204 protein-coding genes, 3 pseudogenes and 1 riboswitch (2 of these 208 running past the window's edge) are annotated in these 227,669 nt (G+C 67.5%); of the genes and pseudogenes, 91 read left to right on the top strand and 116 right to left on the bottom strand.

The window, feature by feature from the left end; all coding sequences use genetic code 11:
• Positions 1-1,068, top strand: the 3' portion of a protein-coding gene (locus VAPA_RS01825; protein ID WP_021005061.1) for an ABC transporter substrate-binding protein. 6 nt of this gene lie to the left of the window's left edge; only the last 1,068 of its 1,074 coding nucleotides appear in the window; its start codon lies beyond the left edge, outside the window; its stop codon occupies positions 1,066-1,068.
• A gap of 221 nt (positions 1,069-1,289) precedes the next feature.
• Here VAPA_RS01825 and VAPA_RS01820 read toward each other — a convergent pair whose 3' ends face one another.
• On the bottom strand, positions 1,290-2,918 hold the full coding sequence (locus VAPA_RS01820) for a GMC family oxidoreductase (protein WP_021005060.1): 1,629 nt from the start codon (positions 2,916-2,918) through the stop codon (positions 1,290-1,292).
• Between the two features lie 138 nt (positions 2,919-3,056).
• Here VAPA_RS01820 and VAPA_RS01815 point away from each other — a divergent pair, with 138 nt between their 5' ends.
• The 9 genes from VAPA_RS01815 to VAPA_RS34785 all read left to right on the top strand — a co-directional run bounded on the left by VAPA_RS01815 (position 3,057) and on the right by VAPA_RS34785 (position 9,757).
• Positions 3,057-3,962: a LysR family transcriptional regulator gene (locus tag VAPA_RS01815; RefSeq protein ID WP_021005059.1), complete on the top strand. Its 906-nt coding sequence runs from the start codon at positions 3,057-3,059 to the stop codon at positions 3,960-3,962.
• A 148-nt stretch (positions 3,963-4,110) separates the two neighbouring features.
• Positions 4,111-5,277 (top strand): MlaE family ABC transporter permease, encoded by a 1,167-nt coding sequence (locus VAPA_RS01810; RefSeq protein WP_021005058.1) that lies wholly within the window; start codon positions 4,111-4,113, stop codon positions 5,275-5,277.
• Positions 5,274-6,095, top strand: a complete 822-nt coding sequence (locus VAPA_RS01805; RefSeq protein ID WP_021005057.1) for an ABC transporter ATP-binding protein — start codon at positions 5,274-5,276, stop codon at positions 6,093-6,095. The genes VAPA_RS01810 and VAPA_RS01805 overlap by 4 nt, the downstream gene beginning before the upstream one ends.
• A 14-nt stretch (positions 6,096-6,109) precedes the next feature.
• On the top strand, positions 6,110-7,081 hold the full coding sequence (locus VAPA_RS01800) for an MlaD family protein (RefSeq protein WP_021005056.1): 972 nt from the start codon (positions 6,110-6,112) through the stop codon (positions 7,079-7,081).
• Between the two features lie 10 nt (positions 7,082-7,091).
• Positions 7,092-7,760 carry an ABC-type transport auxiliary lipoprotein family protein gene (locus VAPA_RS01795; protein WP_021005055.1) on the top strand — a complete coding sequence of 223 codons (669 nt, stop codon included), beginning with the start codon at positions 7,092-7,094 and terminating at the stop codon, positions 7,758-7,760.
• A 50-nt stretch (positions 7,761-7,810) separates the two neighbouring features.
• A complete protein-coding gene (locus VAPA_RS01790) occupies positions 7,811-8,032 on the top strand; it encodes a hypothetical protein (RefSeq protein WP_021005054.1) in 222 nt (73 codons plus the stop codon).
• 20 nt (positions 8,033-8,052) lie between these two features.
• The gene (locus VAPA_RS01785) at positions 8,053-8,571 is read left to right on the top strand and encodes a GFA family protein (RefSeq protein WP_021005053.1); all 519 of its coding nucleotides are present in this window, start codon (positions 8,053-8,055) and stop codon (positions 8,569-8,571) included.
• A gap of 71 nt (positions 8,572-8,642) precedes the next feature.
• On the top strand, positions 8,643-9,086 hold the full coding sequence (locus VAPA_RS34790; RefSeq protein ID WP_021005052.1) for a helix-turn-helix domain-containing protein: 444 nt from the start codon (positions 8,643-8,645) through the stop codon (positions 9,084-9,086).
• Positions 9,086-9,757 (top strand): IS630 family transposase, encoded by a 672-nt coding sequence (locus VAPA_RS34785; protein WP_021005051.1) that lies wholly within the window; start codon positions 9,086-9,088, stop codon positions 9,755-9,757. Before VAPA_RS34790 ends, VAPA_RS34785 begins: the two co-directional genes overlap by 1 nt.
• Positions 9,758-9,783: 26 nt before the next feature.
• Here the strand turns inward: VAPA_RS34785 and VAPA_RS01770 are convergent, their stop codons facing one another.
• Together VAPA_RS01770 and VAPA_RS01765 are read right to left on the bottom strand one after the other, a co-directional pair.
• Positions 9,784-10,530: an SIR2 family NAD-dependent protein deacylase gene (locus VAPA_RS01770; RefSeq protein ID WP_021005050.1), complete on the bottom strand. Its 747-nt coding sequence runs from the start codon at positions 10,528-10,530 to the stop codon at positions 9,784-9,786.
• On the bottom strand, positions 10,527-11,390 hold the full coding sequence (locus tag VAPA_RS01765) for an IclR family transcriptional regulator (RefSeq protein ID WP_021005049.1): 864 nt from the start codon (positions 11,388-11,390) through the stop codon (positions 10,527-10,529). Before VAPA_RS01765 ends, VAPA_RS01770 begins: the two co-directional genes overlap by 4 nt.
• A 144-nt stretch (positions 11,391-11,534) precedes the next feature.
• Between VAPA_RS01765 and VAPA_RS01760 the strand changes: the two genes are divergently transcribed.
• Genes VAPA_RS01760 through fahA form a run of 5 tightly spaced genes read left to right on the top strand, consistent with a single transcriptional unit; the run spans position 11,535 to position 17,116 of the window.
• A complete protein-coding gene (locus tag VAPA_RS01760; protein ID WP_021005048.1) occupies positions 11,535-12,494 on the top strand; it encodes an MBL fold metallo-hydrolase in 960 nt (319 codons plus the stop codon).
• Positions 12,495-12,517: 23 nt separating this feature from the next.
• Positions 12,518-14,239: an FAD-dependent oxidoreductase gene (locus VAPA_RS01755; protein WP_021005047.1), complete on the top strand. Its 1,722-nt coding sequence runs from the start codon at positions 12,518-12,520 to the stop codon at positions 14,237-14,239.
• Between the two features lie 8 nt (positions 14,240-14,247).
• Positions 14,248-14,445 (top strand): DUF2783 domain-containing protein, encoded by a 198-nt coding sequence (locus tag VAPA_RS01750; RefSeq protein ID WP_021005046.1) that lies wholly within the window; start codon positions 14,248-14,250, stop codon positions 14,443-14,445.
• A 48-nt stretch (positions 14,446-14,493) separates the two neighbouring features.
• Positions 14,494-15,819, top strand: coding sequence for a homogentisate 1,2-dioxygenase (gene hmgA / locus VAPA_RS01745; protein ID WP_021005045.1), 1,326 nt, complete (start codon positions 14,494-14,496; stop codon positions 15,817-15,819).
• Between the two features lie 28 nt (positions 15,820-15,847).
• Positions 15,848-17,116 carry a fumarylacetoacetase gene (gene fahA, locus VAPA_RS01740; protein ID WP_021005044.1) on the top strand — a complete coding sequence of 423 codons (1,269 nt, stop codon included), beginning with the start codon at positions 15,848-15,850 and terminating at the stop codon, positions 17,114-17,116.
• Positions 17,117-17,126: 10 nt separating this feature from the next.
• On the opposite strand, the gene mrdA is transcribed toward fahA, so the two are convergent.
• The 4 genes from mrdA to VAPA_RS01720 all read right to left on the bottom strand — a co-directional run bounded on the left by mrdA (position 17,127) and on the right by VAPA_RS01720 (position 21,766).
• Positions 17,127-19,094, bottom strand: coding sequence for a penicillin-binding protein 2 (mrdA, locus tag VAPA_RS01735; protein WP_021005043.1), 1,968 nt, complete (start codon positions 19,092-19,094; stop codon positions 17,127-17,129).
• Positions 19,095-19,150: 56 nt separating this feature from the next.
• Entirely contained in the window at positions 19,151-19,672 is a 522-nt protein-coding gene (gene mreD / locus VAPA_RS01730; protein ID WP_021005042.1) for a rod shape-determining protein MreD, read from the bottom strand.
• Positions 19,669-20,637: a rod shape-determining protein MreC gene (gene mreC, locus VAPA_RS01725; protein ID WP_021005041.1), complete on the bottom strand. Its 969-nt coding sequence runs from the start codon at positions 20,635-20,637 to the stop codon at positions 19,669-19,671. Before mreC ends, mreD begins: the two co-directional genes overlap by 4 nt.
• An 85-nt stretch (positions 20,638-20,722) precedes the next feature.
• Positions 20,723-21,766 carry a rod shape-determining protein gene (locus VAPA_RS01720; protein WP_007833435.1) on the bottom strand — a complete coding sequence of 348 codons (1,044 nt, stop codon included), beginning with the start codon at positions 21,764-21,766 and terminating at the stop codon, positions 20,723-20,725.
• A gap of 213 nt (positions 21,767-21,979) precedes the next feature.
• Between VAPA_RS01720 and gatC the strand changes: the two genes are divergently transcribed.
• From gatC to gatB, 3 genes are read left to right on the top strand one after another with little or no spacing between them, the layout of a single operon-like run.
• The gene (gatC, locus tag VAPA_RS01715; protein WP_021005040.1) at positions 21,980-22,279 is read left to right on the top strand and encodes an Asp-tRNA(Asn)/Glu-tRNA(Gln) amidotransferase subunit GatC; all 300 of its coding nucleotides are present in this window, start codon (positions 21,980-21,982) and stop codon (positions 22,277-22,279) included.
• A complete protein-coding gene (gene gatA, locus VAPA_RS01710; RefSeq protein WP_021005039.1) occupies positions 22,276-23,766 on the top strand; it encodes an Asp-tRNA(Asn)/Glu-tRNA(Gln) amidotransferase subunit GatA in 1,491 nt (496 codons plus the stop codon). Before gatC ends, gatA begins: the two co-directional genes overlap by 4 nt.
• A 1-nt stretch (position 23,767) precedes the next feature.
• Positions 23,768-25,258 carry an Asp-tRNA(Asn)/Glu-tRNA(Gln) amidotransferase subunit GatB gene (gene gatB / locus VAPA_RS01705; protein WP_041945977.1) on the top strand — a complete coding sequence of 497 codons (1,491 nt, stop codon included), beginning with the start codon at positions 23,768-23,770 and terminating at the stop codon, positions 25,256-25,258.
• A gap of 3 nt (positions 25,259-25,261) precedes the next feature.
• Here gatB and VAPA_RS01700 read toward each other — a convergent pair whose 3' ends face one another.
• On the bottom strand, positions 25,262-25,948 hold the full coding sequence (locus VAPA_RS01700) for a DUF4124 domain-containing protein (RefSeq protein ID WP_021005037.1): 687 nt from the start codon (positions 25,946-25,948) through the stop codon (positions 25,262-25,264).
• A 10-nt stretch (positions 25,949-25,958) separates the two neighbouring features.
• Positions 25,959-26,642 carry an orotate phosphoribosyltransferase gene (gene pyrE / locus VAPA_RS01695; protein WP_021005036.1) on the bottom strand — a complete coding sequence of 228 codons (684 nt, stop codon included), beginning with the start codon at positions 26,640-26,642 and terminating at the stop codon, positions 25,959-25,961.
• 12 nt (positions 26,643-26,654) lie between these two features.
• Between pyrE and VAPA_RS01690 the strand changes: the two genes are divergently transcribed.
• Positions 26,655-27,458 carry an exodeoxyribonuclease III gene (locus tag VAPA_RS01690; protein ID WP_021005035.1) on the top strand — a complete coding sequence of 268 codons (804 nt, stop codon included), beginning with the start codon at positions 26,655-26,657 and terminating at the stop codon, positions 27,456-27,458.
• A gap of 10 nt (positions 27,459-27,468) precedes the next feature.
• Here VAPA_RS01690 and VAPA_RS01685 read toward each other — a convergent pair whose 3' ends face one another.
• Complete coding sequence (locus VAPA_RS01685) at positions 27,469-28,374, bottom strand: LysR family transcriptional regulator (RefSeq protein WP_021005034.1); 906 nt, start codon at positions 28,372-28,374, stop codon at positions 27,469-27,471.
• Positions 28,375-28,477: 103 nt separating this feature from the next.
• On the opposite strand from VAPA_RS01685, the gene VAPA_RS01680 reads away from it, so the two are divergent.
• Both VAPA_RS01680 and VAPA_RS01675 read left to right on the top strand, forming a co-directional pair.
• The gene (locus VAPA_RS01680; RefSeq protein ID WP_021005033.1) at positions 28,478-29,716 is read left to right on the top strand and encodes a flavin-dependent oxidoreductase; all 1,239 of its coding nucleotides are present in this window, start codon (positions 28,478-28,480) and stop codon (positions 29,714-29,716) included.
• Between the two features lie 39 nt (positions 29,717-29,755).
• Complete coding sequence (locus VAPA_RS01675) at positions 29,756-30,721, top strand: tripartite tricarboxylate transporter substrate binding protein (RefSeq protein ID WP_021005032.1); 966 nt, start codon at positions 29,756-29,758, stop codon at positions 30,719-30,721.
• 8 nt (positions 30,722-30,729) lie between these two features.
• On the opposite strand, the gene VAPA_RS01670 is transcribed toward VAPA_RS01675, so the two are convergent.
• The 18 genes from VAPA_RS01670 to VAPA_RS01585 form a co-directional block, all read right to left on the bottom strand.
• Positions 30,730-31,494, bottom strand: coding sequence for a GntR family transcriptional regulator (locus VAPA_RS01670; RefSeq protein ID WP_021005031.1), 765 nt, complete (start codon positions 31,492-31,494; stop codon positions 30,730-30,732).
• Complete coding sequence (locus VAPA_RS01665) at positions 31,491-32,162, bottom strand: cysteine hydrolase family protein (RefSeq protein WP_021005030.1); 672 nt, start codon at positions 32,160-32,162, stop codon at positions 31,491-31,493. The genes VAPA_RS01670 and VAPA_RS01665 overlap by 4 nt, the downstream gene beginning before the upstream one ends.
• A 109-nt stretch (positions 32,163-32,271) precedes the next feature.
• Positions 32,272-33,867: an ABC transporter ATP-binding protein gene (locus VAPA_RS01660; protein WP_021005029.1), complete on the bottom strand. Its 1,596-nt coding sequence runs from the start codon at positions 33,865-33,867 to the stop codon at positions 32,272-32,274.
• Positions 33,868-33,874: 7 nt separating this feature from the next.
• Entirely contained in the window at positions 33,875-34,576 is a 702-nt protein-coding gene (gene biuH / locus VAPA_RS01655) for a biuret amidohydrolase (protein WP_021005028.1), read from the bottom strand.
• Positions 34,573-35,574 (bottom strand): formamidase, encoded by a 1,002-nt coding sequence (locus VAPA_RS01650; RefSeq protein ID WP_021005027.1) that lies wholly within the window; start codon positions 35,572-35,574, stop codon positions 34,573-34,575. Before VAPA_RS01650 ends, biuH begins: the two co-directional genes overlap by 4 nt.
• Before the next feature lie 5 nt (positions 35,575-35,579).
• Positions 35,580-36,503, bottom strand: a complete 924-nt coding sequence (locus VAPA_RS01645) for an ABC transporter permease (RefSeq protein WP_021005026.1) — start codon at positions 36,501-36,503, stop codon at positions 35,580-35,582.
• Positions 36,500-37,561 (bottom strand): ABC transporter permease, encoded by a 1,062-nt coding sequence (locus tag VAPA_RS01640; RefSeq protein ID WP_021005025.1) that lies wholly within the window; start codon positions 37,559-37,561, stop codon positions 36,500-36,502. The genes VAPA_RS01645 and VAPA_RS01640 overlap by 4 nt, the downstream gene beginning before the upstream one ends.
• 23 nt (positions 37,562-37,584) lie before the next feature.
• On the bottom strand, positions 37,585-38,703 hold the full coding sequence (locus VAPA_RS01635; RefSeq protein ID WP_021005024.1) for a BMP family ABC transporter substrate-binding protein: 1,119 nt from the start codon (positions 38,701-38,703) through the stop codon (positions 37,585-37,587).
• A gap of 48 nt (positions 38,704-38,751) precedes the next feature.
• Positions 38,752-39,132, bottom strand: a complete 381-nt coding sequence (hpxZ, locus tag VAPA_RS01630) for an oxalurate catabolism protein HpxZ (RefSeq protein ID WP_041945976.1) — start codon at positions 39,130-39,132, stop codon at positions 38,752-38,754.
• Positions 39,129-39,962: an ABC transporter ATP-binding protein gene (locus tag VAPA_RS01625; protein WP_021005022.1), complete on the bottom strand. Its 834-nt coding sequence runs from the start codon at positions 39,960-39,962 to the stop codon at positions 39,129-39,131. The genes hpxZ and VAPA_RS01625 overlap by 4 nt, the downstream gene beginning before the upstream one ends.
• Positions 39,959-40,789, bottom strand: coding sequence for an ABC transporter permease (locus VAPA_RS01620; protein WP_021005021.1), 831 nt, complete (start codon positions 40,787-40,789; stop codon positions 39,959-39,961). The genes VAPA_RS01625 and VAPA_RS01620 overlap by 4 nt, the downstream gene beginning before the upstream one ends.
• A gap of 2 nt (positions 40,790-40,791) precedes the next feature.
• Positions 40,792-41,793, bottom strand: coding sequence for an ABC transporter substrate-binding protein (locus VAPA_RS01615; RefSeq protein WP_021005020.1), 1,002 nt, complete (start codon positions 41,791-41,793; stop codon positions 40,792-40,794).
• Between the two features lie 17 nt (positions 41,794-41,810).
• A complete protein-coding gene (gene atzF, locus VAPA_RS01610) occupies positions 41,811-43,526 on the bottom strand; it encodes an allophanate hydrolase (protein WP_021005019.1) in 1,716 nt (571 codons plus the stop codon).
• Positions 43,527-43,896: 370 nt separating this feature from the next.
• Complete coding sequence (locus VAPA_RS01605) at positions 43,897-44,220, bottom strand: type II toxin-antitoxin system RelE/ParE family toxin (RefSeq protein WP_041945975.1); 324 nt, start codon at positions 44,218-44,220, stop codon at positions 43,897-43,899.
• Positions 44,208-44,495 (bottom strand): CopG family ribbon-helix-helix protein, encoded by a 288-nt coding sequence (locus VAPA_RS01600; RefSeq protein WP_021005018.1) that lies wholly within the window; start codon positions 44,493-44,495, stop codon positions 44,208-44,210. The genes VAPA_RS01605 and VAPA_RS01600 overlap by 13 nt, the downstream gene beginning before the upstream one ends.
• 469 nt (positions 44,496-44,964) lie before the next feature.
• Positions 44,965-45,252 carry a tyrosine-type recombinase/integrase gene (locus VAPA_RS01595; protein WP_268977811.1) on the bottom strand — a complete coding sequence of 96 codons (288 nt, stop codon included), beginning with the start codon at positions 45,250-45,252 and terminating at the stop codon, positions 44,965-44,967.
• Between the two features lie 40 nt (positions 45,253-45,292).
• On the bottom strand, positions 45,293-45,649 hold the full coding sequence (locus VAPA_RS01590) for a hypothetical protein (protein WP_041945974.1): 357 nt from the start codon (positions 45,647-45,649) through the stop codon (positions 45,293-45,295).
• 533 nt (positions 45,650-46,182) lie between these two features.
• Entirely contained in the window at positions 46,183-47,046 is an 864-nt protein-coding gene (locus VAPA_RS01585; RefSeq protein ID WP_021005016.1) for a M48 family metallopeptidase, read from the bottom strand.
• Positions 47,047-47,122: 76 nt separating this feature from the next.
• Between VAPA_RS01585 and VAPA_RS01580 the strand changes: the two genes are divergently transcribed.
• The 7 genes and pseudogenes from VAPA_RS01580 to VAPA_RS01550 all read left to right on the top strand — a co-directional run bounded on the left by VAPA_RS01580 (position 47,123) and on the right by VAPA_RS01550 (position 55,615).
• On the top strand, positions 47,123-48,490 hold the full coding sequence (locus tag VAPA_RS01580) for an AmpG family muropeptide MFS transporter (protein WP_230558946.1): 1,368 nt from the start codon (positions 47,123-47,125) through the stop codon (positions 48,488-48,490).
• A gap of 129 nt (positions 48,491-48,619) precedes the next feature.
• On the top strand, positions 48,620-49,822 hold the full coding sequence (locus tag VAPA_RS01575; RefSeq protein ID WP_021005014.1) for a beta-ketoacyl-[acyl-carrier-protein] synthase family protein: 1,203 nt from the start codon (positions 48,620-48,622) through the stop codon (positions 49,820-49,822).
• A complete protein-coding gene (locus VAPA_RS01570; RefSeq protein WP_021005013.1) occupies positions 49,819-50,655 on the top strand; it encodes a beta-ketoacyl synthase chain length factor in 837 nt (278 codons plus the stop codon). Before VAPA_RS01575 ends, VAPA_RS01570 begins: the two co-directional genes overlap by 4 nt.
• Positions 50,656-50,661: 6 nt before the next feature.
• Positions 50,662-52,368: an NAD(P)/FAD-dependent oxidoreductase gene (locus VAPA_RS01565; RefSeq protein WP_021005012.1), complete on the top strand. Its 1,707-nt coding sequence runs from the start codon at positions 50,662-50,664 to the stop codon at positions 52,366-52,368.
• On the top strand, positions 52,365-53,087 hold the full coding sequence (locus VAPA_RS01560; protein WP_021005011.1) for a response regulator transcription factor: 723 nt from the start codon (positions 52,365-52,367) through the stop codon (positions 53,085-53,087). The genes VAPA_RS01565 and VAPA_RS01560 overlap by 4 nt, the downstream gene beginning before the upstream one ends.
• 7 nt (positions 53,088-53,094) lie before the next feature.
• Positions 53,095-54,292: pseudogene (locus tag VAPA_RS01555) on the top strand (ATP-binding protein).
• Between the two features lie 60 nt (positions 54,293-54,352).
• Complete coding sequence (locus tag VAPA_RS01550) at positions 54,353-55,615, top strand: O-antigen ligase family protein (protein ID WP_021005009.1); 1,263 nt, start codon at positions 54,353-54,355, stop codon at positions 55,613-55,615.
• Here VAPA_RS01550 and VAPA_RS01545 read toward each other — a convergent pair.
• From VAPA_RS01545 to VAPA_RS01535, 3 genes are read right to left on the bottom strand one after another with little or no spacing between them, the layout of a single operon-like run.
• Complete coding sequence (locus VAPA_RS01545; protein WP_021005008.1) at positions 55,612-56,028, bottom strand: ABZJ_00895 family protein; 417 nt, start codon at positions 56,026-56,028, stop codon at positions 55,612-55,614. The two genes, VAPA_RS01550 and VAPA_RS01545, sit on opposite strands and share 4 nt — an antisense overlap.
• Positions 56,025-56,234 (bottom strand): zinc-finger domain-containing protein, encoded by a 210-nt coding sequence (locus tag VAPA_RS01540; protein ID WP_012745419.1) that lies wholly within the window; start codon positions 56,232-56,234, stop codon positions 56,025-56,027. The genes VAPA_RS01545 and VAPA_RS01540 overlap by 4 nt, the downstream gene beginning before the upstream one ends.
• A 7-nt stretch (positions 56,235-56,241) precedes the next feature.
• Positions 56,242-57,192 (bottom strand): branched-chain amino acid transaminase, encoded by a 951-nt coding sequence (locus VAPA_RS01535; protein ID WP_021005007.1) that lies wholly within the window; start codon positions 57,190-57,192, stop codon positions 56,242-56,244.
• 133 nt (positions 57,193-57,325) lie between these two features.
• On the opposite strand from VAPA_RS01535, the gene VAPA_RS01530 reads away from it, so the two are divergent.
• Entirely contained in the window at positions 57,326-58,327 is a 1,002-nt protein-coding gene (locus VAPA_RS01530) for a recombination-associated protein RdgC (protein ID WP_021005006.1), read from the top strand.
• A gap of 15 nt (positions 58,328-58,342) precedes the next feature.
• On the opposite strand, the gene VAPA_RS01525 is transcribed toward VAPA_RS01530, so the two are convergent.
• Positions 58,343-59,554 carry a M20 aminoacylase family protein gene (locus VAPA_RS01525; protein WP_021005005.1) on the bottom strand — a complete coding sequence of 404 codons (1,212 nt, stop codon included), beginning with the start codon at positions 59,552-59,554 and terminating at the stop codon, positions 58,343-58,345.
• A gap of 33 nt (positions 59,555-59,587) precedes the next feature.
• Positions 59,588-60,907, bottom strand: a complete 1,320-nt coding sequence (locus tag VAPA_RS01520; protein WP_021005004.1) for an MFS transporter — start codon at positions 60,905-60,907, stop codon at positions 59,588-59,590.
• 191 nt (positions 60,908-61,098) lie between these two features.
• On the opposite strand from VAPA_RS01520, the gene VAPA_RS01515 reads away from it, so the two are divergent.
• The gene (locus VAPA_RS01515; RefSeq protein WP_021005003.1) at positions 61,099-62,043 is read left to right on the top strand and encodes a LysR family transcriptional regulator; all 945 of its coding nucleotides are present in this window, start codon (positions 61,099-61,101) and stop codon (positions 62,041-62,043) included.
• Here the strand turns inward: VAPA_RS01515 and VAPA_RS01510 are convergent, their stop codons facing one another.
• Positions 62,044-62,481, bottom strand: coding sequence for a hypothetical protein (locus tag VAPA_RS01510; RefSeq protein WP_021005002.1), 438 nt, complete (start codon positions 62,479-62,481; stop codon positions 62,044-62,046).
• Between the two features lie 238 nt (positions 62,482-62,719).
• A complete protein-coding gene (gene radA, locus VAPA_RS01505; protein WP_021005001.1) occupies positions 62,720-64,108 on the bottom strand; it encodes a DNA repair protein RadA in 1,389 nt (462 codons plus the stop codon).
• A 251-nt stretch (positions 64,109-64,359) separates the two neighbouring features.
• Between radA and VAPA_RS01500 the strand changes: the two genes are divergently transcribed.
• The 16 genes from VAPA_RS01500 to VAPA_RS01425 all read left to right on the top strand — a co-directional run bounded on the left by VAPA_RS01500 (position 64,360) and on the right by VAPA_RS01425 (position 84,022).
• Positions 64,360-66,744 (top strand): type VI secretion system Vgr family protein, encoded by a 2,385-nt coding sequence (locus VAPA_RS01500; RefSeq protein WP_021005000.1) that lies wholly within the window; start codon positions 64,360-64,362, stop codon positions 66,742-66,744.
• Between the two features lie 7 nt (positions 66,745-66,751).
• Entirely contained in the window at positions 66,752-68,335 is a 1,584-nt protein-coding gene (locus tag VAPA_RS01495) for a hypothetical protein (RefSeq protein WP_021004999.1), read from the top strand.
• A 35-nt stretch (positions 68,336-68,370) separates the two neighbouring features.
• On the top strand, positions 68,371-72,705 hold the full coding sequence (locus tag VAPA_RS01490; RefSeq protein ID WP_021004998.1) for an RHS repeat-associated core domain-containing protein: 4,335 nt from the start codon (positions 68,371-68,373) through the stop codon (positions 72,703-72,705).
• 2 nt (positions 72,706-72,707) lie between these two features.
• The gene (locus VAPA_RS01485) at positions 72,708-73,109 is read left to right on the top strand and encodes an Imm8 family immunity protein (RefSeq protein ID WP_041945972.1); all 402 of its coding nucleotides are present in this window, start codon (positions 72,708-72,710) and stop codon (positions 73,107-73,109) included.
• 108 nt (positions 73,110-73,217) lie between these two features.
• The gene (hpaR, locus tag VAPA_RS01480; RefSeq protein ID WP_012745410.1) at positions 73,218-73,652 is read left to right on the top strand and encodes a homoprotocatechuate degradation operon regulator HpaR; all 435 of its coding nucleotides are present in this window, start codon (positions 73,218-73,220) and stop codon (positions 73,650-73,652) included.
• Positions 73,649-74,284, top strand: a complete 636-nt coding sequence (locus VAPA_RS01475; RefSeq protein ID WP_021004996.1) for a fumarylacetoacetate hydrolase family protein — start codon at positions 73,649-73,651, stop codon at positions 74,282-74,284. Before hpaR ends, VAPA_RS01475 begins: the two co-directional genes overlap by 4 nt.
• Positions 74,281-75,054 (top strand): fumarylacetoacetate hydrolase family protein, encoded by a 774-nt coding sequence (locus tag VAPA_RS01470; RefSeq protein WP_021004995.1) that lies wholly within the window; start codon positions 74,281-74,283, stop codon positions 75,052-75,054. Before VAPA_RS01475 ends, VAPA_RS01470 begins: the two co-directional genes overlap by 4 nt.
• The gene (hpaE, locus tag VAPA_RS01465) at positions 75,051-76,511 is read left to right on the top strand and encodes a 5-carboxymethyl-2-hydroxymuconate semialdehyde dehydrogenase (protein ID WP_021004994.1); all 1,461 of its coding nucleotides are present in this window, start codon (positions 75,051-75,053) and stop codon (positions 76,509-76,511) included. The genes VAPA_RS01470 and hpaE overlap by 4 nt, the downstream gene beginning before the upstream one ends.
• Positions 76,512-76,513: 2 nt before the next feature.
• On the top strand, positions 76,514-77,377 hold the full coding sequence (gene hpaD / locus VAPA_RS01460) for a 3,4-dihydroxyphenylacetate 2,3-dioxygenase (RefSeq protein WP_021004993.1): 864 nt from the start codon (positions 76,514-76,516) through the stop codon (positions 77,375-77,377).
• 35 nt (positions 77,378-77,412) lie between these two features.
• The gene (locus VAPA_RS01455) at positions 77,413-77,817 is read left to right on the top strand and encodes a 5-carboxymethyl-2-hydroxymuconate Delta-isomerase (protein WP_021004992.1); all 405 of its coding nucleotides are present in this window, start codon (positions 77,413-77,415) and stop codon (positions 77,815-77,817) included.
• Between the two features lie 4 nt (positions 77,818-77,821).
• A complete protein-coding gene (hpaH, locus tag VAPA_RS01450; protein ID WP_021004991.1) occupies positions 77,822-78,625 on the top strand; it encodes a 2-oxo-hept-4-ene-1,7-dioate hydratase in 804 nt (267 codons plus the stop codon).
• Between the two features lie 10 nt (positions 78,626-78,635).
• Entirely contained in the window at positions 78,636-79,457 is an 822-nt protein-coding gene (gene hpaI / locus VAPA_RS01445) for a 4-hydroxy-2-oxoheptanedioate aldolase (protein WP_021004990.1), read from the top strand.
• A 19-nt stretch (positions 79,458-79,476) separates the two neighbouring features.
• The gene (gene ilvD, locus VAPA_RS01440) at positions 79,477-81,207 is read left to right on the top strand and encodes a dihydroxy-acid dehydratase (RefSeq protein WP_021004989.1); all 1,731 of its coding nucleotides are present in this window, start codon (positions 79,477-79,479) and stop codon (positions 81,205-81,207) included.
• A gap of 31 nt (positions 81,208-81,238) precedes the next feature.
• Positions 81,239-82,228 carry a Bug family tripartite tricarboxylate transporter substrate binding protein gene (locus VAPA_RS01435; RefSeq protein ID WP_021004988.1) on the top strand — a complete coding sequence of 330 codons (990 nt, stop codon included), beginning with the start codon at positions 81,239-81,241 and terminating at the stop codon, positions 82,226-82,228.
• 20 nt (positions 82,229-82,248) lie between these two features.
• Positions 82,249-83,043 (top strand): class II aldolase/adducin family protein, encoded by a 795-nt coding sequence (locus VAPA_RS01430; protein WP_021004987.1) that lies wholly within the window; start codon positions 82,249-82,251, stop codon positions 83,041-83,043.
• Position 83,044: 1 nt separating this feature from the next.
• On the top strand, positions 83,045-84,022 hold the full coding sequence (locus VAPA_RS01425) for a 2-dehydropantoate 2-reductase (RefSeq protein WP_021004986.1): 978 nt from the start codon (positions 83,045-83,047) through the stop codon (positions 84,020-84,022).
• Between the two features lie 11 nt (positions 84,023-84,033).
• Here the strand turns inward: VAPA_RS01425 and VAPA_RS01420 are convergent, their stop codons facing one another.
• Both VAPA_RS01420 and alr read right to left on the bottom strand, forming a co-directional pair.
• Positions 84,034-84,768 carry a hypothetical protein gene (locus tag VAPA_RS01420; protein ID WP_021004985.1) on the bottom strand — a complete coding sequence of 245 codons (735 nt, stop codon included), beginning with the start codon at positions 84,766-84,768 and terminating at the stop codon, positions 84,034-84,036.
• On the bottom strand, positions 84,765-85,865 hold the full coding sequence (alr, locus tag VAPA_RS01415) for an alanine racemase (protein WP_021004984.1): 1,101 nt from the start codon (positions 85,863-85,865) through the stop codon (positions 84,765-84,767). The genes VAPA_RS01420 and alr overlap by 4 nt, the downstream gene beginning before the upstream one ends.
• A gap of 172 nt (positions 85,866-86,037) precedes the next feature.
• On the opposite strand from alr, the gene lplT reads away from it, so the two are divergent.
• The 3 genes from lplT (at position 86,038) to VAPA_RS01400 (ending at position 88,847) form a co-directional block, all read left to right on the top strand.
• Positions 86,038-87,342 (top strand): lysophospholipid transporter LplT, encoded by a 1,305-nt coding sequence (lplT, locus tag VAPA_RS01410; protein ID WP_021004983.1) that lies wholly within the window; start codon positions 86,038-86,040, stop codon positions 87,340-87,342.
• Positions 87,343-87,454: 112 nt separating this feature from the next.
• Positions 87,455-88,345: a DMT family transporter gene (locus VAPA_RS01405; RefSeq protein WP_021004982.1), complete on the top strand. Its 891-nt coding sequence runs from the start codon at positions 87,455-87,457 to the stop codon at positions 88,343-88,345.
• 13 nt (positions 88,346-88,358) lie between these two features.
• Complete coding sequence (locus VAPA_RS01400; protein ID WP_021004981.1) at positions 88,359-88,847, top strand: glutathione peroxidase; 489 nt, start codon at positions 88,359-88,361, stop codon at positions 88,845-88,847.
• A gap of 11 nt (positions 88,848-88,858) precedes the next feature.
• Here the strand turns inward: VAPA_RS01400 and VAPA_RS01395 are convergent, their stop codons facing one another.
• The 9 genes from VAPA_RS01395 to VAPA_RS01355 form a co-directional block, all read right to left on the bottom strand.
• Positions 88,859-89,287 (bottom strand): hypothetical protein, encoded by a 429-nt coding sequence (locus VAPA_RS01395; RefSeq protein WP_021004980.1) that lies wholly within the window; start codon positions 89,285-89,287, stop codon positions 88,859-88,861.
• 89 nt (positions 89,288-89,376) lie between these two features.
• Positions 89,377-90,609, bottom strand: coding sequence for a glycolate oxidase subunit GlcF (gene glcF, locus VAPA_RS01390; protein ID WP_021004979.1), 1,233 nt, complete (start codon positions 90,607-90,609; stop codon positions 89,377-89,379).
• A 23-nt stretch (positions 90,610-90,632) separates the two neighbouring features.
• Positions 90,633-91,757, bottom strand: coding sequence for a glycolate oxidase subunit GlcE (gene glcE, locus VAPA_RS01385; protein WP_021004978.1), 1,125 nt, complete (start codon positions 91,755-91,757; stop codon positions 90,633-90,635).
• 29 nt (positions 91,758-91,786) lie between these two features.
• A complete protein-coding gene (locus tag VAPA_RS01380) occupies positions 91,787-93,289 on the bottom strand; it encodes an FAD-linked oxidase C-terminal domain-containing protein (protein ID WP_021004977.1) in 1,503 nt (500 codons plus the stop codon).
• Positions 93,290-93,430: 141 nt separating this feature from the next.
• Complete coding sequence (locus VAPA_RS01375; RefSeq protein ID WP_021004976.1) at positions 93,431-94,312, bottom strand: LysR substrate-binding domain-containing protein; 882 nt, start codon at positions 94,310-94,312, stop codon at positions 93,431-93,433.
• A gap of 11 nt (positions 94,313-94,323) precedes the next feature.
• On the bottom strand, positions 94,324-95,259 hold the full coding sequence (locus tag VAPA_RS01370) for an SMP-30/gluconolactonase/LRE family protein (protein ID WP_021004975.1): 936 nt from the start codon (positions 95,257-95,259) through the stop codon (positions 94,324-94,326).
• Positions 95,260-95,520: 261 nt separating this feature from the next.
• On the bottom strand, positions 95,521-97,041 hold the full coding sequence (locus tag VAPA_RS01365; protein ID WP_196232537.1) for an ammonium transporter: 1,521 nt from the start codon (positions 97,039-97,041) through the stop codon (positions 95,521-95,523).
• A gap of 22 nt (positions 97,042-97,063) precedes the next feature.
• Positions 97,064-97,402, bottom strand: a complete 339-nt coding sequence (glnK, locus tag VAPA_RS01360; RefSeq protein ID WP_007833403.1) for a P-II family nitrogen regulator — start codon at positions 97,400-97,402, stop codon at positions 97,064-97,066.
• 63 nt (positions 97,403-97,465) lie between these two features.
• The gene (locus VAPA_RS01355; protein ID WP_021004973.1) at positions 97,466-98,290 is read right to left on the bottom strand and encodes a TorF family putative porin; all 825 of its coding nucleotides are present in this window, start codon (positions 98,288-98,290) and stop codon (positions 97,466-97,468) included.
• Between the two features lie 217 nt (positions 98,291-98,507).
• On the opposite strand from VAPA_RS01355, the pseudogene VAPA_RS01350 reads away from it, so the two are divergent.
• Positions 98,508-99,393: pseudogene (locus VAPA_RS01350) on the top strand (YifB family Mg chelatase-like AAA ATPase); the annotation flags it as partial.
• A 166-nt stretch (positions 99,394-99,559) separates the two neighbouring features.
• Here VAPA_RS01350 and VAPA_RS01345 read toward each other — a convergent pair.
• Positions 99,560-99,859 carry a tetratricopeptide repeat protein gene (locus VAPA_RS01345; RefSeq protein WP_021004971.1) on the bottom strand — a complete coding sequence of 100 codons (300 nt, stop codon included), beginning with the start codon at positions 99,857-99,859 and terminating at the stop codon, positions 99,560-99,562.
• Between the two features lie 278 nt (positions 99,860-100,137).
• On the opposite strand from VAPA_RS01345, the gene VAPA_RS34370 reads away from it, so the two are divergent.
• Positions 100,138-101,271, top strand: coding sequence for a hypothetical protein (locus VAPA_RS34370; protein ID WP_155248041.1), 1,134 nt, complete (start codon positions 100,138-100,140; stop codon positions 101,269-101,271).
• A gap of 634 nt (positions 101,272-101,905) precedes the next feature.
• Here the strand turns inward: VAPA_RS34370 and VAPA_RS01335 are convergent.
• Entirely contained in the window at positions 101,906-104,002 is a 2,097-nt protein-coding gene (locus VAPA_RS01335) for a phospholipase D-like domain-containing protein (RefSeq protein WP_196232536.1), read from the bottom strand.
• A gap of 53 nt (positions 104,003-104,055) precedes the next feature.
• Between VAPA_RS01335 and VAPA_RS01330 the strand changes: the two genes are divergently transcribed.
• Together VAPA_RS01330 and VAPA_RS01325 are read left to right on the top strand one after the other, a co-directional pair.
• A complete protein-coding gene (locus tag VAPA_RS01330) occupies positions 104,056-104,835 on the top strand; it encodes a hypothetical protein (RefSeq protein ID WP_155248040.1) in 780 nt (259 codons plus the stop codon).
• Positions 104,836-104,988: 153 nt separating this feature from the next.
• Complete coding sequence (locus VAPA_RS01325; protein WP_021004967.1) at positions 104,989-106,302, top strand: IS1380 family transposase; 1,314 nt, start codon at positions 104,989-104,991, stop codon at positions 106,300-106,302.
• A gap of 171 nt (positions 106,303-106,473) precedes the next feature.
• Here the strand turns inward: VAPA_RS01325 and VAPA_RS01320 are convergent, their stop codons facing one another.
• Positions 106,474-106,716: a hypothetical protein gene (locus VAPA_RS01320; RefSeq protein WP_021004966.1), complete on the bottom strand. Its 243-nt coding sequence runs from the start codon at positions 106,714-106,716 to the stop codon at positions 106,474-106,476.
• Between the two features lie 177 nt (positions 106,717-106,893).
• On the opposite strand from VAPA_RS01320, the gene VAPA_RS01315 reads away from it, so the two are divergent.
• Entirely contained in the window at positions 106,894-107,784 is an 891-nt protein-coding gene (locus VAPA_RS01315) for a DUF3616 domain-containing protein (protein ID WP_230558945.1), read from the top strand.
• A 133-nt stretch (positions 107,785-107,917) separates the two neighbouring features.
• On the opposite strand, the gene VAPA_RS01310 is transcribed toward VAPA_RS01315, so the two are convergent.
• On the bottom strand, positions 107,918-108,262 hold the full coding sequence (locus VAPA_RS01310; RefSeq protein WP_021004964.1) for a hypothetical protein: 345 nt from the start codon (positions 108,260-108,262) through the stop codon (positions 107,918-107,920).
• A gap of 1,210 nt (positions 108,263-109,472) precedes the next feature.
• On the opposite strand from VAPA_RS01310, the gene VAPA_RS01305 reads away from it, so the two are divergent.
• The 15 genes and pseudogenes from VAPA_RS01305 to VAPA_RS33720 form a co-directional block, all read left to right on the top strand.
• On the top strand, positions 109,473-111,758 hold the full coding sequence (locus tag VAPA_RS01305) for a type VI secretion system Vgr family protein (RefSeq protein WP_021004963.1): 2,286 nt from the start codon (positions 109,473-109,475) through the stop codon (positions 111,756-111,758).
• 2 nt (positions 111,759-111,760) lie between these two features.
• Positions 111,761-112,288, top strand: a complete 528-nt coding sequence (locus tag VAPA_RS01300; protein WP_021004962.1) for a hypothetical protein — start codon at positions 111,761-111,763, stop codon at positions 112,286-112,288.
• A 19-nt stretch (positions 112,289-112,307) separates the two neighbouring features.
• Positions 112,308-113,459, top strand: coding sequence for a DUF2169 family type VI secretion system accessory protein (locus tag VAPA_RS01295; RefSeq protein WP_021004961.1), 1,152 nt, complete (start codon positions 112,308-112,310; stop codon positions 113,457-113,459).
• A gap of 22 nt (positions 113,460-113,481) precedes the next feature.
• Positions 113,482-114,543, top strand: a complete 1,062-nt coding sequence (locus VAPA_RS01290) for a hypothetical protein (RefSeq protein WP_155248039.1) — start codon at positions 113,482-113,484, stop codon at positions 114,541-114,543.
• A gap of 23 nt (positions 114,544-114,566) precedes the next feature.
• Positions 114,567-116,138 carry a PAAR-like domain-containing protein gene (locus VAPA_RS01285; protein ID WP_021004959.1) on the top strand — a complete coding sequence of 524 codons (1,572 nt, stop codon included), beginning with the start codon at positions 114,567-114,569 and terminating at the stop codon, positions 116,136-116,138.
• Complete coding sequence (locus tag VAPA_RS01280) at positions 116,138-117,124, top strand: beta propeller repeat protein (protein ID WP_021004958.1); 987 nt, start codon at positions 116,138-116,140, stop codon at positions 117,122-117,124. Before VAPA_RS01285 ends, VAPA_RS01280 begins: the two co-directional genes overlap by 1 nt.
• 10 nt (positions 117,125-117,134) lie before the next feature.
• Positions 117,135-118,529 (top strand): hypothetical protein, encoded by a 1,395-nt coding sequence (locus tag VAPA_RS01275; RefSeq protein ID WP_021004957.1) that lies wholly within the window; start codon positions 117,135-117,137, stop codon positions 118,527-118,529.
• A complete protein-coding gene (locus VAPA_RS01270) occupies positions 118,526-118,915 on the top strand; it encodes a thioredoxin family protein (RefSeq protein ID WP_021004956.1) in 390 nt (129 codons plus the stop codon). The genes VAPA_RS01275 and VAPA_RS01270 overlap by 4 nt, the downstream gene beginning before the upstream one ends.
• A gap of 84 nt (positions 118,916-118,999) precedes the next feature.
• A complete protein-coding gene (locus VAPA_RS01265) occupies positions 119,000-119,998 on the top strand; it encodes a hypothetical protein (RefSeq protein WP_021004955.1) in 999 nt (332 codons plus the stop codon).
• Positions 119,999-120,086: 88 nt separating this feature from the next.
• The gene (locus tag VAPA_RS01260; RefSeq protein ID WP_021004954.1) at positions 120,087-120,296 is read left to right on the top strand and encodes a hypothetical protein; all 210 of its coding nucleotides are present in this window, start codon (positions 120,087-120,089) and stop codon (positions 120,294-120,296) included.
• A gap of 102 nt (positions 120,297-120,398) precedes the next feature.
• Positions 120,399-120,800 (top strand): IS66-like element accessory protein TnpA, encoded by a 402-nt coding sequence (gene tnpA / locus VAPA_RS01255; RefSeq protein WP_021004330.1) that lies wholly within the window; start codon positions 120,399-120,401, stop codon positions 120,798-120,800.
• The gene (tnpB, locus tag VAPA_RS01250) at positions 120,797-121,144 is read left to right on the top strand and encodes an IS66 family insertion sequence element accessory protein TnpB (RefSeq protein ID WP_021004331.1); all 348 of its coding nucleotides are present in this window, start codon (positions 120,797-120,799) and stop codon (positions 121,142-121,144) included. Before tnpA ends, tnpB begins: the two co-directional genes overlap by 4 nt.
• A gap of 77 nt (positions 121,145-121,221) precedes the next feature.
• Positions 121,222-122,790, top strand: a complete 1,569-nt coding sequence (gene tnpC / locus VAPA_RS01245) for an IS66 family transposase (protein ID WP_021004953.1) — start codon at positions 121,222-121,224, stop codon at positions 122,788-122,790.
• Positions 122,791-122,841: 51 nt separating this feature from the next.
• Positions 122,842-123,360: a hypothetical protein gene (locus VAPA_RS01240; RefSeq protein ID WP_021004952.1), complete on the top strand. Its 519-nt coding sequence runs from the start codon at positions 122,842-122,844 to the stop codon at positions 123,358-123,360.
• A 514-nt stretch (positions 123,361-123,874) separates the two neighbouring features.
• Positions 123,875-124,284 (top strand): annotated as a pseudogene (locus VAPA_RS33720) (magnesium chelatase subunit ChlI family protein); the annotation flags it as partial.
• 28 nt (positions 124,285-124,312) lie between these two features.
• Here VAPA_RS33720 and VAPA_RS01230 read toward each other — a convergent pair.
• Both VAPA_RS01230 and tagF read right to left on the bottom strand, forming a co-directional pair.
• Complete coding sequence (locus VAPA_RS01230) at positions 124,313-126,466, bottom strand: serine/threonine protein kinase (RefSeq protein ID WP_021004951.1); 2,154 nt, start codon at positions 126,464-126,466, stop codon at positions 124,313-124,315.
• Positions 126,467-126,491: 25 nt separating this feature from the next.
• A complete protein-coding gene (gene tagF / locus VAPA_RS01225) occupies positions 126,492-127,217 on the bottom strand; it encodes a type VI secretion system-associated protein TagF (RefSeq protein WP_021004950.1) in 726 nt (241 codons plus the stop codon).
• A 238-nt stretch (positions 127,218-127,455) separates the two neighbouring features.
• Between tagF and VAPA_RS01220 the strand changes: the two genes are divergently transcribed.
• Positions 127,456-128,679, top strand: coding sequence for an IS110 family RNA-guided transposase (locus tag VAPA_RS01220; protein ID WP_021003967.1), 1,224 nt, complete (start codon positions 127,456-127,458; stop codon positions 128,677-128,679).
• Positions 128,680-128,692: 13 nt separating this feature from the next.
• Here VAPA_RS01220 and tssM read toward each other — a convergent pair whose 3' ends face one another.
• From tssM to tssJ, 4 genes are all read right to left on the bottom strand, one after another.
• Positions 128,693-132,328, bottom strand: a complete 3,636-nt coding sequence (gene tssM / locus VAPA_RS01215; RefSeq protein ID WP_021004949.1) for a type VI secretion system membrane subunit TssM — start codon at positions 132,326-132,328, stop codon at positions 128,693-128,695.
• Positions 132,328-133,704 carry a DotU family type VI secretion system protein gene (locus VAPA_RS01210; protein ID WP_021004948.1) on the bottom strand — a complete coding sequence of 459 codons (1,377 nt, stop codon included), beginning with the start codon at positions 133,702-133,704 and terminating at the stop codon, positions 132,328-132,330. The genes tssM and VAPA_RS01210 overlap by 1 nt, the downstream gene beginning before the upstream one ends.
• A gap of 8 nt (positions 133,705-133,712) precedes the next feature.
• Positions 133,713-135,092, bottom strand: coding sequence for a type VI secretion system baseplate subunit TssK (tssK, locus tag VAPA_RS01205; RefSeq protein WP_041945967.1), 1,380 nt, complete (start codon positions 135,090-135,092; stop codon positions 133,713-133,715).
• 159 nt (positions 135,093-135,251) lie between these two features.
• A complete protein-coding gene (gene tssJ / locus VAPA_RS01200; protein WP_021004946.1) occupies positions 135,252-135,767 on the bottom strand; it encodes a type VI secretion system lipoprotein TssJ in 516 nt (171 codons plus the stop codon).
• Between the two features lie 163 nt (positions 135,768-135,930).
• Between tssJ and VAPA_RS01195 the strand changes: the two genes are divergently transcribed.
• From VAPA_RS01195 to VAPA_RS01185, 3 genes are read left to right on the top strand one after another with little or no spacing between them, the layout of a single operon-like run.
• Positions 135,931-136,302, top strand: a complete 372-nt coding sequence (locus VAPA_RS01195) for a TssQ family T6SS-associated lipoprotein (protein WP_230558944.1) — start codon at positions 135,931-135,933, stop codon at positions 136,300-136,302.
• 43 nt (positions 136,303-136,345) lie between these two features.
• Entirely contained in the window at positions 136,346-138,271 is a 1,926-nt protein-coding gene (gene tagH, locus VAPA_RS35390) for a type VI secretion system-associated FHA domain protein TagH (RefSeq protein WP_021004944.1), read from the top strand.
• Positions 138,264-139,082: a PP2C family protein-serine/threonine phosphatase gene (locus VAPA_RS01185; protein WP_021004943.1), complete on the top strand. Its 819-nt coding sequence runs from the start codon at positions 138,264-138,266 to the stop codon at positions 139,080-139,082. Before tagH ends, VAPA_RS01185 begins: the two co-directional genes overlap by 8 nt.
• Before the next feature lie 55 nt (positions 139,083-139,137).
• Here the strand turns inward: VAPA_RS01185 and VAPA_RS01180 are convergent, their stop codons facing one another.
• The 28 genes from VAPA_RS01180 to VAPA_RS01045 all read right to left on the bottom strand — a co-directional run bounded on the left by VAPA_RS01180 (position 139,138) and on the right by VAPA_RS01045 (position 174,330).
• The gene (locus VAPA_RS01180) at positions 139,138-139,518 is read right to left on the bottom strand and encodes a DUF4150 domain-containing protein (protein WP_021004942.1); all 381 of its coding nucleotides are present in this window, start codon (positions 139,516-139,518) and stop codon (positions 139,138-139,140) included.
• Positions 139,519-139,530: 12 nt separating this feature from the next.
• Positions 139,531-140,193, bottom strand: a complete 663-nt coding sequence (locus VAPA_RS01175) for a DUF3540 domain-containing protein (protein WP_021004941.1) — start codon at positions 140,191-140,193, stop codon at positions 139,531-139,533.
• Positions 140,194-140,251: 58 nt separating this feature from the next.
• Positions 140,252-141,286, bottom strand: a complete 1,035-nt coding sequence (locus VAPA_RS01170; protein WP_230558943.1) for a pentapeptide repeat-containing protein — start codon at positions 141,284-141,286, stop codon at positions 140,252-140,254.
• A gap of 11 nt (positions 141,287-141,297) precedes the next feature.
• Positions 141,298-143,850 (bottom strand): DUF2169 family type VI secretion system accessory protein, encoded by a 2,553-nt coding sequence (locus tag VAPA_RS01165; RefSeq protein ID WP_021004939.1) that lies wholly within the window; start codon positions 143,848-143,850, stop codon positions 141,298-141,300.
• Positions 143,851-143,893: 43 nt separating this feature from the next.
• A complete protein-coding gene (locus VAPA_RS01160; RefSeq protein WP_021004938.1) occupies positions 143,894-144,367 on the bottom strand; it encodes a hypothetical protein in 474 nt (157 codons plus the stop codon).
• Positions 144,367-146,688, bottom strand: a complete 2,322-nt coding sequence (locus VAPA_RS01155) for a type VI secretion system Vgr family protein (protein ID WP_413470479.1) — start codon at positions 146,686-146,688, stop codon at positions 144,367-144,369. The genes VAPA_RS01160 and VAPA_RS01155 overlap by 1 nt, the downstream gene beginning before the upstream one ends.
• A gap of 83 nt (positions 146,689-146,771) precedes the next feature.
• A complete protein-coding gene (gene tssH / locus VAPA_RS01150) occupies positions 146,772-149,528 on the bottom strand; it encodes a type VI secretion system ATPase TssH (protein ID WP_021004936.1) in 2,757 nt (918 codons plus the stop codon).
• Positions 149,525-150,676, bottom strand: coding sequence for a type VI secretion system baseplate subunit TssG (gene tssG / locus VAPA_RS01145; RefSeq protein WP_021004935.1), 1,152 nt, complete (start codon positions 150,674-150,676; stop codon positions 149,525-149,527). The genes tssH and tssG overlap by 4 nt, the downstream gene beginning before the upstream one ends.
• Positions 150,673-152,544, bottom strand: a complete 1,872-nt coding sequence (tssF, locus tag VAPA_RS01140; RefSeq protein ID WP_021004934.1) for a type VI secretion system baseplate subunit TssF — start codon at positions 152,542-152,544, stop codon at positions 150,673-150,675. The genes tssG and tssF overlap by 4 nt, the downstream gene beginning before the upstream one ends.
• Positions 152,545-153,072 carry a type VI secretion system baseplate subunit TssE gene (gene tssE, locus VAPA_RS01135; RefSeq protein ID WP_021004933.1) on the bottom strand — a complete coding sequence of 176 codons (528 nt, stop codon included), beginning with the start codon at positions 153,070-153,072 and terminating at the stop codon, positions 152,545-152,547.
• 29 nt (positions 153,073-153,101) lie between these two features.
• A complete protein-coding gene (locus VAPA_RS01130) occupies positions 153,102-153,968 on the bottom strand; it encodes a type VI secretion system accessory protein TagJ (RefSeq protein WP_021004932.1) in 867 nt (288 codons plus the stop codon).
• A gap of 106 nt (positions 153,969-154,074) precedes the next feature.
• A complete protein-coding gene (locus tag VAPA_RS01125) occupies positions 154,075-154,557 on the bottom strand; it encodes an Hcp family type VI secretion system effector (RefSeq protein ID WP_021003707.1) in 483 nt (160 codons plus the stop codon).
• 49 nt (positions 154,558-154,606) lie between these two features.
• Positions 154,607-156,115, bottom strand: coding sequence for a type VI secretion system contractile sheath large subunit (gene tssC, locus VAPA_RS01120; RefSeq protein ID WP_021004931.1), 1,509 nt, complete (start codon positions 156,113-156,115; stop codon positions 154,607-154,609).
• Positions 156,116-156,142: 27 nt separating this feature from the next.
• On the bottom strand, positions 156,143-156,712 hold the full coding sequence (gene tssB, locus VAPA_RS01115; RefSeq protein WP_021004930.1) for a type VI secretion system contractile sheath small subunit: 570 nt from the start codon (positions 156,710-156,712) through the stop codon (positions 156,143-156,145).
• 73 nt (positions 156,713-156,785) lie between these two features.
• Positions 156,786-157,880, bottom strand: coding sequence for a type VI secretion system protein TssA (gene tssA / locus VAPA_RS01110; RefSeq protein WP_041945966.1), 1,095 nt, complete (start codon positions 157,878-157,880; stop codon positions 156,786-156,788).
• A 132-nt stretch (positions 157,881-158,012) separates the two neighbouring features.
• Positions 158,013-159,200 (bottom strand): fumarylacetoacetate hydrolase family protein, encoded by a 1,188-nt coding sequence (locus VAPA_RS01105; RefSeq protein ID WP_021004928.1) that lies wholly within the window; start codon positions 159,198-159,200, stop codon positions 158,013-158,015.
• A gap of 113 nt (positions 159,201-159,313) precedes the next feature.
• Complete coding sequence (locus VAPA_RS01100) at positions 159,314-163,072, bottom strand: molybdopterin cofactor-binding domain-containing protein (RefSeq protein WP_021004927.1); 3,759 nt, start codon at positions 163,070-163,072, stop codon at positions 159,314-159,316.
• Between the two features lie 46 nt (positions 163,073-163,118).
• Positions 163,119-163,619 carry a (2Fe-2S)-binding protein gene (locus tag VAPA_RS01095; protein WP_021004926.1) on the bottom strand — a complete coding sequence of 167 codons (501 nt, stop codon included), beginning with the start codon at positions 163,617-163,619 and terminating at the stop codon, positions 163,119-163,121.
• Positions 163,597-164,757: an ABC transporter substrate-binding protein gene (locus VAPA_RS01090; protein ID WP_021004925.1), complete on the bottom strand. Its 1,161-nt coding sequence runs from the start codon at positions 164,755-164,757 to the stop codon at positions 163,597-163,599. The genes VAPA_RS01095 and VAPA_RS01090 overlap by 23 nt, the downstream gene beginning before the upstream one ends.
• Before the next feature lie 61 nt (positions 164,758-164,818).
• Positions 164,819-165,541 carry a bifunctional nicotinamidase/pyrazinamidase gene (gene pncA, locus VAPA_RS01085; RefSeq protein ID WP_021004924.1) on the bottom strand — a complete coding sequence of 241 codons (723 nt, stop codon included), beginning with the start codon at positions 165,539-165,541 and terminating at the stop codon, positions 164,819-164,821.
• Positions 165,542-165,594: 53 nt separating this feature from the next.
• The gene (locus VAPA_RS01080) at positions 165,595-166,329 is read right to left on the bottom strand and encodes an ABC transporter ATP-binding protein (RefSeq protein ID WP_021004923.1); all 735 of its coding nucleotides are present in this window, start codon (positions 166,327-166,329) and stop codon (positions 165,595-165,597) included.
• A complete protein-coding gene (locus VAPA_RS01075) occupies positions 166,326-167,129 on the bottom strand; it encodes an ABC transporter ATP-binding protein (RefSeq protein ID WP_021004922.1) in 804 nt (267 codons plus the stop codon). Before VAPA_RS01075 ends, VAPA_RS01080 begins: the two co-directional genes overlap by 4 nt.
• A gap of 166 nt (positions 167,130-167,295) precedes the next feature.
• On the bottom strand, positions 167,296-169,221 hold the full coding sequence (locus VAPA_RS01070) for an ABC transporter permease (protein WP_021004921.1): 1,926 nt from the start codon (positions 169,219-169,221) through the stop codon (positions 167,296-167,298).
• 30 nt (positions 169,222-169,251) lie between these two features.
• On the bottom strand, positions 169,252-170,457 hold the full coding sequence (locus VAPA_RS01065; RefSeq protein ID WP_021004920.1) for an ABC transporter substrate-binding protein: 1,206 nt from the start codon (positions 170,455-170,457) through the stop codon (positions 169,252-169,254).
• Positions 170,458-170,525: 68 nt separating this feature from the next.
• A complete protein-coding gene (locus VAPA_RS01060; protein WP_021004919.1) occupies positions 170,526-171,110 on the bottom strand; it encodes an amino acid synthesis family protein in 585 nt (194 codons plus the stop codon).
• 34 nt (positions 171,111-171,144) lie between these two features.
• Entirely contained in the window at positions 171,145-171,786 is a 642-nt protein-coding gene (locus tag VAPA_RS01055) for an amino acid synthesis family protein (protein WP_021004918.1), read from the bottom strand.
• 21 nt (positions 171,787-171,807) lie between these two features.
• A complete protein-coding gene (locus VAPA_RS01050) occupies positions 171,808-172,710 on the bottom strand; it encodes a UPF0280 family protein (RefSeq protein ID WP_021004917.1) in 903 nt (300 codons plus the stop codon).
• Between the two features lie 3 nt (positions 172,711-172,713).
• On the bottom strand, positions 172,714-174,330 hold the full coding sequence (locus tag VAPA_RS01045; protein WP_021004916.1) for a hypothetical protein: 1,617 nt from the start codon (positions 174,328-174,330) through the stop codon (positions 172,714-172,716).
• Positions 174,331-174,654: 324 nt separating this feature from the next.
• On the opposite strand from VAPA_RS01045, the gene VAPA_RS01040 reads away from it, so the two are divergent.
• The 3 genes from VAPA_RS01040 (at position 174,655) to VAPA_RS01030 (ending at position 177,438) form a co-directional block, all read left to right on the top strand.
• Positions 174,655-175,428, top strand: coding sequence for a ferredoxin--NADP reductase (locus VAPA_RS01040; protein WP_021004915.1), 774 nt, complete (start codon positions 174,655-174,657; stop codon positions 175,426-175,428).
• A 100-nt stretch (positions 175,429-175,528) separates the two neighbouring features.
• The gene (locus tag VAPA_RS01035) at positions 175,529-176,293 is read left to right on the top strand and encodes a TetR/AcrR family transcriptional regulator (protein WP_021004914.1); all 765 of its coding nucleotides are present in this window, start codon (positions 175,529-175,531) and stop codon (positions 176,291-176,293) included.
• The gene (locus VAPA_RS01030; RefSeq protein WP_021004913.1) at positions 176,239-177,438 is read left to right on the top strand and encodes an amidohydrolase family protein; all 1,200 of its coding nucleotides are present in this window, start codon (positions 176,239-176,241) and stop codon (positions 177,436-177,438) included. Before VAPA_RS01035 ends, VAPA_RS01030 begins: the two co-directional genes overlap by 55 nt.
• A gap of 40 nt (positions 177,439-177,478) precedes the next feature.
• Here VAPA_RS01030 and VAPA_RS01025 read toward each other — a convergent pair whose 3' ends face one another.
• From VAPA_RS01025 to VAPA_RS01005, 5 genes are all read right to left on the bottom strand, one after another.
• Entirely contained in the window at positions 177,479-177,871 is a 393-nt protein-coding gene (locus VAPA_RS01025) for a GtrA family protein (RefSeq protein WP_021004912.1), read from the bottom strand.
• Entirely contained in the window at positions 177,868-178,842 is a 975-nt protein-coding gene (locus VAPA_RS01020) for a glycosyltransferase family 2 protein (RefSeq protein ID WP_021004911.1), read from the bottom strand. Before VAPA_RS01020 ends, VAPA_RS01025 begins: the two co-directional genes overlap by 4 nt.
• Positions 178,839-180,647, bottom strand: coding sequence for an ArnT family glycosyltransferase (locus VAPA_RS01015; protein ID WP_041945965.1), 1,809 nt, complete (start codon positions 180,645-180,647; stop codon positions 178,839-178,841). The genes VAPA_RS01020 and VAPA_RS01015 overlap by 4 nt, the downstream gene beginning before the upstream one ends.
• A gap of 52 nt (positions 180,648-180,699) precedes the next feature.
• Entirely contained in the window at positions 180,700-183,414 is a 2,715-nt protein-coding gene (gene metH / locus VAPA_RS01010; RefSeq protein ID WP_080666768.1) for a methionine synthase, read from the bottom strand.
• A gap of 59 nt (positions 183,415-183,473) precedes the next feature.
• A riboswitch (S-adenosyl-L-homocysteine riboswitch) is annotated at positions 183,474-183,579 on the bottom strand.
• Positions 183,580-183,627: 48 nt separating this feature from the next.
• Positions 183,628-184,083 carry a PACE efflux transporter gene (locus tag VAPA_RS01005; RefSeq protein ID WP_021004908.1) on the bottom strand — a complete coding sequence of 152 codons (456 nt, stop codon included), beginning with the start codon at positions 184,081-184,083 and terminating at the stop codon, positions 183,628-183,630.
• Positions 184,084-184,186: 103 nt separating this feature from the next.
• Between VAPA_RS01005 and VAPA_RS01000 the strand changes: the two genes are divergently transcribed.
• The gene (locus tag VAPA_RS01000) at positions 184,187-185,113 is read left to right on the top strand and encodes a LysR family transcriptional regulator (RefSeq protein WP_021004907.1); all 927 of its coding nucleotides are present in this window, start codon (positions 184,187-184,189) and stop codon (positions 185,111-185,113) included.
• Here the strand turns inward: VAPA_RS01000 and VAPA_RS00995 are convergent, their stop codons facing one another.
• The 18 genes from VAPA_RS00995 to VAPA_RS00910 all read right to left on the bottom strand — a co-directional run bounded on the left by VAPA_RS00995 (position 185,114) and on the right by VAPA_RS00910 (position 203,148).
• Positions 185,114-185,947: an SH3 domain-containing protein gene (locus VAPA_RS00995; RefSeq protein ID WP_021004906.1), complete on the bottom strand. Its 834-nt coding sequence runs from the start codon at positions 185,945-185,947 to the stop codon at positions 185,114-185,116.
• An 88-nt stretch (positions 185,948-186,035) separates the two neighbouring features.
• A complete protein-coding gene (locus VAPA_RS00990; RefSeq protein WP_021004905.1) occupies positions 186,036-187,079 on the bottom strand; it encodes a homocysteine S-methyltransferase family protein in 1,044 nt (347 codons plus the stop codon).
• Between the two features lie 48 nt (positions 187,080-187,127).
• Entirely contained in the window at positions 187,128-187,943 is an 816-nt protein-coding gene (gene hutG / locus VAPA_RS00985; protein ID WP_021004904.1) for an N-formylglutamate deformylase, read from the bottom strand.
• Entirely contained in the window at positions 187,940-189,328 is a 1,389-nt protein-coding gene (locus VAPA_RS00980) for a formimidoylglutamate deiminase (protein ID WP_021004903.1), read from the bottom strand. Before VAPA_RS00980 ends, hutG begins: the two co-directional genes overlap by 4 nt.
• Positions 189,325-190,575 (bottom strand): imidazolonepropionase, encoded by a 1,251-nt coding sequence (gene hutI, locus VAPA_RS00975; RefSeq protein WP_021004902.1) that lies wholly within the window; start codon positions 190,573-190,575, stop codon positions 189,325-189,327. The genes VAPA_RS00980 and hutI overlap by 4 nt, the downstream gene beginning before the upstream one ends.
• 23 nt (positions 190,576-190,598) lie before the next feature.
• On the bottom strand, positions 190,599-191,168 hold the full coding sequence (locus tag VAPA_RS00970; RefSeq protein ID WP_021004901.1) for a HutD/Ves family protein: 570 nt from the start codon (positions 191,166-191,168) through the stop codon (positions 190,599-190,601).
• Positions 191,165-191,833 (bottom strand): amino acid ABC transporter permease, encoded by a 669-nt coding sequence (locus tag VAPA_RS00965; protein ID WP_021004900.1) that lies wholly within the window; start codon positions 191,831-191,833, stop codon positions 191,165-191,167. The genes VAPA_RS00970 and VAPA_RS00965 overlap by 4 nt, the downstream gene beginning before the upstream one ends.
• Positions 191,834-191,845: 12 nt before the next feature.
• The gene (locus tag VAPA_RS00960) at positions 191,846-192,598 is read right to left on the bottom strand and encodes a transporter substrate-binding domain-containing protein (protein ID WP_021004899.1); all 753 of its coding nucleotides are present in this window, start codon (positions 192,596-192,598) and stop codon (positions 191,846-191,848) included.
• Positions 192,599-192,647: 49 nt separating this feature from the next.
• Positions 192,648-193,382, bottom strand: a complete 735-nt coding sequence (locus VAPA_RS00955; RefSeq protein WP_041946281.1) for an IclR family transcriptional regulator — start codon at positions 193,380-193,382, stop codon at positions 192,648-192,650.
• A gap of 143 nt (positions 193,383-193,525) precedes the next feature.
• Positions 193,526-194,497 (bottom strand): tripartite tricarboxylate transporter substrate binding protein, encoded by a 972-nt coding sequence (locus VAPA_RS00950; protein ID WP_021004897.1) that lies wholly within the window; start codon positions 194,495-194,497, stop codon positions 193,526-193,528.
• Positions 194,497-195,303 (bottom strand): phosphate/phosphite/phosphonate ABC transporter substrate-binding protein, encoded by an 807-nt coding sequence (locus VAPA_RS00945; RefSeq protein ID WP_021004896.1) that lies wholly within the window; start codon positions 195,301-195,303, stop codon positions 194,497-194,499. The genes VAPA_RS00950 and VAPA_RS00945 overlap by 1 nt, the downstream gene beginning before the upstream one ends.
• A 22-nt stretch (positions 195,304-195,325) precedes the next feature.
• On the bottom strand, positions 195,326-196,345 hold the full coding sequence (locus VAPA_RS00940) for an ornithine cyclodeaminase family protein (RefSeq protein ID WP_021004895.1): 1,020 nt from the start codon (positions 196,343-196,345) through the stop codon (positions 195,326-195,328).
• Positions 196,346-196,349: 4 nt separating this feature from the next.
• On the bottom strand, positions 196,350-198,074 hold the full coding sequence (gene hutU, locus VAPA_RS00935) for a urocanate hydratase (protein ID WP_021004894.1): 1,725 nt from the start codon (positions 198,072-198,074) through the stop codon (positions 196,350-196,352).
• A gap of 24 nt (positions 198,075-198,098) precedes the next feature.
• Positions 198,099-199,652, bottom strand: a complete 1,554-nt coding sequence (gene hutH, locus VAPA_RS00930) for a histidine ammonia-lyase (protein WP_021004893.1) — start codon at positions 199,650-199,652, stop codon at positions 198,099-198,101.
• 59 nt (positions 199,653-199,711) lie between these two features.
• On the bottom strand, positions 199,712-200,449 hold the full coding sequence (gene hutC / locus VAPA_RS00925; RefSeq protein ID WP_041945964.1) for a histidine utilization repressor: 738 nt from the start codon (positions 200,447-200,449) through the stop codon (positions 199,712-199,714).
• Positions 200,450-200,538: 89 nt separating this feature from the next.
• Positions 200,539-201,321 (bottom strand): ABC transporter ATP-binding protein, encoded by a 783-nt coding sequence (locus VAPA_RS00920; protein WP_021004891.1) that lies wholly within the window; start codon positions 201,319-201,321, stop codon positions 200,539-200,541.
• Positions 201,321-202,199, bottom strand: coding sequence for an ABC transporter permease (locus VAPA_RS00915; RefSeq protein ID WP_021004890.1), 879 nt, complete (start codon positions 202,197-202,199; stop codon positions 201,321-201,323). The genes VAPA_RS00920 and VAPA_RS00915 overlap by 1 nt, the downstream gene beginning before the upstream one ends.
• Positions 202,180-203,148, bottom strand: a complete 969-nt coding sequence (locus VAPA_RS00910; protein ID WP_021004889.1) for an ABC transporter substrate-binding protein — start codon at positions 203,146-203,148, stop codon at positions 202,180-202,182. The genes VAPA_RS00915 and VAPA_RS00910 overlap by 20 nt, the downstream gene beginning before the upstream one ends.
• Before the next feature lie 292 nt (positions 203,149-203,440).
• Here VAPA_RS00910 and recQ point away from each other — a divergent pair, with 292 nt between their 5' ends.
• A complete protein-coding gene (gene recQ / locus VAPA_RS00905; RefSeq protein ID WP_021004888.1) occupies positions 203,441-205,342 on the top strand; it encodes a DNA helicase RecQ in 1,902 nt (633 codons plus the stop codon).
• A gap of 17 nt (positions 205,343-205,359) precedes the next feature.
• Here the strand turns inward: recQ and VAPA_RS00900 are convergent, their stop codons facing one another.
• From VAPA_RS00900 to VAPA_RS00890, 4 genes are all read right to left on the bottom strand, one after another.
• Positions 205,360-206,550, bottom strand: a complete 1,191-nt coding sequence (locus tag VAPA_RS00900) for a nucleoside hydrolase (RefSeq protein WP_021004887.1) — start codon at positions 206,548-206,550, stop codon at positions 205,360-205,362.
• A gap of 144 nt (positions 206,551-206,694) precedes the next feature.
• A complete protein-coding gene (locus VAPA_RS00895; RefSeq protein WP_021004886.1) occupies positions 206,695-208,065 on the bottom strand; it encodes a S41 family peptidase in 1,371 nt (456 codons plus the stop codon).
• Positions 207,996-208,307 (bottom strand): hypothetical protein, encoded by a 312-nt coding sequence (locus VAPA_RS35015; RefSeq protein ID WP_230558941.1) that lies wholly within the window; start codon positions 208,305-208,307, stop codon positions 207,996-207,998. The genes VAPA_RS00895 and VAPA_RS35015 overlap by 70 nt, the downstream gene beginning before the upstream one ends.
• Positions 208,308-208,383: 76 nt before the next feature.
• Positions 208,384-210,711, bottom strand: coding sequence for an ATP-binding protein (locus VAPA_RS00890; RefSeq protein ID WP_021004885.1), 2,328 nt, complete (start codon positions 210,709-210,711; stop codon positions 208,384-208,386).
• 116 nt (positions 210,712-210,827) lie between these two features.
• Between VAPA_RS00890 and VAPA_RS00885 the strand changes: the two genes are divergently transcribed.
• From VAPA_RS00885 to VAPA_RS00880, 3 genes are all read left to right on the top strand, one after another.
• Positions 210,828-212,051 carry a threonine ammonia-lyase gene (locus VAPA_RS00885; RefSeq protein WP_196232535.1) on the top strand — a complete coding sequence of 408 codons (1,224 nt, stop codon included), beginning with the start codon at positions 210,828-210,830 and terminating at the stop codon, positions 212,049-212,051.
• 90 nt (positions 212,052-212,141) lie between these two features.
• A complete protein-coding gene (locus tag VAPA_RS34780) occupies positions 212,142-212,294 on the top strand; it encodes a hypothetical protein (RefSeq protein WP_012745313.1) in 153 nt (50 codons plus the stop codon).
• A 146-nt stretch (positions 212,295-212,440) separates the two neighbouring features.
• Positions 212,441-214,303 (top strand): phosphoenolpyruvate carboxykinase (GTP), encoded by a 1,863-nt coding sequence (locus tag VAPA_RS00880; protein ID WP_021004883.1) that lies wholly within the window; start codon positions 212,441-212,443, stop codon positions 214,301-214,303.
• Between the two features lie 101 nt (positions 214,304-214,404).
• On the opposite strand, the gene VAPA_RS00875 is transcribed toward VAPA_RS00880, so the two are convergent.
• Positions 214,405-214,953, bottom strand: a complete 549-nt coding sequence (locus VAPA_RS00875) for a hypothetical protein (RefSeq protein WP_021004882.1) — start codon at positions 214,951-214,953, stop codon at positions 214,405-214,407.
• 107 nt (positions 214,954-215,060) lie between these two features.
• Here VAPA_RS00875 and VAPA_RS00870 point away from each other — a divergent pair, with 107 nt between their 5' ends.
• On the top strand, positions 215,061-216,041 hold the full coding sequence (locus VAPA_RS00870) for a LysR family transcriptional regulator (RefSeq protein ID WP_021004881.1): 981 nt from the start codon (positions 215,061-215,063) through the stop codon (positions 216,039-216,041).
• Between the two features lie 9 nt (positions 216,042-216,050).
• Here VAPA_RS00870 and VAPA_RS34775 read toward each other — a convergent pair whose 3' ends face one another.
• A complete protein-coding gene (locus VAPA_RS34775; protein ID WP_021004880.1) occupies positions 216,051-216,224 on the bottom strand; it encodes a hypothetical protein in 174 nt (57 codons plus the stop codon).
• Positions 216,225-216,347: 123 nt separating this feature from the next.
• Here VAPA_RS34775 and VAPA_RS00865 point away from each other — a divergent pair, with 123 nt between their 5' ends.
• Positions 216,348-217,154 carry a metallophosphoesterase gene (locus VAPA_RS00865; RefSeq protein ID WP_021004879.1) on the top strand — a complete coding sequence of 269 codons (807 nt, stop codon included), beginning with the start codon at positions 216,348-216,350 and terminating at the stop codon, positions 217,152-217,154.
• Between the two features lie 33 nt (positions 217,155-217,187).
• Here VAPA_RS00865 and VAPA_RS00860 read toward each other — a convergent pair whose 3' ends face one another.
• Entirely contained in the window at positions 217,188-217,922 is a 735-nt protein-coding gene (locus VAPA_RS00860) for a GntR family transcriptional regulator (RefSeq protein WP_021004878.1), read from the bottom strand.
• A gap of 286 nt (positions 217,923-218,208) precedes the next feature.
• Between VAPA_RS00860 and VAPA_RS00855 the strand changes: the two genes are divergently transcribed.
• The 8 genes from VAPA_RS00855 (at position 218,209) to VAPA_RS00820 (ending at position 226,218) form a co-directional block, all read left to right on the top strand.
• On the top strand, positions 218,209-219,540 hold the full coding sequence (locus VAPA_RS00855; protein WP_021004877.1) for an aromatic ring-hydroxylating dioxygenase subunit alpha: 1,332 nt from the start codon (positions 218,209-218,211) through the stop codon (positions 219,538-219,540).
• Between the two features lie 11 nt (positions 219,541-219,551).
• Positions 219,552-221,000, top strand: coding sequence for a glutamine synthetase family protein (locus VAPA_RS00850; RefSeq protein WP_021004876.1), 1,449 nt, complete (start codon positions 219,552-219,554; stop codon positions 220,998-221,000).
• Between the two features lie 5 nt (positions 221,001-221,005).
• Positions 221,006-221,329 carry a 2Fe-2S iron-sulfur cluster-binding protein gene (locus tag VAPA_RS00845; RefSeq protein WP_021004875.1) on the top strand — a complete coding sequence of 108 codons (324 nt, stop codon included), beginning with the start codon at positions 221,006-221,008 and terminating at the stop codon, positions 221,327-221,329.
• A 48-nt stretch (positions 221,330-221,377) separates the two neighbouring features.
• The gene (locus VAPA_RS00840) at positions 221,378-222,574 is read left to right on the top strand and encodes an ABC transporter substrate-binding protein (protein WP_021004874.1); all 1,197 of its coding nucleotides are present in this window, start codon (positions 221,378-221,380) and stop codon (positions 222,572-222,574) included.
• Between the two features lie 34 nt (positions 222,575-222,608).
• Positions 222,609-223,469, top strand: coding sequence for a branched-chain amino acid ABC transporter permease (locus VAPA_RS00835; protein WP_021004873.1), 861 nt, complete (start codon positions 222,609-222,611; stop codon positions 223,467-223,469).
• Between the two features lie 325 nt (positions 223,470-223,794).
• On the top strand, positions 223,795-224,757 hold the full coding sequence (locus tag VAPA_RS00830; RefSeq protein WP_021004872.1) for a branched-chain amino acid ABC transporter permease: 963 nt from the start codon (positions 223,795-223,797) through the stop codon (positions 224,755-224,757).
• Positions 224,754-225,521, top strand: coding sequence for an ABC transporter ATP-binding protein (locus tag VAPA_RS00825; RefSeq protein WP_021004871.1), 768 nt, complete (start codon positions 224,754-224,756; stop codon positions 225,519-225,521). The genes VAPA_RS00830 and VAPA_RS00825 overlap by 4 nt, the downstream gene beginning before the upstream one ends.
• Entirely contained in the window at positions 225,514-226,218 is a 705-nt protein-coding gene (locus VAPA_RS00820; protein ID WP_041945963.1) for an ABC transporter ATP-binding protein, read from the top strand. The genes VAPA_RS00825 and VAPA_RS00820 overlap by 8 nt, the downstream gene beginning before the upstream one ends.
• Before the next feature lie 16 nt (positions 226,219-226,234).
• Here VAPA_RS00820 and VAPA_RS00815 read toward each other — a convergent pair whose 3' ends face one another.
• A complete protein-coding gene (locus VAPA_RS00815) occupies positions 226,235-227,395 on the bottom strand; it encodes an ABC transporter substrate-binding protein (protein WP_021004869.1) in 1,161 nt (386 codons plus the stop codon).
• A gap of 101 nt (positions 227,396-227,496) precedes the next feature.
• A protein-coding gene (locus tag VAPA_RS00810) for a phospholipase D family protein (protein WP_021004868.1) crosses the window boundary here: on the bottom strand, positions 227,497-227,669 show its 3' portion. 1,411 nt of this gene lie beyond the right edge of the window; only the last 173 of its 1,584 coding nucleotides appear in the window; its start codon lies beyond the right edge, outside the window; its stop codon occupies positions 227,497-227,499.

The following is a 227,669-nucleotide window of genomic DNA, read 5'->3' as shown; positions in this document are numbered from 1 at the left end:
CGTTTCCAGAAGACTTCTTTCTTCTCTCTTCGCCGGACCGTGCTCGGTGCGGCGGCGGTGGCCGCGCTCGCGGCCGGAGGAGTGGCCGGCGCGCAGACCAAGACGCTCTACATCGGCATGAACGGCGGCACCATGGAGAAGGCGTACACGCAGTACGTGTTCCCGGCCTTCGAGAAGCTCTACGGCGCCAAGGTGGTGGTGGTGCCGGGCACCTCGTCCGACATCCTCGCGAAGGCGCAGGCCAACAAGGACCGCCCGCAGATGCACGTGATGTTCCTGGACGACGGCATCATGGTGCGCGCCATTGGCATGGGCCTGTGCCAGAAGCAGCGGCCCAACCCGTCGCTGGCCGACATCTACCCGGCCGCGCGCTTCAAGGACGACATGGCCAGCGGCGTGAGCCTGGGCATGACGGGCCTGGCCTACAACGCGAAGATGTTCAAGGACAAGGGCTGGGCGCCGCCCACCTCCTGGATGGACCTGGCCGATCCCAAGTACAAGGGCAAGGTGGTGTTCCAGTCGATGTCGTCATCGTCCTTCGGGCTGCACGGCTTCCTGATGTTCAACCGCATCCAGGGCGGCAACGACAAGAACGTGGAGCCCGGCTTCAAGGCCTGGCCCACCACCATCGGCCCGAACGTGCTCGAGTACATCCCGAGCTCGGCCAAGCTGTCGGAGATGGTGCAGACCGGCGAGGCCGCGATCTTCCCGCTCACGCCCACTGCCGTGGCGGCGCTCAAGACCAAGGGCATTCCGGTGGAATACGCGCCGCCGAAGGAAGGCGCGGTGGTGCTGATGGTGGGCCAGTGCGTGATTGCGAACAACAGCGAACCCGAGCTGTCGCAGAAGCTCGCCGAGTTCTTGCTGAGCCCGCTGGCTCAGGCCAACGTGCTGCAGTACGGCGCGCAGATTCCCACCAACCCCAAGGCCCCGGCCGTGGGCGATGGCGTGAAGCAGGTGGCCGACATCAATCAGTGGATGAAGACCGCGGTCACCATCGACTGGGACAGCATCAATGCCAGCCGGCCCGCCTGGAACGCGCGCTGGAACAAGACGATTGAGAAGTAGTTGGCCTGGGTCGTTCGGGGCGCGCTCCCGCCGGCGGGAGCGTTGGACAGAGCGGTCGTTGATCAGCCGTGCAACCAGAGCGTGCCCTGGTGCGCAGGGCATCGGGTGCTCCCCGCAGCGAAATCAAGGAGGAGGCCGCAGGCCGGGGGACATTCGCGAAGGGGCGTACCCGGTGGCCTGTGCACGCGCCCTGAACAAGAGCGCCCCCGAAGAACGCGGCCTCAGCGGTTCGCTTCCAGAATCCACCCCGCGGCCTTCTCGGCCATCATCAACGTCGGACTGTTCGTATTGCCGCTCGTGATGGTGGGCATGGCGCCCGCATCGACCACGCGCAGCCCCCGCACGCCGCGCACGCGCAGCTTCGAGTCGAGCACCGCCATCGGGTCGCCGTCGGCACCCATCTTGGTGGTGCCGACCGGATGGAAGATGGTGGTCGCAATGTCGCCGGCCAGGCGCGCCAGGTCTTCGTCGCTCTGGTACTGCACGCCGGGCTTCCATTCCTCCGGCCGGTACTTGGCAAGCGCGGGCTGCGAGGCGATGCGGCGCGTCACGCGCAGCGAATCGGCGGCCACCTTGCGGTCTTCGTCGGTGCTCAGGTAGTTGGGCGCGATGGCGGGCGCGTCCTGGAAGCGCGGGCTCTTGATGCGCACGGTGCCGCGGCTCGTGGGGTTGAGGTTGCACACGCTCGCGGTGAAGGCCGGAAAGCTGTGCAGCGGCTCGCCGAAGGCATCGAGCGACAGCGGCTGCACGTGGTATTCGAGGTTGGGCCACTCGTGCTCGGGCGAGCTGCGCGTGAAGGCACCGAGCTGCGAAGGCGCCATGCTCATCGGTCCGCTGCGCTTCATCAGGTATTCGAGGCCGATCTTCGCCTTGCCATACATCGAAGAGGCCAGCACGTTGAGCGTGGGCGCGCCGTCGATCTTGTAGACCGCGCGGATCTGCAGGTGGTCCTGCAGGTTGGCGCCGACGCCGGGCGCGTCGACCACCACGTCGATGCCGTGCTGGCGCAGCAACTCGGCCGGGCCGATGCCCGAGAGCTGCAGGATCTGCGGCGAGCCGATGCTGCCGCCGCACAGCACCACCTCGCGCGTGGCATGGGCGGTGACCATCTCGTGGCCGTCCCACACCTGCACCCCGGTGCAGCGCTGGCTGCCGTCGGCCTGGGTCTCGAGGATCAGCTTGGTGACATGGGCGTTGACCCACATCTCGAAGTTGGGCCGGCCGTAGCAGACCGGCCGCAGGAAGGCCTTGGCGGTGTTCCAGCGCCAGCCGTTCTTCTGGTTGACCTGGAAGTAGCCGACGCCTTCGTTGCTGCCGCGGTTGAAGTCGGTGCTGTGCGGCACGCCGGCCTGCACCGCGGCCTCGGCAAAGGCGTCGAGGATGTCCCAGCGCAGGCGCTGCTTCTCCACGCGCCATTCGCCGCCGGCGCCGTGCAGCTCGTCGGCGCCGAGGTAGTAGTCCTCGTGCTTCTTGAAGTCGGGCAGCACGTTCTGCCAGCGCCAGGCGTCGTCGCCCGTGAGCTGCGCCCACTGGTCGTAGTCGCGCGACTGGCCGCGCATGTAGATCATGCCGTTGATGCTGGAGCAGCCACCCAGCGTCTTGCCGCGCGGATAGCGCAGCACGCGCCCGTTGAGGCCCGCGTCGGGCTCGGTGCTGTAGAGCCAGTCGGTGCGCGGATTGCCGATGCAGTAGAGGTAGCCCACCGGAATGTGGATCCAGTGGTAGTCGTCCTTGCGGCCGGCCTCGATCAGCAGCGTGCGCTGTTGCGATTTGCGGGTCAGCCGGTTGCACATCAAGGCGCCGGCCGTGCCGCCGCCGATGACGATGTATTCGAATGTGTTGTCGCTCATGGCGCTGGCTTGTCTCCGGGGGTCAACGGTATTTCTTGTGCTCATGGGCCCGGCGAAGGGCTTCGGCGGGCAGTTTCTCCCAAGCCATGGGCAAAAAGCCAATGATTTCGGCGCAGTTGGCATATAAATCGTTCTTATATGACTGTCGCCGCCTTGGACTTCCAGATTCTGCGTGCCTTCGTTCTTGCCGCGCGCGAGGGCAATGTGTCGCGCGCCGCCGAGCGGCTGCATCTCACGCAGCCGGCGGTGAGCCTGCAGCTCAAGCGCCTGTCGGAAGAAACCGGGCTGCAGCTCTTCACGCGCACGCCGCACGGGCTGGCGCTCACGGCCGACGGCGCCGCGCTGCTGCCGCAGGCCGAGCGGGTGCTCTCGGCCGTGGGCGACCTGCAGCAGGCCGCGCGCAACCTGCAGGGCACGGTGCGCGGGGCGCTGCGCATCGGCACCATCCTCGACCCGGAGTTCACCCGGCTCGGCATGTTCCTGCGCGAACTGGTGGAATCGGCCCCGCAGATCGAGACCGAACTGCGCCACGGCATGAGCGGCACGGTGCTGGCCCAGGTGCTGCGCGGCGAGCTCGACGTGGGTTTTCACCTCGATGCGGACGGGAGCGACGCCGCCACGCCGGCACCGCTCGCGGCGCGCACGCTCACCCGCTTCACCTACCGCGTGGTCGCGCCCGCGGGCTGGGGCCCGCAGGTGCTGGGCCGCGACTGGAAGGCGCTGGCCGCGCTGCCTTGGCTGGCCACGCCACCGGAGTCGGCGCACCACCGGCTGCTGGAAAAAGTGTTCGGGCCGCTCGGGCTTTCGCCGCGCCGCGTGGCGCTGGTGGACCAGGAGGCCTCGATGCTCGACCTGCTGAAATCGGGCGTGGGCCTGAGCCTCCTGCGCGACTCGATCGCCATCCGCGAGAGCCAGTCGCACGGCCTCGTGATGGCCGACCGCGTGCAGCTCGACTGCGCGCTGCGCTTCGTCTCGCTGGCGGCACGGCGCAACGAGCCCGTGATCGCGAGCGCATGGAACGCGCTCGCGCGGGCCTGGAACTGACCGCAGATGGGCCGCGAATGATTGGCCGGACGGCGTTCTGCCCTACGCAAACCGGAGCCAGGACGCACCGGGAAAGTCGATTCATCCGGTTACGATGCGCCCTTCCGGACCGCCTCTTTTTTCTTACTTCGCCCTGCACCGCCGCATCATGTCCATAGCAACTTCGCCGGCCGACGCACCAGTTGCCGGCAGCGTGTTGCCGCGCATCGAGCAGCGCGAGCAGGACGGCCGCAGCTGGACCGTGGCCAGCGGCCGCTGGACCACGCTGGCCATGTCGTCGCGAAGCGCGTGGCAGGTGCTTGCCAAGGACCTGGCGGGCGCGCCCCCGGCCGAAGACCGCGCCTGGGACCTGCGCCCCATCGAACAGCTCGACCACATCGGCGCGCAGCTGCTCTGGGACCACTGGCGCCATGACTGGCCGGCCACGCTCGAGATGTTGCCGCAGCACAAGGCAGTGCTCGACCAGGTGGCCCGGTTCACCGTGGGCACGCCCGAGGAGCCGCCGCCCACGCTGGCCGAGCGGCTGCGGCATTTCTCGCACACCGGCCCGCGCGCGCTGCAGGTGGTGCGCGACTTCGTGGGCCTGATCGGCCAGCTCGCACTCGACGTGTGCACGCTGGGACGCGCGCCGCATCGCGCACCCTGGCGAGATTTCTCGGGGCACCTCTACCAGTTCGGCGCCACGGCGCTGCACATCACGGCGCTGGTCGGCCTGCTGATCGGTGTGGTGCTGGCCTACCTGATCTCGCAGCAGCTGCGCCAGTACGGCGCCGAAGCCTTCGTGGTCAACATCCTCGGGCTGTCGCTGATCCGCGAGCTCGGGCCGGTGCTTGCCGCGGTGCTGATCGCGGGGCGCTCGGGTTCGGCCATCACGGCGCAGATCGGCGTGATGCGCGTGACCGAGGAACTCGACGCCATGCGGGTGATGGGCATTCCGCACGGCTTCAGGCTGGTGATGCCGCGCGTGATGGCGCTGGCCATCGCGATGCCGCTGATCAGCCTCTGGACCTCGATGGCAGCGCTCGTGGGCGGCATGCTCGCGGCCGACGCTGCGCTCGACATTTCGCCGGCCTACTTCCTGTCGGCGCTGCCGCGCGCGGTGCCGATTGCCAATCTCTGGCTCGCGCTGGCGAAGTCGGCGGTATTCGGCATTCTGATTGCGCTGATCGGCTGCTACTTCGGCATGAAGGTCAAGCCCAACACCGAGAGCCTGGGGCGCGGCACGACCTCGTCGGTGGTGACCTCGATCACCGCGGTGATCCTGGTCGACGCGCTGTTCGCGGTGCTCTTCAAGGGCGTGGGGTTCCGGGCATGAATGATTTGTCGGCCACTGTCGTCGATATCCGCAAGCTCTGGACGGTGTTCAAGAGCGCCGACGGCGAGGTCGTGGTGCACCGCGACCTCGACCTGCGCATCGAGCGCGGCGAGGTGCTGTCGCTGGTGGGCGGCTCGGGCACCGGCAAGACGGTGCTGCTGCGCCAGATCCTCGGACTCGAGAAGCCGACGAAGGGCACGGTCGAGGTGCTGGGCCGGGCGCCCGGAGAGCTCAGCGCCAAGGGCGCGGCCAACGTGGGCATGCTGTTCCAGCACGGCGCGCTGTTCTCGGCCTTCAGCGTGCTCGAGAACATTGCCTTTCCGCTGCGCGAACTCAAGCTGCTGCCCGACGAGCTGATCCGCAATGCGGCGCTGGTCAAGCTGCAGATGGTGGGCCTGGAACCGCGGCATGCCAACATGAGCCCGGCCGACCTGTCGGGCGGCATGATCAAGCGCGTGGCGCTGGCGCGGGCACTCATCATGGACCCGCCGCTGCTGCTGCTGGACGAACCCACCGCCGGCCTCGACCCCGAGGCCTCCGACAGTTTCTGCGACCTGCTGCGCGGCCTGCACCGCGAACTGGGCCTGACGGTGGTGATGGTCACGCACGACCTGGACACCCTGTTCGACCTGAGCACCCGCATCGCGGTGCTGGCCGACCACAAGGTCATCGTCAGCGGCTCGGCGCGCGAGGTGATCGCGTATCCGCATCCGTTCATCCACGAATATTTTCTGGGCGGGCGCGGCCAGCGCGCCCTGGAGGCCCTGCATGACAAACCCGCCAAAGCCCCGCCGCCATCCGCCGGCGCGGCCCACTGAAAGGTAGCCACACCATGGAAAACAAAGCCCATGCCATCGCCGCCGGTGCCTTCGTGCTCGGCCTCATCGCCGTGCTCGTGGGACTGGTGGTCTGGTTCACGCGCGACAACACCGTGCGCAACATCTACGAACTCTCCACGCGCGACCCGGTCAGCGGCCTGCAGCCGCAGGCCATGGTGCGCTACCGCGGCATCGCGGTCGGCAAGGTGACCTCGATCGACTTCGACCCCAGGACCCGCGGCAACGTGCGCGTGCGCATCACCGTCGACCAGCGCGTGCCGCTCACCACCTCGAGCTTTGCCACGCTGAGCTACCAGGGCGTGACCGGCCTGGCCTTCATCGCGCTGGACGACAAGGGCGAATCGAACGTCGCGCTCGCGCCCAACAACGACGATCCGCCGCGCATTCCGCTCAAGCCCTCGATGCTGGCGCAGCTGCAGGACCGCGGCGAAGCCATCATCAACCAGGTCGACGAGGCGACGAAGCGCGCCAACCAGCTGCTGGGCGACGACAACCAGAAGCGCGCGGCGGATGCGCTGGAGAACATCGCCGCGGCCTCGGCCAGCGCCAACACGCTTCTCAAGCAGCTCGACAGCACGGTGAAGACCGGCCTGAACCCGGCGCTGGCCGCGCTTCCCGGCGCGATGTCCACGGTGAAGACGGCTGCCGGCGACGTCTCGCGCGTGGCCAACAACTTCAACACCACCGTGGGCCGGCTGAACGCGCCCGACGGCCCGATCGAGCGGCTGAGCAACGGCACCAAGGCGCTGGCGCAGTCGGTCGATTCGTTCAACGCCGCCACGCTGCCGCGCGTGAACCGCGTGGCCGACGACACGTCCCGCGCGGTGCGCCGGCTCGGCCGCGCGGCCGACAGCATCAACGACAACCCGCAATCGCTGCTGTTCGGCAACGGCGGCACCGCCGCGGGGCCCGGCGAGCCCGGGTTCTCCGCGCCGCCCGCCACCACGTCCCTGGGACGCCCCTGAAGCGATGACCATGAAAAACGCCATTCATCCCCATCCGCGCCTTGCCGCCTGCATCGCCGCCGGCCTTGCGCTGCTGCTCGCCGGCTGCGGCGCGCTGCCCGACAAGCCCGCGCGCACCACGCTGTACGACTTCGGGCCCGGGCTTGCCGCGCCTGCCACGGCCGCCAATGCGCCCGCGGCCGCATTGCCCACGCTCGCGCTGGCCGAAATCGAGAGCAACACGCGGCTCGACGGCACGCAGATCCTCTACCGGCTCGGCTATGCCGATGCCAACGAGCTGCGTCCCTACGGGCAGTCGCGCTGGAGCCTGGCGCCGGCGCAGCTGCTGCGTCAGCGGCTGCGCGACGCGCTCGCCGAGCGGCGCACCGTGCTCGGCCCGGAAGAAAGCGCGACCATCGCACGCGCCGAGGGCAAGGTGCCGGACACGCTGCGCATCTCGCTCGACGAGTTCAGCCACTACTTCGAATCGGCCAGCAGCAGCGTCGGCCTGGTCCGCCTGCGCGCCACGCTGATCCGCGGCACCACCGGCGGCGACCGCGTGCTGGGCCAGCGCACCTTCACCGTGCGCCGCCCGGCCCCGAGCGCCGATGCGCCCGGCGGCGTCAAGGCGCTGGCCGCGGCCACCGATGCGGCGGTGGCCGACATCGTGCAGTGGGTGGACCAGCAGCCGCGGCAGTAAGCTCGGCTTCGGCCCGACCCGCCTTTTTCATCCACGGAGGAGACCTCACCATGAACGCAACACGCATCATCGGCATCCTGCTCGTCGTCGCAGGCATCGCGGGCCTCGGGCTCGGCGGCTTCAGCTTCACGAAGGAAACGCACCAGGCCAAGCTGGGCCCGCTGGAGTTCTCGGTGAAGGAAAAGCAGCAGGTCAACTTCCCGGCCTGGGCGAGCGTGGCCGCCATCGTGGTGGGCGGGGCGCTGGTGCTGCTGGGTGGCAAGAAGGGCTGAGCGCCCTTCCAGGAAAGCGCATGGCCGCCGCTGCTGACGGCAACGTCTTCGTGCCCCTCGACGGGGGCTGCACTTGCGGCGCCGTGCGCTACCGCATGACGGCTGCGCCGCTGTTCGTGCACTGCTGTCATTGCCGCTGGTGCCAACGCGAAACGGGCTCGTCCTTCGCGCTCAACGCATTGATCGAGCCCGCGCAGATGCAACTGCTGCAAGGCACGGTCGACGTGGTGTTGACGCCCTCGGCCAGCGGGCGCGGCCAGAAGTACGTCCGCTGTCCGCATTGCCGTGTTGCACTCTGGAGCCACTACGCGGGAGCCGGCGACGCGGTGTGCTTCGTGCGCGTGGGCACGCTCGATACACCCGATCGCCTGCCGCCGGACTTGCACATCTTCACGATGTCGAAACAGCCCTGGGTGGTGCTGCCGCCCGGAACGCCGGCGGTGACCGAATACTACGAGCGCGAGGCGTACTGGCCGGCCGCGAGCCTCGCGCGTTGGCCGGCGCTGCGCGGCAAGTCCGGAGCAGCTTCCGAAAGCTAGTACATTGACACGTAAATAACGAAACATGAATACACTCCATCTATCCCCGTTGGGGTTACGAAGGAGTGCTCATGCGCCAGACCGAACTGCATTTGACCGAGAAGGATCGGGCGATCATCGAGGAGATTCGACGCAAGGGAATCCATCATTCGCGCGAAGTGAACCGGGCGCATGCGCTGTGGTGCCTGGATCGCGGGATTCCCGAGGCGCAGATCATGGACGTTCTGGGGATCGGACGCACCGCGCTGTGGCGCACCCGGTCGGCATACCTGCAAGGGGGCGTCGATCTGGCCGTGTTCGACGTTGCACGCTCGGGTCGGCCGCGACAGTACGACACCGATGCCGAGGCGCGCGTGACGGCACTGGCATGCTCGGCTGCGCCCGAGGGTCGCCAGCGCTGGACGATCGTCGAACTCGAACGTGCCGCGCGCCAGGAATTGGGCCTTGGCAACGTCAGTCGGGAAACCGTCCGGCGCATGCTAAAAAAAACGATCTCAAGCCCTGGCGACGGCTGATGTGGTGCATCGGCACGCTCACCGAAGAGTACCGCTGCCGCATGTACAACCTGCTCAAGCTGTACGCCAAACCGATGTGCGGCGACGAGCCCGTGATCTGCATCGACGAGAAGAGTCTGCAACTCGTTGCTCATAGCCGAGAGCCGTTGCCCATGGCGCCGGGCGAGGCGGCCAAGCTGGACTACGAATACGTGCGCAAGGGCACCACCAATCTGTTCGTGGCAGTCGAGCCCAAGGCGGGACAGCGCGTCGTCTCGGTCACCGATCACCGGGGCAAGACAGACTTCGTCGGCTTCGTCCAGGCACTTCTCACCGACACTTATGCGACGGCACGCCGCGTTCACCTCGTGCTGGACAACCTGAACATTCACTTCAGGAAATGCTTCGACGATGTGTTGGGAGTGCGCGCGGCCAACACGCTGTTGCGCCGGGTGTGCTTTCACTACACGCCCAAGCACGCAAGTTGGCTCAACATGGCAGAAATCGAGATCGGCATCCTCACGCGCCAATGCCTGAACCGCCGCCTCCCCACCCAGCAACTCCTGCGACGCGAAGTCGATGCCTGGCAAGCAGATCGAAACGCGCTGCGCCGAACCATCGAGTGGAAGTTCACTCGACAGGATGCAGATCACAAGCTCGGGCGTCATTACGTTTCGAAACTTACGTGTTGACGTACTAGGGCCTCTGTTCACAGGCCCTAGGCCTGCAGCCCCGCCAGCAGCTGCGGCAGAAGAACCTCCGCCGCGCCGCGCAGGACCACCGAGGCCGCCGCATCCAGATGCGGCAACGGCTCCATGTTGAGCGTGATCAGCCGGGCGCCGCGCGACATCGCCAGCTGCGGCAGCTCGGCCGCCGGGTAGACCACCGCCGTGCTGCCGACCACCATGAACAGGTCCGACTCCTGCGCCGCCATCTGCGCGTCGTGCAGCACGCCGTGGTTCAGCATCTCGCCGAACATCACGACGTCGGGCCGGGCGCGCGAGGCGCAGCGCATGCAGCGGTGAAAGGGCCAGGGCCCGCGCCGGTTGCCACAGTGGTCGCAGCGCCAGCGGCGCAGCGAGCCATGCAGTTCGAGCACGTCCAGCCCACCCGCGATCGAGAGCAGGCCATCGACGTTCTGCGTGATGAGGCGCGTGGCGGGGCGCAGCCGCTGCAGCAGCGCGAGCGCCGTATGCCCGGGGTTCGGCTGCGCGGCCTCGACGGTGGAAAGCCGCCGGGCCCAGAAGCGGGTGAAGCCCTTCGGATCGCGCTGCAGGTCTTCGGCGTGGGAGAACTGCAGCGCGTTCTGGCTCATCCAGAGGCCGTCGGCGTCGCGGTAGGTCGGAATGCCCGAAGCCCTGGACAGCCCCGCGCCGGACAGCACGACGATGCGCCGGGCGGCACCCAGCAGGGCAATGGCGGATTCGACGGGCGAGGGGGAAGAAGAAGCAGTGCCCAGGGTCATGGATCCAGATTTCCGGAAGCATTTCTTCCGGAAGACGTTGCGCCCAGCCGCGCGGAGACGGTGCCCGCGCAGGCCTTGAGCGCGCGTGCGATTTCGCCGTCCCAGGCGGTGTCGAAGATGGCGGCCGGGCCGATGGCCGTGACCGACAGCACGATGGCGCCCGTGTGGTCGAACACCGGCGCAGCCATGGCGCTGACGCCCTCGATCACCTCGCCCTCCGAGCGGCTGATGCCGTGCGCCCGCACTTCCTGCAGCTGGCGCTCGAATTCGCCCCACGAAGGCAGCGGCGGCTGCGGCGGCATGCCGGCCGCGGGCGGCACTTCGCCGGCCTTGCGCTGCTTCTGCCGCTGGCGCTCGGCGTCGAGCAGTTGCCGCACCGTCCCGGCCTCCAGGTAGGCGGCGAAGACGCGGCCCGAGGCGGTGTTGGTGAGCGAGAACACCGTGCCGTGCCGCATGTTCACGTGCACCGGCGACGGCGATTCGGCCGTGCGCACGATGGTGGCGCCGCGCGCACCCCAGACCGCGAGCGCCACCGTGTGGCCGATGCGCTGCGCGACCTCGGCAATCAGCGGCGTCGCAATGTGCACCGGGTCGGCCTGCTGCAGGCTGATGAGCCCCAGTTGCAAGGCCAGCGGGCCGAGCAGATAGTGGCCGCTGGCGCGGTCCTGCTCGATCAGGCCCAGCCGCCCGAAGCTCACCATGTAGGGATGGGCCTTGGCGGCCGTCATGTCGGCTTCGCGCGCCAGGTCTTTCAGCGCCATCGGTCGGCCGTGGTGCACCAGCGCACGCAGCAGCTGGCCACCCACTTCGATGCTCTGGATGCCGCGCTGGGCGGCGCGGTCGGGGTCATTGGCTGCCATGGCCCGCCTTGGCGTCTGGTTGTTCGTTCATGAAGAAGGGATTAGACATGAACTGATCTCGGGCTTACACTTCCGAAATTCGTTAACCGCAAATCCATTCGCTTTAGACGAATCAAATCTCGATCCACCCGACGGAGACACACGATGAGCCAAGCCAAGAAGTTCGCCAGCCAGGCGGACATGGAAGAGAAGAAGATCACCTTCAGCCAGATCTCGGAGCACGCCTGGGCCTACACCGCCGAGGGCGACCCCAACACCGGCATCGTGATCGGCGACGACTGCGTGCTGGTGGCCGACACCCAGGCCACGCCCGCCATGGCGGCCGACGTGGTGCGCCGCATCCGCGAAGTGACCGACAAGCCGATCAAGTACGTGGTGCTCACGCATTACCACGCGGTGCGCGTGCTGGGCGCGGCCGGCTACGGTGCCGAGCACATCCTGGCCAGCCAGGACACGCGCGACCTGATCGTGGAGCGTGGCGAACAGGACAAGGCCAGCGAGATCGGCCGCTTCCCGCGCCTGTTCCAGAACGTCGAGACGGTGCCCCCGGGCCTGACCTGGCCCACCCTGACCTTCACCGGCAAGATGACGCTGTGGCTCGGCAAGCTCGAGGTGCAGCTGATCCAGCTGGGCCGCGGCCACACCAAGGGCGACACGGTCGTCTGGTTGCCAGAGGAGCGCACGCTGCTGTCGGGCGACCTGGTCGAGTTCGGCGCCACCCCCTACGCCGGCGACGCCTACTTCCAGGATTGGCCGCAGACGCTGGACAACATCGCCGCGCTCAAGCCCGCCGCGCTGGTGCCTGGCCGCGGCGCCGCGCTCACCACGCCCGCCGAAGTGGCCAAGGGCCTGGCGGGCACGCGCAACTTCATCTCCGACGTGTACGCCAGCGTGCAGGAAGGCGTGAAGGCCGGGCGCGACCTGAACACGGTCTACAAGGACACCTACGCCAAGCTCAAGCCCAAGTACAGCCAGTGGGTGATCTTCGACCACTGCATGCCGTTCGACGTGAGCCGCGCGTACGACGAGGCCTCGGGCCATGCCGACCCGCGCGTGTGGACGGCCGAGCGGGACGTCGAGATGTGGAAGGCGCTGGAAGGTTGAGGTCTTGAGACACGGAGACAAACGTGATCGACTATCAAAGCCTGCGCTTCGACTACGAGCGCCACGCTGACCAGGACGCAGCGACTCCCGCCCATCACCCGGTCGTGATCGTCGGCGCCGGCCCGGTCGGCCTCACGCTCGCCATCGACCTTGCGCTGCGCGAAATTCCGGTGGTGCTGCTCGACAACGACAACACCCTCTCCAGCGGCTCGCGCGCGATCTGCTTTGCCAAGCGCACGCTCGAGGTGTTCGACCGCCTCGGCTGCGGCGACCGCATGGTCGACAAGGGCGTGTCGTGGCACGTGGGCAAGGTGTTCTTCCACGACGAGCAGGTCTACCGCTTCGACCTGCTGCCCGAGCCCGGCCACGAGCGCCCGGCCTTCATCAACCTGCAGCAGTACTACGTCGAGGGCTATCTCGTCGAGCGTGCCGCAACGCTGCCGCTGATCGACCTGCGCTGGAACAACAAGGTCACGGGCATCGAGCAGCGCGATGACGGCGCGGTGCTCACGGTCGAGACGCCCGAGGGCGACTACCGGCTGGCCGCCGATTACGTCGGCGCCTGTGACGGCTCGCGCTCCAACCTGCGGCAACTGATGGGCCTCGAAGCCAAGGGCCGCGTGTTCCGCGACCGCTTCCTGATCGCCGACATCACGATGGATGCTGGTCCGCCGCCGGGCCGCCCCAAGGCGGACGCCCCCCCCTTGGGGGGGCAGCGAGGACACGAAGTGCCGAGCGTGGGGGGCCACATTCTTGCCAACGAGCGGCGCTTCTGGTTCGACCCGCCGTTCCACCCCGGCCAGAGCGTGCTGCTGCACAAGCAGGCCGACGGCATGTGGCGCGTCGACTTCCAGCTTGGCTGGGACGCCGACCCGGTGGAAGAGCGCAAGCCCGAGAACATCACGCCGCGGGTGCGCGCGCTGCTCGACAGCATCGGCTTCGAGGGCGTGCAGTTCCAGATCGGCTGGGCCAGCGTCTACACCTTCGCCTGCCAGCGCATGGAGCGCTTCCGCCATGGCCGCGTGCTGTTCGCGGGCGACTCGGCGCACGGCGTGTCGCCGTTCGGCGCACGCGGCGCCAACTCGGGCGTGCAGGATGCGGACAACCTCGCGTGGAAGCTCGCGGCCGTGCTCAAGGGCGAGGCGCCCGACGCGCTGCTCGACACCTACGCGAGCGAGCGCGAGCACGCGGCCGACGAGAACATCCTCAACTCCACGCGCGCCACCGACTTCATCACGCCCAAGAGCGAGGTGAGCCGGCTGTTCCGCGACGCGGTGCTCGAGCTGACGAAACGCCACGCCTTCGCGCGCACGCTGGTCAACAGCGGGCGGCTCTCGGTGCCGGCGGTGCTGCGCGATTCGCCGCTCAACACGCCCGACGCCGACACCTTCGAAGGCGCGATGGTGCCGGGCGCCGCGGCGGCCGATGCGCCCATCGTGCGCGCCGACGGCCGCATCGGCTGGCTGCTGCGCGAATGCCATGTGGCGCAGTTCACGGCGCTGCTGTTCGGCCGGGGCGAAGCGGCCGAGCGCAGCCTGCAGGCGCTGAAGTCCTGCGACTTTCCGCTGCACGTCGTGCGCGTGGAGGGCGCAACGCCCGAAGGCGAGCTCGCCACGCAGCGCTACGACGCGCAACCCGGCACCGTCTACCTGCTGCGGCCCGACCAGCATGTGTGTGCGCGCTGGCGGCAGCCCACAGCCGCGGACATCCGCACGGCCATCGACCACGCACTGGCAAAGACATGAGCATTACCATGCAGCAGCAACAACTGATCACCGCACCCAACCTCGAGGCCCCCGACGATTTCTACGAGGCGCTGATCGAGGCGCACCAGGGGCTTTCCACCGAAGAGAGCCACGCCTTCAACGCACGGCTCGTGCTCGTGCTGGCCAACCACATCGGCTCGCTGGCCGTGCTGCGCGAGGCCTTTGACGCCGCGCGCGCAAGCTGAACGCACGCATTCCAACTTCATTCATCGCGATTTTCGAAAGAGAACACCATGGCAAACCCCATCGACAATGCCGAGCGGCGCTACCAGAGCGGTTTCGGCAACGAATACGCCTGCGAAGCGATTGCGGGCGCCCTGCCCCAGGGCCGCAACAGCCCGCAGCGCGCCCCCTTCGACCTGTACACCGAGCTGCTCTCGGGCACCGCTTTCACCGCGCCGCGCCACGAGAACCGCCGCACCTGGCTGTATCGCCGGCAGCCGTCGGTGGTCTCGGGCCGCTACCAGCCGTACGCGCAAGCACACTGGACCACCGGCGCCGACCGCGAGATCGCGCTGCCGCCCGAACCGCTGCGCTGGCATCCGCTGCCGCTCGACGGCGCGGCCGAAGTGGACTTCATCGACGGCATGCATACCCTCGCGGCCAACGGCGATGCCGAATCGCAGGTGGGCATCGGCTCGCTCATGTACCTCGCGGGCCGCTCGATGGAGCGCCGCGCCTTCGTCAACGCCGACGGCGAGATGCTCATCGTGCCGCAGCAGGGCCGCCTCGTGATCACGACCGAACTCGGCGTGCTCGACGTGAAGCCGGGCGAAATCGCGCTGCTGCCTCGCGGCATGGTGTTCAAGGTCGCACTGCCGGATTCGGATGCTGGCGCGGGCCCCTCGCGCGGCTACGTCTGCGAGAATTACGGCGCGCAATTCCGCCTGCCCGAACTGGGCCCGATCGGCTCGAACGGCCTGGCCAACGCGCGCGACTTCCAGGCCCCCGTGGCGGCCTTCGAGGAAGACGGCGGCGCCTACGAACTGGTGAAGAAATTCGGCGGCCGCTTCTGGAAGGCGCCGACGAAGCAGTCGCCCTTCAACGTGGTCGCCTGGCACGGCAACCTGGCGCCGGTGAAGTACGACACGGCCAATTTCATGGTGATCGGCTCCATCAGCTTCGACCATCCCGATCCGTCGATCTTCACCGTGCTGACCTCGCCCAGCGACACGCCCGGCACCGCGAACTGCGACTTCGTGATCTTCCCGCCGCGCTGGATGGTGATGGAAAACACCTTCCGTCCGCCATGGTTCCACCGCAACCTCATGAGCGAATTCATGGGCCTGGTGCTCGGCGAATACGACGCCAAGCCGGGCGGCTTCAAGCCCGGCGGCGCGAGCCTGCACAACTGCATGGTGCCGCACGGCCCCGACGAGGAAGCCTTCGACAAGGCCACGCATGCCGACCTCAAGCCGCACAAGCTGGACAACACGCTCGCCTTCATGTTCGAGAGCCGCTACCGCTTCATCCCGACGAACTTCGCGCTGCAGAGCCCCGCGCTCGACACCGACTACGCCGATTGCTGGGCGGGTCTCAACGATCAGTTCAAGGCATGACGGCCGATTCAAATACAGAAAGACACCCATGACCACCGCACTGAACGCCACCCATGACCCGAAGCTGCGCAGCTGGGTCGCCTCCGCCAACGAAGCCGGCTGCGACTTCCCGATCCAGAACCTGCCCTTCGGGCGCTTCCGCGCGGCAGGCAGCAGCGAGGCTTTCCGCATCGGCGTGGCCATCGGCGACCAGGTGCTCGACCTGAAGGCTGCCGGCCTGGTCGACACCGACGACATGAACGCGCTGATGAGCGCGAGCATGAAGGAACGCCAGGCCCTGCGTGCCGCCATCTCCGCCGGCCTCGCCGAAGGCAGCGGCCAGCAGGCCGCATGGTCCAAGGCCCTGCTGCCGCAGGCCAGGGCCGAAATGACCGTGCCCTGCCGCATCGGCGACTACACCGACTTCTACACCGGCATCCATCACGCCACCACCATCGGCAAGCTGTTCCGCCCCGACCAGCCGCTGATGCCCAACTACAAATGGGTGCCGATCGGCTACCACGGCCGCGCCTCGTCGATCGGCGTGAGCGGGCAGGCCTTCAGGCGGCCGCAGGGGCAGACCAAGGCGCCGGATGCGGCCGAGCCCAGCTTCGGTCCCTCGAAGCGGCTCGACTACGAACTGGAGCTGGGCTTCTTCGTCGGCCGCGGCAATGCGCTCGGCGAGCCGATTGCCCTCGGCGAGGCCGAAGACCACCTGTTCGGCGTGGCGCTGCTCAACGACTGGTCGGCGCGCGACATCCAGGCCTGGGAGTACCAGCCGCTGGGCCCCTTCCTTTCGAAGAATTTCGCGAGCACGCTGTCGCCGTGGATCGTGACGATGGAGGCGCTGGCGCCGTTCCGCGCCAGGTTCGAGCGGCCCGAGGGAGATCCGCAGCCGCTCGCGTATCTCGACGCGCCCTCGAACCGCGAAAGCGGCGCGCTCGACATCACGCTCGAAGTGCTGCTGCAGACCGCGAAGATGCGCGCCGAAGGCGTGGCGCCCGCGCGCCTCACGCGCGGCAACACCACCGAGGCCGCCTACTGGACCGCCGCGCAGCTGGTCGCGCACCACACGGTGAACGGCTGCAACCTGCAGCCCGGCGACCTGCTGGGCTCGGGCACGCTCTCGGGCCCCAAGCCCGACGAGGCCGGCTCGCTGATCGAACTCACGCAGGGCGGCAAGCAGCCGATCACGCTGCCCAACGGAGAGAAGCGCACCTTCCTCGAAGACGGCGATACGCTGGTCATCCGCGGCCACTGCGAGCGCGCGGGCGCAGTGCGCATCGGCCTGGGCGAAGTCAGCGGTACGGTGGCCTGAGGCAGGAGGCTCAGGGCGCGGGCGCGGCGGAGGCCGCAGCCGGCCACGCCACTTCGCTGGCAACGCGCGGCTTGCCGATCGGCGCGGTGGCCTTTCCGACCCTGATGGCGGCCATGTCGGCTTCGCTCGGATACTGGTCCATCAGCCAGTAGTCGAACACGCGGCGTGCAATGGGCGCTGCGGCGCCCGCACCCCAGCCGGCGTTCTCGACGACCACCGCCAGCGCGATCTTCGGATCGGTGGCCGGAGCGAAAGCCATGAACAGGGCGTGGTCGCGCTGGTGCTCCTCGAGCGCCTTGGCGTTGTACTTGGTGTTCTGCGCCTGCGTCACGGCCTGGGCGGTGCCGGTCTTGCCCGCCGCCTGGTAGCCCGCGCCGGCGAACACGCCGCGCGCGGTGCCGCTGGTGACCACGCTGGTCAGGCCCTCGCGAACCACCGCGACGTTGGCCGCGGTGTAGCCCAGGTTCTCGGCCGGCGGCTGGGGCAGCGGCACCACCTGCCCGCTCACCGTGTTGCGCGTGGCCAGCACGAGGTGCGGCTTGTGTTTCAGGCCGCCGTCGGCCACGATGGCCGTGGCCTGCGCGAGCTGCAGCATCGTGAAAGCGTTGTAGCCCTGCCCGATGCCGAGCGAAATGGTTTCGCCCGCATACCACTTCTTCTGCTCGGGCCGCTTGTAGGCGTTGCGCTTCCATTCGGTGCTCGGCAGCACGCCGCGCACCTCGCCGCCCAGGTCGATGCCGGTGATCTGCCCGAAGCCCATCGGCTTCATGAAGTCGTGGATCAGGTCCACGCCCATTTCGTTGGCCAGCGAGTAGTAGTAGATGTTGCTCGACAGCTGGATCGAGCGGCGCATGTCGACGCCCCCGATGTTGCCCTCGGGGCTGCCGAAACGGTGGCCGCCGAAGTTGAAGTAGCCGGGGTCGTTCACCACCACGTTCGGGCCGCGCTTGCCGGTCTGCAGCGCCGCCAGCGCCATGAAAGGCTTGTAGGTGGAGCCGGGCGGATAGGTGCCGCGCAGCGCGCGGTTCAAGAGCGGCTTGTCGAGCGATTCGGTCAGCGCCTGCCAGCTCTCGGTGTCGATGCCTTCGACGAACAGGTTGGGGTCGAAGGTGGGCTTGCTCACGAAGGCCAGCACTTCGCCGGTCCTGGGGTCGATGGCCACCAGCGCGCCGCGGCGGTCGCCGAACATGTCTTCCACCAGCTTCTGCAGCTTGATGTCGAGCGACAGCATCACGGTGTTGCCGGGCGTGGCCGGGTGGCTGGCGAGCCGGCGCACCGCGCGGCCGCCGGCCGAGGTTTCCATCTGCTCGACGCCGGTCTGGCCATGCAGCGTCTTCTCGTAGCTCTGCTCGATGCCCAGCTTGCCGATGTAGTCGGTGCCCTTGTAGTTGGCCTGGTCTTCCTCGGCCCAGTCTTCCATCGCGGTCTTCTCGCGCTGGTTGATGCGGCCGATGTAGCCGAGCACGTGCGAGGCCAGCTCGGCGTGCGGGTAATTGCGGAACAGCCGGGCCTTGATCTCCACGCCCGGGAAGCGGTAGCGCTGCGCGGCGAAGCGCGCGACCTCCTCGTCGCTCAGGCGGGTGCGGATGGGAATGGAATCGAAGCTGCGCGAATCCTCCCGCAGGCGCTTGAAGCGGCGGCGGTCGCGCGGCGAAACCTCGAGCACCTGGGTGAGGCTCTCGATGGTCTCCTCGACGTCGCCCACCTTCGAAGGCGTGATCTCCAGCGTGTAGGCCGAATAGTTCGAGGCCAGCACGATGCCGTTGCGGTCGAGGATCAGGCCGCGGTTGGGCACCACGGGCACGATGGCCGTGCGGTTGCTCTCGGCCTGTTCCGCCAGGTCTTCATGCCGCACCACCTGCAGGTAGAACAGGCGGGCGCCGAGCAGGCTGAACGCGAAGAGCACCACGAGGCCGATCACGACCACGCGGCGCTTGAAGCGCGCGAGATCGGCGGCGACGTTGCGGATTTCGGTCATGGCGGCGAAAGTGCGAGCTTAGGCGCGGGCCGTGGCCATGGCAAATGCGGGCGAACTCATAGCGGCCGGTTCTCGTCGGGGTCCGGCGTGCGAAGCTGGGGGGCCAGCAGCAAGGCAGTTGCCAGCGGCCACAGCGCCGCCTCGACGGCCGGCGAGATCAGCACGCTCCAGCCCGGGAACACGCCGCCGCCGATCATCCGCGTGATGACCTCGATGAGCTGCGACAACGCGAACAGCGGCAGCACCTGCAGCGCCTGCGAGGCCACCGGGTACCACAGCAGGCGCCGGTGGATGGTGATCGCGAAGAAGCCCAGCGTGGTGTAGGACAGCGCATGCTGGCCCAGCATGGACGCCTGGTGCACGTCCATGCACAGCCCGAAGACGAAGGCCGCGCCGATGCCCACGCGCATCGGCTGGTGCACGCCCCAGAACACGATGGCCAGCGCGAGCAGGTCGGGCATCCATGCGGCGCGGCCGATCGGGATCATGTTGATGAGCAGCGCCACCACCAGGCTCGCCCACATGAACAGCGGGCTCACGGGCAGCAGGAGCTGCTGTTGTCCGGGACGCTTGATCATCGGGCGCGCTCCGCGGCTTTTTTGTCGGCCTTGTCGGCCTTCCCGGCCGGCTTGGCCTCGGGCTTCTTGCGCACCACGGCGGCGGCCGGCGCGGGCGGCGGCGCCGAGGGAGCCCCGGTGGGCGCGAGCACCAGCACGTAGCGCGCAGCCGTCACGCGGGCCAGCGGCACGCAGTAGATGCGCGCAAAGGCCGAATCGGCGCGGCGCTCGATGCGCTCGATCTTCGCCACCGGCAGGCCGGGCGGATAGACGCCGTCGACGCCGCTGGTGGACAGCAGGTCGCCCTCCTGCAGGTCGGCATTGGCGGCCATGAAGCGCAGCTCGAGTCCGCCGCCATGCGCCGACGCATCGCCGAAGGCCACGCTGCGCACGCCGGTACGGGTGTTCTGCACGGGAATGGAAAGATCGCGGTCGATCACCAGCGTGACTTCGCTCGTGAACGGCTGCACCTGCGTCACCTGTCCCAGCACGCCGTGCGCGTCGATCACGGGCGACCCGGCGGCCACGCCCTGCGTGAGCCCCTGGTCGATGACGATCTTGCGCGTGTACGGGTCGGCCGCGTCATACAGCACCTCGGCCGCGCGGCCCGGCGCCTGGGTGGTCTGGCGCAGCTCGAGCAGCGCGCGCAGCCGCGCGTTGTCCTGCGCGAGCGTGTCGGCCTGGCTCGCGCGCTCGGCCTGCAGCATGAGCGCCTTGCGCGCCTCGTCCTCGTTGCGCTGGGCCGCCTGCAGGTCTTCGAAATAGCGGCTGCCGCCGACCACCAGCTGCACCGGCTTGAGCGCCAGCCATTGCACCGGGTAGAGCACCGCGCCGACGGCCGCGCGCAGGGGCTGCACGAGATGGAAGCGCGCGTCGGCCACCATCAGGAACAGCGCGAGCGCGCCGAAGAAGATCAGCTTGCTGAGCGCCGACTGTCCCTGGTTGAACAGGGGCGGGGCTGTGCGATCGAGCGTGCCCAAGGGCATGGTTCAGGCCTGGCTGTGTGCAACGTCAGATGGCAAAAAAGCCGGCCTGCGCGAGCAGAGGCCGGCCGATGATGGCTTTCGCCTTTTACTCGCTCGTGAAGATGCTGCCCAGACGGTCCATGCGCTCGAGGGCAATGCCGCAGCCGCGCACCACGCAGGTCAGCGGGTCTTCGGCCACCAGCACCGGCAGGCCGGTTTCCTCGGCCAGCAGGCGGTCCAGGTCGCGCAGCAGCGCGCCGCCGCCGGTCAGCATCATGCCGCGCTCGGCGATGTCGGCGCCCAGTTCGGGCGGCGTCTGCTCCAGCGCGTTCTTCACGGCCGAGACGATGTTGTTGAGCGGGTCGGTCAGGGCTTCCAGCACTTCGTTGCTGCTGATGGTGAAGCTGCGCGGCACGCCTTCGGAGAGGTTGCGGCCCTTGACCTCCATCTCCTTGACCTCGGAGCCCGGGAAGGCCGAACCGATGTTCTTCTTGATGACTTCGGCCGTCGGCTCGCCGATCAGCATGCCGTAGTTGCGGCGGATGTAGTTGATGATGGCTTCGTCGAAGCGGTCGCCGCCCACGCGCACCGAGCCCTTGTAGACCATGCCGCCCAGGCTGATGACGCCCACTTCGGTGGTGCCGCCGCCGATGTCGACCACCATCGAGCCCGAAGCCTCGCTGACGGGCAGGCCGGCGCCGATGGCCGCGGCCATGGGTTCCTCGATGAGGTAGACGGAGGTGGCGCCAGCCGCCTCGGCCGCGTCCTTGATGGCGCGGCGCTCGACCTGGGTCGAGCCGCAGGGCACGCAGATGATGATGCGCGGGCTCGGCGTGAGCAGCGTGCGCGGGTGCACCATCTTGATGAACTGTTTGATCATCTGCTCGGTGATCACGAAGTCGGCAATCACGCCGTCCTTCATCGGGCGGATGGCCTCGATGTTCCCGGGCACCTTGCCCAGCATGGCCTTGGCTTCCCGGCCGACGGCCTGGATCACCTTCTTGCCGTGGGGGCCGCCTTCATGGCGGATGGCGACGACCGAGGGCTCGTCCAGCACGATGCCCTTGTTGCGGGCGAATATCAGGGTGTTGGCGGTGCCGAGGTCGATCGCAAGGTCGGTGGAAAAGTACCGACGGAAAGCTCCAAACATGTGCGGAATCCTCTGGAGCACGCCTGCGCGTCGGCAGGTCGTCGCTCTGTTTTTGGGTCGTATGACGGGGTGAATTGATCGTTTTTGGCGCAAAAGCCGGCGCGTTCGCGGGGGTTGCGGCAAAGGCGGGATAATACCCGAATCCCCTCTGAATCCCGTGTTAGCACCCTCTCCGGCGTGCGATTACTTCCGGTTTTTCGACCGGTCCGACCCATGTCACTTTCCGCCTCAGATATTGCACGCATTGCCTCCCTGGCACGGCTGCAGCTTGCTTCCGACGAAAGCGAGCGCATGCTCAGCCAGATCAACGGCTTTTTTGACCTGGTCGAACGCATGCGTTCGGTCGACACCGCGGGGGTGGAGCCGCTGGCCCATCCGGTCGCGGCCGTCGAGGACATCACGCTGCGCCTGCGCGACGACCTGGTGAGCGAACCCGACAACCGCGAAGCCAACCAGAAGAGCGCCCCGGCCGTCGAAGCCGGCCTGTTCCTCGTGCCGAAGGTGATCGAATGAGCGGCGAATTGCATCAAATGGGCGTGGCCGCGCTCGCCAAGGCATTGGCCGAGCGCAAGGTTTCGGCCGTCGAGGCCTCGCAGGTCTTCCTTGGCCGCATGAAGGCCCACGAATCGCTCGGCACCTTCGTCGACGTGAACGAGAAAGTCACGCTGGCCCAGGCCCGCGCGGCCGACGCGCTCATCGCCAAGGGCAACGCGCCCGCCTTGGCCGGCGTGCCGATTGCGCACAAGGACATCTTCGTCACCACCGATTTCGCCACCACCGCCGGCTCCAAGATGCTCGCGGGCTACCGCTCGCCCTTCGACGCCACCGTGGTGCGCCGCCTGGCCGAGGCCGGCGCGGTCACGCTGGGCAAGCTGAGCTGCGACGAATTCGCGATGGGCTCGGCCAACGAGAACGTCGCCGTGCCCGCCGTGGGCCACGACAAGGCCGTGCCGGTGCAGAACCCGTGGAACCGCGAGCGTATTCCGGGCGGCTCCTCGGGCGCCAGCGCGGCGGCCGTGGCGGCACGCCTGGCCCCCGCGGCCACCGGCACCGACACCGGCGGCTCGATCCGCCAGCCGGCCTCCTTCTGCGGCGTGACCGGCATCAAGCCGACCTACGGCCGCGCCTCGCGCTACGGCATGGTGGCCTTCGCATCGAGCCTCGACCAGGCCGGCCCGATGGCCCGCTCGGCCGAAGACTGCGCGCTGCTGCTGTCGGCCTTCTGCGGCCCCGACCTGGACCGCGATTCGACCTCGCTCGACAAGCCCGCCGAAGACTTCGGCCGCTCGCTCGACGACTCGCTCGAAGGCCTGCGCATCGGCGTGCCGAAGGAGTTCTTCGGCGAAGGCGTGGCGCCAGGCGTGCGCGCGGCCATCGATGCCGCGCTGTCGCAGTACGAGAAGCTCGGCGCCAGGCGGGTCGAAGTCACGCTGCCGCTCACCGAACTCTCGATTCCCGTGTACTACATCCTGGCCGCGGCCGAAGCCTCAAGCAACCTGAGCCGCTTCGACGGCGTGAAGTTCGGCCACCGCGCCAAGCAGTACAAGGACCTGGCCGACATGTACGAGCGCACGCGCGCCGAAGGCTTCGGCGACGAGGTGAAGCGCCGCATCATGATCGGCACCTACGTGCTCTCGCACGGCTACTACGACGCCTACTACCTGCAGGCGCAGAAGGTGCGCCGCATGATCGCCGACGACTTCCAGCAGGCCTTCAGGCAGTGCGACGTGATCGCCGGCCCGGCCGCGCCGACCACCGCCTGGAAGATCGGCGAGCACGGCGGCGACCCGGTGGCCGACTACCTGGCCGACATCTTCACGCTGCCGGCCTCGCTGGCCGGGCTGCCGGGCATGAGCGCGCCCGCGGGCTTCGATGAAACCGGCATGCCCGTCGGTTTGCAGCTGATCGGCAACTACTTCAGCGAAGCGAAGCTGCTGAACGCAGCCCACCGCTTCCAGCAAGCCACCGACTGGCACATGCGCACGCCGGAGGGATTCTGAAATGAGCGAACCCGTGAACACTTTCGAAGCACAGCAAGAAGGCCGCCCGACCGGCCCGCTGGTGCGCGGCTATGAAGTCATCATCGGCTTCGAGACGCACGCGCAACTCTCGACCGCGAGCAAGATCTTCAGCCGCGCCTCCACCGCCTTCGGCGCCGAGCCCAACACGCAGGCCTGCGCGGTCGACCTGGCGCTGCCCGGCACGCTGCCGGTGATGAACAAGGGCGCCGTCGAGCGTGCCATCAAGCTGGGCCTCGCGCTCGGCTCGCACATTGCGCCGCGCAGCGTGTTCGCGCGCAAGAACTACTTCTATCCCGACCTGCCCAAGGGCTACCAGATCAGCCAGTACGAGATCCCGGTCGTGCAGGGCGGCTCCGTCTCGTTCTTCCTGGGCGAAGAAAAGAAGACCGTGCGCCTGGTGCGCGCCCACCTCGAGGAAGACGCGGGCAAGTCGCTGCACGAGAACTTCATCGGCCAGAGCGGCATCGACCTGAACCGCGCCGGCACGCCGCTCCTGGAGATCGTGACCGAGCCCGACATGCGCTCCACCGCCGAGGCCGTGGCCTATGCGCGCGAGCTGCACAAGATCGTCACCTGGATCGGCATCTGCGACGGCAACATGCAGGAAGGGAGCTTTCGCTGCGACGCCAACGTCTCGGTGCGCAAGCCCGGCGAAAAGCTCGGCACGCGGCGCGAGATCAAGAACCTGAACAGCTTCAAGTTCATGCAGCAAGCCATCGACTACGAGATCAACTCGCAGATCAACGAGCTGGAAGACGGCCGCAAGATCGAGCAGGCCACCGTGCTGTTCGACCCCGATACCGGCGAGACGCGCACCATGCGCACCAAGGAAGACGCAGCCGACTACCGCTACTTCCCCGACCCCGACCTGCCGCCGCTCGCCATCGAACCCGAATGGATCGAGCGCGTGCGCGCCACCATGCCCGAGCTGCCGCGCGCCATGGCCGAGCGCTACGTGCGCGACCACGGCATGTCGGAATACGACGCGGCACAGCTCACGCAGAGCCCCGCGCTCGCACGCTATTTCGACGACGCGGTGAAGGCCGGCGCAACGCCCAAGCTCGCCAGCAACTGGATCACCGGCGAAATGGCGCGCCGCCTGAACGCGCAGGAGATCGGCATCGAGGCCGCGCCGGTGACGGCGCAGCAGCTGGCGCAGCTGGTCGGGCGCATTGCCGACGGCACGCTGCCCAACAACGCCGCGCGCCAGGTGTTCGACGCGCTCTGGACCGGGGAAGGCAGCGATGTCGACGCGATCATCGAAGCCAAGGACCTGAAGCCCATGAGCGACACCGGCGCGCTCGACAAGATCCTGGACGAAGTGATCGCGAAGAACGCGAAGAACGTCGAGGAATACCGCGGCGGCAAGGAAAAGGCCCTCAACGGCCTCGTGGGCCAGGTGATGAAGGCCAGCGGCGGCAAGGCGAACCCCGCGCAGGTGACCGAACTGCTCAAGGCAAAACTGGGCTGACCTTCAGCGGTTGACCCCGCCGTTGCGGGGGGACCAGAGCTGCTTCAAGCGCGTGCGCTCCTCGTCGAAGCGCGCGTTGACGCGCTTCTTCTCGTCTTCCTGCTCGCCGATGAAGCGGTTCTGCACCGCCACGCTCTGCGCGTTGTCCTCGAGCTTGCGGCGCACGGCGCCGGGCGCCTTGCTCACGTCGTGCTTGTAGAACTCGAGCTCCTCGTCGATCTTGTGGCGGTCTTCGGCAAGTTCGGCCAGGCGCTTTTTCGCGGCCTGGATCACCGCGTCGATCTGCACCAGCGCCTCGGCGCGCTCACGGTCATGCACCTCGGCATTGGGATAACGCACCAGCAATGCGCGCTCGCGGCGGCGCTCGTCGGTCAGGCGCGCGGCCTGCAATGCGGCCTCGCGGGCACGGTCTTCGCGCTCGGCCTGTTCGCGGGCCGTGTACGTCGGTTCGATCCGGCGGCGCGTGGTGCCGCTCGGGTTCAGTTCGCGCTGCTCGCGGTCGATGCATTCGGCAATCGGGCGGTCGGCCGTGAGCGTGCGGCCGCGCGCATCGGTGCATGAATAAATGCCGGCGGCCGGCGCCGGTGCGGGTTGCGCCGAGACGGCACCGGCCCACAGCACCATCGGCAGCAGCAGCACCCATGGGGCTGCGAACGGCCGGGCCGCCAGGTCGAGCTTGCACATGGGCATGATGTTGATCTCAGCTGGCGCCGTAGCGCGCTCGGTAGGCGAGCACTCGCTCGCGATGCGCACCCAGGTCAGCGGCGGCATGGCCCGACAGGTAGTTCAGGAGGTCGTCGAGCGTGGCAATGGCCACCACCTGGAGACCCAGCTGGTTGCGCACGTACTGCACCGCGCTGTGGGCCACGTCGACGCCGTTTTCGGTGGCTTTTTCCTGCCGGTCGAGCGCAATGGCCACGGCATGCGGCGTGGCGCCCGCTGCTTCGATGGCGGCAATGGATTCGCGCACCGCGGTGCCGGCCGACATCACGTCGTCGACGATCAGCACGCGGCCCTTCAGCGGTGCGCCCACCAGGTTGCCGCCTTCGCCGTGCGCCTTGGCTTCCTTGCGGTTGTAGGCAAAGGGATAGTTGCGCCCGCGCCGGGCCAGTTCGGCCGCCACCGTGGCGCCCAGCGGAATGCCCTTGTAGGCGGGGCCGAAGATCATGTCGAACCCGACGCCGCTCTCGATCAGCCGGTCTGCATAGAATCCGGCGAGCCGCGCGATCTTGGCGCCGTCGTCGAAGAGGCCCGAATTGAAGAAGTAGGGGCTCAGGCGGCCAGCCTTGGTCTTGAACTCGCCGAAGCGCAGCACCCCCGCGTCGAGTGCGAACTGGACGAAATCCTGCGCCACCGCACTGCTTTCCACACCATCTACAGCCATCGGAATTTCCTTGTGTTCAAACTGACCAGCCTCAATCTCAATGGCCTGCGTTCGGCCGCCACGAAAGGGGTGGCGGACTGGGTGGCCGAACTTGCGCCGGATTGTATTTGCATGCAGGAGATCCGGGTGCAGGCGAGCGACATCGAGGGCCGGTTCGAGGAAATGGCCGGCCTCAAGGGCCATTTCCATTTCGCCGAGAAAAAAGGCTATGCCGGCACCGCGATCTACACCAAGCACGCGCCAAGCGCCGTCGTCGTGGGCTGGGGCGACGCCGAATTCGACGCCGAGGGCCGGTATCTCGAGCTGCGCTTCGACACGCCCAAACGCAAGCTCTCGATCATCAGCTGCTACTTTCCGAGCGGCAGTTCGGGCGAGGAGCGCCAGGAAGCCAAGTTCCGCTTCCTGAAGGGATTCTTCCCGCACCTCACCGCGCTCAGGAAGGAGCGCGAATTCATCCTTTGCGGCGACATCAACATCGCCCACAAGGAAATCGACCTCAAGAACTGGCGCGGCAACCAGAAGAACAGCGGCTTCCTGCCCGAGGAGCGCGCCTGGATGACCCGGCTGCTCGACGCCGGCACCGACGGCGCGGGCCTGGTGGACGTCTACCGCATGCTCAAGCCCGACACCACGGCCGAGGCCTACACCTGGTGGAGCAACCGCGGCCAGGCCTATGCGAACAACGTGGGATGGCGGCTCGACTACCACCTGGCCACGCCGGCCCTGGGCGCCCTGGCGCGCAGCGAACAGATCTACAAGACCGTGAAGTTCTCGGACCACGCGCCGATCACGGTGGACTACGACTTCACGCTCTGACTGCCCTCTGTCAGCGTGACAGCGCGGGCAGTGCCTTCTCCAGGGTCGCGACGAAGGCCTGTATCGCTTCGGTCTCGTGCGCGCCGCGCTTGGCGATGCGGTAGAAGTCCAGCCCCACCTTCGGCTTGACCAGCACGTCGGTGCGCACGCGGTGCCGGCGGCAGGCTGCGAGCGCGAAGGTCGGCATCACCGCGGTGCCGAAGCCAGCCTCGATCATCGAGATCAGCGTGCCGAAGAAGTTGAAGGCCGGCCGCTGCGCATCGGCGCGGCCGATGGCGGCCAGGTGCTGGTCGATCACCTTCTGGATCGGGTTGCCCGGCGGCAGGCCGACGAGTTCGGCGGCGCGCAGTGCCGACCATGGCGCGGTGCCGATGGGCGGCGGTGCCTCGCCGTCCTCGCACGGCGCCACGCGCATCAGCTGAAAGCGCCCGACCGGCGTGCGCTCCAGCCCCACGGCGGCCTTGAAGAAGAAGCCCAGCCCCATGTCGGCATCGCCGGCCGTCACCATCGCCTCCACGTCGCGCAGGTCGGCGTCGAACAGGCGCAGGCTCACCTGCGGGTGCGCGGCGCGGAAGGTGGTGAACACCTGCGGCAGCAGGTGCGACGACACCAGCGGCGTGGCCGCGATGCGCAGCGTGCGGCGCGACGCATCGCCCGCCGCGCCCAGCTCGGCGGCCACGTCGTCCAGGTCGGTCACCAGCCGCTCCACCACCGGCAGCAGCCGCCGGCCTTCGGGCGTGAGGCTCACCACGCGCGTGGTGCGGTCGAACAGGCGGCAGCCCAGCTGTTTTTCCATCTCGCGCACGAGGATGCTCAGGCCCGCCTGCGTGATGTGCGCCTGCTCGGCCGCGCGCGTGAAGTTGCCGATGCGCGCCACGTGCAAAAAGGCGCGCATCTGGCGGGTCGAGAGGTTCATAAGAATTCATGATAAATCCATATCACATCTAAATTTCCCAAATGGTTGGTCTGCGTTCCTAATGCGGGCCGAGACAAGCACCGAGCGCATTGCGCGAATCACCATGAGCAACGAAGTCATCATCCTGGGCGCCGGCATCGGCGGCCTGACCCTGGCGCTGAGCCTGCACCAGGCCGGCATCCCCTGCCGCGTGTACGAGGCCGTGCCCGAACTGAAGCCGCTGGGCGTGGGCATCAACCTGCTGCCGCACGCGGTGCGCGAGCTCACCGAACTGGGCCTGCTGCCCGCGCTCGACAAGGTCGGCGTGCGCACGCAGGAGGCGGTGTTCTTCACCGAGCACGGCCAGCTGATCTTCCGCGAGGCGGCCGGCCAGCACGCGGGTTACGACTGGCCGCAGTTCTCCATCCACCGCGGCGACCTGCAGACGGTGCTGTACGAGGAGACGCTCAAGCGCCTGGGCCCCGACAGCGTGGTGTGCAACCGCCGCTGCACCGGCGCCACGCAGGACGCCGAAGGCGTGACCGTGCACTTTGCCGACGCGCCTTCGGTGCGCGGCGCGGTCGCGGTCGGCTGCGACGGCATCCACTCGGCGCTGCGCAAGCAGTTCTATCCCGACGAAGGCGCGCCGCGCTACTCGGGCGTGAACATGTGGCGCGGCACCACGCGCTGGAAGCCCTTTCTCTCGGGCGGCAGCATGGTGCGCGCGGGCTGGCTCGCGGTCGGCAAGATGGTGATCTACCCGATCCGCAACGACATCGACGCCGAGGGCAACCAGCTCGTGAACTGGGTCGCCGAGATCCACGCCCCGCAGCCCGCGCTGCGCGACTGGAGCCGCGCGGGCCGGCTCGAAGACTTCTTGCCGGCCTTCGCCGACTGGCACTTCGACTGGCTCGACGTGCCGGCGCTGATTCGCGCGTCGGACACCATCCTCGAGTACCCGATGGTCGACCAGGACCCGCTGCCGCGCTGGACGCACGGCCGCCTCACGCTGCTGGGCGACGCCGCGCACCCGATGGTGCCGCGCGGCTCCAACGGCGCGGGGCAGGCGATCATCGATGCGCGCTTCCTGGCCGGCGCGCTCAAGGACATGGGCGTGGGCCCTGCCGCGCTCGAAGACTACGACCGCGTGCGCGTGAAGGCCACCACCGACGTGGTGCTGACCAACCGCAGCAACCCGCCCGACGCCATCCTGCGCGAGGTGTTCGAGCGTTCGGGCGGCAAGCGCTTCGACAGGATCGAGGACGTGGTGCCCACCGCCGAGCTGCAGGCCATCTCGGACAACTACAAGCGCGTGGCCGGCTACGACCCGGTCGCGCTGAAGGCACGGCCTTCCTTCCTCTGAACCCGCGCAGCCTTCATAAGAACTACGGAGACACGAACCATGCGTTCACTGACCAAAACCTTCGCCGCCCTGCTCGCCACGCTCGGCCTGGCCACCGCAGCCCACGCCTGGCCCGACCAGCCCATCACCCTGGTGGTGCCCTACACGCCCGGCACCGGCATCGACCTGGTGGCGCGCCAGCTGTCCGCGCGCCTGCCCGCGCTGCTGGGCCAGCCGGTGGTGGTGGAGAACATTGCCGGCGCCAGCGGCAACATCGGCAGCGAAAAGGCCGCGCGCGCCAAGCCCGACGGCTATACGCTGCTGGTGCAGGTCAACACGCTGGTGATGAACCGCAGCCTCTACAAGTCGCTCGGCTACGACCCCGTGGCCGACTTCGCGCCCGTGTCGCTCACCTCGTGGGGCACGCTGCTGCTGGTGACCAACCCGAACGTGCAGAAGGTGGCTTCGGTGGCGCAGATGGTGAGCGCGGCCAAGGCGGAGCCGGGCAAGCTGACCTATGCCACGCCCGGCGTGGGCACGCCGCATCACCTGTCGATGGCACTGTTGATGCAGGGCACCGGCACGGAGCTGATGCATGTGCCCTACAAGGGCACGGCCGGCGCGGTGACCGACCTGCTGGGCGGGCGCATCGACTACATGTTCCTGCCGGTGCACGTGGCGTTGCAGCACATCCAGGCCGGCAAGCTCAAGGCCATTGCCACGGGCAGCAGCAAGCGCCTGCCACAGCTGCCCGAGGTGCCGACGCTGGCCGAGGCCGGCGTGACCGCCGACAACGTGGACATGTGGTACGGCGTGCTCGCACCCAAGGGGACGCCGCCAGACGTGGTGGCGCGGCTCAACAAGGAGATCGCGGCGGTGCTGAAGCAGCCCGAGGTGGCAAAGTCGTTCGAGTCGCAGGGCATGGTGCCGGCGAGTTCGACGCCGGCGGAGTTCGGCGCGCTGGTGAAGAAGGATGCGGACCGCTGGGCGAGCGTGGTCAAGCGCGGCAACATCACCGCCGACTGAGTCCGCGTTCAGCGCGGCGCGGCCTTCCCCGCATGCCGGGCCAGGTGCACCTGGTGCAGCGTGATCTTGCGCACCTCCGCCTGGCTGGTCTCGATGTGCGCGCGCAGCAGCATCGCGGCCTGGTCGCCGCGGTTGGCGCGCACGGCCTTGAGGATCTTGCCGTGCTCCTCGTAGGTGGCGTCGATGCGCGGCTGCTGGGTGAAGTCGAGCCGGCGGATGATGCGGATGCGCTCGGTCACGTCGCCGTGCACGCGCGCCATCTCGGCGTTGCCGGCGGCGGCCACCAGCGAACAATGAAAGGCTTCGTCCCACTGCGCCACCTGCGCAGTGTCGCTGCTGCGCTGGGTCGCGGGCACGAGCCAGATGTCGGCCAGCGTGTCGAGCAGGCTGCGGTCGACGCGGCGGTCGGCTTCGCAGAGGCGGTGCACGGCGGTGGTCTCGAGCACCATGCGCAGGTCGTAGAGCTGCTCGAACTGGTCGAAGTCGAAGGGCAGCACGCGCCAGCCGCTGCGAAACAGCACCTCGACGAACCCTTCCTGCTGAAGACGGAACAGCGCCTGCCGCACGGGCGTGCGCGAGACGCCGAGCCGGTCGCTGATCTCGTTCTCGGTGAAGCGGTCGCCGGGCACGAGGATGAAATCGGCCACGTCGCGCTTGAGCTGGGCGTAGACCTCGTCGGCGCGCGTGCGGAAAACGGCCTTGTCGGAAGCGGGCACGGGAGAAGCGGGGCGGGGTCGGACGGTGGACACGTGGGGAATGGTAGTCGCTGTCATTGCCCCTGCCGAAGCGCCGCCATCAGCGCGGTGCTCGGCGCGGTCCAGCCGACGATCGCGCCCTGGGCCCGGACCATGTCGAGCGTGGCCGCCTTGAAGGCCGGAAAGTAGCTTTCGGTGCAGTCTTCGAGCAGCAGGCTGTCGTAGCCCCGGTCGTTGGCCTCGCGCATGCTGGTCTGCACGCAGACCTCGGTGGTGACGCCGCCGAACAGCAGGTGCGTGATGCCGCGCCGTTGCAGCAGTTCATGCAGCCCGGTGGCGTAGAACGCGCCCTTGCCAGGCTTGTCGATGACGATCTCGCCGTCGACGGGCGCCAGCGCATCGATGATCTGGTTGCCGGGTTCGCCGGCGACGAGGATGCGGCCCATCGGTCCTTCGTCGCCGATGCGCAGGCTCGGGCTGCCGCGGTTGCGCTTGGCCGGCGGGCAATCGGAGAGGTCGGCCTTGTGCGCCTCGCGCGTGTGGACCACGAGGCCGCCGGCCTTTCGCCACGCCTCCAGGGCGGCCTGGGTGGCAGGCACGATGGCTTCGAGCAGCGACACGTCGTTGCCCAGGGTTTCACCGAAGCCGCCAGGCTCGATGAAGTCGCGCTGCATGTCGATGAGGACCAGCGCTGTGTTCTTCAGTTCGAAGTCATAGGGAAATGGGTTGGCAGTTTCTATGCGCATGGTTGCTCTCGCTGTTTTCCAGTGCAGGGGAGCCGCGGAGCGGCCGGCACAGTGGGGGCGACCGCGCCGCACCGCGCACCGGGCGGCCCAGCATCAGCCGTCAGGGCACTCATGCCGCAGCCTTCAACGGCTCATGGTGCCCCCCACCCATGTGCGCCCCGATCACATGCCTTTCCGCCCCCGCAGCCGGCGTCTCGAACACGATCCGCCCTTCGCTCATCACGACGATGCGGTCGGCCAGCTCGAGAAGCTCGTCGAGATCCTCGCTGATCAGCAGCACCGCCCCGCCCTTCTCCCGCACCTGCACGATGCGCTCGTGGATCTCGGCAACGGCCGCAAAGTCGAGGCCGAACACGGGGTTGGCCGCGATCAGCACATTGATGTCGCCGGCGAGTTCGCGCGCCAGCACCGCGCGCTGCACGTTGCCGCCGGACAGGCTGCGGATCGGCGCGCCCTCGCCCTGCGTCTTCACGCCGTATTCGGCAATCCATTCGCGCGCCCGGTTGCGCCAGAACGGAAAGTTCAGCACACCGCCGCGCGACAGCGGCGGCCGGTCGAAATCGCGCAGCGCCATGTTCTCCGACACGCTGAGGTCGCCCACGCAGGCGTTGCGCAGCGGCTCCTCGGGCAGGCTGCGGACCTTGAGGCTGCGGTTCTCGCCGCGGCGCGCGCTGTAGGGCCGGCCCATGACGCTCACCTTGCCGGCCAGCCGCGCGCGCTGACCGACCAGCGCCTCGACCAGCTCGCGCTGCCCGTTGCCCGAGACGCCCGCCACGCCCAGGATCTCGCCGGCCCGCACCGACAGGCTCAGGTCGTGCAGCGCGAGCGTGCCGCGGTCCCCCTGGGCCTCGAGGCCCTCGACCCGCAACGCGACGGGTGCCGCATCGGGCACCGGTGCTCTGGCGACGGGCGATGAAGCCGGCGCAGACGCTGAAGCGCCCTCGCCGCCCATCATGGCCTGCGCCAGCTGCGCCGGACTCGTGTCCGCGACGCGGCAGTGGTGCACCGCCTTGCCGCGGCGCAGCACCGTCACGCTGTCGGCATAGGCCATCACCTCGCGGAACTTGTGCGTGATGATGAGCACGGTGCACAGGCCGCTCTTCGCGAATTCGCGCACGTGGCCCAGCACCTCGTCGGCCTCCTGCGGCGTGAGCACCGAAGTCGGTTCGTCGAGGATCAGCAGGCGCGGCTTCAGGTACAGCTGCTTGAGCAGTTCGAGCTTCTGTTTCTCGCCCGCCGCAAGCTCCGAGGGCCGCACGTCGAGGTCGAGGCTGAAGGGCGTGGTCGCAAGAAAATCCTTGAGCTCCGCGCGCTTCGCCTTCCAGTCGATCAGCGCCGGCGTCTTGCCGCCCGCGAGCAGCAGGTTCTCGGCCACCGTCATGCCCGGCGCCAGCGTGAAGTGCTGGTAGACCATGCCGATGCCGAGCGCGCGCGCCACGATCGGGTTGGCAATGTCCTGCTCGCGCCCGTCGATCAGGATGCTGCCCTCTTCCGCACGCTGGAAACCGGCCACGCATTTCACCAGCGTGCTCTTGCCCGCGCCGTTCTCGCCCAGCAGCGCATGCACCGTGCCGGGCTCGACGCGCATCGTCACGCGGTCCATCGCGGTGAAGGCGCCGAAGCGCTTGGTCAGCTCGTAGGTGTCGAGCGCGAGCGCGCCGCTGCCCGCAGGCAGCGCGCCGATGGCATGGGGCGTGGCGGCCATGCGTTCGTCAGTCCAGCGCAGACAGCAGCGCCTGCGATGTGGCGTGCGCGCCGAACACGCCGCCCTGCATCGTGATCATCTTCAGCGCCGCCAGATGGTTGCCGTGGTCGGTGGCGGCCGTGCAGTCCGACAGCAGCAGGCATTCGAAGCCGCGGTCGTTGGCGTCGCGCATCGTGGTGTGCACGCACACGTCGGTGGTGATGCCCGCGAGGATCAGGTTCTCGATGCCGCGCGTGCGCAGGATCAGCTCCAGGTCGGTGGCATAGAACGAGCCCTTGCCGGGCTTGTCGATCACCACCTCGCCCGGCAGCGGCGCGAGTTCGGGAATGATCTCCCAGCCCGGCTCGCCACGCACCAGGATGCGCCCGCACGGCCCGTCGTCGCCGATGCCCACGCCATGGGCGCCGATCTGGCGCGAGCGCCAGCGCTTGTTGGCAGGCAGGTCCGCAAGATCGGGCCGGTGGCCTTCGCGCGTGTGGATGACGTGAAAGCCCAGCGGCCGCAGCGCCGCGAGCGTGCGCGCGATCGGCTGGATCGGCGCCTGCACCAGCGAGAGGTCGTAGCCCATCACGTCGACGTAGCCGCCCTTGCCGCAGAAGTCGGTCTGCATGTCGATCACGATGAGCGCGGTGTTGCCGGGCCGCAGGTCGCCGTTGTAGGGCCAGGCATAGGGCTCGGCGGCCACGTGACGGGGAGGTGTCGTGTTCATTGTGTGGTTCCTTCGTAGGTGCGCTCCGGCGCTGCAAAGCCGCAAGAGGTGCCGTCGGTCACCTTCACCTCGGCGCTCCAGGGCAGGCTGTAGGTGCCGGCGGCCATGTCGTGCATGTAGGTGTAGGGGCAGTCCTGGGCGCCGCCCTTCACCGCCACGTAGCCGCGGTGGTAGAGCTGGTAGATGTTGTTCTCCACGCCCCAGCCGGTGCGCGCCTCGCGCACGAGGTCGGGCCGCAGCTCGGCGGTGATGATCTCGTCGGCGCGGCCACCGCCCTCGGCCAGCACCGTGCCGTCGAAATTGCAGAACATGCCCTCGCCCATCGAGTCGAAGCTGCCGTCGCTGCCGCTGAGGCAGACGCTCGCGGTGTAGGCCAGGTTGCAGAAGGCGTTGGCCTGGTTGGTGATCTTCCATGCATGGCGGATCGGCGCCGTGTAGCCGGCCGTGCGCAGGATGATGTCGGCGCCCTTGTATGCGGCCTCGCGCGCCATCTCGGGAAACATGCCATCGTGGCAGATGATGAGCGAGAGCCTGCTGCCGTTCGGCCCGTCGCACACCGGGATGCCGAGGTTGCCGGGCTCCCATGGCTCGACCGGCACCCACGGATGCAGCTTGCGGTAGTAGAGCCTGATGGCGCCCTGATCGTCGATGATGAGCCCGCTGTTGTACGGATTGCCGCCGGGGTTGGCTTCCATGATCGAGAAGCAGCCCCAGATGCGGTGCGCGATGCAGGCGTTCTTGAAGGCGGCCACCTCGGGCCCGTCGAGCGTGCACATGATCTCGGGGTTCATGTCCATCGAGAGGCCGTGCAGCGCGTACTCGGGAAACACCACGAGATCCATGGTCGACTGGTTGCGGCGCGCCTTGCCCACCATCTCGCAGATGCGCTGCGTCTGCGCGGCCAGGTCGGCCGGCGTCTTCACGCTCGGCAGCTGCAGTTGCACCAGGCCGACGACGACGCCGTGGGCCGATTTGTTGAGGCCTCCGAGACCGCTCATGGGATTCAGCTCCTTGTCGATGAAAGTTCGCCCGGGGCGCCGGCGGCGGCCGTGCCGGGCCTGCAGGTCAACACCAGGATCACCAGCGTGAGCACGTAAGGCACGGTATTGAACAGGTGATAGCCCCAGCCGATGCCGATGGATTGCAGCGCCGGCCCGATGGCGCCCGCACCGCCGAAGAGCAGCGCCGCACCCACGCAGCGCAGCGGGCTCCAGCGCGCGAAGATCACGAGCGCCACCGCGATCAGGCCCTGGCCGCTGGAGATGCCTTCGTTCCAACTGCCCGGATAGAACAGCGTGAGCGATGCGCCGCCGAGCCCGGCGATGAAACCACCGGCCGTGGTCGCCGCAATGCGCAGGCCCGAGACCGAATAGCCGAGCGCGCGCGTCGCCTGCGCCGAATCGCCGGCCATGCGCACCAGCAGGCCGGCCCGCGTGCGCGCAAAGCCCCACCAGAGCAGCACCGCCAGTGCCACGCCGATCGGCACCAGCGCATTGAGCTGCAACGCCGAGCGCACCACCGCGTTGTCGCTCCAGAAGCCCAGCGGTATCGCGGGGATCTGCGGGGCCTGCGGCTGGATCAGCGGCTTGCCAAGATAGAACGCGAGCCCCGTGCCGAGCAGCATCAGCGCGATGCCGGTCGCCACGTCGTTCACGCGGTCGAGCGAGCACAGGAGGCCATGCAGCAGCGCGAGCGCAGCCCCCGCCAGCGCGCCGATCAGCACGCCCAGCCAGGCGGAATCGGTGAGATAGGCGCCGCCGAAGGCCGCCATCGCCGAGAGCACCAGCACGCCTTCGAGCCCGAGGTTGATGCGGCCCGACTTCTCGGTGAGGCATTCACCGAGGCTCACGAACAGGAAGGGTGCACCCACGCGCAAAGCACCGCCGACAATGCCGGCCGCGAGCGCGATCCACTGGTCCGCGGTCATCGCACCGCCCCCTCGCCGCGCGGAACACGCGCGCGCAGGGCGTTCCAGTCGACCATGCGCAACCCCTCGCTCGCAAGGATCAGGACAAAGGCGATGCCCTGCAGCACCAGCACCGAGGCATCGGGCAGCCCGAGCCGCCGCTGCAGCAGGCTGCCGGCCGCGCCGAAGCCGCCGAACAGGATCGCCACCGGCACGATGGCCACCGGGTTGTGCCGCGCGATGAACGACACCAGGATGCCCGCATAGCCGTAGCCTGCGATCAGCGAGGCATTGGCATTGGTGTGCACCGCCGCCACCTCGACCGCGCCCGCGAGCCCCGCGCAGGCGCCGCCGAGCCCGCAGGCCCCGAGGATGAGCCGCGTGGCCGGCAGTCCCACGAGCTGCGCGGTGCGCGGATTGCCGCCCACCACGCGCACCGAGAAGCCCGAGGCGGTGGCGCGCAGCCACCACCCGAGCGCCAGGCAGGCGACCACGCCGATCACGAAGCCCCAGTGCACGTCCGAGCCGCCGATGCCGCCGATCAGCAGCCCGTCGGCGAGCGCATGGGTCGATGGCTTGTTGAGGCTCGCCGGATCGCGCAGCGGCCCTTCGACCAGGTGCTTGAAGATGCCGATGGCGATGTAGGCCAGCAGCAGGCTGCTGATGGTTTCGTTGATGCCGCGGTACTGGCGCAGCCAGCCCGCAAGGGCGATCCACAGCGCGCCGGCCAATGCGCCCGCGAGGCAGACCACCACCGTGCCCACCACATTGCCCGGCAGCGGCACCGCATGCGCGAGTGCGGCAGAGGCCAGGCCACCGAGCACCAGCGCACCCTCTCCGCCGATGACGATCAGCCCCGCGCGCGCCGGCAGCGCCACGCACAGTGCGGTGAGCATCAGCGGCGCGGCGCGCTGCAGGGTGTTCTGCCAGGAGAACCAGTCGCCGAACGCGCCCTTGAAGAGCGTCGCCCACACCTCCACCGGATCGACGCCGGCAAAGGCCACGAGCACGCCGAACAGCAGCAGCGCCGCCGCGATGGCGAACACCGGCAGGGCGAATTCCTTGAGCGCTTGACGCATGGCGGGCGGACGCGTGCTGCGGCTCAGGCCTGGCCGATGACGCCTTCGACGAGGTAGTTCATCTTCTCCAGCTCCAGGTCGGTCTGCTTGAGCACCTTGCCGGCCGGCACCACGACCGCACCCTTGTTGTCCTTGATGCCGTCCTTGAAGATGTCGAAAGTGCCCGCGATCATCTTCGCCTTGATGTCGTCGGCCTGCTTCTTCGCGGCGTCGGGCACCATCGGGCCGTAGGCGGACATCTTCACGTAGCCTTCCTTCAGGCCGCCGCGCAGGAAGTTCGGATGCGGCTTGCCGGCTTGCGCGGCCTCGATGGCGGTCTTGTAGGCCGTGAGCCAGTTCCACTCGGCGCCGGTGAGGTACGCGTTGGGCGCGAGCTTGGCCTGGCTCGCGTGGTAGCCGCAGACCATCTTGCCGCGCTTGGCCGCCGTCTCGACCACCACCTTGGGGCCGTCGACGTGCATGGTGAAGACATCGCAGCCCTGGTCGGCCAGGCTGTTGGTGGCTTCGGCTTCCTTCACGGCCATCGACCAGTCGCCGGTGAAGATCACGCTGCAGGTGATGCCGGGCTTGACCGAGCGCGCCCCCAGCGTGAAGGCGTTGATGTTGCGCAGCACCTGCGGAATCGGCTTGGCGGCGACGAAGGCGATCTTGTTGCTCTTGGTCATGTGCGCGGCGATCACGCCGTTCAGGAACTGGCACTCGTCGATGTAGCCGAAGAAGCTGCCCGCGTTCTTCGGGTGCTTGCCTTCGGTCCAGAGGCCGCCGCAGTGCGAGAAGCGAACGTCGGGGTACTTGGGCGCGACGGCCAGGATGTGCGGATCGAAGTAGCCGAACGAGGTGGGGAACAAGAGCTTGGCGCCGTCCTGCGAGATCATGCCCGCCATGGTCTTCTGCACGGCGGCGGTCTCGGGCACGTTCTCTTCCTCGACCACCTTGATGCCGGGCAGCTTCTTGATTTCGGCGGCCGCCATGGCGTGCGCCTGGTTGTAGCCGTAGTCGTCGCGCGCGCCGACGTAGATCACGCCGACGGTCAGCGGCTTGGCCTGTGCGCCGGCGAGGGCGCTCCAGCCTCCGAGGGTGCCGGCGGCGCCGAGCGCGGCCAGGGACTTGAGGGAATCGCGGCGATTGATTTGGCTTGTCATGGCGTTCTTTCCAGAGGTTGAAGGGAGTGCAAAAAATGTGCCCCGCGCTCAGCCCGGCAGGCTCACGTGGGCGGCGACCACGCGCCAGCCGTCGGCCGTGCGCAGCCAGGTCTGGCTCTGCCGGCCGACAGCAGTGGCGCCTTCGCGCCGGAACTCGCAGTTGGCCGTGGCGAAGTCGCGGCCGTAGGTGGTGATGACGGTGCGCAGCAGCTCGCGCGGTGGGCTCTGCACCGGCAGCGATGCGCGGAAGGCGCTGATGCCGGCATGGCCGTAGTGGTTCTCCGAGAAGCCGTAGCGCAGCGTGTGCGGGCTGTTCCAGAACAGTTCGTCGAGCACTGCGGGCTGGTTGGCCATGAGCGCTTCCTCGTAGCGCGCGAACACGGCCGTCACTTCGGCGAGCACCTCGGGGAGGTTGATCTCGGGGATCACCGGCGCACCTCGCGCTGGAAGATGTCGAGGCTGAGCTTCTTGGTTGCGACGAAGCTCTCGGTGCTCAAGGTCTCGACCGTGCGCGGCCGCGCATCGGCGTAGCGCAGGATCTCGGCCACCCTGGTGGGCCGCTTGGTCAGCAGCAGCACCTCGTCGGCAAGGTACACGGCCTCTTCGAGGTCGTGCGACACCAAGAGCATCGTGGTCCCGGTCTGCATGAACACCTCCTGCAGCTTCTCGCGGATGAAGAGCGTCATCTCGAAGTCGAGCGCCGAAAAGGGCTCGTCGAGAAACAGCACCTCGGGGTTGGGCGCGAGCGCGCGCATGATCGATGCGGTCTGCTGCTGGCCGCCCGAGAGCTCGTACGGAAAGCGCTTGAGGTCGAACTTCACGTCGAACGACGCCACCAGCTCTTCCATGCGCCGGTCGACCTCGGCCTTGCTGCGCCCTTCGAGCTTCAGCGGGTAGGCGATGTTGTCGATGGTGCGCATCCACGGGAACATCGCCTCGCGGTAGTTCTGGAACACGTAGCCGATCTTGGTGTCCTTGCGCTGCTTGCCATCGAACAGGATCTCGCCCGAATCGATGGGAACGAGCCCCGCGATCATGTTGATGAGCGTCGACTTGCCGCAGCCGTTGGGCCCGAACACCGAGACGATCTTGTGCTTGGGAATGTCGAGGTCGAAGTTCTCGTACAGCGGCCAGCCCGCGAAGTACTTGGTGAGCCCGCGGATGGTGATGTGCGTGCCGGCCGGGCCGGGTTTGAAGACGGACTTGGGCACGTCGGCGTACACCGGACCGTTGATGACGATGTCTTGCGTGACTTTCATCTTCCGCTCCAGTGCACGATGCGGCGCTCGGCAACGAGAAAGAGGATGTTGAGCGCATAGCCCAGCGCGCCCGCCGCAAGAATGGCCGCATACATGCTCTTCACGTTGAGCACCTGCTGCGCATCGATGATCCGGTGGCCGAGGCCCGTGTCGGAGCCGATGAACATCTCGGCCACGATGACGATCACCAGCGCCATCGACACCGCCGAGCGCAGACCCACGAAGCTGGGCTGCAGGCTTTCCCACACCAGCACGTCCTTGAAGATCTGCCAGCGCGAGGCGCCCATGACGCGCGCCGCCATCACGCGCTGCTTGCGCGCATTGATCACGCCGTAGGCGCTGTTGAACACCACGATCAGCAGCGCGCCGAAAGCCGCGATGGCCACCTTGTTGACATCCGACACGCCGAAGATCAGGAGGAACAGCGGGATCAGCGCGGACGAAGGCGTGGAGCGGAAGAAGTCGATCAGGAACTCGACGCTGCGGTAGGCCTTCTCGTTGCTGCCGAGCAGCACGCCCAGCGGCACACCGACCACCGCCGCAATCGCGAAGGCCTGCAGCGTGCGCCACACGGTCATCGCGAAGTCGGTGAGCAGCGGCCCGCCCGCGAGCCCCGTGATGAGCGCCGCGATGGTGTCGGCAGGCGTGGGCAGGAGGATCGGCTTGATGAAGCCCAGGCGCACCGCCAGGTCCCACACGATGAACAGCACCACGGGACCGATGAAGGGCAGCAGCCGGTCGCGCAGCGGCGGCTTCGGCGGCGCCGCCGTTGCACCGGCGGCCGGCGGTGTCCACGGCGCGGCCGTGGTCGTGCTTGCGTCGGCCATGGTCAGGCCTTGTAGAGCAGGCCGTCCACCAGCACCTTCTTCTCGAAGATGCCTTTCTCGGTGAACAGGTCGTAGAACTTCTGAAAGTATGCGACGTCGCTCGGCTTGAACTCGTTGTAGAGCATGTACGAGGCGAGCGGCACTTCGGCCGTGAGGCTGCCTTCGATGGCGGTGTAGCCCTTCATGTGCTGGCGCGCGTCGTCGGGCTTGCTGCGCACCAGCTCCACGCCGCGCGCATAGGCGGCGATGTATTTCTTCGCCACTTCGGGGTTCTTCTTGATGAACTCGCTGGTGAGGCTGGCCGCGCCGCCGTGCCAGGGCGCCATCGGGTCGCCGAGGATGTATTTGGCGACCACGCCGGCCTCGATGACGCGCGTGGTGCCGTTCATGCGGCCCACTGTGCCGGTGGGCTCGAGCGTGTAGCAGGCGTCGACCTGCCCCGCCACGAGCGCCGCCACATGCTGGCCGATGGGAAGCTCGCTCACGGTGGCGCCCTTGGCGCCCGCGCGCTCCAGCATGGTCTTGCACAGGGTCACGTTCTGGATGCCGGGGCCGGACGCGATCTTCTTGCCGGCCAGCTCGGCCATGGTCTTGATCGGGCTGTCCTTGGCGACGATGAATTCGTCGAGCACGAACCTGGCGTTGCTCGGGTTGGTGCAGAAGATCTTGAAGAGCCCCGGCTGCGCGATCTCGCCGATGGCGAGGTTGGCCGAGCCCGTGCCGTTGGAGCTGCCGTCGCAGCGGCCCGCGAGCATGCCTTCCATGACCTGTTGCGCGCCCGCGAACTTGAGCGGCTCCACGTCGAGGCCGGCTTCCTTGAAGTAGCCCCGGTCGACGGCGGCAAAGAAAGGCAGGCCCGCGGCCACGGGCCAGAAGCCGATGCGGATCTTCGGCGCGGCTTGCGCGCGCACGATGGCGGGCGCGGCCAGCACGGCCAGCCCTGCGGCGCCGGCCTGCAGCAACTGGCGGCGCGACGCGGCGGGCGATTTCTCAGGGGTGCTCATGAAGACTCCTCGATCGGTCAGGTTGGAATGGCTTGGGAAGAGCCGGCAGCGGCGGCGCGGCTCGCGATGTAGGCACGCCAGCCGCCGTGGTGGCTGACGTCTTCGGCGCCTGCGAGCGCATGGCCCTCGCAGATGAAGCCGTGCACCCAGCTGCCGTCGGCGAGCTCGACGCTGCCCAGGCCCAGCGGGGGCGGGATCAGGACCAGGAAGCTGCCGACCTCGGCCACGGGAACGGACCACACTTCGAGCGCGATGGCCGCTCCGCCGGCCATGCTGCGCTGCAGCCCCGGCTTGGGCGGCACGGTGCCCGGCAAGGCGTGCAGGCGATAGCGCGGCGAGGTGGTGGTGGCGCGCAGCAGCGTGGCGCCGCGTTCGGTGAGCTGGCCGTTGAGCGGCATGCCCGAGAGATGCGCGCCGACGACGGCGATGGGCATGGTCTGCACTGGCGAAGCGCCCAGGCCCGGAATGGGGCGCGGCTCGGGCAGCGGCAAGCCTGTGGCGCCCTGCGGCAGGCCGGCGGCGTGGTGATAGCGCTGGCCCAGCTCGGCCAGCGCAAGATCGCTGCCGCACGGGCCGATCAGCGTGATGCCGAAGGGCAGGCCGTCGGCCCGCAGGGAGCTCGGCACCGAGATCGCGGCGTAGTCCAGCAGGTTGACGAAGTTGGTGTACGCGCCGAGGTTGCGGTTGAGCACCACGGGGTCGGCGCGCATCTGTTCGCGCGTGTAGTGCGTGGGCGCGGTCGGCACCAGCAGCACGTCGATGCCGCGCCACATCGGTTCGACCTGTTGCGCGATGGCGCGCAGGCGGGTCTGCGCCTCGAATACGTCGGCGGCGCCGTAGCCGCGGCCGCTTTCGAGAATGCCGCGCACCGGCTCGATCACTTCGGCACTGTGCGCATCGAAGAACCCGCGCACCGCCGCATAGCGCTCGGCCACGAGCGCGCTTTCGTAGAGCAGCCCGGCGGCCTCGGCCAGCGGCGCATAGGGAATTTCCACGGCCGTGCCGCCGAGGGCGGCGAGCCGCACCTGCGCATCGCGAAAGGCTTCCTCGGCCGCGGCATCGCCGAAGAAGTTCAGCGTGTCGGGCACGCCGAATCGGAAAGCCGGCGCAAACGGGTCGTTGCGCAGCGCAAGTTCCCGCGAATAGGGGTCGCGCGCGTCGGGCCCGGCGGCCGCAAGAAGCACGTCGACGGCCAGGCCGACGGTGCGCGCGAAGATCGACACGCAGTCCGCGCTCTGGGCGGCGGGCACCACGCCGAAGGCGCTCAGCAGGCCGCGCGAGGGCTTGAGCCCGACGATGTTGTTGAGCCCGGCGGGCACGCGGCCCGAGCCGGCGGTGTCGGTGCCGAGCGCGAAATCGGCCTCGCCGGCGGCCACCACGTAGGCCGACCCGGAGCTGGAGCCGCCCGAGACGTAGCGCGCGTCGAAGGCATTGGGCACGTCGCCGTAGGGAGAGCGCGTGCCGTTCAGGCCGCAGGCGAACTGGTCGAGGTTGGTCTTCCCGAGCAGCGATGCACCGGCATCGAGCAGCTTCTGCACCACGGCCGAGTGCTGCGCCGGCCGGCGCTCGAAGGCCGGGCAGCCGGCCGTGGTGGGCACGCCGGCCACGTCGATGTTGTCCTTGACCGCGAAGCGCAGGCCGGCGAGGCGGCCCGTGTCCGCGCCGGGCACGGGCCGCGGAAAGCGGGCAATCCACGCTGCGGCAGCCGATCCGTTTTCTTCATGCACCATCATCAGGCATCCAAACTTGTGTACAAGTCGAGATGCAAGCAATGTGCCAAACGCATTTGGCCCACCGCCCGGTCCTAGCCATGTCGCCCCGCGCGCCAGCAGGCATGCGGGTTGGCAGGCAACGCGCCTGCCGCACACGGGTGTGAACACCGCCCCGCGCGCACGCGGTAGCGGTTTTTACGGATTCATGCGGCTAAGAATTGAGGGTGTGCACGGCCTCGATGGAGTGCGCAATCGGTCGTGATCGTGCCGCCGCGGGACCGACGCAATCGCTCAATGGGGCCACCGCACCGGGCAGGATATGAGTTGTACCTGTACAGGCAAGGCCTTGAGGAGGCCTGATCCCCAGGGCGAGGCAGGCCCTGGTTTCTTCTCAGCTGCCTGGAGCGGTTGAACCCGGCTCGTAGCCAACCTCACGCTGATGGCGCAGGGCCAGCACCGTGACCTCATCGCCCTCGCCAGCGTAACGATACAACGCCACGTAGCCGCTGGCGCCGAAGTCGATCACCCACTCGCGGTATTCAAGTGGCAGATCTTCCACCGGCCGCCCCACCATCGGCTGCTGACGCAGGACCTGAACGGCCTTGATGATCGTCTCAGCAGCACGTCGGGCGGCCGCCGGGTTCTTCGGGCGCAAGAACTCACGCAGCCGCTGCAGTTCGCGCAGCGCCGCCGGCGCGAACCTCACTTGTGGCATGCAGGCGCTGGCAGCTCGTTGTCAGTGCCCCAGGTCTCCAGCCAGGCCATCACCTCGTTGCCCGAGACGTGCAGGCCCGTTTCCTCGAACTCCTCCCACGCCGCCACGGCGTCCTGGTGCAGGGACTGGCGCTTTTCTTCGCGATCAACGTACTGGGCAATGGCCTCACGCATCAGCCAGTGAGGCGCCCGGTGGCGCGCCGTCGCCAGGCGCTTCAGGCGCACCTTGAGTTCAGGATCGAGCTTGACGGGCGTCGGGCTGATGGCGGTAGTCATGAGTAATACTCTACCAGCATGTGCGATCTACTCTCGCCTTGGCCGGCCGCGCCGCTGAGCGGCTTCACAGGAGCAAGCGGCTAAGAATGGAAGGTGAGTGCGGCCCTGATGGACGGTGCTGGCGGCTGCGATCATGGGTCCGTGGGGGCGATGGATCACCCAATGAACTCACCACACAGGGCAGGATATGTGAAGAGCTAGCTCTTCCCTCCTGCCCTGTATTCGCGCCTGCGGCGCTCAATCGGGAACGCGCCGCACAGGCGCGGGCCTGGCGAGTCAGCACCGCGCACGCCTGATCTCAGATTCCGTTGAGCACGCAGGTGCGAATGAGGCAGCGATGAAGGCCGTAGGCCTACATCGCATATCCTGCCCTGCACCAGGGATCCATTGGACTGAGGCCGCTTGTGCCACTGGCCCCGATGATGACTGGGTGCTGAGACGACGAAGTGCCGATGAAGACGCCACGTCCTCACGACGCATCGTCGTCTTCGGCTTCGCGCGCCAAGGCCTCCAGCAACGCACTGGCGGCGTCCGGCGCATCTCCCTGGCCCTCGGGCATGTCCAAGGGCGCTTGCATGCCCCTGAGCCGCCTTCTGGCTCCGGGATGCGTCAACGCATGCACCTGCTGCAGCTTCCTAATCGCCACCTGCGTGTAGATCTGTGTGGTGCTGAGTTCCACGTGCCCGAGCATCGCCTGGATGAAGCGCAGGTCGGCCCCGCCTTCGAGCATCAGCGTGGCCATCGTGTGGCGCCACAGGTGGCAGCCATTCGTCAGTGGCTCCAGTTTATGAACGTACTTACCATCGACGAACGCGGCCCCCCCCCAATGATCGCGGCGCGCCGAGAAGTTTGGCGACAGGCACCATGGGCGCCAAGACCTCTGTCGTCAAACCAAACGCCGGCGTGTCGTATGTTGCCCGGAAGTCCGATGCGCTCGGAAGCTCGATGCCAAGCGCCTTGTAGCCAGTGCGCCGGATATTGGCAAACGGATCGGCCATCTCGGCAATCGAGAGCGCATCCATCCCAAGATTCCAAGCCACCTTGGCAGTGTCCTTCAAAGCACTGGTGAGACTTTGACTGTCAGGCGTCGTCGGCGCAAAGCCTCCGGTGCCATTCCAGAAGTCCGATGCGGTCTTGGCGACGCGTGCGCGCATTGCCGCATTGGCCGCCTTCTGCGCTTCAGACGGCGGGGCCCGACTGCCGTTGGCCGCCGGTCCAATAGGCTCATCATCAACCGCCACCCACTGTTCTGCGGCAGCCGCCGTGAGTGGTCCGGCTCCGGCATTTAGCGCCCTCCTCTGTGCTGGCGTAATCGACTCGCTTGGCGGCATCCAGGTAGCGTTTTCGCCGGCTGGCATCCCCGAGTTCGCGTACCAATTCCCCGAACGCTGCGAAGCCGCCAAGCGCTTTCGACCGCAATGTCATCTTGGATGTCCGAGCCGTTGCGGTAGTCCTTCTCAGACCACGGGCCAACACCCTGTGTTTTCTGCCCATTGGCCGCCGCCAGGGAGTCCCCCAATGCATTGCCAAGTCCGGTCGGGCCGTCTTCGAGATGTTGTTCGAGATTGGCTCCCTCTCCCTCCGGGAGAGGGTTCGGGTGAGGGCTCCGTGCCGATGAAGCGCGGCTCACATATGAAGGCCGGCTGCCCTCACCCCGCCCTCTCCCAGAGGGAGAGGGGGTCATACATCAGCTCCGCTTGGCTTCCCGGTACAGCCCCTGGACCTTCGGCAGGTTGGCCTCGAGCTTCTGGATGCGGTCCGGCCCGCTCGGGTGGGTGGAAAGAAAGCTCAGGCCGCCCTGGCTCTTGGACGCAGCGGCCATCTTCTTCCAGAGCGACACCGAGGCCTGGGGGTCATAGCCGGCGCGCGCCGCGAGCTCGAGCCCGACGAGATCGGCCTCGGTCTCGTCGCTGCGGCTGAATTTGAGGGTCAGCAGCTGCGTGCCGGCGCGGGCCGCCAGGTCGCCCATCTGGCCCAGGCCCAGCAGCTGCGCACCGATGGAGAGCGCCGCGCCGGTGCCCGCGCTCTTGGCCAGGCGCGCACGCGCATGCTCGCGCAGCGCATGGGCCATCTCGTGCCCCATCACCATGGCAGCCTCGTCGTCGCTGAGCTTGAGCTGCTCGAGGATGCCGGTGAAGAAGGCGATCTTGCCGCCGGGCATGCAGAAGGCGTTGATCTGCTTGCTGCCGATGAGGTTGACCTCCCATTTCCAGTCGCGCGCGCGCGTGTTCCACGGGGTCGCAAAGGGAATCAGCCGGTTCGCGATGGTGCGCAGCCGCTGCAGCTGCGCATTGCCGTCGCCCGCGAGCGCACCCTTGGCGCGCGCCTGCTCGAGCAGTTGGCCGTACTGCTGCACGCCCGCCGTCTCGATCCGGTCGGCCGGCACCAGGTTGCGCGCCATCGAGGCATTGCCCACGTTCACCTGCGCCAGGGCCGGCCCGCCCAGCGCCGCGCCGGCCGCCGCGAGCAGGAAGGCCCGCCGCGGCTGCCAGGCCGAAGCGGGCGAAGGGGAAGCCGCGGAGGAAACGAGGGGCTCGCATCGAGTGCACATGCGCGGATCATAGGAACAATTGCCGACAAAAAGACGGCTCGGCACGCAGCGCGCGCTCATGGACAATCCGAAGTTCATGTCTGCCCAGCCCGCCGAAACCTCCACCGCCCCCTCCCTGCCCTGGCGCGACGCGCTGAAGGTCTACCTCGAGCCCGCCACGCTGCGCATGCTGGCGCTGGGCTTTTCCGCCGGCCTGCCGCTGCTGCTGGTGCTGGGCACGCTGAGCTTTCGCCTGCGCGAGGCGGGCATCGACCGCACCACCATCGGCTACCTGAGCTGGGTCGGCCTGGCCTATGGCTTCAAGTGGGTCTGGGCGCCGCTGGTCGACCGGCTGCCGCTGCCGCCGCTGACCACCCTGCTCGGGCGCCGGCGCGGCTGGCTGCTGCTGGCGCAAGGGATGGTGGTCGCGGGGCTGATCGGCATGGCGCTCAACGATCCGCGCCAGGGCCTCCCGCCGCTGATCTGGTGCGCGCTGCTGGTGGCCTTCGGCTCGGCCACGCAGGACATCGCGCTGGACGCCTTCCGCATCGAGTCGGCCGAAACGCGCAAGCAGGCCGCGCTCGCCGCCGCCTACCAGACCGGCTACCGGCTCGCGATGATCTGGGCCGGCGCCGGCGTGCTGTGGGTGGCGGCCTGGGCCGAGGTGGCGCCGGCGGCTGGCGCCACAGGCGCGGCGGCCTACCAAAACGGCGCCTGGAAAACGGCCTACCTGGTGATGGCGGCCTCGATGGCGGTGGGCGTGCTCACCGTGCTGCTCTCGCCCGAGCCGGTGCGCCGCGTGCTGCCCAAGGCGAAGAACGCGGCCGAATGGCTGCAAAGCGTGCTGATCGAGCCCTTTGCCGACTTCATCCGCCGCTACAAGTGGCAGGCTGCGCTGATCCTTTCCCTGATTGCCATCTACCGCATCAGCGACGTGGTGATGGGCATCATGGCCAACCCCTTCTACGTGGACATGGGCTTCACCAAGGACGAGGTGGCCACCGTCAGCAAGATCTACGGCGTGGTCATGACGCTGGCCGGCGCCTTCGTGGGCGGCGTGCTGTCGATGCGGCTGGGCGTGATGCGCGTGCTGATGCTGGGCGCGGTGCTCAGCGCCGCGAGCAACCTGCTCTTCGCATGGCTGGCCTCGCGCGGGCACGACCTGACGGCGCTGATTGCGGTGGTGTCGGCCGACAACCTGGCCGGCGGCATTGCCTCGGCGGCCTTCATTGCCTACCTGTCGAGCCTGACGAACATCAGCTATTCGGCCACGCAGTACGCCTTGTTCAGCTCGCTGATGCTGCTGCTGCCGAAGTTCATTGCCGGCTATTCGGGCGCTTTCGTCGACGCCCACGGCTACGCCCAGTTCTTCACCGCCACCGCCTTTCTGGGCGTGCCGGTGCTGCTGCTGGTGGCGCTGGCCGCCCGCATCACCACGACCAAAGCCCCGGCCGAGCGCCAATAGGGCACGGGCCCTATAGGAAAACAGCTGACGCTGCGAGGCCCGCGCAACTGGTAGGCTGTCACTTTCCGGTTACCTCCGCTTCGCTCCCAGAGCGATCATTCACCTTCCGCCCGCCAACCCACAAGCAACGTGCCGCCCCGCATTTCTCCCCTTCAGATCAGCGCCTTCACGGCCACCTCGGCCGTCGGCGTCGGCAAGGAGCCGCTCGCCGAGGCGCTCGAGCATTCGCGCAGCGGCCTGCGCGCCAACGATTTCGGCGACGCGCCGCTGCCCACCTGGATCGGCCGGGTCGACGGGCTCGAGGACGTTCGCCTGCCCGAGGCGCTGGCCTCGTGGGACTGCCGCAACAACCGGCTCGCCTGGCTGGGCCTGCATGCGGACGGCTTTCCCGAGGCCGTGGCGGCCGCGCGGGCCAGATACGGCCCCTCGCGCATCGCGCTGATCCTGGGCACCTCGACCTCCAGCATCGGCGAAACCGAGCTGGCCTACACCCAGCTCGACGCCGACGGCCTCTTCCCCATGAACCAGCGCCGCCCGGCCGTGCACACGCCGCACTCGCTGGCCATGTTCGTGCAACAGGTGCTCGGGCTCACCGGGCCGAGCGAGACGATTTCCACCGCTTGCTCGTCAAGCGCCAAGGTGTTCGCCTCGGCCGAGCGGCTGATCCGCCTTGGCCTGGCCGACGCCGCCGTGGTCGGCGGGGTCGACACGCTGTGCGGCAGCGTGCTGTTCGGCTTCAACTCGCTCGAACTGGTGTCGAGCGAGCCGTGCCGGCCGTTCGACGCGAGCCGCAAGGGCATCAGCCTCGGCGAGGCCGCCGGCTTTGCGCTGGTGGAACGGGTGCAGGACGATGCCGGCGCGCCGCTGCGGCTGCTCGGCTACGGCGAAGCCAGCGATGCGCATCACATGTCGACGCCGCACCCCGAGGGGCTGGGCGCCGAACGCGCGCTCGACGAGGCGCTGGCGCGCGCGGGCCTGGCACCCGAGGCCATCGACTACATCAACATGCACGGCACCGCGAGCCAGAAGAACGACGAGGTCGAAGGCGCGCTAGTGGCGCGGCGCTTTCCGGCGCGCACCCATGCCAGCTCGACCAAGGGCTTCATGGGCCACACGCTGGGCGCGGCGGGCATCGTCGAATCGGTGATCAGCCTGCTCGCGATCGAGCGCGGCCTGATGCCGGGCACGGTCAACACGAACCAGCTCGACGCGGGCTTCGGGCCGCAGATCAGGCTCGAGCCCACGCATGGCGAGGTGCGCTACGCGCTGACCAATTCCTTCGGCTTCGGCGGCAACAACTGCTCGCTCGTCTTCGGCAAGGCAACCGCATGAAGCCCACGCCCGTGCCACCTACCCTCTACATCGAAGGCCCGGCCTTCTGGACGCCCACCCTGCCGGGCTGGAACGCCGCCCGCGCCGCCTTCCGCGGCGAAGGCGGGCTCGCCGATCCGCCCGCCAAGCGCCCGTCGCCGCAGGTGCTGGCGCCGGCCGAGCGCCGCCGCGCGCCCGACACCGTGGCCCTGGCGCTCGAAGTGGCCGCGGCGTCGATGGCGGGCGCGGGCCGCAATGCGGCCGACGTGCCCTGCGTGTTCGTCTCGGCGCACGGCGATCTCTCGATCAACGACTACATGTGCAGCACGCTGGCCACCGATCCGACGGTGCTGTCGCCCACGCGCTTTCACAACTCGGTGCACAACGCGGCCGTGGGCTACTGGACCATCGGCACCGGCTGCATGGCGGCCAGCAACTCGGTCTCGGCCTACGAAAACAGCTTTGCCGCCGGCCTGCTCGAAGCGGCCGTGCAATGCGCGGCCGACCAGTCGCCGGTGCTGCTGGTGGGCTACGACACGCCCACGGTGGGCCCGCTGACTTCGGTGACCGACAGCCAGGGCCTGCTGGCCGTGGCGCTGGTGATCGCGCCCGAGCGCACGGCGCACACCGTGGCCGCGCTCGATTGGTCGGTGCAGGACAACGGCGGCGATGGCACTGTGCCGGCGCCGCTTTCGGACGCCGCGAAAACGCTGGCGCACATCAATCCGATGGCCCATGCGCTCGGCCTCTTCGAAGCGCTGGCGCGCCTGGAAGGCGATCCGCCACCGCCCATCGGCTTGCCGCTTTCTTCCGCCCTTTCGCTGCGGCTGCAACTGCAGCGGGTCCGGGACTGAGGCTCCATGACCGGCACTGCGCAACGATGTGACGCAGTGATCATGGGCGGCGGGCTCGCGGGCCTCACCCTGGCCCTGCAGCTGAAGCAGCGCTTCCAGGACATCGACGTGCTGGTGCTGGAGCGCCGCACGCATCCGGTGCCGCACGCGGCCCACAAGGTGGGCGAGTCGTCGGTCGAGATCGGCGCGCACTACTTCGACACCGTGCTCGGCCTCAAGCCCCACATGGACGGCGCGCAGCTGCGCAAGTTCGGCTTCCGCTTCTTCTTCAGCGAGGCCCGGCGCGACATCGACCAGGTCACCGAGATCGGCGCCAGCCGCTACCTGGCGGTCCCGAGCTACCAGATCGACCGCGGCATCTTCGAGAACTACCTGGCCGAGGAGGCCGTGCGGCGCGGCGTGCGCTTCGACGATGCCGCGCTGGTGCGCCGCGTCGACCTGGCCCAGGACGCCGAGGCACCGCACCGCCTCGAATGGACGCGCGGCAACGAAACGCACAGCGCCGAGGCGCGCTGGCTGATCGATGCCTGCGGGCGCGCCGGCCTGCTCAAGCGCAAGCTCGGGCTCGCGCAGGCCAACGCGCACGACGTGAACGCCGTGTGGTTCCGCATCGGCGAGCGCATTGCCATCGACGAGTGGAGCGACGACGCCACCTGGCGCGAGCGCTGCGATCCGCAGGCGCGCTGGCTCTCGACCAACCACCTGGTGGGCGCGGGCTACTGGGCCTGGCTGATTCCGCTCGCCTCGGGCTCGCATTCGGTGGGCATCGTGGCCGACCCGAAGCTGCATCCGCTCGACACCATCGACACCTTCGAGAAAGCGATGCAGTGGTTCGCCACCTACCAGCCGAGGCTGTACGACGCGCTCGACGGCAAGCGGCACCTGCTGCAGGACTTCGCGTTCCTCAAGCACTTCTCGCACGGCTGCAAGCAGGTCTTCTCGGGCCGGAGGTGGGCCTTGACGGGCGAGGCCGGGCTGTTCCTCGATCCCTTCTATTCGCCGGGCAGCGACTTCATCGCGATCAGCAACACCTACATCACCGACCTGGTGGCGCACGACCGCGCGGGCCGCTCGGTGGAAGCCCGCGCGCAGCTCTACGACCAGATCTATCACTCGTTCTACGAAAGCACGCTGGCGCTCTACCAGGACCAGTACCCGCTGTTCGGCGACCCCGAGGTGCTGCCGGTGAAGGTGATCTGGGACTATGCCTACTACTGGGGCGTGCTTTCGCAGATCTTCTTCCAGCAGCGGCTCACCGACCTGATGCTGCTGGGCAGCCTGAAGGACGAGCTGCAGCATTGCCAGCGCCTGAACCTGACAGTGCAGCAGCTGCTGCGCAGCTGGTCCGCGGCCAGCGCCAGGCGCAACGCCCCGGTGATGCTCGACCAGGCCGCCATGCCCTGGTTCGCCGAGCTCAACCGGAGCTTGAAAGACCCACGGCTGGACGATGCCGCGTTCAGGGCGCGCATCCGGGCCTCGGTCGCGCAGCTGCGCCAGCTGGCCGGCGAGATCCTCGGGCGGGCGCGGGCGGACAATGCGGACCTGAGCGGCTGCGCCCTGCCCGCGCTGCTCGAGGAAGACATCGCCGCCCTGCCCGCTGGCGCGCAAGCCGGCGCTATGCTTTTCGCAGCACTTCCGGATGACAGCCGGAAGCCGCGTTTACCCAACTTTACGGAGCGTTCAAGCCCCGTTGCCCCCCGTGCACGACCATGAAGCGCATGAGCACCCCCCAACTCCTGATGATCGAAGACGATGCCCGCCTGGCGCAGATGGTGGGCGAATACCTGACGCAGTCGGGTTTTCTCTTCACGCATGCCGGCGACGGCGCCAGCGGCCTCGAGCAGCTGCAGCAGCACGCGCCCGACCTGGTGATCCTCGACCTGATGCTGCCCGACACCGACGGCCTGGAGATCTGCCGCCGCATCCGCTCGCTGCCGCCTCCGGCTTCCAAGGTGTCGGTGCTGATGCTCACCGCCAAGGGCGATCCGATGGACCGCATCATCGGCCTGGAGATCGGTGCCGACGACTACCTGCCCAAGCCCTTCGAGCCGCGCGAGCTGCTCGCGCGCATTCGCGCGGTGCTGCGCCGCCGCAGCGAGAACAGCGCCGACACCGAAGCCAGCACGGTGATGCGCTTCGGCACGCTCGAGATCGACCGCAACGCGCGCACCGTGTCGATGGGCGGCGCGCTGGCCGACCTCACCTCCTACCAGTTCGACCTGCTGGTCGCGATGGCCGAGCGCGCCGGGCGCGTGCTCACGCGCGACCAGATCATGGAGGCCGTGCGCGGCCGCGAGCTCGAGGCCTTCGACCGCTCGATCGACGTGCACATGGGCCGCATCCGCGCCGCCATCGAGGTCGACGCCAAGAACCCGAAGCGCATCCTCACCGTGCGCGGCGTGGGCTACGTGTTCGCCAAGCAGCAGGACTGACCGGCCGATGCTGCGCGGCCTGTATTCCCGCCACCTCTACGTCCGCATCTGGCTCGCGGTGGTGGGCGGCGTCGTCATCCTCACGCTGATGGCCAACTGGATCGTGCGCGAGGCGGCCCAGGCCGAGCGCGAGCGCCTGGCGCCGGTGCCGCGCAACGTGGTGGTGCTCGATGCGCAGGACACGCCCATCGGCAGCGGCAAGGCGCTGCGCGTGCCGGGCCAGGGACTGGAGTTCGACGTGACGCTCAGCGACGGCAAGGCACTCACGGCTGCGCGTGGCGCCGCGCGACCGGCCCACGGGCACCGGCGGGTTCGCGCCCTGGCGCACGCCGTTCGGGCTGGGCTGGATGATCGCGCTCGTGGGCATTGCGGTGGCACTGGGCGTGTATCCGATCGTGCGGCGGCTCACCCAGCGGCTGGAGTCGCTGCAGCGCGGCGTGCAGCGCTGGGGCGAGGGCGATCTCTCGGTGCGCGTGACCGAAGAAGGGCAGGACGAAGTGGCTGATCTCTCCAAACGTTTCAACGCGTCGGCCGAACGCATCGAACAGCTGGTGCGTTCGCACAAGTCGCTGCTGGCCAATGCATCGCACGAGCTGCGCTCGCCGCTCACCCGCATCCGCATGGGCCTGGAGCTGATGGGCGAACGCCCGAGTCCCAAGGCGCGCGAGGAAATCTCGCGCAACATCGGCGAGCTCGACCAGCTCATCGACGAAATCCTGCTGGCCAGCCGGCTCGACGCAAGCGAGGCCGACATGGGCACCATCGAAGCGGTCGACCTGACCGGGCTCGCGGCCGAGGAGTGCTCGCAGGTGAATGCCGAGCTCGACCTGGTCGAAGGCACCGACAACGCCAAGCTCACCGTGCCCGGCGTCTCGCGCCTGCTGCGCCGCGCCATCCGCAACCTGCTGGAGAATGCGCGCCGCTACGGCGCGGGCGAAATTTCGGTGGAACTGGGCAGCGCGAACGGCTTTGCCACCGTGCGCGTGAACGACCGCGGACCCGGCGTGCCGGCGGCCCTGCGCGAACGCATCTTCGAGCCCTTCTACCGGCTGCCCGGCGCCAGCGAGCGCAACGGCGGCGTTGGCCTCGGGCTGGCGCTGGTGAAGTCGATTGCGGAGCGCCACGGCGGCAGCGTGCGCTGCGAAGAACGCCCGGGCGGCGGCGCCAGCTTCGTCATCCGGCTGCCAGCGGCCAGCCGCAGCTGACCGGACGGCGGGTCCGAAGTCAGGTTGGGCCCCGCCGGCCCCACCTAAAATCCCGCCCCTATGCAGAGATCGCACATCGTCAGGCCCGCGGCCATGTTCTGGGGGCTGGTGGTGTTCATGCCCGTCGGCGTCACCTACCTTTCGGCCTTGCTGTTGCTTGCCACCATGCTGGTGGCCGGCGGGTTGCGCGATCGCTTCGCGCGGCTGCGCGCCAACCCGCTGTGGTGGCCGGTGATGGCGTACCTGGCCTGGACCCTCATCGTGCTGGCCTTCGGACCGCACTACCCCGAAACCGGCTCGAACCTGTTCCACGGGCTGCGCATCGGCCTCACGGTATTGATGGCGATGGCGCTCACGCGCGAGGAAGCGATATGGGCGCTGCGCGGCTTCCTGCTGATTGCCGCGCTGAACGTCCTGCTGATCGTGGCCTATTACGCCATCGGCTTTCCGATCTGGTCGCCGCTGCGCGCGGTGGTCATGGAAGTGGGCAACAAGTCGATCAGCAACGCGCTGCTGTTCAGCGTGGTGGCATCCACGGCCGCCGTGTGGGGCATTGCGCAGATCGCCGCGCACCGGCCGCTGCGTGCCATTCCCGCCTTCGTGCTGGTGCTCGGCCTGGGCCTGGTGGTGGCGCTGCCGCTGACCTCGCGCACCTCGGTGCTCGCGCTGCTGCTGGTGATTCCGGTGGTGTGCATCCACCAATGGCGCAATCACCTGAAGATGCTGGTGAGCGCGCTGGTGCTGGGAACCGTGGTGCTGGGTGCCGGGCTCTACCAGTTGCCGCAGCTCCAGCACAAGGTCGAGACCGGCGTGGAGGAAATCGAGAAGGCGCAGGCCGGCGCGATCTTCAAGGGCAGCTGGGTCATCCGCTACTACATGTACCGCGACACCGGCCGCATGATCGCCGACCGGCCGCTCACCGGCTGGGGCATCGGGGGCTGGACCGACCAGTGGCACAAGCGCGGCCCGGTGCTCTTCGCCGATTCGAACATGCCGCACAACGACTTCCTGTGGGTCGGCGCGCAGGGCGGGTTGCCGGCCTTGCTGAGCCTGCTGGTCATCATGGTTGGCGCCGTCTGGCAGGCATGGAAACGGCCCGACATCGCGGGCCGCTACGCGCTGGCGGCCACGCTGATTGCGCTGATCGCGTCGAGCGTGAACTCTGCCGTGCGCGACGCGCAGATCGGGCTGGCGCTGCTGTGGATCGCGATGGTCTATCTGCGGCTTGCGCAGGAACCGCGGGAGACGCAGCCCTGGCGCGACCTGTGGCCGACGCGCCGCATCGCAGCGGTGCTCGACGAGGCCCCGCCGCAAGCCAGCTAGCTACGGCTGCTGCGCTTGGCTTCAGCGGCCGCGAACTGCCGGCCGGCCATGCCGACGAAAAAGTAGATGACCGCGGCATGCAGCGCGCCCACGAACAGCAGCACCAGCAGCATCGGCCCCAGCTGCAGGACCGATGCACCGGCAGCCAGCGCCGCCGCCACCGAGACCGCGGCCTGGATGGCCAGGTCGATGGCGATCATGCCGAGCACGGCCCGGGTCTTTTCATCGCGCGCAAGGTACCGGCCGTTCTTCTTGCCGAAGGCCAGGCACACCCACATCACGGCGCCCAGGAGCGCCGCCGTATTGACGCCCGCGTTGGCCTTCACGCCAAGCAGGTTCAGCGCCAGGCCCAGGATGAGCAGCAGGAGCAGGTAGGCCGCGCCGAAGCGGCCCAGCAGACCGCGAACGGTCAATGCCGGGACGACACCGTCTCGCCCGCCTTCAGGCGGTAGACGGTGCCGCAGTACGGGCACTTGGCTTCACCGGTGCGCGCCACGTCCAGGTAGACCTTGGGATGGGTGTCCCAGAGCTTCATGTCGGCCTTGGGGCTGGGGCAGAACACGCCGCCCTGGTGATTGAGCTCCCTGGCCAGGAGTTCGACGACTGCGTTGGTAGGCATGGTTTTCTCAGACTTTCGTGAGCCAGTGGGCGTATTTGGGGTTCTTGCCGTTCACGATATCGAAGAAGGCAGCCTGGATCTTTTCGGTGACGGGGCCGCGCGAGCCGCCGTCGCCGCGGTTGCCGATCTCGATGCGGTCGAGCTCGCGGATGGGCGTCACTTCAGCGGCCGTGCCGGTGAAGAAGGCCTCGTCGGCAATGTAGACCTCGTCGCGCGTGATGCGCTTCTGCACCAGTTCGATGCCGAGATCCTTGCACACGTGCAGGATGGTGTTGCGCGTGATGCCGTTGAGCGCGCCGGCCGAGAGGTCGGGCGTGTAGACCACGCCGCCCTTGACCACGAAGATGTTCTCGCCCGCGCCTTCGGAGACGAAGCCGCTCGCGTCGAGCAGCAGGGCCTCGTCGTAGCCGTCGTCCAGCGCCTCCATGTTGGCGAGGATCGAGTTGGTGTAGTTGCTCACCGTCTTGGCCTGCGTCATCGTGATGTTGACGTGGTGGCGGGTGAAGCTCGAGGTCTTCACGCGGATGCCGCGCTTCATGCCCTCTTCGCCCAGGTAGGCGCCCCAGGACCAGGCCGCGACCATGGCATGGATCCGGTTGCCCTTGGGGCTCACGCCGAGCTTTTCGGAGCCGATCCAGATCAGCGGGCGCAGGTAGCAGCTTTCGAGCTTGTTCTCGCGCACGACCTGCTTCTGGGCTTCGTTGAGCTGTTCCTGCGTGAAGGGAATCTTCATGCGCAGGATCTTGGCGCTGTTGAAGAGCCGCTCGGTGTGCTCGGCCAGGCGGAAGATCGCCGTGCCCTCGGGGGTCTTGTAGGCGCGCACGCCCTCGAAGGCGCCGCAGCCGTAGTGCAGCGTGTGGCTCAGCACGTGGATCTTGGCGTCGCGCCAGTCCACGAGTTCGCCGTCCATCCAGATCTTGCCGTCACGGTCGTCCAGCGAGGGGGGGATCGAGCTCATTTCCTGATTCCTTTGGGAGCTGTGTGGGGAGCGACCGGGGGGAAGTCGCAAAAGCTTTCGATTTTACGGTGGCCGCCGGAACGGCGTGCCCGACAATGGCCGGTTGTCCAAACCAGTGGAAAAAAGGGTTTCCGTGTCCGTATTCAAGAACGTCATCGTCTATCGCATCGAACCTGCCTGGTCCCAAACATTGGCCGAGGCAGAAGAAGCGCTCGCCAAGGCGCGCTTCGAGCCCTGCGGCCCCTCGCAGGAAAAATCCGCCGGCTGGGTCGAACCCCGCGGCGAAGCCAACGGCCCGCTGGTCGAATCCATCGACGGCCAGTGGCTGGTCGAATACATGATCGAGAGCAAGGCGGTCCCCGGTTCCGTGGTGCGCCGCAAGCTCGACGAGCGCTGCGCCCAGATCGAAGCCACCACCGGCCGCAAGCCCGGCAAGAAGGAAAAGAAGGAGCTCAAGGAGGACATCACCCTGGAGCTGCTGCCGATGGCCTTCACGCGCAGCGCCCGCGTGGCCGTGTGGATCGACAAGGCCGAGAACCGCCTCGTGATCAACAGCGGCAACGCCGCGCGCGCCGACGAAGTGGTCACCAGCCTCGTGAAGTCGCTCGACGGCTTTGCGGTGGCGCTGATCAACACGCAGGTGGAGCCGGCCGCCGCCATGGCCAACTGGCTCCTGACGCAGGAGCCGCCGGCCGGCTTCACCATCGACCGCGAGTGCGAGCTCAAGGCCTCCGACGACTCCAAGGCCGTGGTGCGCTACGCCAAGCACCCGCTCGACATCGAGGAAGTGCAAAAGCACATCACCGACGGCAAGCGCCCCACGCGCCTGGCGCTCACCTGGGACGACCGCGTGTCCTTCGAGCTGACGCACGGCATGCTGATCCGCAAGATCGTGTTCCTGGAAGGCACGGGCGACGGCGCGGCCGGCGGCAAGAAGGAAGACAACTTCGACGCCGACGTGGCGATTGCCACCGGCGAACTCGGCCAGCTGGTACCGGCGCTGCTCGACGCGCTGGGCGGCGAGGCTGCGTTCTCGGCGGCGTTGCCCGACGAAGCGCCGAAGCCGGCTGCGGCAGCCGCTCCCACGACGACGGTGCCGGCCGATGCGCCCGAGGAAGAAGACGCGCCGTTCTGACGCGCCCTCAGTCGTTCAGGCGACCAGGTAGGTCTGCGCGAGCCGCACCCAGCAAGCCGCGCCCAGCGGCAGCACCTGGTCGTTGAAGTCATAGCCGGGGTTGTGCACCATGCAGCCCCCGAACTCGCCCTCCCCGTTGCCGAGCAGCAGATAGCAGCCCGGCAGCGCATCGAGCATCCACGCGAAATCCTCGCTGCCCGCAAAACCCCTGGGCACCGTCCGGACGACGTTCGCCTCGCCCACCAGCTCGGTGCAGACCTGCGCCATCAACAGCGTCTCCGCCGTGGTGTTGACCACCGGTGGCACCAGCTGGCGGTAGTCGATCTCGGCCTCCACGCCGTGCGCCTGCGCGGTGAGGCTCACGATCTCGCGGATGCGCTGCTCGACCAGCGCGCGCGTCTCGGGCTGCGCCGCGCGCACGTTCAGGCCGAGCGACACCGACTGCGGAATCACGTTGTGCGTGGCGCCACCGCGGATGAAACCGACCGACACCACCGCCGTGTCGTCGGGCGCCACGTTGCGCGCCACCACCGTCTGCAGGGCCGTCACCACCGCAGCCGCGGCAGCAACCGGATCTCGCGCGCGGTGCGGCATGGCCCCGTGCCCACCCACGCCCTTGATCGTGACGTCGGCCACGTCGGATGACAGCGTGACCGGGCCCTCGACCGCCAGCATCGTGCCCACCGGCACACCCGGTGCGTTGTGCAGCGCGTACACCGCATCGCAGGGGAAGCGCCCGAACAGGCCGTCCGCGATCATCGCGCGCGCGCCGCAGAGGTTTTCTTCATCGGGCTGGAAGATCAGGTTCAGCGTGCCGTCGAAGTTGCGCGCCGTCGCCAGCGCCTTGGCCGCGGCCAGCAGGATCGCCGTGTGGCCGTCGTGGCCGCAGGCATGCATGCGGCCGGGGTTGCGGCTCGCGTACGGCAGGCCGGTGGCCTCGGCGATGGGCAGTGCGTCCATGTCGGCGCGGATGCCGAGGCGGCGCGTGCCGCTGCCGAGCTTGAGCTGCGCCACGATGCCGGTCTTGCCGATGCCGGTGTGCACCTCGTAGCCCCAGCTGCGCAGCAGGTTGGCCACGAGCTCGCTGGTGGCGCTGACCTCGAAGCCGAGCTCCGGGTTGGCGTGGATCTGGCGGCGGATGTCGACGAAGGCCTGGGTGTCGACGTCGGCCTGGGGGAGCAGGCGCGACAGGAGCTTGGTGGTCTGGGGGCTGAGTTCGTGGGTCATGTGAAAGGGTTCGCTCTCGGTGAAGTTCTTCGATCAATCGGCCTTGCGTTCGCGCAGGCTCAGCAGCGCGCACAGGCTCAGCGCCCCGCAGACCATCATGTAGAAAGCCGGCGACATCGGGTTGTCCGTCTTCGCGAGCAGCCAGGTCACGATGAACTGCGAGGAGCCACCGAACACCGTCACACCCACGCTGTAGATCACCGAGATGCCGCTTGCGCGCACGCCGGCCGGCAGCATTTCGAGCAGCATCAGGAACATCGGCGTGGTGCCGATGTTCACGCTCGTGGTCAGCAACGCCGACAGCGCCAGCACCAGCGGCACGCTCGGGTAGTGGCTGATGATCCAGAACACCGGGTAGACGGCGATCACGCTGAACAGCAGCGAGCCGATCACCAGTGGCTTGCGGTTCGGCAGCCTGTCGGCCAATCGCCCCGCCACCAACGAAACGACGAACAGCGTGATGCCCGTGACGCAGCCCGACAGCAGCGACAGCGACGGCGGCATGTGCAGCACGCGGATCATGTAGGTGGGCATGAAGAACACCACGAGGTACATCGTCGCCGTGCCCGCCGTGGTGGCGAGGATGCCCTTCAGCACCGTGCCTCCGTGGTTGCGTAACAGCCGGCCGACGGGGCTGGATTCATGGCTTTCGGCGGTATGCGTTTCCTCCAGGTGCGCGCGAATGTAGAGCCCCACCGGCGCGATCAGCAGGCCGAGCAGGAACGGCAGGCGCCAACCCCAGCTTTCGAGCGACACCTGCGGCAGCGCGGCGTACAGCGCGGCACCCGTGAGCGCGCCCAGCAGCGCCGACACGCCCTGGCTCGCGAGCTGCCAGCTCACGCGGAAGCCCCGGCCCTTGACGCCGCCGGCCTCCATCAGCATCGAGGTGGCCGCGCCCACCTCTCCGCCCAGCGAGAAGCCCTGCAGCAGCCGGCCCGCCACGATCATCAGCGAGCCGAACACGCCGGCCGACGCATAGCTGGGCGCGAACGCGATGCACAGCGTGCCGAGCACCATGAGGCCGATGGTCAGCGTCATCGCGGCCTTGCGGCCCTTGCGGTCGGCGTAGTTGCCGATGATCACGCCGCCCAGCGGCCGCATCACGAAGCCGATGCCGAAGGTCGCCACGGCCAGCAGCAGCGAGCCGTACGGGCTGTCGGAGGGGAAGAACAGCTTGCCGATCAGCAGCGCGAAGAAGCTGTAGACGGTGAAGTCGTACATCTCCAGCGCATTGCCCAGCGAGCAGGCGGCGATCAGGCGGAACTGGCTCTGCCTTCCCTTGCCTTGCACGGCAGTAGCGGTGGCTGGTGAAGGGCCCCGGATCGGGCTTGCGGGCAATGCGGCTTCGCTCATCTAATGTCACTCCACGAACAGGTTGCGGGGGGCCGGATCGGCCTCTGGCGGCGGAGTATTCAGGCAAAGCGCTGCGGCAAAGAATCACATATTTTCATGCTGATAACCAAACGGCATCCCCGTCACAAACAGGCACCGGAAGCCATCGGGACAACCCTCAGGGCGCCTTTTTTCGGGAGATCGGCACCACGATGAAGCTGCAACAGTTGCGCGTTCTGCTGGCGGTGGCACAGCACGGCAGCATCCATGAGGCGTCGCGCAGCCTGCACACCACGCAGCCCGCGCTGTCGAAGACCATCTCCGAGCTGGAACGCGAACTCGGCGTGACGCTGATGTCGCGCTCCACGCGCGGCGTGAGCCTTACCCCCTACGGCGTGGCACTGGTCAAGCGCGCGAGCCTGGTCGAGCAGGAGCTGCGGCATGCGCTGGAAGACATCGAGGCGATCCGCGGGCACGACGAGGCGCAGCTCAACATCGGCTTCACCGCGGTAGCGTCGAGCGGGCCGCTGCCCGATGCGATGGCCTCGTTCCGCCAGCGCTTTCCCAATGTGGCGCTGCGCGGCTTCGAGCTGCGGCCGCAGCAGATCTTCGAAGGCCTGCGCGAGGGCCGGCTCGACCTGGGGCTGATCTCCACCTGCAACGGGCCGGGCACCGGCGCCTTCCAGTGGGAGCCGCTTTTTTCAGTGGCGATGCATCTCAGTGTGCGCGCCGGCCATCCGCTGCGGCGCGTGCGCAAGCTGCAGCCGCTGCTCGACGCCGACTGGCTGGTGCTCGACCCCGTCGACGACGCCGGCAGCCCGCTGGTGAGCACGATGCGCATGCACGGGTTCGACATGCCCAGGCGCATGGTGCACAGCGCCTCGAACCTGCTGGGCCTGCAGCTGGCCACCCAGACCGACCTGATCAGCATGTGGTCGGATTTCGTCTTCCACGGCGCGGGGCCGCTGCGGCTGCAGCCCGACCTGCTGGAGAAGCTGCCGATCACCGATGCGCTGCCGGACTTCGACGTGTTCCTGGTCTACCGCTCGGCCGACCTCATGACGCACGTGTGCACCGAGTTCGTGAAGGAAGCGCGCCACCATGCGAAGGCGAATCCGCCGTGGCGCCAGCCGCGGCGCAAGGCGGACGCGGGCTGATCAGGCCGCGGGGTTCTGCGTGCTGTCGTCGTCGGGCGCCGCTTCGGGCCGCGTCAACGTCCAGCTCTGCAGCTTGCCGCCGTTGAACACGGCGTCGACATACGAGCCGCCCGTATCGGTCCAGCGGTAGAGCTCGGGCTGCTCGTCCTTGGGCGAGCGCAGTTCGCCCAGGGCGCGCGTCATTGCAATGGCGTGCATCAGCGTCGCGCCCTGCTTGAGCTTGGCATTGAGCATCACCGCGCTTGCCACATAGCCCACCGGCCGGTCGGCAGCCCGCTTGAGCACCTGCATCGCGCGGTTGAAGTGCAGCAGCAGGAACATCACGATCGCGCCGCCGGTCAGCGCCACGCCGGCCCAGCCGTAGCTGCGCCACGCCAGGCCGAGAAGAACGATGCCGCCCACGGGCACCAGTATTTTCTGGAAATTCATGGGGCGCATTCTCGCCTCGTGCGGTAGCCGCCCTGGCTACCGCCAGGCGCGCAAGACGGTACTCGCCTCGAAAAGTGCCTTGAGTCCCGGCTCCAGCAGGCACATTTCACCGCACGGGCCGACGGAACCGGCTTCAGGGAGAGGCAACCGAGGTTGCCAGCACAACATGACACACATCGTGGGAACAGGGAGGATCGCCCGGCGCGCCCCTGGCGCGCCGGGCATTTTTTTCCTGGCAACCGGTCAATCAATCGAGGCGGCGAACCACGTCCATCGCCTCTTCGATGCGTTCGACGGCATGGATAGTCAACCCTTCGATCTCTTTCGTGCCCTTGCGCGGCGCATTCGCCTTGGGCACCACGGCCACGCTGAAGCCCAGCTTGGCCGCTTCGCGCAGGCGCTCCTGTCCACGCGGCGCGGGGCGCACTTCGCCCGCAAGGCCGACTTCACCGAATGCGATGAATCCCCTGGGCAGCGGCTTGCCACGCAGGCTCGACGTGATGGCGAGCATCACGGCCAGGTCCGCCGCCGGCTCGCTGATGCGCACCCCGCCCACCGCGTTCACGAACACGTCCTGGTCCATGCAGGCCACGCCCGCATGGCGGTGCAGCACGGCCAGCAGCATCGCGAGCCGGTCGCGGTCCAGGCCCACCGAGAGGCGGCGCGGGCTCGGCCCGCCGTTGTCGACCAGCGCCTGGATCTCCACCAGCATCGGCCGCGTGCCCTCGAGCGTGACCAGCACCACGCTGCCGGGCACCGGCTCCGCATGCTGGCTCAGGAAGATCGCGCTCGGATTGGTCACGCCCTTCAGGCCGCGCTCGGTCATCGCGAACACGCCGATCTCGTTCACGGCGCCGAAGCGGTTCTTGATGGCGCGCACGAGGCGGAAGCTCGAATGCGTGTCGCCCTCGAAGTACAGCACCGTGTCGACCATGTGCTCGAGCACGCGCGGGCCCGCGAGCGCGCCCTCCTTGGTGACGTGGCCCACCAGCACCACGGCCGTGCCGCTGGTCTTGGCAAAGCGCGTGAGGTGGGCCGCGCATTCGCGCACCTGGGCCACCGAGCCCGGCGCGGAGGTGAGCTGGTCGGAGTACACCGTCTGGATCGAGTCGATCACCGCGATGGCCGGGCGCGTCGCGTCGAGCGTGGCGATGATCTTCTCCAGCTGGATCTCGGCCAGCACCTGCACCTGCGAGTGGTCCAGACCGAGCCGCCTGGAGCGCAGCGACACCTGCGCGCCGCTTTCCTCGCCGGTCACGTAGAGCGCGTTCTGCCCCGCGCGCTGCAGCGCATCGACGGCCTGCAGCAGCAGCGTCGACTTGCCGATGCCCGGGTCGCCGCCGATCAGCGTGACGCCGCCCGACACGATGCCGCCGCCCAGCACGCGGTCGAGCTCGTCGAGCCCGGTGGGCGTGCGTGCGACGTCGGTCGCTTCTATTTCCGACAGCGTGGCGAGTTCGGACACGCCCGCGAGCGCGGCGTACTGCGTGCCGAAACGGTTGTTGGCCGGGCCGCTGCTGCCCGCCACCTGTTCGATGAGAGTGTTCCAGGCGCCGCAGCTCGGGCATTTGCCGAGCCACTTGGGGCTGGTGCCGCCGCATTCGCTGCAGACGAAGAGGGATTTTTCCTTGGCCATGCCGAAGTGTAGGGAGACGCAAGAAGCGAAACGGCTACCAGCCAGAGAAATGTCGTGAAACCGGCGCGTACGCCCTGCAGCATGGGGAACGGGTGCAATTGCATGCGCCGGCACCCCGCCGCAACGGCGTAACGTTCAGAAACGCAGCCCCGCTTGGCGTAGACGGAGACTTTTCCGAACACGCTCGGAAAAAGAAGCGGGGCCCGGGTCCTTTGCGCACCCATGGGCCCAATCCAGGGAGTCTCAACGCCATGTCCGCCTTCAACCGCGGCCGCAAGCTCGCCGCAACTTCCAGCGCCATGCCCACGTTCGCAGGCATGGATGCACTTGAACCGATGCGGTTGGAGGGGGAAGAAGCCCTCAGCCGTCCTTACAGCTACACCATCACGCTGACCACGCCGGAGTCGCCGGACATCGACGCGCGCTCGGCGGCGAACGTCAAGCTCAAGCCCCTGATCGGCGAGGAGTTCAGCGTGCACGTCCTGCTCGACGGACGCACTGGCGGGGCGGGGCAGGAGCGCCACATCTCCGGCCTGGTGACACGCGCCCGCTTCCTGCGCCTGGAGAGCAGGCGCGCGCTCTACGAGGTCGTCATCGAGCCCTGGCTGAGCCTGGCGCAGCGAACGCGGGATTTCAGGATCTTCCAGAACAACAGCGTGCTCGACACGGTCGGCGAAGTGCTCGGCGCGTACGGCTTTGCGCTTTCGGTCCGGGCCACGGGCAGCTATCCCGCGCGCGAGTTCGTGGTCCAGTACGGCGAGACGGACTACGACTTCGTCAGCCGTCTGCTGCACGAGTGGGGCCTGTACTACTACTTCGAGCATGACGAGTCCAGCCACACGATGGTGATCGTCGACGACATGCAGTCGCACCGGCCCTTCCCGGCAGGCGGCTACGAGCAGGTTCCTTTCAGTGCCATGCAGGCATCGTCCAACGAGGAGCATTGCCATCGTTTCCGGCTGGCCGAAGGCCTGCAAAGCGGCAAGTGGGTCACGGGCGACTTCGACTTCACGCGACCGAAGGCGGACCTCACGCAGACCCGGGCCATGCCGCGGCGCACGCAGCACAGCACGCGGGAAGTGTTCGCGTGGCCCGGGAACTACGCCGTGGAATCCGAGGGCGAACAGCTCGCACGTGCACGCATGGAAGAAGCCGGCGCGCCGGGGCAGGTCGCCAGCGGCGCGGGCAACCTGCGGGGCGTGGCGGCCGGCCATCGCTTCACGCTGGTCGATCATCCGCAGGACAGCGCGAACGCCGACTACCTCGTCACCGCGGCACGCCTGTCCCTGCAGGAGGCGGGCGACACGACGGGGCAGGAAGAGTTCCAGTGCAACGTCGAGTTCGAGGTCATCCCGGCGAGCAACGTCTTCCGCGCGACCCCGGACGCGACCAAGCCGCGCACCACCGGGCCGCAGACCGCGGTGGTCACCGGCCCCGCGGGCCGCGAGATCTGGACCGACCAGTACGGGCGCGTGAAGCTCGGCTTTCACTGGAACCGCTACTGCACCAAGGACGAAAGCAGCTCGTGCTGGGTCCGGGTGTCCTCGCCGTGGGCCGGCACCAACTTCGGGGGCATGCAGATTCCGCGCATCGGCCAGGAGGTGGTGGTCGACTTCGAGTACGGCGACCCGGACCGGCCGATCATCACCGGCCGCGTCTACAACGCGGACAACATGCCGCCGTGGGAGCTGCCGGCAAATGCCACGCAAAGCGGCCTGCTGTCGCGCAGCTCCGAAGGCGGGACCGGCGAGAACGCGAATGCCCTTCGCTTCGAGGACAAGAAGGGCGAAGAGCAACTCTGGCTGCATGCGGAGAAGGACCAGCTGATCGAGGTCGAGAACGACGAGATGCACACGGTGGGCCGCGACCGCACCAAGACCGTCGACCACGACGAAACCAATCACATCAAGAACGACCGCACGGAAACCGTCGACCGCAACGAGACGATCACGGTCCACGGCAAGCGAGCCGAGACGGTGGACGGCGACGAGACGGTCACCGTCAAGTCCAACCGCAGCCACTCGGTCACCGGCACCGAGGCCCTCACTGTCACGGGCGACCAGACCCACACCGCCCAGGCCAACCGCACCGCCAGCGTCAGCGGCAACCAGAACACGTCGGTCACGGGCACGGATTCGCTGACGGTGACGCAGGCCCGCACCGTCACGGCCCAGGACACCGACAGCTGGAACGTCGCCCTCGGGCAGACCACCACCATCGGCCAGGCCTACCAGGTTTCCGCCAAGTCGCACATCGGCACGTACAACGACGCGATGGCGCTGAACGTGCCGGCCGGCCCGGCCTCGGCCACTTCGCAAGGCGACCTCTCCCTGACCAGCTCGGCCGCCAACATCTATGGAACGGCCGCCCTCAACATGGGCCTGTTCGCGCAAGGCGGGGACTTCTCCGCCGTGGCCTCGACCAACGTCGGCGTGAGCGCCGAGGGCGGCACGCTGGACGCTTTTTCCTCCGGCGCCATGACGCACGCGAGCCCGACCAGCGTGGTGCTCGACGTCGAGGGCACGACGGTGGAGGTCACGCCCGGGCGCATCGTGCTGCGCGCCGGCAGCGCGACCCTGATGCTGGACGACGCCGGCGTCACGGTCAACGGCACCAAGATCTTCCTGAACTGCTGAGGCCGCCGTGTCGACACGCAACCCCGTCGAGAAGCGCATGGCGCAGCTGCACGACCTGTGGTGGGAGCGCACCGACGACGCGGCCCTGCGCGCCATCGTGCTGCGCGCGCCACCCGACTCGCAGCGCATGCTGGAGGCCTTCTTCACCCTCCAGATGGTCGACAGCGAATACAGCACGCCCGATCTCTTCCTGCGGCTGGACACGGCCTTCGAGACCGGTTTTCGCTACAGCCGCGAACTGCGGCAGCAGTTGATCGACACCTACAGGCACAACCGGCCGCAGCTCGTGAAGCAGGGTGTCGCGGACCGCTGGGACGAAGAGGACCGGCCCGGCTGGGACAGCGCCGCCGGCTTCGTGGAAACCGGCTGTTCGCTGGCGCGGCACCTGCGCTGCCAGCGCATGTCCGTCGTGCTGCAGCCCGGCAGCGTGAGCGACGCGGACTGCTTCGAGCGCTGGTTCGATGCGGCGATGCAGACGCCCGTGCCGCCGCAGGAAGCCGGCCTGCTGCGGCTGGTGCTGGTGGACGACGGCGACTCGCGCGCCTGGCAGCCGCTGGTGGAGCGGCATGCGGGCGCGATGCGCGTGGTCGATGCGCCGCTGGACATCCTCGAGGCCGCGCGCGAGATCGCCGCCCAGAGCGGCGGCGGGGGCAGCGGCGTGGCCCTCTTTCGCCAACTCTATGCCGACATGCTGTCGCTGCTGCGCCAGGGCGACGCGGCCGGGGTGGAGGCCGCGGGCGAACGCGCCCTGCGGCTGGCCACGCGCAACGGCTGGGCCGACCAGCGCGCCGTGCTGGACATGATGGTGGGCGGCGCCTGGCTACAGGCGCGCGACTTCGGCGCATCGATCACGCGCTACCGCCGGGCCCGCGACGCAGCGGCCGAGGCGGCGCAGGCCGGCAACCCCATGGGCGCCACGCTGTTCATGCAAGGCTGGATGGCCGAAGGCGGGGCCTGGGCCGCGGCGGGCGACATGAAGCAGGCCGCCCATGCGTTCGAGCAGGCCGCCGAAGCCGCCCGCCGCGTGCCCCACAGCATGTTCGCCGTCGAAGGCCACCGCGCCGCGGCCCAGGCCTGGCGCGGCGCCGGCGACCGCGACCGGGCGTGGGCCTCGGCGCTGGCCGGCATCCGCGAGGCACGCGCCATGGCCGACGCCGACCGCCCCCACAGCACCGTGCCGCAGCTGCTCCACGACATGCTCGTGATGCAGGACCCCAGGCGCTGCGAGCGCATCGCGCGCTGCGCCGACAGCTACGAACGCGACGCGCGCGCATCCGCGGTCGAAGCGGACCTGGCCGGCCATCGGCTGGGCGACCGGCCGCCACGGCCTGCGATCGACGCCATCGAGGCACAGCTGGCGCAGCGCTACGAGCAGGCGTTCCAGACCCAGCTGCGCGAGCGCGAAAAGCGGGTCCAGGGCGGCGAGGAGGTGTTCCGCACCGTCATCGCCCTGGGCCGACAGTGGCTCGACCCGGCCTGGAGCGGGCTGCCGCACGTGAGCCATCCGCTGGACCAGGGCGTCGACGAATGGCGGGAGCCGCCCGCGTTCACCCGCCTGCCCGATCCGCAGCCCTTCGTCGAGGCAGCCTGAGTCGCGCCGCCCCCACACTCCGGAGAGAAAGCCCCTTGTTCTTCGCGGCCAAGCACTTCGACCCCCAGCTGGGCATCGATGCCCACACCTACCTGGCGCCGCCCGGCGTGTGGCCCACGGTGCACATCGGCATCGTGATGGACCCGTTCGACTACCTGCCGACCATCCAGGTCTCGCCCGAAAACCCGATCGTGAAAGGCATGACGGCCGTGGACGGCGCCATGCAGGCGGGCCTGGACACCATCGGCGAAAGCACCGCCGCCCCCGAGGTTCCGGCGCCACCGGGCGCGCCGGCCGGCGGCGGCGAGATGCCCGCGAGCATCCCCTTTCCGCTCGGCGCCACCGTCGAGGTGGCGGGCGTGCGCCGGGCCAACGCCGGCACGGGCGGCGTGGACTTCCACATCCTCGTCGGCGCCCCCATGCCGGTGATCAAGGGGCCCGGCGGCCCGCAGTTCGAGGACGAGCTTTTCATGGGCAGTCGCATCGTGCTGGCCGACGGCGAGCCCTTCTCGCGCATCAGCGTGCCGGTGCTGGCCTGCAACGTCGTGGGCCTGGTGCCGCCGTTGCGCAAGAAGAAGGCGGTCAAGCCCCAGCGGCTGAGCCTGATGCTGCCGACCACCTTCAACGTCGCCATTCCACCGCAGGTTTTCGTGGGCGGGCCGCCGACCATCTCGTGGGGCGCGATGATCCAGCGCGGGCTGTTCAAGGCGCTGGGCCGGGCCTACACGCGCGTCGCACGGCGCGTGTTCAAGAACATGCCGCCGGGCTTCCTCAAGTGCCAGGTGCTGCGCGCCGAGCCGGTGGACATTCGCGATGGCAGCGTCTCGGTGACGCACGAGGACTTCAGCATTCCGGGGCGCCTGCCGCTGAGCTGGACGCGCGTCTATGCATCGCGCGACCACAGCCTGGACGGCCACTGCGGCCGGGGCTGGCAGACCCCGGCGGATGTGCGCCTGATGGTGGAAGCCGACGGCCTGCTCAGCCTGCAGGGACCGGAAGAGTTCGCGCTGTTCCCTGCGCTGCCGCAGGCCGAGGGACAGCAGGTGCTCGACGTGGTGGACGGGGCGCGGCTGATGCGCCAGGGCGGCGAACTGGTGGTGCGCTTCAAAGACGGCCTGCGCTACCACTTCGAGGAGGCGCTGTCGCCCGAAGGAGCGCTGCAGGCCACGCCCCTGCCCATCACGCGCATCGAGGATGCCTGTGGCAACCACTGGCGCTTCGTGCGCCAAGGCGGCGATCTGGTGCGCATCGCCGAAAGCGGCATGGACGGCCTGCCGGGCCGCAGCATCGAGGTGCAGTCGCGCAGCGGATACATCGAGTCCATGGCACTGCGCGACCCGGCCACCGGACAGGAGCATCCGCTGGTGCGCTACCGCCATGCCGACGGCGACCTGCTGGCGGCCATCGACGCGCTGGGCGCTGCGCGCGAATTCGCGTACCTGCAGCACCGCATGGCGCGCCACACGGATCGCACGGGCCTGTCCTTCCACTACGCGTACGACGAGCAGTGGCGGGTGGTGCACGCCTGGGGCGACGGCGGGCTGCATGACTACCGCTTCGCTTACAACGCGGCGCTGCGGCAGACCGAGGTCACCAACTCGCTCGGGCATCTCACGGTGGTCAAGTTCGACGAGGCGGGGCTGCCGCTGGCCGAGATCGACCCTTTGGATGGCGTGACGACCTTTGAGTACGACGATGTGGGGCGGACCGTGGCGGTCACCGAGCCAGAAGGACTGCGCACCGGCTTCAGCTACGACGCGCGAGGAAATTTGCTGAACCTGCGACAAGCCGACGGCAGCACCATCGGCTGCGAGTACGACGACGACGACCGGCTGCTCGCCGTGGTCGATCCGCTGGGCCACCGCTGGCAGTCGGCGTGGGACGCGTGCGGGCTGCCGCTCAGCCAGAGCGACCCGCTCGGCGCCGTCACTCGCTTCGAGCACGACCGCCATGGCCAGTTGGTACGCCACGTCAATGCGCGCGGCGCAATCACGCAGCTGCGCTACAGCCGGCATGGCCAGTTGGACAGCCTGACCGATTCGCTGGGTCACACCAGCCACTATGAGCACGATGCGCTGGGCCGGCTTCTGAGCCAGACCGACGCGCTGGGCCAGAAGAGGCGCTACCGGTGCGACGCCAAAGGGCGGCTGCTGCGCATCGAGCACCCCGATGGCTTGCAGATCCAGTATGGCTACGACGCCGAAGACCAACTGGTCCTCCACGTCGACGAAGCCGGCGCAGAAACACGCGTGGAGTACGTGGGCCTGGGCGAAGTCAGCCGGCGCATCCTGCCCGACGGCCATGTCTTGCATTACCACTACGACACCGAAGAACAGCTCGTCGGCCTAACCAATCAGCGGGGCGAGCGCTATGCATTGCGGCGCGATGCGCTGGGGCGCGTCGTCGAGGAAGTCGATTTCTGGGGCCAATCGCGCCACTACGAATACAACGCTGCCGGCCATCTGGGCAGCACGGTGGACCCGCTCGGGCAACGCATCACCTTTGCGACCGACAAGATGGGCCGCATCACGCGCAAGACCTTGGGCGATCCGCTGCACGCCGGCTCTCAGCTGGAGGAGAATTTTTCCTATGACCGCAGCGGACAGCTGGTCGAGATGCGCAACAGCGCTGCGCACGTTCGGCGCCGGTTCGACACCGCCGGCCGCCTGCTGGAAGAGTCGCAGAACGGGTTTCGCATCACCTACCGATACGATGAGGCAGGCAACTGCACCCTGCGGGAAACCTCGGCTGGCAATCGCGTGACCATGGATCATGACGCGCGCGATCAGGTGGTGACGGTCGGCATCAACGACGAGGTGCCGATTCTCATCGAGCGCGATGTCCTCGGCCGAATCGCGCGGGAACGGTTGAGCGAACACGTCGTGCGCCAAGCCCGCTACGACGCGCATGACCAACTGACGGCGCAGACAGTACTCAGGGATGCAGCGCCGCTGTTCAGCACCCAGTATGACTACGACCGCACAGGAAACCTCACCCGCCGGCGCGACAGCGACGCCGGCAGCGACGAGTATGGCTACGACGTGTTGGGCCGCCTGCTGCAGCATATCGATCCCGCAGGAAAGGCCAGGCACTTTCCGCATGACGCGGCAAGCGACCGCCTGCGAACTTCAGTCCGCCGGACACCAGCACGCAGTTCCTCCGGAGGCGCGGAAGGAAGCAAGGAGCAGTGGACACGAGAAGGCACCTGTGACGGCGTGCACTACGTTTTCGACCGGGCAGGCGATCTCGTCCGCCAGGGCCACCCGGAACAGGCGTCACCGGACGACCTTGAAATGGTTTGGGATGCCAACCACCGGTTGATCGAAAGCCGCCGCGGCAACAGCGTTACTCACTATGGATACGACAGCATGGGCCGCCGCGTGTTCAAACGCAGCGCGTCGCACACGATCTGGTTTTTCTGGGACGGGGATGCGTTGCTGGGCGAAGTGCGCCAGCCCCATGGCCAACAAACGGCGCTTCAGGAGAACGGCGAAGTTGCGGCGTTGCACCGTAGGCGTACGCGGCATCGGCATGGCCCCCAGGTGCCATGCGAGCGCCTGCGCGAGTACCTGTTCTACCCAGGGACCCATGTGCCGCTCGCCCTGATCGACGGCCTCGTCGATGCGGCTTCCGACCCATCGCGGCAGCCGGCGAAGTGCGTCGCCCACTACCACGTCGAACCCAACGGCACGCCCAGCCGCCTGACCGACGCGTCGGGTGAAGTGATCTGGTCCGCCAGACCCACGGGCTGGGGCGAATCCATTGAGGATCGCGTCGGGAGAATCAGCAACCCGATCCGCCTCCAGGGGCAGTACCTCGACGAAGAGTCAGGTCTCCACTACAACAGGAACAGGTACTACGACCCGCACATTGGCGCCTTCATCAGTCAGGACCCCATTGGCCTGGCTGGAGGAGAGAACTTCTACCAGTTCGCCCCGAACGCGCTGGGCTGGATCGACCCGCTGGGCCTCCGATGCCTGTCGAAGCGGCAACGGGCCCGGCTGAATAAGATCAGAGGGCTTTCCAAGAAGCGGCATGCCTCGGGCAAGAGCTACAACGCGCAGATCACTGCACGCCTGACACAGGCGGAAGCTCGTGAACTGGCGGAAGAATTCGTAGGCCCGGGCTTCAAGGAAACGACGATAAAGGGAGTGTGGCTGCTGAGATCCGCAGACGGCTGTCGAAAGGTGCGTGGCCCCAGCCGGAAACCGACCGACCAGGGGAAGAATATTCATCCGGACAGCAAACAACCCTACTCCATGACCGGCTGGCAGGTGAATTTCGAGGATCGAGATCCGGTCAAGGGACCGATAGCGCCAGGGGCGACGCGCCCCTACCAAGCGAACGTTCACGTCGATGTGGAGCCTTGAAAATGACGATGCGCCTTGAAATCCGTAGCCTCCAGGGCGTTGACATCGAGGACCTGCGCGCATGGCACCCCGCCTCGCCCGCCGATGTCTACGAGATGCTTGAACTGGAGATCGGCGAAGCGGGCGTGCCGGGTGCCCACATCTTTCAGCTGCTTCTCGCGACACCGGAGGGCCTGGAAGCGCACCACAAAGGCGAGATGCTGAAGTTCTTCTCGGCCATGCAAGAAAGGGCAAAGACCTTTGTGACGGACGCACTGGTCGTTGTCGACCACTACGACTGGAACGAGGTGCGCGAAACGCTGGCGAGAAGAGTGGCGTCCTGCGAACGATCGACATGGAACGAGTCGCTCGAATGTCTGCGCAGGAAGTTCTTCTGGGAGTACGAGGACATCAAGTACAGGTAGCGGTCCCCGATCGCTCCACTTCGCACCCGATGCGGGTTTTCCCGGTTGCCCGCTGGCCTCTCCACAACGGATCATTTAATATATTAAATAATCTGCAAGACGCATCCCGTGGCCAGCACCTTCACCCACCGCAACCTCCCGCGCCTTCTGCTGCAGGCGCGCGAAGCCGTCATGGCCCACACGCGGCCCAGCCTGCGCGAGCACGCCTTGTCCGACCAGCAGTGGCGCGTGCTGCGCGTGCTCGGCGAGCATGGCGCGGTGGAAACCGGCCGGGTGGCGCGCGAGGCATTCATCCTCGGGCCCAGCCTCACCGGCGTGCTCGCACGCATGGAGCGCGACGACCTCATCACCCGCAGCCGCGACCCCGAGGACCAGCGCCGCACCGTGGTCGAGGCCACAGCGCACGGTATGAAGCTGGTGAAGAAGCTGTCCTCGAGCATCGAGTCGCACTACCAGTGGCTGGAGCAGTCGCTGGGCAAGACCAAACTGACGCAGCTGTATGGACTGCTGGACGAACTGATCGCGCTGGAGCAGCCCGAATGACCCCCTCCCCTTTCCTGCCGACCGGCACGGTCTACGGCACGCTGCTGAACTTCCGCGCCGAGCTCGATGCGCTCGCGCCGCAGATGACTCAGCCACCGTACAAGGCACCGCCGAAGGCACCCGTGCTCTACGTGAAGACCGCCAACACCTGGAGCCCGCACGGCAGCGCCATCACGGTGCCCTCGTCCGTGCCGGAGGTGGAGATCGGCGCGAGCATCGGCATGGTGATCGGCGCCGAGGGCGACGTGGAAGGCTTCGTGCTGATGAACGACCTCTCGATTCCGCATCCGAGCTTCTTCCGCCCGCCGGTGAAGTTCAAGTGCGTCGACGGGTTCCTTGGCGTCGGCCCGGCGCTGCGCGATGCGCAGGAGGTGGCCGACCCCGCGGGCTTTCGCGTCGAGGTGCGCATCAACGGCGCGTTGAAGCAGTCGATCGACTTCTCGCAGCTCGTGCGTCCGGCGCAGCAGCTGCTCACCGACGTGGGCGAGTTCATGACGCTCGCGCATGGCGACGTGCTGATGCTGGGCTGCGATGCCGGCCGGCCGCTGGCGCGTGCGGGCGACCGCATCGAGATCTCCGCGCCCGGGTTCGAAACCCTCCGCAACACGCTGGTGCAGGAGGCCGCCGCATGAAGCACGCACGCGTCATCTTCGAAGGCCGCGAGCACACTGGCACCGCGCACGAATTCAACGGCCAGCCTGATGCCGCCGTGCGGCTGGACGACGGCCGCATCGTGCCGCAGGAACAGCTCACGTGGCTGCCGCCGCTCGCGCCCACGCCGCGCCCGCGCACCATCCTCGCGCTCGGCCTCAACTATGCCGACCATGCGAAGGAACTCGAGTTCAAGGCGCCCGAGGAACCGCTGGTGTTCGTCAAGGGCCAGAGCACGCTGATCGGCCACCGCCAGTTCACGCACCGGCCGGCCGGCGTGCAGTTCATGCACTACGAGTGCGAACTCGCCATCGTGATCGGCAAGACCGCGAAGAACGTGAAGCGGGCCGACGCCTACGACTTCATCGGCGGCTACTCGGTCGCCAACGACTACGCCATTCGCGACTACCTCGAGAACTGGTACCGCCCCAACCTGCGCGTGAAGAACCGCGACACCTGCACGCCGCTGGGGCCCTGGTTCGTCGATGCGGCCGACGTGCCCGATCCGATGGCGCTCGCATTGAAGACCACGGTGAACGGCACCGTCACGCAGCAGGGCAACACGCGCGACATGATCTTCGATGCGCCCTTCCTCGTCGAGTACTTCAGCCGCTTCATGACGCTGTCGCCGGGCGACCTGATCCTCACGGGCACGCCCGACGGGGTCGTCGATTGCAAGCCGGGCGACGTGGTCATCTGCGAGATCGAGCGCGTCGGCGCGCTGATCAACACCATCCAAGGAAAAGCATGAGAGTCGATCACCTGATCGCCGGCCAGCGCGTCGCCGGCAAGGACTACTTCGAAACCGTCAACCCCGCCACGCAGGAGGTGCTGGCCGAAGTCGCCTCCGGCGGCGAGGCCGAAGTGAACGCGGCCGTGGCCGCCGCCAAGGAGGCCTTCCCGAAGTGGGCCGGCCTGCCCGCGCCCGAGCGCGCCAAGCTGATCCGCAAGCTCGGCGACCTGATCGCCAAGCACGTGCCCGAGATCGCGCAGACCGAGACCGACGACTGCGGCCAGGTCATCGCACAGACCGGCAAGCAGCTGATCCCGCGCGCGGCCGACAACTTCTACTACTTCGCCGAGATGTGCACGCGCGTCGACGGCCACACCTACCCCACGCCCACGCACCTGAACTACACGCTGTTCCACCCGGTGGGCGTGTGCGCGCTGATCAGTCCGTGGAACGTGCCCTTCATGACGGCCACCTGGAAGGTCGCGCCCTGCCTGGCCTTCGGCAACACGGCGGTGCTGAAGATGAGCGAGCTCTCGCCGCTCACGGCCGCACGGCTGGGCGAGCTGGCGCTCGAAGCGGGCATCCCGCCCGGCGTGCTGAACCTGGTGCACGGCTACGGCAAGGAGGCCGGCGAGCCGCTGGTGGCGCACCCCGACGTGCGCGCGATTTCGTTCACCGGCTCCACCGCCACGGGCAACCGCATCGTGAAGAGCGCGGGCCTGAAGAAGTTCAGCATGGAACTCGGCGGCAAGAGCCCGTTCGTGATCTTCGAGGACGCCGACCTCGACCGCGCGCTCGACGCGGCCGTGTTCATGATCTTCAGCAACAACGGCGAGCGCTGCACCGCCGGCTCGCGCATCCTGGTGCAGCAGTCGATCTACGCCGACTTCGCCGCGAAGTTCGCCGAGCGCGCCAGGCGCATCACCGTGGGCGACCCGCTCGACGAGAAGACCATCGTCGGGCCGATGATTTCGCAGGCGCATCTGGCCAAGGTGCGCAGCTACATCGAACTCGGCCCGAAGGAAGGCGCGACGCTGCTGTGCGGCGGCCTCGAGGCGCCATCGAACCTGCCGGACCGTGTGAAGAAGGGCAACTACGTGATGCCCACCGTCTTTGCCGACGTCGACAACCGCATGAAGATCGCGCAGGACGAGATCTTCGGCCCGGTCGCCTGCCTGATCCCGTTCAAGGACGAGGCGCACGCCATCGAACTCGCCAACGACATCCCCTACGGCCTGAGCAGCTACGTGTGGACCGAGAACATCGGGAAGGCGCATCGCGTGGCCGCTGCCGTAGAAGCCGGCATGTGCTTCGTCAACAGCCAGAACGTGCGCGACCTGCGCCAGCCCTTCGGCGGCACCAAGGCCTCGGGCACGGGCCGCGAGGGCGGCACCTGGAGCTACGAGGTGTTCTGCGAACCGAAGAACGTTGCGGTGTCGATGGGCTCGCACCACATTCCGCACTGGGGAGCCTGACCATGGGAACGCTCGCACTCGCTGCCAAGATCACGCACGTGCCGTCGATGTACCTCTCGGAATTCCCGGGACCGAACTTCGGCTGCCGCGAGGCCGCAATCAACGGCCACAAGGAGATCGACCGGCGCTGCCGCACGCTCGGCGTGGACACCATCGTGGTGTTCGACGTGCACTGGCAGGTCAACAGCGAATACCACATCAACTGCGGCCCGAAGTTCGGCGGCACCTACACCAGCAACGAGCTGCCGCATTTCATCAAGAACATGCCCTACGCCTACCCGGGCAACCCGGCGCTGGGCCACCTGATCGCCGACATGGCCAACGAGATGGGCGTGAAGAGCCGCGCGCACAGCGACACCACGCTCGGACTCGAGTACGGCACGCTGGTGCCGATGCGCTACATGAACGCCGACCAGCACTACAAGGTCATCAGCATCAGCGGCTGGTGCGACTGGCACGACCTCACCGAGTCGGGCCGCTTCGGCCTGGCGGTGCGCCGCGCGATCGAGGAGCGCTACGAGGGCACGGTGGCGGTGTTCGCGAGCGGTTCGCTCTCGCATCACTTTGCCGACAACGGCCACGCGCCGGAGTTCATGCACAAGGTGTACGACCCCTTCCTCGAGCAGGTGGACCGCCGCGTGGTCGAGCTGTGGAAGGCCGGCGACTGGCAGGCCTTCGTCGGCATGCTGCCGATGTACGCCGAGAAGTGCTGGGGCGAAGGCGACATGCACGACACCGCGATGCTGCTGGGCCTGCTGGGCTGGGACCGCTACACCGCGCCGGTGGAGGTGGTCACGCCCTACTTCGGCAGCTCGGGCACGGGGCAGATCAACGCGATCTTCCCGGTCACGCCCCTTCCCGTCTGAGCACACCGTCCGAATACACCGCCTGAACACACGCCATGCCCCATCTCGTCATCCTCTACACCCCGAACATCGAAGCCGAGACCGACATGTCGGCGCTGTGCCGCACGCTGGCCGACACCATGCTCGCGCAGCGCGACGAGGCCGGCAAGCCGGTGTTCCCCATCGGCGGCACGCGCGTGCTGGCCTACCCCGCCGCGCACTACGCGGTGGCCGACGGCAAGGCCGACTACGCCTTCGTGTACCTCAACATCCGCATGGCCGCGGGGCGCTCGGAGGCCGTGAAGAAAAAGGCCGGCGACGAACTGCTGGCCGACGTGCGCGCGCATTTCGAACCGATCTTCGACAAGCGCCACATCGGCATCACGCTGCAGATCGACGAAAGCCCGGGCCAGGTGTACGACGGCAAGCACAGCAACCTGCATCCTCTTTTCAACAAGTAGCACCATGCTCACTGCCGACACCATCGCCAGGCTCGCGGCCGAACTGCACGAAAGCGAAAGATCGCGCGTGCAGGTCGAGCATTTCTCCAGGCGCTTTCCCGAGATGACCATCGAGGACGGCTATGCCATCTCGCGCGAATGGGTCAGGCAGAAGATCGCTGAAGGCCGCGTCGTGAAGGGCCACAAGATCGGCCTGACCTCGCGCGCCATGCAGCAGTCGAGCCAGATCGACGAGCCCGACTACGGCACCTTGCTCGACGACATGTTCTTCGAGCAGGGCGGCGACATTCCATTCAAGCGCTTCATCGCGCCGCGCATCGAGGTGGAGCTGGCCTTCGTGCTCGGCAAGAAGCTGCAGGGCCCGAACGTGAGCATCTTCGACGTGCTGGCCGCCACCGACTACGTGGTGCCGGCCATCGAGATCATCGACGCGCGCATCGAGCAGTTCGACCGCCACACCAAGGCGCCGCGCAAGGTGTTCGACACCATTGCCGACAACGCGGCCAACGCCGGCATCGTGATGGGCGGCCGGCCGGTCAAGCCCGACGCGGTCGACCTGCGCTGGGTGAGCGCGCTGCTCTACAAGAACGGCGTGATCGAGGAATCGGGCGTGGCCGCGGCCGTGCTCAACCACCCCGCCACGGGCGTGGCCTGGCTCGCGAACAAGCTCGCGCCGTGGGACGAGCACCTCGAAGCCGGGGAGGTGGTGCTGGGCGGCTCGTTCACCCGGCCGACCACCGCCCTGCCCGGCGACACCTTCCATGCCGACTACGGCCCCCTCGGCAGCATTGCCTTTCGTCTCATCTAAAAGACACACCATGCAAACACCCCTGAACACCTTCAAGCAGGCCATGCAGGCCGGCGAACAGAAGATCGGCCTCTGGGTCGGCCTGGCCGACGGCTACGTGGCCGAGATCCTGGCCGGCACCGGTTTCGACTGGCTGCTGGTCGACGGCGAGCACGCGCCCAATGACGTGCGCTCGGTGCTCGCGCAGCTGCAGGGCATCTCGAGCACGTGGTCGGCGCAACCCGAGTCCGAGCGCTCGCACCCGATCGTGCGCATCCCGACCGGCGACACCACGCTGATCAAGCAGTACCTCGACATCGGCGCGCAGACGCTGCTGGTGCCAATGGTCGACACGGCCGAGCAGGCCGCGCGGCTGGTGCAAGGCATGCGCTATCCACCCGAAGGCATCCGCGGCATGGGCAGCGCACTGGCGCGCGCCTCGCGCTGGCAGGCCTACCCCGGCTACCTGCATGAGGCCAACGCGCAGACCTGCCTGCTGGTGCAGGCCGAGACGGTGGAAGCGATGAAAAACCTCGACGCCATCGCGGCCACGCCGGGCGTGGACGGCGTGTTCATCGGGCCGGCCGACCTGTCGGCCTCGATGGGCTTCGTGGGCCAGCCGAACCATCCCGAGGTGCAGGCCGTGATCGCCGACGCCATCGCGCGCATCCGCAAGGCCGGCAAGGCGCCGGGCATCCTGTCGACCACCGAGGAGCAGGCGCGCAAGTGGCTGGCCGCCGGCGCGCAGTTCGTGGCGGTGGGCGTGGACACCATCCTGCTCACGTCGGCGGCGAAGCAGCTGGCGTCGAGATACAAGAACGCCGCGAGCGCCGTGACGCCCAGCGGCTACTGAAACCCATCTGCCCCGCGCCATGACGTCCCCGACCGATCCCAAGCGCTTCCGCTCCGCCACCATCCGCGAAGGCACGATCCGCGCGACCACGCGCAGCTTCCTGCATGCGCTGGGGCAGGACGACGAGGACATCGAGCGCCCGCACATCGGCGTGTTCCACACCGGCGGCGAAATGAGCCCGTGCAACCTCAACCTGCGCGAGCAGGCACAGCACGCCAAGACCGGCATCTACGCGGGCGGCGGCACGCCGCACGAATGCCCGGTGGTGTCGGTGAGCGACGGGCTCACCATGGCGCATTCGGGCATGCGCTTCTCGCTGATCTCGCGCGAGCTGATTGCCGACAGCGTCGAGGCCTCCACGCGCGGCCACCAGTGGGACGGCATCTTCGCCATCGGCGCCTGCGACAAGAACCTGCCGGGCCTGATGATGGGCATGGTGCGCTGCAACGTGCCGAGCGTGTTCGTGCATGGCGGCTCGGCGCTGCCGGGACAGATGCCGGGGCCCGATGGCCGCGACCTGAACGTGGTCGACACCTACGAGACCATCGGCAAGGTGCTGGCCGGCACCGCCACGCACGAAGAGCTCGACGCCATGAGCCGCGCCTGCCTGCCCACGGCCGGCGCCTGCGCGGGCCAGTTCACAGCCAACACCATGGGCATGGTGTCCGAGGCGCTGGGCCTCGCGCCCATCGGCTCGAGCATGGTGCCGGCGGTGTTCAGCGAACGCGCGCCGCTGATGCGCCGCGCCGCGAAGAACCTCATGAAGGCGGTGATGGGCGACAGCCCCCTGCCGCGCGACATCGTCACGCGCAAGGCGCTCGAGAACGCCTGCGCCGTGGTCTCGGCCACGGGCGGCTCGACCAACGCCGCACTGCACCTGCCGGCCATCGCGCACGAGGCCGGCATCAAGTTCCACCTGGACGACGTGGCCGAGATCTTCGCGCGCACGCCGCTCATCGCCGACCTGCGCCCGGGCGGCCAGTACCTGGCGCGCGACGTGTTCTACATCGGCGGCGCGGGCGTCATCCTTCGCACGCTGATGGAGCAGGGCTTCGTGCATGGCGATGCGCTCACCTTCACCGGCCGCACGCTGGCCGAGGAACTGACCGATGCCGCGGCACCCGACGGCCGCGTGGTGCGCGCGGCCGGCAACCCGATCACGCGCGACGGCGGGCTGGCCGTGCTCAAGGGCAACCTCTGCCCCGACGGCGCGCTGCTCAAGACCGCCGGCCTCCAGGCGCTGGTGCACCGCGGCCCGGTGCGCGTCTTCGATTCGGAGGAAGACGCGCAGGCGGCGGTGCAGAACCGCCGCTACCAAGCCGGCGACGTGATCGTGATCCGCAACGAAGGCCCCAGGGGCAGCCCCGGCATGCGCGAGATGCTGGGCATCACCGCCCTGCTCTACGGCCAGGGCATGGGCGACAAGGTGGCGCTGCTGACCGACGGACGCTTCTCGGGCGCCACGCGCGGCCTGTGCATCGGCTATGCGGGGCCCGAAGCGGCCGACGGCGGGCCGATTGCGGCGCTGCAGGACGGCGACATGGTGGCCATCGATGCGCGGGCCGGGGCGCGCAGCATTTCGGTGGAACTGACGGCGGAAGAAATTGCCCAGCGCCTCTCCCGACGTGAGGTAAACGCGGGGGTCCCGCACCGCGGCTTGCTGGAAAAATACGCGCTCACCGTGCGCCCTGCCTACCAAGGCGCCGTGACCCATTCGGGCGCAGTCACCTGGCTGCGCGACGAGTCGTGAAACGCAACCAACAACCCCTCGGAGACAGACCATGACCTTCACCCGCCGCCAGCTGCTGCAGACCACCGGCGCCTCGGCGCTGCTTGCCAGCCTGGGCCAGCGCGCCTTCGCGCAAGCCTCGCTCGAAACCGCCACCATCGTCACCGGCTTTGCGGCCGGCGGCACTTCGGACACCACCTGCCGGCGCATCGCGCAGAAGCTCAGCCCCGACTACGCCAAGTCGGCCGTGGTGGAAAACCGCACCGGCGCGGGCGGCCAGATCGCCGTGAGCTACGTGAAGGGCCGGCCCGCCGACGGCGCCACCATCCTGCAGACGCCCACCTCCATCCTCACGATCTACCCGCACATCTACAAGAAGCTGCCGTACGACCCGATGGTCGACCTCACGCCGGTCAGCATCGCCTGCATCTTCGACTTCGGCTTTGCGGTCGGCCCCTCGGTGCCCGCCAGCGTGAAGACGGTGCCCGAGTTCCTGGCCTGGGCCAAGGCCAATCCGGCCGGCGCCAATTTCGGTTCGCCGGCCGCGGGCTCCACGCCGCACTTCATCGGCGCGCTGCTGGGCAAGAAGGGCGGCGTCGAGCTCAAGCATGCGGCCTACCGCGGCACGCAGCCGGCCATGCTGGACCTGCTGGGCGGCAACATCTCGGCCGTCTCGGGGCCCATCGGCGACATCACACAGCACCTGGCCTCGGGCAAGGTGCGCATCCTGGGCGTCTCGGGTGCCAAGCGCAGCCGCTTCGCGCCCGACGTGCCGACCTTCGGCGAGCAGGGCATCCAGGACATGGCGCACAGCGAATGGTTCGCCTTCTTCCTGCCCGCCAAGGCCTCGCCGGAGCTGGTAGCGCGGCTGAACGCCTCCATGAAGACCGCGCTGGCGCACAAGGACGTGATCGAAGGCCTCGGCAACTTCGGGCTGGAAGCCATGTCTTCCACACCCGGCGAGCTGACCGACCTGCTGAAGAAAGACACCGCCAAGTGGGCGCCGATCGTCAAGGAAGTCGGCTTCACCGCGGAGGGATAAACCTGCATGAAGGAACTGCAATGAACACACTCGCCACCCGCGTGCCGCCGTCGGCGCCTGTCCATCCCTCGATCCATCCGGACGAGCGCGCCGCGCGCGAACAGCTTGCGGCCTGCTATCGCGTGTTCGCGATGCTGGGCTGGACCGAGATGATCTACAACCACATCACGGTGCGGCTGCCCGACAGCGTGACGGGCGGAGAGAAGCAGTTCCTCATCAACCCCTTCGGGCTGCACTACAGCGAGGTCACGGCCGGCAACCTGGTGAAGATCGACCTGCAGGGCAAGGTGCTCGACGGTTCGACCTGGCCGGTGAACCCGGCCGGCTTCACGGTGCATGCCGCCATCCACGACGGCCTGCCCGGCGCGCACTGCGTGATGCACACGCACACCACGGCCGGCGTGGCCGTGGCCTGCCTGCAGGGCGGCCTGCAGCAGACCAACTTCTATACCGCGCAGTTGCACGGCATGGTGGCGTACCACGACTTCGAGGGCATCACCATCCATGCCGACGAGGGCCCGCGCCTGCTCAAGAGCATCGGCGACCGCAACGCCGTGATCCTGCGCAACCACGGCCTGCTGGCCTGGGGGCGGACGCTGCCGCAGACCTTCGCGATTCTCTGGACCCTGCAGCGCGCCTGCGAGATCCAGATGGCCACCTTCTCGATGGGCGCGGCCATTCCGGTGAGCGAGGAGATCGCGCAGCGCTGCACGCGCGATGCGCTGCAGTTCAGCCCCGAGCATGGCGCGGGGCAGGACGTGTTCGATGCGCTGGTGCGCCAGGTCGACCGTATCGACGCCAGCTACAAGAACTGACATGAAGATCTGCATCTACGGCGCCGGCGCAATCGGCGGATGGATCGGCGCCGGCCTGGCGCAGGCCGGTGAACGCCTCAACGTGGTGGCGCGCGGCGCCACGCTCGAGGCACTGCAGCAGGGTGGCCTTTCGCTGATGCGGGGCAACGTGCGCACGCGCGTGCCGGTCAATGCGGTGACCGATCCCGAATCGCTCGGCGTGCAGGACCTGGTGGTCATCGCCGTGAAGGCGCCGGCGCTGGCCGGCGTGGCCGAACGCATCGGCCCGCTGATCGGACCCGACACCCTCGTGCTGGTGGCCATGAACGGCGTGCCATGGTGGTTCCTCGAAGGCGGCTTCGGCGGCGCCATCACCGGTCACCGCCTTGCAGCGGTGGACCCCGACGGCGCGATCGCCAGGGCCATTCCATCGCGCAACGTGATCGGCTGCGTGGTGCACGCGAGCTGCTCGCTCGATGCGCCGGGCGTGGTGCGGCATCACTTCGGCAACGGGCTGATCGTGGGCGAGCCTTCGGGCGAAGCCACGCCGCGCGTGAAGAAACTGGTCGATCTGCTGCAGAGTACCGGCATCGACACCACGCTGTCGCCGCAGATCCAGAAGGACGTGTGGTTCAAGCTGTGGGGCAACATGACGGTGAACCCGATCAGCGCACTCACGGGCGTCACCACCGACCTGATCATGGGCGACGACCACGTGCGCGGCTTCATCTCGGCCGTGATGCTCGAGGCCAAGGAAATCGGACACCGCATCGGCATCGAGATCACGCAGAGCCCCGAAGACCGGCATGCGGTGACGATGAAGCTCGGCGCGTTCAAGACCTCGATGCTGCAGGACGTGGAAGCCGGACGATCCGTGGAGCTTGATGCGCTGGTGACGGTGGTGCGTGAACTGGGCGAGCTGACGGCGGTCGCCACGCCGTTCACCGATGCGCTGCTGGGGCTGGCCCGGTTGAAGATGCGGCAGCTCGGGCTGTACTGAGCGCCGCCGATTCAGTTCTTCTTCAACAAGACACGCACCGCCTCGGGCAGGGAATTGACCTGGGGCATGAAGTGGTCCAGAACCGCGCCCAGGATCACGGCGCAGGCGACGGCCCCCAGCAGCGGCTTCCACGTGAGCCGCACGGCCGCCATCAACCAGCCCTCGCGCGCCACGCGCACCGCCGCGCGCGCCGACACGTACGAGAACGCCACCTCGACGGCCACGGCCAGCAGCGCGTCCCAGCTGAAGTAGAGCAGTACCAGCGAGCCGGCGCCCAGCACGATGGCCACGCAGACCAGGAAGATCGCGACCACCGGCACCACGATGACGGCGCCTTCGTCCGCAGCGCCCGCCACATCGAGCGCGCCGCTGGCTGCATCGGACAGTGCGCTGCCGCCGGCGCCGCTTCCCGGGCTGCCGCCCGCATCGAGCGCAAATTCACCCGCATCGACGACGTCACCCGCATCGACGTTGAAGTCGGCCCGGTTCTCGACCAGCCGCCTGGCCCACCAGCGCAGCACCAGCAGATAACCCAGATACCCCACGCCCAGCGTGAGCAAATAGCGCACCGCCAGCGACTGCACGCCCAGCACATGCATCTGCAGCGCGGAGACGCCCCACATCAGCAGCAGCGTGAAGGTGCCGATCAGGATGCCGTGCGTGCGCAGGCTGTAGTTGCGGTGCAGGTCGCGCTCGAGCTGCGTCTCCCACAGGCGCACCGAGCGCCAGTTGGAGAGGACCTTCATTCGTCGTCGGCGGGAGCGAAGGGCACGCGCGGCGCCACCGCGCACATGAGCTCGTAGCCGACCGTGCCGGCCGCCTGCGCGACCTCGTCGATGGGCAGCACCGCGCCGGTCACGGCCGAGCGGCCCCACAGCGTGACCTCGGTGCCGAACTTCGCGTCGGGCACGGGCGTGAGGTCGACGGTGATCATGTCCATGCTCACGCGGCCCACCATGCGGGTGCGAACGCCGTTCACCAGCACGGGCGTGCCGGTGTTGCAGTGGCGCGGATAGCCGTCGGCATAGCCGACCGCCGCCACGCCGATGGTGAGCGGCCCGTCGGCCGTGAAGTTGGAGCCGTAGCCGATGGTGTCGCCGGCCTTCAGCGTCTGCACCCCGATCAGTTTGGTCGACAGCGTCATGGTGGGCTGGAGCTGCCAGTGCGCCGCGTCGTGCTCGGGAAAGTCGGGCGCGCTGCCGTACAGCACGATGCCCGGGCGTACCCAGTCGCCGCGGGTCTGCCGGGCGTGGCGCAGGGTTGCGGCGCTGTTGGCGATGGAGCGTTCGCCCGGCAGGTCGTGGGTGACGCGGTCGAACACTTCCAGCTGGTGCGCGATGCCGCGCGCGCCATCGGCGTCGCTGAAATGCGTCATCAGCGAGATCTCGTCGACCTGCGGCAACGCGTTCAGGCGCGTCCAGGCCGAGCCGAAACGCTCGGGCGTGAAGCCCAAGCGGTTCATGCCGGAATTCATCTTGAGGAACACGCGCTGCGGCTTGAGTGTCTTGTGGGCCGCGAGCATGTCGATCTGCTCGTCGCAGTGCACCGCGTGCCAGAGATCGAGCCGCGAGCACAACTCCAGGTCGCGCGCCTCGAACACGCCTTCGAGCAGCAGCACCGGGCCGCGCCAGCCGAGGGCGCGCACGCGTTCGGCTTCGGCCAGGTCGAGCAGCGCAAAGCCGTCAGCGCCGCGCAGGCCCTCATAGACCCGCTCGATGCCATGCCCATAGGCATTGGCCTTGACCACGGCCCAGACGCGGGCATCGACAGCGGCACGCCGTGCCCGGTCGAGGTTGTGGCGAAGCGCGGCGGTGTGGACAGTGGCGAGAATGGGGCGCGGCATGGTGGGCGTCGAATGGTGAACAGATGGGGTTTTAGCATCTTCTCGGACCGGGCCGTCCAGGGTGGGAACGCTGATTTCGCTGTCGTACCCCCATGCTATAACCGCCCATTCGCCCAAAAGACGCGACACTTTTTCACTACTGCCAGCACCTCCCTGGCCAGCCAGCCCATCGATGAAGCGCGGTTTCTACACGATCATGTCGGCCCAGTTCTTTTCGTCGCTGGCCGACAACGCGATCTTTGTCGTGGCGGTCGAGCTCATGCGAAGCACGGGAGCGGCCGAATGGCAGCGGGCGGCGCTGGTGCCGATCTTTGCCGTCTTCTACGTGGTGCTGGCGCCGCTGGTGGGCGCCTTCGCCGACGCCTTGCCCAAGGGGCGGGTGATGTTCATCAGCAACGCCATCAAGGTGATCGGCTGCCTGATGATGCTGTTCGGCTCGCATCCGCTGCTGTCGTACTCGATCGTGGGGCTTGGCGCCGCGGCCTATTCGCCGGCCAAGTACGGCATCCTGACCGAGCTGCTGCCGGCTTCGCAGTTGGTAAAAGCCAACGGCTGGATCGAAGGGCTCACGATTGCCTCGATCCTGCTGGGCATCGTGCTCGGCGGCTCGCTGGTGGGCCACGCGATCTCGAGCCGGCTGCTGTCCTTCGACATGCCGCTGATCGATACGGGGGTCGATTCGCCGGCCGAGGCGGCGATCTCGGTGCTGATCTTCGTCTACGTGCTGGCGGCCTGGTTCAACACGCGCATTCCGCACACCGGCGTCGAGATGCGGCCGCTGCGCGCCAATCCGCAGCACGGCCTGGCGCGCAACATGTTCTCGCTGCTGCCCGACTTCTGGCACTGCAACGCACGCCTGTGGCGCGACAAGCTCGGCCAGATCTCGCTGGCCACCACCACGCTGTTCTGGGGCGCGGGCGCCAACCTCAAGTACATCGTGCTGGCCTGGGCCGCGCTCGCGCTCGACTACAACACCACCCAGGCCACGGCGCTCACCGGCGTGGTCACGATCGGCATGGCGGTCGGCGCCATCGTCGCGTCCATGCGCATGCGGCTGGACATGGCCACCCGCGTGATTCCCATGGGCATTGCCATGGGGGTGCTGGTCATCAGCATGAACCTGATCAGCAATGTCTGGATCGCGGTGCCCTTTCTCATCCTGCTGGGCGGGCTGGGCGGCTTCCTGGTGGTGCCGATGAACGCACTGCTGCAGCACCGCGGCCACAACCTCATGGGCGCGGGCCGCTCGATTGCCGTGCAGAACTTCAACGAACAGGCCTGCATCCTGCTGCTCGGCGGCTTCTACAGCGCCTGTACCGGCCTGGGCCTGTCGGCCTTTGCGGCCATCGGCGCCTTCGGCGGCGTGGTGGCGGGCTGCATGTGGCTCATCCAGCGCTGGCATCATCTCAATCTGCGCAAGTACCCCGAAGAAGTCGAGCACCTGCTCGCCATCGCCCGTAGCGACAAGCATCACTGACCTCCCCCAGGCTGCGCGCACTTCGTGTCGCTTCGCCTACCCCTCACCGGGGGCAACACCGGTGGCCCGGCGAAGCCGGTTCCACGGTGTTCCACGAAAAAGACTCCGCCACATGCCCGCGCTCGCACTGATCTTCAACGCCTTTGTCTGGGGCGTTTCTTGGTTCCCGTTCAGGCAGATCGAAAGCCACGGGCTGCATCCCGTCTGGACCACCTGCATCATCTACGTGGCGATTTCGCTGGCGATGGGCTTCTTTCGCCGGCATGCCTGGCGCGGCTTCATGGCGTATCCGATGCTCGTGCTGCTGGGCCTGGCGGCGGGCTTCACCAACCTGGGCTTCAACTGGGCGGTGACGCAGGGCGACGTCGTGCGCGTGGTGCTGCTGTTCTACCTGATGCCGCTGTGGAGCGTGCTGCTGGGCTGGGCCGTGCTGGGCGAGCGGCCCACCGGCGGCGCGCTCGCGCGCGTGGCGCTGGCGCTGACCGGCGTGGCCGTGGTGCTCAAGACACCCGGCGTCGAATGGCCGGTGCCCTCGAGCCTGCCCGACTGGCTGGGCCTGGCGGCCGGGTTCAGCTTTGCCGTGACCAACATCGTGCTGCGGCACCTGCGCGACGCGCCCGGCGAATCGCGCGCGCTGGCCATGTTCTGCGGATGCGCGGCGGTGGCGGCCATCGCCGCGGCGGCCGGCACCCTGCTCGGCGCCTTCGGCTCCCCGCTCGCCGCGGAACCGGGCTGGATCGGATGGGCGGCATTGCTGGGCACCGGCTTCGTGGTGGCCAACGTCTGCCTGCAGTACGGCGCGGCCCGGCTGGCGGCCAGCGCCACGGCGGTGATCATGCTGTCGGAGGTGCTTTTTGCGAGCGTCTCTTCCGTGGCGCTGGGCGCGGCCCAGATGGATCCACGGATCCTGGCGGGCGGCGCGCTGATCGTGCTGGCGGCCGTATGGTCGGCGTTTGCGCGAACGCCGGCGCAGGGCGATGATCGCCTTTCGTCCCCCACCTGACCGAGGTACTGCCATGACCAGCATCTACGACTTCGAAGCCAAGCAGATCGACGGCAAGAGCGTGAAGCTCTCGGCCTTCCGGGACAAGGTGCTGCTGATCGTCAACACGGCCAGCCAATGCGGCTTCACGCCGCAGTTCGCCGGACTCGAGGAGCTGCACGAAAAATACGCCAGCCAGGGGCTCGTGGTGCTGGGCTTTCCGTCGAACCAGTTCGGCTCGCAGGACCCGGGCACCAACGAGGAAATCGGCGCCTTCTGCACCAAGAATTACGGCGTGAGCTTTCCGATGATGGAAAAGATCGACGTCAACGGCAGCAACGCCGCGCCGCTCTACCAGTGGCTCACCAAGGAAAAGCCGGGGCTCCTGGGCAGCACGGCCATCAAGTGGAACTTCACCAAGTTCCTGGTCGGCCGCGACGGGCGGGTGCTCAAGCGCTATGCGCCGCTGGACACGCCCGCTTCGTTCGCGCGCGACATCGAGGCGGCGCTGGCGGCGGGCTGATCAAGGCCCGGTCAGAACCTGAAATCGACGGTCTTCGAGCCGCTGCCCACCGTCACCGTCTGGCTCTTGGCACTGCCGGCCATGGCAGCGTCGATGGTGTAGCGGCCCGCGGGCAGGTCGACCAGGCACACCGGTCCGCTGGCGCGCAAGGCCAGCGAAGGCGCGCCGTCGGCGCCCTTGATGTCGACCCGGACATCCGCCAGGTAGGCCCCGTCGGAGCGCGCGAAAAGCAGGGCCAGCGGATGGTCTTTCATGGCCGCGCGCATCGCGGTCGATTCGTCCGAGCCGATGCCGCCGCAGACATAGCGCACCGCGCCCTCGCCCTTCCATTGCGGCATGGCCGACTGGGCCTGCGCGCCAACGGCGCCGGCCGCGCAGGCGAAAGCCAGCAAGGCACGCCGCAGGTTCTTGGAGGCGATGAAAGCTGGAACGGAGGACATGAGACTTGCTCCTTGGAAAATCGGTACCGCCATGATGCGGCGCGAATCGCCTTGGCGCGAGTCGGACCAGAGCGCTCTTCGGTGTGCGATCAGGCCGCCGCCAGCGCCGCGTCGAGCAGTTCCACCCAGTGCCGCACGGGCGTCTCCTGGCTGCCGCTTTGCAGGTGCGTGATGCAGCCGATGTTGGCCGAGGCGATGACGCTCGGCTGCAACTGCTTCAGATGCCCGAGCTTGCGGTCGCGCAGCGGATAGGCCAGCTCGGGCTGCAGCACCGAGTAGGTGCCGGCCGAGCCGCAGCACAGGTGCGATTCGTTCAGGGCCACGCGCACGTCGAAGCCGAGTGCGCGCAAATGCGTTTCGACGCCGCCGCGCAGCTTCTGGCCGTGCTGCAGCGTGCAGGGCGGGTGGTAGGCAACCACGCCCTGAGGCGCGCGCACGCGGGCCTTCAGGGCAGGCACCAGATCGGGCAGCAGCTCGCTCAGGTCGCGCGTCAGCTCGCTGACGCGCGCGGCCTTGGCGGCGTAGGCCGGATCGTGCTGCAGGATGTGGCCGTACTCGCGCACCGTGACGCCGCAGCCCGAGGCGTTCATGACGATGGCTTCGACCTCGTTGCGTTCGACCAGTGGCCACCAGGCGTCGATGTTGGCGCGCATCTGCGCCTTGCCGCCCTCCTGGTCGTTGAGGTGGAACTTGACGGCGCCGCAGCATCCGGCCTCGGGCGCGATCACGGCCTGGATGCTCGCCGCGTCGAGCACGCGCGCGGTGGCGCTGTTGATGTTGGGCATCATCGACGGCTGCACGCAGCCCGCGAGCATCAGCACCTTGCGCGCATGCGTGGCGGTGGGCCACGCGCCGGCCTGCTGTTTGGCCGGCACCTTGGCCTTGAGCGCCTCGGGCAGCAGGCCGCGCACCGACTGGCCGAGCTTCATCGCCGGGCCGAACAGCGGCGACGGCAGCCCTTCCTTCAGCAGCCAGCGCGTGGCCGATTCCACGGCGGGGCGCGGCACTTTCTCGTCGACGATCCTGCGGCCGATGTCGACCAGGTGGCCGTACTGCACGCCGCTCGGGCAGGTGCTCTCGCAGTTGCGGCAGGTCAGGCAACGGTCGAGGTGCAGCTGCGTGCTGCGCGTGGGGGCCTGGCCTTCGAGCACCTGCTTGATCAGGTAGATACGCCCGCGCGGGCCGTCGAGCTCGTCGCCGAGCAGCTGGTAGGTGGGGCAGGTGGCGGTGCAGAAGCCACAGTGCACGCACTTGCGCAGGATGGCTTCGGCCTCGCGGCCTTCGTCGGTGCCGCGGAATTCGGGGGCGAGTTCGGTTTGCATCGCGGGGTGTCTCGGTTTTTTGTCTATGCGCCGGCCAACAGCCGTGCGCGATCGAAGATGCGGTGCGGATCGAACTCGTGCATCAATGCATGGTGGATGCGGGCCACGGGCGCGCTCAGTGCATCGAAGCGTGGCACGCGGCTGTCCGCGGCGTGGCCCGCGGGCATGCGGAACAGCGTGGCGTGCCCGCCCGCCGCGCGCGCGGCTTCGCGGATGCGCGCGGCCTGCGCGGACGGCGCCTTGTACCAGCGCTGCCCGCCATGCCATTCGACCAGCGGCGCATCGCCATCGCCCAATGCAAGCGCCGATGTGGTCTGTGGCAGCGACAGGCGCCACAGTGCGTCCGGGCCGCTGTCGGTGTCGAACCACGGCAGTTGCTGGTCGCGCAGCGCCTGCCAGTCCGCCTCGGCGTGCGCGTTGTCCCTGCGCTCGCCGCCGAGATGCGCACAGGCGGCTTCCACCGCCGCGACCGCCCCGCGCAGGCGCAGCTGCAGGATGCCGGTGCCCGCCTGTTCGAACCAGCAGCTCGCATTGAGCGGCAGCGGCCGGCCGCCCCACTCGTTGAGCAGGCGCAGCGCATCCGCCTGGCTGCAGTCGAAGGACAGCGTGGCCTCGGCGGGCGCGACCGGCAGCACCTTGAGGCTCACCTCGGCAATCACACCCAGCGTGCCGAGCGATCCCGCGAGCACGCGCGACACGTCGTAGCCCGCCACGTTCTTCATGACCTGGCCGCCGAATGTGAGCACGTCGCCGCGGCCGTTGACGAGCGTGGCGCCCAGCACGTAGTCGCGCACCGCGCCCACGCTGGCGCGCGCCGGGCCGCTGAGCCCCGCTGCCACCATGCCGCCCACGGTGCCTACACCCGCCGCCCCGGCCGCGCCGAAGTGCGGCGGCTCGAAAGGCAGGCACTGGCCCTTCTCGGCCAGCACGGCTTCGAGCTCGGCGAGCGGCGTGCCGCCGCGCACGGTGACCACCAGTTCGCTGGGTTCATAGCTCGTGATGCCAGTGAGCGCCGTGGTGCCCAGGATCTCGCCTTGCGGCGTCTCGCCGTGAAAGTCCTTGGTGCCGCCGCCGCGGATGCGAAGCGGCGTGGCATCGGCGGCCGCGGCGCGGATGCGTTCGGCGATCTGGCTGAGGGCGGGTTCCATGGTCTGTGCTGTTTTTGTTGTCGTCGTTCTCAGAAGCGCGGCAGGTCGGGATGCGGCAGCCTGCCGCCGCGCACCACCTGCTTGCCGTATTCGGCACAGCGCTGCAGCGTGGGAATCGCCTTGCCGGGGTTCAGCAGCCCCGCCGGATCGAAGGCCCGCTTGACGCCGAACATCTGCTCGTTCTCGGCCGCGGTGAACTGCACGCACATGCTGTTGAGCTTTTCCACGCCCACGCCATGCTCGCCCGACACGGTGCCGCCCATGGCCACGCTGGTCTCGAGGATGTCGGCGCCGAAGAGCTCGCAGCGGTGCAGCTCGTCGGGGTCGTTGGCATCGAACAGCACCAGCGGATGCAGGTTGCCGTCGCCCGCGTGGAACACGTTGCAGCAGCGCAGGTTGTACTTCTTCTCCATCTGCTGGATGGCCAGCAGGATGTCGGCCAGCCGCTTGCGCGGAATGGTCGAATCGAGGCACATGTAGTCGGGGCTGATGCGGCCCGACGCCGGGAACGCGTTCTTGCGGCCGCTCCAGAACTTCATGCGTTCGTCTTCGCTGGTGCTGACCGCGATGGCGGTGGCGCCGGAGGAGCGCAGCACGGCCGTCATGCGGCCGATTTCCTCTTCCACCTCTTCGGCGGTGCCGTCGGATTCGCACAGAAGAATGGCGGCGGCTTCGAGGTCGTAGCCCGCATGCACGAAGTCTTCGACGGCGGCGGTCATCGGCTTGTCCATCATCTCGAGCCCCGCGGGGATGATGCCGGCCGCAATCACCGCGGCCACCGCATCGCCGGCTTTGCGCACGTCGTCGAAGCTGGCCATGATGCAGCGTGCGAGCTGCGGCTTGGGCACCAGCTTGACGGTGACCTCGGTGGTCACGGCCAGCATGCCTTCGCTGCCGATGACCAGCGCGAGCAGGTCCAGGCCCGGCGCGTCGAGCGCCTCGCCGCCGAACTCGACGGGCTCGCCTTCCGCCGTGAAGCCGCGCACGCGCAGCACGTTGTGCAGCGTGAGGCCGTATTTCAGGCAGTGCACACCGCCCGAGTTCTCGGCCACGTTGCCGCCGATGGTGCAGGCGATCTGGCTCGACGGATCGGGCGCGTAGTAGAGATTGAAAGGCGCGGCGGCTTCGCTGATGGCGAGGTTGCGCACGCCGCACTCCACCACGGCCGTGCGGCTCACCGGGTCGATCTTCAGGATGCGGTTGAACTTGGCGAGCGACAGCGTCACGCCCAGCGCATGCGGCATGGCGCCGCCCGAGAGCCCGGTGCCCGCGCCGCGCGCCACCACGGGCACGCCGAGCTGGTGGCAGGTCTTGAGCACCGCCGCCACCTGCGCCTCGGTCTCGGGCAGGGCCACCACCAGCGGACGCTGCCGGTAGGCGGTGAGGCCGTCGCACTCGTAGGGCGTGGTGTCCTCGGCATGCCAGATGAGCGCGTGCGCCGGCAGGTGGGCCTGCAGGGCGCGCACGATCTGCGACTGGCGGTCGGTTTTCTGCAGCGAATCGTGCTGGACGGCGGTGAGCGGCGCGTTCATGGGGCAAGGCCTCTTCTCTTGGGCGGATTGTCTCGTGGTGTACCGCACTCTACGGAAATGCGGCGCCGGATGGTTGAAGCTTTTTTGCGCTTCGCTTGAGAGAACTTTGCCGGACGGTCCATCCGCCGGACGGCCAACGGTTCAGCGCAGCGCCTGCACCAGCCAGTCGGCAAAGGCCGCGCATTCCCAGCGATCGAGCGTGCCGGGCTGCCAGCAGATGGTGTGGCGGTGCGGCGAGGGCACGGGCCGGTCGGACAGCGGCACCAGCCGGCCCGATTCGAACCAGGCGGCGCCCATCTTCTGGCGCACCAGGGCCACGCCGAAGCCGCTCGCGGCCGCGTCGTAGACCAGGCCCAGGTCGTTGAACTGGGAGCCGACGTGCGGCTCGGGCTGGTCGATCCCGCAGCTTGCGAACCAGGTGCCCCAGGGCTCGAGGGGGCTGCGGATCAGCCGGGCGCTGGCAATCTCCGCCGCGGTGCGGAAGCCGTCGAACGGGCCGAACTCGTTGAGATAGCTCGGGCTGCAGGCGGGCAGCACCTCTTCTTCGAGAAGCAGCCGGTGTTCGCAGTCGGCATACGCGCCGCTGCCGTAGCGCACCTCGAGGTCGGCCTGCTCGGCCGTCACGTCGAGCAGCGGGATCGACACCTGCAGCACCAGCTCGATGTCGGGGTAGATGTTGCGGAACAGCTCGAGCCGGGGCATCAGGAACACGCGGCTGAAGGTGGGCGTGACGGCGATGCGCAGGCGCGTCGCGCGCGGCGCCGCGTTGCCGAGCGGCGTGGCCTGCAGCGCGGCGAGGCCGGTGCGCACGTTGGCGAGGTAGGCCGCGCCGTCGGCCGTCAGGCTGAAGTCGCCGCGGCCGAAGAGCTTGAAGCCCACGTGCGCCTCGAGCTGGCGGATGCGGTGGCTCACGGCGCTGGCGGTGACGCACAGCTCGTCCGCCGCGCGACCCGCATGCCGCAGCCGCGCCACGGCCTCGAAGGTCAGCAGGCACTGGATGGGCGGGATGTGCTGCAGGGCCATGCGGGAACCGCTCAATCTTCGAAGAAGGCGACCGGCAGGCCGGGCGCGTCGACGCGCATCGAGATCACCGTGCCCGATGCGGGCAGCCGCTCGATCTCGGCGGCAGGACGGCCCTTGCGGCCGCTGGTGACGAAGAGCGTCTTCAGGTCGTCGCCGCCGAAGCAGGGCATGGTCGGGCATTGGACCGGAACGGGAACGGCGGTCACGATCTCGCCCGAAGGTGCGAGGCGCAGCAGCTGGGCGCCTTCGAACATCGCGACCCAGTAGTGGCCCTGCGCATCGACCGAGGCGCCATCGGGGCGGCCTGCGTAGCGCAGCATCGGCGAATCGGGGGTCCAGCCTTCGGGCTTGGCGTCGAACTGGTGGAACACGCGGGGCTGCGAGAGCGTGTTGGCCTCGGCGTCCCAGTTCCAGGCGCGCACCTGGTGCGCGGGCGTATCGGCCCAGTACAGGGTGCGCGCATCGGGCGAGAACGCGAGCCCGTTGGCCGTCGTCACCTGGTTGGACATCAGCGTGAGAGTCGGCGCCACGCCGGTGCCGGGGCGCGCATCGAGGCAATAGAGTGCGGCGTTGGCGCGGTCTTTCGCCTCGTTGATCGAACCGCTCCAGAAGCGGCCGAGCGCATCGCATTTGCCGTCGTTGAAGCGCATGGTGCGCACGTCGTGTTCCACGCGCGCCATGGCAACGAGTTCACCGCCCCACTCGCGCGCCCGGTAGATGCCGTCGCGCAGCGCGATCACGAGGCCGCCGCTGCGCGCCGGCGCCATGCAGCCGGGCTCGGTGGACAAGGCCCATCGTTCGACCTTGGCGGAGGGCGTGCCGATGTCGCCGCGGGTGCGCAGCACGGCGCGGCCCGGGATGTCGAGCCAGTACAGGGCGCGTTCCCGCGGATGCCAGAACGGCGATTCGCCGAGTTCGCAGAGGCTGTTGTCGATGGAGGTCCACATGTCCGGAATTGTGCATGGGCGGGCATCGCCGCTCCAGAGGAAAAACGCAGGCAAAAAAAAGCCCGCTGGCGCCGAAGCGCTCGCGGGCTGAACATCCAAAGGAGACCTCGCTGAAAAATCGTTCCGTGTAGTTCTTATAACCAGCCCCCGCACCGCATGCCTTCTTCCAGAAACACCGCGGAACCGGCTTTGCCGGGCCGCTGGTGTTGCCCCCGGTAGGGGGAAGGCGCGCGCGACACGAAGTGCGCGAAGACTGGGGGTTTACCTGTTATATGCGGTCTCGCCGTGGGCGGAGATGTCGAGGCCTTCGCGCTCTTCTTCTTCCGACACACGCAGGCCGATGGTGAGGTCGGCGATCTTGAAGGCAATGAACGCCACCACGCCCGACCACACGATGGTCAGCAGCACGCCCTTGAGCTGGATCCAGACCTGGGCGCCGATGCCGTTGGACACCACGCTGGCCGTGACCCAGTCGCCCACGAGGCCGGGGCCGCCGAGTGCCTGGGTGTTGAACACGCCGGTGAGCAGCGCGCCGACGATACCGCCGACACCGTGCACGCCGAACACGTCGAGCGAGTCGTCCGCGCCGAGCATCTTCTTGAGGCCGTTGACACCCCAGAGGCAGGCGAAGCCGGCGATGAAGCCGATCACGATGGCGCCCATCAGGCCGACGTTGCCGGCGGCCGGCGTGATGGCCACGAGGCCTGCCACGGCGCCCGAGGCGGCACCCAGCATCGAGGCCTTGCCGCGCATCAGCGCTTCACCGATGCACCATGCGAGCACGGCGGCGGCGGTGGCCGAGAAGGTGTTCATGAAGGCGAGCACAGCGCTGGTGCCGGCTTCGAGGGCCGAGCCTGCGTTGAAGCCGAACCAGCCGACCCACAGCAGCGAGGCGCCAACCATGGTGAGCGTGAGCGAGTGCGGCGTGAAGGATTCCTTGCCGTAGCCGACGCGCTTGCCGATCACGTAGGCGCCCACCAGACCCGCAACGGCGGCGTTGATGTGCACCACGGTGCCGCCTGCGAAGTCGAGCGCGCCCCACTGCCAGATCAGGCCGGCCTTGGCGTTCTGTGCGTCCACCACGTTGGCGGCGGTGTAGGCGTCCGGGCCCATCCAGAACCAGACCATGTGTGCCAGCGGTGCATAGCTGAAGGTGAACCAGATCACCATGAACAGCAGCACGGCCGAGAACTTGGCACGCTCCGCGAAGGCGCCCACGATCAGGCAGCAGGTGATGCCGGCGAAGGTGGCCTGGAAGGCGGCGAACAGCAGCTCGGGGATGTAGACGCCCTTGCTGAAGGTGGCGCCGGGCGCGAACACGCCGGTGGCCGGATCGAAGATCCCCTTCATGAAGAGCCGGTCGAATCCGCCGAAGAAGGCGTTCCCCTCGGTGAACGCGATGCTGTAGCCGTAGATGAGCCACAGCACCACGATCATCGAGAAGGTGACCATCACCTGCATCAGCACCGACAGCATGTTCTTGCTGCGCACCAGGCCGCCGTAGAACAGCGCCAGGCCAGGGATGGTCATCATGATGACGAGCAGCGTGGACAGCATCATCCAGCTGGTGTCACCCTTGTTGAAGGAAGGAGCGGCAGGAGCCGCGGCGGGCGCTGCTTCGGCAGCGGCGGCAGCCGGGGCGGCCGCGGGTGCCGGCGCGGCGGCTGCGGGCGCGGACGCCGCCGGCGTCTCGGCCGTGGCAGCAGGCGCCTGGGCGAAGCTCGCCGTGCCTGCAGTGAGCAGGCTCAGACCGAGCGCGAGAGAAACAAGCAGTTTTTTCATGGTTGTTTTTTTCCGGGCTGGATCAGAGGGCTTCGCGACCGGTTTCGCCGGTGCGGATGCGAACGACCTGCTCGAGGTTGTAGACAAAAATCTTTCCATCGCCGATCTTGCCGGTGCGCGCTGCGCCTTCGACGGCTTCGATCACGCGGTCGACGAGGTCGTCGGAAACCGCCGCTTCGATCTTGACCTTGGGCAGGAAGTCGACCACGTACTCCGCGCCGCGGTACAGCTCGGTGTGGCCCTTCTGGCGGCCGAAGCCCTTGACCTCCGTGACCGTGATGCCCTGCACGCCGATGGCCGAGAGGGCTTCGCGCACCTCGTCGAGCTTGAACGGTTTGATGATGGCTGTGACCAGCTTCATGACTTTCTCCTTCTTGGATGGAATGAATGGTGCGGCAGCTTGGGCCGCACCTTGTTCTTGTGTTTACAGCGTCTTGCTGAGCGTAACGATGAAACGCGCCTTGTTGGGCGAGTAATACTGCTCGCCGATGGGGCCGAAGCCGAAGTCGTAGCCCGGGTTGCTCAGCGCGAGGTACGAGCTCTTCTTGTTGGCGCCCTGCACCGAGCCGGCCAGTGCCAGGCCGTTGCCGAAGTCGTACGACACGCCCACGTTGTAGTCCACGTAGCTCTTGTAGCCCAGGCTGCGGATGTCGCTGGACATGTGGGTGTAGCCCACGGCGGCCTTCAGCGTGAGCTTGGGCACGATTTCCTTGCTGTAGGCCAGGTTCAGGTAGCCGGTGTTGCGGCCCTTCAGGCCCGAGCCCGACTTGTAGCCGGCATAGCCGAAGTAGTCCTTGGAGACCGTGTGCGAGTACTTCAGGGTGAACGAGCCGATCGCCTCGTCGGCCCAGGTGCCGGCGCCGTACAGCTCGGTGGTGTTGCCGATGGAGTTGCCCGGGTAGATGTAGGTGAGTGCGCCCACGTCCAGGTCGAAGGGGCCGGCCTTGAACTTGTAGCCGCCGTAGAGGTCGCTCTCGATGCTGTTGCCCTGCAGCCAGTTGACGCTGGAGTTCCAGTTGCCCACGTAGAAGCCGCTCTCGCCGAAGGCATAGTCGAAGCCGCCCTGGATGGCGGGCTTGAAGCCCTTGGTCTTGGCGTAGTCGTTCTTCCCGATCATGTCCTGGTCCTGGCCGCGGAACTTGTAGTTGCTCGTCAGTGCCACATTCCCCGTGAGCTGTGCGCTCGCAAGCATCGGCAGGGCGGCAAGGGCGACCACGGCCATTGCCTGGGCGAATTTACGGTGCATCATCGAGACTCCTCGGAGTTGGTTGGATTGTTGGGGGACACCATCTCATAGCAGGGAGCGTGCCAAAGTGCACGTTTTGCCCTGCGGCACGGCGGCCGCTCCCGCACCGGCAACCCAGGCGAAATAGTTACAAGCGTGTTCAGTTGCGGTACCCCATGGGGCATCGCGGTGCATGAGCCCGACCAAAAACGGGCGCACCACAATGGGGAGGGAGAGAGAAATGAGCCTGTCTTTGGTGCAAAGCCGTGCTTTGCTTGGGCTGGAAGCGGCCAGTGTCACGGTCGAGGTGCATCTGGCGAACGGCCTGCCGAGCTTCACGCTCGTCGGGCTGGCGGAAACCGAGGTCAGGGAGGCACGCGAAAGGGTGCGCTCGGCCATCCAGAACGCCGGCCTGGAGTTTCCGAACAACAAGCATCGTCGTCAACCTGGCGCCGGCCGACCTGCCCAAGGACTCCGGCCGCTTCGCCCTGCCAATCGCGCTCGGCATCCTCGCGGCCAGCGGGCAGATACAGCCTGCGCTCCTTGCGGGACATGAATTTGCCGGCGAGCTCTCTCTTTCAGGCGAGCTGCGGCCCGTTCGCGGCGCACTGGCCATGGCGCTGGCCCTGCACACGCGCGGCATCGCGACACACCTGGTGCTGCCCGCCGGGAGCGCCCGGGAAGCGGCGCTGGTGCCCGGCAGCGAGGTGTACGGCGCCAGGCACCTGCTGGACGTGGTGCAGCGCTTCATGTCCGAAGGCACCGCGCTGCAGCAGGGCGAGGAACAGCAGCAGCCCGCCGCGGACGGCTGGGCCCGGGTTCACGCGGCCGCCGCGCCGCTCTATGCCGACCTGGCCGACGTCAAGGGCCACGCGGGCGCGAAGCGCGCCCTCGAGATCGCCGCCGCGGGCGGGCACAGCCTGCTGATGATGGGCGAGCCCGGCTCGGGCAAGTCGATGCTGGCGCAGCGCTTTGCCGGCCTGCTGCCGCCCATGAGCGTCGACGAGGCGCTGGAGAGCGCGGCCGTGGCCAGTCTGGCCGGCAGTTTCTCGACCGCGCGCTGGATGAACCGGCCAACCTCGGCGCCCCACCACACATCCAGCGCCGTGGCCCTGGTGGGCGGCGGTGTAAGCGCGGTCGAAAAACGCGAACGCATTTAAATAAATGCGAATTTGCGGTTTTGTCGGGGTTTAAATGAGAACGGCCATCTTTCCACGGCCTTCCGATGACCTCTCGTCAGAGGCAGGCCAAGTGCAGGGCACACCCTTCACCAGCAAATGGCAACTCGCTCCGCTAGCGAAGGACTGAGGGGAGATCGCGGCGGAGCAAAGCCGCTAGCTCGTGATCTGGAAATCTGTCCACTGCCGCCTTCCACACTCGACTTGCCTCCTCCGGCTCTCCGGCGTTCCAATGCACGCCGCCCATGTTGAACCAAGCCGATGCGCGGCTGGGATTCAATGCAATGCTCTGCAAGTAGGCATTGATCGACTCCCGAATGCGCCGCAGTTCAATGTCCAAAGCGTCCATCACGGCGCTGTAGAAGCGAAGCGCGCGCTCAAAATCGGTGACGCTCACAAAAACGTGCGAAAACACCTTGGCTCCTCAATGGGATCGGAAGGCACAACGAGCGACTTCCCCCGGCAGGATCCTGCCACAGCTTTGAGGTGATGGGGTTCCGATGCTCTCGCGGTACCTTGGATTCCGCGCCACCCCGATTCCGAATAGCATTCAGGCCAACATGTTCGCAACGCGACGCCACCCTTTGTCACTCGCATTTCGAGGACCCGCCCCGACGCGAAAAGACCTGACACTGCAGCTTCGCGTCGAAGTGACCTCGCGCGGATAGACAACTTCCAATCTGAGGGCGAGTCGTGAGTGTGCACAACAAGATGACAGTGCTTGCGGATACCATCGCCAAGAAGAGCCGTCGGGGCCTTGGCGCGGCTCGGCTGCTGATGGGGCTGTCCGCATTCTTGCTGGTCACCAGCGTGATTGCAGTTGTGCTCTGCACACGTGTCGAATGGTCGCGGTCAATGCCGTACCTGATGTGGGTTCATGTGGCCATCCTCCTGGTTTTCGGAGCTGGAGCCCTGGCGGCACGTCGCCTGCATTCGGATTCATCAGTCCGCGCAAGCCCTCGGCCACGCGAACTCTTCGCACCATGGGTCGTGGTCGTAGCGCTCGCTTCTGTTGCAGCCGCCGCCCCCAACTGGGCGGGCATCCCGGTAGGAATGGGAAAGAGCCCTGATGGCACCAAGGTGACCAGCCGCCACTGGCACACCTCCGCGGATGGCACACGTTTCTACGAGAGCATCAATCGCGGAGCGCCTACGCAGATCTCGCAGGCCGAGTACGAGGAGCTTGAGCGCGGAAACTTCGCAGCATTCGCTCGGGTATGGGTGCTGTTCTCATTCATATCGCTGGTCATGTGGCGCTTCATTGCACTACGCAGGCGAGATGAACTTCTACCGGTAGCGCGCGCTACCGAACCGAACACATCGGTGCCTGAAGGTGGGACAACACGCGAGAGCTCCGCTACAAATGGCGAGCCGGGATGGCAGTCGACAGCGGCCATCGCTTCAATATGGTGCCTGACGATTGTGAGCAATATGCTCGGCTTCGTCGCCGCACCAGACGACATGGTCTGCGCTATGCCAATGTCTTCCCAAATGGCGACCTTGGTCGTCGCAATGCCGCTGGTCTTTTTCGTTGGCATGGCCCTGTTCACCAAGCGTTCGCCATTTCTCTCGCCATGGATCGCTGGCCTTGTCGACGAGAAGTTTGGCGTCGGAAGTTGCGAGCGTTTCGTGGTCCGTCTAAAGCCGCTCCTGCTTTTCGCTGCGGCTGGTCTGCTTGGTGCCGCTGCCACGGCAGCCAGTTGCTGGCGTTCCGGCGCCGGCGACATGGACTGGACGGCGCCCCTGCCCCTATTTCTTGCCTCCGGTAGCATCGCATTTGCCATCGCGCATTTCGTGATGCGCTTTAGGCGAGTTCCAGGTATCTGAGCTTCGGGTCGGATTGAAGATGGGGCAACGCTCTCTTGGAGAGCGGATCTGAGCTTTTGCTGCTGGCCGAGCACAGCCCTGTGCTCGTTCAAATCAGTAGTGGCCAGCCCAGTCCTACACCTTGGCAGCGTCCATGGTCGTTGCCACTTCTCGGAGCTTCTCGAGGCAATCTCCCTCTGGAAATCCGAGCACCTTCCACCGAGGCACGGCGAAAGGCAACCTCTCGAGTAGGTGCCGTGCATGCTCAACAAAATGGGGCCAAGAGACGATGGTCGACGCGCCGCCTTGCGCTTCGCTCAGTACGACCAGGTCACATTCTGGCAACCGTGTGTCCACGTCCTTTGGCAGCACGGCCTAGCTCAGCAGGGCCCCGTCGGTGCTTCTGTCGGGAGCGAGTTGGCCGCAAGCTTCAGCGTAGCGCTCTCGCGTCTATCGCTGGCGAGGCAACGCAGCAGATATGCCTCCAACTGCTGGTGCAATCGCTGCGGGAACACGGCAAGCAATGTGAAGCCGATAGCGCCTCATTGCAAGTCCTCCCCTTAGTCCCGTCACCAAGTCTCTAACAATAGGGGAAATCTGCTTGCCCAAGAAGCGCCATTCCAGGCAACGAACTCATGCTTTGGGAGGCTCGCAATCAATGATCTGCCAGCAGGTACATGCGCAAATCGGCCTGGCCGGGCTCAATGTACTTGTCCTGCCAAGTGTCGTCCTCTTTCAGGAAACCCTGGTCCACGGCCTTCTCCACGCTCTTGCCCGCGATCATCGCCTCGCGCCGGATCTCTTCCTGCACGGCCCGGAAGCGGTAGTGCTCGTAGACGTCCAGCACGTGCACCGCGTAGGCGCAGGCCAGCGCTCGGTTGCCGCGGATCAGGGTCAGGTTCTCGTCGTTGGCATAGGACGCCTTGAACCCGAGGTTGTGGCTGCCCGCGACCACCACGCAATCTTCCGACATGGGGTCGATCACTACCACCTTGTCGTGCACGATCGCATGCCCGATCTTCAGCAGTTCCTTGTCGAAGTTGCCGACCGGGTCCTGCAGGGACGCGGCCCGCACCATCAGCACGTTGGGGGCCCCTGCCGGGGTGTAGATGGCCGGCAGCGGGACCTTGGGCGCTGCCGGATCGCGGGGGGTGTAGCCCGGCATCGCCGTGGGGTCGCTGATCGCTCCGGCGACGAACAGGCCCGGCCGGTGACGACCGAAGGCCAGGGCCGCCGAGATGGCTGTGTTCGCGTCCTGCTGGTCTTCCGCGGTGCGGCCCGGGTTGAAGACGAGGAAGAAGATCGCATGCTTGGCCTTGGACATGAGATCGAAGAGGATCTCCAGGTCCGGCGGCACGGTCCGGGTGGCGGGACTGCCCCGCTTCGGGGTATTCGGTGAGAACCACAGCTGTACCTGCGTGGCGCCACCATCGACGGCGGCGTCAAACGGCTGGCCGTTCGCTTCGCGTAGCGCGGCGCCCTGGCTGGCATTGCTGGCCTTGGACAGCGGCTTGGGCACCGGCTGCTTGTCCTCGCGCAGGCGGTTCCAGTAGTCGAGGTAGTGCTGCGCCACGTCGGGCGAGCGGAAGACGATGGTGTTGTTCGTCTGGGCGCACAGGCCGGTAGGCGTCCAGTTGGTGCTGCCCGTCCACACCGCCTCCGGCTGGCCATCCACCACCAGCACCGCGAACTTGTTGTGACCGATGCCCGCGGACGTATTGAACATCCGGTCCTGCATGCTCCGGGTTTGCAGCTGCTTCGTGCCGATGGCCTTGCGCAGCCGCTGGCGGGCCTCGGCATTCGTCGTGTCCCACTCGCCTGTGCCCTCGTCTTTGCCTGCCGTGGAAAGGATCAGGTGCAGGCGGCCGGCATGTTCCACCAGCAGGTCGATCAGTTCGGGATCGCTCAGCTCGTACAACGCCGCGTAGATCGTCCCGTCCTGGGCCTCGGCGCGCTCGAAGAGTTCGCGCAGCATTGGCAGAACGTCGCCAGCCAGGTAGCGGCGCAGCGGGTCGTCCATGGTTTCTATGCGTTTCCTGACCAGCGCCGCGCTGGGCATCTTGCCTTTGGGTGTGCGCAGTTGCTTGCGCAGGTTCTGGGTCGAGAGGATGCCGTTGTTGAAGCCGACGCTGATCTCGCCCAGGTCGTTGGACGCGACGATCTCGTTGGTCTCGAAGGCCTCGCCGTAGAACGCGAGCGGGATCTTCTTGCCCTTGTACTTGCCAGGCTGGGCCGTGTCGCTCGCCGGAACGGGCGTGAGCCCCCCCTTCATCGGGCCGACCGGTTGGATCTCGTACTTCACGCGCAGGGGACCGGTGCGCGTCGACAGCGTGTTGCGGCTCTTGCGCAGCGTCAGGTCGCGCCAGGAGAACTTCTGGATCGGCCAGACGCTGGTGTCCTGCTCTTCCCAGTCGGGGTTGGACTGGGACTTGAAGGCCACCCAGGAGGGCAGCACCCGGCGCTCACCTGAGTCGAGAAAGACGCGGATCACCATGAAGCCGAGGCACCCCTCAATCCTGCCGTCGGTTTCCCAGGCCAGATAGGCCACCTCGTCGTTGCAGAAGGCCCTTGCCTTGACGATCTTCGCCATGCCGATCTCCTCGTTGTTGTTCGAGATACCCCGGATGTAACGACAAAAATCTGACACTGGTAAGTCATGGGCGTGTCGCAGTGCTGAAACCATGCGGCGAGCTCGCGGCGAGGTTGGCCGCTTCGACGGGTCGCGCAGGATGTTCTTGATGACGATTCCCATTGCGTTCACAATTATGGTGTAAATCATTTACACCATATCTAAAAAAATCCTCAATGACTGACCTCGGCTTGACCAACAACGAAATGACTTCCGCACCCAGCGACGCAACCGACCCGGCAGCGTTAGCCCCCACGGCCCAGCCGCCTGCAGCGTCGACCGCGCCTGCTGCAACGCGGCTGCCATCGAACCCGCCAACTGTGGTGCCGGTTTCAGGCAAAAGCTCAATGGCCAAGAAGGCGCCAGTGCGCAAGCCCAAAGTAGCCGCGACGAAAAAGGCGGCCGCCGAGAAAGTCTCGCCTCGGAAGGCCAAGCCGGCTGAAACCGTGGTGACGAAGTCCTCGGCGAAAAAGGCGGCGGTGACCAAGAAGGCAGTGGTGGCCAAGAAAGCGGCGTCGGGCAAAGTCGGCGTCAAGGCCGCTGGACCCACCTCAGCGAAGAAGGCATCGACACAGAAGACTGTCGCGAAGAAGACGGGGCCCCTGAAGGTCAAGACGGTGAAGGTTGTTGTCGCGCCGCCTCAGGTCATACCGCCTACGGCTCACCGCACGGAACTGGCGACGTCTGCCCAGGCCACTGCGTCAGATTCCGCGCGCGATGCAGCCAAAGCCAAAACCAAACTCGTGCGAGACAGCTTCACGATGCCCCAGCAGGACTTCGGTCTGGTCGCCGTCCTCAAGGACCGTGCGCTGGGTTTCAAACGCCCTGCCAAGAAAAGCGAGCTTCTGCGCGCCGGGCTGCACGCGCTTCAACGGCTCACGGACAACCAACTGCGCGGTGCGCTGGATTCGCTGGTACCGCTGAAGGCGGGGCGTCCAAAGAAGAAGACCAACTGAAGCCCGCGCTGCAGCCCGGGGCTGTCGGCGATGCTTGCGCCAGGGGCGCCTAGCCTGGATATTTCGCGAGTAGAAGGTCGGCAGCCCTGAGCCGGGATGCGTTGTTATTGGTATCTGATGCCAAGAACATGCAACTCGAGAACAGGACTGCCAGTGCCAAAGTGTACCGATGTGCCAGTGAGATTTTGCAAGGTTGGGCGTCGCGTCGTGGAGGCGGCGTTTGACGGCGGAGATATCGTCAGCGACGGTGGTGCGGTACTGCTCAAGCAAGTCGATGAGCGCATCGGCTTGACGCGCGCGGCGGCGCGCGTGTTCGCTGACGCACGGCGCAAGGCCAGCGTGCGTCACGACATTCGCAGTCTGCTCGCGCAGCGCGTGTACGGCTTGTGTTGTGGCTGGGAAAGTGTTTCGCAGCACAACACGCTGCGCCATGACCTGGCGCACCAAACGGCGGTAGGTCGTGTCGTTGAGCTGGCCTCGGCGCCGACGTTGAGCCGGTTGGAGACTTCGGCCACGAGCGAGCATGCCGCGGCGTTGCACGCTGTTTTGTTGGATCAATTCATCGCTAGCCGCATGACGACCCCCGACGAACTCGTGCTCGACATCGATGCCACGCACATCCCGCTGTACGGTGACCAGGAAGGCGCGCACTTCCACGCACATTACGACAACTACTGCTACTTGCCGCTGTACATCTTCTGTGGGCAAGACATGCTCGCGTGCGTGCTGCGCCCGAGCTGGCGCGATCCGGCCAGCGTGCTCAGCGCGTTGATCAAGCTGATCGCGCGACGGCTGCGCCAGGCGTGGCCCGGCGTGCGGCTCGTGGTGCGCGGCGACTCCGGCTTCTGTCGCCCGAAGGCGCTGCGCCGCTTCGACGCCTGGGGCATTGACTACATCGTGGGCCTGCAGAAGAACTCCGCCTTGCTTGAACGCGTGGCCATCGCTGAACACGCGCTGGCCGAGCAGTACGAAGCCGTCGGCACGAAGCAGCGCCTGATCGGCGAGTTCCGATATGCAACGCGCAGCTGGGAGCGTGAGCGGCGCGTCATCGCGCGGCTGGAGCACGGCGCGCAAGGGCGCAATCCACGCTTCGTGGTCACGAGCCTGGAAGCGGGAGACGCCAAGTCGCTGTACGAGGACTTGTACTGCGCCCGCGGTGAGGCCGAGAACCGCATCAAGGAAGCGCAGATCGACCTGTTCGGTCGCCGCGGCAGTTGTCGCCGCTTCGCGTCCAACCAGATGCGCCTGCTGTTGGCTGCGCTGGCCTACACCTTGATGATCAACCTGCGCCGGCTGGCCCTTCAAGGCACGCAGTTGGAACGCGCGTGCACCGCCACCATCCGCGTCAAGCTGCTCAAGATCGGCGCCGCCGTGCTGCGCAATACCCGTCGCATCCGCCTGCTGCTGGCCTCGCACCACCCGCTCAAGCACGTCTTCCTCACGGCCGCTCGCGCACTGGCTCCATAGATCGCGTCGAGTGCTGTCCCCGGCACGTCGACAAACAACGGGGGTAAGGGGGCACTGCGTCTTCAGCCCCAGCAATGCGGCTGAAATCTCACTCATCGCGGTTGTATCGCGCGCTTCGCGCCCTACATTGATCAACTGCCATCGCGACACGTCACTCGCGAAATATCCAGGCTAGCCCAGAGGGGGCGGGCGCTGGGTTGAGTGCAAGAGGCTGGAGTAGCCTTCCCAACTGTGCCTGCCGCTGCGGCGGAGAAGACGGTCGCGGCCATGGGCGAACAAGCTCTGATGCCCGGATTCCCGGGCTTCAACGGCATCGAGCTCGCGCTTGACCTGCTGCACCGAGTCATCGCCTTCCCCGTAGCGGTCCTTCAGGTCCGTCAGGAGATTTTTCAATTCGCAGAGATACCGGGACATGTTTCGCACTCCTCAGAAGGACAGGCAAGCGAAGCCAAAGGAAAGACTGGGAACATACGCCAATGGCCTCGGCGAGGGCGTAACGCTACGTACCGGTAGGCCTCGTACATATCGCGCGGCGGAAGGTGGGTAGACAATGTTTCCGTGGCGCACAAAAAACCTCCCACGTTCCAGCCCTTGGTCGGTATCTATGAGCCGTCGGCGATCCAGCAGTTGCCGGACGGGCGCTTTCTTGTGGTTGAGGACGAAAAGCGCCATCCCTTCAGTTTGGTCATGTTCGGCGCCGACGGAAGTGTCCACAGTACCGAACTCACTGCCGGACTGTTTCAGATCTTCAGCGACTTCTGGAAACTGGATGACCTCGAAGGACTTGCCTTGGATCGGGCAGGTTTCGTCTACGCCATCACATCGCATTCTCGAGACGACGAAGGCGACGAAAAGAAGTCCCGTGAACGACTGGTTCGGTTCCGGGTCGAGGGGAGCCGGGTTGTGGGCCCCAAGGTCGTCGACGGATTGAAGCGTGCCCTGACGGCGAAGCATCCCGAACTGGCCTCGGCAGCCAAGATCCGGGATGTCAAAACTGGCGGCGGGCTCAATATCGAAGCGTTGGAGATCAGCCCCGACCAGCAACGACTGATGATCGGCTTTCGCAGCCCGCTGCGCGGCGGCCGCGCACTCATCGCCAGCGTAGAGAATCCGCATGAGCTCTTCGAGGCGGATGAGGCACCTCGGGTGGCAGCGGATCTCGATGCGCTGGATCTGGGCGGTCACGGAATTCGTGGCTTGTCTTACGCTCCCTCCCTCGGCGAGTACCTGGTCATCAGTGGGCCGGTTTCGCGCGAGCCGAGCCAGTTCGCTCTCTGGCTCTGGAATGGGCAACAAGGTGGCGCGCCGCGCCGTGTGACGGTTCCAGGTCTTCAGGGCCTGGAGCGCGCAGAAGGGGTAAGCCCGGCTGTCATCGACGGGGTGGTCCAGATCATCATCGTCAGCGACGACGGGAATCGGAAGGCAGAACGGTCTGCGAACTATCTTCTGCTGGAACTCGAGCAACTGCAAACTGCGCCTTGAATCGACCAAATCAGCCTGACTAGCAGCCTTGCATTGAAGTTGACATCAACTGGCTAGACTCTTCGAGGGTCTGCTGCTGACAGCCGGATCGTGCCATAGCCGGCCTGAATTTTGAGAAGGCAATCTCGTGGTTTCAGGATCCTCCCGCGCTTCGAGGAATCGCGGCAAGAAACGTGGAGACAACGATCGCCGCAGCGCTGTCCAACGCCAGGATGGTGGCGACACTGAGTGCATAAGGGGCCCTGTGCCTGTCAGCCCCGAGCGGTCTCCGGATCGCGAGGAGAACCTCGGTTGCCAACTCGCGGTCACTGCGAGGGGTACCGTCCGAGCGCACCACCCACTCGTCAACGCTCTCAGCAGGAATACTCGCTCGAAAAATTCCGATGACTGGAACGCGTATTCGATCGTCCCTGTCATCCAGAACTGGAATCACCATCGCGCACGAGAGCGTCGCGCAGTCTTCAAGATCGATTTTCATCGGCCACCTCCCTGAAGGTGTTTTTGAACAGTATCTTGCAGAGCGCGTGTTTAGGCGGCGACGACCGCGAGGTTCACCTGTGAAATTCCGCACAGACCGGGACGAACAAAGGTGAACAACTGTGGCGCCGGCAGGATTCGATCCAGATCGAAACTCCCGAGTAGATCCGGCCGCGTCTACGTACAGTGTCTAGTCGGCCATCGAATGATGGGTGGTGCATCGCGTGTGCGACGCCTTTGCGGGGTTCAACATGGAGGCGGTCAAGACTCGATGTGGCATCAGCACCAAGGCCAACCAGCCCGTGGCAAGAAGCTGATTCGACCTTCACATCACCTATGATCGATGCGTCAGGTCTTCAGCCTGACATCCTCCCTGCTCGCTATCGGCGAGCCTTAGGCCCGCTTCACGCGGGCCTTTTCTTTGGTGCGCCCAGCATGGGCGCGATCTTGGAGGTGCAAGTCCTCCCGCGAGCTGACCACAGTGAGCGAAGCGCAACTGCGTGAGGGGGCGGCCGCAATGTCGGCCTGAGTAGGTCCTGCCAAGAGTTTAAGTCCCCTATCGGGCTTGACCTTTCGAAGGTCTGCCCAGGGTTCAGGCCGCATGAATGTGTCAGCTCAAGTGGCTGCGTCAATGCAGTGCGGCACTTTTCCACTCGGCTGTGAATTCGAGTGGCGGCCGCCGCTAGGCAGATGCCAACAGCGATTGTGTGGTGAGCGCAACATCGACGCCGACCAGGCGGCAGTCACGGCGCCGAACTATTGCTGCATCAGCGTTTCAGTTATACGGATCTCCTTGCCCGAATTGAAACACTCAGCAAGGGATACGTTTTTCGGGGGCAAGCTCAGTTAAACGCGGCCGCCAGCGTTGGCTGGAGCACCTCTGAATTGCAAACAGATCTTTGTCATCTCTTGCTCCGGCTATCACCTGGCCAAATCCTCGCCATCAAGGACCAGTCTCCACACGTGTCGAGATGTCCGAATTCCCGAGGCTACCCCTTCGGGCACGACAGTTCACGCTCACACGCCAAGATGACGAGTCCGAACTCGTTGCCACCTCTGCCGATCGATTTGTGCCTTTTCCTTTGCCAAGGATCACACGAATCTGTCAAATCATTGCCACGATAGCAACCTATCGTGTTATTGGCGTTATCAGCCGGAATTGCTACGATTTGCTTCGCTGGCCCAGCAGTCCAGAACATCAGGGGGATTCCATGCCAACAGGCACCGCACAGCTTGCGCGCGTTCTCAGCGTTTCATCGTCGGCCATGCCCATGCTGGGCGGCGAGCCGGCCCTGGAGCCCATCGCCATCGAAGGCGACGAAGGGCTCAGCAGGCTGTTCCATTACACCCTGACCCTGGCCACCCCCGAGCAGCCCGGCTACAACGAACGCCAGGCCGCCAACGTGGCCATCAAGCAGCTGGTGGGCGAGGCGCTCACGGCGCACATCGTGCTCGATGGACGCCCGGGCTCGGGCCCGCAGCGGCGCCATCTCTCGGGCCTTGTGACGCGCGTGCGCTTCTTGCGTCTGGAGAACCGGCGTGCGCTGTACGAAGCCGTGATCGAGCCCTGGCTCACGCTGGGCACGCGCACCAGCGACTACCGCATCTTCCAGAACCAGAACGTGCTGGACATCGTCAGGGAGGTGCTCGGCAAGTACGGGCTTCCCTTCGACGTGCGGGCCGTGCGCAGCTATCCGCCGCGCGAGTTCCAGGTGCAGTACGGCGAAAGCGACTACGACTTCGTCGCACGGCTGCTGCACGAGTGGGGCCTGTACTTCTACTTCGAGCACGAAGAGAGCAGTCACAAGCTGGTGATCGTCGACGACATGGCGTCGCACCAGCCCTTCGCCCATGCGGGCTACCAGCGCATTCCCTTCCATGCGGCGGAGGCCACCGTGCGCGAGGAGCATTGCGACCGCTTCAACGCCTGCGAGGCGCTGCAAAGCGGCCGCTGGGTGATCGGCGACTTCGACTTCAAGCGCCCGAAGGCCGAGCTGCAGCAGGTCAGCGCCATGCCGCGCAAGACGGCGCAGAACACCTGGGAGCGCTATGGCTGGCCGGGCGACTACGTGGTGGAGTCCGAAGGCGAGCAGCTGGTGCGCACGCGCATGGAAGAGACCGGCAGCCAGGGCGAGCGCGCCGGCGGCTCGGGCAACCTGCGCGCGGTGGTGCCGGGCTGCCTGGTCACGCTGGAGCGCCATCCCCAGAACGAGTCGAACCGCGAGTACCTGGTGACGGACGCCCGCTTGCGGCTGCAGGACGTGGGCGATGCCAGTGCGCAGCAGGAATTCGAGTGCCGCGTCGATTTCGAGGTGATTCCGACGAGCAAGGTGTTCAGGGCATCGGCCCCGCCGGTGCCCAGGCCGCGCACCACGGGCCCGCAGACGGCGATCGTCACGGGCCCGGCCGGCCGCGAGATCTGGACCGATGAATACGGCCGCGTGAAGCTCAGCTTCCACTGGAACCGCTACTGCACGAAGGACGAGAACAGCTCGTGCTGGGTGCGCGTGTCCTCGCCCTGGGCCGGCACCAATTTCGGCGGCATCCAGATCCCGCGCATCGGCCAGGAGGTGATCGTCGACTTCGAGAACGGCGACCCCGACCGCCCCATCGTCACGGGGCGCGTCTACAACGCCGACAACATGCCGCCGTGGACCCTGCCGGACAACGCCACGCAAAGCGGCCTGCTCACGCGCAGCTCCGAAGGCGCGACCGATGCCAATGCCAATGCGCTGCGCTTCGAGGACAAGAAGGGCCAGGAGCAGCTGTGGCTGCATGCGGAGCGCAACCAGGACATCGAGGTCGAGCGCGACGAGACGCACTGGGTGGGCAACGACCGCACCAAGACCATCGACCGCGACGAAACCGTGCATGTGAAGCACGACCGCACGGAGACCGTCGATCACGACGAGACCATCACCGTCCACAACAACCGCACCGAGACGGTCGATGGCAACGAGACGATCACGATCCACAAGAACCGCACCGAGACCGTGGACCTCGACGAGACCATCACGGTGCACAAGAACCGCACCGAGACCGTCGACCTCAACGAGACCATCGGCATCGGCATGAACCGCACCGAGACGGTGGGCATGAACGAGACCATCGACATCGGCGACAACCGCGTGGTGACCATCGGCGGCAACAAGGCCGAGACGGTGGCCCTGGCCAAGGCCGAGACCATCGGCCTTGCCAAGGCGCTGACCATCGGCCTGGGCTACCAGGTGTCGGTGGGCGCGGCAATGAACACCAGCGTGGCGCTGATGCAGACCGAGCAGGTCGGGCGCTCCAAGCGCGTCGATGTGCGCAACACCTTCGATATAACCGCGGGCGACGAATTCAGCATCACGGTCGGTAAGTCCACGCTGGTGATGAAGTCCGATGGCACCATCACCTTCAACGGCCACACCTTCAACGTCGGCACGAGCGGCGAGCAGTATTTCAACGCCGATGGACACATCACGTCGAAGGCGAACAAGATCCAGGAGAACTGAACGTGCACGCCAACGACCGTCGCGCCAATCCGCCCGCGTTGCCATCGCTTCAGGGCGATGCGCTGCTCGAGGAGCTGATTGCAAAGCCCGCCGACAAGCCAGAGCGCCGTGGCGCGCAGGGCATCGTGCTCGGCACGTTGGTCGATCTGGGTGTCGAAGGTGCGGAGAAGGCCGTGCCGCGCGTGCGCCTGGCCGGCATGGGCACGATGGACGTGCTGTGTTCGCTGGTGCCGCTGGCCGCGACCGATGTAGGAAGCACGGTGGCACTGGGTTTCAGTGGCGTCGACATGCGCCAGGCCATCATCCTGGGCCTTGTGTGGGAGCCGCAGGAGCAAAGACCACCAGCACCAGCCGTGCCGCGCGGCGACGGGCGCGTTGTCATCGAAGCAACAAATGAGATCGAACTGCGCTGCGGCGAGTCGGCACTCATCCTCTCGGCTGACGGTCGCATCCAGCTGCGCGGTCACTACATCACCAGCCATGCCAGCGCGACTCAGCGCATTCTGGGCGGCTCGGTCAACGTCAATTGAGAGCGGGGCAGGCACCGCGATGGAAGTAGCCGTTGGCAACAAGAACCTCGTCGCGGGCGCTGTGGTGGCGCTGGACGTCGCCAGCCGGGAACACCTGGTGGTGGTGGCCAAAGCCACCTGGCGCATTCCGCTGCCCCGGCAACGACCGGGACCGTTACCGCCCGAGGCACTGCAACAGACCGATCTGTACGTTGCGGAGCCAGGACTGAGCGCGATGCTCTACGGCAGCGATTTCGCGCGCTTCAAGCCGCGTTGCGACGTGTTGTTCAATGCGAGCGCACACAGCCCGAATGGCGAGCCAGTCACCCAATTGGCGGTAGGCTGGCGAGTCGGGCCGCTGAGCAAGCGGCTCAACGTAGTGGGGCCGCGCACCTGGTTGCGGGCATTCGGGAGCACGACCTTGAGTGCCCCCGCGCCTTTCACGCGGTTGCCGTTGCATTACGGACTGGCATTTGGCGGCAAGCGTATTCGTCTCGCGGGCAAGGGCGACGCGCGGCAATTCGTGGAGGAGACGCTGCCCTCCAATCCTTCGGGTGTCGGCTACGCGGCCACGGTTGCGTCCGACATCATCGACGGCGTGCCGGCTCCGAGCCTCGAGGCAATGAACGAGCCCTTCGCCAGGCCTGCGGACATGCATGCGCCGGTGGCCTTCTCCGCCATCGGCAGGCATTGGCTGCCGCGCAAGACCTATTCGGGCACCTGCGACGACGCATGGCGCAGGGACGTATTCCCGCTGCTGCCTGCAGACTTCGACGAACAGTTTCATCAGTGCGCGCCGCAAGACCAGCAAATGGGCTACCCGCGAGGCGGCGAAGAAGTCATCTTGCTGAACATGATGGCTGCCCGGCCCGACGTGCGCTTTCACCTGCCCATGCTTGACAGCGTTCCCGTGCGGGTGCTGCGCAAGGACTACAGCGTGCAGACATGCGAGGCGGTTGTGGACACCCTCTACTTCGAGCCCGACCAAGAGCGCTTTTCGGTCGTGTGGCGCACCAGCCTGCCCATCCGACGAAGGGCGCAAGAGTTCGAGGCCATCGCAGTCGGCCCCGTGGACCCTGCCTGGTGGGCCGCAAGGTCCATGGGCCTGGATGGCAGCGAATGCGCTGGATGCGGCCCGGAAGAGAGCGAAGCTGTGATGCTGGGAGGCCGGCATGGCGCCTGGGAACGATAGAGCTGCGGCCCTGGTCCGCTCGATGCCGCCGCAGCGCTTTCAGCCCTTGCGGGTGGCGGGCCGGGGTATCTGCTGTGCTGTCGGCCACCGGGCGCAGGCCGCCGTCGCAGCGATCAACGCCAGAGTGAATCACTTCAGGGAAACCGGCTTCATCGACCAGGAAGGCGGACCGGTCGTTGGTGGGGCGCTTCATGACGTGTCGATCTGGGGTGAGGAGCGCTGGCACGCGATGTTGTACAGCGTGATCACCGAGAGCCTGGCATCCCTGACGCATGTGTCCTTCGAGCGCGTTGCCGTCGTCATGCTCTCGGCCGAACCGGAGCGAATCGGCATCACGCACGAAGGGTTCGGGCGTGTGCTCGCCGAGCTGATGAACACCAGGTGCCTGTCCGGGGCCGGCAGGTTCCATGCCCTGTCGCGCCGGCTGGCCTATGGCAAAGGCGGCATTGCACAGGCGTTGGAAGAAATCTCGGCCATCTTGTGCCAGCGTGGAGGTCCGGACTACGTCGTGTTGGCGGCGGCAGATTCTTTTCTTCATGCGGGTGCGATCGAGCACTACCTCGAGGCAGAACGCATCGCCACGCCATCAAACCCGGACGGCTTCATTCCGGCCGAAGGCGCGTCTGCCGTGTTGCTCAGTCACCGGGCTGAGGGACGTACGGAGTCGCTCTGGATCGAAGGCTGCGCGACGCATGACGATCCGTGGCGCGTTGGCTGTGAAGAGCCGCAGCGCGCGCTGGCGCTGACTCGGGCCATCCGCGATGCTGCGCAAGAGGCCGGCGTTGAAGTCAGTGCACTTGCCTTTCATGCCAGTGGAATGACGGGGGAGAGCTGGTCAGCGAAGGAAATCAATCTGGCGCTTTCTCGATCGCTCGAAAGGCGCGTGGCCGAATTTCCGCACAGCATCATTGCCGGTCATGTGGGGGAGACTGGCGCTGCCGCCCCCGTGCTTGCGTTGGCATGGCTGGCCGACGCGATGGGCCGCGGCGATGGTCCGGGGCGCAGCGCCCTGCTGCACTTCGCAGGAGACGACGGCCGGCGTGCTGCGCTCGTCGTTCGCTTTCGATCGCCCGGGCCGGGCTGACACCTCATCAGGACCCAACGATCATGAAAACCCATGTCTACGCCAACGGGCTGGAGATCGCCAGCAAGGCCGTGGGCGGCGACGGCATTTCGCCCCAGGCATTTCCCGACCCATGCTGGAGCCCCCCGGGGCCACCCGCCGGGCCCATTGTCATTCCCTACCCCAATACCTGCTACGCGAGCAGCATCAAGAACGGAACCTCCACGGTCTTCATCGTAGGCAAGGAAGTGGCGATCGAAGACCACTCCTACTTTGCGACAAGTACCGGCAACGAGCCGGCGACGCAGGCCTTTCCCAAAGGCGTGGCGACGCATGTCATTACCGGCAAGGCCTACTTCACGCAGTGGTCCTTCGACGTGATCTTCGAAGGCTACGGCGTCCCGCGTCACACCGATCTCGTCAGCCACAACCATGGCTCGATGCCGAGCAACACGCCGGTGTTCCCCTACATCTCCCGCGGCTGGGGCAGCCACGACTGCGCGAAGGAAGAAAAGAAGATCGAGCGCGCCTGCGCGCCCGAGAACGACCAATCCGAGACTCGCCAGGAACTCAAGAAGAAGAGCAAGTTTTCCGCGCTTCTGAAGGCGGGAAGGAAGAACTCGGGGGACAAGAAAAACACGCACTGGACCGACGATCACTGCGATGGGCTGGAAATCAATCTGGGCGGCCCGAAAGGAGTCCAGAACGCCATGGACTATGCCAAGCAGATGCAAGAGGCCTACAAGAACCTGCCAGGGGAACTCGACCTGCTCAAAAGTCTCAGGGGCGAGCTACAGGACATGGCAACCCATGCAGGTGCAAAGGCCGCCGGGAAATGGGTCGCCAAGGCCGGTGCCAAGCAACTGGCCGGATCTGCGGTGCCGGCCTGGGGCAATGCGCTCATGGGGGTCTGGTCGGTGGTGGATGGCGCGATGGCCATCGGCGATGTCAATGAGATCCGCCGCGTCGCGGTTGAATCGATCGAAAAACTCAATGTCCTGGAGAAAGAGGCGACCAAGCTTCAGTCACTGGCCAATGAGTTCAAGGACTTCGACAAGCTCAGCCCGCAGCAGCAATTCGAGAAGGCGCAAAAGCTCGGCTCCGAGGGCCAGGATCTTCTGGCCACGTTGAACGACTGCACCCGGGCGCGCAAATGCAATCTGGTGCCGAAAAGCAAGAAGGACGGCGACAGGAAAGTGGAGACGGCCGATGGCAAGGGCTGCTGTCCCGGGCAGACGGGCCACCACCTGATCTACGGCGCCATGATGGACGGGGTGAGCTGCCCGGGCTACGAGTACAGCACTGCGCCAACGGTGTGCGTGGAGGGGTTCAGTCAGAACCATGGCAGTCACGGGCGGGTGCACGATCTGATGGACCGCGAAACGCAAATGCTTGCCAGGAATAACAAACTCCAGGGCGGCACGATGAGCATGAAAGAAGCCATCGACTCTGCTGTGAAGTCTCACCAGGAAGCCTTTCCCATGTCGCGGTGCTCGCCGAAGTGCATTCGCGCGCAGCTGGAAAACTACTACAACTGCCCTGGCGCCAGGCCCAAGGCGCTCAACAAAAACGGCAAGCCACCGGCCCCTGACGCCGGCAACAACTCGGACGACTAATGGAGAACGAATTGAGTCAGTCAATCTATCTGAGCAAAGAGGTCTGGGCAGCGGAAATCAAAGGGTGGTCCATCACCGACTGCACCGTTCGAAGCCGCTCCTTCCTCTACATCTGCCTTCGCCAGGATGTGCCCGACGAACAGGCGTCAAAGATGTGGGACCACGACATCCTTACCAAGCTGTTTGTTCTCAACCTCGAAAAGCCGGGAACCACTTTCGGCTCGCGCACGCTGGAGGGCTACAACAAGCCGCGGATCGGGGTGGCCCTGAAGCCACTGGCCCAGGGCCTGCTTGTCGCCAGGAACAACGACGGGCAAGTCAGCGTGCTGGGCGGCGGCGGAAAATTTCCCGACGAGTTCATCGACCCGGGCAAGGTGCCCATGACCTACCGGGTCAAAACGATCGACGGCTTCGCCTATTCGGTCGGTGGAGGGCGGGCCATCTATAAACGTACCGACATCGGCAAGTGGACGAAGGTCGGCGAGGGATTTCCGCAGAAGGATGCATCTTCTTCGCAGGGCTTCAACGACATGGATGCCTTCTCGGCGAACGACATGTACGCCGTCGGCGGCCATGGTGATGTGTGGCACTTCGATGGCAAAGCCTGGAAGCAGATGGGATTTCCAAGCAACGTGCAACTCGGCACCGTGACGTGTGCCGGCGATGGCAAGGTCTACATCTCGGGCGAGGGAGGAAGTCTCTGGGTGGGTCGCGAGTCCACCTGGAAGAGCATCTACAAAGGGAGTTCCGGCATCCTGTGGAACGATGCTGCCTGGTTTGACGGCCAGCTTTGGCTGTCCTCCGACTACCAGTTCCGCGTCTGGAACGGCAGCGAATTGCTGCCTGTGACTCACAAGGGAGAACTGGTGTCCGCCAGTGGTCACATGGATGTGCGTGACGGACTCCTGGGCATTGCCAGTCCGACGCATGTCTGGACCTTCGATGGTCAGCAATGGCGCACGATCGTCGCGCCGTACCTCGACTGATCCGGTTCCAATGGGTCTTGCCGCAACCACCATTCCTGCGACCATCGAGCCGCTGGTTCGCCGCCACGCCGAAGATGCCGCGTTCTATTGGCAATACATCGACACTTCGCGCACGTCGGTCCATTTGAGCTGGCAAAAATTCAAGCATTTCGATCGCATGCTCGGCGCGCATCTCGAGGGGTTGCAAGTGGCCGGCTCCGCGGGGCTTTCGACGACCTTGGCTGCGCTCGACCGTTGGAAAAAAGCGGGAGAGGCCTTTGCAGGCAGTTGGGTCGCCATGCAGTCTGGCGATGCGGCGGGCTTGGCGCGGGTGATGTCCCTTGTGCGAGCACGTCCCGACACCCTGCTGCGCGGCGTTGTTTCCGCCTTGGCGCGCCTGCCGCTGTCCAGGGCCCAGGACATACTGCACCGATGGAGCGGCGAGCCATCCGACCCCGTGACCGCCGTCGCGGCGCTGCGAGCGGCCGCGCTCATCGGAGCGCCAGCCTTGCCGGCCCTCTCACTCCCGCTGGCACACTGGCTGGTTCACCCTGCGCCGTTCGTGCGCGCGGCCGCGTGTCGTGCGGCCGCGGCGACACGGAGTGCCTCCCCTTGGCAGCATGAACCCATGGCATCGCAGGCGCGCGACACCGCCGCTGCCCTGGTGCAGGCGCTTGGCGACAGCGACCATGCCGTGCGCGCGGAGGCCTCCATTGCATTGGGCGGGTCGGCAGCGCACCGCTCACAGGCGTTGGCCGTCCTCTGGCGCTGCGTGATGGTGCAAGCGGCGCACGCCCAGCAGGCCACCGGCTGGTTTCGCCAGCAGGCCAACAGGCGCCTAGACCGCTGGTTGCGGCATCTGGCCTGCCTCGTGCCGATGCGGCACCCCGACATACCGGGCCTCTACGCATTTCTGCCGGCGAGGGCCGGACTCTACTTCGCGCTACACCACGGTGACCCGTCGCACTTGCCCTACGTGACAAGCCGAATCGCGCATCCAGAGGAAGCACGCTATGCAGCCTGGGTGTGGCAGACCTTGACGGGCATCGATTTGGCAGCTCACGGCTTGACACTGGAAGAACACGAACCTGCCGGTGCCGACGACCGTCAATTGTTGACTGCCGCCCGCCTCGACGCCGACAACGGCCTGCCGATGCCTAACCTGCCTGCCGTGCAACACGCCCAACTTACGCTGCGTTTGGATCTCGGAACCAATCAGCGTCTGTTGTACGGGCGCCAGGCCACGCAAGCGTGGCTGGTGGAACTGCTTCAGCATGCGCCGCAACCGCTACGTGCCGTCGCAGCTCATGCCCTGCACTATCGCGTGCCCGGTGTGGGTCTGAGCGTGCGCGGCGGTGCAGAGTCCCAGTGCAGGCAGATTGAGCAACTGCCGAGCGCCGGCAGCACGGAACCGTGGCATTCATGACCATGCTCGACCCCTGGCGCCATGCGGCCGACATCGCTGAACGCCTGCAACAGCCCGACGGCAGCCTGATCACCGTGCTGGGGGCGCAAGCCTGGTGCGACAAGTGTCGGCGGCTGCGTCCCGAGTTCGAACGCCTTGCAGCCCGGCAGGGCAGGTTGCTCAACACCGCATGGCTCTGGCTCGATCTGGAGGACCACGCCGAGTTTCTGGGGCGGTTCATACCGGAAGATCTGCCGTTGTTGCTGCATTTTCGGGAAGGCCGCTTGCTCGAATGCGGCATCGTCGAGGCGTTCGAGAATGCCGGCTGGCGGCTGCAACCGATGAATGAGCCTGAGAACCTGCCGTCGCTCTGGGCGACGTTCTCGATGGAGAACTGGGCGAAGTGATCGAGCAGTGCCAGGCGGTTTGCTATTCGGGGAGTCATTGTTTGTTTGAGCTCTACAACGATCTGGTAGCGGCCTCGATTCCAAATGATTGATTTGGAAATGTCTTCTGCACGTGCCCCGACTCAGGATGTAGGAGAGATACCTTCAGCGATTCTGCCGCCGGACCTGCGTCAAGCAGGCCTGCGTTTCGTGGCTTACATCGACACCGTGTTGAGCACGTGGCCGGAAGAGTGCCTGAACTGCGGCGCGAATCGCTTCAAGCTAATGTCCCCTGAGCACAGCGTATGGGGATTGGGGCGCTTTCGGTGCCTGAACTGTCGTCACATGCGATCCAGGCTCACGGGCAGTCCACTGATGCAACTCAAATCGCCCGATCTCTGGTCCAGCGCGGCCAGCCTGTGGCTGCACGGCTGGAATGCCGGCGACATCAGCAAGCGATTCGGGCTGTCGAACAACTGCCTGCTGCTCGACTGGCTGCCTCGCTTCTCGGAAGTAATGGCCGAGCGCGAGCCCGCACTATGGCACTGGTGGCATGCCTATCACGATCTGCTCGAGCCGAGCCTGCCAGTCCACATCGCCGCGCCGGCCGACGAGGCGTTGGCGGCCCTGCGTCGCATGCTCACTCAGCCCGTTGAGCGTTGTGTCGCATGTGGATCGATCAAGGGCCGACGACGCATCTCGAACCGAACGCCGACGCAGGGATGCGTCTTCGAGTGCGGGGTCTGTGGGCATTCGACGCGCAGTGTGGCTGGTACGCCTTTCGACGGCTTGAAGAGCCGACATTTGCTGCCCGACTTTCTGACCTTGCGGTTGCAAGGGGGCACTCATTCCGACTGCATGCGGCAGTTGGGAATCACGGTGCAATCGCTGTCTGCGAATTGGGAGCCGGCGATGCTTCGGTGGCTGGGCCAGCGGTGGCCGGTCCTGCCTCAATGGATCGCCTGGCGCACGCAGTGCCGGCGTTCCCAAGTGGTCCGGCAGGTGCGCGCAAACACGCACCCCCGACAACCGTTCATAGCACAGTCGAATGCCGCCACCGCTCACCAGGGCACGCCGGTCACATGGCCCAAGTATGAAGTATGAAAAGTAGGCCGGCAAAGTAGTGCTACGCCGGTGCCGGGTATCCTACTTATGAGTTGTTCACCTACCTTATCAAAAGAGATCCCACCTGATGTCAGATGCAAAAAACATGAGCTTTGCGGAGATCCAGAAGCGCATCAAGGACATGGATGCCGAACGTGCAGAGCTTGAGGCAGCGCTTCAAGCCAAGCGTGGCGAGGAAATCAAGGTTCTCGCTGACGCCTATGCGAAGAAGCTGCAGGCTGGAGGATTCTCGATCTCCGAAGGCGTCAAGGCATTGGCACCTTACGGCACACCGTAAGCGTCGTCTCAGCACCCTCTTTTTTTGTTGATGGCTTTGAGCAGGATTGGCGGTTCGGTGCGCGCGGCGGTCGTGTGCATCAAGAACTGCTAATGCACATCAATGAACGATCAAGACACCCCGAGCAAACGCCGTAGGCGCGAGCACAGCCCGATGTTCAAGCGCGAATTGGTCGCGCGCAGCCTGGTTCCCGGTGCGTCGGTGGCAGCCGTCGCGCTGGAGGCCGGCATCAACTCGAACCTCCTGTTCGCATGGCGCCGGATGCATCTGAGTGCACAAGAGCAGCCCCAGACGCCGGCGCCGTCCGAGCCCTCGCCGATGCTGTTGCCCGTCACCATTGAAGCCGCGCCGGTTGAGCCATGCCCCTCACCAACGGTGGCGGCGCCTCGCCAACCTGCCGGGACCATCGAGATCGACGTCGGCGGTGCGCGGGTTCGATTGCGCGGTGCGGTCGACGAAGCCAGCGTGCGCCATGTCCTGCAGACGCTGAAGGCGCTGGCGTGATCGGCCTGCCCACGAGCACCCGCGTCTGGATCGTCGCGGGCCACACCGACATGAGGAAGGGATTCAACGGCCTGTCAGCAATGGTGCAGACGGCGCTGGAGGCCAACCCCTTCTGCGGTCACGTCTTCGTCTTCCGCGGCCGGCGCGGCGACATGCTGAAGGTCCTATGGTTCGATGGCCAGGGCCTGCTGATCCTGGCCAAGCGTTTGGAGCGAGGCCGCTTCGTCTGGCCGCAGGCTGTGTCGGGCAAGGTCTCGCTGACCCCGGCGCAGCTGTCCATGCTGCTCGAAGGCATCGACTGGCGCATGCCGACGCGCACCGATCAGCCCGTGCTCGCGGCTTGAGGCGCGCTCAAGAATTCGTCTTTTGAACGCACGGGTCTCGGTCAATTCCGGGCAAGGCCGATGGCATAGTAGAGGGCGTGCCGAACACCGCCCACGCACCCCACACCGTCGACTCGCTGCTGCGCGTCGTGCAGGCGCGTGACGCGGAAGTGGCCCTGCTCAAGCTGCTCGTGGACAAGCTCAAAGTGCAGCTGCTGCGCCAGGTCCGGGCCCGCTTCGGTGCCTCCAGCGAACAGCTGGACGACCCGCAGATCGCGTTGATCGCTGACTTGCCGACACACGAGCTTGCGCCGGTCGCGCAGACCCCGCAGGCGCCAGCCGCCAACAGCGAAGGCTTCGACCGCAGCCTGCCCGCGCACCTGCCGCGCGAGAACCATGTGTACCGCCCCGAGGCGTCGGATGCACGGCGCGACGCCGCCGGCCAGGCCTGCGGCTGCAGCGCGTGCGGCGGGCGGCTGCGCCAGATCGGCCAGGACGTCTCCGAACAACTGGAATACGTGCCCTCGCGCTTCAAGGTGATCCGCCACGTGCGCCCCAAGCTCGCCTGCATGGCGTGCGAATCCATCTTCCAGGCGCCAGCGCCGAGCCGGCCCATCGCACGCGGCGTGGCCGGTCCCGGGCTGCTGGCCCACGTGCTGGTCGCCAAGTATTGCGACCACCAACCTCTCTACCGCCAGAGCCGCATCTACGCCCGCGAAGGTGTGCCCATTGAGCGCTCCACCATGGCCGGCTGGGTCGGTCAGAGCGAGAAGCTGCTGGACCCACTGGTTGCCGCGCTCGGGCGCTACGTGCTGGCGGGCTCCAAGCTGCATGCCGACGACACGCCCGTGGCGGTGCTCTCGCCCGGGCGCGGCCGGACCAAGACCGGAAGGCTCTGGGTCTACGTGCGTGACGATCGGTCCTCGGCGAGCACCGACGCGCCGGCCGCGTGGTTGCGCTGCTCGCCCGACCGCAAGGGCGAGCATCCCCAGGCGCACCTGAAGGACTTCAAGGGGGTCTTGCAGGCCGATGCGTATGCGGGCTTCGCCAGGCTCTACGCCGGCGGCGCCATCATCGAGGCTTCATGTTGGGCCCATGCGCGCAGACCGTTCTGGGATCTGCACGAGAGCCAGGGTCGGGCGCCGGGCTCGGTTGCCGAACAAGCGCTGCGGCGCATCGGTGCGCTGTATGCGATCGAGGCCGACATACGGGGGCGCCCTCCGGCCGAGCGATGCCGGGAGCGCCAGGCGCGGGCCGGTCCGTTGCTTGAGGAACTGTTCGCCTGGTTGAGAGGAATGCTCGGGCAGGTGTCTGCCAAGTCGGAGCTCGCGCGCGCCATCGGCTACACGCTCACGCGGCTCGGATCGCTGACGCGCTACCGCGACGACGGGCGCATCGAGATCGACAACAACGCCGCCGAGCGCGCGCTGCGCGGCGTCGGCCTGGGCCGAAAGAACTTCATGTTCATGGGCTCGGACGCCGGGGGCGAGCGCGCTGCGGCCATCTACAGCCTGGTGGAATCGGCCAAGTTGAACGGGCTCGACCCCGAGGCCTACCTGCGCGATGTGCTCGGGCGCATCGCGGACCATCCGATCAACCGCATCGACGAGTTGCTGCCGTGGAACATCGGTGGGCCGCAGCACATCGAGCAGCGACTGGCCGCCTGAGCACCTCGTGCCCGGGCGCTTGCAACCGGACAACGCGAAGAGGACGACAGAGTGAACCCGCAAGGCACCGACCCGAAGCTGATCGATGCGCTCAACCGGGCGAGCAGCCTGGAGCTGTTCCAGCTGAGCGCCATCATCGAACGGATGCTGGTCGATCCCAGACGCATCCTCGCCGTGCGCACAAACATGAATCTCGGCCAGACAGTGCGCTTCCTCGACTGGCGCGACGGTCAGATGCGCCATGGCAAGGTGGTCGCCATGAAGGACACGCAGGTGACTTTGCACGAGGAAGGCACGCGACGCGAGTGGAAGCTGCCCTATGCCGCCGTCGAACCACCGGATCCTGTAAGCCCGCCCGCAACGGCTTCTGCGCGCGCAGCACCACCGCAGAGCATGCCTTCACGGGGCGACTTCCGCTGCGGCGAGAAGGTCTCGTTCGACGACAGGTACCTCCAGCCGCAGGTAGGCGTCGTCGTGCGCATCAACCAGCGCACCGCCACCGTCGACACGGGCAACGGGCATTCATGGCGAGTGCCGTTCCACATGCTGCGCCAGGTCTTCGACATCTGATTGTTCGGCCACGGTCAAGAGGGCCGTGAGCTGACGCTTACGCTCAAACGCGATGATTTGCTTTCAGTGCTGAAGGCTTTGCGCGAAGGTCCGTTACTGGCCGGAAGCCGTCTGCCAGTCTGCATTTTTGGCCTCTTGCCAAGGTTGGTCAGTCTCCGACTTTGCTGGCAATGCATCGCCCACACGAAGTGCTTTCTGGACCGAGCCTCGACTTCAGGACCCCACCTCAGTGGCGGCGGCCTGTGGGTGCCAGAGCGGATGAATCCGACATTGCTGGCAAGGAACAGCATGCATCGAAGAAGATGAGACTCATCGCGTCCGTCGCGGGAAGCGAGGGTTACCGATGCGACTTGCGACCGCCGGGTTTTAAAGTCTGAATGGTGAGGATCACTAACTTTGCAAAAATTGGCGGCGGAGGTCACTAACTCTGAAATAGCTCAGGCGCGCCGGTTTGCAAAGTTGTTGCACAACTTGTTGATTTTCAAAGGATGCGAGGGTTAGTAACTTTGAACGCCCATACCAGATCTCGCGCTACCAGGGCAAGCTCAGCGGCCCGCTGCTGGACCGCATCGACCTGCACATCGAGGTGCCCGCGGTATCGGCGCAGCAGCTCATCGATGCGCCCCCCGGCGAATCGACCGCCAGCATCCGCAGCCGCGTGGTGGCCGCGCGCGAGTTCGCCCTGCAGAGCCAGGGCAGCCCCAACCAGGCGCTGCAGGCCGGCGCCATCGACAAGCATGCCGCGCTCGACGATGCGGCGCGCAAGTTCGTCTACAACGCCGCCGCCAAGCTCGGCTGGTCGGCGCGCAGCACGCACCGCGCGCTCAAGGTGGCGCGCACGGTGGCCGACCTGGCGGGCGCCGAATCGGTGGGGTGGTGCATGTGGCGGAGGCGGTGCAGTACCGCAGGGCGCTGCGAAACTGACCGCCGCCGCCAGGGTGGGGAGGAGTGCCTACTTGAACTCGTGGCTCACCACAGGCGCCGACTTGCTGTCCTGCACCGTCACGCGCTGGCGATAGGCATCGAGGTCGCCATTGCGCACTTCGATGTTGTAGATGCCCGGGCGCAGCGACAGCGACTTGAGCGGCGGGCTCACGCCGCGCTCGGCGCCGTCGACGAAGACCTGGCCCCACGGCCGGATGTTGAGCACCACGCGTCCCATGCCGGGCGCAGCGGCAGGCGGCGCGGGCGGCGGTGTCGGGCCGCCGGCAATCACGGTGGGTACGGAGTTCGTTGGCGCCGTGCCGGGTGCCGCAGGCACGGCCTGCGCGAGCCGGTTCAACTCGGCGAGGGCGTTGCGGGCATCGCGCGCATGCGGGCCGCGCCGGTAGCGGCGCAGGTAGGCCTCGTAGCCTTCGCGCGTGTTCTCGGCCTGGGCGAGGTTCCAGTCCTCGGCTTCGGCGGTGGCCATGGCGGCCTCCGGCGGCGTCACGGGCGTGGTGGTCGAGCCCGGCGGCGTTGCTGCGGGGTCCGTTGCTGCCGGGGCCGGTGCCGGCGCCGCGCCGACCGGCACGTTGGTCAGCGGCGTCAACGGGCCGGTCGGTGCGCTGGCGGCCGCCGCGGGAAGCGGCGTACCGCCGGGGGCTCCCGCCACGTTGTCGCCCGCGGGCGCCGTTGCGCCGCCGGGAGCGCTTTCGCCCGGTGGCATGGCGGCGGGCGGCGGCGCGTTGGCAGACATCGGCCCCGAAGGCGGGGGCACCGGCACCATGGCGGTCGAGGTCTCCTGCCGGCCCGAAGTCAGCTGAATGCCGATCCAGCTGCCCACGCCCACCAGGGCAATCAGCAGCGCGCCGACCAGGCCCCAGCGCGGCAGCGACGATTTCCTGGAGGGCGGCGAGGGCTGCCTGCCGGCGGCCACCGATGGCGCGCGTGCCGGCGCTGCTGCAGCCTCGCGCGGCGCGGCGGGCTTGGGCGCGGGTGCCGGGGCCGGCTCGGGCTTGGGCCCGGGTTGGGGCCTGGGCTTGGCGGGTTCAGGGACGGCGGCTTCAGACCGCGCAACACTGGCCGATGCAGCGGCTTCCGATGCTGCTGCTGCCGCCGTCGCTGGCGCCGGTGTCTGGGGCGCCGAGGCAGCCGGCGCTTGCTGCGGCACCGACGCCACAGCCGGCGCGGCTTTCGAAGACGGCGCACTGACGGCCGTCGGTGCCGCCAGCCCGCTCACGTAGGTGTCGCCCAGCTTGGCGAGCCCCAGTTCGGCCGCGAACGCGGCCACGGTCTGCGTGCGGTCCTTGCTGTGCACGGCCAGCGTGTGGTCGACGGCCGCGCAGAAGGCCGGGCTCAGGTCGCCGCGGCCCAGCGACGACAGCGGCACATAGGCGTCCTGCACGCTGCGCACCACGGCCGACGGCGGCGGGTGCCCGGTGACGGCGCGGTACAGCACGGCGCCCAGCGCGTAGAGGTCGGTCCACGCGCCCTGCAGCAGCGTGTTGTCGTCGGCATACTGCTCGATCGGCGAGTAGCCCGACTTCACCATCACCGCCACTTCGTCGACCAGGTCGGCAATCGACTTGCGCGCCGCGCCGAAGTCCAGCAGCACGGGAAGATCGTCCTGCTGGATGAAGATGTTGTCGGGCGCGATGTCGCGATGGAAGCACTGGCTGCGGTGCAGCGTCTCGAGCGCGCCGAGCAGCGGGCCGAGCATGCTCAGCAGCCAGGCCTCGGAGATCTTGGCCGGCTCTTCCTCGGCCAGGCGGCGCAGCGTGCGGCCGCGGTAGAGCTGGATCGCCATGTAGGCGGTGCTGTTCGCCTCCCAGAAGCGGTGCACCCGCACCAGTGCCGGATGACTGAACTGCGCAAGCGTGCGCGCCTCGTTGATGAAGCTGCGCAGGCCCGCCTGGAAGGTGGCCGTGAGCCGGTCGGAACGCACGTGCACGCTGTCGTCGCCCACGCGGCGCGCGAGCATCGAGGGCATGTATTCCTTGATGGCCACCTCGCGCTGCAGCGAGTGGTCGTAGGCCCGGTAGACGATGCCGAAGCCGCCTTCGCCAATGACCTCGAGCAGCTCGAATTCGTCCAGCCGGTGGCCCGCGTCGAGCGGATGGGGACGCTCCTGCGGATCGGCCTGCATGCTGGTGCTGCTGCTGTTGTTGCTGGCGTTGGTCGTCATGCATCTCCTCCCGCGGCGGGGTTGTTCATGCCCATGGCACATGCCCCTGTGAAAACAACTTGGAAAACAATGGCGTATTGAGGCCTCCGCTGTGGGCGGCGGTGCGCAGCGGCGAGCCGTCCGCCTGGTTGGTCCACCAGTAGCTGGTGCTTCCGAAGGCGTCGAAGCACAGCGGCAGCTCGGGCCAGCCGAGGCGCTGCTGGGCACCTGTTGCGCCAGCGCCCCCCGCCGCGGGCCCGAGGATCGAAAGGATGTCGTCCGAGCCGCCGCTCGCGGTCTGGAAGCCGCCATGGGCCGCCGCCAGCACCTGGCGGTCGAACTGGTCGGGCGCCACGCTGTGGCGGATCGCCTGCAACAGCACGGTGCCGCATCGCCAGTACCACGCGGCGGAGCCCTCGAGCATGGAGGGCCGGTAGCTCGATGCGGCCACCTGCAGCGTCACGCACACGGGGTAGTAGCGCCCCACGCGGTCGCAGCTGGGCGCCAGGCAGCCGAACTGCACCGCGTCCACGCCCTGCGTGGCCGGAATTGCAAAGTTCCAGACCGGCGCCACCACGTAGTGCCGCGTCATGGCGTCGGGCCAGCGCTTGAAGGTGCCCAGGCCGTTCTGCATCCAGCGGTCCCACCAGGCCTGGAGCTCGCGCGGTACCCGGCGATAGAGAAAGTCGCCGGCCGCGGGCAGCTTGCCGTACCAGCCGATCTGCTCGTCGTCGGGCACCCACACCCGCGGCGAAGGAATGCCGCTGTTCATCTCAGTGGTCCATGGCGCCATGCGCCTTCCGCGCCGCATGAAACGCGGCTTTAATTGCTGCTGCGGCGTCCGGCACAGAGGTCGGTTCAAACTTGGTGCGTTTAGCCCGTATCTCAGTGGGACCCGCGGCTCCACGAGCACCCCGTACTGTCGCCTGGGGCTTCGCGCCCTTGAGCACGCATCCTAGAGTTCGATGACGTGGGCCGCACGCCGATGTCGCCGCGCATTGGAGGCGATCATGGAAGTCATTCATTCCCGCTGCGCGGGCCTGGACGTTCACAAACAAACCGTGGTGGCGTGCGTGCGCATCGCTGGCGACGGCCCCCCGTTGCAGGAAGTGCGCACCTTTGCCACCACCACCTCGGCTCTGCTGAGCTTGTGCGACTGGCTCGACTCCTTCCAGGTCGAGGTGGTCGCCATGGAGGCCACCGGGGTGTACTGGAAGCCGGTGTGGCATGTGCTCGAAGGCCACTTCGAGCTGGTGCTGGCCAACGCCGCGCACGTGAAGAACGTGCCCGGGCGCAAGACCGACGTCAACGACTCGATGTGGCTGGCCGACCTGTTGGCCCACGGCCTGATCCGCGCCAGCTTCGTGCCCCCGGTGGCCGTGCAGGAGCTGCGCACGCTCACGCGCACGCGCAAGCAGCTCGTGCGCGAGAGGAGCGCGCACGCGCAACGCATCGAGAAGGTGCTCGAGGACGCCAACCTCAAGCTCAGCGTCGTGCTCAGCGACATCCTGGGCAAGAGCGCGCGCGCAGTGCTGCAGGCCATCATCGACGGCCAGGACGACCCGCAGCACCTGATCTCCTGCATCGGCCGCGTCAAGGCCAGTCGCGCCGAGTTGCTGGAGGCGCTGCGCGGGCGCGTCAGTACGCACCACCGCTTCATGCTCAAGCTGCACCTGAGCCATATCGACGCGCTGGACCAGGCCATCGCCGCCATCGAGAAGGAGGTGGGCCTGGGGCTCGAGCCGTTTCGACAAGCCGCCAAGCTCCTGAGCACCATGCCGGGCCTGAGCGCTGTCAGCGCCCACGTGATCGTGGCCGAGATCGGCATCGACATGTCGCGATTTGCCACGCCCGGCCACTTGCTGTCCTGGGCCTGCCTGTGCCCGCGCAACGACGAGAGCGCCGGAAAGCGCCGCTCCACCCGGCTGCGCCGCGGCGGCCAATGGCTCAAGACCACGCTGGTGCAGGCCGCCTGGTCCGCCGTGAGGGTCAAGGGCGGCTATCTGCAGGCGCAGTTCCATCGGCTGCGCGCCCGACGCGGCGCCAAGAAGGCCATCATCGCCGTGGCCGCCTCGATGCTCACCGCCGCTTGGCACATGCTGCGCGACGGCACCGAATGGCATGACCTCGGTGCCGCTCACTTCGACCGCGCCGACGCTCACAAAACCGCCAACCGCCTGATCCGACGACTTCAGCAAATCGGCTACGCGGTGCAACTCACACCGGCTGGATAGGAAGCGTTTCATCCTAGGATTTCCCCGGGCATGAAAAGCCGTTCATCTGGTTCAGCCGCAGCGGGTTGTAGACACTGTTCGCTGTCACCGCCAGCACCACCTTCTTGCCTTGCAGGTCGAAGGTCGCGTTGAACGATTCGGGTGCGCTGCCCGACGAGATCGAGGCCTTGTCGAAGAGCCGGTGCAGCGCCCACGGCCCTTCGGTGACGATGCCGCCGGCCGGCGTGCCGCTGGCAGTCGTCACCTGCAGCCGCACCTGGTTGCTGTTGCGCGGGCCGGGCCACTTGACGGTGCTGGGCGCCTGCGGGCCGTGCGCATAGCGCACCGTCTGGCCGTCGATGTCGAGCGTGAACTGGCTGATGGCGGCGTCCATGTCCTCGGGCCGGATGTCGATGGTGAACGAGGGCGTGCGCCCGCCCGCCATGCCCGAGAAGAACACGTCGCGGATCGCCTGCGCCTTCTGGAACGAATCGAGATACGCCGAGCGCCCCGGCGAGCTGCCGTCCACCCCCTTCTTGAAGGCCCACGGGTTGACGGAGGTGTCGACCTGAGAGGCCAGGTTCTTCTGGAAGAAGTCGTCCATCATGCCGCCCGGCGCGAACAGCTGCGCGAAGTCGCCGGCGGCCACGTCGCGGTTCGAGCCGCGCGAGAACGGATAGCGCCCCGCAATGGCCTGGCCGCAGAACTGGCCGATGGTGGCGGCCGCGTTCTGCCCGATGTTCTGCCGCGTCACCGCCGCCGCCTTGGACGACGCGGTGGCCGAGAGATCGTTCAGCATGCCCTGGAACGGCACCGGCAGGCGACCCGCCTCGGCCTGCACCTTGGTGACCGCATCGCTCGACGGCGGGATGTTGCCGCTGCGCAAGGCGGTGTCGGTGGCGGTGAGGAAGGTGTAGAGCTCGTTGATGAGCGCGGCGGTGGCGTCGATCGGCGCCTGGCCGCCGGCCTTGGGCGCGGTGACCATGCGGCGAAGCGGCGCGAAGTGGTTGTCCACCAGCGATTCGGGGCGGTCCGGCACGGTGTTGCGGCGCTGGCTGCCGTCGGGCTGCCCGATGAGCTGCTCGATGCGTTCGCGCGTGCTGGCCACGCGGTTCTGCGCCTGGTCGAGCAGGCTGCGCGTGGCCTCGTCGTGGTTGCGCAGCAGGTCGGTCTCGCGCGCCGCACCGCGGATGAGGCGCGACATCGGCGACTCGCTGGTCGAGAGCACGCGCGTCATCTGGATGCTCTGCAGCAGCGAGCGGCTGTCGGCCAGCCGGACGTCGGCCAGGTAGTCGTCCCAGACGCGGATGTAGTCGGTGAGATAGAGCCGACGCACTTCGCGCAGCAGCAGCTCGCGCGAGGTGATGTCGGTCATGCCCGGCGCGCGGATCTGCAGCACCCAGCGGTCTTCCTGTTCGAGCGCGAGCGTGGTCTCCGCCATGCGCTTGTCGAAGATGTCCCAGTAGCCGCGGTAGGTGAACAGCGTCGGGATGCCGTCGGTGAGCGGCTTGCCGCTCGCGCGCTTGATCACCAGCGCGGACTCGGCCCCTGCCGCCTCCGCAATGCTGAAGGCGTTGGGCGGGCTGGTCTGCAGCAGGATGCGCCGCAGCCGCGCATAGGAGCGCTGCGCCAGCGGCACGCCGGCCAGGCGGGCTCGCGTCTCGGTGACGAGCCGGTCGTCCTTGGCGAAGGGCGAGGTCACCACGCGTTCCGCAAACAGCGCCCGCAGGTGCGACTCGAGGTTGGTGCGCTGCTCGCGCGTGAGCCCGGCGCCGATCTTGCGGTCCACGTCGGTGAGCAGCCAGGCCTGGAGAAAGTCGGCGTCGTAGCGTTCCGCGTCGTACAGCATGAGGTAGGCCTTGAGCGCCTCGTAGCTGTATTCGGCATCGGTCTTGGAGGCCTCGCGCAGCGCCTGCTCCACGCGCTGCGAGGCCTGCGGAAGCAGCACGCTTTCGAGCGCACGCTGATAGACGCCGTCGGTCGCGGCCTGCAGCTTCTCGCCCTGATAGAGGCCGAAGCGGTAGCTCACGGGCGGATCGCCGATGTCGAACTGGCCTGACTTGGGCAGGTCGCGCAGGCGGTCGAGCACCGGCAGCGAGCTGGCGATGTCGCTGTTCGAATCGACCACCGTCGGCAGCTCGCCGCGCGCCGCGGCCTTGTTGAAGGCCTTGGCGTTGTTGTCGACTTCGGCCACGTAGTCGCGGTTGTTGCGCCAGCTGTTGACGCAGGCGCCCAGCACCACCACCAGCAGCACGCCGATGAGGCCATAGCCTGTCAGGTCGATGGCCCGCTTGCGCCGGTACCAGCGCAGGTTGGTGCCGGCCACGCCCGCGTCGCGGAAGATCACCTGCTGCAGCAGCTCCTTCAGGAAGTAGCTCTTGCCCGGACCCGGCGGCGGCGCGGGCGGCGCATTGACCTGCAGGTAGCGCTTGATCGCGCCCATCACGCGGTCGAAGGCCGTGCCCTCCTGCGTGCCGCTGGTGAAGTACACGCCGCGCAGCATCGGCGCGACTTCGAACTTCGAAGGGTTGAACACGTCGGCCAGGAAGGTGCCGAGGATGTCTTCGAAGCTCGCGAACTGCTGGGGCAGCAGGTAGGCCTGCGCGCGGCGCAGCTGGTCGGGCTCGGCCGCCAGCAGCTCCGGCAGGCGCTCGTCCAGGCGCTGGTGCAGCAGCTTGTATTCCTGGTGGAAGCGCTCGCGCAGGTCGGCCTTGGCGGGGTCTGCCGGGTTGGCGTCGATCGGAAACGTGAAGCCCCAGACCTGCGAGCGCTCGGCCCGGCCCAGCGAGCCGAAATACTCGTTGAAGCCGGCCAGCAGGTCAGTCTTGGTGACCAGCACGTACACCGGAAAATTGATGCCCAGTCCGTTGCGCAGTTCGAGCAGCCGCTTGCGCAGCGCCATGGCGTGGCGCGCGCGCTGCGCGTCGTCGGCCAGCGGCAGGTCGGCAATGCTGATGGTGAGGATGGCGCCGTTGATCGGCTGGCGCGGCCTGAACTTCTTGAGCAGGTCGAGAAAGCCCTTCCACTCGCCCTCGTCGGTTTCGCGGTTGCTCTCGTGCGTGGTGTAGCGCCCGGCGGTGTCGATGAGCACCGCCTCGTTGGTGAACCACCAGTCGCAGTTGCGCGTGCCGCCGATGCCGCGCACCGCGGCCTTGCCGAGCTGGTCGGCGAGAGGAAAGTCGAGGTCGGAGTTGACCAGCGCGGTGGTCTTGCCCGAGCCCGGCGCGCCGATGAAGATGTACCAGGGCAGCTGGTACAGGTACTGGCGGTCGAACACCGCGAAGCGCCCGGCGGCCTTGCCGTCGGCGTCCGCGCCGAAGCGCATGTTCTTCAGGATGGCCGTCGCGTCGGTGAAGCCGCTTTGCAGCTCCTTGATCTCAGGGGCGTCCTCGGGCTTGGCGGCCTTCTCCTTGGGCGACGGCGTGCGCAGCTGGTTGAGCAGCTGCGCATTGAGGCGCCGCTCGCGCCATTTGCGATAGAGCACCCGTGCGATCCAGATCGCGAACATCAGCGCGATGACCACGATGCGGACGAACTCGCTTTCGAACGGCCGGTAGCGGCCCACCGCGATGACTGGGCCGATGATCCAGATCAGGAACGCAACGGCCAGGAGCCCGAAAAAGACCCACAGGTCGCGGCTCACGAGGAAACGGAAAATCGCGCGCAGCATCAGCGGGTTCCTCCCTGCAACGGCGCTGCGGCGCCGGCCACGGGCGCCACCAGCAGCGTCACTTCGACCCGCCGGTTGCGCGCACGGTTGGCCGGCGAATCATTGGGCACCAGGGGATCGGCATCGCCGCGGCCTTCGGCGCGCAGGCGCTCGGGGCGGGTGACGCGCGTGGCGATCATCTTCTTGACCGCATCGGCACGCGCCTGCGAGAGCTGCCAGTTGGACGGGAAGCGCACGCTGCGAATCGGCTGGTTGTCGCTGAAGCCGCTGATGAGCACGTTGCCTTCCACCGAATTGAGCGCGTCGGCCACGCGCGCGAGCACGGGCGCATAGCGGTCGAGCACGCGGTCGGAGCCCGATGCGAACAGGCCGTCGCCGCGCAGCACCACCACGCTGCGGTCGGCCTCGTCGCGCACGGTCAGCAGGCCGTCGCGGATCTCGGGTTCGAGGAATCGCTGCAGCCGCGGCTGCGGTGCCGGCGCAACGGCCACGGCGCGCTGCGTCTGCGGCAGGCGCACCGCATTGACCGCGGCGAATGCGCCGTCGGAACGGCTGGCCAGGCTGAAGGTGAGCACGCCGAACACGAGCACCAGCAGCACCGCCGCCACCGCGCCCACGGCCCACAGCGGCACCCAGTTGCGCGTGCGGCGCACCGGCGCGCTCGCATCCTGCCAGTGCGGCGACAGCGGCGCGGCAATTTCGCCGCGCGCCTGGCGAATGATCTGCAGCAGCCGCTGCTTGAGCGTCTCCAGCTGCGTGCGGCCGTTGTCGATGACGCGGAAGCGCCCTTCGAAGCCCATGGCCAGGCAGAAGTAGATGAGCTCGATCAGCTGCAGATGCTGCTGCGGGTTCTGCACCAGCCGCGACAGCAGCTGGAAGAATTTCTCGCCGCCCCAGGTCTCGTTGTGGAACATCACGAGCAGGCTCTGCGACGACCAGATGCTGCCGCCCCACGGCGTGAGCGCGGCCGCCTCGTCGACCGCGGTGCACAGGCAGTAGCGCGCGCCGATGATCACCTCGGGCGCAATGCCGCTTTGTTGCGCGCGCGTTTCGAAGCGCCTGACCTCGTCGACCAGGTGCTCGCGCAACTGCGCGGGCGCATCGTGGTGGCCGGTGGCGCGGATCTGCGGGATCAGGTCGAGCAGCGGGTTGGCCGCCGCGACAAGCGGATTGTTGCCGGCCAGCGCCGTGTCGCCCGCATGCGGACGGCGTGCGTCATGCCATGCGGTGAATGACTGGGGTTGCTGCTGCCCGGCGCCGCGCGATGCCAGGGGCACGCCCGCGGGATCGCCGTTGCCGCTGTTGTTGCCGCCGCCGCCCGGGTTGGGCGGCACGAAGCCTCCCGGACCGACGGCCATGTCGTTGACACCGTTCATAGGGTCCCTCACGGACGAATTGCCCAGAACTCCATGGCCAGGCCCGGGAAGTCGCCGGCCAGGTGCATTGCAACGCCGCCCGATTTTTCGAGCTGGCGCCACATGTCGCCACTCTTGTCGAGTTCGAAATAGTGGTAGCCCGCGTTGTATGGAATCTGGCGCGGCGCCACCGGCAGCGGCCGCACCGTGACGCCCGGCAGCTGCAGCTGCACGAGGTCGCGGATGCGCTCCACCGAACCGATCTTGACCTGCGTCGGAAAGCGCTGCTGGATGGCATCGGCGGGCAGGTTGGCATGCACCGCAAGCACGAAGCCCGCGTTGCGCACCAGCACCGGATCGGGCATGCGGCCCACGCGCACGCCGTGGCTGCGCTCCTCCAGCTCGATGGCGATGGCGCTCTGCTCGAGCACGGCCGAGAGCGAGCGCCGCAGCTCTTCCATCAGCGGCCGGATCGTCTCGTTGAGATTGTCGTGGTCGTACTTCGGCCACACCACGGGGCGCCGCGTGGGCGAGGTGTGCGTGGCCAGATGGCAGGCCAGCTTGAACCAGTCGACGAACAGTTCCTCGGGGTGCACCTGCACCGCATGCTGCGCATGCCAGGTCAGTGCGAGATAGCGGTTGACGAGTTCGAGCAGGAGAAAGTCGGAGACCTCGCTCACGCCGCCGCGGCCGGGCTGCGAGAGCCGCGAGGCCAGGGCCTCGGAGCGCTGCGTGAGCAGGCCGTGCAGCTCGGAAACCATGCTGCGCAGCATGGGGTGCGCCGATGCATCGAGCACCGGCGGAATGTAGTTGGCGTCGATCACCAGCTTGTGGTCGGTGCGCCGCTCTATGACGCGTACCGCACCGATGGCCTGCCACTCCGCCGTGAGCGACGACGCGCGCGCAAGGCGCAGGCGCGGCTTCGCAAGCTGCAGCACCGCCGGGCCGAGCGCCACCGAATTGCCGTCGGCCACCTCGCGCTCGATCACGCCGAAGCGCGCGGCCGATCCCTCGTCGTCGGCGAAGAGGATCTCTTCGCTGCCGGTGCGGCGCAGCGGCAGCGCAAGCACGATGAGTTCATCGGTCAGGTCGCTCGGCACCTCGTAAGGCAGCGGCGCATCTTCGGCGCCGAACGAGAACGGCGTGCCGTCGGGCAGCACGCCGGCGCCGCCGAGCAGCGACACGCGTCCGAGTGCATGGGCATCGCGATCGATGTCCAGGCTGAGCCATCCCCAATAGGCACCTTGCAGGCCCGCGGTACGGCGCGTGACGTACTGCTCGACATAGCGCTCCAGTTGCTGGAAATGCTGGGGCCTCAGGTACATGCCTTCGGACCACACCACGCGATTCGCCAATGCCTGCGGAAGGGCGCCATGCTTGCCGGCGCCCGGATTGCGAACTGTCACCAAAGAACCTCCTGGGGAGTGCCCACACTGAAGCGGGAGGTGCTTGTTAACGACCTCCCGATTGATTCGGTTTTTTTCTCTGATGCTACACGGCGCCTCTTACGTTTTGCACCGCATTTCGTGTGCGAATTTCTCGCACTTTCTAACTACAAAGCCGAGAAATTAACGACTTGGTAGTAACTCGATGCCGCTCTTGCGGATCGCGATGCGCACGGTTTGCTCGCTCGGAGAAAACTGCCACACCTTGTACAGATTGGTTTGCTTCGGCTCCTTGAGCGGCAACACGATGCGCCATCGCGCGGCCTCGAGCTTGCGGTAGCCGGCGATGATGCCGATGGCACGCGAATCGAGCCCTGCCTCGCGCTTGAAGACACGATCTTCGCCGCTGCGCATGATGGCCTGGTCGGCATTCACGAGTTCCGTCGAAAGCGTTTCGCGATCGCGGTCCTGTAGTGCAAAGTAGTCTGCTGTCTCGAAGTTACCGGAAGATTTCAATTCGAAGACCTTGACGAGAATCGGCGCTGGCTGGCCGCGTCCGTCGGGGTTGACGCCATCGTCGATCTTGATGGTCACGGCGTATGGCGTGGGCAATGACTTCGCAGTCGATGCGCATCCACTGAGGCCACCGAGCAACGGTGCGGTTGCAAGTGCGCCTTGAAGCAGGGTTCGTCGATGCATGAGATCTTCCCTAGTGGTTCGCGGTCTATATTATCGAAGTCGTGCGCATGAATCGCGTCGCATCGCGTGCCTGTCGCATGACAGCGGCACACTATCTCAAGCATTGCCTTTTGCAAGGTAGGAGAGAAGATTGAAGTCATGTCTGCCTGCTTTGGCGTTCACCTTGGTTCTGGTCGCTGGTTGCACGACCACGCCTCCCCCCGAGCCGCCGCAACCCGAACGCCTGAGCCAGCAAGTGGCGCGCAGCACGCTCGAACGCGCGCAACAGGCCTATGACGAAGGCGACTACGCCAAGGCCATCACCACGCTCAAGAGCGGTGGCGTCTCGGTGTTCGAGGCCGCGGAGCCGGCCACGCGGCTCGACGCCATGAAGCTCGAAGCGTTCAGCTATTGCGTGGCCAACCAGGTGCCTGAATGCCGCGCGCAATTCCGCAAGCTCATGGACGCGTTCCCGAACTTCGACCTCACCGTTGCCGAACGCAAGCACCCGGTGTGGGGCCCCGCCTTCGAGGCCGCCAAGCGAATGAAGCGTTGAACGCCGCAAGGGAGCCGCGGCTCGACATCAACACGGAGATGCCATGCGTTGGACGGTGATCGAACATGCCGGCAAGCCGGTGACCGCGGGGCCCTCGGCCTTGCTCGCGGCACCCGGTGGAACCATCGGGCGCAGCCCCGACAACCACCTGGTGCTGCCCGACGAACAGCGCCAGATCTCGCGCCTGCAGGCCACCGTGCGTTTCGACGACAGTGGCGCGACGGTGCTGCGCAACATGAGCGCGGTGCTGCCCATCGGCGTCAACGAGCGCACGCTGCAGCACGAGCAGGAGTCGCCGATCGCCGATGGCGACCGCGTGACCATCGGGAGCTATGTGCTGGTGGCGGGGAACGGGCGGCGCGCCGTGGCCGTCGAGCCCGCCGCCCCACTGATGGCGGCAGCACCGCCACCGGCCGCGCCTGTGCGCAACGCAACGCCCGCCGGCGCCACGGCGCAAGCGCCGATGGGCTCGCTGCTGCCGGCGGCACCCGTCTCCGACGTGTTCTCGGACCTCTTCGGCGCAGGCGCATTGCCGATCGGCGATACGCAGCCCGTGACCGTGGCGATGCCACCGCCGGCCGTGCCGGCAGCGCCGCCGCCTGCCGAAGCTTTCGCCGCCGCGCCGGTGCCTGCGGCGTCGCGATCGCCATCGCCATCGCCAGCCCCATCGCCGGCAAGCACTCAGCCGGGCGCCCCGCAGATTCCTTCCGCCGCCGATTGGGATGCCATCCTCGCGAATGCGCCGCGCCGCGAGGCGAACGCCTCCGAGCCCATGCCCGACCCGATGGCGCACGAGCCTTTCGAGCTGCCGTCGCAGGCGCGCAGGAATCCGGTCGATCCGCTGGCCGAGCTGAATCCGCGTGCGGAAGACGGCATGTCCGACGTGGCGCTGAAGCGCGGCATGGACCCGCTGTCTTTCTTTGCCGCCGACAACGATGCGCCCTCGCCGCTTTCCGATCCGCGCCCCACCGCGCTGACCCACGAAGATCCGCTCAGCGACGTGCATCCGGCAGTCGATCTGCTGGCCAGGCCGGCCGCCCCGCAGGGATACAGCCATTCGAACCATGCGCGGGAATTGACGGCGCAATTCAGGCCGCCGAACCCGGTGGCCTTCGATGCGCCGGCTGTGAAGGCCAACGAGACGCAGGTGTCCTCGGCGCCTGAGCCGCCAGCACCAGTCCCGGCACCGGCACCGGCACCGGCACCGGCACCGGCAGCATCGATGCCGGTCACCGCCGGCCGCGCGGACATTGCACCGCCTGCAAAGCCCGCGCCGCCTGAACCGCCCGCACCAGAACCGAAGCCCGCTGCTGCTGCGCCGTCGCCGGTGGCCGCGCCGGCAGCCCCTGTCGCAGCGCCCTCCTCTTCGGACGAACTCTTCAAGGCCTTCCTCGAAGGCGCAGGCGTGCCCGACGTTGCCGGCCAGCAACCGCTGGACGCCGAAGCCATGCGGCGCCTCGGCCGGCTCATGCGCGCATTCACCGACGGCACCATCGAGCTGCTCTCGTCGCGCGCCATGCTCAAGCGCGAAGTGCGTGCCGAGATCACGATGATCGTCGACGAAGAGAACAACCCCTTCAAGATCCTTCCCAACGGCCGCGCCGTGCTGATGCAGATGTTCGGCGCGCGCATGCCCGGCTTCCTGTCGCCCGAGGCGGCCGTGCACGACGCACTCGGCGACCTGCAGTCGCATCAGCTCGGCATGGTGGCCGGCATGCGCGCCGCGCTGCTCACTGTGCTCAAGCGCTTCGACCCCACGGCATTGAACACCGCCACGCCGCACGACGGCGGGCTGGGCGAGAAGCTGTTGCCCGGCGGCCGCGAGGCGCGCCTGTGGCGCCAGCTGCAGAAGCTGCATGCCGAGACCACCGCGGCCGTCGAGGACGACTTCCAGGCCGTCTTCGGCCGGGCCTTCCAGCAGGCCTACGACAAGGAGATGGAACGGTTGAAGGAGGCGCGCCGTGCTTGAGACCACCCCTCGTGCTTTCGCGGTTCCCATCTCGACCTCGCAGTTCTCCTGCGTGGGCGAGCGCAGCGGCAACCAGGACGCCATCGGCTATCACCTCGACGAATACAACGCCTGCTTCGTCGTGAGCGACGGCGTCGGCGGCAACGCGGGCGGCGAGCTGGCCGCGCGCATCGCGGTCGATACCGCGCTCAACACCTTCGTCGACAACCCGTCGGTGGCGCAGCACGACATCGAGCAGGCCGTGAAGGCCGCCAACGACGCCATCCTTGCCAAGCAGCGGGAGCTGGCCGACCAGAGCCGGATGAGCGCGACCATCGTCTCTCTGTTCGTGGACCGCACCAGCGGCCAGGCCTGCTGGGCCCACGTGGGCGACAGCCGTCTCTACTGGTTCCGCCGCGGCGCGCTGATGCAGCGCACCGAAGACCACAGCCTGTCGGAGCGCTCGGGCGAGGCTGCCATGGGCAACGGCGCCAACGGGGGCGAACGCCTGGTGAAGACCAACCTGCTGTACCGCGCGCTCGGCGCCAGGGCCACGGCGGAAACCACCGTGTCGACGCCGCAGCGGCTCGCCGACGGCGATGCGTTCCTGCTGTGCACCGACGGCCTGTGGCAGCTCATTTCGCAGCAGGTGATGGAACGCTCGCTGCAACTCGCCGACAGTGCAGAGGAATGGCTCGCGCTGCTGCGCCGCGCGGCCGAGGCCAAGGCCGATGAGTCGCGCGACAACTACTCGGCGTTGGCGGTGTGGGTGGGGTTTCCGCAGCAGGTGACGCTGGCGGGGACGGCTGTGCCCGCGCGCCAGCCCGGTTGAGAACAAACGCGCGCCGCAGGGCCCGGCAAAGCCTGCGGGTGCTGCGCACGCGACCTCAGGCCGCCAGGACCAGCACCTTGAACTGGCTCGGCACCACCCGCATGCCGACTATGTTGCAGCGGTTCTGCAGCGTGATGCTCGTCACGCGCGTGACCGGCGTGCCCTTGACCAGCACCGTGAACGCACCGGTGAGATGCCGCGACTGCTGCATGAAGGTCTGCGAGACCATCCCACCCAGTGCGCCCGGCTGATCGCCGAGCGTGATCGGTGTGACCGTGGCCATGTTGTGCGCGGGCATGCCCATGAACAGGATGTTCCAAGCATTGGGAATGGCCATGGGGCCCAGGGCCATGTTGGGAAACGGGATCGGGACCGGCGTCCTGCAGACGTCGGGAAAAGCCAGGTCCATCCCCATCAGCTGGCAGTTAGCGAACATGCTGGCTCCTCCTCAACCCATGTGAATCTGCGAGGCATCGATCTTCACCAGGTCCTCGCCCGTGACCATCGTGTGCTTCGCATGGATACGGACCGTGTCGCGGGCTTTGCAATCGAGATGCCCGACACGCGACTGATCGACCTCGTCGACGATCCTCAGCGCACTGCGCGTCATCTGCACCACCCTTTCGGAAATGGTCTCGAAGACCTTGCCGACGAGCTTCATCGTGCCCATAGTCGCATCGACCTTGCGGGCAGTGAAGCGCATGTCGTCCGCGCGGCAGTCGGCGCTGCCCGCGCGCATCGTCCATTGCGCCGCGGCCATGTCGAGGACGCCGCCGCTGCGCACGCTGACCTTGCCTTCGCTCTCGATTGTGACCGGGTGCGCGTTGCCGCCAAGGACCAGCGCCCCGTCAATCTCGATGCGGCTTACTGCTGCATCGGCCTGTTCGAGCACCGCGATCAGGAACATGCGATAGGAATCGGGTCCGGAGACCAGCACGGTGTCGCCCACCTGCGGCTTCAAGAGGCAACTGGCGGCCCGCCGGCAGGTTCGCGCGATACCGCTCTCGTCCTCGATCGCGAACTGCCCGTCGGGTAGCAGGCCGCGGATCGTGCCGATCGTATGCACCGGAGACGATGCGTCGGGGGCGACGCGCAGAGGAACGACGTTCATGATGAATTCCCTTTTTCGAGTCGGATGAGGGTTCGGTCCGAAAATGATGGACTCGCCATCAGCGTGCGCCGGACCATGACTGCGCGCGGTGCAGGTCTGGATCGTTCTCGATGATGCCACCGCGTGCTGAAAAACGCGTGCTCTGCTGGACCGCACGGTGAAATCGTGTTCGCAGAAAGTGCGCATCGCTGAAGTCCGCACCCGTCAGATCGGCGTATGAAAGATCCGCGTCGTGGAGCGCGGCCCGCACGAAGCGGGTATCGTGGCAGTGCGCGCGGTGGAACACGCTCAGCGGCATCCGGGCATCGTTGAAGACCACGCCGTCCAGCCGTGCATCGACCCACATGGATCGATCGAACCGGCCTGCGCTGCAATCGGCGCCGCTGAGGTCGGCCTCCGCGTAGATCGTCATACCTGCATCGGCGCCGGAGAAATTGGTACCGCGCAACGACGCGCCCTTGAAGTTGCTCTGCGTCAGCGTTGCACCACGAAAGTCGGCACCGTCGAGCCGGGAGTCGGTGAACTGGCACCGGCGTAGCACCAGCCCGGCAAACTGCTGGCCTTCCATGCCGCATTCGAGGAAGACCATGCCCTCGCCTTCGAAGCGGGCGAAGACGGCGGACCGCAGGTCTATCTTGAACATCGTGACCGTGTGCAGGGATGCCTCGGTGAAGTCGGTCCCGGCGAGGATCGACTCCGCAATGGTCGCCTGGGCCATGCGCCGGGTCCGCAGCGACGCATTCGCCAGGTCGCAGCGAAAGAAGGTGACGCGATCGAGCACCGTGCCGTCGAGGCGTGCGCGCGTCAGATGGGATTCGATGAACGACGACTCCTCGAGCATGGCATCGGAAAAGTCTGCTCTCTCGAACCGTCCACGAAACATCTGCAGCCGCTTGCCGATGGCGCCCGAGAAGTTGCACTGGTTCATTAGGCAATGGGTAATGAAGCTGCCGGACAGGTCCGCACCGCTGAAGTCTGCGCCGGTGAAGTCGATGTTGTCCCACTGCGCACCCGAGAGATCGAGGCCGCGCAGGTTCCAGCCGCGGCAGTCGAGGCCGCGCAGCTGTGCGCCATGGCGCACTTCTTCCACCATCGATTCGGGCGTCATACCGGGGCCTCCGTGTCGCGCCGGGGCCAGACCTTGGCGTGCTGCGTGTAGGCGCCTTCGAGCAGGGTGGTGGCGTCGATGAGCGCCTGTGAGACGTCTGTGCGGAACAGGTTCGCTTCGCGCAGGTCGCCGCCGAGCAGGTTCGACTTCGACAGGTTGGCATCGATCAGGTTCGCCCGGCGCAGCGAAGCGCGGCTGAAGTCCGCGCGCACGAACAGGCTCTCGCCCGCAACGAGACCGTCCAGCCGCGCGTCGGAGAAATCGCATTCCGAAAAATCGCAGTTCTCAAGGTGGGCCGCCGTCAGGTCCGCACCCGCGAAGGACGTGCCGCGCAGGCCGCATTGCTTCAGGAAGATGCCGACCGCCGTCACGCCGATGAAGGCGCTGCGCAGCGCGATGCTGCAGGCATCGAGCCGCGCGTGCGACAGGTCGACGCGCTCCGCCAGCGTTGTAGTGACGAAGCCGCACCGGACCAGTCGTGCCGCGTTCAACGACACGCGCTCCAACCGGCATTCGATCAGGATGACCTGGTTCAACTCGGCCTGGTCCAGCGCGATGTCCCGCAACACCATCTGCCGGAGCGATACCTGGGTCCACCGCGAGGCCTGCATGTCGCATCCCGCTATGTCGGCCTCGTGCAGTTGCGTCTGGTTCAACAAGGCCGAGCGCAGGTTGCACCCGGTAAAGCGCGTGCCATGGCAGAAGGTCTCGAGAAGGCTGGCCGCTTCGAGATCGCAGGTGTCCAGATGCGTGCCACCCAGGTTGGCCTTGTCCAGCCGGGCCTCTTTCAGGCAAGTTCCGGCAAGCGTGGCACGCGACAGCACGGCCTCGGTGAGGTTGCAGCCTGCGAGGTTCGCGCCCCGCAGGTTAGCGTCGGCCAGGATGGCGTACGAAAAATCGGCGCCGCGCAGGTCCATCTCGGAGAGATCCGCGCCGGTGAGATTCATCTTCGCGAAATGCCGGCGCTGCGGGTCCGCGGCAGCCAGCCGGCGCCGCAGTTTGGCGGACCGGAAGGTCGGCATGCGCGGTGCCGCCGATGCCATGTGCGCCGAGTACAGGTAGCCCTGGCGCAGCAGCGGGTCCATTTCGACGGGCGCGCCGACATCTTCGTCCTTGGCGTCGGGTTGCTGCGCTTCGAGCGCGCCCGGGCGGGCACTGCTCATCGCGCCGAGGAGATCGACCGGCGCGCCCTCCGCTGACGGGCGTTGTGCCTGTACACGGGCGGCCTCGGCCTCAAGGCGTTTACTCGCCTCCTGTGCCTTGGCCTCCTCGCGTTCGAGATAGTCGGGCAGATCGTCGAAGGCCGGCAGCGCTTCCTGCATCGCGGGAGGCGTGAGGTAGTCAGCCGGCTGAAGCCCCTGCGCCAGCAGCTCGTTGCATCGCTTTTCGTACTCGCGCCGCACACCCGCGTACACGTTGCGCGGCAGCGGTTCGGAAAGCGTGTCCGGCATCCGCATCGCAGCCCATTCGCCGAGGATCGAACGCGGCACGAGATCGCTGTCGCGCAGCACGTGGATGGCACTCTTTTCCGGATCGACGCGCTTTCGCAGCACATCCACATAGTGCTCCTGCGAACGCGGCTCGCCTGGCAGTTCGAGCGACGGCATGATGTGCTTCACGTCCGAGGCATCGTCTTCCCGCACGCTGGTGGTACCGTGCCAGATGAGGACCACGCGTTCGCGGTCGGGGAAAAACCAGGCCGTGCTCAAGCCGAGTTCGAGGCGGCGCAGTTCGGCGACCTCCGTGGAAAAGCTCAGATGACACACCGCGTTCCACGCCGGCAGGTTGCCGCGCAGGATCGGAATGCCGGGGTGCATGTTCCATATCTCGTAGGGCGCATTCGGCGGCAGGGCCGGCTGGCCCGGCCAGCGCTGGTCCGGACTGGCCGAATTGAAGAAGCGCCAGTCGAGGTCGTTCGCAAAGCCCGGAAAACCATTCTCCAGCCACGCGTCGTCGTACTGCGTGCCCATCAGCGCCATGCGCTGCGGCCAATCGGGCAGGTAGCCGCCGAACGATGCAGCCTTCGGCCGCTGGCCGCGGCGATGGATCCGGTCGGAGACAGCCTCGACGTTGGGCAACCGGCAGGTCTGCACGCCATTGACGATCTCGTCGGCCACGCCCATGCCCAACGGGTTCTCGGGCACGCCCGGTCCGCCGAATGCGTGGCGCCAGTCCAGCGGCATTCGGTCGAACTTGGCCGCCTCGGTGATGCGCCCGCCCAGCCAGAAGCGGTCGCCGAAGACGGCCAGCGACCGGTCCACGCCGGCGACTCGCAATCGCGCCGCGCACTGGGTCTTGTCCTCCTGGTGCGCCGTGTAGGCGAAGCCGCTCGCCAGCACCTCGGCCTCGGCCTTCGGCATGCCCATGTCGAGCACGCTGCCGGGGTCCAGGACCTCGCTGACCATCTGCCAGAGCTCCTGTTCGGGTTGCAGCCGCGGCTCGGCGTCAAGGCTCACGCACGCCAGTGCGGCGATGCCCAGGTGATTGCGCGAGCGCCAGCGGTAAGGCCGCGTGAGCAGGCTGAGTCGAAAGGGCTTGACGATCTTCAAGGTCGATTTCGGGAACGTGTGGTGCGCGGAGGCCGACGCGGATTCAGAGAGAGAAACGGGCCGACGCGACCAGCGGCGCGATCACAAGGTCGGCGGTGGGCGACGTGGAGGCGAAGCGCACGAGCACCGGCTGCCCCACCGCATACAACGCCAGTTCGTTCAGCATCACGACCTTCTGCACCAACGCCCGCTGCTCGACGCCACGCTGGTCCTTGAAGAGCACCGTCAGATTCATGAGCGGACTGGTGTCGCTGTAGGCATTGCCGATCTCGCTGGCGACGATGACGCCGTGCGACTGCGCGTCGAAGCCGCGGCTGCGCGCTTCGCGCCGCCGGATCCTCAGGAACTCCCATGCGCCGCACAGCAACGCCGAGCCCGCGAACAGCAATACCACGCACGCCAGCATTGCCCAGACCGGCATCGCTCCCGCGAGCAGCAGCATCGGCAGCAGGCCTGCAGCCACCGCCACGAGTCCGAGTGCACGCGGCCAGCGGCCGTTCGGGGCGGTCGCGGCCATCACGGAAAGAGCACCAGAATCTTGATGTCCACGTAGATTGGACCGATCGAGACCTGGGATTCCTGTTTTTGGTTGAAAGCTCGGTTCGACCAGCGGAAGGCTTTGATGTCGGCACTGGCGCCGCCGATGTTGGTGCTCGCCGCGTTGACGGTCTCCGACAGCGGTGCGAAGGTAAATGAATTCGCCCAAGCCAGCGAATTTGCAAACGGCGTCATCGACGTGATGGACAGGTCCGCGATGGTGGTGATCGTGCTGCCGGCATGGGTCTTCAGCGAATTCGTGTAACTGATGTCCTTGTGGTCCGAAGTCAGGCTGATGACGTTCGCGTGCACGTTGAACTGATCCGGCGTCGTTATGTTGACGTCGCCTGAGTTCGCAAAGAGATTTATGCCGCCGACGGTGTCGACCTGAACCGTCCCGACCGAATACAGATTTGACGCGCCTCCAACAATCCGAACGCTGTCTCCACTCACCCAATAGTTTTCGTTTCCCTTGCTGACCGAAACATTCTTGGTTCCTGAGGTTTCTTCATATGCTGCGGAAATCGTCGTTTTCTGACGTCCCGTTATATCTTCGGTCAAACCACCAGTTATCGTCCGGGTCTCGCCGCTGTCCACCGTGTCTGTGCGACTGCCGGTCACGTGAATGATCTGGTCGCCATCGACGTAGACATCTTGGTTGCCACCTTTGATCTTGACGTTCTGCGGACCGCCATTGACGGTGATGTTCTGCGGTCCCCCCTCGTTGACCGTCACGGTATGCGGGCCGTTGATCGTCTCGGTGAGCGAGGTGTTGGTGGTGTAGTCGTCGGCGCCCTCGATCACCGTGGTGCGATCGCCGGCGATGGTGTCGCGCTCGTCCGCTTCCACATCGAGCTCGAAATCCTTCTCGGCATGAATCCGGACCAGTTCGCAGCCCGGCGCATCGTCCAGAATGAACTCGTTGGCATTCGCCGGCGTGCCGTCCTGGCTGCGGCTCACGAAGCCGCTCACGGTAACCTTCGCGGGCAGTTCCAGCGGCGGCATCTGGTCGGAGTTGTAGACGCGGCCGATGATGATGGGCCGGTCGGGATGGCCGCCGATGAAATCGACGATCACTTCCTGGCCCTTGCGCGGATGATTGACGGCGCCGTAGTTCGAGCCGGCCCAGGCGCTGGAAACGCGCACCCAGCATGAGCTGTTCTCGTCGCTCTTGCCGTAGCGGTCCCAGCGGAACTGCACCTTCACGCGGCCGTATTGGTCGACCCAGTACTCCTGGCCTGCCCTGCCCACCACCGTCGCGGTCTGCGGCCCGTTGGTCCGGGTCATCGGCGTGACGCGCGGCGGACGGAATGCGTACGAGGTCGGCTGCACCGCGAAGCTGAAGCTGTAGTGGCTTTCGGCCGCACCGCTCTCATACCCGCCTTCGCGCAGCGCATAGGACACCGACACGATCAGGTATTCGCGGTTGTCGTCCTGCCGCGGGCAGTTCTGCATCGTGAAGCGGTAGCCCGGCGCCATGCCACGCACGCTGGAGTGGCCGACGTCGCGCTCGGCCTGCGATTGCGCCTCTTCGAGCCGGATGCGCGAGTAGTGCTCGCCCTGCTCGGCCTCGCTGAAGCCGCCCAGCCATTCGTAGATCTCGTAGGTGTCGTGAGGATTCCCGCGCGGCTGGCTGCGCATGCCCATGAGGTCGGCCTTCGACTTCTTGAAATCGTAGTCGTCCACCACATAGGTGCCGGGGCGGATTTCCTCGGTCACCTGCCACTGGTCGATTACCTCCTGGAACGGGTCCGGGTTGCGGTCGGCCGCAAGATAGCTGATCTTCGGATAGCCCGGCAGGGTTTCGTGGGCGCCGATGTCGTCGGCAAGCACCAGCGTGTGCTCGCCCTTCTCGTGCTTGAAGTAGTAGTAGATGCCTTCATGCTCCATCAACCGGCTCACGAAGGCGAAGTCGGTCTCCTGGTACTGCACGCAGTACTCCCACTGGCGGTAGGTTCCGCTGAGCTTCTTCTCGAACGCGAAGTTGTAGTCGGCGAACACTTCCTGGAGGATGTCGACGACCGACTTGTTCTGGAAGATCTTGCAGTCGCTGGTGCGCGTCAGATACCAGAGCCAGGGCCGCACAGTGGCGCGGTACAGCACGTAGCGCGACGAGCCCCCTTCCTTGCCGACCATCGTGAAGCGAACGATCTGCCCATTCAGGAAACGAGGTTCGCCCGCCGTCTGTATCTCGAGCGAGAGCGGCTTGCCCAGCACCGACTTCATGTCGAGCGACACGCTCGGGCTCAACAGGTCGACCTCGAACTCGAACAGCTGCGACAACCCCTCGGTGCCGTGCATCGAGCGGAACAGAAGCTGGTCTTCTCCCAGCGGCGTGTGGGCTTTGACGACTCTGTTGGGCATGGCTTGCTCCCCTTCTTCGCTCAGCGTTCAGAAAATTCGTAGTGGAAATCGTCGTTCGCCGCGCTCAACCGCACGCCGGCGAGCTTGCGCGCACTGACCGTGGCACCGATGACTTCTTCGCTCAACCGCGGAAGGATGGTGTGCGTGAGGATCGCATCGATCATCCGTCCGCCCGACTCGATGGCGGTGCACCGGCGCGCCACCAGTTCGACGGCGCTGTCGTTGTAGTCCAGGGCAATGCCATGGTTTGCATCGAGGCGCGCGGCAATACGGTCGAGCTGAAGGCGAATGATGCGGTGCAACGCATCGGCTTGCAACGGGTAATAAGGCACTACAACCAGCCGGCCCAGCAGCGCCGGCGCGAACACCTTGAGCAGCGGTTCGCGCAATGCGGCCGCCAAGGGCTCCGGGTCGGGGCGCAGGGTCGGGTCTTCGCACAGCTGCATGACCAGGTCGGTGCCGACGTTGGAGGTCATGATGATCACGGTGTTGCGGAAATCGATGTGGCGGCCCTCGCCGTCTTCCATCCAGCCCTTGTCGAACACCTGGAAGAAGATCTCGTGCACATCGGGGTGGGCCTTCTCGATTTCGTCGAGCAGCACCACGCTGTACGGACGCCGGCGCACGGCCTCGGTGAGCACGCCGCCTTCGCCGTAGCCCACGTAGCCCGGCGGCGCGCCCTTGAGCGTGGAGACGGTGTGCGACTCCTGGAACTCGCTCATGTTGATGGTGACGAGGTTCTGCTCGCCGCCGTACAGCGCTTCGGACAGCGCCAGCGCGGTCTCGGTCTTGCCCACGCCCGAGGGGCCGCACAGCAGGAACACGCCGACGGGCTTGTTCGGATTGTCGAGCCGCGCGCGGGCGGTGCGGATGCGCCGCGAGATGGTCTCCAGCGCATCGGGCTGCGCGACGACGCGGGCCGAGAGGATCTCGCCGAGGCGCAGCACCGACTGCGCGTCGTCGCGCACCATGCGGCCGATCGGAATGCCGGTCCAGTCGGCCACCACGGTGGCAATGGCCTGCGCGTCGACGGCCGCCAGGATGAGCGGGGATTCGCCCTGCAGCTGCACGAGCCGGTCCTGCGCCTGGTCGAGTTCGGCGCGGATCTCTTCGGGCGTTCGCTCGGGCTCGGACAGAACGGCCTCGGCCCGGGCCGGTGCCTCGGCATCGCCCTCCTCCTCGGCATCGCCCTCCTCCTCGGCCTCGTCATCCGGCTGCGCCTCGGCCCGCACCGGCACCGCGTCGGGCGACAGCAGCTTGCGCAGTGCCACGATGCGCTCGACGAGCACGCTTTCTTCCACGCGCCGCTTCTCGAGCAGGTCGAGCTCGGCCCGCGCCACGGCCACCTGGGCCGCAATGTCCTCCACGCGCTGGTGCTCGCCGACGCCGATCGCCGCCTCGCGCCCGGCAATGCCCGACTCGATGCCCAGCACCTCGATGCGGCGCTGCAGGTCTTCGATCGCGGCGGGCAGCGCATGCTGGCTCAGGGCCACGCGCGCGCAAGCGGTGTCGAGCAGGCTCACGGCCTTGTCGGGCAGCTGGCGCGCGGGAATGTAGCGGTGCGACAGGCTCACGGCCGCTTCGAGCGCGGCATCGAGAATGAGCACGCCGTGATGCTTCTCCAGCTCGGCCGAAATGCCGCGCAGCATGACCACGGCCTTGGACTCGGTGGGCTCGTGCACCTGGATGGTCTGGAAGCGCCGCGTGAGCGCCGGGTCCTTTTCGATGTACTTCTTGTACTCGGACCAGGTGGTGGCGCCGATGGTGCGCAGCCGCCCGCGCGCGAGCGCCGGCTTCAGCAGGTTGGCCGCATCGCCGGTGCCGGCCGTGCCGCCCGCGCCGACCAGCGTGTGCACCTCGTCGACGAACAGCACGATGGGCCTGGGGCTCTTCTCGACCTCGTCGATCACCTGGCGCAGCCGCTGCTCGAACTCACCCTTCACGCCCGCGCCGGCCTGCAGCAGCGTGGGGTCGAGCACCCAGAGCGACACATCCTTGAGCGAGGGCGGCACGTCGCCCGCCGCGAGCCGCGAGGCCAGCCCTTCGACCACGGCCGTCTTGCCCACGCCCGCTTCGCCGGTGAGCAGCGGATTGTTCTGCCGCCGGCGCATGAGGATGTCGATGATCTGGCGGATCTCGTCGTCGCGGCCGTAGACCGGATCGAGCTCGCCCGCACGCGCCTTGGCCGTGAGGTCGCTCGCGTACTTGGCCAGCGCAGAGCCGCCCGCGGCAGCGCCCTCGCCCTGGTGGGACACTGCTGCGGCGGCTTGCCCCGGCGCGGCCGCAGCGTCGAAGTCGTCCTCGGGCGAGCCCTCGGTCCATGCGGGAAGCTGGGCAATGAGAACGTCGGGCACGATCTTGTCGAACTCGCGCGAGATGCCCGAGAGCACCTGGCGCAGCCCCGGGGTCTTGACGATGCCCGCGAGCAGGTAGGCACCGCGGATCGATGTGGCCTCGAAGCGCAGGCTCGCATAGACCCAGGCGCGCTCGACGGCGTTGTCGACGTGCTCCGAAATGTCGCTGATCGACGTGGCGCCGTGCGGCAGTCGGTCGAGCGCGCGCACGAGGTCCTGCTCGACCGCATCGAGGTTGAGGCCGGCGCGCTTGACGATGCGCAGCAGGTCGCTGTCCTGCAGTTGCAGGATCTGGTGCAGCCAGTGCACCAGCTCCACGTAGGCGTTGCCGCGCAGCTTGGCGAATGCGGTGGCGGTCTCCAATGCCTTGTAGAGCATCGGATTCAGCTTGGAGAAAAGGGAGACGCGGCGGATATCGGTCATAAGGCCATGGAAGAGGCTTCGGCCGCCACGGAAGCAGCCGAAGCGGAACGGGAATACAGGGCTTCGGGCTGGAACAGCATGTCGCCGGCGTCGGTGGGCGAGAGGCGCGTGCCGAGCCAGCTTCCCCAGCCCAGGCGCTGGTCGCTGCCCAGCTGCATGCCGAGGGCTTCCTGCTTCTTGAGCACGAGGCGCAGCTCCCAGGCAAACTCGATGCCCACGTACTGGCGCACCCAGTCGACCACCTGCTGCAGGCGCTTGCTGCCCGGCAGGAAGTCGCGAAACTCGTTCTGCGAGAGCGGTCCCAGCTCCAGGCGGAACTTGCCCTGCGCATCGCGCACCGCCAGGCCGATGGTGGCGCCGGCGCCCAGCTTCTGGTTGCGCCCGGAAGTGCCGATGCGGCTGACCTGCCGCTCGTCGAGCATCACCCAGTCGCTCACGAACTCCTCGACGCGCACGGGCACGTCGAAGTACAGCCGGAGGATCTGGATCAGGCCCTCGGGGTTGCGCGTCTGGCGCACGAGGTGCCCGGCCATGAAGGTGCGCGCATGGTCGGCAATGCGGTCGCGTTCCTTGAGCCCCGGCTGCCCCATGTTCATGAGGCTCGCCACATAGTCGACGAAGCGGTGGCCGTCGGGGCGGTCCAGGCTGTTGACCGACTGCGCATCGGCCCAGGCCCGGTAGAACAGCAGGATGAGCCGGTGGTGGAACAGGTCGGCGAAGGCGCTGAGCGTGTTGTCGCTGTGGTGGCGCTTGCGTTCGCGCGCGTACTCGGTCAGGTGCAGTGGCAGCGGCCCGTTGGGGCCGAACAGGCCGAAGCCGTAGATCGAGATGCGCGGCGGGCCATCGCCGTCGACATCGACACCCGAGACGTTCGACGGCGCAAAGGCCATCGAAGGCTCCTGCCCCAGGCGCAACGGCTCGTCGAGCGGGCGCGGTGCGCGGCCCAGCAGGGGGTGGCCGCCGTGTGCGTCGAGGCGGCGCAGCAGCATGAACAGGTCGTGCTCGAAAGGCTGGTCGACCAGGCCGGCCCACAGGACCGGATCGGCCTCGGGAGCGCCGCGCCGCGGCGCGCGTGCCGCAGCATCCTCGGGCGCGATCGGCGGCGCCTGCTGCGAATCGTCGGCGAGGTCGGCTGTGCTCATGCTCATACGGCTGGGCGGCGTCCGATGCGCGGCGTCCAGCGCGCGATCTCGCCGCGCTGCAGACTGGAGAGCGCGAACTCGGTGAACGCGTTGAGCGACACGTGCCGGCTGAAGAACTGCTCCAGCACGGCGCCGAAAAGATAAGGGCTCGCTCCCGAGAAGGCCACTTCGTCGATCTTCAGCGCGATTTCCACCCCGCGCCCGAAGACGATCGGTCCCGGCTCGGGCAGGCGGCGGAACACCGGCGCCAGCGCCATCGAGCGCACGCCCTGGATCTGGCGGCGCACCGCGGGGTCGGCCAGGTTGCCGTAGAGATCGAGCATCTCGCGCAATGCGGCCGCGCCCTGCGTGGCGTCGATGTCGGTCAGGCTCAGGTAGTTGAGGCCCAGGTGGCTGATCAGGCGCCAGGTCAGCGCGCCTTCGGCCAGCGCGGGATAGGGCCGCGACGGCCCGCGCAGGATGCGGATGCCGCGCACCGGCGCCGACACGCGCAGCGAGAAGTCCGACTCCAGCCCGGTCGGCAGCAGCAGCGGCAGGTCGCGGTTGGTGCACAGCGCGTCGATCGTGATGTGGCGCAGGCTGTGCGGAAAGGGCGCGTCGTGCTGGTCGACGAGCGACACGTACACCTCGCTGCCGGTGTAGCTGGTGCGGGTGCCTTGCGCGCGTGCACGGTCGGACACCAGGCGCGGCTCGCGGCGCAGCGAGAAGTACGCGCCGAAGTCGCCGTCGTCGGCGGCGAACGAACCCAGGAAGGGCCTGAACTCGCGCTCTTCCGAGCCGCTCGCCATGTGGCCCGTGACGCGCTCGACGGTGAAGATCTCGAAGTCGCGCGGACGCGTGCGGTCGATCACCGCATGGTGCTCGTGCTGCCCGGGGCCCACCGGAATGCGGTCGCTGCGGCGCGGCACCAGGTTGATGATGGGCGTGCAGAACAGCGAGAAGTGCTTGGCGTCGACCAGCCGCTCCAGGTCGCCGTCGGCGCGGTCGAGCAGGATCACGATTTCCATCGTGGTGCCGCCCATGGCGGAGGCCGCCGCGCGCAGGTTCTTCACGCTGAAGAACAGGTAGCGGTCGGGGAAGGCGAAGTACTCGTGCAGCAGCCGGTAGCCCTGGAACGAGCGCGCGTCATAAGGCAGCAGCGCCTGCTCGGGATCGAAGCCCTCGTGGCGAATGGCTTCGTCGCCGAGCGGAACGATCCGCGCCTTGCTGCCCGGGCCGCTGCGGCATACGGTGCCGATGCTGTGGTGCACCGCGAGTTCGAGCACGCGCAGCGCGTGCAGCTCCGCGCCCGAAAGAAAGAACTCGAGCCGGTCGATCGGCAGCTCGGCGAAGGTGGTGCCGCCCACGGCTTCGAGCTTGATGGTGATCGCGCTCTTGGCCCGCTGGGCCACCGCGGGCATCGCATGCGCGATCTCTGCAGGCACGGGTCCGATGCCCGCATCCGCGATCCTGATGGGCCACAGCGTGACCTCGTGGCCGGTGCGGAATTCGCAGGCCGTCTGCTCGCCCTTGATCATGCGCCCGCGCATGATCGTGTGGCGCGGCAGTTCGTAGCCGGCCTTCAGCGAGCCTTCATTGAGGTTGCCGTCGATCTGCACCACGGCCATGGCGGGCAGCGGCGCGAGGAAGTTGGGGTACACCACCTCGAGCAGCCGCTGCGAAAAGCGCGGAAACTCCGCGTCCATCTTGAGCTGGATGCGCGCCGTGAGAAAGCTGAAGCCCTCGAGCAGGCGCTCCACGTACGGGTCGCTGACCTCGATGCCGCGCATGCCCAGCCGCCCGGCGATCTTCGGGTAGCGCTGCGCGAACTCGGCACCGAGCTCGTGCATGTAGGTGAGCTCGCGGTTGTAGTAGTCGAGCAGCCTTGCGTCCATTCAGAGTCCTCCCGTCGGGCGCAGGACCATGTGGCCGCTCTCGAGGTCGAGCTCGGAGCGCAGGATGAATTCGATCGGGTAGGGCACCGACCACAGCGTGCCGCGGATCTCGAGCGCGAGCAGGTTGTGGTGCTCGAGGTCGGAGGCGTCGGTGACGCAGCGCACGTCGATACTGTCTTTCATGATGCGCGGCTCGAAGTCGATGATCGCGGCGCGGATGGCGGCCTCGACGTCCGCGAAGTTGACCTCCGACATGCGTCCGCCGGCCCAGCCGCGCACGCCGTAGTTCACGACCGAGCGCCGCGCGCGCGGCATGGCGTTGATGGTGTGGTCCGCACCGAAATTGGTGGTGTTGAGCAGCCATTGCAGATCGCGCAGCACCGAGTCGCGCAGCAGCTTTCCGCTCATCAGGAATGCACCCGCGCGCTCCTGGCGGCTTTGCGGCTGCTTGTCGGTCAGGCGGTCGAGCAGCACCGGCTGCAGGCGGTCGCGTGCAACGCTTTCTTGCTGGTCGCCATCGGCCTCCATGGCCGGACGGCTGGCTGGCAGGACGGAACTCACTGCGCAGCACTCTCGGCAGGCGCGAACTCGACGAGGCGGATATCGAGCAGCGAATGGTCGCCGGCTTCGCTGATCAGCGTGCGCTGGCCCACGCCGGCATACTGGTCTTCGCCGGCCAGCGGCAGCCAGTCGGTGCGGCGGCCCAGGGTTGTTTCGTCGTCCAGCGCATCGAGCGCGCCGGGATAGCGCACCGGCACCAGGCCGTTGAGTCCGCGGCCGTCATGCAGCTCGATCTCGGCCGGCGCCCAGAGCAGGTCGACCAGATGCTGCGGACGGGAAAACTTGAGACGGCGCACCGCCGGCAGCGGCAGCCACGCATAGCCCGAAGGCGTGAGGAGTTCGAGCACGGCGCCCATGCGCACGTCGCCATCGCAGAGCCAGGCGAACTCGCCGGTTTCCACCGGCTCGCCGTCGATGGCCTGCACGGCCCGCGAATCCGTCCGGTCGACGCAGCTCAGCGTGCCCTGCAATGCGGGGGCCTCCTGCCGCGCGGCTTCGCGCAGGTCGGCCGCTTCCGCGGCCTGCTCGAACGGCAGCGCCGCGGCGGCGATCAGCCCCGCAACCCAGTCGGCCTGGCCGGCAATGACGGCCGGCGCACGGCCGCCGTTCCAGAATTCGGTTCGATGCCGCTCGGCGGCCAGCGCCATCGCGCAGGTGGCACTGGCAGGAGCGAAGGAAGGATCGATCTTCGCGGCCAGCTTGAGCTGGTCTTCAGCCCGCTGCCAGTCGCCCCGCAGCGCAAGAAAGTGGCACAGGGCAAGCCGCAGGCTGGCATTCTGTGGACTCGCGCGAATCTGCCGCTGCACCCATTCGGTGTGTTCGGCCACCGAGCGCTCGCCCAGCACTGCAAACCCATCGCCCATGAAACGTCCTCATTGACTCGCGCACGGCCCGGGGGCCGTCGACAACTATCTGCAGGCGACCGGCCCGCGGCGTGCGCGGGCCGGTCGGAAACAAGCAAAAGGGAAATCAGGCTTCCCGGTTTTCCTTGATGTTCCAGGCCAGCACGGTCTCGGCGCCCTTGCCGCCCTTGTCGGTCTGCTCCCAGTACTGCTGCTTCACCTTCGCCGCCTGGAACGCGAACTGCACCAGCACCGCATCGCCGCTCTGCTCGGCCGTGTACTGCACCGACGTCACCAGCACTTCTTCCAGCGTCACGCGCGTGTATTCGATCTGCGAGCCACCCGCCTTGCACAACGACACTTCCACCTTGCTCAGGTGCTTGCCGCTGGCGCAGTTCTTCATCACCGACGGCGCCGCCTTGTCGATGCGCGCGAGCACCTGCAGGTCGTTGAAGCTCGCCTTGCCCACACCGCCCCCACCGCCGCTGACCATGTTGCCAGGCTGCGTGGCTCCCCATGCGAACGACTTGATATCCGTCCAGTCCTTGTGGTTCGAGTCCTTGGATTCGCCGTTCGCGCCCTCGACGCGCATGAACATGTCTACTGCCATGATTAACCCCCAAAGTTATATATATGCCCGATTGCGGGACACCGTTGAACTAGCTGCTGTCCTTCTTGTTGGATGGCAGCTTCGAAACCAGCCGCAGTGACACCGTCAGCCCTTCGAGCTGATAGTGCGGCCGGAGAAAAAACTTGGCGGCGTAGTAGCCGGGGTTGTCCTCGATGGCTTCCACCTGGACTTCCGCCGCCGCCAGCGGCTTCATTGCCTTCGTGTCCTGGGACGACGTGCCTGGGCTGCCGTCCACGTAGTTCATGATCCAGTCGTTGAGCCAGCGCTCCATGTCCTCGCGCTCGCGGAACGAACCGATCTTGTCGCGCACGATGCACTTCAGGTAGTGCGCGAAGCGGCAGCATGCGAACAGGTACGGCAGGCGCGCCGCCAGGTTGGCATTGGCCGTGGCATCGGCGTCGTAGTACTCGGCCGGCTGCTGCAGCGACTGCGCACCGATGAAGGCCGCGAAATCGGAGTTCTTGCGGTGCACCAGCGGCATGAAGCCGTTCTTGGCGAGTTCGGCCTCGCGCCGGTCGCTGATGGCGATCTCGGTGGGGCACTTCATGTCCACGCCGCCATCGTCCGTCGGGAAGGTGTGGGTGGGCAGGTTCTCGACCGCACCGCCCGACTCCACGCCGCGAATGGACGTGCACCAGCCGTACTGCTTGAACGAGCGGTTGATGTTCACGCCCATCGCATAGGCCGAGTTGGCCCAGGTGTAGCGGTTGTGCAGGGCCGAGTCGGTTTCTTCCTCGAACTCGAACTCGTCGACCGGATTGGTGCGCGCGCCATAGGGCAGGCGCGCCAGGAAACGCGGCATGGCCAGGCCGATGTAGCGCGCGTCTTCCGACTCGCGCAGCGAACGCCATGCGGTGTGCTCGGTGTTCTGGAAGATCTTGGTCAGGTCGCGCGGGTTCGACAGTTCCTGCCACGAGTCCATCTGCATCACCGTGGGCGATGCACCGGCAATGAAGGGGCAGTGCGCGGCCGCGGCGATCTTGGCCATTTCGCCGAGCATCTCCACATCCGGCGGGCTGTGATCGAAATGGAAGTCGCCGATCAGCGCGCCGAAGGGCTCGCCGCCGAACTGGCCGTACTCGTGCTCGTAGATCTTCTTGAACAGCGGGCTCTGATCCCAGCCGATGCCCTTGTGGCGCTTCAGCGAGCGCGCCACTTCGCGCTTGGAGGCGCACATCACACGGATCTTGAGCTGCTCGTCGGTCTCGGTGTTGTTGACCAGATAGTGCAGGCCGCGCCATGCGCCTTCGAGCTGCTGGAAGTCTTCGTGATGGAGGATCTGGTTGATCTGCTCGGAGAGCTTGCGGTCGATCTCGGTGATGATCGCCTGCACGGTGCGGTAGGCGTCGTTCGAGATGGTGACGGTGCTTTCAAGCGCCTGCACCGCAAGGGTTTTGACGGCGCTCTGCACCGCCTCGCGCGCCTGGTCGGTCTTGGGCTTGAACTCGCGCTGCAGAAGGTCGGAGAACTCGTTCGGCTCGAGTGCTTCGATGGTGGCGGTCTGCCCGCGCGCTGTCTGTTTGGATGCGGTGCTCATGATGGAGATCCTGTCGGCTTGCTCGGCTTACTCGGAAGGGGTGCCGGGAGCGCCCGACTTTTCGTTCGCGGCCTCGACCGCCTTGGCAACGGCGGGATTGGGCGCGGACGCCAGCGACTTGAGCAGCTCCGGGTTCTGCAGCGCCTGCGCAATCAGCTGCTCGGCGCCGTTCTTGCCGTCCATGTAGGACAGCAGGTTGGAAAGCTCGGTGCGTGCTTCCAGCAGATGCTGCAGCGCGCCCACCTGGCGGGCAATGCGCGCGGGCGAGAAGTCGTCCATGCTGTCGAAGGTGATGTCGACATTCATCTGTCCTTCGCCCGTGAGGGTGTTGGGCACCTGGAAGGCCACGCGCGGCTTGATCGACTTCATGCGGTCGTCGAAGTTGTCGATGTCCACCGCCATGAAGTCGCGATCCGCGAGGTCGGGCATCGGGTCGACCTGCTTGCCCGCGAGATCGGCGATCACGCCCATCACGAAGGGCAGCTGGATCTTGCGTTCGCTGCCGTAGATCTCGACGTCGTACTCGATCTGCACGCGGGGTGCCCGATTTCGCGCGATGAACTTCTGACCACTGTTTCTGACACGGTTGTCTGCCATAAGCTTCCTCTTGAATCTCAATGCGTATTGGTCGAGCCCCGACGGCCTGTTCCCGCGTTCTCGCGCCGGCCGCTCATTCCGCTGCGGAGCCACCGCTCAGGGAACGGCCGGCCAGGCTTTCTATCTTCTGCAGGCCCTCGGGAACGAGTTCTTCGATGATCTGGAAAAAGTTGAGGTCCAGCAGCCTTTGCGCTCTGCGGATGAGCATGGGTGCCGGATGGCTGGGCTCCGTGCGTTCCATGTACTGGCACGCCTTTTCCAACAAGACCTGCACATCATCACGAGTCGATATTTCAATATCTTTAATGCTTGCCGCCCGCGGTCCGGGGGCGCCGTTTGCCACACCACCCTCGGCGCCCCGCGCGGAAGGGGCGGCCTGCGCCGATCCATTCCCTTGCGCGGCCGGCTGCAGTGCTTCGGCCGGCTCCGGCTGGGCCTGCTCCGGCAGCAACTGGACCACGGTGCGAAGCGAGCGTTCGAGCCGGGAAAAATCGGGCGCCCAGCTTTGTCCCAAGGCCCGCTCCGAAGTCTCTCGAATGCGCCGCAGCAGTTCGATTGCCGCATGCAATGCCATCACCGGGGGCGCCGCCTTCTCCTGCGCGCGGCGCGCCACCTCCCGCAGCCGGCCGATGCCACCCGGGTAATCGATCTGGTCGGCCTTGCTCGAGTCAAGCAAGGCCTCGACCTGCCGCAGGCTCATCGACACGCCGGCATCCTCGAGCAGGCGCGCATCGCGCACGCTGCGTCCGAGTCCCTCGGCTTCGGCCAATGCAGCCAGCGCATTCATGCGCGGCAGCGGGTCTTCGAAATCGCCATCGACAACGCGCGGATGGACGTCGTTCCAGAACTTTTGCAGGATGCCGTCCACCACGCGCAAGCCATCGACGTAGCCCGGCAATCCTCGGCTCTCGGTCCACGCCAGCGTCAGCAGAACCAGCACGCGCACGTCGAGCGTGCGTTGGCACAGCTGCTTGGCAATGCGCTCGACACGGGCCCAGTCGGGCGGCTCGGCCGGAATGATGGTCGAGCCGAACTGCTGCTCCCGCTTTCCGGTTGCAGCTTGCTGCAACGCCATGAAATCAGGGTCGTATTCGAGGTCTTCACCGCAAGGAAGCGGGCCTTCAACAGGCGACTGCAGTAGTTCGATCTCGCTCGGCGGCAACCCCATCTCCCGTGTAAACCATTCTCAAGACCGGTTATCTTGAGGGGAACGCGAGGCGCGGTCAACAGCAACAGATTGCTACGTGCAGTCTATGAATCACAAAGGAGTACAACTCCTTTTAAACCGTAGAAAGAACGCTTACAGCAGTCCGCGCGCAGCCAGATTCCGCATCAGCGCACTTAACCCGAAAGTCCACCGTGGCGCTTGGTCCGAATGGACCACGCGGTTCACGAGGGTGCCGAGTTCCGGCGCGGCGATGCTCACGCGATCGCCGACGACGTGGGTGAATCCTTGCCCAGGACCATGACGGTCTTGTGTCGGTGCGAACATGGTGCCCAGGAACAACATGAAGCCGTCGGGATAGTCGTGGTGCGCGCCGACGGCCTGCGAGACGAGGTCGAGCGGATCGCGGCTGATCTTCGCAAGCGAACTCGAGCCTTCGAGCACGAAGCCTTCGGGGCCCGTGACTTCGAGCGCCACCGTGATGCGGCGCACGTCGTCGATGCCGAAGTGCGCATCGAACAAGCGGATGAACGGACCGATCGCGCAGGAGGCGTTGTTGTCCTTCGCCTTGCCGAGCAGCAGCGCGCTGCGGCCTTCGAAGTCGCGCAGGTTGACGTCGTTGCCGAGCGCCGCGCCCAGCGTTTCGCCGCGGCTGTTGATCGCAAGCACGACCTCGGGCTCGGGGTTGTTCCACACGGATGCGGCATGGATGCCCACATCGGCGCCCGTGCCCACGGCCGAGAGAACCGGCGCCTTGGTGAAGATCTCCGCGTCGGGCCCGATGCCGACCTCGAGGTACTGCGACCACGCGCCCTGCGAGATCAGCACCTCCTTGACCTTCGCGGCCTCGGCCGAGCCCGGCACGATGCCCGCAAGGTTGTCGCCGAGCACGCCGCTGAGTGCCGCGCGTGTGGCCTCGGCGCGCGATGCGTCGCCGCGCGCCTGCTCTTCGATCACGCGCTCGAGCAGGCTTTCGACAAATGTCACGCCGCTGGCCTTGATGGCCTGCAGGTCGCAGGGTGCGAGCAGCCACGGCTTCGCTTCGTCGCGCGCGGTGGCGTCGCTGTTGGCGATGGCCTCGGCCAGCGAGGCGACGCGCGGAGCCTGGCCGCCGCGCAGTGCGCGCTGCACCGCATCGGAGGGCGGCTCCTTCGCCTCGAGCAGGTCGCTCATCGTGGGCGCGAGCCGCGAGAGATCGTGCAGCCCGCCCTCATGCACCGCCACGAGTACGGGGCCCACGCCGGGCTGCCAGATGCGGCCGACGAGTGTGGCGCGCTCGGCGTCGCGCGGAAGGCTGGTGGCGGTGGAAAGATTCAGGGGCATGTTGTCTCCGGAGGCACTTGGGTTCGGCACTTGGGTTGGGTTCTTGGAGCGGACATTCTGAATGAATGTGCCCCTTGCCGCTGCGCGAGCGGGCGCGAAAGACCCGGAAGGCGCTACTCGGCGCCGTGGCCGCGCGCGGCGCGCACGCGCGCCACTTCGGCCGGCAGGTTCTTCCACGCCGGCTCCTGCGGTGCGAAGCGCGCGCGCATGTAGCCCGCGAGTTCGGCAATCTGCCGGTCGTCGAGCGTGTCGCGAAAGGCCGGCATGAAGCCGATGTCGCGGCTTGCGGGTTCTCGCACGCCATCGAGGATGGTGCGCAGCAGGTTGTCGGGCCGCGCGCTCGTGAGATTGCTGTTGAGCGCGAGCGGCGTGTTCACGCCGAGCAGCGTGGGGCCGTCGCCGTCGTGATGGCATGACGCACAGGCGCTGTCGAACATGCGCTGCGCGGGACCGAGCAGCCGGCCCTGCGCGCGTGCCGCGTTGTCGACCGCTTGTTGCGCCGCGGCCTGCGGCTCGGCCGCGGGCGCCGGATTGAATGAGGCGAGGTAGGTGGCCATCGCGCGCACGTCGGCATCGGGCACCTGCGCGAGTTCGCGCACCACCTCGGCCATCGGGCCGCCCGCCATGCCATGGCGCTGCGTGTGGCCCTGGCGCAGGTAGCGATAGAGCTCGTCGGCATCCCATGGCACGGCCGATTTCGACGACAGGCCGGTGAGCGCCGGCGCTTCCCAGCCATCGACCATCGCGCCCGACAGGAAGGCGCTGCCGCCCTGCTCCGCACCGAGCGCGTTGCGCGGCGTGTGGCAGGCGCCGCAATGGCCCAGGCCGTTGACGAGGTAGGCGCCGCGGTTCCATTCCGCGCTTTGCGCGGCCACCGGCTGCAGGGGCGCTGGGTCATGGAAGAGCGCGTTCCATCCGGCCATCAGCGGCCGCATGTTGAACGGAAACTTCAGTTCGGCCTTCGGCGTTTCGGCGCGCACCGCGGGCATGGACATGAAGTAGGCGTAGAGCGCCTGCAGGTCGTCGTCGCCGGTCTTGGCGAAGGCGGTGTACGGGAACGCCGGGTACAGATGGTGGCCGTCGCGCGAGACGCCTTCGCGCATCGCACGCTGGAAAGCGCTGAACGACCAGCGGCCCAGGCCCGTGTCGGCATCGGGCGTGAGGTTGGTGGTGTAGAGCGTGCCGAAGGGCGTCTGCATCGCGCGGCCGCCGGCATTGGGTGCGCCGCCCGGTGCGGTGTGGCACACGGCGCAGTCGCCGAGCGCGGCGAGCACGCGGCCGCGTTCGATGGTGGCTTCGCTGTAGACCGGGGCGCTGAGCGAGACCGGGGCGATGGCGGAGCGCCAGCCGAGCAGGCCGGCGATGAGGCCGATGCCGCCGATGAACAGGGCGGCGCCGGTGACCCAGGGGCCTTTTCGCGCGGGCCACGGCGCATCGGTCTTGCTCCTTCCCCTTTCGGGGGAAGGTTGGGATGGGGGCACGGCAGCGTCACCATTCGAGCGCCGCTCGCCCCCACCCCCGCCCTCCCCCGGAAGGGGAGGGAGCAAACCCCGGTTCAGCTCCGCCAGCACCTTCTCCGGCGTGAACGGCGGCTCGCGGAACCGCACCCCCGTCGCATCGAAGATCGCATTCGCGATCGCCGCCGTTCCCGGCACCGACGACGACTCGCCCGCGCCGAGCGACGGTTCGCCGGGCCGCGGCATGTGCATGACCTCGATCACCGGCACGTCGCGGAAGTTGATGATCGGGTAGCTGCCCCATTCGCGGCTCGCGACCACGCCCGAGGGCAGCACGCCGGGCAGCAACTGCGCACCAGCCGTTGCCGCGCCCTGCTGCGGCGCGAACTGCACCTCTTCCTTGAGCGCGCGGCTCGTGGTCTGGATCACGTTGCCGTGCACCTGGTGCTCGACGCCCGCCGGGTTGACCAGCAGCCCCGCGTCGTGCCCCACCACCACGCGGCGCACATGCACTTCGCCGGTCTTGCGGTTGACCTCGACGTCGGCCACCCATGCGGCCCACGCGGCGCCGAAGCCAGGCCATTTGCTGTGGATGTAGCGCGCGTAAGCAAAGCCCTGGCCGAAGAGAATGTCGCCTCCTTCACCGAGCCCGCCGTCGGCGTTCTCCTGCGGACCGGTGCGCATGCGCCAGCCGGCCTTCTGCGCGGTGGCTTGCACCAGTTCGACGGCGCGCGGATCGTTCAGGTGGCGCAGGCGGAACTGCACCGGATCGACGCCCGCCGCGGTGGCCAGCTCGTCGATGTACGACTCGTGCGCAAAGGAACTCGGCAGCGCCGACACGCCGCGCAGCCACGAGGCACGCACGATCGGCGCCATGTCGTTGACCTTCACGCGCAGGTTGTCGACGCTGTAGGGCGGGCGCGCCGTGCGGTCGCCCATCTCGAAGGCCTGCGCCACCGGCTCGATGGTGCGCGTGAGCAGCAGCGCGAGCGTGGGCGCGCCGTTCGATGGGTATGAAGTTTCGAAGTCGTAGGCGGCGATGCGGCCATCGGCCATGAGGCCGCCATCCACTTCCATGAGCTGCGCGGCGCCCTTGGGCTCCCAGGCATGCTCCTGCTCGCGCGTGAGCTGCACGCGCACCGGCGCGCCCACGGCGCGCGCGAGCAGCGCCGCATCGGCCGCCACGTCGTCGGCGCCGTTGCGGCCGTAGCATCCCGCTGCTTCCATGCGGACGACGTCGACCTGCACGTCGTCCACGCCCATGAGCTTTGCGAGATCGGCACGCAGCACATGCGGGTTCTGCGAGCCGGCCCAAACGCGAAGGGCGATGCCGCCGTCGGGGCGCCAGTCGGCCAGCGCGCACGAGGGGCCGATGGACGCGTGCATCTGGTAGGGCCACACGTAGGTGCGATGCATCGGCTGCGCGGCCGCGGCGATCGCGCCATCGACATCGCCTTCGTTGACCAGCAGGCGCTGCGTCGACGGGTTGTCGCGCAAGGCCTGCGCCAGGTCGGAAAGATCCGGCATGCCGGGCCAGGCCTTCCATGCCACGCGCAATTCGCGCAGCGCCTGCTCGGCATGTTCTTCGCGCTCGGCCACGATGCCGACGAAGTCGCGGATCACGACCACCGCTCGGATGCCGGGGATGTGCGCAATCGACGATTCGTCCACCGATTCGAGCGTGTTGCCGATGAACTCGCCATGGTCTGCGCCCGCGTACGGCGGGCGCACCACGCGGCCGTGCAGCATGCCGGGCACGCGCATGTCGTGCACAAACACGAGGTCGCCCGCGAGCTTGGCCGGAATGTCCACGCGGGCCTGGCGCGTGCCGACGATGCGGTAATCGGCGGGGTCCTTGGGTTGGGCACGCGGGTCGAGCCGCAGCACGGTGCGCTGCCCCGCCACCAGGTCCGCGTAGTTGATGCGGCGGTCCGGCGCCTCGGCCACGCGCACCACCCCGTTGCGCACCTGCAGCGCCTCCACCGCAACGCCGAGCCGCTCGGACGCACGCGCAAGCAGCCATGCGCGCGCCTGCGCGGCGGCCATGCGCAGCGGCTGCGCATGGATCTGGATCGAGGCGCTCGCGATCGTCGCGCCCTGGTTGGGCGCGCGCGCGGTGTCGCCGAGCATCATGCACACGCACGGCATGCCGAGCTCGAGTTCCTCGGCCACGATCTGCGCCAGCGCGGTCTGGATGCCGGTGCCGAGGTCGACGTGGCCGTTGAGAGCCGAGGCGCTGCCGTCGTCCCACACGGCAAGCAGGATCTCGTCGCCTTCGAGCGGGTTGCCCGGCACGGCAGCGGGCTGCCCATTGGCGGGCGCAGGCGCGAGCGGCGTCTCGCGCACGACCAGCAGCACGCCGTCGGCGGCAAGGAAATCCGCGCGGGTCCGCGGCAGATCGGCGCGGCGCGTCATGGTTTTTGCTCCCTCTCCCTCCGGGAGAGGGAGCAAGACGGGCGGCTCATCGGTTTGTCTCCGCGCGCATACGCACCGCCGCGCGCTGTACCGCGTCCAGAATTTCAATGTGCGTGCCACACCGGCACAGGTTGCCCGAGAGTTCGCTGCGGATGCGCGCCTCGCTTGCCTGCGGATCGCGCGCAAGCAGCGCCGCGGCCTGCATGACCATGCCGTTGAGGCAGTAGCCGCACTGCGCGGCCTGCGCGTCTTCGAAGGCGGCCTGCACCGGATGCCAGCGCCCACGCGTGCCAAGGCCTTCGAGCGTGGTGACGGTGCGGCCCGCCACGCCGTGCGCGGGAATCACGCAGGACCGCGCCGCCACGCCGTCGACATGCACCGTGCAGGCGCCGCACTGCCCCAGGCCGCATCCATATTTGGGCCCGTTCAGGCCGAGGTCGTTGCGCAGCAGGTGCAGCAGCGTGGCCTCGCGCGGCACGCCCGGAATCGAGCAGGCCCTGCCGTTGACCTGCAGGTGCAGCGGCTCAGCGCCGCAACTGGCCGTCACGGGTGTACATCTCCAGGTCCACGAAGGTCGAGCCGTTGTGGTTCTTCGCGCTGTAGTCGACCGGAAAATCGCCGAAGCGCGTGCTGCCGATGCCTTCGAGCCCGGCAATGAAGCCGTCGCGCGTGAGCGTCTTGCCCGCGCGGCGCAGGCCTTCGACCATCACGCGCGATGCGATGTAGCCCTCGAGGGTGGTGTAGCTGTCGATCTTCTCGCCGAACTCGGCGCGGTCGCGCTGGTAGTCGGCCACGATGGGCACGCGCACGGCCTGCGGCGGCGGCACGATGCTGGCCGTGACCAGCCCCGCGAGCTTGCCTTCGAGGCGCTTGGCCGAACCGGCCGCGTCGGTGATGCCGACCGACAGCGTGTAGAGCGGCGCTCCCACGCCGTTGGCGCGGTAGTCGCGCATGAAGACCTCCACCATGCGCCCGGCCATGATCATCAAGACCGCGCCGGGCTTGGCATCGGCCAGACCGGTGACGACCTGCCTGGCGTCTTCGGCGGCAATGGCGAGCGGCAGCGTCTTCACGACCTGCACCTTGTAGTCGGCGGCCAGCTGCTCGCAGGTGGCGAGATTCGACTTGCCGAAGGCGCTGTCCTGGTAGACCACCGCGATCGACGAGATGCCGATGGTCGAGAGATGGCTGATGATCTTGCGCAGCTCGAGGTCGTAGCCCGCGCGCACATGGAACAGCAGGCGGTTGACCCTGGTGCGGAACGAGGTGGTGCCCACCAGCGGCGCGAACATCGGCACACCGGCTTTCTCGGCCAGCGGCATCGCGGCCGCGAGGTTGCCGGTGGCGACGAAGCCCGCGAGCGCGAAGACCTTGTCCTCGTCGATCAGCTTCGCCGTGTTGGCGGCCGTCTTGGCGGGGTCGTAGGCATCGTCGTAGCTGACGAGTTCGAGCTTGCGGCCATTGACGCCGCCCGACTTGTTGACGCGATCGAAGTACAGCTTGATGCCCGCGCGGTAGTCGATGCCGAAGTCCTTGGCCGGGCCGCTGAACACGGCCGACTGGCCGATGCGGATGAGGCTGTCGGTCACGCCGTTGTCCGCGCGTGCGGAACGAAGAAGGCCGGGGCCCAGCGCCAGGGCTGCGCCGCCCGCCACCAGTGCGCGCCTCGAAATCGGAATCGTCATGCGTTGTCTAGCTCGCTGTTGTCGTTGTTGCCGGGCGGGAGTGAATGCGGTGCGGGTTTGCTCAGGCCGTCTGGATATCGGCGGACTGGATGCGCTTGACGCCCTTGGCCGTCATCTGCTTCCATGCCGCGGCGAGCGAGCCGTTGAGGTCGATGGCGCGCGTGGCGTCCTCGATCACGTAGACCTCGAAGCCGGCCTTGCGCGCGTCGAGCGCAGTCCAGGCCACGCAGAAGTCGGTGGCCAGCCCGGCCACGTAGACCGTCTTGATGCCGCGCTGCTTGAGGTAGCCGCCCAGGCCGGTGGCGGTCTTGCGGTCGGCCTCCTCGAAGGCGGAATAGCTGTCGACGCCCTTGTGGAAGCCCTTGCGGATGATGACCTGCGCGGTGGGCAGCTTCAGGTCCTTGTGCAGGGCCGCGTCGTCGGTGCCCTGCACGCAGTGGTCGGGCCAGAGCACCTGGCTGCCGTAGGAGAGCTTGATGCTGCTGAACGGCTTCTGGCCGGCATGCGCGCTCGCGAACGACGCATGGCCTTGCGTGTGCCAGTCTTGCGTGACCACGATGTTCTCGAAGGAATCGGCCAGCTGGTTGATGACAGGCACCACCTCGGCACCGCCCTTGACGGGCAGCGTGCCGCCGTCGACGAAGCAGTTCTGCACGTCGATGACGAGCAGCGCGGACTTGTCGTTCGGCTTGAGCTTCGGGGCCGCGAACAGCGTTCCGGCCGCGCCCAGCAGGCCCAGTGCGGCCGTGGACTTCAGAAGGGATCTGCGGTGCGTGTCGTGCATGGCGTGTGCTCCGGTGGTTGACGAGAAATGAAGAAGAGGGCCGCGCGGTGCGGCTAGACGCTCAGGTAGGCACGGCGCACCTCTTCGTTGGCCGCGAGCTCTGCCATGGTGGCGTGGTAGCGGATCTGGCCCTTCTCGAGCACGTAGGCGCGATCGGACACCAGTTCGGCGAAGTGCATGTTCTGCTCCGACAGCAGGATGCTCACGCCCTGCGCCTTGAGCTCCAGGATCATGTTGGCCATCTGCTCGACGATGACCGGTGCCACGCCTTCGGAGGGCTCGTCGAGCAGCACCAGGTAGGGGTTGCCCATGAGCGTGCGCGCCACGGTGAGCATCTGCTGCTCGCCGCCGCTCATGCGGCCGCCCGGGCGGTCGGGCATTTCGCCCAGGTTGGGAAAGAGCTTGAACAGGCGCTCGGGCGTCCACAGCGGCGCCTCGCTGCCGTCGGCCCAGCGGCGCGACGGCTGCTTGCCGACTTCGAGGTTCTCCATCACCGTGAGATCGGTGAACACGCGGCGGTCTTCGGGCACGAAACCGAGGCCGAGCTTCGCCGCGTGATGAGGTTCGCTCTTCGAGATGTCGTGGCCGAGGAAGCTGACGTTGCCCTTGCGCTTGGCGAGCATGCCGATCAGCGTCTTGAGCGTGGTCGACTTGCCGGCGCCATTGCGCCCCATGAGCGCGACGACCTCGCCGCGCCGCACTTCAAGATCGACGTCGTACAGGATCTGCGCGGCGCCATACCAGGCGCACAGCGAGTTCGCCTTCAACAGTGTTTCGTGCGTGCTCATGCCGCTGCTCCTACTGCCGCGTTCACTTCGGCGGCTTTCTCTGCAATCTTCTCGAAGGTCTTGCCGCTGCCGAAGTACACCTCCTGCACCTTCGGGTGGTCGCGGATCTCGAGCGGCTTGCCCTGCGCGATCAGGCGGCCGCGGGCCAGCACGATCATGCGGTCGGCGTAGGCGAACACCACGTCCATGCTGTGCTCGGTGAACAGCACGGCCAGGCCGCGCTGGACCACGAGTTCCTTGGTCAGCGCCATCAGCGAATTGCGTTCCTTCGGCGCCATGCCGGCAGTGGGCTCGTCCATCAGCAGCAGCTTGGGCGCATTGGCCATCGCGATCGCGAGCTCCACGCGCTTGACGTCACCGTAGGCGAGCTCGCTGCAGGGCCGGTCGGCCTGCGCCTTCATGCCGACCTGGTCGAGCAGCGCCAGCGCCTCGTCGCGCTTGTGGTCCGCCGCGCGGCGCCACATCGAGAACAGCTTGCCGTCGTGGGAGAGCATCGCCATCTGCACGTTCTCGGCAACGGTGAGCGACGCAAAGGTTTCGGCGATCTGGAAGGTGCGGCCCACGCCCTTGCGCCAGATCTCGCGGGGCTTCTGGCCCACGAGCTCGTGGCCGTCGAACACGATCGAACCCTGGTCGGCCTTGAGCTGGCCATTGACCATGTTGAAGGTGGTGGACTTGCCGGCGCCGTTCGGGCCGATGAGGGCCAGCAGCTCGCCGGCCTTCAGCTCGAAGCTGATGCCGTCGACGGCTTTGACGCCGCCGAAGGATTTGCCCAGGTTGTCTACTTTGAGAAGGGTCATTTGGCTTTACTCCCTCTCCCTCCGGGGGAGGGTTGGGGTGAGGGCTCGCGGCTTTCGAACTCTGCAGATTTTTCGATCAGTGCCGAGTGATTGCTTCCCGAGGCCGGGCGGATATCCCGGCCTCGGGAAAAAAGAAGCCCCCCGAACGATGGAAGACAACCGCCCTTCACGTCCGCTTCTCCTTCAAACCAACATCCACCTCCGGACGGCGACGCCCGCGCAGCCAGCGCTCGCTCAACTGCTTGGCAAACCCGGCAATCCCCTGCGGAAACAGCAGCACCAACAGCAAGATGATCGCCCCCAGAGTGGCCCGCCAGTAATCGGTATTGCGCGCCACCGTGTCATGCAGCCAGCTGAACGTGACAGCGCCCACCACCGGCCCCGCCAGCGTCTGGATACCGCCCAGCAGCACCATCACCAGCCCATCGACCGACTTGTCCACACTCAGGCTTTCAGGCGAGATGCTGCCCTTGGAAAAAGCGTAGAGCGACCCGGCCAGTCCGGCCGCGGCCCCCGCGATGACAAAAGCGGTCCATTGCATGCGCTTGACGTCGATGCCGATGGCATCGGCCCGCAGCACCGAATCGCGCCCCGCGCGCAGCGCATAGCCGAACGGCGAGAACAGCACGCGGCGCAGCATCAGGATGCCCGCTGCCACCAGCACCAGCGTGAGCCAGTAATAGGTGCGCTTGTCCGACAGCCACTCCGAAGGCCAGACGCCGGTGAGCCCGTTGCTGCCGCCGGTGAACGAATCCCACTGGTAGACCACGGCCCAGGTGATCTGCGCGAAGGCCAGCGTGAGCATCGCAAGGTACACGCCCGAAAGCCGCACCGCGAACCAGCCGTAGACGAAAGCGCCGATGGCGGCGACCAGCGGCGCGACGATGAGCGCGAGTTCCATCGGCATGCCGCTCGCACGCACCAGCAACGCGGCACCGTAGGCACCCAGCCCGAAGTAGGCCGCATGGCCGAACGAGTGCATGCCGGCCGGGCCCATGATGAAGTGCAGGCTGGCCGCGAACAGCGCCGCGATCAGCAGGTCGATCATCAGCACCGTGGTGTAGGGCGAATCGGCCGTGAGCAGCGGCATCGCCATGAGCGCGAGCCCGAGCGCGGCGACGAGCCACAGGTAGCCCTTGCTCGCGCGCCGCAGCGGCTCTTCCTGCATGCCCACGTAGCGGCTGGGCGCCTGCGGACGGCCGAGCAGGCCCCAGGGGCGCCACACCAGCACGATGGCCATCACGATGAAATCGACCACCAGCGTGAGCTTGGAGAACGATACGCTGTAGCCGAAGATCTCGACCACGCCAAGCCAGATGCAGACCGCCTTGATTTCGGAGAGCAGCAGCGCCGCCACGTACGCACCGGGAATCGAGCCCATGCCGCCCACCACCACCACCACGAAGGCCGCACCGATGGTGTTGAGGTCCATCGCGAGCGTGGCCGGTTCGCGCGGCAGCTGCAGCGCACCGCCCAGCGCCGCGAGCGTGGCGCCCAGCGCGAACACGGCGGTGAACAGCCAGGCCTGGTTCACGCCCAGTGCGCTGACCATCTCGCGGTCCTGCGTGGCAGCGCGCACCAGCGTGCCCCAGCGGGTGCGTGTGAGCAGCAGCCACATGAGGCCGAGCACCACCGGACCGACGACGATCAGGAACAGGTCGTAGGTCGGAAACTGACGGCCCAGGATGTCGACCGAGCCCGACAGGCCCGGCGCGCGCGGGCCGAGCAGTTCGTCCGGCCCCCAGACATAGAGCACCGCATCCTTGATGACGAGCACCAGTGCAAAAGTGGCCAGCAGCTGGAACAGCTCGGGCGACTTGTAGATGCGGCGCAGCAGCACCATCTCGATCAGCGCGCCGATCACGCCCACCGCGAGCGCGGCGATCAGCACGGCCGGCCAGAAGCCCAGCGTGCCGAGCTTCTCGACCAATGTGTAGGCGAGGTAGATGCCCACCATGAAGAAGGAGCCATGCGCAAAGTTGACGATGCGCGTGACGCCGAAGATCAACGAAAGGCCGGCCCCCACGAGGAACAGCGACGAAGCCGACGACAGCCCGGTGAGGAACTGAAGCAGCAGGGACGAGAGGCTCATGGGTGCAAGCGTTCCGGGGAAGAAAAAAGATCAGTCTGCAGCGCGCGATTTCTTCACGTCGGCGGCGCTCGGCTGGAACTTGGCGCCGTCGAAGTAGGTGTAGTCGACCATCACGCCCTTGCCGTTCTCGTTCTTCGTCTTGCCGACGAAGGCGCCCATGGTCGACTGGTGGTCTTCGGCGCGGTAGCTGATCTTGCCGAACGGGGTGTCGACCTGCAGGCCCTTGAAGGCGGCGACGAGCTTCGGCGTCTCGGTGCCCTTGGCCTTCTCGATGCCGGCCGCCACCGACTTGATCATGCTGTAGCCAACCACCGAACCGAGGCGCGGGTAGTCCTTGTACTTGCCGTGGTATGCGAGGAAGAAGGCCTTGTGCTCAGGCGTCTGGATGCCGTACCAGGGGTAGCCGGTCACGATCCAGCCGTTGGGCGTCTCGTCCTTGAGCGGGTCGAGGTACTCGGGCTCGCCGGTCAGGACGCTCACCACCGTGCGGTCCTTGAAGAGGCCGCGGGTGTTGCCTTCGCGCACGAACTTGGAAAGGTCGGCGCCGAACAGCACGTTGAAGACCGCATCGGGCTTGGCATCGGCCAGCGCCTGCACCACCGCCCCCGCATCGACCTTGCCGAGCGGCGGCGCCTGCTCGGCGACGAACTCGACGTCGGGCTGTGCGGCCTTCAGGAGCGTCTTGAACGCGGCCACGGCCGACTGGCCGTATTCGTAGTTGGGGTAGACGACGGCCCAGCGCTTCTTCTTGAGCTTGGCCGCTTCGGGCACCAGCATCGCGGCCTGCATGTAGGTGCCGGGGCGCAGGCGGAAGGTGTATTCGTTGCCGCCCTGCCAGGTCATCTTGTCGGTCAGCGGTTCGCCGGCCAGGAAGAAGATCTTCTTCTGCTTGGCGAAGTCGGCCACGGCCAGGCCGGTGTTCGACAGGAAGGTGCCGGTGAGCACGTCGATCTTCTCGCGCGCCACCAGCTCCTCGGCCACGCGCACCGCGTCGCCGGGGTTGGCGTTGTCGTCGCGCGTGATGAGCTCGACCTTGCGGCCGTTGACCCCGCCCTTGGCGTTGATCTCTTCCACGGCCAGCTCCATGCCCTTCTTGTAGGGCTCGAGGAAGGCGGGCTGGGCCTTGTAGCTGTTGACCTCGCCGATCTTGATCACGCCCTGGGCATGGGCAGGAACGAGGGCGGTGGCCAGCGTGGCAACGGCCGCGGCGCTGAAGACGTGACGCAATGGGTTCATGGGGAAACTCCTTGGGATCGAAAGAGAGAGAGAAAAAAGAAACGACGTGGAAATGGAGGCGCGTGGATTCAGCGCAGCCCGTCTTCACCCTTGATTTCGCTGGCCTGCAGCCCGCCGATGCGCGGCAGCGGACGGCCGCTGTCGGTGACGGCAACGGCCACCACGATCTCGTTGGCGCGCGGCGCGTCGGACACGCGGGCCTCGATGGCGTCGAAGTGGCTGCGCACGAAGGCCGCATCCTTGTGGCCGAGCGGTACGTCGATGGCCGTGCCCAGCGTGCCGCGCTTCTTGGCCGAGGGCACGAGCGCCGCGCCCTTTTCGACGGCCACGCGCAGCGGCGCGCCGAGCTTGGGATGCAGGATGGCGGCGGCATGCTCGAGCTCGCCGTTCTCGCCGACGATGGCGGCCTTGCCATAGCTCTGCGCCTGGCCCGGCTCGATGCCCAGCGCCTTCACGGCCTTCTGGCCCAGGAGCGCGCCGAGCTCTTCGCCGATGGCGATCAGCTCGTCGAGGTTCTCGCTGAAGCGGCCCGCGTAGGGGTTCTCGATCACTGCGATGGCCACGGCGCGGCGCGTGGGCGGCGCAATGTCCTGGCCCATTTCCTTGCGGGTTTCGTCGACCTGGATGACGAGCTTGCGGATGTTGGCGGTCATGTCTTGTGTTCCTTCGTGTCTCTTGTTTATCAGGTCAGCGCAGGCCGTCCCATTTGCTGATGTCTTTCGCGAGCAGGCCGCCGACGCGTGCATGCACGCGGTAGCCGGTGCTCATCGCGAGGATGAAGACGATCTCGTCGGCCGCCGGCGCGCCGGGCACGCGCACCTCGATGGCGTCGAACTGGCCGCGCACGTAGCTGGCGTTGATGTTGGTGAGCGGCACGTCGAGCGCGGCGCCGGGCGGGCCGACCTTCTTGGTCGAGGGCACGATGGAAAGCGCATTGCCGGGCTGGCCGGTTTTTTCCTCGGCCTTGCCCGCGGTGTAGGCCGCGCGGTCGCCCTTCCAGCCGAGCAGTTCGCGCATGGCATAGCCGCCGGGCACGTGCCAGAGCGCGCCGTGCTCGAGCTCGCCGGCGGCGCCGACGATGGCGCCCTTGCCGTAGGTGGCGATCTGCTCGAGCGGCACGTCCATGGCGGCATGCAGCTTGTGCGCCATGTCGACGCCCACCGGGTCGAGCAGCGCCATCATCGGCAGGATGTCGGGCTCGTAGCGGCCCGCAAACGGATTGGTCAGCACCGCGCCGATGGCACCGCGCACCAACGGGGTGTCGGCGCGCGGCCCGAACTCGTGGTGGATGTGCTCGACATGGGTGAAGACGCGGCGTATATCGATCATGAAAAGGAACCTTGCTTTTCGTTAAGCAAATACTGAACCAACTGCATCGGACGGCGCCCTGGGCAGCACCTTCGAGCATAAGGGTTCGACAAGTCGCCACTGCCCCTGGCAAACGAGCAGAGCGGCCCAGACGAGCCCCCCTTTTTGCAGCGCCTTGGCGCACACGGCGCCGGCGTCGAGCGCGTTTTTCACCTGCGAAGGCGCCAGCGGCGGCACGTCGACCGTGACCAGGGTGTCGCCCAGGTCGCTATCGTCCTTGCATTCGCTGGCGGGGCGCCGCCGGATGGCGGCATCGTCCACGTCGACCGCATTGGCAATCACGGTGGCGGCGGCATCGGCCTGTGCCGCCGTGGCGGCCAGGACCGTCACGCTGTCGGCAATGCCCAATGAAAAGCTGCGCCCGCGCCAGCCGCTGGTGGCCACGCCGCGCACCGGCTGCTCGGCCCCGATCTCGAACTGGCCGTCGGTGGTGAGGATGCCGCCGTCACGCCAGTCGAAGCGCGCAAGGTCGGCGTAGACACCCACGCGCGCCGAATGGCCTGGTGCGAGGTGCAGCGCGATGTCGCCGCCGTTGTTGATCCAGGCCCGCTCGATGCCAGGGCGTTCGTAGAACGCGATCAGTTCCTGCGCCACCGAACCGGCCACGGCTGCCATCGGCGTGATGAACATCGGCGCGAACGCGGCACAGGCATCCCACATGCGCCTGGCGACCACGCCGCGTGGACGCATGTTGTCGGTCACGGGCAGGCGCAGCAGCGGCAGCTCGCGCACCAGCTCGTCCAGCACATGGCCGAAGCGCGCCCAGGCCGCGTCGTGCGCGGCGGCAACGGCGTACGGATCGCCGTGCGCCTCGGCCACGACGTCGATCGGGCCGTGGTTGAAGTGCCAGCGGTTCTTGTCGAGCGCGCTGCGTTGGGCGGTCATGGCTCAGCCCAGCATCGGGGTGTGGCCGAGCGGCCACGGATTGGCGTCGTCCATGGCGACCCACTGCCGCGCCAGCGGTGCGCCGTCTTCCTGCCATGCGCCGCGCGAAAGCGCCTGCTCGAGCGAGAAGATGTGTTCCATGTGGCCGCCGAGCGCTTCGTAGTCGTCCCGCCGCATGCTGAACTCGATGGGCGCCACGATGGCCGGCGTGGGCACGGTGCCAAAGCTGTTGTCGGGCATGCGCATGACGTCCGCCATCACGGTGATGCCGCCGCCGGGCCACACATAGGCCGGCGCGCCGCCGCAGGTGACGTTGACCAGCGCGCGCTTGATGGCGCGCGTGAGCAGCACGGGGTTTTCGGTGACGCCGGCGCGCAAGGACCCGCCCGCACCACCGAGGAACAGCACGGTGCACAGCGATGGTTCGCAGTTCTCGCCGATGCGCTCGACGATGCGGCGCACCTCGGGCGGCATTTGCTGTTCGACCGGCTTCAGCGCTTCGTCGAGCACGTACCACTGCGCATGCTCGCCGGTGGTCGATGTCATCAGGAGGCGCAGGCCGGGGCGCGCCACGCCCTCTTCCCAGCCCTCGATGATCGAGAGCGGATCGGCGATGTCGGTGCCGCCCCAGCCGTTGCCCGGGTTCGCCACCTGGAAGTAGCGCCCCGGCGTGGACTTGCGCCCCAGCATCTGGATGCCCGAAGGCGCCATGTCGAGGCAGCGCCCGGCCTGGTGCTCTGTGAGCACGCCGGTGATGTGGTCGTCGACCACCACCACCTCGTCGGCCACGCCCGCGAACTGGCGCGCGAAGATGCCCACGGCCGCCGAGCCGCAGCCCACGCGCATGCGCTGCTCTTCGACGCCGTTGACGATGGGCGCCCTGCCGGCCTGGATGACGAGGGTGGAGCCGCCGTCGATGGTGCATTCGACGGCCTTCTTGTTGCCCAGCAGCTGCATCAGCTCGGCCGTCATGCGGCCTTCCTTCTTGCTGCCGCCGGTGAGGTGGTGCACGCCGCCCAGCGAGAGCATCTGCGAGCCGTATTCGGCCGTGGTGACATGGCCGACCACCTCGCCCTTGTAGCGCACGTTGGCCTGCTCGGAGCCGAGGAAGCGGTCGGTGTCGATCTTCACCTTGAAGCTGCAGTAGCTGAAGATGCCTTCGGTGACGACGGTGACCATGTCGACGCCCCGGGCCTTGGAGGCCACGATGAAAGGGGCGGGCTTGTAGTCGGGATAGGTGGTGGACGAGCCCACGCCGGTCACGAAGACTTCGTCGGCGTGCAGCAGGTCGCCGCTCCAGTCGGGCGCGCTTCCCTCCACCTTCTCGGCGGCGGGGCGGTCGAAGGGCACCAGCACGGGGGCCTCGCTCGCGACCGCGCGGCGCAGCAGCACCACCGGGTCGACGCGCACCAGCACGCCCTCTTTGTTGGCATAGCGGTCACAGGCACCGGTGCGGCCGTCGGAGATCTGGCACAGCACCGGGCAGGCGTTGCATTCGACCTTGGCCGTGCTCATGCGCTCGTTGCGCGGGGGCGCCTTGCCGAAGGCGCCGGCGCCGGCTTCGAAGGCCACCGGCATGTCCATGCCGGGCAGTCCGTCTGTCTTGGTGTGTTCTGTCATCGGGGCGATCTCGTGGGCGTGGTGCGGGTCGGGCGTGGCGAAACTCGGTCAGCGGAGGACTGCAACAAACGTGCCGCCTGCCCGCTTGTGCGCCGCCTTCCGTTTGTGTAGCATTCCCTACAATTTCATGTTGCGTTCACTACATTAGAGGTCAATGTAGCAAACAGGCCCGATGCTTGCAATGGTGTTTTCTCGCGGTGTTCATCGGGGTTTTTCCGACCAACGACAATGGAGGGTTCGCAGCCGGCCGACGGCTGCACGCCCCACAAGCGTGCACTTCGGCTCAGCCACCTTCCACTGTTTCAACCAACTCTTGAGTTCCGTATGAGTGCTTTCAGCGAAGAACGCGTCCTGAGCGTCCACCACTGGACCGACCGCCTGTTCACCTTCACCACCACGCGCGACCCGGCGCTGCGCTTCTCGAACGGTCATTTCACGATGATCGGCCTGAAGGTCAACAACAAGCCCCTGCTGCGCGCCTACAGCATCGTGAGCCCGAACTACGAGGAGCATCTCGAGTTCCTGAGCATCAAGGTGGAAGAAGGCCCGCTCACCTCGAAGCTGCAGCACATCCAGGTGGGCGACACCATCATCGTCGGCCGCAAGCCCACCGGCACGCTGCTGATCGACTACACGCTGCCCGGCAAGCGCCTCTACCTGTTCGGCACGGGCACGGGCCTCGCACCGTTCATGAGCATCATCCGCGACCCGGACACCTACGAGAAGTTCGAGAAGGTCATCCTGGTGCACGGCGTGCGCCAGGTCGACGAGCTGGCCTACCACGACCTCGTGACCGACCACCTGCCCAAGCACGAGTTCCTGGGCGAGATGGTTGCCAAGCAGCTGCTCTACTACCCGACGGTCACGCGCGAGGAGTTCCGCAACCAGGGCCGCATCACCGACCTGATCGAGACCAACAAGCTCACCGACGACCTCGGCCTGCCCCCGCTCAATCCGCTGGAAGACCGCGTGATGCTGTGCGGCAGCCCCGGCCTGCTGGTGGACCTGAAGCACATCCTGGAGAAGCGCGGGTTCAAGGAAGGCAACACTTCGACGCCGGGCGACTTCGTCGTCGAACGCGCGTTCGCGGAAAAGTAATGTTGGCCCCCCGGCTTTTCACTCGCCTCGCTCGCGTAACTCCACCCCCCGAGGGGGAGGCGCGGTCCGCCTTGGGGCGGCCCGGCGGCGGCCGCCCGTGATGGAACGCAAGCCCGCTGCCACCAAGCCCCAGCGCCGCACCGGCGTGCGCGAGGCCGCGGCGCAGGCCACGCGCGACAGCATCCTGAAGGCGGCGACCAAGGTGTTCGCCAAGTACGGCTACGACGGCGGCAGCGTGGAGAAGATCTCCAAGGCAGCCAAGTCGTACGACCGCATGATCTACTACTACTTCGGCAGCAAGGAAGGCCTCTTCATCGCGGTGCTCGAAGGCATCTACAAGCGCATGGACGACGCCGAGGCCGCCATCGCGCTCGACGCCTCGCGGCCCGTGGAGGCGCTCACCGAGGTCATCCGCTTCGTGCTGGGCTACTACCGCAAGAACCCCGAGTTCGTGACGCTCCTGAACACCGAGAACCTGCACAAGGGCCGGCACATCTCGAAGTCGCTGCGGGCGCGCGAATACTCGTCGCGCGCGGTGGCGATCATTGCCGAGATCCTCGCCAGCGGCGCGGCCCAGGGCCTGTTCCGCAAGAACCTGATCGCACGCGACATCTACCTGCTGATCGCCTCCACCGGCTACTTCTACACCTCGAACCGGCACACGCTCACGGCCTTCCTCGGCGAGCCGCTGGAGTCGCCCGAGGCGATCACGCACTGGGAAGACTTCGTGATCGAGACCGTGCTGCGCACCGTGCGCGCGGACGAGGCGCAGGACAACAACATCCCACCCCACGACGAGGACAACACGAAATGGCAGAAATCGCAGCCGGCGGCAAGTCGGGCAAGGTCGTCATCAAGAACATAGGGCTGCTGCTCTCGGGCGACATCGACAAGCCCATTCTCGACGCCGACACCATCGTGGTGAACGACGGCCTGATCGTGGCGGTCGGCAAGGAAAAGGACTGCGACCTCGAAGGCGCACAGACCGTCATCGACGCCAGGCAGACCTGCGTGGCGCCCGGCCTGATCGACAGCCACGTGCACCCGGTGTTCGGCGACTGGACGCCGCGCCAGGGCCAGATCGGCTGGATCGATTCCACCATGCATGGCGGCGTCACCACCATGATCTCGGCCGGCGAGGTGCACCTGCCCGGCCGGCCCAAGGACATCGTGGGCCTGAAGGCGCTGGCCATCACCGCGCAGCGCGCGTTCGACAACTTCCGCCCCGGCGGCGTGAAGGTACTGGCCGGCGCGCCGGTGATCGAGAAGGGCATGGTCGAGAGCGACTTCAAGGAACTCGCCGACGCCGGCGTGGGCCTGCTCGGCGAAGTGGGCCTGGGCTCGGTGAAGGCCGGCTACGAGGCCAAGGAGATGGTGGCCTGGGCGCGCAAGTACGGCATCCAGAGCACGATCCACACGGGCGGCCCGTCGATCCCGGGCTCGGGCCTGATCGACAAGGACGTGGTGCTCGAAGCCGATGCCGACATCATCGGCCACATCAACGGCGGCCACACCTCGCTGCCCGAGGCGCATGTGTGCGAGCTGTGCGAGAAGAGCTCGCGCGCGATCGAGATCGTGCACAACGGCAACGAGAAGGTGGCCATTGCCGCGGCCAAGGCGGCACTCGAACTCAAGTGCCCGCACCGCGTGATCCTCGGCACTGACGGGCCCGCCGGCTCGGGCGTGCAGCCGCTGGGCATCCTGCGCATGGTGGCCATGCTCTCGTCCATCGCGAGCATCCCGGCCGAGCTGGTGTTCTGCTTTGCCACGGGCAACACGGCGAAGATCCGCAAGCTCAACTGCGGACTGATCGAAGTGGGCCGCGACGCCGACTTCGTCTTCATGGACCGCGCGCAGCACTCGCCCGCGCCGGGCCTGCTCGAGAGCGTGCAGCTCGGCGACATCCCGGGCGTGGGCATGGTGATGATCGACGGCATCGTGCGCTGCGGCCGCAGCCGCAACACGCCGCCGGCCACGGAGATCCCCGTGGTGATGTCGGGCGCGCACTGACTGAGCGCCGGCCCCGCTGCAGCGCCGAGCGCATCCGCGCTCAGCGCGAGCGGAAGACCAGGTATCGCGCCGACAGAAAGTTGGCCCCCATGCCCGCAATGCTCCCGATCGCCACGCCGAGCGCGGCGGCCCAGCGGCCCTCGACCCAATGCAGCGTGAGCACGTATGCACCGTAGTTCAGCACCGCGCCAGCCAGCATGGTGACGAGGTAGCCGAGGTACTCTCGCCAGATCGCCCCCTCGGCCGACGCGCGGGCCGCGAAGGTGTAGCGGCGGTTGAAGGCCCAGGTCGTGGTCGCTGCCGTCAGAAACGAAACGACCCGCGCGCCATACCAGCCCAGCAGCGGCGCCATCAGGTACAGCACGGCCACGTCGACCACCAGGCCGACGACCCCCACCACGGCGAACGACAGGAACTGCCGGCCGAGCTTCATTTCGCGGCGCGGTGGCGCACGCCCGGGATCGCCAGGTAACGCAGGCGCTTGGCCTCGCGGCGGCCGAGCCTGATGGCGTGCATCACGACGCCGCACACCATCGACAGCATGGCGGCCAGCATCGCGCCGGTCGCGAGCACCGCCGTGGGCAGCCGGGGCACCAGGCCGGTGTGCAGGTAGGTGATCAGCAGCGGAATGGCCAGCACGATCGCGCCTGCCGCAAGCAACGCCGCAAGGATCGAGAAGAACTGCAGCGGCCGCTCGCTGATGAACAGCTTGCAGATCGTCTTCAGGATGCGCCAGCCGTCGCGGTAGGTCGAGAGCTTGCTGTGCGAGCCTTCGGGCCGCGTGCTGTAGGCGGTGTCGACCTCGGCGTGGGGCATGCGCAGTTCGAGCGCGTGCACCGTGAGCTCGGTCTCGATCTCGAAGCCGTGCGAAAGCGCCGGGAACGACTTCGCATAGCGCCGCGAGAACACGCGGTAACCCGAGAGCATGTCGGTCAGGCCGCCGCCGAACAGCTGCGCCACGGCACCGGTGAGCAGCCGGTTGCCGAAGCGGTGGCCGGCGCGGTAGGTGAGCGCGTTGCGCCCATCGTCGACACGGCAGCCCACCACCATGTCGAGGTTGCCTTCCACCAGCGCATCCACCAGCCGGGGCGCGCTGGCCACGTCGTAGGTGGCGTCTCCGTCGACCGTCACGTACACGTCGGCCTCGACGTCGGCGAACATGCGTCGCACGACGTTGCCCTTGCCGGGTGCCGCCACGTGCGTGACCGTGGCGCCGCTCGCGCGTGCGATGGCGGCCGTGTCGTCGGTCGAGTTGTTGTCGAAGACGTGGATCTCGGCCTCCGGCAGCGCCGCGCGGAATTGCGCGACCACCTGTGCGATCGACAGCGCCTCGTTGTAGCAGGGGATCACCGCCGCGATGCGGATCGGGGCGCGTGCTGCGGCGGATGGGTTGTCGTCGGTCATGGTGCGGTCGAGAGAATGCGATAGACCCGGCCGCCGTCTTTTTCGTACAGCAGGGCGAAATGCTCGTCGAAGCCGGGCCGGGTGGCCAGCGTGGGCACCATCGACGTCGGCATGACGATGGCCGTGAATCCCAGTGCGGACAGCTTGCGCGCCATGTCGCCGGGAAGCAGCAGCAGGAAATCGCGGTAGCGCCAGGGGCCGAGCGTATCGCCCCAGATCGGATTGGGCCCGTAGTAGATCGCCTCGTTCAGCGCGATCTGGTAGACGCGCCCGTTGGCATGCTGGCGCAGGTAGTCCATGGCGGCATAGCCCGGCACGTGCTGGCGCAGGAAGGCTTCGCGGGTTTCGGGCGTGGGCGAGATCATCGCCACCTTGCCGGCGGTCTGCCCCAGCGACACCGCAGCCAGCGCGGCCAGCAGCAGCACGACGACCCAGTCGCCGGCAAGGCCCAGGCGACCGGCGGGCATCGTGGCGGCAGGCGCGGCGGCCACGGCCCCCGCCTGCCCGCCCCGGGCCCCGAACGCGCGGCGCACGCCCGCAGCCATCCAGCCGAACAGCACCTGCCAGCCGATGGCCGCCATCAGCGCGAGCAGCGGAAACGAGGCCGTGAGATAGCGCGGGTAGCGCGAGGTCAAAAGCCACACGGCCACGGAGTAGAAGCAGAACCAGCCCGCGGCGCGCAGGGCCGCCGAGCGCTTCCACAGCAGGCTGAACGGCGCCAGGAACACGGCCCAGATCAGCGCGTTGGGCCGCGCTGCATGGTCGCGCACGTCGGCCACCTGCTGCACGTAATCGGCCGGAATCCAGTCGGTGAAGCCGAACACGCGCGCGCCGATGGGGTTGAACGGATCGCCGGTCATGACCGCGTTGCGCGCATACCAGTACACGCACGGGACCAGGAAGCAGAGCAGCGCCAGCGCCCATGCCCTGGGCCTGCGCTCGTGCCAGACGACGAACAGCGCCACCAGCGGCAGGAAGGTGAGCGCCTGGTACTTCGAACCCGCGGCCACCCCAAGGCAGAACGCCGCCAGCCCGAGCCAGCGCGTGCCGCCCTGCACCGGCTGCGATTCGCGCCACCACCACAGCGCCACGCAGGCACTGAGCACGAAGAGCGCCACGCCCATGTCGATCAGCGCATTCGAATAGTCTCCGATGCCGACCCAGATGGCCGTGCCGATGCAGGCCGTGAGCCGGTTGGCGTGCTGGATGCCGAGGCGGTAGACCATCACCGCCGAGAGCGCTCCGGCCAGCGCATTGAGAAAGTGCGGCAGCACGTCGTCGCCCACCTGCAGCGCGGCCGCATACAGCAGGTTGTAGTTGTAGGGGAACCAGGGGTAGCGCAGCCACTCGTGGATGCCCAGCGAGCCCTGCTGCGCCACCTGCCGCGCATAGGGCAGGTGGTACATCAGCTCGTCGAAGGCGGCGGGCGGCGCGAGCGGCGCGGCCAGCGCCGGCAGCGCCACCAGGGTCAGCGCGATGGCGGCGATCCTCTCGGCGCGGGTCCACGGCGCACCCGTGACGCGAACAGCCCGCACTTCGCGCCACCAGGGCCGCAGCTGCAGCCCGGCCGCCACCACGCCGGCGGCGATCAGCGCCACGGTGGCGCCCGGCTTGAACGCGCCGAAGATCGCCAGCAGTTGGAAGGCGCAGATGAACAGGCCCACGCCCAGAGCCGCCGCCATGGCCGCTTCGAGCCAGGCGTCCCGGCGCGGCGGCGGCGCGAGGCGCGCCAGCAGCGCGCGCCCGAAACCCCAGCAGCCAAGGACAAAGACCGCCAATGCCGCGTAGTGCGCGGCAGCAAATATCAGCTTCTGAATAACAACTCCCGATGCCGGTCGGCCACGCCGGCCGGCAGGTTCAAAGGTTCGGCGCCAGCAGGCGCTCGAGGTCGGATTCGCTCTCCTTGCGCCGCGCCGCCTGGTCCTGCAATTGATCGTGCCCGATCTTGCCGACGTTGAAGTACGTCGACTCGGGATGGCTCAGGTAGAAGCCGCTCACGCTGGCGGCGGGCATCATAGCGAGGCTTTCGGTCAGCGTCATGCCAATGTCCGCGCACCCCAGAAGGTCGAACATCGGGCGCTTCACGCTGTGGTCGGGGCAGGCGGGGTAGCCCGGCGCGGGGCGGATGCCGCGGTATTTCTCCGCGATCATGTCCTCGTTGCTCAGGCCCTCGTCGGGCGCATAGCCCCAGAGGTCGGTGCGCACGCGGTGGTGCAGCGATTCGGCAAAGGCCTCGGCCAGCCGGTCGGCCAGCGCCTTGAGCATGATGGCGGAGTAGTCGTCGAGGTCGTCGATGAAGTACTTCTCCTTCTTCTCGACACCCAGGCCCGCCGTCACCGCGAACACGCCCACGTAGTCTTTCAGCCCGCTGTCCTTCGGCGCGACGAAGTCGGCCAGGCAGCGGCTCGGGCGCATCACGCCCTCGATCACCTGCTTCTCGGTCTGCTGGCGCATGCCGTACCAGGTGAGCGCGACTTCGCTGCGCGTCTCGTCGGTGTAGAGCTCGATGTCGTCGTCGTTCACCGTGTTCGCGGGCCAGAAGCCGACCACGCCGCTCGCGCTGAGCCAGCGGCCCTCGATCAGGCGCTTGAGCATGCGCTGGCCGTCGGCATACACGCGCACGGCCTCGGTGCCGACGATCTCGTCCTTCAGGATGGCCGGGAACGGACCCGCGAGGTCCCAGGTCTGGAAGAACGGGCCCCAGTCGATGTACTTCGCGAGCTCGGTCAGGTCGAAGTTCTTGAACAGGCGCCGGCCGATGAACTTGGGCACGGGCGGCGTGTAGCTGGACCAGTCGACCGGCGTCTTGTTGGCGCGCGCCTTGGCCAGCGGCCACATCGGCACCTGCTTCTTGTTGGCGTGCTGCGTGCGCACCTTCTCGTAGTCGGCGTTGATCTCGTCGATGTACGCGGTGGCCTGGTCGCTCAGCAGCGACTGTGCCACGCTCACGCTGCGCGAGGCATCGGGCACGTAGACCACCGGGCCTTCGTAGTGCGGCGCGATCTTGACTGCGGTGTGCACGCGGCTGGTGGTGGCGCCGCCGATCAGGAGCGGAATCTTCCTGATGCGGAAGTGGTCGTCCTTCTGCATCTCGCCGGCCACGTACTGCATTTCTTCCAGGCTGGGCGTGATGAGGCCAGAGAGGCCCACGATGTCCGCGCCCTCGACCTTCGCCTTGGCCAGGATTTCGTGGCACGGGACCATCACGCCCATGTTCACCACCTCGAAGTTGTTGCACTGGAGCACGACGGTGACGATGTTCTTGCCGATGTCGTGCACGTCGCCCTTGACGGTGGCGATGATGATCTTGCCCTTGGTGCGCACGTCGCGGCCCGCGGCCTCGTCCTGGCGCTTTTCTTCCTCGATGTAGGGGATGAGGTGGGCCACGGCCGACTTCATCACGCGCGCCGACTTCACCACCTGCGGCAGGAACATCTTGCCCTGGCCGAACAGGTCGCCCACGATGTTCATGCCGTCCATCAGCGGCCCTTCGATCACGTGCAGCGGGCGGCCGCCCTTGGCGAGGATCTGCTGGTAGGCCTCCTCGGTGTCTTCGACGATGAAGTCGGTGATGCCGTGCACCATGGCGTGCGAGAGGCGCTGGTTGACGTGCACCGGATGCTCCGGCGTGCCGCGCCATTCGAGCTTCTTGCTGTCGTCCTTGGCGCCGCTCTTGGCGGTCTCGGCCACCTCGACGAGGCGCTCCCCTGCATCGGGCCGCCGGTTCAGCACCACGTCTTCCACGCGCTCGCGCAGGGTCGGCTCCAGGTCGTCGTACACGCCCACCATGCCGGCATTGACGATGCCCATGTCCATGCCCGCCTGGATCGCGTGGTACAGGAACACGGTATGGATGGCTTCGCGCACCGGGTCGTTGCCGCGGAAGCTGAAGCTCACGTTGCTCACGCCGCCCGACACCTTGGCGCCCGGCAGGTTCTGCTTGATCCAGCGCACGGCGTTGATGAAGTCGACCGCGTAGTTGTCGTGCTCCTCGATGCCGGTGGCAATGGCGAAGATGTTGGGGTCGAAGATGATGTCTTCGGGCGGAAAGCCCACCTCGTCCACCAGGATGCGGTAGGCGCGCTCGCAGATCTCGATCTTGCGCTGGTAGGTGTCGGCCTGGCCCTTCTCGTCGAAGGCCATCACCACCGCGGCGGCGCCGTAGCGCCTCACGAGCTTGGCCTCGTGCTTGAACTTGTCGACGCCCTCCTTCATGGAGATGGAGTTGACGATGCCCTTGCCCTGGATGCAGCGCAGGCCCGCCTCGATCACTTCCCACTTGGAGCTGTCGACCATCACCGGCACGCGCGCGATGTCGGGCTCGCTGGCGATCAGGTTCAGGAAGCGCACCATCGCGGCCTTGCTGTCGAGCATGGCCTCGTCCATGTTGATGTCGATCACCTGCGCGCCGTTCTCCACCTGCTGGCGCGCCACGGCCAGGGCCTCTTCGAACTGGCCGTTCAGGATCATCCGCGCGAAGGCCTTGGAGCCGGTGACGTTGGTGCGCTCGCCGATGTTGACGAACAGCGACCCGGCATCGATGGCCACCGGCTCGAGGCCGGACAGCTTCATCGGGGGGACGCGGGGCGTGGAAACTTCGTTCATGGGGGCTCACCTGGGCAGGAAAAAACGTCAGGTGAGCGTCGTTTGCGGCTTGCGCCCCGGCCGGCAGGGCGCCCTCCAAGCCTGACGGCGGGCCTCTTGATGCGGGCCGCCGCTGCAACGCTCCTTGGAAGGGAGCGCAATTTTACCGGCTGCGGCAAGGGCCGCGGCCGCCAGGGGCGTTCAGGCCCCCTGCCCGGCCGCCGCGGCGGGCCTGGCGGGCGCGGCCGACGCCGGCAGCCCGAACACCCGGTCGAAGCCCCAGTTGAAGACGAAGGTGTAGATCAGGAAGAACACCACCAGGCCCAGGTCCATCACCAGCGCCTGCCAGAGCGTCACGCCCAGGCCCCAGGCGAACAGCGGCACCAGCACCGCGATCAGCCCGCCCTCGAAGCCGACCGCATGCGCCATGCGCCGGCGCACGCTGCGCCCGCGCACCGCCTGGCGCGACTCCCAGCGCTCGAACAGGGCGTTGAAGACCAGGTTCCAGATCACGGCAATGACCGAGGCGGCCACCGCCAGCATGCCGGAGTGGCCCAGCCCGGCGTCGGTCATCAGCGCCAGGCCGGCACTGGCGGCCACGATGGCGATCCCTTCGTAAAGGGTGATGTAGACGACGCGGCGCTGGAACCCCTGCATGACTGTTTCCTCTGGCGGATGAAGACGATGGCTCTACTTTATTTGCTGTTCGCTGATATAAAAAGTCAACTTGTTTCAGTTTTATTGATAGATAGGTGCGCAGATGGCTTTCTCCAGCGACAACGTCGAGGTCTTCCTGGCCGTGATCGACCACGGCTCCTTCTCGGCTGCGGCGCGCGCGCTGCACAAGGTGCCCTCGGCCGTCAGCATGGCCATTGCCAACCTCGAGGCCGAACTGGCCCTGCCCCTGTTCGACCGCAGCGGCCGCGAGCCGCAGCCGACCGCCGCCGCCCGTTCGCTGGAGCCGCAGGCGCGGCTCCTGGCGGCCCAGTTGAAGCAGCTGCAGGTGCAGGCCCTGGCGCTCACGCAGGGCCTCGAAAACCGCCTCACGCTGGCCATTGCGCCGGAACTGCTGGCCGCGCCCTGGAGCGGGCCGCTGGCCGCGTTGGCCGAGGAATATCCGCTGCTGCAGGTCGAGGTGCTGGCCGCGCCCCAGGCCGACGCGCTGGCGCTGCTGCACAGCGGCCGCGCGCAGCTCGCGCTGGTGTTCGAGCGCCCGAGCCTCGACGGGCGCGAGGGGTTTCAGGAAGTCGGCAGCGACACCATGGTGGCCGTGATGGCGCCCGGCCACCCGGTGCTGCTTGCGGCCGCCGGCGAGCGGCTGCGCGAGGAGCACCTCACGAACACCCGGCAGATCGTCGTGGCGGGGCGCGACCTGGCCACCAGCGATCCGCGCTTCGTGTTCGCGCGCCACGTCTGGCGCACCGACAACGCGCTGGCCGCGCTGAGCCTGATCACGGCCGGCCTCGGCTGGGGCTGGCTGCCGCGCAATTTCGCCAAGCCGCACGTGGCCGCCGGCGCGCTGGTCGAGATTCCGTTCGAGAACCTCAGCAACGGACTCGACCTGTGGGTCGACGTGGTGTGGTCGCGCGAGCGGCCGCTGGGGCTGGGGGCGCAGCGCTTCGTGGCGCTGATTGCGCGCGACCGGCAGGCCGCGGCGGGCATTCCTGCCACGGATGCGCGGGGCTGATCAGTCGCGGTGGCCTTGGCCGCCGCCCTTGCCTCCGCCGTGGCCGCCGCCACCCTTGCCGCCGCCTTCACCGCCGCCGTGCGGGCGACCGCCGCCCCCACCACCGGCGCCGGGCCGTCCGCCGCCCGGATGCATCTGCGGCTGGCCGGGTGGCGGCCCGGGCCGGAAAGCCGGCTGGGGCCGCGGCGGCTTGAAGCCGGGGTCCGCAGGCGGGCGGAAGCCCGGGCCCGGCTGCGGTGGGCGGTAGCCCGGCCCCGGCTGTGGGCGATAGCCCGGCCCGGGTTGCGGGCGATAGCCCGGCCCGGGTTGCGGGCGGATGCCGGGCACCGGCGCGGGCTTGAAACCCGGACCCGGCCATGGCTTGGGCTGCCAGGCCGGCCGCACCGGCGGCGGCGGGCGCCAGCCGGGCACCGGCGGAGGTGGCGGCCGGCTGCCCCACCAGCGACGCTCGCCGTACCAGGGCCGGTCACGGTAGTAGTCGGCCCAGTAGCTGCCGATCACGAAGGTCACGATGGGCACGCCGATCACCGCGGCGTAGGTGGCCAGCGGCACGCGCTGCTCCTGGTAGGCGTAGTCCAGGCTCCTCGACCAGACCCAGCCGCGTCCGCCGTCGGGCAGCACCACGTCGCACCAGCCGTAGCCGCTGGTGCAGCCGATCACGTCGAGCGGCTGGCCCGGCCCGAGGCGCGCCACCAGCGGATAGTCGCCCGAGGGCCCGGCCCGCAGGTTGACTGCGCCGCGCGTGAAGGCCTGTTGCGCCGCGGCGGCCAGCGGCAGGACCAGGGCCATGGCACCGATGCCGATCCAGCGCATGGAGAGGAGTTTGTTGTTCATGATCAGGCTTCCTTTGCGCCACCAGCCTAGGCGGCGGCCCGAGAGCCGTCAATCAGCCGCGGGCGCAACAGGCCGCGGGCGAACCCGGTTACGCTGCTTCGCGGTAGAAGCCGTGATTCAGCAGCCGGCCCGCGACCGGCGCCACCGCCCGGCCGATGGCCGCGATGTGGTCCGGCGTGGTGCCGCAGCAGCCGCCGACGATGTTGACCAGCCCTTCGGCCGCGAACTCGTGCAGCAGCCGCGAGGTGACGTCGGGCGTCTCGTCGAAGCCGGTCTCGCTCATCGGATTGGGCAGGCCCGCGTTCGGGTAGCAGCTGATGAAGGTGTCGCCCGCCACCTTCGCGAGTTCCTGGATGTAGGGGCGCATCAGCGCTGCGCCCAGCGCGCAGTTGAGCCCGACGGCCAGCGGCTGCGCATGGCGCACGCTGTGCCAGAACGCGGTGACGGTCTGGCCGCTCAGGATGCGGCCCGAGGCGTCGGTCACGGTGCCGCTGATGATGAGCGGCAGGCGCTGGCCGCTGTTGTCGAAATACTCGTCGACCGCGAACAGCGCGGCCTTGGCGTTGAGCGTGTCGAAGATGGTCTCGACCAGGATCACGTCCGAACCGCCCTCGACCAGTGCCTCGACCTGCTCGTAGTAGGCCGCGCGCAATTGCTCAAAGTCGACGTTGCGCGCGCCGGGGTCGTTCACGTCGGGGCTGATGCTCGCGGTCTTGGGCGTCGGGCCGAGGGCGCCGGCCACGAAGCGCGGCTTGTCCGGCGTGCTGAACTTGTCGCAGGCCGCGCGCGCGAGCTTCGCCGATGCGAGGTTCATTTCGCGTGCGAGATGCGCCATCTTGTAGTCCTCCTGCGCGATGGTGGTCGCGCCGAAGGTGTTGGTCTCGATCAGGTCGGCGCCGGCCGCGAGGTAGCCCTCGTGGATGTCGGAAATCACGTCGGGCCGTGTCAGCGAGAGCAGTTCGTTGTTGCCCTTGACGTCGCGCTCGAAGTCCTTGAAGCGCTCGCCGCGGTACTGTTCCTCGGTGAGCTTGAAGCGCTGGATCATCGTGCCCATCGCGCCGTCGAGGATGGCGATGCGCTTTTCGAGGATGCCGGCAAGGGCCTGGCCGCGGGTATAGACAAGGGGCTTCATAACTTCCAATTGTAGGAAGCGGGGCTGCCCCTGGCCGCCGTCAGTGCTTTAGCGGCGTTCGACGAATTCCAGCACCGCCTCGATCATGCGCCGCACATGCGGCTGCACGCCGGCTGCGACCTCGGGCAGGTAGTCGAAGGGCAGCTTCTCCTGCATGTAGCTCGACTGCGTCATCTCCAGCTGCACCGCGTGCACGCCGGCGGCGGGATTGCCGTATTGGCGCGTGATGTAGCCGCCTGTGAAGCGGCCGTTGAGCACGCCCGTGTAGCCCGTGGCCGACTCGGCGATGCCGAGCAGCGTGGCGGCCAGCGCCGGGTCGCAGCTGGTGCCCTTGCCGGTGCCCAGGTTCAGGTCGGGCAGCTTGCCCTCGAAGAAGCGCGGCAGCACCGAGCGGATCGAATGCGCGTCCCACAGGGCGATGGTGCCGTGCGCGGCCTTCAGGCGGTCGAGCTCGGCCTGCAGCTGCTGGTGGTACGGCTGCCAGATCGCCTCGCGGCGCGCGGCGATTTCATCGTCGTTCGGCAGGTCGTCGCCGGACGCGTAGACGGGCGTGTCGTCGAAGGTGTCGACCGGGCACAGGCCGGTGACGCTCTGGCCCGGGTAGAGGCTCGCGCCATCCGGCGGACGGTTCAGGTCGACCACGTAGCGCGAATGCGTGGCGACGAGCACCGAGGCGCCGAGCGCATCGGCGAAGTCGTAGAGCCGTTCGAGGTGCCAGTCGGTGTCGGGCACCTGGCGCGCCTCTTCGGTGAGGCGGGCGGCGAGCGCGGGCGGCACGTAGGTGCCGACGTGCGGCATCGAGATCAGCAGGGGACGCGTGCCCTGGCGAAAGCGGAAGGCGGGTTCGGTGGTGGTGAAACTCATGGAGCTCGATTTTCCTGGAGAAGCTGGCTGCGCGCCGCGACGAATGCGGCGGCGGCCTCGTTGTGCAAGGCATGGCGGCCGGCCGCGACGCGCGGCTGGCCGGAGATCCAGACGGTGTCGATGGCGGACGTTCGATGGCTCGCAAAGACGTGGGCCGACAGCATGTCGGGCGCTGGCAGGCCTTGCAGCGCAAGCTGTGCGGCATCGAGCACGACGAAGTCGGCCTGCTGCCCCACCGCCAGGCCGCCGATGGCCCGGCCCGACGCCTGCGCGCCGCCGCGCACCGCTTCGAGCGTGAGCGCGGTGGCCACGTGCGGCTGCGCCGCGCTGGCGCCGACGTTGCGTTGCCGCCAGGCCAGGCGCTGGCTGTATTCGAGCATCAGCAGCTCTTCCGCGGCGTTGACCGTGGCATGGCTGTCGGAGCCCAGGCCCCAGGCGCCGCCATGGTGGCGCCATGCGGAGAAATCGAAGATGCCGTCGCCGAGGTTGGCCTCGGTGGTCGGGCACAGGCCGGCGACCGCCCCGCTCTTGGCGCCGCGCTCGTATTCGGCCGCCTCCATGTGCGTGGCATGCACCAGGCACCAGCGCGCATCGACCGGTGCATGGTCGAGCAGCCAGGCCACCGGGCGCTGGCCGCTCCAGGCCACGCAATCGTCGACTTCCTTGGTCTGCTCGGCAATGTGGATGTGAATCGGCGCACTCGGGTCGATGGCTTCGAGGCCCGCCACGGCTTCGCGCAGCGCGTCGGGCGGCACGGCGCGCAGCGAATGCGGCGCGAGGCCGAGCCGCGCGCCCTGCGCGTCGCATGCGGGCTTCAGCGTGTCGAGCAGGCGCAGCATCGAATCGGTCGAGCGGATGAAGCGGCGCTGCCCCTCATTGGGCGGCAGGCCGCCGAAGCCGCTGGTCTGGTAGAGCACGGGCAGCAGCGTGAAACCGATGCCGGTCTTCCGTGCGGCGCGCAGCAATGCGAGGCTCAGCGTCGCATCGTCGGCATAGGGGCGGCCGTCGGCATCGTGGTGCACGTACTGGAACTCGCACACGCTGGTGTAGCCCGCTTCGAGCATCTCGGCATAGAGCCAGGTGGCGATGGCCTCCATGTGCTGCGGGCCGAGGCGCGCGGCAAAGCGGTACATCAGCGTGCGCCAGCTCCAGAAGCTGTCCTGCTGAGCGCGGTATTCGGTGAGCCCCGCGAAGGCACGCTGGAAGGCGTGCGAATGCAGGTTGGGCATGCCGGGGACGACGGGGCCGTTCGCCACCGGCGCGCCCGCTGCAGGCTGGGCGGCGGACTGCACCTGCGTGAGCTGGCCGGCGGCGTTCCACGACAGCAGGACGTTCTTCGCCCATCCGCCGGGCAGCAGTGCATCGGCCGCGAAAAGCGTGTTCATCGGGTCGCTCCCACGGCGATGCGGCCTTGTCGCACGACGGTGCGCACCGGACGCTGGCCGAACCAGTAGGCGAGCTCGGCCGCATCGCGCACGTTCCACAGCACGAAGTTGGCGGGCATGCCTTCGGCAACCGTGCCGTGCGAGTCTTGCAGGCCCAGCGCGCGCGCCGCATGCACGGTGACGCCGGCCAGCGCCTCGGGCACGGTGAGTCGGAACAGCGTGCAGGCCATGTTCATCATCAACAGCAGACTCAGCGCCGGCGAGGTGCCGGGGTTGTGGTCGGTCGACACGGCCATCGGCACGCCCGCGGTGCGCAGCGCCTCGATGGGCGGCAGCTGCGTGTCGCGCAGCGTGTAGTAGGCGCCGGGCAGCAGCACGGCCACGGTGCCCGACTGGCGCATGGCCTCGATGCCTTCGGCCGACAGGTGCTCGATGTGGTCGCACGACAGCGCACCGTAGCGTGCGGCGAGCGCGGCGCCGCCCATGTCGGAGAGCTGCTCGGCATGCAGCTTGACCGGCAGGCCCAGCGCCTTCGCGGCCTTGAACACCTGCTCGGTTTCCGCGAGCGAGAAGGCGATGCGTTCGCAGAACACGTCCACCGCATCGACCAGCCCCTCGGCCGCGAGCGCGGGCAGCATCTGGCTGCAGACGAGATCGATGTAGTCGCCGCTGCGGCCCGCGTATTCGGGCGGCAGCGCGTGCGCGCCGAGGAAGGTGGTGCGCACCGTGACGCCGTAGGCTTCCCCCAGGCGCCGCGCCACGCGCAGCTGCTTGCGCTCGTGTTCGAGCGCAAGGCCATAGCCCGACTTGATCTCGATCGCGCACACGCCGTCGGCCAGCAGCTGTTCGAGCCGGGGCGCGGCCTGCGCGAAGAGTGCGTCTTCATCGGCCTCGCGCGTGGCGCGCACCGACGAGACGATGCCGCCGCCGGCCTTCGCCACTTCTTCGTAGGTGGCGCCCGCGAGCCGCATCGCGAACTCGTTGGCGCGCTGGCCGCCGTAGACCAGGTGGGTGTGGCAATCGACCAGGCCGGGCGTGACGAGCGCGCCGCCGCCATCGTGCAGCGGCAGGCCCTCGAATCGGGCCGGCAGGGCGCTGCGTGCGCCGGCCCAGCGGATCGTGCCCTCGGTCACCGCGATCGCGGCTTCGGTGTCGGCATCCAGGGCGGCGCCGGGCGCGGCACCGGGCGCCAGGCGCAGGCCGGTCCAGAGGCCGTCGGCCGATGGGAATGGGGTTGCGGATGTCATGCCTTGTCCAGTGTTTGCACAGCTTACGCCGGCACGATGCGAACCACAGCCAGCCGCGCGCCTTCACCCTCGGGCACGGCCTGCCATGCCTGCGCGCTGTCGGTCCAGTACAGCCCTTCGCCTTCGCGGCAGGGCTCGCCGCTCAGCCGCCATGCGCCGCGCAGCGCAAGGAGCACGCCGTGCGGCGCCGCCTCGATGGCCGCAGCCTCTGCGAGCACCCGCACGTCGGCGCGCCACTGGCCTCGCCGCGTCATCACGTTGAAATCGTTCGATGCGCCGCCGAGCAGCGTGCAATCGATCGCGTCGTCGCCGCTGAATGCGAACGGCCGATGCGGCGCGTCGAGCCGATGATCCACCCGCCCATCCTGCGTGACCAGCCGCACGCCGTCGCCTTCCAGCAGCATGATGCTGCGGTCTGCGCCTGCGAATGTCGAAAACGGCCCGGCCGCCGCAATGGTCGCGATGCTTGCGCGCCAGCCGAAGCTGTCGAGGCCCGTGCCCTGGGGCCAGCTGACAATTTCCTGCGTGGTGCCGCCACCGTTCTTCCAGGGCATGACCCGGAGCGCGGCGCGAGAAAATCGAACCACGCTCATCGCATCAACCCGCCCTGCCGCAGCTTCTGCTCGAAATGCCGCAGGACCAGCGTCATCGTGCCCGTGAGCACGAAGTACACGAGCGCGATGGCCAGGTAGACCTCCAGCGAGCGATACGACACGCTGATGATCTTCTGCCCCTCGTGCATCACGTCGTGGATCGTCAAGAGCGACACCAGCGCCGAGTTCTTGATGAGCGCGATGAACTCGTTGCCCAGCGGCGGGATCATGCGCACCACCGCCTGCGGCAGCACGATTTCGCGCATCGCCGTGCCGGGCGTCATGCCCAGCGACTGCGCCGCCATGGTCTGGCCCTTGTCGATCGACTGGATCGCGCCGCGCACGATCTCCGACACGTACGCGCCCGAATACACTCCCAGCCCCAGCACGCCGCACAAAAAGGCCGGCAGCAGGATGCCGAAATGCGGCAGCCCGAAGAACAGGATGAACAGCTGCACCAAGAGCGGCGTGCCGCGGATGGCCGCGACGTACGCCGTGCAAACGCCGTAGAGCCAGCGCCGCTTCGGGTTGAGCCGGCCGATGCCGACCAGGAGGCCCAGCACGCAGCCGAGCGCAAGCGCGCAGGCGGTGATTTCCACCGTGACCAGCGCGCCGCGCAGCAGGTCGGGCCAGCCCTGCCAGACCGGCGAGAAGTCGAGATCCATGCGCCGCCTTGCTTATTTGGCGCTGGCGCTGAACCACTTGGCGACGATCTGCGCGTAGGTGCCGTCGGCCTTGAGCTTCTCGATGGCGCCGTTCACGGCCTTGGTGAGCTCGGGCGTGTCCTTGCGGATGGCCATGCCGTATTCCTCGGTGGTGATCTGCTCCGGCAGCACCTTCAGGCCGCCGCGCGTGCGCACGTACTGGTAGGCGGCGGGCTTGCCGGTCACGGCGGCATCGGCACGGCCGATGTCCACGAGGTTGAACATCTCCTGGTTCTTCTCGACTTCCATCAGCTGCACCTGCGGGAACTTCTCCTTGGTGTAGGCGACCGACTTGGTGCCCACCTGCACGCTGACCTTCTTGCCGTTGATGTCGGCCGGCGTCTTGATGGCCGTGTTGCCGTCCTTCACCATCACCACGAGGCCGCCCGCGTAGTAGGGCACGGTGAAGTCGACGACCTTCTTGCGCTCGTCGGTGATGTAGATGGCCGACACGGCCATGTCGAAGCGCTTGGAGATCAGGCCCGGCACGAGGCCCTTGAAGTCGATGTCGATCCATTCGATCTTGCGGCCCAGCGTCTTGCCGATGGCCTCTACCAGCTCCACGTCGAAGCCCGTGCGCTTGCCGTTCTCCACGTACTCCATCGGCGGAAAGGTGGCGTCGGTGGCCACGCGCAGCGGCTCGCCCTGGGCTTGCGCGCTGGCGGCGAGGCCGAAGAACGCAAGGCTGGAGAGTGCGGCGGCGATGAGGGTGCGGCGGGTGTTCATGTGAAGGCTTCCGTGGGTTTGAAAAGGAAAGAAGGAAAGGCGGCGATGGCTATTGCAGGGCGCGCGAGATGCGCGCCGCGGTGACGACGGTCATGTGGACCCATGCAGCTTCCATGCCCCCGGCGCGCGTGAGCGGCGCCATGAGCGTGATCGCGCCGCGCAGGCGGCGGCCCGGGCCGAGCACCGGTGCGCTGGCGCCCCAGACGCCGGCATCGACCTCGCCGTGGGTCACGGCATGGCCGGCCTCGCGAATCGCGTCGAGCTCGGCGGCACGTTCGGTGCGCCGCTCGGGGCTGTCGCCGAGCGCGTCGAGCAAGGCGTCGCGCTGATCGAGCGGCAGATGGGCCAGCAGGCACTTGGCGCTGGCGCCGTCGCGCGCCGGCACGCTGCGGCCCCGGTCGAACGAGCAGCGCAGCGACTGCTCGCTGTCGATCATCTCGAGGCACACCACGCGGTCGTTCACGGCCGTGACCAGCGCCACGCTTTCATGGCTCTGCTGTGCGAGCGCGCGCATGTCGGCACGCGCGGCCATGACGAGGTCGGAGTTGCCGTCGAAGCCGCTCGCGAGCTGCACGCTCACGGGGCCCGGTGAGTAGCGCCCGTCGGTCTCCATCACGAAGCCCCAGCGACGCAGCACCGCGATCTGCCGGTACAGCGTGCTCTTGACGAGGCCCGTGGCTTCGACGAGCTCGGCCGCGCTCATCGCCGACTTGCTCTGCGCCAGCACCGACAGCACGCGCAGCGCGCGCTCGTTGTGGGCCGGAGCATCGAGGGGGAGCGTCATGGCAGGGCGGTGGCGGGAGTCCGAGGCAGAGACGGCGTGCAGTATCTTGCGCGCCGTCCCGGGCTCCAAGCCCTCATTCCCACCCAGTGGGAATGCCGGCGTCTTTTTGCTGCCGGTGCCGCGCGAACCCGCGTGCGGCGGGCTCACTCCGGCTTGATGTTCCTTTTTCGGATCACGGCCGACCAGCGGGCGCTTTCGCTCTGGATGTTGGCGGCGATGTCCTGCGGCTTGCCGGTGCCGGGCTCGAGGCCCAGGCCCGCGAACTTCTCCTTCATCTCGGGCCTGGCCAGCACGCGCGCCGTTTCTGCGTTGAGGCGCTCGACGATGGGCGTCGGCGTGCCGGCCGGCGCCATCAGCGCATACCAGGAGATGGCCTCGAAACCGGGCAGGCCCTGCTCGGCCACGGTGGGCAGCTCCGGCATCGCGGCCGAGCGCTTGAGGCTCGCGAGGCCGATCGCCCGCAGCTTGCCGCTCTTGACGAAAGGCAGCACGGCCGAGAGCGAGCCAAACATCATCGTGACCTGTCCGCCCACCACGTCGTTGAGCGCCGGGCCGATGCCCTTGTAGGGCACGTGGATCAGCTGCACGTCGCCGTCGAGCGCCATCAGTTCGCCGGCCAGATGCGCCTGGCTGCCGGCGCCGGGCGATGCGAAGCTCAGCGTGCCGGGCTTCTGCCTGGCGAGCGCGAGCAGCTCCTTCACCGACCTGGCCGGCACGGACGCATTGACGACCAGCACGTTCTCGACCACGGCGAGCATTGCGACCGGCTGCAGCTCCGACACCTTGTAGGGCAGCGACGGAAAGAGGCTCGGGTTCACCGCGACATTGCCGACCGGCACGATGCCGAGCGTGTAGCCGTCGGGCGCGGCCTTGGCGATCTGCGCCACGCCGATGTTGCCCGCGGCGCCGACCTTGTTGTCGATGATGAAGGGCTGGCCCAGCGTGTCGACCAGCTCCTGGCCGAGGATGCGGGCCACCGCATCGGCCGGACCGCCGGGCGCGAACGGCACGACGACGTGGATGGGTTTTTCGGGATAGGCCTGCGCATGCGCGAGCCATGGCGCGGCGCAAAGCAACAGGGGCAACAGGACGGCCGCACGGCGGTTGATCGACATCAGAGTTCCTCGAAAGGGGGAATGGCACGAAGGGAGATCGCCGCAAGAACGTCGTAGTCCGCAGGATCGGGCGAGACGAAACCTGCAAGCAACAACCGTTCCGTCACGGCCGCGAGCTCGGGCGTGCGGGTGGCTTCCTGCAATGCGCTGCGAATGCACGCGAGCTCGCCGGGCGTGAGCGGCGTCGTTGCGACGAGCGGCGGGATCGGCATGGCCTCGGTGCTGTCGACGATGCGCACCTTCTGCGCGAGCGCCGGCTCGTTGCGCCGCAGCAGGTCGTGGTAGTAGCTGTCGAGCGGGCCCACGTCGATGCGGCCCTCGACGAGGGCCTCGATCACCCCGCGTGCATGGATGAGGCCGCCGACGGCGCCGCGGTAAAGACGCATGCCGCGCGCCGCGCGATACGGCGCGAGATGGTTGCGCAACGCCACGCCGCCCGACATCGAGTCGGCCAGCGTGTAGCCCACGATGCCGCCGAAGGTGTCTTCCAGCGTTTCGAAGGCCGAGCCGGTGCGCACCACGATGTCGGTGAAGTACACCGGGCGGCCGCCATAGCGCGCAGGCGAAGGCAGCGGCGCAGCCACCAGCGTGGGGCGCGGCGCGCGCTGCGAGAACGGCAGGCCGCACATCATCGCGAGCCCGAGGTCGTCGCGCGCCCACAGCGCGGAAAGCGGCGCGGGCGCGTCGTAGTCGATCACGTCCCACGCGAGGCCGGCGCGTGCCAGCGCCCACGCGAGAAGCTGCTTCCAGTCGGCGCGCACCGAGGCGGTGGCCGAGTACATGCGCGCGTTGGCGACGGGCGTCATCGCAATGGTTCCGATGCGCCGGTCAGCGGAAGCGCAGTTGCTGGCCGAGCCCCATCTTCTTCGCCTTCGCGAGCATCGCCGCGCCGAGCGCGATGTCCGACAGCGAGAGGCCGCGATGCCAGAACAGGTTGGTCTCCTCGTCGCTCTCGCGCCCGGGCTTCAGGCCCGCGACGATCTGGCCGAGCTCGGCGTGCAGCGTCTTTTCCGACAGGCGACCGCTGTCGACGTGTGCGCGCAGTGCACCGAAGGGGCCGGCCTTGGCCTGACCCCAGTCGTCCATCACCATCTTGTCCATGATGTCGGTCAGCGACAGCTCGACCGCGCTCATGGTGCCGTACGGAATGATGCAGGCGCCCTTCTTGATCCACTCGGTCTTGAGCACCGGCTCGGGCTTTTCGAGGCGCGAGGCCTCGACCACGATGTCGGCGCCGCGCACGCACGATTCCCAGTCCTCGGTCACGACGATCTTCTTGCCGAGGTCGCGCTCCAGCGTGGCGGCAAAGGCGTTGCGGCTCTCGGGCCGGCGCGAGTGCACGCGGATCTCGTCGAAGTCGAAGATCGAGTCGAGCAGGCGCACGTTCCAGTACGAGGTGCCGCGCGCGCCGATGTGGCCCAGGATCTTCGAATTCTTGCGCGCGAGGTGCTTGGCGCCGATGGCCGTGATCGCGCCGGTGCGCATGTCGGTGATGTCGGAGGCATCGACGATGGCCACCGGCACGCCGGTCTTCGGGTCGAACAGGTTCAGCAGCGCGAGCTCCGACGGCAGGCCGACCTGGTAGTTGCGATAGAAGTCGCCTACCACCTTCACGCCCGCCACGCCGAGCGGACGGATGTAGCCGCGCAGCACGTTGAAGTGGCCCGGGTAGTCCTTCTCGGGCACCAGGTGCATGCGCGGCTCGATGGTGGTCTCGCCGCGGCCTTGGGCCACCAGGCCCTCTTCGACGGCCGCGACGATCTCGGCATCGGTCATCGCAAGCGCCTGCACGTCGAGGTGGTTCAGGTAGTGCAGGTAGATGGGTTCGGAATTCGTTTCGGCAGACATCGCATCATCCTTTCTTGATCATCGGCAGATTGAGGCCCTGCTTCTTCGCGGTGGCCACGGCAATGTCGTAGCCCGCGTCGGCATGGCGCATCACGCCGGTGGCCGGGTCGTTCCAGAGCACGCGCTCGATGCGCTTGGCCGCGGCGTCGGTGCCGTCGCACACGATCACCACGCCCGAGTGCTGCGAGTAGCCCATGCCCACGCCGCCGCCATGGTGCAGGCTGACCCAGGTGGCGCCACCCGCGGTGTTGAGCAGCGCGTTGAGCAATGGCCAGTCGCTCACCGCATCGGTGCCGTCCTTCATGGCTTCGGTCTCGCGGTTGGGGCTGGCCACCGAGCCGGTGTCGAGGTGGTCGCGGCCGATGACGATGGGCGCCTTGAGTTCGCCGCTCTTCACCATCTCGTTGAAGGCCAGGCCCGCGATGTGGCGCTCGCCCAGGCCCAGCCAGCAGATGCGCGCCGGCAGGCCCTGGAAGGCGATGCGCTCGCGCGCCATGTCGAGCCAGCGGTGGGTGTGGGTGTTCTCGGGGAACAGCTCCTTGATCTTGGCGTCGGTCTTGTAGATGTCTTCCGGGTCGCCCGAAAGCGCGACCCAGCGGAACGGGCCCTTGCCTTCGCAGAACAGCGGGCGGATGTAGGCCGGCACGAAGCCCGGGAAGTCGAACGCGTTCTTCACGCCTTCGTCGAAGGCGACCTGACGGATGTTGTTGCCATAGTCGACCGTGGGGATGCCCATGGCCTGGAAGTCGAGCATGGCCTGCACGTGCACGGCGCACGACTTGGCCGCGGCTTTCTTGAGCGCGTCGTGCTGCGAGGCGTCCTTCATCGCGGCCTGCCATTGCGGCACGCTCCAGCCCGAAGGCAGGTAGCCGTTGATCAGGTCGTGCGCGGAGGTCTGGTCGGTCACGAGGTCGGGCTTGAGTCCGCCGGCCTTCGCGCGCTTCACGAGCTCGGGAAGGATGTCGGCCGCATTGCCGAGCAGCGCGATCGACACGGCCTCCTTCGCGTCGCAGTGCTGCTGGATGAGCTCGAGTGCGTGGTCGATGTCGCGCGCCTGCTTGTCGACGTAGCGCGTGCGCAGGCGGAAGTCGATGCTGGTCTGCTGGCACTCGATGTTGAGCGACACCGCGCCCGCGAGCGTGGCCGCGAGCGGCTGCGCACCGCCCATGCCGCCGAGGCCGGCCGTGAGGATCCACTTGCCTGCGAGGCTGTTGCCGTAGTGCTGGCGGCCGGCCTCGACGAAGGTCTCGAAGGTGCCCTGCACGATGCCCTGGCTGCCGATGTAGATCCAGCTGCCGGCCGTCATCTGGCCGTACATGAAGAGGCCCTGGCGGTCGAGCTCGTTGAAGTGCTCCCAGGTGGCCCACTTGGGCACGAGATTCGAATTGGCGAGCAGTACGCGCGGCGCGTTCTCGTGCGTCTTGAACACGCCGACCGGCTTGCCCGACTGGATGAGCAGCGTCTCGTCGTCGTTCAGCTCCTTCAGCGACGCGAGGATCTGGTCGTAGCAGGCCCAGTTGCGCGCGGCGCGGCCGATGCCGCCGTACACCACGAGGTCTTGCGGACGCTCGGCCACCTCGGCGTCGAGGTTGTTCTGCAGCATGCGGTAAGGCGCCTCGGTGAGCCAGCTCTTGCAGCTGAGCGTGCTGCCGCGCGGGGCGCGGATCACGCGCGTGGGGTCGTGGCGCGGATCGGTGTTTTGCAGCGGGAGCTTTTCGGGTGCGTTCATGGCGAGGTTCTCCTTGATCGGTGTTCAGGCGTGACTGGGCAGGATGTTCAAGAGCGCGGCCGGCAATTCAGCCTTCAGCGCCCACTGGCGCATGGCTTCAATGTCGGGCGCGAGGTAGCGGTCGCGTTCGAGGAAGGCGACCTTCTGGCGGATGGCGGCGAACTCCGCCTCCACCAGCGGGGAGCTTTTCAGCTTTCTCTTGAGTTCGATGCCTTGCGCAGCGGCCATGGCCTCGATGCCGACGACAACAGCCGTGTTGTTGACCATGTCGCCGAGCCGGCGCGCCGCGAAGGTGGCCATCGAGACGTGGTCTTCCTGGTTGGCCGAGGTGGGCAGGCTGTCGACACTCGCGGGATGGGCGAGCGACTTGTTCTCCGACGCGAGGGCGGCAGCCGTGACCTGCGCGATCATGAAGCCCGAATTCAGGCCGCCGTCGCGCACCAGGAACGGCGGCAGGCCCGACAGGCCGGTGTCGAGCAAGAGCGCGATGCGGCGCTCGGCAATGGCGCCCACTTCGCTCACGGCCAGCGCGATGATGTCGGCCGCGAAGGCCACCGGCTCGGCGTGGAAGTTGCCGCCCGAGATCACTTCGCCCGTGTCGCAGAACACCAGCGGGTTGTCCGATGCGGCATTGGCTTCGATCACCAGCACGCGCGCGGCATGCGCGAGGTTGTCGAGGCAGGCGCCCATCACTTGCGGGATGCAGCGCACCGAATACGGGTCCTGCACGCGGCCGCAGTCGGCATGCGACGGCACGATCTCGCTGCCTTCGAGCAGCGTGCGCACCGCGCCCGCCACCGCGATCTGTCCCGGCTGGCCGCGCGCGGCATGGATGCGCGCGTCGAAAGGCTTGATCGAACCCTGGATGGCTTCGAGCGAGAGCGCGCCCGACATCAGCGAAGAGGCGAACACGTCTTCCGCGCCGAACAGGCCGGCGAGCGCGAGCGCGGTCGACACCTGCGTGCCGTTGAGCAGCGCCAGGCCTTCCTTGGGGCCGAGCACGAAGGGCTCCAGGCCGACGAGGCGCATGGCTTCGGCACCGCTGACCACGGCGCCCTCGGCCGTGGTGGCTTCGCCCTCGCCGATCAGCACGCAGGCCATGTGGGCGAGCGGTGCGAGGTCGCCCGAGGCGCCGACCGAACCCTTGCACGGAATGCGCGGCATGACGCCCGCATTGAACAGGGCCAGCAGCGCATCGACCAGCGCGGGCCGCACGCCCGAATGGCCGCGCGCCAGGCTCACGGCCTTGGTCGCGAGCACCACGCGCACCACCGGCGCGGCCAGCGGCTCGCCCGTGCCCACGCTGTGCGACAGCACGAGGTTGCGCTGCAGTTCGGCCAGGTGGTCGTTGCCGATGCGCGTGCTCGCGAGCTTGCCGAAGCCGGTGTTGATGCCGTAGACCACCTGGTCGTTGTCGACGATGTGGCGCACCGCCGCTTCGGCGCGCGCCATGCCCTCCTGCACCGAAGGATCGAGCGCCAGCCGCACGCCACCGGCCTGGATGCGGCGCAGCATGGCGAGATCCACCTTGCCGGGCGCGAGGGTCAGGGTGGTGGCGGTGTGTTTGCTTGTTGGCATGTGAACCTGTCTATACAAGTGGTTGCGAGAGAAAACCTTCGGTTTCCGTGACGAAAAAGTCAGCCGAAGGACGGGTTGCCGTCGGCCTTGAAGCGGCTGCCCAGGCTGTAGCGCGACGCCGGATGCAGGCAGCGCACCCAGGTGACCGGCGTGTTGCGCGTCCAGGTGCGGCGCGTGAGCAGCAGGCAGGGGTCGGTGGGCTCCATCGCGAGCCGGCCCGCCTGCTCCGCGGTGGGCAGCACGGCATCGACCACGTGCTCGATCTGGTCGAAGGGCACGTTGCGCACCAGGTACTCGCTGGGCGGCACGGCGGCAAAGTCCTGCTCGAGGTAGTCGGGCACGACCAGCGGATTGACGTAGCGCTCCTCCAGCTGCACCGGCGTGTCGTTCTCCAGGTGCAGGCAGACGCTGTGGAACACCGAGGTGCCCGCGCGCATGTCGAGCCAGGCGGCCACGTCGGGCGAGGCGGCCAGGCGTTCGACCGCGAGCATCTCGCAGCGGTAGTCGTGCCCGCGCTGGCGGATCTCGCTCGCGATGTTGGCGATCTGCAGCAGCGTGGACTGCGGCTTGTTCTCGGCCACGAAGCTGCCGACGCCGGCCACGCGCACGATGCGGCCCTGCTCCATCAGCTCGCGCAGCGCGCGGTTCACCGTCATGCGCGAGATGCCGAACTGCGCGACCAGCTCGCTCTCGGAAGGCAGGCGATGGCCGGCCGGCCAGGTGCCGTCCTGGATCCTGCGGGAGATGTGATCCTTGACTTGCGCATAGAGCGCGAGGGACGGCAGGTCGCGTTTCATTTCAGGCCTCCCGCCGGGCCGCCCCAAGGCAGGCCTGCACCCCCTCGGGGGGCAGCGAATACACGAAGTAATGAGCGTGGGGGCTCATGTCAGTGCTCGGCCGCGGCCATCGACTCGGCGCGGATCTCTTCGGTCAGCCGCGCCTTGATTTCCATGAACTCCGGCGAGGTCTTGATGGTGTAGCTGCGCGGATGCGGGAAGTCGACCGCGATCTCGGTCTTGATGCGCCCCGGCCGCGCGCTGAACACCGCCACGCGGTTGGCCATGAAGATCGCCTCGTCGATGTCGTGCGTGACGAACAGCACCGTCTTGCGCGCCGACTCCCAGATGCCGAGCAAGAGCTCCTGCATCAGCACGCGGGTCTGGTTGTCGAGCGCGCCGAAGGGCTCGTCCAGCAGCAGCATCTTGGGGTCGTTGGCGAGCGCGCGCGCAATCGCGGTGCGCTGCTGCATGCCGCCCGAGAGCTGCTTCGGAAAATGGTGCTCGAAGCCGCGCAGGCCCACCTTGGCGATGAAGAACTCGCTGCGCTCCTTCTGGTCGGCCTCGCTCATGCCGCGCTCGCGCAGGCCGAAGCGGATGTTCTGCGCCACCGTGAGCCACGGGAACAGCGTGTAGCTCTGGAACACCACGCCGCGGTCCGCGCCCGGGCCGTCGATGCGCTCGCCGTCGAGCAGCACCTGGCCGGTGGTCGGAAAGTCCAGCCCCGCGACGATGCGCAGCAGCGTCGACTTGCCGCAGCCCGAGGGGCCGAGGATGGTGACGAAGTCGTTCTCGCGCACCTCGAAGTCGATGGGCAGCAGCGCCTGCGTGCTCTGGCCCTTGGTGCCGGCGAAGACGCGCGACACGCCCTGGATGGAAAGTTGGTCCTTCATCAGAGTGCAGCCCAGGCGAACATGCGGCGGTTGAGCGCCTTGAAAGCGAAGTCGGACACCAGCCCGATGACGCCGATCACGATGATCCCGAAGATGATCTGCCCGGTGTTCAGGAGCGCCTGGCTGTCGGTGATCATGTGGCCGATGCCCGACGAGGAGCCGATGAGTTCCGCCACGATCACGTAGGTCCAGGCCCAGCCGAGCACCAGGCGCAGCGTCTCGGCAATGCCGGGTGCGGCGCCCGGGATGAGCACGCGCGCCACGATGCCGCGGCTCTTCGCGCCCAGCGTGTAGGCGGCCTCGACGAGGTCGCGCCGCGCGCCGCCCACCGTGACTGCCACCATCAGCACGATCTGGAAGAACGAGCCGATGAAGATCACCAGCAGCTTCTGCATCTCGCCCAGGCCCGCCCACAGGATGAGCAGCGGAATGAAGGCGGAGGCCGGCAGGTAACGGCAGAACGAGACGAAGGGCTCGAAGAAGGCCTCCACGGCCTTCCAGGTGCCCATGGCAATGCCCAGCGGCACCGCCAGCACGGCGGCCAGCAGGAAGCCGCCGAACACGCGCCACACGGTCATGCCCACGTCGCCGATGAAGCCGAACTCGGCGAACAGCATCCAGCCTTCCTTCAGCATGGTCACCGGGCTGGCCAGGAAGGTCGGCGGCACAAAGCCGCCGAGCGTGGCAATGGACCACACGAGCACGAAGGCCACGAAGAAGCCGAGGCCGAGCAGCACGCGGGCACGCCCGCCGATGGGCTCGAGCGGCGCGAGCGAACGGCGCCGCACGGGCGCGGCGGCCTGGGGGGAAACGGACGATGCAGGCGGCGCCGCGCGCGGCGGCACCTGCGGCAGTGCCTTACTTGACGAAGCTTGCATCGAAGGTGGCTGCGTAGTCTTCAGGCGCCTTGCGGATCACGCCGGCCTCCAGCAGGATGGGCGTGGCTTCCTTCATGAAGCTGGTGAGCTCGCCCGCGAAGAATTTCTGGTTGGCCGCCTTGTCCTGCCAGCGCAGGTAGGCCGACGACTTGGCGAACTGCTCGCCGGTCTGCTTCACGGCCGAGCCCATGAGTTCGTTGGCCTTGGCCGGGTCGGCCTTGATCATGTCGAGCGCGTCGAAGTACGACTTGGTGAGCGCGGCGGCGGCCTTGGCGTTGGCCTTGAGCCAGGTGGGCGCGCAGCCCACGGTGTCCATCACCATCGGGTAGTCGAGCGTGGTGGCCAGGATCTTGCCGGCGGTGGGGTTGGCGCGCACGGTCGACAGGTAGGGCTCGTAGGTCATGGCGGCATCGTTCTGGCCGGCCACGAAGGCTTGCGCCGCGGGCTGCGGCTCGAGCGAGACCACCTTCACGTCCTTCAGCGTCATGCCGTTCTTGTTGAGCATCCAGGCCAGGCCGAAGTAAGGCGCGGTGCCGGGCGCGCTCACGCCGATGGTCTTGCCCTTGAGGTCGGCGAAGCTCTTCACGTCGTTGCGCACCGCGAGGCCGTCGGCGCCGTAGGACTTGTCCATCTGGAAGATCTGCACGATGGGCACGCCGTTGGCGTTCCAGGCCACGTGCGTTTCCACCGTGGTGGCCGCGCACTGGATGGCGCCCGCGGCCAGCGCCAGGTGGCGGTCCTTCTGCGGAATCATCTTGAGCTCGACGTCCAGGCCGTTCTTCTTGAAGATGCCGGCCTTGTCGGCCAGCGAGAGCGGCGCGAAGCCGGTCCAGCCCGACATGCCGAGCGCGATCTTGGTTTCCTGCGCGGCGGCCGTTTGGGCCATGCCTGCTGCACACGCACCTGCTGCCAGCAGCGAAGCGACTTTCACAACTACCGTCTTGACCATGGGTACTCCTGGGTCTGTTTTCTAGGAAAAGGCTCGGCGATGCGCTCCCGACCACGGGCTGCGCGCGCCTCGCATTGTTGCCAAGCACCCCAACTTGTATATACAGGATAACCCGAGAGGACCGTTTCGGTGCATTCCTTAAGCAAAAATGCACCAGATTGCTGTCTATACAGGGAGGGCGGCGGGACGGGCTTCACGATTGCAAACCTCGTGCCACAGTCATATCGATGCCGCTGGGGGACAATCGACGCCTCCCCCTTCTTGCCATCCCCATCCTTCGCATCCGCTGCCTGTGTCCTCGCTCGCTCCCCTCCCCCTCGACGCCCCCGGCAGCAGCAGCGCCCCCGCCGACATCCTTCACGAAGTCTTCGGCTATTCGCAGTTCCGCGGGCCGCAGCAAGACATCGTCGACCACGTGGTGGGCGGCGGAGACGCACTGGTGCTGATGCCCACGGGCGGCGGCAAGTCGCTGTGCTACCAGATCCCGGCCATTGCGCGGCAGCGTGCGGGGCGCGGTGTCTCGGTGGTGGTGTCGCCACTGATCGCGCTGATGCACGACCAGGTCGGCGCGCTGCACGAGGCCGGGGTCAACGCGGCCTTCCTGAATTCCACGCTCGACTGGGAGCAGACGCAGGACGTGGAGCGCCGCATGCTGCGCGGCGAGATCACGCTGCTGTATGCAGCGCCCGAGCGCGTGAACACGCCGCGCTTTCTCTCGCAGCTCGATTCGCTGAAGGAGCGCGGCAAGCTCTCGCTGTTCGCGATCGACGAGGCGCATTGCGTGAGCCAGTGGGGCCACGACTTCCGGCCCGAATACCGCGCGCTGACGGTGCTGCACGAGCGCTATCCGGGCGTACCGCGCATCGCCCTCACCGCCACCGCCGATGCGCTCACGCGCGCCGACATCGTCGAGCGGCTTCAGTTGGAAGAAGCGCGCCAGTTCGTCTCCAGCTTCGACCGGCCGAACATCCGCTACACCATCGTCGAGAAGAAGGACGCGACCACGCAGCTGCTGCGCTTCATCGAACGCGATCATGAGGGCGACGCTGGCGTGGTCTATTGCCAGTCGCGCAAGCGCGTGGAAGACGTGGCCGTGATGCTGCGCGATGCCGGCATCAACGCGCTGCCCTACCACGCGGGCCTGGACGCGGCGGTGCGCCAGAAGCACCAGGACCGCTTCCTGCGCGAAGAGGGCGTGGTGATGGTCGCGACCATCGCCTTCGGCATGGGCATCGACAAGCCCGACGTGCGCTTCGTCGGCCACCTCGACATGCCCAAGAACATCGAGGGCTACTACCAGGAAACCGGCCGCGCGGGCCGCGATGGCGCGCCGGCCGACGCCTGGATGACCTACGGCCTGCAGGACGTGGTGAACCAGCGCCGCATGATCGACGAGAGCCCCGCGGGCGAAGAGTTCAAGCAGGTGATGCGCGGCAAGCTCGATGCGCTGCTCTCGCTGGCCGAGGCGAGCGACTGCCGCCGCGTGCGTCTGCTCGGCTACTTCGGCGAGAAGAGCACGCCCTGCGGCAACTGCGACAACTGCCTGAACCCGCCGCAGGTGTGGGACGGCACCGATGCCGCGCGAAAGCTGCTCTCCACCATCTACCGTGTGCAGCAGCTCAGCGGCATCAGCTTTGGCGCGGGCCACATCATGGACATCCTGCGCGGCAAGGAAACCGAGAAGGTCAAGCAGTTCGGGCATGAGCGCATCAGCACCTTCGGCATCGGCGCGGAGTTCAGCGAAGTGCAGTTGCGCGGCGTGCTGCGGCAGCTCATCGCCACGGGCGCGCTGGCCGTCGATGCGGAAGCCTTCAATACGCTGAAGCTCACGGAAGGCTCGCGCGCAGTGCTCAAGGGCGAAGCGAACGTGACGCTGCGCGAGTCGGTTTCGTCGCCGGCCGCGCGCGGCGGCAAGCCCCGGCGCGAGAAAGCGGCGCGCGGCGCCCCGTCTCCCGCGGCCGCGGCACTCGACGCCGACGGCCAGAAGCGCTTCGAGGCGCTCAAGGCCTGGCGCGCGGAAGTGGCGCGCGAGCACAACCTGCCGGCCTACGTGATCTTTCACGACGCCACGCTGGCGGCAATTTCCGAACGCGCGCCTGCGACGCTCGAAGACCTGCAGGGCATCAGCGGCATCGGCACCAAGAAGCTCGAGGCCTACGGCTCCGAGGTGCTGCGCGTCTGCAGCGCGTTCTAGCTGGGCTCCCCCCAGTCTCAGTTGGAGGGCCGCAGCGCGACCGGCACCGGACGCGTGAGCAGGTCGACATAGAGATCGAAGAAGCGCGCGTTGTCGAACTTCTTCACCACCGTCATCTTCTGCAGCACCGGCCCCGCGGGCCGCGAGGCATAGCCGACGGAGCGGCCGTTGTCGGCGGCGCCGGGCTTGGCGACCACGTCGACGTAGCGCTCGACGGTTTCGGTGGCATAGCCCGGGTCGATGAGATAGGCGAGCGTGAGCGTGTCCCAGATGTTCTGCGTGTAGGCCGGGTTGTTCTCGAAGCCGTTGGTGCCGCTGAAGCCGTAGCCGTTGAGCTTGCGGAACACCTCGGTCACGGCGGTGGGCGTGGCCGGATGCGCGATGCGGTCGTAGATCGGCTTGGTCAGGAACACGGTGTCGGTCACGTCCAGCGGCACCACCACCTGCGGAATCGGCAGCCGCACCACGAACTGCGCGGCGTCGGGGTCGAACCACCAGTTGAACTCGGCGTACCTGGTGGTGTTGCCCGGCACGTCGACCGCGCCGCCCATGTAGATGATCTTCTTGATCAGCGGCACGATCTCGGGGTTCTGCTTGACCGCGAGCGCGATGTTGGTGAGCGGGCCGATGGCCAGGATGGTGATCTCGTTGGGGTTGGCCTTCACGGTGTCGACAATGAAGTCGACCGCGCTCCTGCGCTGGAGCACCGTGTGGGTGGCAAAGCCGTCGGGCGAGGGCTTCAGGTCGGCATCGGTCTTGGGCTCGGGCGAACTCCAGGCGCCCAGGTAGCCGTCGCCGCCGGAGCCGGCCGCCATCTCGGCCTCGATGGTCGCGTGGTCGTGGTTGAACGCGTAATTCGCACCGGCATAGATGCCGATGCGGTCGCCCACGCCCAGCCGCTCGACCGACATCAGCGCGTCGGCCACGCCCTGCCTGAGCCACTGGTTGCCCGACACCACGCTGATGCCCATGACCTGCACCTTGCCCTCGGCCTGCAGCTGCGCGGCCATGACGCCGAGCTGGCCGTCGTCGCTCATGGTGTTGTAGTCGCTGTCGATGATGATCTTCTGCGCCGGAGGCGGCGAAGCGCCGAAACCCGGTGCGAGCCCGATGCCGCTGTTGCCGCCACCGCCGCCTCCACAGGCCGAGAGCGCCGTGGCGAGCAAAGCCGCCGCCATCCACCTGCGTCGCTGAATCCGAATCGTCATCCCGGCTCCTTTTCGAGTGCCTTTGCCATGTAGAACGAAATGCCAAACGTTTGCGCAAACGTTTGGCAACACTCTAAAGGGCCTGCCACGGGCGTGGCAAAGCGCAAGGTTTCAAGGGGTAACCGAGGCCGGTGCCGAGGTGGTTCAGCCCGGCGACGGAGCGGCTTCGACCAGGCGCATTTCGCGCAGCGGCGAGCGATGGAGCAGGTAGGGCTGCTCGTCGGCCGTCTCGGATTTCTCGAGCCCCGGCTGGGTCTTGGCCGAGGCCGAAACGGGGCAGGCGCCGCCGTTGCGCATGGCAAGCGCGGCCGCCAGCCGCGCCTCGGCCGGGTCGCCGAGCGGGTGGTCGAAATCGTCGGCGACGGCGCAGTCGGGCGCGAATCCGTCGCCGTAGTCGCCGAAGTTCTTGTTGTTGACGCCCTGGAACTGGATCGCGAAATAGCTGGTGCCGCAGTTGTCCTGCGGAGAGAAGCCATAGGGCTTGCCGCAGGTGGTGCCGCCCACGAGATTGACCTTGACGTCGATGCCGCGCAGGCCGTTGACGACCGCCTCGCTGGCCGAGCAGGTGTCGGGACCGACCAGCACCGTGACCTGCGGGAGGCCGAGCCTTGGCAGCGTCGCGCCCGTGCGGCTGGTGCCGAGGAAGGTATAGATGGTCTGCGCCAGCGTCAGGTGGAACGGGTTCTTGTCGTTGAAGGCCAGGCGCTCGAAAACCTTGCCCGAGGTGGTGGCCGATGAAGACACCATGGAGGCGAGCCGGTTGGCGATGTTGAGCTGGCCGCCGCCGTTGTAGCGCATGTCGAGCACCAGGTCCTGCACGCCGTCCTGCCTGAACTGGTTGAAGGCGTTGACAAGCTGCGACTCGGAGGTCGTGATGTGGTCGTTGAAGAGCAGATAGCCGACGCGGCCGCTGCCGGTGTCGATGCTCTTGACGTTCTGCACCGGCGTGCGCGTGATGCTTGCGGCTTCCAGCGTGACGGGCGCCTGCCGGACGCCGCCCACCTCGAAGACGAAGGTGTGCGATTCGCCGATGGTGGTGGGCGAGATGCCGCGGTTGATTGCGGTGGTGTTGGTGCTTGAGACCACATTGACGCCATCGATTTCGAGCACCTTGGCGCCGCGCGCGATGCCCGCCGTGGCCGCGGGCGAACCGGGTTCGGTGAACGCGATGCGCAGGTCGCGCGGACGCGAGTTGCGCACGAACGCGAACTCCATGCCGTAGCCCGGCGCCACGCCATTCTCCGAGAGCTGCCGGTAGCGCTCGGTGTCGTACACGTAGTGAAAGCGGTCCTTCGCGCGGCCCGACGCCGTGAGGGCGGGGCTCTTGAGCACGCTGAAGTAGGCCACCGGCGTGGCGTAGTCGGCGGCCTTGAGGGTGGTGGGCACCTCGCCGTACCAGAGGTAGGTCTCGTCGATCCAGCCGCGCACCCAGCGCTTCTCGTCGGTCAGCGTGCCGGGCTTGTCGGGGTACGCCGCCCCGTTGCGGGGTTGACGCCGGCGCGCGGCGCGGCGCACAGGCCGGCCACGGTGGCCGAGGCAAGGATGGCATCGTCGTCGCCGCCGCCATCGCCGCCGCTGGTGGGGGGCGTGGTGGCGGGCGGAGCGACGATCGGAAACCCGCCGCCTCCGCCCCCTCCTCCGCCGCCGCCGCCTCCACAGCCGGCCAGTGCGCAGACGACGCCGGCCAATGCGAATGCGGCCGCAGCCGATGCGGTGAAGCGCGGCGTCTCCCGCGCGTGTCCATTGCCCAAGCTCATCGAACCCTCCTCGTGTCCGCGGCGGCGGACGGTTTTTTCTTGTCTGCCGCGTCTGGGCGGCCTTCTTGCTTGCTGGCTACTGCATGAAGCCGATGCCGCGCGACTCGCGCACCTCGGGCTTGATGCGATGCTCGGCCTCGAGCTGGTCCAGGAATTCGGCGGCCGAGAACTCGACCGCGAGAATATCCGTCTGCCGCTTCACGGCCGCGAAATCCCCCGGGCACAGCTGGTGCAATTGCGCCAGCCGCGCCTTGATCTCCCCGGTGAGCAGCGCGGCATCGCCCGCCAGCGCCTCGGTCACGAACATGCGCTCGCGCTGCGGCGCGGTGAGCGGCATGAACTTGATCTTGAAGGTGAAGCGCCTGAGCGCCGCCTGGTCGAGCCGGTCGAGCAGGTTGGTGGTGCAGATGAAGACGCCGTTGAAGCGCTCCATGCCTTGCAGCATCTCGTTGACCTCGGTCACTTCGTAGGTGCGCTGCGCGCCGCGCCGGTCCTGCAGGAAGCTGTCGGCCTCGTCGAGCAGCAGCACGGCCTTCTCGGCTTCGGCTTCCTTGAACATGGCCGCCATGTTCTGCTCGGTTTCGCCGACGTACTTGCTCATGAGGTCGCTGGCCTGCTTGATGATCAGCGGCCGGCCGATGGCCTTGGCGATGTGCTCCGCCAGCGCGGTCTTGCCGGTGCCGGGCGCGCCGTAGAAGCACAGCGTGCCGTGGCCGCGCGCCTTGATCGCCGCCACGATGCGCGGGATCTCGAAGCGGGTCTCGACGTTGAGCATGTCGAGGTCGTAGGTGGTGACGCTGCGCCGCTCGCCCAGGCCGGTGTCGAGCGTGCCGAGCGCGAGGTCGGCGTTCTTGAGCTGGCGCTCGATCAGCGCCTCCATCGACGCGCCGTCGGCGGTCTGCGCCAGCCCCGCAAAGCGCACCGCGGTGCGGATCTGCGCGGGCGTGAGGCCCTTGCGCTCGGCCAGCTTGGCGGTGAAGGCCTCGGACACGACGATGCCTTCGAGCGTTTTCTTCACCAGCTGCTCGCGCGCACCGGGCGGCGGCGACTTGAGTTCCAGGTGATAGGCGAAGCGGCGCCGGAACGCCGGGTCGATCTGCTCGATGCGGTTGGTGACCCAGAGCGTGGGCACCGGGTTGGCCTCGAGGATCTGGTTGACCCAGGCCTTGCCGCTCACGCTGCCGCTGGTGGGCGCCGGAATCTGCTCGGCGCGCGCCATGAACTGCGCGGCCTCGGTGCTGATGGGCGGAAACACGTCCTCGACTTCGTCGAACAGCAGCGCGGCCTGCGCGCTGCCCTTGAGAAACACCTGCGCGATCTGCAGCGAGCGGTAGCGGTCGCGGCCACTCAGCGAGTTGCCGTCGCGGTCGGCGTATTCGACCTCGAACAGCTCGAGCCCCGCCGCCTGCGCCACCACCTTGGCGAGCTCGGTCTTGCCGGTGCCGGGCGGCCCGTAGAGCAGCACGTTGACGCCGGGCTCCTTGCGCGCCACCGCCGCGCGCAGCAGCGTGACGAGCATCTGCGCGTCTTCCTGGACGAAGGAAAAGTCGTGCGTGGTGAGCGCACTCTTGGCGGAAGGCCGCGTGAACACGGCCATCAATTCGTTGTGGTCGCGGTATTCGCGCATCAGCACCGGCGGCAGCTTCTCGCTGACCTTCATCAGGTCGGCCAGGTCGGTGATGTTGTGCTCGGAAATCAGGTTCTCGACCAGGCCGATGCGCTCCAGCCGAGAGCCCGCCCGCAAGGCCTCGCCCACCTCGGTGGCATTGACGCCCGCGATGTCGGCAATGGCGGCATAGGCCTCGGGCGCGTTGTTGACCTTGAACTCGACCAGCAGCGAACGCAGGTCGCGCTGATAGCGCGCCAGCGTGCCGTAGAGCAGCAGCGCGCGCTCGGCCTTGTTGAGCTGCAAGAGGCCCGCGAGCGCGTCGATGTTCTTCTCGACCAACGTCGACTGCTTGCGTAGCGCATGCGTGAGCCAGTCGCGCGTGACGGCCAGCACCGAGAGCAGGTCCTTCGGGTAGTCCTTGGCGTATTCGTCGAGATAGAAGAACAGCGTGCCTTCCTCGTAGGGCCCGCGCCACACGCCATGCCGCTCGAGCAGCGTGCGGCCGTCGAAATTCTCGACGCCCTTCCAGGCCTCGTTGCCGACGCAGCGCCGGCCGAGGAACTCGCGCAGCCGCTGCAGCACGGCAACCGGCCACACCAGGTGGCGGCCGGTGAGCGAGAGCAGGCCGTTGATGTCCCGGCGCACGTTGAAGCGCGGCCCCTGCTTGGCGGCCAGCGTGAGCACGAAGTGCGAACACATCAGCTCGAGCACCGGCGCACCCTTGAGCCCAGGCGACGGCAATGCCTGCCCGCGAACCGCAGCAGCCACCACATCGACACCCGCACGCTTGACCATCAGACAACCTCCGGACGAGGAACTTCCTGGAGCGACCATAACGCAGACTTTTGGCTTCGGGAAGACGCGGAAGCGGTAAAAACCCTGATGACGCGATTCCAGCCACAATGACCGCCATGGTCGGAATCGAAGAAATCCGGCGCGCCGCGGCGCGTCTCGAGGGTCAGGTGCTCAACACGCCCTGCGTCGAATCGCGCACGCTCTCCGAGATCGTGGGCGCGCAGGTCTACCTGAAGTTCGAGAATCTGCAGTTCACATCCTCGTTCAAGGAGCGGGGGGCGTGCAACAAGCTGGTCGATCTTCTGGAAGCCGACACGCGCGGCGACGGCAGGGAAGCGACGCGGGGCGTGGTGGCCATGTCGGCCGGCAACCACGCCCAGGGCGTGGCCTACCACGCGCAGCGGCTCGGCCTGCGCGCGCTCATCGTGATGCCCCGCTTCACGCCCGGCGTGAAGATCGAGCGCACGCGCGGTTTCGGTGCCGAGGTGGTGCTGCACGGCGACACGCTCGACGCGGCGCGCGCGCATGCGCTGGAACTGGCCGAACGCGAAGGGCTGACCTTCGTTCATCCCTACGACGACGAGGCCATCATCGCGGGCCAGGGCACGGTGGCGCTCGAAATGCTCGATGCCGTGCCGGACCTCGACACCCTGGTGGTGTCGGTCGGCGGCGGCGGGCTGATTGCCGGCATGGCCATTGCGGCGCGCGACCGGAAACCCGGCATCGAGATCATCGGCGTGCAGACCACGCGCTTTCCGGGCATGGTGAATGCCGTCAAGGGTACCCAGCACCCGCAGGGCAAGAGCACCATCGCCGAAGGCATCGCGGTCGGCACGCCCGGCGTGCTGACGCGGGAAATCATCGCCCGCATGGTGGACGACCTGCTGCTGGTCGACGAAGGCGACATCGAGCAGGGCGTGCTGATGCTGCTCGAAATCGAGAAGACGCTGGTCGAGGGTGCGGGCGCGGCCGGCCTGGCGGCGCTGATCCGGCATCCGGAACGCTTCAAGGGCAAGCGCGTGGGCCTGGTGCTGTCGGGCGGCAACATCGACCCGCTGCTGCTGGCGGCCATCATCGAGCGCGGCATGGTGCGGGCCGGCCGGCTGGCGCGCGTGCGGGTGAGCGCGCGCGATGTGCCGGGCTCGTTGGCCCAGATCACGGCCACTGTGGCGGAAGCGGGCGCTAACGTCGATGAAGTTCATCACCAGCGAGCGTTTACCATGCTGGCCGCCCAGAACGTCGACATCGAGCTGGTGCTGCAGACCCGTGGACGGGCGCATCTGGCCAGTGTGCTGGGCGCGCTGCATGACGCCGGCTTCGAGGCGGAAGAGCAGCACTGAACGGGGGGCTCGCAACCCCCTAGACCGCGCCGCCGGGGGCCGCCGGTAAAATGGCCGCAGTTCTTGTATTTGCGTATTCGAGGTAATTCAATGTCCAACCCTACTCCCGTCGAGCCCGGCCACGCCGCCGCCGTTGAAAAAGACGCCGTCGAATCGATCGTGCACCTGATGCCGCTCGTGCTCCCGCTGGCCGGTGGCGTGCTGATGCTGCTGCTGGCCTCCATCGCTGTCTACTTGGCCTGACAGCCGTTTGCGTCTTCGTCCGCGGGTTTTGCGGCCCGCGTTGACGCAGTCTCCCTAAGAGAAACGTTTTCTCAAACGGACCTCCGCGCCATCGCAGGCGCGGCGTCCCGTTCGGAAAGACGATTTTTCAACTTAGGAGATCTCCGATGAACGCACCCACGATGCAGGGCCTCGCCATTCAGGCACCCTCATACGTCAAGAACGCAAAACTGATTGCCTGGGTGGCCGAAATGGCCGCGCTTTGCAAACCCGAGGTCATTCACTGGTGCGACGGCAGCAAGGAAGAGTACGACCGCCTGTGCCAGCAACTGGTCGACGCGGGCACCTTCAAGAAGCTCGATCCGGTCAAGCGCCCCAATTCCTTCCTCGCGCTGTCCGATCCGAGCGACGTGGCGCGCGTCGAAGACCGCACCTTCATCTGCTCCGAGAAGAAGGAAAACGCCGGCCCCACCAACAACTGGATGGCCCCGGCCGAGATGCGCGCCACGCTGCAGCCGCTGTTCGACGGCTGCATGAAGGGCCGCACGATGTACGTGGTGCCGTTCAGCATGGGCCCGCTCGGCTCGCCCATCGCGCACATCGGCATCGAACTTTCCGACAGCCCTTACGTGGCGGTCAACATGAAGATCATGACCCGCATGGGCAAGGCCGTGTACGAGGTGCTCGGCACCGACGGCGAGTTCGTGCCCTGCGTGCACACCGTCGGTGCGCCGCTCGAGGCCGGCCAGAAGGACGTGGCCTGGCCCTGCAACAAGACCAAGTACATCGTCCACTACCCCGAAACGCGCGAGATCTGGAGCTACGGTTCGGGCTATGGCGGCAACGCGCTGCTGGGCAAGAAGTGCTTCGCGCTGCGCATCGCCTCGAACATGGGCCGCGACGAAGGCTGGCTGGCCGAGCACATGCTGATCCTCGGCGTGACCAACCCCCAGGGCAAGAAATACCACGTGGCCGCGGCCTTCCCGAGTGCCTGCGGCAAGACCAACTTCTCGATGCTGGTGCCGCCCGCCGGCTTCGAAGGCTGGAAGGTCACCACCATCGGCGACGACATCGCCTGGATCAAGCCCGGCAAGGACGGCCGCCTCTACGCGATCAACCCCGAAGCGGGTTACTTCGGCGTGGCGCCCGGCACCAACATGCTGACCAACCCGAACTGCATGGACAGCCTGGACCACGACGTGATCTTCACCAACGTGGCGCTGACCGATGACGGCGACGTGTGGTGGGAAGGCATGGAGCAGGACACCAAGACCCTGCCCGCACACCTGATCGACTGGCAGGGCAAGGACTGGACGCCGCAGATCGCCAAGGAAACCGGCGCCAAGGCCGCGCACCCGAACTCGCGCTTCACCGTGGCCGCCACCAACAACCCGGCGCTCGACGACGCCTGGGACGACCCGAAGGGCGTGGCGATCGACGCCTTCATCTTCGGCGGCCGCCGCTCGACCACCGTGCCGCTCGTGACCGAGGCCCGCAACTGGGTCGAAGGCGTCTACATGGCCGCCACCATGGGCTCCGAAACCACCGCCGCGGCCGCCGGCCAGCAGGGCGTGGTGCGCCGCGACCCGTTCGCGATGCTGCCGTTCATGGGCTACAACATGAGCGACTACTTCCAGCACTGGCTCGACCTGGGCAAGAAGCTCCAGGCCTCGGGCGCCAAGCTGCCCAAGATCTACACCACCAACTGGTTCCGCAAGGGCGCCGACGGCAAGTTCGTCTGGCCCGGCTACGGCGAGAACATGCGCGTGCTGAAGTGGATGATCGACCGCGTCGAAGGCAACGCCAAGGGCACCGAGCACATCACCGGCGTGAGCCCGCGCTACGAAGACCTGAACTGGACCGGCCTGGAATTCAGCGCCGAGCAGTTCGCCACCGTCACCAGCATCGACAAGGCCGCCTGGCAGGCCGAGCTGAAGCTGCACGCCGAGCTGTTCCAGCAGCTGGCGCACCACCTGCCGAAGGAGCTGCCGGAAACCAAGGCGGCCATCGAGCAGCGCCTGGCGGCCTGACGCCGGGCCGTGGCCCCCGAGTGCGGCCCGTGCGCACACGCAAAAAAGCTGCCCGGGAGGGCGGCTTTTTCATTGAGCGACTGGCGGCCGGCGCCGATCGATCAGTAGTAGCGCGAGCTGTTCATGCGGCGCATGGCTTCGTAGATCGTCGGCATGCGCGCTTCGCTGGAGCGTGCGGCCACGCGGGCCAGTGCGTCCACCTTGGCAGCGGCCGCGACCGACACCTTGCCTTCGGACTGCTGGCGCCACGTGGCGGCCTGCAGTTCCTGCATCACGCGCGGGTCGTTCTTCGCGGTTTCCAGGAAGCGGGCGTCGGCGCGGGCCGAAGCACGGCGCGCGGCGGCTGCGTTCCAGGCACCGGCCACGCGGGCCAGGGGAGCGCGCAGCGAGCCGGCGAACAGCGCGGCAATACCGAAAGCGGCGCCGCAGAGCACGGTCCAGGCGGCGAGCAGCGCGCCTTCGTCCCAATTGGAAACGAGCTTGTCGGCCACCACCATCACCGCCGCGACGACGGCGACGATCAGCAGGGCGATCAGCGGACGCGAACCGTTCGCGCCGGCGCGTGCGGCCTTGATCTGGCCGAACAGGATCTCGGCGCGCTGGACGCCGGGATGGACAGTGGGTTGGTCTACGTGGACAAAGCTGGTCATGATGGATCCCTCCGTGGGACGAATGGCTGGTGCCGATGGAGAGATATTAGGGTTTGCCCTAGTGTTTTGCCACTTTATCTTTCTGATGTTTATCATTCACATCACTGATGGACGTCAACTTTCGCACATTCGACCTCAACCTGCTCCGCGTCTTCGACGAGGTCATGGCGGAGCGCAACCTCACGCGCGCCGCGCGCAACCTGTCGATCACCCAGCCCGCGGTGAGCAATGCGCTGCGGCGCCTGCGCGAAGTGCTCGGCGACGAGCTGGTGAGCCGGGCGGGGGCGGGCGTGGAGCCCACGCCGCGCGCGCTGGCGCTCTGGCCCACGGTGCGCGACGCGCTGCGGCAACTGCAGCACACGCTGGCGCCGGGCGAGTTCGACGCATCGACCGCGGACACCACCTTCCTGCTGGCCATGGCCGACGCCACCGCCGCCGAGCTCATTCCCGGGCTGGTCCAAATCGTGGAGAAGGAAGCGCCCGCTGTCTCGCTGCGCGTGCTGCCGCTGACCACCCGCGATCCGCGGCGGATGCTCGAGCAGGAGGAAGTCGACATGGCGGTGGGCTACTTTCCGGCCGTGATCGCCAGCCTGGCGGCACGCGGGCAGTCGGGCGCGGGGGTGGCGTTCGAGACCCAGCGGCTCTACCTGGGCCAGTACGTGTGCGTGATGCGGCGCGGCCATCCGCTGGCGAATGCGCCGCTCACGCTGGACGACTATTGCGCGGCGCGGCACCTGCTCGTGAGCTTTTCGGGGCGCCCCTACGGCTTCATCGACCAGACGCTGGGCGCCTTGGGACGCGAGCGGCGCATCGTGGTGACCGTGAACCAGTTCTTCACCGCCGGCCGGGTGGTCGCGAATTCGGACCTGCTGACGGTGCTGCCGCGCCATTTCGTGACCGTGACCGGCATCGACGAGCAGCTGGTGCTGCGCGACCTGCCGTTCGACCAGCCGATGGTGCACGTCGACGCCATCTGGCATCGGCGCGCGCAGCACGGACATGCGCACGAGTGGCTGCGCACCGCGCTGCTGCGCTCCGCCGCGGCGGCCTTCGCGGATTCGGTCCTCGGGCAGAAGGTGCCCGGATGACTGGCGTCTTTAGCGGATGACCGAGAGCCAGGCGCTGGCGGCCATGCGCAGCTCCTGCGCGTGGTGGGCACCCCGTCCGGCACGGACATCGGCGCTTTCCATCAGCGCGGCGGCATGGCTGGCCGGGCCGTTGGCATTGGAAGAACGGAAGAAACGGGCCACTTGGGCAATGAGGCTGAACATGACAGTGCGCTGCTTTTGGCTGCGCCGGAGTGGTTGATGTCCTAAGAATAGGGGTTATCCCTAATATTGAAAGCCCCACTTCATGCGCTTTGTGCATGGGCTGATTCCCCTAGACTGGTTGCAATGAAGCTGCAATTGCTGTCCGACCTGCACCTGGAGTCCCATCCCCGCTTCCAGGCCGCGCCCGCGCCCGGCGCCGACATGCTGGTGCTGGCGGGCGACATCGGCTCCTACCAGGAAGGCTCCCGCCTGGCCGACCCCGACTTCGGACTGGGCCGGTTCTCGCCCCGCAACGGCTGGCCCGTGCCAGTGGTCTACGTGCCGGGCAACCACGAATACGACAACGCCGACTTCGACCAGACCCACGAGCGCCTGCGCGCGCTCTGCCAGGAGCTCGGCATCCTCTGGCTGGAGCAGGAGACGGCGGTGCTCGGCGGCATCCGCTTTGTCGGCACCACGCTCTGGGCCGACTTCGACGCGCTGGTGGAGCCCGCCGACGGCCTGGCGGACGCGCTCAAGAAGCGCGGCAAGGCCATGCGGGCGGCCGATTTCTACCTGGAGAAGGCCGCCACGGTGCGCCATGGCCAGCCGTTCATGGCCGGCGCGCTGCGAGACCAGGCGCTGGCGTGCCAGGCCTGGCTCGAGCAGGCGCTGGCCGAGCCTTTCGACGGCGCCACGGTCGCCATCACGCATTTCGCGCCCAGCCTCGCCAGCGCCGATCCGCGCTACGGCCTCACGCCCGGCACGGCCGGCTTCTGCAATTCGCTCGATGCGCTGCTGCCCCGCGCCAGGCTGTGGCTGCACGGCCACCTGCATTGCCCTTCCGACTACGTGAAGGACGGCTGCCGCGTGGTGGCCAACCCGCTCGGTTACAAGGGCAAGGGCGAACAGGAGGGCTTTCGCCCGGACCTGCTGATCGAAGTGTCCTGAGCGCGGCTTGCGACCGTTGCACCTTGGCGAGGCTCAGCTGCCTCGCCCCTTGGCCACCAGGCGAATGCCGGGCATCAATTCAGCTGCGAGCTCAGGGCGTTCGAGCGCGTAGTCGAGGTTCATGCGTGCGATCTCGACATGCTCTTCGCCCAGCGCCTGCGCGCGCGAACCCTGCCCGCGTTCGATGGCCTGCACCATCGCATGGTGCGTGCGGTGCGCCTGGCGCATCCACTGCTGGCCCTCTTCCATCGACGACTGCATCGGCAGCATCGCGCTGGGCGCGGCGAAGGGCTGGCCGCCAAGCATGTCCATCACGCGCTTGAGCGCAAGGTTGCCGCAGCCTTCGACAATCAGCTTGTGGAAGCGGTCGTTCATCTCGACGTAGGCCGCGTAGTCGTCCAGCTCCATGCTGGGCTTGTTCACGGCCCGGTCGCCGGCCTCGAGGCACTCTTTCAGGTCACGCAGCAACTGTCGTGGTGCACCGTCTTCGGCCAGCAGGCGCGCCGCGAAGCCTTCGATCACGCCGCGAACGCGGATGGCGTCGGCCACTTCCTGCGAGGTGAAGCGGCGCATCTGGTAGCCGCCGCCGGGCGATTGCTCGATCAGGCCTTCGTGCTCGAGGCTGGCCAGCGCCAGGCGCACCGGGGTGCGCGAGGCGCCGAGCTTCTCGGCGATCGGAATCTCGGCCAGCCGCTCTCCGGGCACGAATTCGCCCTTGAGAATCATGTCGCGCAGCTGCACCAGCACGCGGGATTGTTGGGAGTCCATCGGGAAGCGCCAGGGAGAGGGAATGAGCGGATTCTAGGAGACCCGCCCGCCATTGCACGCAGCATATTTACCCTGGCTCGGTTGTTGCATGCACTTCCAGGCAGCAAGCGTCAAAAACACATGCAGCGCTTCACGTTAACCCTATATTTGGCGTCGCCAGCCCCCGATTAAGGGCGAAATTGCCGATAAAGATTTGACCCGGATCGAGGAACACCCAGACAATGCATACAACTGCATGCAATGCCTGCAGACTTCTTCCTGAAGCACCCACGATGGAGCCCGCACGATGATCAGCGCCGAACAAAACGATTTCATCACCCGCGTCGGACCCGGCGCGCCCGCCGGCAAGCTGCTGCGCCGCTACTGGCAGCCGGTGGCCCTGGCCGACGAACTGGCGGGCCCGCGCCCGGTCAAGCCCGTGAAGCTCATGGGCCAGGACTTCGTGCTGTTCCGTGACGAGAACGGCCAGCTCGGCATGCTCGACCGCGACTGCCCGCACCGCGGCGCCGACCTGGCCTTTGGACGCCTGGAGAACGGGGGCCTGCGCTGCGCCTTCCACGGCTGGCTGTTCGACGCCAAGGGCAACTGCCTCGAGACCCCCGCCGAGCCCGCGACCAGCAAGCTGTGCAGCCGCATCAGGCAGTCGGCTTACCCGGTGGTCGAGAAGAGTGGCGTGGTGTTCGCGTACATCGGCGAGGGCGAGCCCCCGGCCTTCCCGGAGTTCGACTGCTTCGTCGCGCCCGACAGCCACACCTTCGCGTTCAAGGGCCTGTTCGAATGCAACTGGCTGCAGGCGCTCGAAGTGGGCATCGACCCCGCACACGCTTCCTACCTGCACCGCTTCTTCGAGGACGCGGACACCTCCGAGAGCTACGGCAAGCAGTTCCGCGGCGCCTCGGCCGATTCCGACATGCCGATCACCAAGGTGCTGCGCGAGTACGACCGCCCCGACATCAGCGTGGAGCCCACCGACTACGGCTTGCGCCTGAAGGCGCTGCGCAAGCTCTCCGAAGACACCACCCACGTGCGCGTGACCAACGTGGTGTTCCCGCAGGCCTTCGTGATCCCGATGAGCGCCGAGATGACCATCTCGCAATGGCATGTGCCGGTGGACGACACGCACTGCTACTGGTATGCCATCTTCACGAGCTTCACCGGCCCGGTCGACAAGCAGCAGATGCGCGACCAGCGCCTCGCGCTCTACGAACTGCCCGACTACACCTCGCGCAAGAACAAGCGCAACAACTACGGCTACAGCATCGACGAGCAGCTGACCGAAACCTACACCGGCATGGGCGACGACATCAACGTGCACGACCAGTGGGCGGTGGAGTCGCAGGGCCCCATCCAGGACCGCACGCGCGAGCACCTCGGCAGCACCGACAAGGGCATCATTGCCTACCGCCGCGTGCTGGTGAAAGCCATCGAAGCCACGCTGGCCGGCGAGAGCGCGCCGATGCTGATCGACGCCGCGCAGGCCGGCGCGATGTCCGGTCCGCCGTCCATCGACGGCATCGGCCACGTCAGCGGCGAGGAGGCCACGGAGGCCTACTGGCAGGAGGCCGACCGCGCACGCCGCCTCAAGTCGGACTGGGCCTGCGCACGGCTCGCTGCCTGAGCACGCCCGCCATGAGCAGCAGCAACACCTTCGTGGACCGCTTCGGTCTCTGGTCCGACGACCAGCATGCACAGGCGCGCGAGCTGGTGCGCCGCATCGACAGCGGCGAGGTGGACGTGATCCGCTTCGCCTGGCCCGACCAGCACGGCCTGCTGCGCGGCAAGACACTGGTTGCGAGCGAAGCGCGTGCTGCGCTGTGGGAGGGCGTGAACCTCACTTCCACGCTGCTGGCCAAGGACACCTCGCACAAGACCGTGTTCCCGGTGTTCAGCGCAAACGGCGGCTTCGCCATCGAAGGCCTGCAGGGCGGCGCCGACTTCACCATCGTGGCCGACCCCGCCACCTTCAAGGTGCTGCCCTGGGCGCCGCGCACGGGGTGGATCCTGTGCGATGCCTACATGGCGGACGGCAAGCCCTGCCCCTTCGCGACGCGGCAGATCCTGCAGCGCGCGGTGCGGCAACTCGACGAGCTGGGGCTCGATTTCATCGCCGGCCTCGAAGTGGAGTTCCACGTCTTCAAGCTCGAGGACGCGCGCATGGGCCTGGCCGATTCGGGCCAGCCCGGCGAGCCGCCGCGCGTGTCGCTGCTGTCGCACGGCCACCAGTATCTGACCGAACTGCGCTACGACCGCGTCGACGAACTGATGGAGCTGCTGCGCTCGAACCTGATCGCGCTCGGCCTGCCGCTGCGCTCGCTGGAGATCGAGTTCGGCCCGAGCCAGTTCGAGCTGACCTTCGGCCCCACGGCCGGCGTCATGCCGGCCGACACCATGGTGCTGCTGCGCAGCGCGATCAAGCAGATCTGCCAACGCCACGGATTGCACGCCACTTTCATGTGCCGGCCGAAGATTCCAAACGTGATGTCCAGCGGCTGGCACCTGCACCAGTCGCTGCGGCGCAAGAGCGACGGGGTCAATGCCTTCATGCCCGAGGCCGAAGGCCGGGACCTCAGCGAGATCGGCATGCACTACCTCGGCGGACTGAAGGCACATGCCTGCGGTGCGGCGGCCCTCGCGAGCCCCACGATCAACGGCTACCGGCGCTACCGGCCTTTCTCGCTCGCACCCGACCGCGCGATCTGGGCGCGCGACAACCGCGGCGCGATGCTGCGCGTGCTCGGCGGCGTGGGCCAGAGCGCCTCGCGCATCGAGAACCGCGTGGGCGAGCCGACGGCGAATCCGTACCTCTATCTCGCGTCGCAATTGTTCTCGGGGCTCGACGGCATCCGCAACGGCATCGATCCCGGCCCTTCGGCCGACGCGCCGTACGAAACGCCGGCCGAGCAACTGCCGCGCTCGCTGGGCGACGCGCTCGCCTGCCTGCGCAGGGACGAGATGCTCAACGCACAGATGGGCAAGGTCTTCGTCGACTACCTCTGCCACATCAAGGAAGCGGAAATCGCCCGCTTCAACCTCGAAGTCAGCGAGTGGGAACACCGCGAGTACTTCGACATGTTCTAGAAACCATGCCCACGATCCACTACATCCTCAAGGACGGCACCACGCGCGAGGTCGACGCCAGGATCGGCGCCAGCGTGATGGAGACCGCCATCCGCGGCAACGTGCGCGGCATCGACGCCGAGTGCGGCGGCTGCTGTTCCTGCGCCACCTGCCACGTCTACGTGGACGACGCCTTCGCCGACCTGCTGCCGCCGCCCGACGACATGGAGAGCGCGCTGCTCGACGCCGTCGCGGCCGAGCGCCGGCCCCATTCGCGGCTGAGCTGCCAGCTCAGCGTGACGGCGGCCTTCGACGGCCTCAGGGTGCGCATTCCAGAGACACAGGTCTGACGCACACTCGCCCGCTCCGCATTCATCCCACCTGAAAGGCGTTTTTCCATGACGACGATGACGAAGAGAACCGTTCTCTCCACCCTCCTGCTCGCCGGCTTCGGCCTGCTCGGCAGCGCGGCGCAGGCCGCTGACGAGCCGCTGCGCATCGGCCTCATTGCCACCTACTCCGGCCCGTACGCCGACTACGGCCGCCAGTTCGACGCCGGCATCGCGCTCTACCTCAAGGAGCACGGCGGCAAGGTGGGCGGGCGCACGGTCGAGATCATCAAGAAGGACACCGCCGGCCCCGCCCCCGATGCCGCCAAGCGCATTGCGCAGGAGCTCATCGTGCGCGACAAGGTGAACGTGCTCACCGGCCTGGACTTCAGCCCCAACGCGTATGCCGTTGGCGCCATCGCCACGCAGGCCAAGATCCCGACGATCGTGATGAACGCCGCCTCCTCGGCCATCACCACCAGCTCGCCCTACGTGGCGCGGCTGTCGTTCACCGTGCAGCAGGTCACCGACCCGATGGCGCGCTACATGCTCAAGGAAGGCATCAAGGACGCCTACACCGTGGTGGCCGACTACGCCTCGGGCGTCGATGCCGAGACCGCCTTCAAGAAGACCTTCACCGCCGGCGGCGGCAAGGTCTCGGGCGAGGTGCGCACCCCGATGAACAACCCCGACTTCTCGGCCTACGTGCAGCGCATCAAGGACGCCAAGCCCCAGGCCGTGTTCTTCTTCTTCCCCTCGGGCGTGATGCCGCCGGCCTTCCTCAAGGTGTGGAAGGAGCGCGGCATGGAGCAGGCCGGCATCAAGCTCTACGCCACCGGCGAAGCCACCGACGACAGCTACCTCGACGCCACCGGCGACGTGGCGCTCGGCCTGGTCACCAGCCACCATTACTCGTTCGCGCACCCCTCGCCCAAGAACCAGAAGTTCGTGAAGGACTTCGCCGCCGACAACGGCGCCAAGCTGCGCCCGAGCTACTTCGCCGTCACGGCCTACGACGCCATGGCCGCCATCGACCTCACGCTGCAAAAGACCAAGGGCGACGCGAGCGGCGACAAGTTCATGGACGCGCTGCGCGGCCTGCGCTTCGAGAGCCCGCGCGGCCCGATCGAGGTGGACCCGCTCACGCGCGACATCGTGCAGACCGTCTACATCCGCAAGACCGAGCGCGTGAACGGCCAGCTGGTGAACGTGGAGTTCGACAAGTTCGACCGCGTGAAGGACCCGGCCAAGGAAAGCTCGAACTGAGCACACCGGCGAGCAGCGCAGCAACAGGAGGCCCATGGGCATCGTGATCTTCGACGGGGTGGCCTACGGCATGCTCCTGTTCCTCATTGGCGTGGGCCTGTCCATCACGATGGGGCTCATGAACTTCGTCAACCTCGCGCATGGCAGCTTCGCGATGGTGGGCGGCTATGCGGCGAGCGTACTGATGAACCGGTGGGGACTGGGCTTCGGCCTTTCGCTGGCCGCCGCCTTCGTGGCGGCGGCGCTGGTGGGCGCGGTGCTGGAGTTCGTGTTCTACCGGCGGCTGTACCGCGCGCATCCGCTCGACCAGGTGCTGCTGTCGATCGGCGTGGTGTTCGTGTCGATGGCCGCCTTCACGTATTTCTTCGGCCCGACGATGCAGCCCTTCACCCTGCCGCCGGCGCTCGACGGACAGGTCGCGCTGCTCGGCCTCGACGTGGGGCGCTATCGCCTGTTCCTGATCGTCTGCGGCGTGGCCGTGCTGGCCGCACTGCTGCTGGGCCTGGGCAAGACGCGCTACGGCGCGATGGTGCGCGCGGCAGTCGACAACCAGCGCGTGGCGGGCGGCACCGGCATCCATGTGCAGCGCCTGTTCTTCCTGACTTTCTCGCTGGGCTGCGGCCTCGCGGGCCTGGGCGGCGCTTTGAGCCTGGGCATGCTGGGGCTGGAGCCTTCGTTCCCGCTCAAGTACCTCGTCTACTTCCTGATGGTGGTGTGCGTGGGGGGTGCGGGCACCGTGACCGGGCCATTCATTGCGGCGCTGCTGGTCGGCATCGTCGACGTGGCGGGCAAGTACTACCTGCCGGAAGCGGGCGCCTTTCTCATCTACGTGTTCATGATCGCCATGCTGCTGGTGCGGCCGAACGGCATCGTTGCGAAGAAGGGGATCGCGTGAAACACACCGTGCGTTGTTCGGGGCGCGATCACGCCGACGGGGTACGCGGCGAAGCGAGTGTCCTCCGGCCTGCGGCCTCCCCCTTTATTTCGCTGCGCAAGGCACCCCATCGACGTGATCGTTGGGCAGAGCGGTCGTTGATCGGTCGGCACAGGAGCCGCGCCTCTCGTGCGCAGGGCATCGGGTGCTCCCCGCAGCGAAATCAAGGAGGAGCCGAAGGCGGGGGACATTCGCGCAGGGGAGTACCCGGTGGCCTGTGCACGCGCCCTGAACAACAGCGCTGCGCACACCGGCACTACGCAACACAACGCACAGAGCACCCAGGATGAAGCCTGTCACGATGTCCCCCGCGCAGCTGCGCATCGCCGAACTCGCTTTCTGGCTGGCACTCGCGTCGAGCTTCTTCCTGCTGCCCGACAAGCTCACGCTGATGAGCCAGGTCATGATCTTCGGCCTGTTCGCCGTGTCGCTCGACATGGCGCTAGGCTACGCCGGCATCCTCACCGTCGGCCACGCGGCCTTCTTCGGTGCAGGTGCCTATGCGGCCGGCCTGCTCGCCAGGTACGGCTGGAGCGAGCCCTTCACCGGCCTGGTGTTCGCGCTGGTCGTCAGCGGCATGCTGGGCTATGCGTTGAGCTATCTCGTGGTGCGCGGCGCCGATCTCACGCGGCTGATGATCACCATCGGCGTGTGCGTGCTGCTGTACGAGCTGGCCAACCGGCTCTCGGGCATCACCGGCGGCACCGACGGCCTGCAGGGCGTCGTCATCGCACCGGTGCTCGGCCTGTTCGACTTCGACCTGTACGGCAAGACCGCGTTCTGCTATGCCTTCGTCGTAGTCCTCGCGATGTTCCTGCTGGTGCGGCTGGTGCTGCGCTCGCCCTTCGGCCTCGCTCTGCGCGGCATCCACGACAGCCGCAAGCGCATGACGGCCATCGGTTCTCCGGTCGAGGCACGGCTGCGCATGGCCTATGCCATGTCGGCGGCCGTGGCCGGCGTGGCAGGCGCACTGCTGGCACAGACCACGCAGTTCGTCGGCATCGAGTCGATCGGCTTCAACCGCTCGGCCGAAGTGCTGATCATCCTGGTGCTCGGCGGCACGGGTCGCCTGTACGGCGGAATGATCGGCGCCATCGTCTACATGCTGGTGCACGACTGGTTCGCGGACATGAACCCGCAGTACTGGATGTTCTGGCTCGGCATCTTCCTGATCGCGGCGGTCATGCTGGGGCGCGGGGGCATCATGGGCGCACTGTCGCGCCTGGTGCGGCTGGGGAAGGCGCGATGAGTGCTGCCACCACGCACACCCTGCGCACGCAGGGCCTCGGCATCCGCTTCGGTGCCTTCCAGGCGGTGGGCGAGGTGAACCTCTCGCTCGAACCGGGCGCGCGCCAGGCGTTGATCGGGCCCAACGGTGCCGGCAAGACCACGCTCATCAACCTGCTCACCGGCGTGTTCAGGCCCACGAGCGGATCGATCCACATGGGCGATCGCGACATCACCCGCCTCTCGGGCGACAAGCGCGCCCGCATGGGGCTGGCGCGCACCTTCCAGATCAACACGCTGTTTCCCAGCCTCACGCCGCTGCTGTCGGTGGTACTCGCGATCTGCGAGCGCGAAGGACTGGGCGCCACCTGGTGGCGCCCGCTCAAGGGCTGCACGGCGGTGTTCGACGAAGCGCATGCGCTGCTCGGCGCGCTCAAGCTCGACAGCCTGGCCGACGTGCCCGTGTCCGAGCTGGCGTACGGCAAGCAGCGCCTGCTCGAGATTGCACTGGCGCTTGCGGCCAAGCCCCGCATCCTGCTGCTCGACGAGCCCGCGGCCGGTGTGCCGGAGGACGAGAGCGGCGAATTGTTCGAAGCCATCGCGGCGCTGCCGGACGACATCAGCGTGCTGTTCATCGAGCATGACATGAAGCTCGTCTTCCGTTTCTCGCGCCGCATCTCGGTGCTGGTGGGCGGCCGCATCCTCACCGAAGGCACACCGGCCGAGATCGGCGCCGATCCGCGCGTGCGCGAGGTCTACCTTGGACGCTCCCATCGCCATGTCTGAAGTGCTTGCCTTCGACCACGTCACGGCCGGCTACGGCAACGCCGTGGTGCTCGACCGTCTCGACTTTTCGCTGCAGCAGGGCGAAAGCCTCGCCATCCTCGGGCGCAACGGCGTGGGCAAGACCACGCTGCTGGAAACGCTGATGGGCAACACCCGCGTGATGCAGGGCGCGGTAAGGTGGCAGGGCGAAGACATCACGCGCTGGCCCTCGCACCGGCGCGCGCGCGCGGGCCTGGGCTGGGTGCCGCAGGAGCGCGAGGTGTTTCCCTCGCTCACCGTGGAAGAAAACCTCACGGTGATCGCGCGGCCGGGCGGCTGGAACCTCCAGCGCGTCTACGACTTCTTTCCGCGCCTGCGCGAGCGGCGCAGCAACTACGGCAACCAGCTCTCCGGCGGCGAGCAGCAGATGCTCGCCATCGGCCGCGCGCTGATGACCCATCCGAAGCTGCTGCTGCTCGACGAACCGATGGAAGGCCTGGCGCCGATCATCGTGGAAGAGCTGGCCGCCGCGATTCGCCGCCTGTGCGAGGCCGAAGGTCTGGCGTCCGTCGTCGTGGAGCAGCACCCCGTGCTGGCGCTGGAGATGACGCACCGCGCGATCGTGCTGGAGCGCGGCACCGTGGTGCATGCCGGGCCGAGCAACGAGCTGGCCGCCGATCACGGCCTGCTCGAAGGGCTGCTCGGCGTCGGGGTCTGATCGCCGGGTCGAGAACCTAGCTCAGCATCTGGCCGCGGCTGCCGATCACGGCCACGTCCACGAACTGCCCGCCTTCGCGGTTCGTGCGCCCGTAGCTGATCTTCACGCCGCCCAGATCGAAATTCTCGATGCTGGCCATTCCCGCCATCACCGAAGCGCGCGTGAGCGAGCCGCCGGCGCGGCGCATGCCTTCGGCGAGCACGGCGGCGTTCATGTAGCCCTCCAGGCTGGTCAGCGAGAACTCCTTGGTGCCGTTGGCCAGCATGTCGGCCTGGTAGCGGCGCACGATCTCGAACTTGGTCGAGAACGGCGACGGCACCACGACCACGAAGCCCAGGCCGCGCGCCAGGTCGCCCATGGCGGACAGCGCGCTTGCGGTGATCGAAAGCCCGTAGGCCGAGCTGTTGCCGCCCGCGTCGCGCAATGCCTTCATGAAAGCCGGCGCCGTGCCGGCCAGGCCGATGAGCACGACCTGCGGCTTGGCCTTGGCGATGGCCTCGGCCGCAGGGCCGACTTCCATGCTGGTGGTGTTGGGCGTGGTCGCGATGACGGCCGGCTCCAGTCTGGCCTTGGCGAGCGATGCCTTGAACGCTGCCAGCACCGACTGCCCGAGCGGATCGTTCGAATGCACGAGGCCGATGCGGCTCTGGCCCAGCACGGCCGCCGTGCTCACGAGCTTGTCGATTTCCTGGTCGTAGTTGACGCGCACCCAGAAGGTATTGGGCGAGGTCTTCTTGCGCAGCGAGATGGTGCCGGTGATGGGGCCCACCACGGCCATGCCGGGCACGGCGTCCATCACCTCGGACGTCTGGCGGGTGCCGAGCGGATGCACCAGCGCAAGCACGGAGCTGTCCTTCTCGAAGGCCAGTGCGTTGGCCTTGGCGAGGTCGGGCTTGAACTGGTCGTCGGCCATGACGAGTTCGATCTTCGTGCCGTTGATGCCCCCTGCCTTGTTCAGCGCATGGAAGAAGGCGCTCGAACCCTGGTGGAGCCCCTGGCCGTTGGCCTTCTCGACGCTGCTGTTGTCGAAGGTGGTCCCGATGCGGACGGTCCTGCTCTGCGCCAGCGCCGGAAATCCCAGGCTCGCACCGGCCGCCGTTGCGGCCAGACCGGTCAGCACATGGCGACGGCGGGTGGAAAGCGGCGCAATCGACTCGCGCGGCACGGGAACGGTCATGTCGAAGTCTCCAGGATTCAGTGACAAAAATTCACATTTTGATTAGAAATGTAACGCAAGCCATCGATCCGAAAGTGACAACCGTTGGGTGCAGGCGACCGCTACAGCAGCTCTTCGCCCACGATCGGCAGCAGCAGCCAGTTCTTGAAGCGCAGCCAGAGAAACTCGCCGGGCTCGTCCTCGTGGACGACGTCGCCACCGTCGTCGTCGTACTCCAGCCACTGCACGCGGCGGCCGCCGGGCGCGAGCCGCAGCCGGTAGCCCAGGCTCACGC

The organism is Variovorax paradoxus B4, from assembly GCF_000463015.1.
In the GTDB taxonomy this organism is placed as follows: domain Bacteria; phylum Pseudomonadota; class Gammaproteobacteria; order Burkholderiales; family Burkholderiaceae_C; genus Variovorax; species Variovorax paradoxus_E.
Note: the sequence above shows the minus strand (reverse complement) of the source record. Positions and strands in the feature narration are given on the sequence as shown.

Bases quoted from the DNA above. Each gene is read 5' to 3' on its own strand.
- VAPA_RS01820 (WP_021005060.1), bottom strand. From the start codon at position 2,918: ATGAGCGACAACACATTCGAATACATCGTCATCGGCGGCGGCACGGCC.
- VAPA_RS01815 (WP_021005059.1), top strand. From the start codon at position 3,057: ATGACTGTCGCCGCCTTGGACTTCCAGATTCTGCGTGCCTTCGTTCTT.
- VAPA_RS01810 (WP_021005058.1), top strand. From the start codon at position 4,111: ATGTCCATAGCAACTTCGCCGGCCGACGCACCAGTTGCCGGCAGCGTG.
- VAPA_RS01805 (WP_021005057.1), top strand. From the start codon at position 5,274: ATGAATGATTTGTCGGCCACTGTCGTCGATATCCGCAAGCTCTGGACG.
- VAPA_RS01800 (WP_021005056.1), top strand. From the start codon at position 6,110: ATGGAAAACAAAGCCCATGCCATCGCCGCCGGTGCCTTCGTGCTCGGC.
- VAPA_RS01795 (WP_021005055.1), top strand. From the start codon at position 7,092: ATGAAAAACGCCATTCATCCCCATCCGCGCCTTGCCGCCTGCATCGCC.
- VAPA_RS01790 (WP_021005054.1), top strand. From the start codon at position 7,811: ATGAACGCAACACGCATCATCGGCATCCTGCTCGTCGTCGCAGGCATC.
- VAPA_RS01785 (WP_021005053.1), top strand. From the start codon at position 8,053: ATGGCCGCCGCTGCTGACGGCAACGTCTTCGTGCCCCTCGACGGGGGC.
- VAPA_RS34790 (WP_021005052.1), top strand. From the start codon at position 8,643: ATGCGCCAGACCGAACTGCATTTGACCGAGAAGGATCGGGCGATCATC.
- VAPA_RS34785 (WP_021005051.1), top strand. From the start codon at position 9,086: ATGTGGTGCATCGGCACGCTCACCGAAGAGTACCGCTGCCGCATGTAC.
- VAPA_RS01770 (WP_021005050.1), bottom strand. From the start codon at position 10,530: ATGACCCTGGGCACTGCTTCTTCTTCCCCCTCGCCCGTCGAATCCGCC.
- VAPA_RS01765 (WP_021005049.1), bottom strand. From the start codon at position 11,390: ATGGCAGCCAATGACCCCGACCGCGCCGCCCAGCGCGGCATCCAGAGC.
- VAPA_RS01760 (WP_021005048.1), top strand. From the start codon at position 11,535: ATGAGCCAAGCCAAGAAGTTCGCCAGCCAGGCGGACATGGAAGAGAAG.
- VAPA_RS01750 (WP_021005046.1), top strand. From the start codon at position 14,248: ATGCAGCAGCAACAACTGATCACCGCACCCAACCTCGAGGCCCCCGAC.
- hmgA (WP_021005045.1), top strand. From the start codon at position 14,494: ATGGCAAACCCCATCGACAATGCCGAGCGGCGCTACCAGAGCGGTTTC.
- fahA (WP_021005044.1), top strand. From the start codon at position 15,848: ATGACCACCGCACTGAACGCCACCCATGACCCGAAGCTGCGCAGCTGG.
- mrdA (WP_021005043.1), bottom strand. From the start codon at position 19,094: ATGACCGAAATCCGCAACGTCGCCGCCGATCTCGCGCGCTTCAAGCGC.
- mreD (WP_021005042.1), bottom strand. From the start codon at position 19,672: ATGATCAAGCGTCCCGGACAACAGCAGCTCCTGCTGCCCGTGAGCCCG.
- mreC (WP_021005041.1), bottom strand. From the start codon at position 20,637: ATGCCCTTGGGCACGCTCGATCGCACAGCCCCGCCCCTGTTCAACCAG.
- VAPA_RS01720 (WP_007833435.1), bottom strand. From the start codon at position 21,766: ATGTTTGGAGCTTTCCGTCGGTACTTTTCCACCGACCTTGCGATCGAC.
- gatC (WP_021005040.1), top strand. From the start codon at position 21,980: ATGTCACTTTCCGCCTCAGATATTGCACGCATTGCCTCCCTGGCACGG.
- gatA (WP_021005039.1), top strand. From the start codon at position 22,276: ATGAGCGGCGAATTGCATCAAATGGGCGTGGCCGCGCTCGCCAAGGCA.
- gatB (WP_041945977.1), top strand. From the start codon at position 23,768: ATGAGCGAACCCGTGAACACTTTCGAAGCACAGCAAGAAGGCCGCCCG.
- VAPA_RS01700 (WP_021005037.1), bottom strand. From the start codon at position 25,948: ATGCCCATGTGCAAGCTCGACCTGGCGGCCCGGCCGTTCGCAGCCCCA.
- pyrE (WP_021005036.1), bottom strand. From the start codon at position 26,642: ATGGCTGTAGATGGTGTGGAAAGCAGTGCGGTGGCGCAGGATTTCGTC.
- VAPA_RS01685 (WP_021005034.1), bottom strand. From the start codon at position 28,374: ATGAACCTCTCGACCCGCCAGATGCGCGCCTTTTTGCACGTGGCGCGC.
- VAPA_RS01680 (WP_021005033.1), top strand. From the start codon at position 28,478: ATGAGCAACGAAGTCATCATCCTGGGCGCCGGCATCGGCGGCCTGACC.
- VAPA_RS01675 (WP_021005032.1), top strand. From the start codon at position 29,756: ATGCGTTCACTGACCAAAACCTTCGCCGCCCTGCTCGCCACGCTCGGC.
- VAPA_RS01670 (WP_021005031.1), bottom strand. From the start codon at position 31,494: ATGACAGCGACTACCATTCCCCACGTGTCCACCGTCCGACCCCGCCCC.
- VAPA_RS01665 (WP_021005030.1), bottom strand. From the start codon at position 32,162: ATGCGCATAGAAACTGCCAACCCATTTCCCTATGACTTCGAACTGAAG.
- VAPA_RS01660 (WP_021005029.1), bottom strand. From the start codon at position 33,867: ATGGCCGCCACGCCCCATGCCATCGGCGCGCTGCCTGCGGGCAGCGGC.
- biuH (WP_021005028.1), bottom strand. From the start codon at position 34,576: ATGAACACGACACCTCCCCGTCACGTGGCCGCCGAGCCCTATGCCTGG.
- VAPA_RS01650 (WP_021005027.1), bottom strand. From the start codon at position 35,574: ATGAGCGGTCTCGGAGGCCTCAACAAATCGGCCCACGGCGTCGTCGTC.
- VAPA_RS01645 (WP_021005026.1), bottom strand. From the start codon at position 36,503: ATGACCGCGGACCAGTGGATCGCGCTCGCGGCCGGCATTGTCGGCGGT.
- VAPA_RS01640 (WP_021005025.1), bottom strand. From the start codon at position 37,561: ATGCGTCAAGCGCTCAAGGAATTCGCCCTGCCGGTGTTCGCCATCGCG.
- VAPA_RS01635 (WP_021005024.1), bottom strand. From the start codon at position 38,703: ATGACAAGCCAAATCAATCGCCGCGATTCCCTCAAGTCCCTGGCCGCG.
- VAPA_RS01625 (WP_021005022.1), bottom strand. From the start codon at position 39,962: ATGAAAGTCACGCAAGACATCGTCATCAACGGTCCGGTGTACGCCGAC.
- VAPA_RS01620 (WP_021005021.1), bottom strand. From the start codon at position 40,789: ATGGCCGACGCAAGCACGACCACGGCCGCGCCGTGGACACCGCCGGCC.
- VAPA_RS01615 (WP_021005020.1), bottom strand. From the start codon at position 41,793: ATGAGCACCCCTGAGAAATCGCCCGCCGCGTCGCGCCGCCAGTTGCTG.
- atzF (WP_021005019.1), bottom strand. From the start codon at position 43,526: ATGATGGTGCATGAAGAAAACGGATCGGCTGCCGCAGCGTGGATTGCC.
- VAPA_RS01605 (WP_041945975.1), bottom strand. From the start codon at position 44,220: ATGCCACAAGTGAGGTTCGCGCCGGCGGCGCTGCGCGAACTGCAGCGG.
- VAPA_RS01600 (WP_021005018.1), bottom strand. From the start codon at position 44,495: ATGACTACCGCCATCAGCCCGACGCCCGTCAAGCTCGATCCTGAACTC.
- VAPA_RS01590 (WP_041945974.1), bottom strand. From the start codon at position 45,649: ATGCGCGCACGCGTCGCCAAGACCGCATCGGACTTCTGGAATGGCACC.
- VAPA_RS01585 (WP_021005016.1), bottom strand. From the start codon at position 47,046: ATGTGCACTCGATGCGAGCCCCTCGTTTCCTCCGCGGCTTCCCCTTCG.
- VAPA_RS01580 (WP_230558946.1), top strand. From the start codon at position 47,123: ATGTCTGCCCAGCCCGCCGAAACCTCCACCGCCCCCTCCCTGCCCTGG.
- VAPA_RS01570 (WP_021005013.1), top strand. From the start codon at position 49,819: ATGAAGCCCACGCCCGTGCCACCTACCCTCTACATCGAAGGCCCGGCC.
- VAPA_RS01565 (WP_021005012.1), top strand. From the start codon at position 50,662: ATGACCGGCACTGCGCAACGATGTGACGCAGTGATCATGGGCGGCGGG.
- VAPA_RS01560 (WP_021005011.1), top strand. From the start codon at position 52,365: ATGAAGCGCATGAGCACCCCCCAACTCCTGATGATCGAAGACGATGCC.
- VAPA_RS01550 (WP_021005009.1), top strand. From the start codon at position 54,353: ATGCAGAGATCGCACATCGTCAGGCCCGCGGCCATGTTCTGGGGGCTG.
- VAPA_RS01540 (WP_012745419.1), bottom strand. From the start codon at position 56,234: ATGCCTACCAACGCAGTCGTCGAACTCCTGGCCAGGGAGCTCAATCAC.
- VAPA_RS01535 (WP_021005007.1), bottom strand. From the start codon at position 57,192: ATGAGCTCGATCCCCCCCTCGCTGGACGACCGTGACGGCAAGATCTGG.
- VAPA_RS01525 (WP_021005005.1), bottom strand. From the start codon at position 59,554: ATGACCCACGAACTCAGCCCCCAGACCACCAAGCTCCTGTCGCGCCTG.
- VAPA_RS01520 (WP_021005004.1), bottom strand. From the start codon at position 60,907: ATGAGCGAAGCCGCATTGCCCGCAAGCCCGATCCGGGGCCCTTCACCA.
- VAPA_RS01515 (WP_021005003.1), top strand. From the start codon at position 61,099: ATGAAGCTGCAACAGTTGCGCGTTCTGCTGGCGGTGGCACAGCACGGC.
- VAPA_RS01510 (WP_021005002.1), bottom strand. From the start codon at position 62,481: ATGCGCCCCATGAATTTCCAGAAAATACTGGTGCCCGTGGGCGGCATC.
- radA (WP_021005001.1), bottom strand. From the start codon at position 64,108: ATGGCCAAGGAAAAATCCCTCTTCGTCTGCAGCGAATGCGGCGGCACC.
- VAPA_RS01500 (WP_021005000.1), top strand. From the start codon at position 64,360: ATGTCCGCCTTCAACCGCGGCCGCAAGCTCGCCGCAACTTCCAGCGCC.
- VAPA_RS01485 (WP_041945972.1), top strand. From the start codon at position 72,708: ATGACGATGCGCCTTGAAATCCGTAGCCTCCAGGGCGTTGACATCGAG.
- VAPA_RS01475 (WP_021004996.1), top strand. From the start codon at position 73,649: ATGACCCCCTCCCCTTTCCTGCCGACCGGCACGGTCTACGGCACGCTG.
- VAPA_RS01470 (WP_021004995.1), top strand. From the start codon at position 74,281: ATGAAGCACGCACGCGTCATCTTCGAAGGCCGCGAGCACACTGGCACC.
- hpaE (WP_021004994.1), top strand. From the start codon at position 75,051: ATGAGAGTCGATCACCTGATCGCCGGCCAGCGCGTCGCCGGCAAGGAC.
- hpaD (WP_021004993.1), top strand. From the start codon at position 76,514: ATGGGAACGCTCGCACTCGCTGCCAAGATCACGCACGTGCCGTCGATG.
- VAPA_RS01455 (WP_021004992.1), top strand. From the start codon at position 77,413: ATGCCCCATCTCGTCATCCTCTACACCCCGAACATCGAAGCCGAGACC.
- hpaH (WP_021004991.1), top strand. From the start codon at position 77,822: ATGCTCACTGCCGACACCATCGCCAGGCTCGCGGCCGAACTGCACGAA.
- hpaI (WP_021004990.1), top strand. From the start codon at position 78,636: ATGCAAACACCCCTGAACACCTTCAAGCAGGCCATGCAGGCCGGCGAA.
- ilvD (WP_021004989.1), top strand. From the start codon at position 79,477: ATGACGTCCCCGACCGATCCCAAGCGCTTCCGCTCCGCCACCATCCGC.
- VAPA_RS01435 (WP_021004988.1), top strand. From the start codon at position 81,239: ATGACCTTCACCCGCCGCCAGCTGCTGCAGACCACCGGCGCCTCGGCG.
- VAPA_RS01430 (WP_021004987.1), top strand. From the start codon at position 82,249: ATGAACACACTCGCCACCCGCGTGCCGCCGTCGGCGCCTGTCCATCCC.
- VAPA_RS01425 (WP_021004986.1), top strand. From the start codon at position 83,045: ATGAAGATCTGCATCTACGGCGCCGGCGCAATCGGCGGATGGATCGGC.
- VAPA_RS01420 (WP_021004985.1), bottom strand. From the start codon at position 84,768: ATGAAGGTCCTCTCCAACTGGCGCTCGGTGCGCCTGTGGGAGACGCAG.
- alr (WP_021004984.1), bottom strand. From the start codon at position 85,865: ATGCCGCGCCCCATTCTCGCCACTGTCCACACCGCCGCGCTTCGCCAC.
- lplT (WP_021004983.1), top strand. From the start codon at position 86,038: ATGAAGCGCGGTTTCTACACGATCATGTCGGCCCAGTTCTTTTCGTCG.
- VAPA_RS01405 (WP_021004982.1), top strand. From the start codon at position 87,455: ATGCCCGCGCTCGCACTGATCTTCAACGCCTTTGTCTGGGGCGTTTCT.
- VAPA_RS01400 (WP_021004981.1), top strand. From the start codon at position 88,359: ATGACCAGCATCTACGACTTCGAAGCCAAGCAGATCGACGGCAAGAGC.
- VAPA_RS01395 (WP_021004980.1), bottom strand. From the start codon at position 89,287: ATGTCCTCCGTTCCAGCTTTCATCGCCTCCAAGAACCTGCGGCGTGCC.
- glcF (WP_021004979.1), bottom strand. From the start codon at position 90,609: ATGCAAACCGAACTCGCCCCCGAATTCCGCGGCACCGACGAAGGCCGC.
- glcE (WP_021004978.1), bottom strand. From the start codon at position 91,757: ATGGAACCCGCCCTCAGCCAGATCGCCGAACGCATCCGCGCCGCGGCC.
- VAPA_RS01380 (WP_021004977.1), bottom strand. From the start codon at position 93,289: ATGAACGCGCCGCTCACCGCCGTCCAGCACGATTCGCTGCAGAAAACC.
- VAPA_RS01375 (WP_021004976.1), bottom strand. From the start codon at position 94,312: ATGGCCCTGCAGCACATCCCGCCCATCCAGTGCCTGCTGACCTTCGAG.
- VAPA_RS01370 (WP_021004975.1), bottom strand. From the start codon at position 95,259: ATGTGGACCTCCATCGACAACAGCCTCTGCGAACTCGGCGAATCGCCG.
- VAPA_RS01365 (WP_196232537.1), bottom strand. From the start codon at position 97,041: ATGAAAAAACTGCTTGTTTCTCTCGCGCTCGGTCTGAGCCTGCTCACT.
- glnK (WP_007833403.1), bottom strand. From the start codon at position 97,402: ATGAAGCTGGTCACAGCCATCATCAAACCGTTCAAGCTCGACGAGGTG.
- VAPA_RS01355 (WP_021004973.1), bottom strand. From the start codon at position 98,290: ATGATGCACCGTAAATTCGCCCAGGCAATGGCCGTGGTCGCCCTTGCC.
- VAPA_RS01335 (WP_196232536.1), bottom strand. From the start codon at position 104,002: ATGGGAATCGTCATCAAGAACATCCTGCGCGACCCGTCGAAGCGGCCA.
- VAPA_RS01330 (WP_155248040.1), top strand. From the start codon at position 104,056: ATGACTGACCTCGGCTTGACCAACAACGAAATGACTTCCGCACCCAGC.
- VAPA_RS01320 (WP_021004966.1), bottom strand. From the start codon at position 106,716: ATGTCCCGGTATCTCTGCGAATTGAAAAATCTCCTGACGGACCTGAAG.
- VAPA_RS01310 (WP_021004964.1), bottom strand. From the start codon at position 108,262: ATGAAAATCGATCTTGAAGACTGCGCGACGCTCTCGTGCGCGATGGTG.
- VAPA_RS01305 (WP_021004963.1), top strand. From the start codon at position 109,473: ATGCCAACAGGCACCGCACAGCTTGCGCGCGTTCTCAGCGTTTCATCG.
- VAPA_RS01295 (WP_021004961.1), top strand. From the start codon at position 112,308: ATGGAAGTAGCCGTTGGCAACAAGAACCTCGTCGCGGGCGCTGTGGTG.
- VAPA_RS01290 (WP_155248039.1), top strand. From the start codon at position 113,482: ATGCCGCCGCAGCGCTTTCAGCCCTTGCGGGTGGCGGGCCGGGGTATC.
- VAPA_RS01285 (WP_021004959.1), top strand. From the start codon at position 114,567: ATGAAAACCCATGTCTACGCCAACGGGCTGGAGATCGCCAGCAAGGCC.
- VAPA_RS01280 (WP_021004958.1), top strand. From the start codon at position 116,138: ATGGAGAACGAATTGAGTCAGTCAATCTATCTGAGCAAAGAGGTCTGG.
- VAPA_RS01275 (WP_021004957.1), top strand. From the start codon at position 117,135: ATGGGTCTTGCCGCAACCACCATTCCTGCGACCATCGAGCCGCTGGTT.
- VAPA_RS01270 (WP_021004956.1), top strand. From the start codon at position 118,526: ATGACCATGCTCGACCCCTGGCGCCATGCGGCCGACATCGCTGAACGC.
- VAPA_RS01265 (WP_021004955.1), top strand. From the start codon at position 119,000: ATGATTGATTTGGAAATGTCTTCTGCACGTGCCCCGACTCAGGATGTA.
- VAPA_RS01260 (WP_021004954.1), top strand. From the start codon at position 120,087: ATGTCAGATGCAAAAAACATGAGCTTTGCGGAGATCCAGAAGCGCATC.
- tnpA (WP_021004330.1), top strand. From the start codon at position 120,399: ATGAACGATCAAGACACCCCGAGCAAACGCCGTAGGCGCGAGCACAGC.
- VAPA_RS01230 (WP_021004951.1), bottom strand. From the start codon at position 126,466: ATGACGACCAACGCCAGCAACAACAGCAGCAGCACCAGCATGCAGGCC.
- tagF (WP_021004950.1), bottom strand. From the start codon at position 127,217: ATGAACAGCGGCATTCCTTCGCCGCGGGTGTGGGTGCCCGACGACGAG.
- VAPA_RS01220 (WP_021003967.1), top strand. From the start codon at position 127,456: ATGGAAGTCATTCATTCCCGCTGCGCGGGCCTGGACGTTCACAAACAA.
- tssM (WP_021004949.1), bottom strand. From the start codon at position 132,328: ATGCTGCGCGCGATTTTCCGTTTCCTCGTGAGCCGCGACCTGTGGGTC.
- VAPA_RS01210 (WP_021004948.1), bottom strand. From the start codon at position 133,704: ATGAACGGTGTCAACGACATGGCCGTCGGTCCGGGAGGCTTCGTGCCG.
- tssJ (WP_021004946.1), bottom strand. From the start codon at position 135,767: ATGCATCGACGAACCCTGCTTCAAGGCGCACTTGCAACCGCACCGTTG.
- tagH (WP_021004944.1), top strand. From the start codon at position 136,346: ATGCGTTGGACGGTGATCGAACATGCCGGCAAGCCGGTGACCGCGGGG.
- VAPA_RS01180 (WP_021004942.1), bottom strand. From the start codon at position 139,518: ATGTTCGCTAACTGCCAGCTGATGGGGATGGACCTGGCTTTTCCCGAC.
- VAPA_RS01175 (WP_021004941.1), bottom strand. From the start codon at position 140,193: ATGAACGTCGTTCCTCTGCGCGTCGCCCCCGACGCATCGTCTCCGGTG.
- VAPA_RS01170 (WP_230558943.1), bottom strand. From the start codon at position 141,286: ATGGTGGAAGAAGTGCGCCATGGCGCACAGCTGCGCGGCCTCGACTGC.
- VAPA_RS01160 (WP_021004938.1), bottom strand. From the start codon at position 144,367: ATGGCCGCGACCGCCCCGAACGGCCGCTGGCCGCGTGCACTCGGACTC.
- VAPA_RS01155 (WP_413470479.1), bottom strand. From the start codon at position 146,688: ATGCACGGCACCGAGGGGTTGTCGCAGCTGTTCGAGTTCGAGGTCGAC.
- tssH (WP_021004936.1), bottom strand. From the start codon at position 149,528: ATGACCGATATCCGCCGCGTCTCCCTTTTCTCCAAGCTGAATCCGATG.
- tssG (WP_021004935.1), bottom strand. From the start codon at position 150,676: ATGAGCATGAGCACAGCCGACCTCGCCGACGATTCGCAGCAGGCGCCG.
- tssF (WP_021004934.1), bottom strand. From the start codon at position 152,544: ATGGACGCAAGGCTGCTCGACTACTACAACCGCGAGCTCACCTACATG.
- tssE (WP_021004933.1), bottom strand. From the start codon at position 153,072: ATGGAGGCCGATGGCGACCAGCAAGAAAGCGTTGCACGCGACCGCCTG.
- VAPA_RS01130 (WP_021004932.1), bottom strand. From the start codon at position 153,968: ATGGGCGATGGGTTTGCAGTGCTGGGCGAGCGCTCGGTGGCCGAACAC.
- VAPA_RS01125 (WP_021003707.1), bottom strand. From the start codon at position 154,557: ATGGCAGTAGACATGTTCATGCGCGTCGAGGGCGCGAACGGCGAATCC.
- tssC (WP_021004931.1), bottom strand. From the start codon at position 156,115: ATGAGCACCGCATCCAAACAGACAGCGCGCGGGCAGACCGCCACCATC.
- tssB (WP_021004930.1), bottom strand. From the start codon at position 156,712: ATGGCAGACAACCGTGTCAGAAACAGTGGTCAGAAGTTCATCGCGCGA.
- tssA (WP_041945966.1), bottom strand. From the start codon at position 157,880: ATGGGGTTGCCGCCGAGCGAGATCGAACTACTGCAGTCGCCTGTTGAA.
- VAPA_RS01105 (WP_021004928.1), bottom strand. From the start codon at position 159,200: ATGCCCCTGAATCTTTCCACCGCCACCAGCCTTCCGCGCGACGCCGAG.
- VAPA_RS01100 (WP_021004927.1), bottom strand. From the start codon at position 163,072: ATGACGCGCCGCGCCGATCTGCCGCGGACCCGCGCGGATTTCCTTGCC.
- VAPA_RS01090 (WP_021004925.1), bottom strand. From the start codon at position 164,757: ATGACGATTCCGATTTCGAGGCGCGCACTGGTGGCGGGCGGCGCAGCC.
- pncA (WP_021004924.1), bottom strand. From the start codon at position 165,541: ATGCACGACACGCACCGCAGATCCCTTCTGAAGTCCACGGCCGCACTG.
- VAPA_RS01080 (WP_021004923.1), bottom strand. From the start codon at position 166,329: ATGAGCACGCACGAAACACTGTTGAAGGCGAACTCGCTGTGCGCCTGG.
- VAPA_RS01075 (WP_021004922.1), bottom strand. From the start codon at position 167,129: ATGACCCTTCTCAAAGTAGACAACCTGGGCAAATCCTTCGGCGGCGTC.
- VAPA_RS01070 (WP_021004921.1), bottom strand. From the start codon at position 169,221: ATGAGCCTCTCGTCCCTGCTGCTTCAGTTCCTCACCGGGCTGTCGTCG.
- VAPA_RS01065 (WP_021004920.1), bottom strand. From the start codon at position 170,457: ATGAACCCATTGCGTCACGTCTTCAGCGCCGCGGCCGTTGCCACGCTG.
- VAPA_RS01060 (WP_021004919.1), bottom strand. From the start codon at position 171,110: ATGACCGCCAACATCCGCAAGCTCGTCATCCAGGTCGACGAAACCCGC.
- VAPA_RS01055 (WP_021004918.1), bottom strand. From the start codon at position 171,786: ATGATCGATATACGCCGCGTCTTCACCCATGTCGAGCACATCCACCAC.
- VAPA_RS01050 (WP_021004917.1), bottom strand. From the start codon at position 172,710: ATGACCGCCCAACGCAGCGCGCTCGACAAGAACCGCTGGCACTTCAAC.
- VAPA_RS01045 (WP_021004916.1), bottom strand. From the start codon at position 174,330: ATGACAGAACACACCAAGACAGACGGACTGCCCGGCATGGACATGCCG.
- VAPA_RS01040 (WP_021004915.1), top strand. From the start codon at position 174,655: ATGAGTGCTTTCAGCGAAGAACGCGTCCTGAGCGTCCACCACTGGACC.
- VAPA_RS01035 (WP_021004914.1), top strand. From the start codon at position 175,529: ATGGAACGCAAGCCCGCTGCCACCAAGCCCCAGCGCCGCACCGGCGTG.
- VAPA_RS01030 (WP_021004913.1), top strand. From the start codon at position 176,239: ATGGCAGAAATCGCAGCCGGCGGCAAGTCGGGCAAGGTCGTCATCAAG.
- VAPA_RS01025 (WP_021004912.1), bottom strand. From the start codon at position 177,871: ATGAAGCTCGGCCGGCAGTTCCTGTCGTTCGCCGTGGTGGGGGTCGTC.
- VAPA_RS01020 (WP_021004911.1), bottom strand. From the start codon at position 178,842: ATGACCGACGACAACCCATCCGCCGCAGCACGCGCCCCGATCCGCATC.
- metH (WP_080666768.1), bottom strand. From the start codon at position 183,414: ATGAAGCTGTCCGGCCTCGAGCCGGTGGCCATCGATGCCGGGTCGCTG.
- VAPA_RS01005 (WP_021004908.1), bottom strand. From the start codon at position 184,083: ATGCAGGGGTTCCAGCGCCGCGTCGTCTACATCACCCTTTACGAAGGG.
- VAPA_RS01000 (WP_021004907.1), top strand. From the start codon at position 184,187: ATGGCTTTCTCCAGCGACAACGTCGAGGTCTTCCTGGCCGTGATCGAC.
- VAPA_RS00995 (WP_021004906.1), bottom strand. From the start codon at position 185,947: ATGAACAACAAACTCCTCTCCATGCGCTGGATCGGCATCGGTGCCATG.
- VAPA_RS00990 (WP_021004905.1), bottom strand. From the start codon at position 187,079: ATGAAGCCCCTTGTCTATACCCGCGGCCAGGCCCTTGCCGGCATCCTC.
- hutG (WP_021004904.1), bottom strand. From the start codon at position 187,943: ATGAGTTTCACCACCACCGAACCCGCCTTCCGCTTTCGCCAGGGCACG.
- VAPA_RS00980 (WP_021004903.1), bottom strand. From the start codon at position 189,328: ATGAACACGCTTTTCGCGGCCGATGCACTGCTGCCCGGCGGATGGGCG.
- hutI (WP_021004902.1), bottom strand. From the start codon at position 190,575: ATGACATCCGCAACCCCATTCCCATCGGCCGACGGCCTCTGGACCGGC.
- VAPA_RS00970 (WP_021004901.1), bottom strand. From the start codon at position 191,168: ATGAGCGTGGTTCGATTTTCTCGCGCCGCGCTCCGGGTCATGCCCTGG.
- VAPA_RS00965 (WP_021004900.1), bottom strand. From the start codon at position 191,833: ATGGATCTCGACTTCTCGCCGGTCTGGCAGGGCTGGCCCGACCTGCTG.
- VAPA_RS00960 (WP_021004899.1), bottom strand. From the start codon at position 192,598: ATGAACACCCGCCGCACCCTCATCGCCGCCGCACTCTCCAGCCTTGCG.
- VAPA_RS00955 (WP_041946281.1), bottom strand. From the start codon at position 193,382: ATGACGCTCCCCCTCGATGCTCCGGCCCACAACGAGCGCGCGCTGCGC.
- VAPA_RS00950 (WP_021004897.1), bottom strand. From the start codon at position 194,497: ATGTCGATCAACCGCCGTGCGGCCGTCCTGTTGCCCCTGTTGCTTTGC.
- VAPA_RS00945 (WP_021004896.1), bottom strand. From the start codon at position 195,303: ATGACGCCCGTCGCCAACGCGCGCATGTACTCGGCCACCGCCTCGGTG.
- VAPA_RS00940 (WP_021004895.1), bottom strand. From the start codon at position 196,345: ATGTCTGCCGAAACGAATTCCGAACCCATCTACCTGCACTACCTGAAC.
- hutU (WP_021004894.1), bottom strand. From the start codon at position 198,074: ATGAACGCACCCGAAAAGCTCCCGCTGCAAAACACCGATCCGCGCCAC.
- hutH (WP_021004893.1), bottom strand. From the start codon at position 199,652: ATGCCAACAAGCAAACACACCGCCACCACCCTGACCCTCGCGCCCGGC.
- hutC (WP_041945964.1), bottom strand. From the start codon at position 200,449: ATGAAACGCGACCTGCCGTCCCTCGCGCTCTATGCGCAAGTCAAGGAT.
- VAPA_RS00920 (WP_021004891.1), bottom strand. From the start codon at position 201,321: ATGAAGGACCAACTTTCCATCCAGGGCGTGTCGCGCGTCTTCGCCGGC.
- VAPA_RS00915 (WP_021004890.1), bottom strand. From the start codon at position 202,199: ATGCAAGCTTCGTCAAGTAAGGCACTGCCGCAGGTGCCGCCGCGCGCG.
- VAPA_RS00910 (WP_021004889.1), bottom strand. From the start codon at position 203,148: ATGGTCAAGACGGTAGTTGTGAAAGTCGCTTCGCTGCTGGCAGCAGGT.
- VAPA_RS00900 (WP_021004887.1), bottom strand. From the start codon at position 206,550: ATGACGATTCGGATTCAGCGACGCAGGTGGATGGCGGCGGCTTTGCTC.
- VAPA_RS35015 (WP_230558941.1), bottom strand. From the start codon at position 208,307: ATGAGCTTGGGCAATGGACACGCGCGGGAGACGCCGCGCTTCACCGCA.
- VAPA_RS00890 (WP_021004885.1), bottom strand. From the start codon at position 210,711: ATGGTCAAGCGTGCGGGTGTCGATGTGGTGGCTGCTGCGGTTCGCGGG.
- VAPA_RS00885 (WP_196232535.1), top strand. From the start codon at position 210,828: ATGGTCGGAATCGAAGAAATCCGGCGCGCCGCGGCGCGTCTCGAGGGT.
- VAPA_RS34780 (WP_012745313.1), top strand. From the start codon at position 212,142: ATGTCCAACCCTACTCCCGTCGAGCCCGGCCACGCCGCCGCCGTTGAA.
- VAPA_RS00880 (WP_021004883.1), top strand. From the start codon at position 212,441: ATGAACGCACCCACGATGCAGGGCCTCGCCATTCAGGCACCCTCATAC.
- VAPA_RS00875 (WP_021004882.1), bottom strand. From the start codon at position 214,953: ATGACCAGCTTTGTCCACGTAGACCAACCCACTGTCCATCCCGGCGTC.
- VAPA_RS00870 (WP_021004881.1), top strand. From the start codon at position 215,061: ATGGACGTCAACTTTCGCACATTCGACCTCAACCTGCTCCGCGTCTTC.
- VAPA_RS34775 (WP_021004880.1), bottom strand. From the start codon at position 216,224: ATGTTCAGCCTCATTGCCCAAGTGGCCCGTTTCTTCCGTTCTTCCAAT.
- VAPA_RS00865 (WP_021004879.1), top strand. From the start codon at position 216,348: ATGAAGCTGCAATTGCTGTCCGACCTGCACCTGGAGTCCCATCCCCGC.
- VAPA_RS00860 (WP_021004878.1), bottom strand. From the start codon at position 217,922: ATGGACTCCCAACAATCCCGCGTGCTGGTGCAGCTGCGCGACATGATT.
- VAPA_RS00855 (WP_021004877.1), top strand. From the start codon at position 218,209: ATGATCAGCGCCGAACAAAACGATTTCATCACCCGCGTCGGACCCGGC.
- VAPA_RS00850 (WP_021004876.1), top strand. From the start codon at position 219,552: ATGAGCAGCAGCAACACCTTCGTGGACCGCTTCGGTCTCTGGTCCGAC.
- VAPA_RS00845 (WP_021004875.1), top strand. From the start codon at position 221,006: ATGCCCACGATCCACTACATCCTCAAGGACGGCACCACGCGCGAGGTC.
- VAPA_RS00840 (WP_021004874.1), top strand. From the start codon at position 221,378: ATGACGACGATGACGAAGAGAACCGTTCTCTCCACCCTCCTGCTCGCC.
- VAPA_RS00835 (WP_021004873.1), top strand. From the start codon at position 222,609: ATGGGCATCGTGATCTTCGACGGGGTGGCCTACGGCATGCTCCTGTTC.
- VAPA_RS00830 (WP_021004872.1), top strand. From the start codon at position 223,795: ATGAAGCCTGTCACGATGTCCCCCGCGCAGCTGCGCATCGCCGAACTC.
- VAPA_RS00825 (WP_021004871.1), top strand. From the start codon at position 224,754: ATGAGTGCTGCCACCACGCACACCCTGCGCACGCAGGGCCTCGGCATC.
- VAPA_RS00820 (WP_041945963.1), top strand. From the start codon at position 225,514: ATGTCTGAAGTGCTTGCCTTCGACCACGTCACGGCCGGCTACGGCAAC.
- VAPA_RS00815 (WP_021004869.1), bottom strand. From the start codon at position 227,395: ATGACCGTTCCCGTGCCGCGCGAGTCGATTGCGCCGCTTTCCACCCGC.